We start from the raw sequence: 170,307 nt of genomic DNA on the forward strand, positions 1-170,307 counted from the left end.
CCACCCATATTGCCGGCGACTGGGGCACGACCCACCTACGGCTGCATTTATGCCGGGGCGCCACGGTACTCGACAAGGTCGACGGCGCCGGTATTGGCTCGTTGACCGTCAGCGCCGAAGCCACGCTGTTCGGGGCGCTCGACCCGTGGGCTCGCAAGTATGGGGCTTTGCCCATTTGGCTCGCCGGCATGGTCGGCTCACGTAACGGTTGGCGGGAAGTCCCGTACGCCGCATGTCCGGCTGGCGCCGCGGAGCTGCGCTCTGCACTGCTTCGCTTCGATGCGCGCGGTCATTCGATCGCCATTGCCGCCGGTGTCTCCTGCACCAACCCACTTGGCGCACCGGATGTCATGCGCGGCGAGGAAACACAGATTCTCGGCGCGATTGCCACTCATCCTGCACTGGGACGCGGGCGAAACATCCTCGCGCTGCCGGGCACCCATACCAAATGGGCGCTGGTGGAAGACGGCAAGCTCAAATCGTTCCAAACCAGCCTATCCGGCGAGCTGTACGCCCTGCTGCGAGATCGCAGCACCCTGCTCAAAGCCTCGGCGGTCGAATCGAACGAAGAGGCGGAGCGGCGCGGCTTCGCGGCCGGCCTGCAACGCAGCCTGGAAATGCGCAACGTGCCGCTCAGTCACTTGTTGTTCGAAGTGCGCGCCCGCCAGTTGATTGAGGGCATGACGCACGCCGAAGCCTCCACTTACCTGTCCGGCCTCATCATCGGTCAGGACGTGCTGGGAGCCTTGCCTTGGTTCGATGGAACGTTGCGAGCGAGCACCGCCGTGCCGATCATCGGCGCGCCCAAGCTCGCCGAGCTCTACGCAGCCGCCCTCGCCGCCCATGGCATTGAAACCGTGCCGCTGGACGCCACCGAGTTGACCATCGCCGGCCTCAACGCCCTCGCCCACGCCGATATCGCGGAGTAATTTTTCGTGTCCACGCCCGTCGCTCTCCCGCCTTTGATCGCCATCCTGCGCGGCATCCGTCCCGATGAAATATTGGACGTGGCCAAAGCCCTGGTCGACGCCGGCATCCGCGGCATCGAAGTGCCGCTGAATTCACCCGAGCCGCTGGTGAGCATCCGCCGCTTGACGGAGCGATACGGCAACGAATGTCTCTGCGGCGCCGGCACGGTGCTCAAGGCCGCGCAGGTCGACGCCGTCGCCGAAGCCGGCGGCAAGTTGATCGTGACGCCCAATATCGATCGGGCCGTCATCGCACGCAGTGTGGAGCTGGGGCTGCAGGCTGTCCCCGGCTTTGCGACTGCAACCGAGGCATTTGCAGCGATCGATGCCGGCGCGACGGCGCTGAAGTTGTTCCCCGCCTCGACCTATGGCGTACAGCACGTGAAAGCGCTCCGGGCCGTGTTGCCGGGGACTAAAGTGTTCGCGGTCGGCGGCGTCGGCGCTCACAATCTGGCGGAATGGGCCCAAGCCGGCATCGACGGCATCGGTTTCGGCACGGACATCTATGCGCCGGGCCGCACCGCCGCCGAAGTTGGAGCGCGAGCGACCGCCATCGTCAGCGCCTGGAACCAGGCACGGGGATCCGCCAACGCGTGATCGTGATATGTTGCTCCCATAACTCAGGGGCAGAGATAAGCCAGGTAGCATGCGCAAACCCAGCGGACAAAACCTGACCTACGGCATCGTCGAAGAATTGGGTCACGCCGTCGTCACCCAGACCTACGGCGACGGGGTGCCGTTTCCCATCGAGGCCGAGCTGTGCAAACAGTTCGGCGCGAGCCGCACCGTGCTCCGGGAAGCGGTCAAGATGCTCACCGCCAAGGGCCTGCTCAGCGCCCGCCCGCGGCAAGGCACCTGGGTCGAGCCGGAAAGCAATTGGAATCTGCTCGATCCCGATGTGCTGCGCTGGCTGCTGGAGCGAAAGTTCTCGCTCGAGCTGCTCGCCGAGTTCACCGAGATTCGTTACGCGATCGAACCCATGGCGGCAGCGCTCGCCGCTCGCAGCGCCACGCCCGAAGGCATCGCCCGCATCCGTCGCGCTGTCGAGCGCATGAAAACGGCGGCCCTCGGTGAGGACGATCCGCTCGAATCCGACATCGCCTTTCACGTCGCCGTGCTGCATGCGACGGGCAACCGCTTCTACGCGCAGCTCGAAGACGTGATCAACGCGGCGCTGCGCATCTCGATCCGGCTCACCAACTCGGTCAAAGGCGTGCCGCAGGCCGACGTTGGTATTCACCAAAAAGTGCTCGACGCCATCGAGGCCGGCGACGCCAACAAAGCCCGCACCATCATGGAAGGCATCATCAGCGAAGTGCTGGACCTGATCAGCACGGCTCGAAAGAAGAACAACAAGGTCTCAGCCGCTGCAGCCTCATCGCGTGCAAGCGCGACACGCCCGACCGCCGCAGCTGCGCCACGCTCGACATCGGCGCGCGCCGCGGCCGCAGGCCGCAATGGCGCGGCAGCACGTCGGCGAAGCACGTAACTCAGCGATCGCCGAGCAGCGCGTACAGATCCATCTGGCGGCTGTCGCCGATGACCTGCTCGAAGTCCAATCCCAAAGTCGCGAGCACCGGCTCGGCGACCGGCTTGATCTGTTTGATCACATAGTGCTCGCGATCCAGCGGATGCTGAATGTTGTCGATCGGCTCGGGGCCCGCGGTCGTAATCACATAACTGATTAGCCGACCCAGCGGTTGAGTCGACTTGCGGGCAGCCACGACGTGCGGCGGCGTCGTGGCGGTGTACTCCTCGGTGTCTTTCCGAAGATTCTTTTTGTAGACCAACTGGTCGTCCAACTTGCCATCGCGCACCCGGCCGACGATGTCGGCGAGATAGACATCGACCGGCTGATCCGTGAACAAGCGGTGATACAGCTCGCGCTGGACTTGTTTGGCAAGCGCCGTCCAGTCACGCCGCACGACCTCCATGCCGACGAACTGCACGCCGTCGATATCGGCCGCATTGAGCAAGCCCGCGTACCGTTTGCTGGCGCCGCGCGTGCTGCCTCTGGCTCGCGGCAGGAACAATCGCAGGTAGAGCTTCTCGAACTTCAGCTCCATCTTGCTGGTCACGCGCCATTCCTGGCCGATGTATTGAGCGATGTCTCGATTCAGCTTGGCCGCAAGCTCCTTGCCCAGGGCGCGCGCCTCGTCGGCGTCGGGCATGCCGGAACGAACGAACAAGCTGTCCGTGTCGCCGTAGAGCACGGTGTAACCCGCGCTTTCGAACCACTGCTTGGACCAGAGCAGAATCTCCCGGCCCGTGCCAGTGATGGAGTTGGCGAGCGCCGGGTTGTAGAAGCGGCAGGCTGGCGTACCCAGCACGCCGTAGCACGAGTTCATCAAGATCTTGATGGCGTGCGAGGCCACTTCGTCGCCATGCTTCTTGGCGACATCGCGCCGGGGGAACAGCTCATCGAGCACTCTCGGCAGGATGGCCGGCTCCCTGCGAAACGCACCGCCCGGCGTTTCGATCAAATCGTCGGTGGGCTGCGGCCGCGCCACATACGACAAGGGATCGATATTGAACGTGCGGATGATGCTGGGATACAGACTCTTGAAGTCGAACACCCAGACATTGCGATGCAAACCGGTGAGCGGCTCGAGCACGTGGCCGCCCTGTTGAGCCTCATACACACGCGAATCGCTGGAACGGACGGTCGGCGCGACGATGCCGAGCTTTTCCAGCTCCGACAGATATAGGAAATCGAACGAGGCGATGCTGGCCGCGACGCGATCCGGCGTCATGCCCGTGAGTTGACTGCGCGCCACGGCGAGGTGGATCACATTCAACTTCGCGACGATTTCGAATACCAGCCGCGCATCGGTGCGAGCGTACAACGCGAACGCCGGCAGATCGTGACGATAGTTGTGAATGATCTCGGCCAGACGATCGCGCACATCGCCCGCCACCGCTTTGCCTTCACCGAGCACTTCTCGGGCAACGGCATCGAGCGAGTAATCGTCCATGCGGACGAATGCGCCGCGCAGCAGATCGATGCCGTCCATGACCAATCGGCCGGGAATGCTCGCCTGGCCGCTGCCGAAATAACCTTCCGCCTTGCGAATGCGGATCGCGCCCGCGTCGCGGCCGAGGCTGAAGGGATGCCGCAATCGCTGCGCCATCTTCTGCAACGCCGTCAAATCGAAGTCGACGATGTTCCAGCCGGTGATCACGTCGGGATCGAGCCGCTGCACCCGTTCGCAGAATGCGTTGAGTGCGGAATATTCGTCGACGCAGCGCGTGGCCTTCTCGGGCATCGGACGATCGCTGCCGTCGACGATCAGCACTTCGTCGATCTCGTTCGAGTACATCGAGATGGCGAGCAGACGCTCCCCTTTGCCGTCGGTCTCGATATCGAACGACAGGACGCGCGGCTCGATTCTCACATCCGCCGGCCGAAGCACGGGGTTATCGAACACCCAAGTGATGCCCTCGCCCGGCGTCGCCTCGCCCTCGATCTCACAACCGCCTTTGATGCCGCGCTCGATCAGATAGCGAATCGCAAACCGCACGTCCGCTTCGTAGGTGTCGACACCGACGTCATGCAACCGGTCGCGCAGACCGGGCACATCGGTCGGCGTCTCCATATCGAAGCGCGATACCGGCTCGCCGTTGAAGGTGCGCTTCTCCAATGCAACAGATTGCTGGGAGGTCAGCGCACTCGCCCGCTCGACATCCGCCGTTCGAATGTAGAAGTGCGGCCGCTGGCGATTGTCGCGGACCAGAAAGGTGCCGCCGTCCTCGAGTCGACCGTAAATATGGATGACAGGAACGCGCGTTCCGGCAGAGCCGGAGACGACGCGATAACTGGCCTGGAGAATGAAGCCGCGGAGCTTGAGCACCCGCGAATTGTGCTCTAAACGCGCCGCCGTCGCGAGCCGGAAAACCTGCCAGCGGCCGGCCAGGACCGATACTTGACAGCGTCAAGTAATTGCGCGAATGTCTGCGCGCAGGGAGGAAACCGTATGAATGCAGCGTCAGAGACCATCATCGCCGACATCCGGCAGTTCAACCGCTTCTACACCCGGACCATCGGCGTGCTCGGCAACAACCTGTTGGGCGGCGATTATTCGTTGACCGAAGTGCGCGTGCTGTACGAGATCGCCAACAACGAAAGCGTCATGGCGGCCGACCTGGTGCGCGCTCTCGGCATGGACTTCGGCTACGTCAGCCGGATCCTCGCGCAGTTCGAAAAGCGCGGTTGGCTCAAGCGCGAGCGCTCCGAGGACGACGGCCGCAAATCTCACCTGTTACTCACGGCGAAGGGCCGCAAGGCGTTCGCCAGCGTGAATCAGCAAGCGCGCGATGAAGTCGCGAAGCTGCTGGAACCCCTGCCCTGGCATCAACAATTGCAACTGCAAGCGCATCTACGACAAGTGCAATCGCTCCTCAGCCCGCAGCCCGCCACGCCGGCCGTCCGGCTGCGAACCCATCGAGCCGGCGACATGGGCTGGATCATCCAGCGGCACGGCGCGCTGTATGAAAAGGAATATGGCTTCAACAGTGAATTCGAAGCACTGGTCGCGGAGATCTGCGCCAAGTTTCTGCGGGAATACGATCCCGCGGCCGAGCGCTGTTGGATCGCGGAACTCGGTGACGCGCCAGTCGGCACGATCATGCTGGTGCGTGGTGCCGACGGCATCGCGAAGCTGCGTCTGCTGCTAGTCGAGGACAGCGCTCGAGGCCACGGCGTCGGCCGCATGCTCGTGCAAGAGTGCGTCAGCTTTGCACGGCAGGCAGGTTACAAGGGCATGACACTCTGGACGCAGAGCACCCTGCTCGCGGCGCGCAAGCTCTATGTAGCGGCCGGCTTCAAGCTGGAAAAAAGCGAGCCCCACCACAGCTTCGGCCAATCGCTGGTCGGCGAGACCTGGGGACTGCAATTCGATGCATGAGCCTCGACGCTTCGCCTCCGCAGCGAAATCTGCACCGCCACGAAGCGCTCGTCACGGCGGCAACCCATAGCCGCGCGCCATGGGATATTGCAGAAAAGCCATTCGTTCCCGCAGCGGCGCACGGCTAGCATGCCTCGAGGGATGAATACCTGAGGACGTGCGGTCGGTATGAGAGTCATCGTCATCGGAGCCGGTGTGGTCGGCGCCGCTACGGCTTATTTTCTTGCTCGGGGCGAGCACGAAGTCACGGTGCTCGACCGGCACGGGCGGCCTGGCCAGGGGGCGTCCTTCGGCAACGCCGGGCAGCTCTCGTACTCCTATACGGACACGCTGGCCGATGTCGGAATGTTACGCCGCCTGCCTGGCATGCTGCTGGGCCGGGACCGCAGCATGCGCATTCAGCTGGATCTGCCGTTGCTGCCGTGGGGCGTGCAGTTTCTGTGGCGCTGTACGCGACGGCGAGCCGATGCGGCCACGGTCCAGCTCCTGCACCTGGCTGCCAGATCCGCGAACGCGCTCGAGTCGCTGCTGAAGGATGCGCCGCTCGACTTTGGCTATCGCGCCGCTGGCAAGCTCATGATCACCGGGTCGGGGCAGACGCTCGCCGGGCTGCAGCGTCGCGCCGACTTGAAACGTCAGCACGGCGTGCGCGTGGATATCATCGGTGCGAAAGACTGCCTCGCGATCGAACCGGCGCTCGAGGCATGGCGCAGCCCGATTCTCGGTGCAGCCTACGCCCAAAACGATAGCGCCGGCGATGCCGAGTCGTTCACGCGCAGTCTGTGCAATTACCTGATCACCCACGGCCTGGCGCGTGTCATCACTGGCGCTGAGGTGCAAAGTCTCGTGCGCCATCGAGGCCGGATCATCGGCGTGCAGACCCCATCGGGGCTGCTCGAAAGCGATGCTGTCGTCATCTGCGCCGGCATCGGCGCGCGCCAGCTGGTTCGCGGCCTGCCGTTGTGTCTGCCCATCTATCCACTCAAAGGCTACAGCCTGACTGCGGCTCCAGGCGCCCACGCACCTAAGGTCAGCTTGACCGATCTGGATCGGCGCATCGTCTTCGCCAGTCTCGCGGGTCGCATGCGTCTGGCCGGCCTCGCCGATTGCGTCGGCGACGATGACAGCATCGACGCTCGACGCGTGACCGAACTGATGCGACTCGGCAGCGAAGTGCTGCCCGAAGCCGCCCATTTCGACGCCGCCCAGCCCTGGGCAGGCTTGCGACCAGCGACACCGAGCGGCCTGCCGCTGGTCGGCGGCACACGCGTGCCCGGTTTGTTTTTGAACGTCGGGCACGGCGCGCTGGGCTGGACGTTGGCGTGCGGTACGGCTCAACAGCTTGCCGAGCAACTACCCAAACGTATCTGAGTCGCGCAACCCATAGCCTCAGGCTGTGCTCCGCGCACCGATTGGAATGCCTGCAGACCGCGGGCGCTCCCTATACTCGAATCGGCTCGTTCCCTGGGGAAACATCAATGAAAAAACGTGCGCTGCTGATTTCTTCTTCGCTGGTCACCTTGTGCTGGACACCGTTGACTACGACACAGGCCGCCGATGCCGGCACGCCCGCGCCGCAGCTCGAGGAGATCGTGGTGATCGGCTCGAACATCCGCAACGCCGACGTGGAACAGACCTTGCCGGTCACACTGCTCGACGCTGAGGCGTTGCGGAGTATCGCGCCATCGACTGCCGAGGATCTGATTCAGGCGCTGCCGTTCTCCGGCGCGATGGAGTTCAACTCCAGCACTCCTAGTCCGAACAAGGCACGAGGCGATGTCGCTGCTGTCAATCTGCGCGGCCTCGGCTCTGGCAATACGCTGGTGCTGTTGAACGGTCGCCGGCTGGCGCGCAGCCCGGCGGGGCAACTGATCGACGACGTGCCGGTGCAATCGGTCAACGTCAACGTGATTCCGGTCGGCGGCCTCGAGCGCGTCGAAGTCCTGCGCGACGGCGCCGCCGCCCTGTATGGCTCCGACGCGGTAGCGGGCGTAATGAACTTCGTCACCGATCGCGACTACGAGGGCCTGTCGCTGAGCGGACAGTTCCTCGACAGCGAGCACACCAGCCAGCAGGAAACCAGCGTCGATGCGCTGTGGGGCACGAGCTTCAACGACGGACGCACGCGACTGACGGTCGGTGCGAACTGGTTCAGCCGCAAGGCCATGAAGAATTCCGAAACCGCAATCACCGCGAGCGCCGATCGTCGTGCACTTGCGCCAGCCGGCTTCGAGAACGACGCGCAGTTGAACAACAACTCCGCCGGCACGCCCTACGGCGAGTTTCAGGCCGGACGGTTTATGGGCACCAACTTCGCACCTGCCTCGGTCCGTCGCAACGGCGCGCTGCTGACCACCAGCACCGGCATCTTCCACGTGCAACCGGCGTCCGAAGCCGGCGCGCTGGCGCCCACCGCACAGAATGGCATCTCCATCGACGATGGCAGCCAGAGCTTGCGCTACGACTTCACCGCGAACGCGCAGATCGTGCCGGACTCGGATCGATTCAACCTGAGCGCGGGCTTCACGCACGACTTCGATGCCGGCGTCACGTTGTTCGCCGACGCGCTGTTCTACCGCTCGCAATCCGAAAATTACGACGCCGAACAATCCTTCGACAATGGCAACGCCTTCGTGGTGGTGCCGGCCAGCAACTATTGGAATCCCTTCGGCGCGGCGACCCTGCCCGATGGCTCGCCAAACCCGAACCGGATCGCCGGCTTGAATGCACCGGCCGGCGGCCTCGATGTGCTGGTCCGCCAGTTCCGCGTGCTCGAACTCGGCTCACGCACGATCGAAGTCGATTCGAATCAGCATCACCTCGTGTTCGGATTGCGGGGCGACAGTGGCGACTGGAGCTGGGAGACCGCCGGCGTCGTCAGCGAAGCCGAGCACGAAGATCGTCAATACAACCGGGCCTCGAAGACGGCCCTGGTCGCAGCGCTCGCCAATTCCACGCCGTCCGCACTCAACGTGTTCGGCGGACCGAACGTCAACAATGCCGCGACGCTCGACGCCATTCGGGTCACTGAGCTCAATCGCTTCGAGACAGCGCTGTATAGCGTCGATGCGCGCGCATCGAATGCATCGCTGTTCAGCATTTGGGGCGGCGACGCCGGTCTCGCCGCGGGCGTCGAGTGGAGACGCGAAGAGCTGGTCGAAGATCGCGACCCGCACCGCGACGGCACGATCACCTTCATCGATCCGACCTTCGGAATCACCGACGGCAGCGATGTCGCCGGGTTGCCGGCGGTCGCCGACGCGAAAGGATCGCGCAACGTCACCTCTGCCTACTCCGAGCTCGCGCTGCCGCTGGTTGGCGCGCCGAATCGCGTCGCTGGCGTATATGCGTTGGAAATGCAACTCGCGGCTCGCTTCGAGGACTACAGCGACTTCGGCAGCCTGGTGAAACCCAAGCTCAGCCTCGCCTGGCGCCCGATCGAATCGCTGCTGGTGCGCGCCTCCGCGTCGGAAGGTTTCCAGGCACCCAACCTGCTGCTCACCAGCCGCGGCGAGACGATCACTTCGCGTTCCGGTCTGAACGATGTCTATCGCTCGCAAGTCACCGGCGATCCCGAGGATGCCGGCAACGGCTTCTTCCGACAGGGCGTGAATCAGGGCAATGACCTGCTCGAGCCGGAAGAATCCGAAAGCTATGCCGTCGGTCTGGAATGGCGGCCGTTCGACTCCGTCGAGCTGTCGGTCGATCGCTGGTGGGTCGAGACCGACGATGCCATCGCAACGCTGGGTTATCAGACACAGCTCGACCTCGATGCTTCGCTGCGCGCCGCGGGTAGCTCGAATCCGAACGTGATCCGCGACGATTTCATTTCGCCCGAAGACCTGGCTTTGTTTGCGGATCCGATGCGCAATCCGACGGGCCGTGCGCCCGTGGGCCGGCTGATTCAGGTCATCGATCCGTACATCAATGCCGATCGTCGTAACGCGGAAGGTTGGGACCTGGCGGCGAGTTGGCGCATCGACACCGACAATCTCGGCCGCTTCACCTTGCGCGCCGATGCCATGCATCTCACCAAGATCGAGCTGATCAAGGGCGACCTGGTGCTCGACCGTCTGCGCTTCAACGGCAATCCCGAGTGGAAAGTCAGCAGCAGCGTGAGCTGGAATGGCGGCAACTTCGGCGCCACGGTGTTTGCCCGGTGGGTGAGCAGCTTCAACGAAGACACCGTCAATCAAGACACCACCAACGCCTTGCTGACTGTCGAAGACTGGCTCACCGTCGATGCGTCGGTCGACTACCAGATTCTCGATTCCCTGCAGCTGCGCCTCGGAGCCAAGAACATCCTCGACGAAGACCCGCCGATCGCGGACGACACCAACACCGGCTATTTCGCGGAATATCACAATCCGCTCGGACGCCTTTACTATCTGCGGCTGCAGTATCAGTTCCAATGAGGACGTGCGTATGAGCCGACGGATTCGTATCGCGGTGTGGGCCGCCTGCATGCTGGCAACGCATGCGAGCATCGCTGCACCGTCGGCCGCCCCGCCGCCCCACGGGCCGGTCCTCGACTTCTACGACAGCGGCATTGTCGAGTACAGCGCGGTGTTCCATCCGGTCATCGCGCGCGAAGCGATGGTCGCAAGTCAGAACGACCTGGCTTCTCGCATCGGCCTCGAAGTACTGGAACGCGGCGGGAATGCGGTGGATGCAGCGGTCGCTGTGGGCTTCGCGCTTGCAGTCGTACTGCCGCGCGCCGGCAATCTCGGGGGCGGCGGCTTCATGCTCTTGCATATGCCTGAGGACAAGCTCACGACGTCCTTCGACTATCGCGAGAGCGCGCCCACAAACGTGGCGCCGAAAGATTTCCTCGGCCCGGACGGGAAGATCACGGAAGCCGCCAAAGTGTCGTGGCAATCGGCAGCGGTGCCGGGCACCGTTGCCGGCCTGCATCTGGCATGGTCCCGCTACGGCTCACGTCCGTGGGCGGAGCTGGTGCAACCGGCGATTCGGCTCGCCGAGCGCGGCTATGCGATCAGTTATGACTTCGCGGGGCTGCTGGAGCTGAAAAAATCCTGGTTGCAGGAGGACGACGCGGTCAAGCGTGCTTACTATCGTGCCGATGGCACGAGCTATCGTGCTGGCGAGATCCTCCGCCAACCTGATCTCGCGCGCACACTGCGCCGTATCGCCCGCTCGGGGCCGCAGGATTTCTATAAAGGTGAAACTGCACGCCGCATCGTCGCAGACATGCAGCACTTCGGCGGCGGCATCACGGCCGAGGACTTGGCGTCATACCGCGCGATCGAGCGCCAGCCGATTTCCGGTGAGTATCGAGGTTATCGCATCGTCGGCATGGCGCCGCCAAGCTCCGGTGGCATCGGCGTCATTCAAACATTGAACGTGCTCGGACAATTTCCTGTCGCGGATTGGGGCGCGAGCTCAGCGCGAGCGCTGCACGTCTTCGCCGAAGCCTCGCGTCATGTGAGCGCGGACCGCGGCCGGTTTCTCGCCGATCCTGACTTCGTGTCCGTGCCGACCGAGCGCCTCATCTCGCAACAACACGCGCAGGAAATCGCGGCGCGCATTTCTCCAACCAAGGCGGGCTCGGCCGCGGAGATCCGCTCGTTCGTCGGCTCGGGCCTGGACTCGCCGTCGACGACGCACTACTCCATCGTCGATAAACATCGCAATGTGGTGTCGAACACGTACACCCTGGGATTTTCGTTCGGCAACGGACACATGATTCGCGGCACCGGCGTGCTGCTCAACAATTCGACCACGACGTTCTCGATGAACGCCACCGGCCGTCCGCCTCGCCCCAACGATCTGCAAGCGGGCAAACGCGCGTTGAGCACGCAGGCGCCGACCCTGGTCTTCAAAGATGAGAAGCCCTATCTCGTGACTGGCAGCCCCGGTGGCGCGCGCATCATCAGCGCCGTCGCGCAAGTCGTCGACAACGTGCTCACACACCAGATGAACATCGCAGAAGCCAGCGCCGAGCGGCGCGTGCACGCCGATCTGGATCGTGACGTGCTGATGCTCGAACCCGGCTTCAATCGCGACACCGCCGCGGCGTTGCAGGCCCTGGGTCATCGCATCGAATGGGCCTACGCGTTCGGCAGCACGCAGTCGATCATGATTCAGGGCGACTATTTGTATGGCGCCTCCGATCCACGCCGGCCGGATGCTCTGAGCGTGGGCGAGTGATCGCCGCTCTCACTTCAGGAAGTTGAGGAATGCGGTGATCACCAGCGCGTTGGTGAAATCAAGAAAGAACGCGCCCACCAGCGGTGCGACCAGGAACGCACGAGGCGCCGCACCGAAGCGTTCGACCAGCGTGCGCATCACGGCCATGGCATTGGCCGTCGTTCCAAGCATGAAGCCGAGGAATCCACCGGACGTCACGGCAGCGTCGTAGTCGCGGCCCATCAATGGAAACACCGGCCACAGCGAGAACATCGCGACCAGGACGACTTGCACCAGCAGCATCACGATGAGCGGCCCCGCCATCGAGGCGAGCTTGGTGAGGTCGAGCGTCATGAGCGCCATCACCAGGAAGAACGACAACGCCACGGCGCCCAGCAGGTCCAGCGCCGTATGCGACAGTTTCAGCCAGCGAGTGCGATCGTCGATGTTGCGCAGAATGGCGGCTGCCAACATCGCGCCGATGTACTCCGGCAGCGTCACTCCGAGCGAAGTAATGCCTGCACTGATGGCTGTGCCCACCCACATGGCGACGAGCACGGCCGCGACCGTCTTGAGCGCGGTGTGAACTTGCAACGAGTCCTCGCCCAGCGGCTCAGCTTCGGATGCAGGAAGATCGGTAGAGAGTTGTGTCGGCGACTTGGCCGCGGCATTCGGCTCAGCGCCGCGCAGTCGATGACGCGCGATCAACAGCGATCCGATCGGACCACCCACCAATCCGCCCAGCACGATGCCGCCCATGGCCGTTGCCACCGCAACCGTCGCCGCGCTCTCGATGCCCGCAGCTTCGAACAACGGCGCGAATGCCAGTCCTGTTGCGGGCCCTCCGGTGAGCGTGACCGATCCTGTCAGCACGCCCAGCGCCGGCGGCAATCCGAAGCCCAGCGCGAGCGCGATGCCCACCAGGTTCTGCACGATGGCGAAGCCCGTCACGAGAGCCAATAGCACGACCACCTGCGTGCCACCCGCGCGCAGCAGCGCGAGACTGGCCGAGAATCCCAGGGTGGTGAAGAACGCCACCAGCAAAGGACGCTGTAATGTGGTGTCGAACGTTGCGACCGGCCAGTCGTTGGCGCGTGCCACGACGATGGCCAGCGCCGCCAGCAGACCGCCAAGCACCGGCGCTGGAATATTGAGCCGCGCGAGCCCCGGAATCGTGCGCTGTAGGAAATATCCAAAGAACAACAGGCAGGCGCATGATGCCAGTGTCTCCACCAATCCGAACGTCATGGTTGGGTCGCCACGCTGTTGACTGTACCTTCGCGTCTCGAATCGGCCGCACCGAGCATCGTTCCATCTGCCTGCCGCCACAGGCCGTGCAGGCCCGATTCCTCGCCTCTCGGCGGGCGGAGTTGCAGACCGAGGCGTGCCAGTTCCTCGACGACGCCTGGCGCAAATCTTTCTGTCTCAGCCACGAACTCGCCGCCCCGAGCGATCAGATTCGGCAGTTCGATCGCCGACCGAAGATCCATGCCCCAGGCCAACGTCGCGAGCAGCGTCTTGCCGTTGTATGCGGGAATGGCATTGCCGCCGGGCGAACCGAGCGCCGCGACGAACCGTCCCTGCAGATCGAGCACGACGATGGGCGCCATGGAAGAACGCGGCCGTTTGCCGCCGGCCACTGCGTTGGCGGCCGGACGCTCGCCGTCGCGTGGATTCAGCGAGAAATCGGTCATCTGATTGTTGAGCACGAAGCCGCCGACGGTGCGACCCGAGCCGAAATACGTCTCGACGGTGGTCGTCATCGAGACCACCATGCCGCTGGCATCGCCGATGACGAAATGACTCGTGCCTGCCGCCTCCGCGGTCGCATCCTCACCGACTCGCCTGGCCGGAAACTCACCGGCCGCCGGCGCTACGCTCACATCGCGATCGATCAGTCGGGCACGTGCCTCGATGTAGTCGGGAGCCAGCAGCTCGCTCACCGGCACCTCGACGAAACGAGGATCGGCCACATAGCGGTCGCGATCCGCATACATCAAACGACTCGCCTGCGCGAACAGCAGCCACGCCCTTGGATCGTCCGGGCGGCGCTGCTCGATGTCGGTCCGCTCCAGCAGCGCCAGCAGCTGCAAGACGCCAACGCCGCTCGACGGCGGTGGCGGCACACAGACTTGATGTGCCCAGACGATTCGACACAACGGCGCCACCTCGTCCACCGAATAGCTCGCCAGATCGGCCTCGGTCATGGCGCCGCCCAAGGGCGCGGCTTGGGTGCGAGCGACGATCTGTTGCGCCAAGGTCCCTCGATACAATGCATCGGCGCCGGTCGTTGCGAGCGATTGCAGCGTGCTTGCGTAGGCTGGATTGCGAAACCGATCGCCCGCTTGCAACGGCGTACCGTCCGGCCTCGCGAACAGTGTACGCACGTCAGCCGTTTGCACCTGCGGATACGAGCCGTTCAAGTAACGCGCCATGCGTGGTGAGACTTCGAATCCTGCTCGCGCAAGACGAATTGCAGGCTCGAATGTTTCGACCCAGGGTCGCCGACCGAACTTGCCGTGCCCCCGCTCCAGCAAACGCATCACTCCCGGCACGCCCGTGGCTCGTCCGGAGACCACCGCTGCCGCGCGCGTCAGCGGCGTATCGGCCGTCGCCATGAACATATCGGACTGTGCCGCCGCCGGCGCCGCTTCCCGGCCGTTGAACGCGCTGACCTGACGCGTGCTCGGGTCATACACCAGGAGAAAAGCGCCGCCACCGATGCCAGAGCTTTGCGGCTCGGTGAGCCCCAGCACCAGCTGGACTGCAATGGCTGCATCCACCGCGCTACCGCCGTTACGCAGGACTTCGATTCCAGCCGCGACAGCATGGGGATTCGCAGCCGTAACCCATCCGGTTCCGGTCGCAGACGGCACTGGCTTCGCGCTCGGCGATGCACAGGCAGCAAGCAAGCCCACCAGGCATGCCGTCGACCAGGCGCGGAGCACGGAGCTCATGGCTTTGAATGGAAGTCGCATTTCTCGCATCATCACCAAGCCGGGCGCAGGCGTCCAACTCCGATCCGCTCATACGTCATAGCGTGAAGCTATGCTCGCAGAGTTTCCGCCAGCACGGCCTGCAACGTCGCCATGAAGCGCCCGGCCATCACCGACAGCGGCCGATCCTCCAGATGCACGGCGTGGATGTTGAAGCGCAACGCCGGCTCCAGCGCGCGAAAGTCCAGCGCGTCCGGCCCGGCTTGCGAGGCACTGGCTCGCGCCGTCAGCTCATCGACAACGGCAATGGCAGCGCCGAAGCGCACCAGCGCAGCGGCCAGGTAAAACGTTTGCACCGACACGACTTCCTGCACATTCAGATTCCGCTGTGCCAACGCCGCGCTGAACAGGTCTCCGACCGGACCGCTCGCCGACAGCCCCACGATGTCCCGATTGCGCAGCCACGACAGCTCCAATCTGGGCGGCAGCGCCGGAAACTGCTCGCGCCGATACAGGATCATCACTTCGCCCTGGCCGATCGTGGTCGACTTCAATTGCGGATGAGGCGGTAGATCGTAGGCGAACGCGGCCTCGCAGCTGCGCTCGAGCAAGGCCCGCTCCACGTCATTGTGGTGCAGGGTCATGATCTCGAATGTCACTTCCGGATGTTGCTCGCGGAACCGCGAGATCGCCGCCGGCGCGATCCCCAACCCCATTGCCGGCAGCACAGCCAATCGCAGATGACCGCTCTTGCCGCCGCGTAGATTGCGCGCCGTGCGTCGCATGGACCCCAGGCGTTGCTGGATGTCGGCGGCCTCGCGAAACAACACATGCGCATCGTCGGTCGGCACCAGCCGACCTTTCACCCGTTTGAACAAGACGAACCCGAGCTGGTCCTCGGCGTGCTTCAGCAATTTGCTGAGCGAAGGTTGCGAGATGCTGAGCGCACGCGCGGCGGTGCTGATCGACCCGTTGACGTAGATGGCATGGAAAGCTTCGATGTGGCGTGCGCGCATGGATCGAAAGCATAGCTCAACGGGCCGATCAGCCGAGATAACTCCGTCCCGTGTTATGGATCCGGTGTCTGCACCATGGCGCTGCCGCCGCCACGACGCCAGGCCTCCGACACCGCACGCACCTTGTTGTTCGGCAGGAACTCCACCGCATTCACCGCGCCGGTGCCATAGGTGAGGCCGCTGATGTCGAACAGCTGGCCGCGCTCGAGCAGGTCGTCGTACTCGGGAATCAGCGCGAACTCCGGCTCCACCAGCGTGTGGCCGAACGCGCTGGTATTACGCTGCGTGGCGCGAGGCGCCTCCACTGCGACCGGCAGGCTCATGCCGAAGTCGAGGCGGTTGAGCAGGACCTGCAGCACTGTCGTGATGATGGTCTCGCCGCCGGGCGAACCGATCGCCAGTACCGGATTGCCGTTCTGGAACACCATGGTCGGCGACATGCTGCTCAAGGGCCGCATGCCGGGGCGAGGTCCGTTCGGATGCCCCACCGGAGACTTGGAAGGCACACGCGTGTTGAGCTCGTTGTTGAGAATGAAACCGTAGCCCGGCACCACCGCGCCATTGCCGCCGATGGAGTTCAGCGTGTGCGTGTAGGCGACGATGTTGCCATCGCCATCGGCCGTGGTGAGATGAATCGTCGATGAGCCATCGTCGCCGCCGCCGCCGCCGCTTTCCATGACATCGAGGTCGTACACCGCGAGATCGTCGATATCGAACGAGCCGCCCGTCACGCCGGTGCCGCCGGTGGACTCCAATGCGCCAATCAGCAGCTTGCCCGGCGCAGTCACATCGGCATTGGACAGCTCGCCGAGCCAGCTCAGCGGCTCAGGAGAACCATCGGCCCAGATCCGCACCTTCATGGTCGCGCCTTCCACACGGAATCGCAGCCATTGCCAGGCGGTCGTGCGTGTATGCGTCAATGTGCGAAGCGCGAACGCGCCATTACTCTGCCGCACACGAAACATCCGGACCTCATCCAGGTCGGACTGGATCTCGATACCGTAGCCATTGTGCGGCGACCCGAGCGAATTCCAGCTGTCGGCGCGCAGCCAGAAGCGCAGGCTGCGATCGTCGGTGAGATCGTTCATACGGAAGCGCACCAGCAGCTCGCTGTTGGTCAGCGATGCCATGTTGGCCGTGGCCCGTGCGTATGCGAACTGTGTCTTGTCGAGATAGAGGTGTCCGGCATTGGCCTGCACGTCGATCGAGGCGCCCACCCCCGGATTGCTGTTGCCCGTGCCGAACTGCGTTGTGAACTGTCCGGTCGAATCCCAAGTCGCACCGTTCGCCGCGGTGAAATTCGAGGCGAATGCGACCGGCTTCAGATCCGTTACGAACATGTCGTCGATGCGAAATCCGCCGCCGCTCGTCGCTGTGGTCCCGAGCTCGATCAGGGCCGTGAGGAATCCGCCTCCGGCCGTCACCGTTGTATCCTGCATCGTGTGCGTCCACGTGTGGCGCGGCTCATTGTCACCGTCATCCCACAAACGAACGCTGAGCTGATCGCCTTCGACACGGAATCGCAGCCACTGCCAATCCAGTGAGCGCGCGTGCGTAAACGAAGCGAGCGCGAACACTGCGTTGCCGTTGCGTGTGCGGATGATGCGCACCGTGTCGCTCGATGAGCTGATCTCGACGGCATAACCGTTGAAAGGCGACGTCGTTGCATTCCAACCGTCGGCTCGCAGCCAGAAGCGCAGGCGGCGATCTCCAGTCAGACTGTCCGGCTTGAACCGCACCAACAACTCGGTGTCGGGCGCCGCATCCATCTGCGCGGCGGCGCGAACATAGGAGAACTGCGCCGAGGTGATTTGCATGTCACCACTCTCATCCAGCACCTCGATCGACTCGCTCGAGGTGCGAGTTTCCGACACGAACTGACCACCAGCATCCCACGCAGCACCATTGCTCAATCCGGTGAAATCGAAAGTGACCGCGCCGGCGCCATCGGCCGGCAAGGGCTTCGCTTTGAGCAACGGATTAGCATCGAAAGGCCAGGGATCGGATGCAGCGACGAAGCGTTGCGTGCCACGATCCTGGATGTGCTGGCGAACGTGCTCCGCATAGTTCTCCGAGAGCAGGCCGTCAACCGGCATGGGATTGGCGTACGTCAGCGGATCGCCCAGGTAAGCCGAGCGATCGGCGAACGCGCGCCGTGATGTTTCGAGGTAGTAATGCAAGGCCTGCTCGCGCGGCAGGCTGGCCATTGGATAGCCTTCGAGCACGTTGAGCATTTCACCGATCGTGGTGCCGCCGGAAGAGGACGGCGGCGGGCCGTAGATGTCGTAGCCGCGATAGTTGACGTGCAGCGCTGCGTACTCAGGAACGGTGTAGCTGCTCAGATCGGAGGTGAGCATGTTGCCGGGCTGCACGTAGAACGGAATGGGCGTGCCCGTCGTGCGCACCGGCGGTGAATTCACCGTAGCAACAATCGCACTCGCGACCGCGCCGCTGTAGAACGCGCTGCTGCCGCTGGTCGCGATCAGCTGATACATGTCGGCCAGATCCTGATTGGTCACCAGCGAGCCGATTGCCGGCACGCTGCAATCGGAATTCAGGTAGATGGCGATGGTCGAGGTGAAGGCGCAGAGGCGCTCCTGATTCTCGGTGACCTCGCGGATGTAGTTGGCATCCGCATAGAAGCCGTCCTCGGCCACATCGATGGCAGGCTGCAAGATTTGCGCGAGCGTCACTGCCCCCGAGCCGTACAGCGTGACTGCCTTCTCCCAGGCTTTGACGACGCCGGGAACGCCGACCGCAGCACCGCTGTTGTTGCGCACGGCCTCATCGTATTCCTCGCCGCTGACCGGATCGATGAATGTTTCCTCGTCGAACGAAGCCGGCGCGCTGCTGCGATGATCCAGCACCAGCACGCGGTCGTCGTCGGCAAGATAGATCTGCATGTAGCCGCCGCCACCGATGCCGCCGGAGAATGGCCGGACCACGCCTTGAACCGCGGAGGCTGCCACGGCCGCATCCACCGCGTTTCCGCCAGCGTTGAGAATCGTGATTGCCGCTTGCGTCGCCAGCGGATGCTCGGTCGCAGCCGCTCCGCCAGAACCGGTCGCCGTCGGCGACTGCGAATACCAAGGGAGTCGATCCGCACTGGCAGTACCAGCAAAGCTCGCCAGCGTCATCGCCAGCGAGATCGTTGGTATCGAACGAGATAGGCGCCTGCTCCTCATTTCGCGTGCTCCCTGACTGATGATGCGGGAGCCTCGCGTACGGACGGGGATTCCGTCCAATTCGAAGATGCGGCAAAGGTATGGGGTCAGGCTATGGGGGAGCCCCTGTCATGGAATCGCGGCGATGACGGCAATCTCGACGAGGCACTCGGGCCGTGCAAGCCGCGCCTCGACCGTCGCCCTCGCCGGCGCACAGCCGCTCGCGACCCAGGCATCCCACACCTCATTCATTTCCGCGAATGCCTCGATGTCCGAGAGCCAGATGGATGCCGACAGCAAGTGCTCTTTGTTCGTCCCCGCCTCGGCCAGGAGCCGATCGATCTGCTCGAGAATGAATCGGGTTTGTTCACCGACCGTCCGTTCGGTCGCGCCCGCCGGCACGACCTGACCGGCGAGATACGCGATTCCGCCATGCATGACGACCTGACTCATGCGCGGACCGCTTCGGATACGTTTGATCGTCATCGATGTCTCCTTCCGGAAGTCACAGATAGTTTGCGCGGCTGCGTCAACCGGTCCAATTCGAATACTCCGATCGGATATAGGGACAGGCTATGGCTGCGAGCCACCTCTGCGACGGCTTCGATCGAAGGCAGTGGCAACGTGCACGTTCGGGAACGTTGGCGCCGCTGGGATCATTCCGTCAGCGTCGCCAACCGTCCCGGAGGCAGCATGGCCACCGCCCGCAGGAAACGCTGGTCGCAACGAGTCACCCAGACCAGCGATGCGCTTACCCTGGAGGAAGGCGTATTCACCCGAGCCAGCTCTCGCGGCATCGCCCTCTCCTTGAAGCGCTCGGCCGATCGCAGTCACAAGCGCAAGTCCTCGCCGTATCGCTCCGCGATGTCCATGCTGACCTTCTACGGCAATCGCGCCGGCAAAACATTGCCCGCCTCCAGCAAACGCAAGCTCGAAGGCGCCAAGGAGGAGCTGCGCAAGTTGTACGGCAAGTCCCCTAAGAAGAAGGCAGTTGAAAAGAAGGCGGCCAAGAAGAAGACGGCCCGGAAGAAGACCAGCAAGTCCGCGAAGCGACGGAAAGCCCGCGGCTAGGGAACGTTCCCAAGCGCTGAGCGTTGCTCCTGCGGTCGTTGTCCCTCCTCGATCGGGTGCCAACCTTGAGCCGTAGTTTCGCGTCACAGTTGCGTGAGGGCCTGCCCCACCCCAGAGGAGCGTTCTGGGATGGCCAAGGCACGAACTTCTCGCTGTTCTCCGCCAATGCCACCAAGGTCGAACTGTGCCTGTTCGACGCCGACGGTCAGACGGAGCTCGAGCGCATCGAGCTGCCGGAGTACACCGACGAGATCTGGCACGGCTACCTGGTCGATGTCGGTCCCGGCACGGTTTATGGCTATCGAGTGCATGGCCCGTACGAACCCGAAGCCGGCCACCGCTTCAATCCCAACAAACTGGTGATCGATCCGTACGCGCGCGAGTTCGTCGGCGAGTTGCGTTGGGATGACGCATTGTTCGGCTACACCATCGGCGCCGAGGGCGACGACCTGACTTTCGATGAGCGCGACAGCGCCCCGTTCATCCCCAAGTGCGTGGTCGCGGATTCGGCCTTCGATTGGAAACAATCCGTAAGCCCGCTCGTGCCCTGGGATCGTACCGTCATTTATGAAACGCACGTGCGCGGCTACACGAAGCTGCATCCGCAGGTGCCGGAAGAACTGCGCGGCACTTTCGCCGGTCTCGCCGTGCCCGAAGTCATCAAGTACATCAAGTCGCTCGGCATCACCACAGTGGAGCTGCTGCCGATCCACGCCTTCGTCTATGACAGCCTGCTGCTCGAGAAGGGCTTGACCAACTATTGGGGCTACAATTCGATTGGCTTCTTCGCGCCGGATCCGCGCTATCTCATCGATCGTCGACGCGGCGTGCAAGAATTCAAAGAGATGGTCGCGCGCTTTCACGATGCCGGGCTCGAGGTGATCCTCGACGTCGTCTACAACCACACGGCCGAGGGCAACGAGCGCGGCCCAACGCTCTGTTTCAAGGGCGTGGACAACGCGTCGTACTACCGCCTGATTCCCGACCAGAAGCGCTACTACATCAACGATACCGGCACGGGCAATACGTTGAACCTGAGTCATCCGCGGGTGATTCAAATGGTCACCGACAGCCTGCGCTTCTGGGTGAACGAGATGCACGTCGACGGCTTCCGCTTCGACCTCGGCACCATCCTCGCGCGCGAGCCCAATGGGTTCGACAATCAGAGCGGCTTCTTGAAAGCCTGCTCGCAGGATCCGGTGCTGAGTCGGGTCAAGTTGATCGCCGAGCCTTGGGATTGCGGCCCCGGCGGCTATCAAGTCGGCGAGTTTCCGCCGGGCTGGGCCGAATGGAACGATCAGTATCGCGATGTCGTGCGCGATTTCTGGCGAGGCGAAGCATCGGCCGGCAAAGTGGCGCCGCGCCTGTACGGCTCGGCGGACATCTTCAACAAATTCGGCCGTCGACCGTACGCGAGCATCAACTTCATCACAGCGCACGACGGCTTCACGCTCAACGACCTCGTGAGCTACAACGAGCGGCACAACGAAGCGAATCTCGAAGACAACCGCGACGGTCACGAGCACAACCGTTCCTGGAACTGCGGCGCCGAAGGTCCGACCGAGGACGAAGGCATCAACACATTGCGAGGACGGCAGATTCGCAACTTCCTCGCGACGCTGCTGCTGTCGCAGGGCACGCCGATGCTGCTCGCCGGCGACGAATTCGGCCGCACGCAGCAAGGCAACAACAACGCCTACTGCCAGGACAACGACATCAGCTGGGTGGATTGGTCGCTCGCCGAGAAGAACGAGACGCTGGTGCGCTTCGTCCAGCAGATGACTGCGTTACGGGCAAAATTCCCAATCTTACGTCGCAACCGCTTCCTCTCCGCGCTGGAGAATCCGCGCATCGGTCTGAAGGAAATCACCTGGATCAATGCCAGCGGCAAGGAAATGGAGGACGAGCAATGGACCGACGACGGCATGCTGTGCTTCGGCATGCTGCTCGACGGTCGCGCCCAGGAAACGGGCCTGCGTCAGCGCAGCCACGACGCCACGCTGTTGATCGTGCTCAATGCATTTCACGATCTGGTGGAGTTCACCCTGCCCGGCGATTCGCCCGACGCGCGCTGGACCTTGCTGATCGACACCAATCTTCCCGACCTGCCGACCGGACGCAAAGCCATATTCACGACCGGCGAAACGTATGGGGTGACCGGGCGATCGCTGCTGGTCTTCAGCCTCGAAGCGCACAGTGAGAATGCCATCGATCGCGCAGTGAAGCCCGGCAAGCAATCAGCACAGAAGACGTGACGTCACTGCTGAGCGATTCTGCCGGCGCGCTGCCGAATTCTGCGTTCCTGCCTCGCTTCGGTCAGGCGCATCCGGAACATGAAACGCGTCTCGTCCGGGGATGAAGTCGCTGTGAGGGAGCCGCCATGGGCTCTCGCGATCTCGCTCGCGATGTACAAGCCCAGACCCAACCCGTGAGGCTCTGAAGACATCCGCACGAACGGATAAAACAACTTGTCGAGCACCGCGGCCGGAATGGGCTCGCCGCTATTGCTCACATCGATGGCCAATTGATTGTCCTCGATGCGAGCGGCCACTCTGACCGGGGCACGGGGCGCACCGTGGAGCAATGCGTTGGACAGCAGATTCGACACCAGCTGACCGACCCGCGCGCGATCGCAATTCACCCTGCCGAGCGCGCCCAGCGACAGATCGATCATTCGATCCGGCCACGCGGTCTGCAGCTCATCGATCACATGTAACAACGTCGGCTCGAGCGGCTCTTTGGCATTCCTGTCGAGCGACAGTCCGCCGCCCAAGCGGCCGCGAGCGAAATCGAGCACGTTGTCGATCAAGCCTGTCATGCGCCGGATGCAGCCTTGCATCAGCGTGAGCACATCCTGGGATTGATCGTCGAGCTGCTGCTTCATCAACACACGGCTGCCCGCCGAGATCGCCGCCAGCGGATTGCGCAGATCGTGACCGAGCACGGCGATGAACTGCTCGCGCAGATCCGAATTGTGGCGCTCATCCACCAGCAGCGCGGCGTTGGCGTCGATCTTCTTCTGGGCGTCGTAATGAAAGCCCACCAGCTCGGCGAACAGCTTGAACATGCCGACGGTTGCTTCGTTGCTCAGCTTGGCTGGCAACGGATCGAGCGCACACAAGGTGCCGAAGAACTCGCCATCGGGCAGCACGATGGGCAGCGAGATATAACTCTGAAAGCCGTATTTGGCCGGGATGGGATGACGGCAGAAGTGCTGATCCTGGGCGACGTGATCGATCACGACCGCCTGGCCGTGCTGGCGGATCTCGTTGCAGATCGTGGTTTCGATCTCCAGCTCGCCACCCGGCTCGAGCCCGATGCCAAGCTCGTCGCGGACCTGGCACGCGATCCAGCGATCCTCGGTGACACGCGCCACTGCCGCAAAACGCATCTTCGTCACCCGGCAGATGACATTGAGCATCGCGGTAATGGCGTCGATCCGGCCCGCCCTGGCCACGTCTGCCTGTAATTCCTGCTCCGTTGGAACGCGCATGGGCGGCGTCATAGCACGACGCCCGCCCTAAGTCATGGGAAATATTTCGGCGGGCGGATTGCCCGAGCCGGCCCGGATGGTGAAACTACGCGGCCCTTGGTTAACCCCTGAGTAAGAGCAATGAGCGAGATCAAGCGTTACGACGTCGGCGCGCGGATGAGCGGCATCGTCGTCCACAACGGCACCGTGTACCTGTCCGGTTACGTGGCCGAAAATGCGGCCGGCCAGCCGGTGGCTGCGCAGACTGCGGACATTCTGCAGCAGATCGACAAGGCGCTCGCGTCGGTGGGCAGCGATAAGAGCCGCCTGCTCCAGGCCACGATCTGGCTGGCCGACATGAGCACGTTCGCCGAAATGAACTCGGTGTGGGACAAGTGGGTCAGCCCCGGCAACACGCCGGTGCGCGCTTGCGTGGAAGCCAAGCTCGCCCAGCCGAAGTGGACCGTGGAGATCCGCGTGATCGCGGCTCAGTAAGTATCGTCTCGAAGGCAGCGCTCACTCTCGAGCGCTGCTGCCCCCGGTAGTTCACTACTGCGGGCCGCGGATCGAGCCCGTACGATCGTTGCATGATCGACGACGCGGGCGAATACCAATTCAAGCCGCATGAACGGCCGATGATGCCGGGCTCGCCCGCATCGCCCGACCATCCCGCCCCACGCCGTGTGGGTTACTTCCTGATCGGCGTGTTGATCGGCATCACCGGCGCGATGGGCAACGCCCTGGTCTCGGCCAATCTCCAGAACATCCAGGGCGCCCTCGGCCTGTACAGCGACCAGGCAGCGTGGATGACGACGGTCTACACCATGACCAACGTCTCCATGAGCCTGCTGCTGGTGAAGTTTCGCCAGCAGTTCGGTCTCGTGCCCTTCGTGCGTATCTTCCTCACCGCCTACATCGTGCTGACGGCCGCGCACGTGTTCGTCCACGAGTATTCCACGTCGCTCATCGTCCGAGCGGCGAGCGGCATCGCCGCCAGCGCACTATCCACGCTCGGCTTGTTGTACATGGTGCAATCGATGCCGGCCGCGCATCGGCTCAAAGGAATCGTGCTCGGCATCGGCATTCCGCAACTCGCCACTCCGCTCGCGCGTCTGTTCTCATCGGACCTGCTCGAGCTCGGGCAATGGCGAGCGTTGTATATATTCGAACTGGGGCTTTCGATTCTGTGCCTGGCCGCGGTGGTGCTGTTGCGCCTGCCACCGAGCGAGCGCATGAAGGCGTTCGAGAAGCTCGATTTCGTCACCTTCGCCCTGTATGCGCCGGGCGTCGCGCTGCTTTGTGCATTTCTTGGATTGGGCCGCGTGCTCTGGTGGACCGAAGCGCCGTGGCTCGGCTACGCACTGTGTGGCGCGATTGTATTGATCGCTACCGCATTGCTAATCGAGCACAACCGCGCCAATCCATTGTTGAACACTCGATGGATGGGCAGCACGCTGATCCTTCGCTTTGCGTTCGTCGCGACCACGGTGCGCGTGTTGCTGTCGGAGCAGACCTTCGGCGCGATCGGATTGCTGACGGCGCTCGGGATCAACAACGATCAGCTGTTCAACCTGTTCGTCGTGATCTCCCTCGTGACCGCCATCGGCATCGCCGCCAGTGCGCTCACCGTGAACCCCGCCAATCTCGGCCGGCCGATTTTCGTGTCGGTAGCGCTGATCGCCATCGGTGCGTTTATCGATGCACACGCCACGAACCTTACGCGCCCCGCCAACATGTACATCAGCCAGTCGTTGATCGCGTTTGCGGCCGTGTACTTCATGGGGCCGACGCTGTTGATCGGCATCCTGCAAGCCATGGCCCGCGGCCCGAACCATATCGTCAGCTTCTCTGCCGTCTTCAGCATCTCACAATCGCTGGGCGGCCTGGCGGGCTCGGCATTCCTCGGCAGCTTTCAGATCGTGCGCGAGAAGTTTCATTCCCACGCCATCGTGCAATCGCTGACGCTGACGGACCCGCAAGTTGCAGCCCGTCTGCAAACATTGCGTGGCGCTTATGGCGGCGTGGTCACCGACCCGACGCTGCGTTCGGCGGAAGGCGCGGCATTGCTGTCTCAGCAAGTCACCCGCGAGGCCAACGTACTCGCCTTCAATGACGTGTTTCTCACCGTCTGCGTGCTCGCCTGCCTGACGCTGTTGTGGATTGGTGCGCGTCAGGTTCGCATGTACATCACGGGCGAAAATCCGATGGCGGGCGCCTTGGCCGCCATCGCGAAGAAACGAGCCCAACAACAATGAGCCCGCAGTGGTGAACGACGCTCCTCCCGAAGAACCCCGCGTCACCGAACCCATCGAAACGCCGGTGCAGAAGACTGCGCCCACCGGCTGGGCGCCGCCGAAGCACACACTGCTCACGACCGTCATCGTCATCGTTGGCGCGCTCCTGGGCGTGTTGATCGTGCTGTATGCGTGGGAGTTGCCTCCTTTCACGCGAGCCATCCAAACCACGGACAACGCCTACGTGCGCGGGCAAACGACGCTGATCAGTCCCCAAGTGAGCGGCTATGTCGTCGCGGTTCCTGTGCAGGACTACGAGACCATCAAAGCTCACGACGTGCTCGCGCAGATCGACGACCGCATTTATCGGCAGCGAGTCGATCAAGCGCGCGCCAACCTGTCTGCGGCCAACGCCAATCGCAACAACTCGGCACAGACGCTGCGCTCCAAGCAGGCGAGCGCGAATGCGCAGGCGGCATCGTTGGAGAATGCCAAAGCACAGCTGGCCAGGGCGCAGGCGGATGCGAAACGCGTGGAGGAATTGATCGCCGATGGATCGGTCTCGTTCCGTGAGCGCGATCAGATCCTCGCAGCGCTGAGGGCTGCCGAAGCTGCGGTCGATCAATCCCGTGCTGCGGGTGAGATCGCAAGACAAGACATCGTGGCCGTCGAAGTCGGCCGCGGTGGGCTCGATGCCGCTGTCGAGTCCGCCCAGGCGGCGCTGAAGCTTGCCGAGATCGATCTCTCCAACACAACGATTCGCTCACCCGTCGACGGACAGCTCGGCGACGTTGGCGTGCGCGTCGGCCAGTACGTTACCGCTGGCACTCAACTGATGTATGTGGTGCCCGCCAAACTCTGGGTCAGGGCCAACTTCAAAGAAGCACAGACCGCACATATGGCGCCCGGTCAACCCGCCGTGTTCTATGTCGACGCGCTTGCTGGGGCCCGCCTCACCGGACGCGTCGAAAGCATGGCGCCCGCCACGGGCTCCGAATTCGCCGTGCTCAAGTCGGACAACACGACCGGCAATTTCGTGAAGGTGGCGCAGCGAATGTCAGTTCGCATCGCCGTGGATCCCGGTCAGCCGCTCGCCCAGCGATTGCGGCCCGGCATGTCGGTCGAGGTGGAAGTGGATACGCGCGGACACGCTCAAGCGCACGGGAAGCAATGATGGGCATCCGCGGCTTGCAGTCATCGATGGCCCTGCTCCTCTGCCTGCTCGGCGGCTGCATGCTCTCGAATCGTCCACCGCCGCCCGCTGCTTCGATCAGTCCTCCCCCGCGGTGGCGCGTTTCGGTCGGTCCGACGGTTGAAATCGAGCGCGAGTGGTGGCGTGGCTACGGCGATCCCGTGCTCGACAAACTGATCGAGCGCGCCTTGGCCAACAATGCCGATGTCGCCATCGCCGCAGCGCGCGTCCGAGAAGCACAGGCGCAGGAGCGCCAAGCCCGGTCGCGTTTGTTTCCCTCGCTGGATCTGGCCGTGGGCGGAGCTCGAGCGCGCTCGCTGAGTGCATTCGGCACGCCCTCGACTGCTTCATCCATCGAACCGCAATTGCAGGCGGCATGGGAAGTGGATTTGTTTGGCCGCGTTCGCAACCTCGCGGGCGCCGCGCGTCAGCAATACTTTGCGAGCGAAGCTGCACACGACGCCGTCGTTCTTGCCGTTGCCTCGACGACTGCCAGCTCCTACATCACCTTGTGCGCGCTCGATGCACGGCTCAAGGTCACTCGCGAAACACTCGTCGCCCGCACCGAAGCGCTGCATATCGCGGAGTCCAGAGCACGCGTGGGCTATTCCTCTCGCCTCGACCTGGCGCAGGCCCGCGCCGAGTTTGAATCGACCGCGCAGACTGTCCCTCAACTCGAGCTCGCCATCGCCCAGCAGGAGAACGCGCTGAGCTCGTTGATCGGTGAACCGCCCGGGTCGATCGAACGTGGCGCGCAACTGGCAGCGCTGCATATCCCACCGATTCCCGCGGGCCTGCCCGCCGATGTACTGCGTCGTCGTCCCGATATCGCACAAGCCGAGTATCAACTCGCCGCGACCGACCTCAACCTCGCCGCTTCACGCAAAGCGTTCTTGCCGAACGTGCAGATTACCGGAGCGGCCGGCGCGGTGTTTGCGAGCGGACTCGACGATGATCCGGTCAGCTTGTTCTCGCTCGGCGCCAGTGTGCTCGCGCCAATCCTCGATGGCGGGCTGGCTGCAGCCCAACGCGATGAGGCCGCGGCGCTTCGCGATCAAGCCGCCTTCAACTATCGCGCAACCGTGCTCGCCGCACTCTCGGAAGTCGAAGACAGCCTGGTCGCCCTGCAACGCCTGGCCGAGCAAGCCAAACATGTCGAAGCCCAACGCAACGCGCTCGCCGAGGCGTTCTTTCACGCAACCAATCGCTACCGCGCTGGATATTCCCCTCACCTCGACCAGCTCGACGCACAACGTGGCTTGCTCTCGGCAGAGTTGTCACTGGTGCAAATTCAAGCCGATGGCCTGACCGCCAGCGTGAATCTATATCGCGCCATGGGCGGTGGCTGGCAGGCGCCGAATCGATAGCACTCGACCGGGAACTTGTCCGGAGGCGCATCGATTGAACGGTTCTCCACCGGACGGTGCTGCCATGATCAATCACGTCTCGCTCGGGACCAACGATGTAGAGCGCGCACGGCGGTTCTACGATCCCCTCTTTGCCCTGCTCGGCTTTCGCTTGCTCAAGTGCGATGACACTGGCGCGCATTACGGCACCGGCGAAATTCTCTTCAGCCTGGTCGTTCCTACTAATAAACAACCTGCGACGGCCGGCAACGGAACTCACATCGCGTTCCAGGCGCGCAGCCGGAAGATGGTCGATGAGTTCCACGCCGTCGCATTGAAGAACGGCGGACGCAGCGATGGCGCGCCCGGCATCCGCCCCGAATATGACGGTCACTATTACGGCGCGTTCGTGTACGACCCTGACGGTAACAAGATCGAAGCACTGAGCTACTCAGCCAGGTAGTCCCACCCTCGTTCCGAAAAAGTCGGTTGCCACGGCCGACCTTAGGTGTTACAACTCGTCACATGTTACGAGCGATAACACCATGAAGGGCGCCCGTGCGCCGTTGGGCGATCTCGAGCACGAGTTGCTCGCGATCCTGTGGCAACACGGCGAGATGACGGCTTTTGCCGTCCGTCAGCAAGTGGCCCGCGATTTGAAGGACGCCACGATCCGCACGGTGCTACGGCGCCTGGAGGAAAAGGATTACGTCGATCACACGGTCGTGAACGGAACGTTTGTTTATCGCGCCAAGGAAACGCCGGAATCGGCCGCGGCCAACGCGGTTCACGACATCGTTCAGCGCTACTGCGGCGGCTCGCTCGAGCGCATGTTGCTCGGACTGGTCGACTCGGGCTTGGTGAGCGCGGATCAGCTGAAAACGCTGGCCGGCAAGCTCCGGCGCAAGCCTCGTTGATGTAACGAGCACCGATGGCGATCCCCGCGCCTCAACCCTCGATTGCCGGTCCAGCGATGGATCGGCGGATCGAACATTCCGCGTGGTCGCTGCGACGCTGGCCGCTCGGCGCCAGGATCGGAATCGCTGCTGTGATCATCGGCACCGCGTGCCTGCTGTTGATAAAACTGATCGCAGGCACAGGCGAGCGAACCCTCAGGCTGCCGCTCGAGCAAATATCGACCGCGACCGTATCGCAAGGTTTGTTTCGTGATCTGATTCCCCTGAACGCGCGAGTCGTGCCGCGAGAAACCGTTTATGTCGATGCCATCGACGGTGGCCGCGTCGACCGCATTTACGTCGAAGCGGGCGACGTGGTCGCAGCCGGCCAGCCCATCATCGCACTCAGCAACACCAACCTCGCGCTGCAGGTCATTCAACAGGAATCGCAGCTCAATCAGGCGATCTCACAGCTGCAGCAGAACGAGATCGCGCTCGAACAGAACCATCTCGTGAACGAGCGCGGGCTCGCGGAGATCGACTATAAAATTCTGAATCTGCAGCGCGCCATGGAGCGCCGTGAGACGCTGGCCGGCAAGGGGCTGGTGTCTCGCGAGCAGCGCGACGAAATCGCCGACGAGCTTGCCTATTATCGAAGGCTCAAGCCGATTCAATCCGACAGCAGCCGGCGCCAGTCCGAGCTGCGTGCCCGTTTGCTGCCGGCCATTCACGATCAGCTGCAGAACCTGCGTGGCAACCTCACGGTGGTGCACGACAAACTCGACAGCCTCGTCGTGCGCGCTCCGGTGTCTGGCCGTGTCACTGCGCTCGATTTGAAGGTCGGTGAGAATCGCGCGCCCGGCGATCGTTTGGCGGAAGTGACGCCAGACTCGGGAATGAAACTCGTCGCCGATATCGATGAGTTCTATTTGTCACGAGTACGCACCGGCCAAACGGCCACCGTCGAGCTCAACGGCACCCCGACCGATCTCACCGTGCGACGGGTCTCACCGCAGGTCCGCAACGGACAGTTCCAGATCGATCTGGATTTTGGCGCCGAGCGCCCCGATGCCCTGGTGGCCGGCGCCGCCGCACAGGGCCGGCTCAGGCTCGGCGGCGACACGGACGCTTTGTTACTTCCCAACGGTCAGTTCATCGAGCGCACCGGCGGCGACTGGCTGTTCGTGATTGCAGCCGACGGCCAATCGGCGCAGCGCCGGCAAGTCCGGCTCGGCCGGCGTTCCATCGAGCAGCTCGAAGTACTCGACGGCCTTGCCCCGGGCGATCGCGTCATCACCTCGGACTACACCGGGCTCGACGCCGTGGATCGCATCGTCCTCACTCGTTAGGAACAGCCATGCTCAAGCTCGACCGCATTTGCAGAACCTATCGCACGAGTGACGTCGAAACGGCCGCACTGGATGAGGTTTCTCTCGAGGTGCGTGCCGGCGAGTTCCTTTCCATCATGGGTCCGTCCGGTTGCGGCAAGTCCACGCTGCTCAACGTGCTCGGACTCATCGACAGCCCGACCTCTGGAGCGTACTGGTTCATGGGCGAAGATGTGGCGCGCTGTTCGGAAGAACAGCTCACGCTGCGCCGCCGGTCGCGGGTCGGATTCGTTTTCCAGAATTTCAATCTCATCGAGGACCTCGACGTCGCGGAGAACGTCGAGGTGGCGTTGCTCTACGTCGGCATGTCTCGCGCCGAGCGCCGCAGCCGGGTCGCCGAAGCATTGGAACGCGTCGGGCTGATGCATCGAGAACATCACATGCCGAAGCAATTGTCGGGCGGACAGCAACAACGCGTGGCAGTGGCCCGAGCGCTCGTCACACGGCCCAAGCTGCTCCTTGCGGATGAGCCCACCGGCAATCTCGATAGCGCAAACGGCGATGCCGTGCTCGATCTGCTCGGCGCGATCAATCGGGCCGGCACCACGATCGTCATGGTGACGCATTCCGCCGAGCACGCGAACCGGGCCCGTCGCATCGTGCATATGCTCGACGGTCGGATCGTCGAAGATCAGGAGATTGCGGTGGCATGCTAGCCAACTATTTCGCCGCGGCGATTCGCAATCTGCTGCGCAATCGCGCGTACACGCTGATCAATCTATTCGGGCTGTCGCTCGGGTTCGCAGCTGCCACCCTGATCGCACTGTACGCCCGTGACGAGTTCAGCTACGACCGCTTCGTTCCAAACCACGATCGGATCTATCGGGTCGGCGAAATCATCGAGCCACCCGGCCGCAGCCCAATGCGATTGAGCGTCACATCGACGACCGATGCCGAAGCGCTGAAGCTCGCATTTCCGGAAGTCGAGGCCGCGACCCGACTCATACCGAGCAATTTGCGACTGTCCGCGAAGCAGGACAATGAAGGCGCGACGCTCGCTTCCTTCTGGGCAGATCCGAGCTTCTTCGACGTATTTCCGCTCAGCGGGGTTGCAGGCAACCTCGCGAATGCGTTGAGCCAGCCCGACTCGCTCGTGTTGACGCGCCGAGCTGCGAGACAACTGTTCTCGCGCGAAGATGTGGTAGGCGAGACGATCCGCGTCGGACCGGACACCGTCATGCGTGTCGCAGCAGTCGTTGAGAATTTTCCCTCGAACAGTCATCTCAACGGCGAAGTCTTCCTTCCGGGCGCCGCAAGCTTCTCGCCGCTGGTCACGTTGACCGCCGAACAGCGTCAGCCCGGGGCGCTACGGAGCGAGAATGCATACACGTACGTTCGCCTTCGTGCTGCCGCGAACATTCACGATGTTCGCTCGAGACTCGGCGCCTTCACCGACTCCCATGTTTCGGGCAGCGTGAACGGCACGCCGATCGCGAAGTCGTACACATTTACACTCACACCGCTCGCCGATATCCATCTCCAACCCCGCAGCATTGGCGACATCAAACCTCCGACGGATGTGAGGGTGCTGCACGCACTGATTGCGGTCGCTGTCCTCATCCTCGTCGTCGCGTGCGGCAACTTCATCAGCATGATGACGGCGCGGGCCTCGCGTCGTGCCGTCGAAGTGGGCGTGCGCAAGGCGGCTGGCGCCACTCAGCGTCAAATCATGATTCAGTTCATGGGCGAGTGCCTGTTCTATGCCCTGCTCGCTCTGCTCCCGGCCGTCGTTGCGGTGGAGCTCGTCCTTCCTGCATTCAACGGCTTCCTGCGGCGAGAGATCGCTTTCGACTATCTGACCGATCCGCGCCTCGGCTTGGGATTGATCGGGCTGACGATGCTGACGGGACTCGCGGCCGGCGCTTATCCAGCGCTCTATCTGTCGCGCTTCAAGCCTAACGCAGTGCTCCGGGGAACCGCGCTCACTCCTCAGTCGAGCCGCGCGCGGCAATCGCTGGTCGTCGCTCAATTTGCGATCCTGATCGCGCTGCTGGTCGCGACTTTCACCGTCAATCGCCAGATCCATTTTGCCATCGAGGATCGGCTGCGCCTGCCCACCGATCAGATCTATCTGGCGAGCGAGGCGCTCGGTTGCCCAAGCTCATTCACCGACGCGATACCGACGCTCGGCCGGGTCAAGGCCGTGACCTGTGTCTCCGGTTCCACCCTCGGCTTCGACCACATCTCCGTCAACTTCGTCTCGCCGCACGGCGGCGGCAACGTCAACGGCAGAGCGGCGCAAATCGATTATTCGTTCTTCGATGTGTTCGGCATTCAGCCCATCGCCGGGCGCCTGCTCTCGCCGCAATTCGGTCAGGACGACCTGCTGCGCAAGGACCCCGCCACGGCCGACAATCCGACCGTCGTGGTCAATGAGGCGGCCGCACGCGCTCTCGGCTACTCCTCGCCCGCCGACGCCGTCGGCACGTTCGCCCGATGGCAGCGGCTCAGCTTCATGGACGGCCGGTTGCAGTTCCAAGGGCAGTCGAGCTCCAAGATCGCAGCGGTCGTTCCGGACTTCTCCATCGGTTCGGTGCGCGACGTCATCGGGCCGACCGCGTATTACATCGACCCCACCGTGTCTGCTCGTATGGTCTTCAGATTCGACGGCGGCTCCGTGCAACAATCTTTGGAATCGGTGCGCGAGCTTTGGGAGAAACATTCCTCCACTGCGTTCCAGGGAATGTTTCTGGATCAGTTCGTCAATGCGCTGTACGAGGACGTGCTGACGCAGTCGGCGATATTCACCTGGTTCTCCGCGGTGGCCGTCGTGCTCGCCGCGCTGGGCCTGCTGGGGCTGGCGATTTTCACCGCCGAACGGCGTACCAAAGAAATCGGCTTGCGCAAAGTCATGGGCGCACGCCGCACCGACATCCTGCTGTTTCTCGGCTGGCAGTTCGCTCGCCCAGTGCTCTGGGCCAATCTCATCGCGTGGCCGTGCGCTTATCTGGTGATGCAACGCTGGCTGCAAGGCTTCGCGTACCACACCGATATCGGCATCCTGACCTTTGTCATCGCTGGCGCACTTGCCCTGGTCATCGCACTCGCCACCGTGGCGGGTCACGCCATGCTCGTGGCCCGAGCCAAGCCCGTCGAGGCGCTTCGGTACGAGTAATCGAGCCCTGAAAATCGGGTCTGCGGGAACGGAAGAAAGAGTGTAATATCGCGCGCCGCGGGACGAATCGCCGGACGCTCAAGCTAGCGGCACCGCCATTTGCCCCGCCCAAATACCGGCGCATAACAACAACTTAGACCCCAAAGTTGTCGTAGAAGGTGCGGCCGTGTAGCATCGAAACAGTGTCGGGACGTGGCGCAGCCTGGTAGCGCACTTGCATGGGGTGCAAGGGGTCGCGAGTTCGAATCTCGCCGTCCCGACCAATCTAAAACCCCGTAAAAACAAGCCTCTAAGCGCATCTCTTGCGCTTCCTCTTCAAGCTCGAAAATCGACGATTTTCTATTCCGGCTACAGTTCCGGCTACAGCCAGCTTTCAGCAAGAGCGGGCCGCCGCCAGTGGTGAGACACCGACGACGGCCCTGACCACAACTTGATCCTGGAGATCAAAGTCATGGCTGTGCTGATTATCCCGCGACCGGTTCGCGGATGCCTGTTTTGGTTTGTTGCTGAAGTGGGCTCCGAAGCCCTGGACGCCCCAATCCCCGCCTGGATCGGGGCGGAACCGCACTGTCCCGCCCTGTTGGGCGTCGGGGGTGCCGAATGAGCGCCCTCGATCAATGGGACTTCGCCGTCCTCCACCTCGCTCTCGACTTCCTTGGCCATCACGCCGACACGGAATTGCTCAAGGCTCGCGAGCGGGGCAACCGACGGAAGCAGCTCTCAATGCTGGTCCTGCTCGAACAGATCGGGACGGTGCGCACGAAGCTGCGCTCGATGGTGTCGCCATGAAGGCGGCGACCGTCGATCCTGGCCGCCTGAAAGCAGCGGTCGGAGCTGAGCTTGGCCACCTCCACAAAACCCATGCGCTGTTGATCGCCGTCCAGTTCGCTGCGAACCACGACGCCGACTTCGACGTGAGCGACGCGCTGGCCGTGATTCGGGATCGCGTGGAGCAATCGATCGCTCGCCTTGATGCGGCGGAGGTGCGGCCATGATCAAGCAGGAAAGTCGCGCCTACTTCAAAGCACTAGGCGCTCACGTCTCGACGCTTCGCAAATCGCGAGGCATGACACAAGCGGAGCTGGCACGCGCTATCGGCGTGTCACAGCAGGCTGTGTTCGCGTACGAACTTGGCGACCGCCGCATTTCCGTGCTCGTGCTTGCCAAGCTCGCGAAGGTATTTTCGACCCCAGTCGGGGACCTCGTCGGCCTGTCCAAGCCAGTCCACGAGCGGAAGGGGCGGCTGTCTCCGCGCTGTATGAGACACGCGGAGCGGTTGCAGGCACTGTCGAAGACTCAACAGCGCTTTGTCATCCGAATCATCGACGTTCTGGAAACCAGTAATACAACAAAGCACTGATGGCGATCCTTAAGGCAATGCTGCGAAGTGAGCCCGGCCCCGCGCCGGGCTCTTTATTTGGCGCAACCTCAACGATGTCTAGCGGCAGCGCCAAACCTCCCTGCTCTTTAATGCGGCCGAGGTTTGCGCCGCCGTGAACCCGCCCAGCTACGCCGGAGCACGCATCAACGCATGCACCTCCTGTAAACCCTCTTGCGGCCCCGGCGCGACCGGCAAAGGTGTTGACAGTGTCAACACCAAGACAACGACAGAGAGCAAATTCCGCTAACTTCCAAGGTAGACCTTGGTGATCTCTATCCGCTCGTGCCCAAGCTCCCGGCTGATTATCAGGCGAGCTTCGAAATCCGCAAGGCGCTGAGAGACAGTCAAAGACTGCGTCGATGGCCCGCCAGCGGCTGGGGGTTTCCAGCCCGTCAGAGCTTCGTAGCGCAGTTGAGCATACGCGTGCCGCAATCCATGCATGCGCTTCAATTCCGCCAGCTTGCATTGCCGGTCGTAAACGTGGCGTTGTTCGATATACGTCTTCTCAGCGGGAATCAATGAGCGCTCGCCGACGAGCTTGTGTGCGAAGTCGAGCGCCGCCCGTTGTTCCGGCGTGATGATCGGAATAACGCGCTCACGACCACCTTTTGTCCATGAGCCTTTGATTCTCAGGTGGTCGCCTTGATCGGCATAGCGCGGCTGAAACTTGATGCTCTCTTCGCGACGCAATCCGAACACCCTTTGCAATTCCAAGCTGGCGCGAACATACGGATCGCTGACCCTGCCTAGTTTGTCTTGCACCTCCGCCGCCTTGCTTACATTCGTCACAAACACTCGTTTGGGAATCTCAAGCTGGACGTTGCTGGACGCTATTAGTCCTTTCCTGCCGACCTTCTCGGCCCACCAGCGCAGATGCGCCATCCTGTTCTTGATCGTTCCCGCCGAGAGCCCATCATTCCGCCAACGTCCAAGCAGCGCATCTACATGCTTGCCGTTCAACGATGTGGCTTTCAATTGCCGGAAGCCGGCCTCCTTCAGTTGTCGAGCCATCAATTGCAAACAACCCTGTCGATCGCCTTGCGTGGCATGACTGCCATCTCGATTCCGGTCGCAAAGCTGACGCAGCGAATAAGCCAGACTATTCATCGTGTTACTCCAAATGACATTGATCCAAATTCCACTAAACAACCTATTGCTGAGGTGACCGTGCGGTCAGTGTTAATGCCAACTCGCGCCAAGCGAGATCCCCCGAAGGGGCAAGGGCCAGGCACTCAGCGGAGCCTGTTGCCTCGTCTGAGGCTTCCGCCGTGCCTTCTGTTGAAAGCTCGGGCGGAGGTTTTGCATGGGTGAACACGATGCGGATTCGCTTCGATAAGTTGTTTCCTATGTGGAAGTGGTTGAAGAACGGAGCACCGATCACAGCCAGACGGCTGCGATCGGCGCAGAGAGTGACGACGCACGGCGACGTGCTTGGTGGTGCTTGACGAAAGTGGCTCAACCTCCCAGGGGGAGGACGACGCGCGAGTGAGCCTGACGCGTCTGGGTGGGGCGACCGATTGGGTACGGCATCAGCGGGCTTCGTGCTCGCATGACGTGGCGCTATGCCCCGGCGCCGGTTGCCGGTGATTGTCTCCGCCGGCAGATCAGTCGGGAGCGAGTCTGCCCGGTGGCCATCATGTGAGCAACATTAAATACGATACGGCGCTCGACCATATTTTTGCTGCAGTTTCGCGGGCCGTCACTGCGGCGTGCAGTGACGGCCCTGACTTCCGGAAGAATCTGCAGCAGCAAGACTTGGATTGCTTCAGCACAAATCGTCGCGCCTTTCCGCGTCCACCTCGAATCGACCGCATGATTGCGCCTTGAGGCCGACGATCTGCCTTGAGCGAAGTATTCGACCAATCTCAGGGAGAGCCGGCGTTGTCCCGGCCCAAGTCGACCAAGCCTCTCTGGATGTACAAGGCTGCGTTGCTGGATCGGCTGCCGCATCACGTTCCTCATCGTGCAGATCGCGGGCGAGAGTTATCGCCTGAAGGACAAGCGGAAGGCGGGATAGATCAAGCCGTCAGCAAATATTTAATAACAAACACCCAGTGGTCAAACTATACTTCGAGGTCTTCGGACTGAGGTGAGTCAAAATTCAGTCAGCGCTGGAATTGGCCCGGATGGCGCAGAGGGCTCTCCCTGAGAGGCCGCGATTACCTCTTCCCGGTAACCGTTGAGCTGAACGTATGTCCGGAATATCCGCGTGACCAGCTCGCTCCTGCTCCCAACGAGCAGTTTCCTGTAGAGCCTCTCTGTATGCGAATGCACGGTGTGGACCGAAATCGATAGTTGCTCCGCAACCTTGGCCTCGGAAAGGTCGGCGAGCATGAGCAGGCAGATCTCCGATTCTCGCGCTGAAAGTCGGAGATACGAGCGAATCGCTTGCCATTGCGTCTTGGAAATGAAGCTGACCGGTAACCGACTTCTATCTGAGCACTCGAGCCACTCGCCACCCATTTCGCAACCCTCCTTGTTCTTTCGGCCCGCTCCAGTGCACAGAGAGTCCCGCAACGCCTTCCCTGAGGTTCGTTCACATTTGCCTGCGTAGCTGTCTTTGGCTACTGGCTGATCAGATCCGTACGCCCAATGAACTCGAGGGCCGCTCGGCTCAGATCGATCTTGGCCCTGGCGCGCGCGAGCCTATGATCGAGCGTCGCCTGATAGGCACTCAACTGCTGCGCAGACAGAGCGCTCGCAGCAGCCCGGGCCAGGCGCTCATTCGATGCCTGGATCGATTTGTAGTCACGTTCCAGCACCGCCACATGTGCGCGCAAATTGTCCTCGGCGCTCTCAGGCGAAGCAACAGCTCGCCCGAAACCGCGAGGCGGAGTGCCCGTGTCCCGTTGTCTCGTCCGCTCATCGGCGATCGCCTTTACGAGCGCTTTGCGCTGATCCGGCCGAAGTTGTTCCCCGGCGCTCTCGAACGTCCGCTCCAGCGTGGCGACTTCGCGGCGGGCTTCCTTGGTCCGCTCTAATTCGATCCACTCGCGGTACTTGTCCGCACCAAGAAGCGCCTCGATCTCGGCATGCTGACGCTGCTCCCGCGACTGCTGGTTGAGAGTAGCGACGGTCGGTGCATCGCCCGACCCTTCAGCTCGATCTTTGTCAGTCACGCGTCCGGCCGACTCCTCGACCCACTGCAGCGAGTGATCCGCGAGAAGTTGCGCCAGCCGGCCAGCCATCTGAGGGGACAGCTGCAAAGCGTTAATACGCTCTGCATACATCTCCAGAGCAATCTGTTTCTGCAGCTCCCGGCTCGCGGCGCGATACTTTGGATCCTGCAGCAACTGCGATTGTTTGACGCCGAACAGGACCTCGATAGCCAGATTTCTATCCGCTGTCATCGGTTCGGCGATCGCACGTTCCAATCGAGCCGCCACCGTATCGGCGCCTGCATGCGTCGATGCGTTGGGCGCTAATGCATTGGGCCGTGGCACCGGCTCGTCGGCCGGCGATGTCTTCTGCGGTACTTCCTCGAGTTCGGCCGCTCGGGGTTCATCGCGGGGGCATTCCTCGTTCGTCGCTGTCCTCAGCGCCGGTTCGGCGCGGGCCATGAGATATATAGTGGATGAAGCCAGCGCGAGCGTTGATAGGCTCAAGAGGATGACGGCTTTACTCATATCAAATGTCCATTTTGAACAGCAGTCACTCATGACTATACGCTCAGCCTCCAAATCATCAACCGCCGGTCCGACGGCGCTGGCTGATGCCCGTCGGTTACGAATGGTTCGGCAATATCCATGTAGGCTGCACAGGCGACAGCTACATAGCTGACTTGTCGGAATGCGCGAGACGCCGTAAGTACAACGACGACGTAACATCATCTGTACTGGTTGTGCAACGCGCGTCAGAACACTATCAACTACGCAGCTCCACGCCATGACAAACGTTCCATTGCACGAAAGATCGATATTGCACAGCGGCGAGGCAGCTGCCGTGCGCAATCAGTTCAAGATCGCAACCTATATGCTCATCTGCGCAAGCGTCGCGGCTATCGGCGCGCTGGTTGCTGTCGATCTCACGTCGGCCGCGCTCGTGGCAGCCACCCTCTTCGGCTGGTCCGAAGTGGACGGCCTATGCGGAACCTCGCATGTCGGCACCCTGTCTCCGCTGCGCGTTCTGTCGAAGCGAATGTGGGTGAAGTCGGTAAGCGCATACACCGCCGGCGGATTGGCGACGGCCGCTTGCGTCGGCATGAGTGTTGGCGCCGTCGGCCAGCTGGCGCAGTTCGGCCATCCATATATTTCCGTGCTCATGTACGCACTGGTATCGGTGGTATCGCTCGGCCTCGCAGCGAGGGAGCTGAACCTGATCCAATTCCCGCTGCCGCAGATCCACCGACAGACGCACAAGGCCTGGGCCTCTGAATTCGGCGTCGCAAAAGCTGCCGGGATGTGGGGCTGCCACATCGGCCTCGCTTTCGCGACGGTCGTGCAGCATGGAGGCTTCTACGTTGTCGTACTTTTGGCTGCCGTGTTGGGGCCGTCGAAAGGCGGACTCCTCTTCGCGACGTACTGGTTCGGGCGAACGCTCCCAATGTGGTTTGCGGGCACGTTGCCTATCGATCGCTGCACCGCCCCGGAGCTGAATCGCCTTCTGCTTGAGAATCGCGCCGTGTACCGGCACGCCGCGGCAGCCGGCTTGTTGTGCATTCCAATCATCGCGCTGCTGCTTGGCGTGGAGGTCGCGGTCACAACCGACTGAGCCGCCCAAGGATCCTCCGCACAAGGCGACGCCTATCATCACGGATCGAGGAATACTCGGCATGTTCGAAACAACCTATGTCCTGCTTTGGGTCATCGCGATCATCCAAGGACTTGCGATCTGCTCCTTGATCCTAGATTTATCCGCGCTGCGCGACGAAGCACCGAAAGGATTGAAGCCGGCGACCGAGGGGCTGCCGACCGGCAGTCCTGCACCTCGCTTTACCACGGTCGACGTGCGTTCGGGTGGGGTGATCGAGTGGTCCACATTGCGCGGCCGACGCACGGTGTTTCTGTTCCTGTCCGTCGACTGCGACACGTGCAAAATCCTGGTCTCGGAGTTGGCGTCGCTGGCTCCCGAGAGCTTGAGCGAAATACTCATCTGCTGCTCGGGCGCCGCCACGCGGTGTCGAGAAATCCTGGGTAGTCTGCCGAAGTCCGTGCCGATTCTCGATGACAACCGCGCCTTGATCAGCAACCGATGCCGTTTGCGAACGCTGCCGGCATTAGTCGTCATCGATAGCGAATGGCAGATCGAAGCTTATCGCTATCCGGAGCACTCCGCCGAGCTTCGGGATTTCCTTCCGGGCGCTCTCGCTGCGACAGCGCGCTCCGGGGCGGTTGCGAACTCGTTGCCAGCTGAAACCACTCCCAGTCAGCACGCTGTTGGCCAACACTGACGGGTGGTGCACACAATGACTATCGCCATGGACATCAGCGTCGTCACACTCAGCGCCCTCATCACGCTTGAGGCGCTGACGTTGAGAACCATCCTGCGTGAAACGCGAGCACTGCAGGAGCTGTATGGAGTCGAGCCAGAACATGCCCCACGCAAGGGCTCACTTGGCATGCGAATGCCGAGCTTTTCGCTCCAAGAAATTGACTCAGGGCACTTAGTCACGGATCGGGACATGCGGGGTCAGCATGTGATGTTGCTGTTCGTCGCGCGCTCGAACGTTCTCGCGCTGGGTGTAGACACCTTCGCGGCTGTGGTGCAGGGATTGTTCACTCAAGCGGGAGAGCGGCTGTATCTCATCTGCGAGGGCGATACTGACGACGCTCGTTGGATCCGAGATCGCAGCGACTTCTCCGCAAGGTATGGTGGGCGCTTGACTCTCTTAATCGCGCCGGACGCACACCTTCGGAAGCAGCTTCGTGCCACGTCCATGCCGAACTGCGTGGTGTTCGATGAGAAAGGCATCGTCAGGAAGATCGGCCACCCTGTAACCGAGCAACGAGCACCGGCGCCGAACCCGCCAGAGAAATCGCCGGAGTAGCCAGCGTGGAGCAAACCGCAAGCACCGGATATCGGAAGATGGACAGCGAGGTGATGTGTGTAATCACCCGTTTCGAGGTTCGCTCGATCACGGCCCTGGTGCGACTGTACCGGTCGTTCCGGCGCATCAAAGCTCACTCGAAGAACATCGAGGGATTGATCGCCACGCGCTTTCTAATCGAGGGGCCACGCACTTGCATCACGCTGTCGCTGTGGAAGAACGGCGGCGCCATTCTGCAGTTCAACACGCGAGTCGTTGCTCACGTCCAGGCGGCAAATGCGTGTTTCCGCGATCTGGATCGAGGCAACGGACGCGCACACCTGTGGTCCGCTCAATTCAAACTTTTTGCCGTCAGCCCCCACAACCTCAACTGGGACGGCGTCGAAGTCACGAGCCCGCAACCGACACTCGCCCCAGAGCATCCTCACCTATGAGCACTCCGATGATTCCCCAGATCGCCCTCGCCGTGCAGCTTGCGGTCGGCTTGATCTTCCTGTGGTCGAGTCTGAGCAAGCTCGCGCACCCTGTCTCGTTCGTGGAAGGGCTGTCGGAGTACGCGATCTCGCGCACAATGCTCGCAACCCCAATTGCCGTGGGCGTAATCCTAGCGGAAGGGTTCATCGCGCTGTCGCATCTCACCGGAGGGATGCTCGCGTCTGGCGTTTTCGGCGGCATAGTGCTGCTGCTGAGCTTCGCAAGCGTCCTCGTAGTCGTGCTCAAACGAGGCAAGCCCGTCCGATGCCTGTGCTTTGGAGTGACGCAGCAGGAACCTGTCTCATTTCAGACGTTTGCACGCGTGGGGCTGCTATTGGCTGCGGAGTTGTTGCTACAGTTCCTGCAGCGAGCCGGACTTCATTGGAACACACCGCTTGAGCTTACCCCAAGCGACCTTCTCGCAGCCCTGCTGTGCGCGGCGCTAGCTGTGCTTGCCGCGTCCTGGGTCATCGTTGCGCCGGAAATTCTCATTCGATTGTCGAACGCAGTCCCGCGATAACGAGGACAACGAATCGTCCTTGATCCGACGCCGATAGGGAGGTTTCATGTCACGAGCAATCATCAAGGTGGTGGAAGGCGCTCTGAGCCGACGAAGATTTCTGTATTCGATTGCAACTGCGAGCGGTGCGCTACTCGCAGGAATCATGGGGACAGCTCGTGCCGGCGGCTCCTGCACGGTCATAGGCTGCTGCTGTCTGTGTGAAACCGGCCCCTACAATCCTGCGAACTGCGTGTGCGAATGGTCCTGGTGGTGCTGCTATGCCAGCAACCTCTACGCGTGCTACGAGTGCTTCGGGCCAAGCCATACGTGTTGCACAAAGGATTGTACCGGCGTGATTGCCTCCAAGATCGTCCACATCTCACCGGTGAACCCGCAAGTCTGCCCCGAATTCGAGTCGTGCCTCGGATGCGACATGTGCGGCTGAAGCTCTACTGTAGGGGGCTACGAGGATTTGAGAGGGAGTCGAGATATCGACGGATTGTGGATCTGCGCCATCGATGCGCAGATCCCAGCCGGCCGGGCACGTCTGGCGGCGGAAATCGGCCGCGCGCAATCAGCTCCGATATCCATCGGCGGGTGTAACCGGTTGCCCGCTCCACGTCGCGCGTCTTTATAAATCCATCCAGTTCTTCGGCGATCTGCTCGGGGGTCGGGCTGGTGGAATGCGTCGGCATGTTTTCTGCACCACTATTGAAGGTGGGCAGACTGTGCCGGTACGCATCAGCTATGTGCGAGTAACAATGTGGACCGACGCCAAACCGTATTGTTTTGGGACAGCTCGCTCGGTCATTGCCCTGATCCGCTTGCTCGCGCTATCGGCACGATCTTGCTCGGCTTGCCGTCGATGATCGAACGCAATTCCGCTTCCCATGTGGCGAGAGCACGTTGCTTCTCGTCCCAGTATCCGTAGCGATCGTAGACAGCGGTGACGTCGCCACCCTCGCTGTGATTCAAAACCTTGCCGACGTGCAAACGCTGGATGCCGAGCGTGGTCATGTGCGTGGCGGCCGTGCGGCGCAAGTCGTGTGGCGTAAATGGCTCGCAGCCGAACAGCTTCTCGTCCACCTGATTGTTTCTCAGCGCTCGCGACAGAGCGCGCTCACTGATTGGCTCGGCAGGTTTGAGCGTCGAATGCACTGACGGCAGCAGATATGGGCGGCCATTCGCGAGTCTGCGCAACTCCTCGATGATCTCGATCGCAAGGTCGGTGAGCGGGACAACGTGCGGGCGTTCGCTCTTGTTGTCGCCGATACGCCAGAGTCGTTGGGCAACGTCAATATCGTTGAACTTCGCCTGCGCGATCTCACCGGGGCGCTGCGCGGTAACGAGGATAAGTTTCAGTGCAAGCCGGATCGGCAGTGAGATCTTCGTCTTCGCATCGTCCAGGCCGAGCCAGAACCGTCCGATCTCGTCTCGGTTAAGGCTGCGTTCCTTTGCGTGCTCCTGACCGCCGGGCTTCTTCAGAAGGCCGGCGGCCGGCGAGCTCGGGATCAAGTCACGCATTGCTGCGAAGTTGAATACTTGGGCCGTCAGGTCGCGGACCCGATTTGCCATTACAGTGCTACCACGCGCGAGGATCTTGTCGATGATTAGCACGAGGTCGCGCTTCGTGATGTCGCTCGCCGGTTTATCCTTCACCGGTGCCTGCAGAAGATGGACCCGCAGCAGCCGTATCGCTTCGCGCGGCCGTTTGCGGTGACGACGGGCGTGGTGCCACGCCCATTCGGCGATGACATTGCGGACCGTGACGGCCTCCGTTAGCTGTCGCGCTTCCTCCTGGCGCTGGTGCTCGATGCGCAGCCGTTCCCGCTCGACCTTCGGATCAAGGCCCTGCGCTAACTGCTTGCGGACTTCGGCATGCGCCTCGTGCGCTTGATCGAGCGTCATCGCGGGATATTCGCCGAGCGTCAGCCACACGGGCTTGCCGTTGCGCTGATAGCGGACCAACCACACGAGAGCGCCACCTGTGCGGTGACGGAGGATGAACCCGACACGGCCGGCCTCACTGTATGTTGTGTCCTCGGCGGGGCGGCTATCGAGCAAAGACTTCAGCCAAGTCGGGGTAAAGCGCTTTTTCGCCGGCATGGTGTCGGTCTGGCCGGCAGTGCCTACGACATGCGAGGCGTTCGGTCCGGCTACAGTCCGGCTACAGTTTATTTCATTCTAGACCCTTCCGCAGCAGTGCTCGGAAGAGTAGGATTGAAGCCGCTGAAAGACTGGTTTTACCGGTATTTTCGTGGCTCGGAAGAGTGATGAACTAGGCGGGTGCGAGAGAGGCTTTCAAGCGCATGGGGTGCAAGGGGTCGCGAGTTCGAATCTCGCCGTCCCGACCAATCAATTCAACGACTTAGAACGACGGTCTTTTGGTGGTATCTCTCCAGGGTACAGCTAAGGGTACAAAGTCGTCCGCTCCTGCCTTCATCCACTCGTAGCAGGAGAAAGTTCATGCAACCCGATGATTTTCCGTGCCTCACCGCCGGCCACTCTCGACCGCTCGACGTCATCGTGCCCGCCTGATCGCGAAGTACTGAGTTCGAGAAGCGAGCCGCCGCGGTGTTAGAGCACCACGACGGCCCTGACCACAACTTCACCTGAGTTAGAGGTGGTGTCATGGCTGTGTTCATTATCCCGCGCATCGAGCGCGGTCGTCTCCATTTCCAAGTCGCTGACCTTCTCGTCCCAGATCTGGCGCTAATCGTCGGAGGTGCCGCATGGACGGCATGACCGACATCGCCGAAGCGCACGCCACTGCGCTTGTTTTGCGTGCCACCGCAAAGGCCGTTCGCGGCGAACGCGGCCCGCTGATGTTCCGACTCAATCGTGCCGCCGACATTCTCGATGGCATGGCTGCGCTCGCTGTGCGGTGCCTTGAACGCATCAAGCAGTTAGAAGAGGAACTGCGTCAGTTCCGGGCCGGTGGGAAGTGAGCGGCGCCGGCAAGGCCGGGAGGCGCCCCGAGCGCGCCTCGGGCCAGACAACGGCGCTCGGTCTGGACCCGCTCAATGTGGCAATCAGAAACATGCAATTGGCCCACGCCGTCGCGACAGTGGCGGAACGGGCAGCAACGCACGACATGGTCGAGGTTCACTGCCTGGCTGACGTGCTCGTCGCCATCATTCCTCTCATTGAGCACGGACTCGATGCGCTCGATGCACTGGAGGCGCGGCAATGATCAAGCAGGAAAGCCGCACATACTTCAAAGCCCTCGGCGCATACGTCACTACACTACGGAAATCGCGAGGAATGACTCAAGCGGAGCTTGCGCGCGCTATCGGTGTGTCACAGCAGGCTGTGTTCGCGTACGAACTTGGCGACCGCCGCATCTCCGTGCTCGTGCTTGCCAAGCTCGCGAACGTATTTTCGACCCCGGTCGGAGACCTCGTCGGCCTGTCCAAGCCGGTACGCGAACGGAAGGGGCGATTGTCTCCGCGCTGTATGAGACACGCGGAGCGGTTGCAGGCACTGTCGAAGACGCAACAGCGCTTTGTCATCCGAATCATCGACGTTCTGGAAACCAGTAATACAACAAAGCACTGATAGCGATCCATAAGGCAGTGCTGCGAAGTGAGCCCGGCCCCGCGCCGGGCTCTTTAATTGGCGCAACCTTAACGATGCCAAGCGGCAGCGCCAAACCTCCCTGCTCTTTGATGCGGCCGAGGTTTGCGCCGCCGTGAACCCGCCCAGCTACGCCGGAGCACGCATCAACGCATCCACCTCCTGCAAACCCCTCGCGGCTCCGGCGCGACCGGCAAAGGTGTTGACAGTGTCAACACCAAGACAACGACAGCCAGCAAAGTCCGCTAACTTCCAAGGTAGACCTTGGTGATCTCTATCCGCTCGTGCCCAAGCTCCCGGCTGATTATCAGGCGAGCTTCGAAATCTGCAAGGCGCTGAGAGACAGTCAAAGACTGCGTCGATGGCCCGCCGGCTGCCGGGGGTTTCCAGCCCGTCAGAGCTTCGTAACGCAGTTGGGCGTACGCGTGCCGCAATCCATGCATGCGCTTCAATTCCGCCATCTTGCATTGGCGGTCGTAAACGTGACGTTGCTCGATGTACGTTTTGTCGGCAGGAATCAAAGAGCGCTCGCCCACGAGTTTGTGTGCGAAATCGAGGGCCGCCCGCTGTTCCGATGAGATGATTGGAATAACGCGCTCACGACCACCTTTCGTCCACGATCCTTTTATTTTCAGGTGGTCGCCTTGATCGGCATAGTGCGGCTGGAACTTGATGCTCTCTTCACGGCGCAATCCGAACACTCTTTGCAATTCTAAGCTGGCGCGAACATACGGATCGCTGACCCTGCCCAACTTGCCTTGAACCTCGGCCGCCTTGCTTACATTTGTCACAAACACTCGTTTTGGAATATCAAGCTGGATGTTGCTGGACGCTATCAGCCCCTTCCTGCCGATCTTCTCAGCCCACCAGCGCAGATGCGCCATCCTGTTCTTGATCGTTCCCGCCGACAGTCCATCATTCCGCCAACGTCCAAGCAGCGCGTCTACATGCTTGCCGTTCAACGATGTGGCTTTCAATTGCCGGAAGCCGGCCTCCTTCAGTTGTCGAGCCATCAGTTTCAAACAATCCCGTCGATCGCCTTGCGTAGCATGGCTGCCATCTCGATTCCGGTCGCAAAGCTGACGCAACGTATGAGCCAAATTATTCATCGTCTTCCTCCAAATGCCGTTAATCCAAATTCCACTAAACAACCTATTGCTGAGGTGACCGCTCGGTCAGTGTTAATGCCAACTCGCGTCAAGCGAGATCCCCCGAAGGGGCAAGGGCCAGGCGCTCAGCGGAGCCTGTTGCCTCGGCTGAGGCTTCCGCCGTGCCTTCTGTTGAAAGCTCGGGCGGAGGTTTTGCAAAGGTGGAAGACGATGCGGATCTACGTGGATAAGTTGCCTCCTATGTGGAAGTGGTTGAAGAACGGAGCACCGATCGCAGCCATGCGGCTGCGATCGGCGCAGAGAGTGACGACGCACGATGACGTGCTCGGCGGTGCGTGACCAAAGCGGCTCAACCTCCTTGGGGGAGGACGACGCGCGAGTGAGCTTGTCGCGTCTAGGTGGGGCGACCGATTGGGTACGGCATCAGCAGGCTTGGTGCTCGCATGATGTGGCGCTTATGCCCCGGCGCCGGTTGCCGGTGATTGTCTCCGCCGGCAGATCAGTCGCGAGCGAGTCTGCCCGGTGGCTATCATGTGAGCGACATTAAATACGATACGGCGCGCGACCATATTTTTGCTGCAGTTTCGAGGGCCGTCACTGCGGCGTGCAGTGACGGCCCGCGAAGCATCGGAAGAAGGTGCAGCAACAGTCAATCGACTGTTGCAGGCATCACCGGAGACGGAATCGGATTGGCGGAGCCCCGACAAAAGCTCGTTAGCCCGTCAAGTCGGCGACCGCGGGCATTGCGAGATTGAGTCAAGATATCGACGGATTGTGGATCTGCGCCATCGATGTGCAGAACCCAGACAACCTGGCACGTCCGGCGGCGGAAAGCGTCCCCGCGCGATCAGCTCCGATATCCATCGGCGGCTGTAACCGGTCGCGCGCTCTACGTCGCGCGTCTCCACCAGTCCATCCAACTCGTCGGCGATCTGCTCCGGGGTCGGTCGTCGGGAATACGTCGGCATGTCTGTTGCACCGCTATGAGGTGCGCAGACAGTGCCGGTAGGCCGGCCGAGCGCGAACAACAATGCAGAAAAGTCCTACCCGCATTGTTGGCTACTAATTTCTCGCTACACAGGACCGGCGGTACGCGCGGCGCCTGATCGGGTTGCATCGTGACGCAGTCTCGCCCGAGCGGGGATGCGAAAACCTGATAGGCGCTGCCTATGCGCTCGGCTCAAGCTCCGAGCATCGGCCGCTTAAGCGAACTGCTCAAGGCAATCTTCTGATTGCGGAGGTGCTCCATGCGCGCGCGTCATCGACTTCTTGCCGTCTCATTCGGCCTGACGATTGCCACGACGTGCGCAATTGCTCAGACCCCGATCGTGTATCCCGCGAAGAAACAAACCGCTGAACAACAACAGAAAGACACTGGCGAATGTGCCGCGTGGGCGAAGCAGACGACGGGCGTGGACCCGGCTGTCCTGGCCGCGGCTCCAGCAGCTTCCGCTCCACCGACGCCTGCCGCGCAGCCGGACGCTGATTCAAAGGGACCACAAGGGGAGCGCGTGCGTGGCGCTGCGCGGGGCGCCGTAGCGGGAGCGGCAGTCGGTGAGATTGCCGACAACGATGCGGATAAGGGTGCCGCAGTGGGTGCGACGGTTGGTGCGGTCGCCGCAGGCGGACGCGCACGTCGCGAAAGCAAAGAGAAGCAGGAAAAGGCGGCTGAGCAGCAGGAACAGGCCGCTGCGGAACAAAAGGCGGCAGACCAGGCGACGGAAGCCAAAAGGCAAGAGCAGCTTGCAACCTACAACCGTGCGAATGCCGCCTGTCTGGAGGGGCGCGGCTACGTGTTGAAGTAATGTCGTGGGAGACAGGACGGCGATCAGGCGTGCACTCAATGCGATCGTGAATGGGCCGCGACGACGGAACCAATGGTTGAGCGTCGGCCCGGCAACACGTCTTCGCCGTTCGAGCCCCCTCACCCGTTACTTCCCGCTGGTGCTTGCCGCCGTGAGCTTGTCCAGCACCTGATCGAGCGAAAAGCTGCCGACCTTCTGACTCGGTGGAAACTCCTTGAACGTCGCGAGGAACTCCCCGACATACTCTTGCGCCGGCACGAGCAGGAACAAGCGGTCGACTCTCCATTTGCTGTAGCCGATGCCAACTTCTTCAGCGCGCTCGAACGGGTCGGAGCGCAAGTTGATGATCTTGGGCAAACGCAGCGGCACGAAGGGCTCCTGCCAAACATCGAGACCATGGGCGCGCTGCTCCTGAAAGACGATCTTCCAGTCGCCGTACCGCAACCCGACCAGCGAGCCATCGTCGTTCCAGTAGAAGAATTCCTTGCGCGGATTTGATCCCTTCCCGGCAACCGCGTCGGTGATGTTGTAGCCGTCCAGATGGACTTTGAAGGTCTCCTTGCCGACCTTCATGCCCTTGAGCAACTGCTCCTTCACATCTGGCACGCCGGCGGCCGCCAAGAGCGTCGGCAGCATGTCCTCGTGAGAGAAGAGTTCGTTGTTGATGCTGCCCGGCTGGATGACTCCAGGCCAACGGATCATGCAGGGCACACGGTATCCACCTTCCCAATTCTCGTTCTTCTCTCCACGGAACGGTGTGGTTCCGCCATCGGGCCACGTACAAGACTCTGCACCGTTGTCGGTGGAGTACATGACGATGGTGTTGTCCTCGAGACCGAGTTCCTTGAGCTTATCGAGGATCTGCCCAACGTGGGCGTCGTGCTCGATCATTCCGTCCGGATATACGCCAAGCCCCGTTTTGCCTTCGCTCTCAGGCTTCAGGTGCGTGTTGACGTGCATGCGCGTGGAGTTCCACCAGACGAAGAACGGCTGGTCGGCTTTCTTTGCCTTCTCCAGATAGTCGAGCGTGGCATTGGTGACTTCGTCGTCGATGGTCTGCATGCGCTTCCTGCCAAGCGGGCCGGTGCCTTCAATTTTCTGTGTACCGTCCGGATTCGCCCAGCAGTGGAGCACGCCGCGTGTCTGATATTTCCTGATCAGCGCAGGATCCTTGAAGTAGTCGGGGTTCTCGAACTCTTCCTCTGCGTTGAGATGATAGAGCGAGCCGAAGAACTCATCGAAGCCGTGAGCCGTGGGTAGTGTCTCATCCGCGTCACCCAGGTGATTCTTGCCGAACTGCGCGGTTGTGTAGCCCTGTGCCTTGAGTAGCTCGGCAATGGTGACATCGCGCGCCTGCAGCCCTTCCTTCGCACCAGGCAGACCGACTTTGAGCAGGCCGGTGCGGAAACCGGATTGGCCAGTAATGAAGCAAGCCCGGCCGGCGGTGCAACTCTGTTGCCCATACCAGTCAGTAAATAGGGCTCCTTCCTTTGCGATTCGATCGATGTTGGGCGTCTTGTATCGCATCATGCCCAGGTTGTAGGCGCTGATGTTCCAGTAGCCGATGTCATCGCCCCAGAGAATTAGGATGTTCGGTTGCTTGGCCATGACCTAATTCCTCTCGTTCATCTGGACGATGTCGAAACAGGCATTCGGGAATGCGTGGTCTCGTCTGTTGTCAGCTTCCCTCCGGCGCGCGACATTGCCTATCTGAATAACGCAGTAGGATGTGCCAGAGGATGCCGAGCAGCGCAATCAATTCTCCCGCGACCACCGGGAGATCCATGCTGAGCATCATGAGCGAGAACTCGCATAGTCCGATCAGGGTTCGGGGTACTGCGGTGTACCCCTTCTCGAACGAAATGTAAGGTAAGCGCGGGGATCGAAGGAAATTTGGCGTAGAGCCGGGCAGGAGCTACTGGCGCAACGCCCGCTTCACGCGGGGAAGGTGCGGTTCCTCGCGTGTGCCGCGGCGATCCTCGCGGCCTCCCTTCAACGTTCCGCCTGGCTGCGTGGAGCGGAGCTCATCGAGGCTAGTCCAAAGCTTGCGAATCTGGTCGATGTCTGAGCCTGCCCACGCAGGTCGGAGCCAATGGTTTTGTGTTCTACAGTTCGTTCTTGCTCGATCTTTAAGGGGCGGCAAGGGAGCCCGCTGGGTCTCTTCAACGCGCGGGTTGCGAGAGGGAATCGAGATATCGACGGATTGTGGATCTACGCCATCGATGCGCAGATCCCCGGCGGCCTCGCACATCCGGAGGCGGAAAGCACCCGCGCGCGATCAGCACTGAAATCCATCGGCGGGTGTAACAGGTCGCGCGCTCTACGTCGCGGGTCTCGACCAGTCCATCAAGTTCTTCGGCGATCTGTTCCGGTGTCGGGCGTCGGGATTGCGTCGGCATGTTTGCTCCAGCACTGTTGAGGGTGTGCCGACTGTGACCGTACTCATCAGGTAAGCGCGAGCAACAATACGGAATAGGCCGCACCCGCATTGTTGATTGCAGCTGTCCTTGGAGTTTGCTTCAAGCAGCCGTCTGCTTCGCGGCTTGCCTTTCCCCCAGCGCCACGACGTTCGACTCTCCAGCGACAATTCGCTGTAGTTCCGAGGCCCACTGATCCAGCGCCGCGCGCTTCTCGTCCTCGTAGGGGTGTTTGTTGTAGACCTTAAGCATTCCTTGCAACTTGTGATTGAGCACCTTTTCCACCCAGATGAAGTTGATGCCGAGGCGGTTCATATGGGTGGCAGCGGTCCGGCGCAGATCATGCGGCGTCCAGTGCTCAAGTCCGCATTGGTTGCGGGCAGCCGCCCTCGTCAGCGACTTTTCTTCCATCGAAGCATCGCCGAGTCTCTTGCTGTGTGCGGTAGGAAAGACATAGGCCGAATCGCGGTTCTGTTTGGCCTGCTCGTCCTTGAGTTCCTGTAGTAGTTTGATCGCCAGCTCGGACAGCGGCACTCTGTGTGCTTTCTCTCGCCGATTCTCATCCTCGGCACTGTCCGCTTTCTTGCGGCGCTTCTTCGCGGTTTTCAGATGCGCTTCGGGGATGGTCCACAGCTTTTTGTCCAGATCGATGTCGCTCCACCGCGCTTTGAGCAATTCCCCGCGACGCTGTGCCGTGACCAGCAGCAGTTTCAATCCGATCGCGACGGCGCGGGACAGGCGCGGTTCCTCGCGTGTTCCACGGCGATCCTCGCGGCCTTTCTTCAGTGTTCCGCCTGGCTGTGTAGAGCGGAGCTCATCGAGGCTCGTCCAGAGCTTGCGAATCTCGTCTACATCGAGGGCGCGCTCTCGCGGCTCCTCGGGATTCTGCTTCTCAAGGTCCGCCATCTTTTTCGCATCGATATCGTGTCCTTGGCTTGCGCCGAAACGCCAGAGCTTCTTGATCAACGAGACCGTGTCGTTGGCCACCGCCGGCGCCCGCTCATCGATCGCGCGTGTGAGCAGTACCGCATCGCGCAAGGTTAATTCACTGACTTTGCGGTAGCGCCATTTCGGCTTGGCCTCGGTACCCAGGATCTCCGCGTTCAACAACCTTTCGCATTGCCCGGGATCTTTGTGCCGTTTGCGGACGTACTCGGCGACGAACTCGGCAGCGAGTTGCTCGACGGTCAGCGCGGCGGCGGCCGCTGCCTTTGCTCTGTCCGTCGCGATCTTCTGCTGCTTCTGGTGTTCCTTGGGATCAATGCCGCGCCCTCGGAGCTTGTGGTTCTCTTTCAGGCGCTCGTGAAACGTCGAGAGAGTAATCGCCGGGAACGGACCAATCGTGATCGGATCACCGTTGTTGCGGTCACGGAAGACCTTGCGGCCGTTCGGGTAGATGCGCAGTTGGCCGCCGGGGACTGGATTGCCCTCTGCGTCCTCGCATGGAATGGAAACATCGTATCGCCTGGCTTTTGGTTTCAGCGCCTTGATCTGGGTCGTTGTGAGTGCCACGTCTGTACCCCGCGTACCCCGTTGTGAATGCAAACGACCGGGGCGGACATGCTTCTCGCGATGGTGTCGCGACCCATCTGCGCGTATTGCGCCGGGGTACAGCGAGGGGTACAGTCTGATTCGTTCTTGGCCCTTCCGCAATGCTCCCAGCAATGGAGTAGCGGAAAGCCTAGAAAACACGGCAGAAGCGGACACTTACGTCGTTTTGAGTTAGGAACATTTGGGCACTCTCACGAAGCGAGAAAGTTCATGGGGTGCAAGGGGTCGCGAGTTCGAATCTCGCCGTCCCGACCAATCACAAAACCCCTCGAATTTCAGCTCTTAGCGCTCCTTCGCGCCACTCCTTCGAGCTTCGAAAACCGGTCGATTTCTCGATCCAGCTACACCTCCGGCTACACCTAGCGTTCGGCACAAGAGCGGGCCGCCCGCCAGTGCCGGTTCGTCGGTGACGATCTTGCGGACGTCGGGGTGCCGAATGCGCGCCCTCGATCACTGTCCCAGCTGGTACGCGAACGGAAGGGCCGGATCGTCGGAGGAAGCTGCAGCAACCCTCATTCGACTGACGCAGATATCGCCGGAGCGAGGCTCGGCTTGGCGGAGCCCCGCCGACCCGGCGGCGCTCCGCGCTTCAACGTCCACTCGAATAGCAGCCATGCGAGACCTGTCGCAAGCGTCGCGCCGATCAGAAGAGGTCAGCAGGTCGCGATAGGGACCCGAGAAAACTACAGGGTCAGTTGCCAGTAAGTAACATCGACCCACCGGTTGAACTTGAAACCAACTTCCTTGAAATGGGCGACCTTCTCGAAGCCAAACTTCTGGTGCAGCCGCAGACTCGCCTCGTTCGGCAGCGCGACTCCGCCAATAACAGCATGTGCCCCAACTGCCTTCAGCGCGGCAAACAACTGCGCGTACAACCGCGACCCAGTTCCGGAATTGTCGAGCCCGGAGCGCACGTAGACCGTCACTTCCGTGGAGTGCCTATAAGCAGCGCGCACCTTCCACTTGTGCGCGTAAGCAAAGCCAGTGACTCGATGGTCGCGCGTGGCTACGAACCAAGGCAGCGAAGTAGCTTGAATGTCGGCAATTCGCTGCGCCATTTCAGGAGCCGATACCGGTTCCTCTTCGAAGGTGATCGTGCTCGTCAGCACGTAGTGGTTGTAGATCTCTGCGATCTGTCCGGCGTCATCGAGAGTTGCGGGGCGGATTAACTCGTCCAATACATCCATGCAAGTTCCTCCAAGAGACCTTGGGCCCGCAGTCGAATGGCGGAGCCGATATGTTCCGCCAGCCCTGCATTCAAAATCAATCGACTGTTGCGGGCATCGCCGGAGCGCAACTCGGCTTGACGGAGCCCCGCCGGCTCGGCCGCGCTCGGCGCTTCGTCCGTTCGAATAGCAACCATGAGAGACCTGTCGCAATCGTTGCGCCGATCAGCTGGGCCGCAATGAATGCTGGCGCATCGGCCGGACGTATGCCGGCGAAGGTGTCGGTAAGTGCTCTAGCGACAGTGATCGCTGGATTCGCGAACGATGTGGATGCAGTAAACCAGTACGCTGCGCCAATCCACAAGGCAACGAGCCAGGGAGCGTCACGCTCGCGTCGATGGCCGAGCACGACGAGCAGCAAGCCGCACGTTGCGACAATCTCGGATGCGAATTGCGCTGGACCACTGCGGATGTGTGTAGATATCTGCAGCAGCGGTAGATCGAACATCGCATGCGCGAGCATCGCGCCGACGCAGCAACCCGCAACCTGAACAGGAACGTAAGCGAGCGCGGCGGCCCACGTCATTCTTCGAAGTAGCGCCATGACCAGCGTCACCGCTGGATTGAAGTGAGCGCCGCTCACCCGAGCGAATAGCGAGATCAGCACGACAAGAATTGCAACCGTCGCGCCCGTGTTCGCCAAGAGCGCAACGCCGGAATTTCCCGCCGCCAATTGCGCGCCCATGATTCCAGAGCCGACGACCGTAGCCGCCAGGAGAATGCCGCCGCATGCCTCGGCCGCAAGTCGGTGAGGCAGCGCTGCATTCATAGATGCCCGATTTCGTTGAGTCGATGCTTGAGCGTTTGTTGATCCAGCGAAGCAATTGGAAGAGCGACGAATGCCTTGATTCTCTTTTCCAGCGCATCGAAGGCTTCACGGAAGGCGCTGCGCTTGTCAGCGTCGCTTCCCTCGACGGCAGCGGGGTCAGTGATGCCCCAATGCGCGGTCATCGGATGTCCGAGCCATACCGGGCAGACCTCGCCAGCCGCGTTGTCGCAAACCGTGAATATGAAATCGAGCGTCGGAGCGCCCGGCCCGGCGAATTCATCCCGGCTTTTGCTACGCAAGTCAGCGGTCGGAAACTCCAGGCGCTCCAGCAGCTCGAGCACCAGCGGATGCACGGCCCCCTTGGGATAACTTCCGGCACTGAAGCCGCGGAACTGGCCCGCGCCCCAACGATTGACCAGTGCTTCCGCCAGAATGCTGCGCGCCGAGTTACCCGTGCACAGGATAAGCACGCTGTACGAATGCTTGCTCATGGCTCACGTCAGTCGCTTCGACATACATACGGCAGACGCAGGACACAGCGAGCGAAACTCGGCGGTTGCCTGAATCAGCCTCGGTACGCTTGCACGTTCGACGCGGGTGTAACCGTGACGAGTAAAGAATTGCTCGGCGGTCTGCGTGAGCAGTACCAACTCGCGAATGCCAAGCGCTGACGCATGACGTTCAAGCGCGTCGAGCAACGAGCTACCGAGACCGCCATTCTGGCGACCCTTGGCAATCGCCACGGAACGGACGAGCGCCGCATCTCCAAAAACCTGCACACCACCTGTCCCGATGAGCTCGTCGCCATCTTCGATGACGACGAACTCAGGACGGCACTCGGCGAGGTCCGACGTCGGCAAGCTATTCGCCTGCAACAGCGCGATGATTCGCGTCGAATCGTTTAGCGTCGCTGTTCGGACCTGTGTCGTCGTCATGCGCAGCACTTCTGCGCAGACTTCGATTGCACAACGGACCTTGGCTCACAGCAGGCGCCAGGCGCTGCCGCGTGCGTTTGCTCACCGCCACCGTACTCTGTGCTTTCGCCCGTTGTGAGAAACGTTTCCCACTGAATGCCTTGCGGGTCGGCGATCCAGCTCTTTTCACTCTGAGCGTAACAACACGTCGTCGCGCCGTCCTCGCGGATCGGACCTTCAGCTTGCTGCAGGCGTTCGTAGACCTCGGCCAGTTCCGGCTTGTTCTCGACCTGGATGCCAAGGTGCCGAATGCCCGGCTCGGAGCGCCGCTTGCTGATCGCGAAGTTCACGCGCGGATCCTCGAGCATCCATTTGGCGTAATCGTTCTTTACAACCGCAGGTTCAGCAGCGAACAGGGCTCGATAGAAGCGGATGGAATCTTCGATATCGTTGACGCTGACATGGACGTGAAGGCGTTTCATGCTGTTCTCCGAGTCTTGCGTGTAGTGGCTTGGCGTCCGACCGGCGCTGGCGCGCATTTCGAGCCGCAATCGGCCGATGCGCTGCCAACGCAGCAGTTTTCGGTGAGATAGCCGACAAGATCATTCATCGTGCCGAAGTCGGCCGCGTAGATGAGCTGACGGCTCATGCGCTGCTGCGAGATCAATCCGGCTCGTTGCAGCGATTGAAGATGAAAGGTCAGCGATGACGGCGCCAGCTTCAGCCGTGCCGCTATCTCTCCCGCTGCCAAACCCTCGGGTCCGGCTTCCACCAACATTCGATAGACCGCCAAGCGATGCTCGTGCGCCAGGGCGGCAAGTGCGGCGACGGCTTCAGGTGATCTCATGACTATCCGACCATTCGAGGATTGTCGAAATGATGATCCACTTTGAGTGATCCTGTCAATCGACTTTGGAGGACCCGCAGGACATTCGCGGAGGTTGCTGATTCAGCTCGCGGGCTGAATGTGGACGTCGGCACCCAATTGAGATTTGATCGAGCAGCGGCGGCCTTGCTGTTCCGGGGCCGGGCGGGATTGTGTCGGCGCGAGTTCCCTGACTCCGCTGTCCAGATCGGGATTGACCACGCGTAATGTTCGGTCTCATCCTATGCTCGACGCCCTGCAACAGATTCCGCAGAATACCGGCAAGGTGGGCGGCCGCTGCAAGGGTTAGCACACAAGTAATATAAGTACAGCGGTGACGTATGCGCGCAGCTCGGCGCCATGCGTAAAGGACAATTTCATGCGTGCATTACGCCTGCTTGGCGTGTTCATTGCGTTCGGCTGCATTTCTGCGTGCAGCGGCGGCGGCGGTGGTGGTGGCGGCGGGTCTAATGGCAATTTCAGCATCGCCTCGACGAGCGTGACGTTCACGGCTCCTCTGAATGGCGTGACGCCTGCACCGCAGACCATCACCGGCTCGATCACCGGCGTTCAGAGTAACGTCTATCTGTACGTCCTTCATACCGACACGGCCATCGCGACCGCCTCGGTAAGCGTCACGGGAAGCACCAGCGGCGAGCTGACGATCTTTCCGAAGCGGCCGCAAGCCATCGGTCTCGGAACGTTCACCGATACGGTCACGGTGCGCGCCTGCCTGGACTCTAACTGCGCTCGCGAAATTTCCGGCAGTCCCCGCACGATCTCGGTGACCTACAACGTCGTGGGAATCGCCGTCGAACAGGCCAGCGTCGCTTTGTCCGCCGTTGAAGGGACGCCATCGCAACCGGCCACGGTGAATGTGCGCAATGCATCCGGCAACGGCGCCCTGACTGCGAGCGTGACCTACAACACCGGTAGTGATTGGCTGACCGTGACCCTAGCCAATGCAGCGTCAACGACGCCGACAGCGACGTTAGTCGGTGCATCGAACCTTGCTCCAGGCAACTACAGCGCGGTCGTGCGATTCACGGCGGGCAGTCTCTCCGCAACTATGCTCGTTACATATAACGTCGCGAGCAATCTCGGCTTGGCTGCGAGCAACGTCAGCTTCAGCGCGGCCACGGGACAAAACCTGCCGCCGCCCGCGCAAGATCTGAATGTCACCGCTGCGCTCGCATCCACCACCTATTCCATTGCCGTTACGTATGGAGCTAATGGCTCGGGCTGGCTAAACGCGAGCGGCGGCAACGCGCCAGGGGTTCTGACACTGCAACCGAACGCGACCAACCTCGGACCAGGAACGTTCGCAGCCTCCGTCGTGCTGACGCCGGCAACCGGATCGAGCATTACCCTGCCGGTGACCTACACGCTCACCGCGTCTTCGTTGATCCTGCAGCCGACGACTTCGGCTTTCACGATCAACGCGGCTTCCACCTCGGCAAACTCGTTTCTGCAAAGGACCGTTACCACCGATGCTACGGGCGCCGCCCTGAACTGGACCGCCACTTCCTCGGTGCCGTGGCTTACGGTGACCGGCAGCGGCACTTCCGGCGGCCAGGCGATTCTGGCTTTAGTGCCTTCCGAGCTGGAAGATCTGCGGAACGGCCAGCTCGCGGCGGTCGTGACTTTCAACTTCACCGGCACCGGCGTGCCCAACGCAAGCAGCACCTATGCGGTCACGCTGAACCTCGATCTGCCGACGGTCGACTTCGTTGCACCGTATGTCGCATACACCAATGAACAGAAGGAAGTCGTCATTCGCGGTTCCGGATTCAGGCAAGCCAATCTGCCGCAAGTGATGTTTGGTAACGCGCCTGCCGCTTCCGTCAACGTGCGCAGCAATACCGAGATCCGCGCGGTTCCGCCCGCCGGTCTCGCCGATGGCGAGCGGCCGGCAATAATTATCGACAACAATCTCGGCCTGGACCGCTCGCAGGCAGAACTGGTCGTGCGCGATCATCCCAACTATCCGTACTTTGCGCTGGCCAGGGATGGCGGCGGCATTCCCAGCCAACACGTCATCTACGACGCAGAGCGCGACGCCGTCATCACCTCGATCACCCGGCCCGTGAACATTGTAACGAGATATCAATACCTCTCCGGCAGCGGCACCTGGAGCGCGACCACGCTCCCCTATCCAGAACTCGTCGATATCGCCATGAGTCCGGATGGGCGCGAGCTGTTGGTGCTATCGTCGGGCCGCTTGCATCGCGCAGATCCCGTGACACTGGTGTCGACCAGCAGCGTCGCCGTGCCGAACTTCAATTCTGTTACAACGAGCCAGCTCGCCGTCGCCAACGACGGCAAAGTCATCATTCGGGATTCGGCACGCGTGTACTCGTTGCTGGACGACACCTTCACCACCTTGCCGGGCATGACGGGCTATAACGGCATCAACATGAGTCCCGACGGCAGCCGCGCGACGATGGGCGCGGCCACCAATTCATTCGACATCCCCCTGTCGTACTACGATTCGGCGACCGGCACTCTGAACACAACCAACGCATTCCAGTACTACTCGCCCGGCAGCATGGATCGACACGCGACCAAATCGCTGTCCGGTCCGTACGTGCGTAACGATGACTTCTCGGTGTTCGGCGAGTTGCGATTAGGCGGCGGTAGTCTGCTCGGCGATGTTCTGTCGCCGGACGGCGAGCGCGTCTACGTCTTCCGATACGGTACGGGCAGCAATCCCACAGGCACCATCCGTATATTCGATGCACGTGTGTCGCAACCGGTGCTGCCGGAGCTGACGCCGCCAATCACCATTCCCGCCTCGGACTATCCGGGCGGCACACAGCTGCGGATCAGCCTCGACAGCCGAACGCTGTTCCTGCTCGGCGAGGATCATTTTGTGGTGCAGCCGGTGCCCTAGCCACGACAGCTCACCGCAACAGGTCTCATGGAGACCGAGCAAAAGAACGAGCTGCGCGCGATAGCTGACGGGTTGTGCGCAGCCCGTCAGGGCGTCTGATTCGTAGTTGCTGCAAGCTTCAACTATGACTTCGGCAGGGAGAAGAAGTGATGCATGGAAAGCGTTCGTTGCGCCTCTGCTCGTTGGTCGTCAGCGGGTGCCTGTTGGGCGCATGCAAGGACGGCGAGGATGAAAAGTCTTACGATTGTTCCGTCTTCCCTGCGGCAGAGTCCTCTCCTTACATACTGCCTTGGCACGTCGGCCATAAATACGTGGCAAGGCCCCACGCCGCACGCGAGACGACCCTGATGCGGTATGCGATCGATGTGCCGATGCCTATCGGAACAGACATTCTGGCCATTCGCGCCGGTGTCGTGATCGGCGTGATCGAGAACTACGTGGATGGCGACAACACGCCCGGGCACGAGAACTGGGTGTTCGTGCGTCATGAAGATAATACGGTCGCCGCCTATGCACACTTGACGAACATGGGAGCCGTGGTCGAGGTGGGTGAGTCCGTCGCCCAGGGAGCATTGATCGGATGGAGCGGACACACGGGCAACAGCACCGAGCCTCATCTCCACTTCGATGTGAGGCCCGCTTGTCTCGGAGGCCTGCCTTGCACATCACTCCCGTCGGAAACGGTTCCTCTGAATTTCAGAAACGCGCAGCCCAGTCGCGGCGACCTGTCATGCGGACTGCGAGCAGGCGTGTCCTATACAGCCTTGGCGGAGTGATATTCCCGTCGCAATGCAGCCTCGATGCGCGCAACCAGTTCGGCGGCATCGGCTGCATCGTTCTTCAGCGCAAGCCTCGCCCACCCGGCCGCCATTTCCAGATCAGCTTCGGTGCCCTGCCCCGTGAATAGACACTGCGCGACCGCCGCCTGCGCCTCGACATGTCCCCCTTCCGCCGCCTGCAACCAATGCTCGAACGTCCGCTCGAGCGATCGCTCCACGCCTGCACCGTCGCGATAGCACAACGCAAGCGAAAAGTGACTCGCCGCATCACCGGCATTGGCACCCTCTTGATACAGACGAGCCGCTTCGACGGCGTTCTTCTCGACACCGTAACCCACACTGTGGAAGGCGGCCAGAAGCCGCCGCGCCTCAGCCGATCCATGCGCGACCGCGCGGCGGGCCCAATACACGGCCCTCCCCGCATCGCCGCCGCGGCCACGCCTGTCGTGATGGCTCAGCGCCCTCTCAAACTCAAACCTGGCGACGCCCGCGGCAGCCAGCAGCCACATGCCGCCATGTCGAATCAAACCAATGATCGTCATGTCCCCTCACGGCAGCGGAATCACCAGCGCTCGCTCGTTGCCCGCGATGAATACTGCCTGCTCGTCGTGGCTCACCAATATCTGCAGCTTGGTCGCATCGGCCCCAGGCCTTTGACCCACCGTGATGGCAGGCAGCACTTCGGTAAACGCTCCACCGGAGACCGCGGTCAAGTTGAAGGTGCGGACCGTGCCGTTCTGGTCATACGCATACGCCCGCTGGCCGCTGGGCGAGAGCGCCGCGGCTCGGGTCGTCTGGGGTAGCGAGCCCAATAGCTGGAAGTCCCGCGAATACACGTGCCTGTGGTCGAACAATGCGCGCTCGCCGGTACGATCCAGGTCAACGGCGGCAGCCGAAGCAGGAGAAGTAAGACGAGTCAGCTGATCGGTGCTGGCGTCATATTTCAAAGGACCAGAGTTCGCGCTTCCCACCAGTACGACCGAACCGTCGCGGCTAGCGGCCACGTTGCCGGCGTGAACTGGATAGGAAGGCGTGAACGTACGAAAGCCGGGCCGGAGTTGAGGATACGACTGCACGGAGTCGAGGCTCGTGGAGAAGATGAGCTGGCCATTGTTCGCGGCCGCCATTGCAATGGCTTCCATTGCCGATCCACGTGTCGGCATGTTCAGCTCGCTATTCAGCGTCGTGGGATCCAGCTCGGAAAAAGCAAACATTCCGTTCGTGTTTCCGACCAGTGCTTCGTGGGTGGCGACAACGATGCGCCGACCGTCGGTCGTCAATGCGCATGCACCTATGTTGGGAACCGAGACGGCTGTCGGAACAGAGCCGCCTCCGGACAATGAGTAACGTAACACCTGCGACGAGTCAGCGTCGCGGACTCCAACGAACAGGAAGTCGCGCTCGGGATCGTGAGCCAGGCAAACCGCCGCGTCGACGGTGGAGCTGGGATAGTCGAGCACGGCGGACGAATAGTTGTCTGGAGCGACGACCCGCAGCGCCGCCCGGGTGCGTGCCGGCTGGCCATTGACGAGGCTGACCTCGTAGTTGCCCTCGGTCAAAATGGGATGACGCGCCCGAATCTCCGTATCGTTGACGACGGTATAGGAAACCGCGTCTATTCCACCGAAACGGACCCCGGTGATGGGATATCGCCTCAGGTTTGTGCCGCGGATGATTACATCGTTCTGAGTTCCGGCGAGCGCCACGTACGGCGCGACGTAATCCACGCGTATGCGGCTGATGTCGACGGTCACGCCAAGGTAGGTAGCAACGCCGCGGGTAGGCACCAAGCTGAAGTTCAGGAAATGAGCGCCACTCTCATACGAGTCGTAAACCTCAGGCAGCAGCGTTGCAGTGACTCGGGTCGTGGCGCCCGTATTACCCCTTGGCGGATCGAAAGCGATCCAGGGCGAGGTCGGCAGGACCCAATCCTGCGCAGGATAGCCCGTGACGTCGAAAGTGCGGACCAGATCGCCTGACGCAATCGTATCGCCGACCTGGTAGTTGAGCCTGCCCGGCGACGCGGTCACACCGTCGATGGTGTATGTGACGTTGATGGTCTGGGGCGTGCCGATGATGCCTGAAGTGCATGCGATGCTCGTGGTGCAGGCGGTCACGGTGATGACGCTGCTGTAACTTCCGGGGCCGCCAAGAGTCATGGGAGCAACGGGATAGACCTGGGCCGTGCCGGAGGTCGGCCCGGAGATGGCGATATTGCCGACCGAGCTGACGGCAGGGCCCGAAACGCGCGCATTGATGTACAGCGTTTGTGGCGAGACGCCGCTGACCGTGCCGGTAATCGTCATCGGCGGCAAGGCGCCGCTTTCGATGGAGGTGGCCGAAAATGTCAGCGAAGCCGGCGAGATCGTAAACTGACCTTGATTCCCCGAAGAGCCGCCTCCGCCGCCCCCACCACCACTGTCACCGCCGCCTCCGCCACCGCAAGCGGACAACATGAATCCCATGCACAAGACGACCATCGTCCCATGACGACCTGCATTCGCTGCCATGCGTGTCCCGCTGAACTTTGAATTGTGATTGTTAGCGCTAGTCTAAAGGATCGCTCGGCGGCCGAACAAATATTCGGACGCCCTGCTCCCTCAGCGCGCGCCAACCGGCATCAACGGAAGCTCAACCCGGGACGGGATGTCTTTTCGGCTGGAAAGTTCTGGATCAGCTCGTCGCCGCCTGCCACTGCGGATTTCGCTGGCGCCATGCCAGCAGCATGTTCTGAATCTGCACATTGAGCTTGTTGGGATTGTCGATGTCCCTGCCGACGAAGTTGCGCTGGAACAGCTCGCCCAGATCGCCGGGGTTGGCGTTTTGAACGATCGTGTTTCTTTGAGCGGTGTCTGTTGCATCCAGCAGACGAAGCATCAACGTTTGTTGCACGGGCGACAGACCGCGCAAGATATGACCGATAAATGCATCCACGCTCGCTACAGGTACATCGCTCATCGCTTACTCCGTGCTCAAGATTCGCAGCGATTCTAGATCGGGAATCCTCGAAACGCCATGCGCTCATGGGAGCGCATATGGCTTTGTAAACTATCCAGAACGATCCATAGGCATGTAAGAAAATCAGCCCTGCCTGCTACTAATAGTGCAAAGGAGACAGATGCTGAAAGCCGAACGCGATCGGATATTCGAGGAGTGGATGGAGGCGCACCAGGCCATCCTGTTCAAGGTGGCGCGCGCCTACGGCGCGACGCACGCCGATCGCGAGGATCTTTTTCAGCAGATGGCTCTGCAGGTGTGGCATTCCATCGAAGCGTTTCGCGGCGAGGCTGCTGTCAGCACTTGGATCTACCAAGTGGCATTGAATACGGCGCTCGCGTGGAATCGCAAGGAGCGCAAACATGGACAGGGCCGGCAGGATCTGGAGGCTGCGACGGGCTTGCTCGTCTCACCTGCCAGTCACGACCCGCGGCTCGAGTGGATCTACCAGCGGATCGCGGAGCTCGATGAAGTCAACCGCTCGCTCGCACTGCTGATGCTCGACGGCTTCAGCTATCGCGACATGTCGCAAATCCTCGGCATCAGTGAAAGCAACGTCGGCGTGAAGATCAATCGCATCAAGGCGACGCTGGTCGCGCAGCTGGCGAAGGAATCGAACGATGAACTTTGATCAGATGCTCGAGACCTGGCGCACTCAGGACAAGGCGCCGCTCTACGGTGTGAGGCGCGAGCTGCTTCGGCTGGGCGTTCCAGGAGAGCAGGCCGATCTGGACCGTGCGCTGGGCCGGGATTTGTGGGGCGTCTACTGGGGCACTCTGGGAACGAGCGTCGCGTGGCTAGCGGTCGTGTTCGGGCTGCTCTTCGCGGCGATTTCCTGGGGCGATGTCATTCCGAGCGCGTGGGACTACGTGGCGCTGGGCATCGGCATAGGGACGATTCTGTTGTCGGCCGGCGCGTATCGAGCGAGCCGCAAGCGTCAGGCTCTGTACGCGCGCGGCTTTGGCAATTCGATTCAAGAAGAAATCCGGCGCAACCTGGCGCGAGTGGATTACCAGCTTTCGCGGTACGGACGATTGACGTCGTTGCTGATGTACGCGCCCATGGCCGTGGCCGGGATCCTCACCTTCTGGGTCATCGTCCGACTAAGCGGCAAACCGTTCGACTGGCTGCACGCGGCTGCGAGCCTGCTCTTCATCGTCCCAGGGTGGGTGGTATGGAGCCTCTGGTTCAAAAAGCATTTGCTGGCGTACAGGCGACGCTTCAGTGAGTTGCTCGGACTGCTCAATCCAGGCAATTGAAACGCATTGAAGCGACGCCTACACCTTTGACCGCGACGCGCACTGCGCAAGCATGGTCAGCATGGCAAGTCCGATGAGCAGCAACCAGTCCATAGACCCGCCGCCGCCGCTACGAGGCGTGTTCCCAGGAGGCGTGTTCCCGGAAGGCGTCGATCCCGACTGCCCCGTCACTGTCACTGTTACCGTCGCCGGCGCCGATTCGCCGCCGGCGTTATCTGCAGCCACATACGTGAAGCTGTCCGAACCGCTGAACGCCGCATTGGCTTTGTAATGGGCGACTCCGCTCGAGTCGATGGTCACGGTGCCGTTCGCAGGCGACGTGACGATGCGAGCGCCCCATTGCATCACTTGACCATCGACGTCGGAGTCGTCACCTGACCCGCTGCTGCGCCCACAGACAGCAACTGATCTGAGACCAGATCGGTGACCTGTTCGAAGCTGGCAATCGTGCCATTGGTGCGTGCCAGTTGCCGTGGCCCGCCAGCGTACTGAGCTGCGGGGCGTCGGCGCCTCCAGTCCACTTGTAAATGCCTGCATGCGTGCTGCTGCGACCGACGGCTATATACAGCGCATCTTCCAGCTCGGAAATCCACGCGATTGTCGCACTCCCGAGCGCAGGATCGGTAAAGTCCATCACCAGTCGAGGAGCGCCGCCCCCTATCGTCCAGCCATCCGTAACCCACAATTCGGCGCCCTCGTCGGCGGTTCGCGCGGCAAAGTAGATACGATCGGCGACACTCGCTCCATCCCGAGCGTCGCATCCTGTTCAAAGGATGCGAGCCGCCATGTTCCCGCGACCGTGCCGTCGGTGCGCCAGAGCTCGGAGTGAGCAACCCTGAACACCACAACGTTGGCTGGCAATTCCCCGACCAGCGACATCGGCCCGAGCGCGGACTCGATCAGCTTGAACGTCCCTGCCGCCGTACCGTCGGATACCCATAGAGCGTAACTTGCAATCCCAGCTCCATCGATCGGGTTCTTTGCGCCCCACAGTGCGAGGGAGCCAATCGAGGCCAGCGGCGCCGGCTCGAACAAGGCCGTGGACGCACTCGGTGCGACGATGCGCTGCGTGCCGTTGCTCGTGCCATCGGTGCGCCAGATGCCCAGACCTGTCGTGGCGAATTGATGACCCGAGCTGAGTAACGGTCGAGCTGCCGATGCCCGGCCGCTCATTGATGTCCTTTACGAACTCCGCGCTTCGAGCGACGGTTGACATCGTCCGGTCGTGTATAGATCGACCCGGCAACCCGATGGGCTAGACATACATTTGCTACCGGCGAATTTGCGGACTCGATGAAGTCAGCCGCTCGCTCGCGCCGCTACAGCGCCTTTCTCCGGCACGCCTTGAAGCGTTCCAGCAGCTGAACATACGTTCCCTCTTCCATGGGTCCGACACCCAGCCATTCGAGCGTCAACGCATCGAGCCCTTCTTCGGCTTTGATGCCTTGACCCATGCTTTGCATCAGGCGCTTCACCTGATACTCGCGACGTAGCGTCTGATCGGCGTCGGGCGTTGGCGTGTCGGTCAGGATCTCGGCACGGACGCAGAGTGTTCTCAGCGCCAGCTCGTTCGCGGCGAGATCGTTGCTGCCGGGCTGCGCGAGAGCGTGCTTCAACGTTTCCAAGCCGCGCTTCGGCCACTTCACGGCGCTCGCCAGCTGGGACTCCGCAGTTTGCTTCAACGTATCGCGCTCAGCCTCGTCGGCGTTGCGAGCGACGGCCAGTCGATAGGCACGCACGGCGTTCGAGCCGTCGAGTAGCGCCGTCCAACCCTGCTCCGCGTCTCTCGCATGCTGTTGAGCGACGGCTTTGCGACCACGCTCGAACGCCCGCTCGAAACGGTTCTGCAGCTGACGCGCGTCGGCTTTCGGCAATTCCTCGATGGCATCGAAGGCATCCCGCAGCTCGGGGAGTTTCTTTGCACCGTCGAGCAGTTCCTGGCCTGACAGCTGCGCGATCTTCTCGATCTCCTCGCACAGAGCGAGGGCCTGAGACTTGTTGGCATCCAACGCTGCGTTCTGGGTCGCAAACTCCTGCTGACGCTTCTGGAACAGCGCATCGCATTGCTTGCGGAATTCCTCCCACAGCTTGCGATCGTCGTCGCGCGACACGGGGCCGACGGCTTTCCATTTCTCCTGCAGCCGCTTGACCTCATCGATGGCCTTGCGCGTCTCGGGCGATCCGACGAGCGCGCGAGCACGCTCGATCAGCGACTTCTTTTCTTTGACGTTGCGCGCGTATTCGGCGTCGATCCGATTCTGCAGAGACGCCGTCAATTCATTGAAGCGCCCCTGCAGCTGTTCGGCCGCACTGGGATCTACGGGCGAGTGTTGCCGCCAGAGCTGCCTGGCTTCGCGCACTGCTGTAATCACGTTGCGCCAATCGGGCTGCTCCCAATTGTGCTGCGACTCGAAGTTGGCCAGGCGCTCGAACAGCTGACCGCGCTGACGCAGATTCTCTTCCTTGACTTGATCCTGAGCTTCGAAAAATTCACGGCATGGCTGAAACGCCTTCTGCGCGGCTTCGTGGAAACGTTGCCACTCCGCCTCGCCATTCTCGCCGGCGCCTTTGCTCAAGGTGCGCCATTGTTCCTGCAGATCCTTGATGTGCCCGGCGAGCGCCGTGGGATGCAGCGTCGCACCGATCAGCGACTCCATCCGTTCGATCAGCTCGATGCGCTTGGGCGCGACCGAAAAGCTCTTCCAGTCCTTCAGCTCCTGCAGCTTTTCATCGAGCTGGCGCAGTTGGTTGGCCAGATGCGCCGGCAAATGCGGTGCGTGGGCCAGCTTGTCTTCGATGCCTCTGCGCAGGCCGGCCGCCGTCTTGCTGCTGCCGGCCGCGAGGGCGCCATGCGCCTTGCGAATCAAGCCGCCGATCTGGCGCAAGGCTTTCGCTTCGGCCTCATGTTTCTCGACTTCGGCCTGGTGCTCGACTTCCTGGACGTGGGCACGTTCAGCCGCAGCGGCCGCGGCGGTCTTTTCTTCCTGCTCCCGTTGCAATTGGGCCTGAGCGGCCGCGTTGGCCGCGGCCAGCTGGCGGGCCGCTTCGACGGCAATTTGTCGCAAATGTTGAGCGATGACTTCCCGGGCGCGGTCGATGGCCTGCCGGGTTTTCTCGGCGACCTCCGGGTCTGCGTGGGTCGCCACGGCCGACCAGCGCCCCTCGAGCTGTTCCAGCGTGGGCGTGAACAGGGGATCGAACGGGCGATGGCTGTGCTTTTCGATGGCGGCGGCGGTGGCCGCCACTTCGGCGTGCAGGTGTTCGACTTCGCGCTCCTGCGCCAGGACCGAATCCCGCTTGCGAGTCAGGATCTTGTAGACGCTTTTGTCCTTACCGCCCCGCGCGTTGCGGATCAGCTCGCGAATCTGCCCCGGATCGTCGATGGCCTCGGCCGCCTGCTGGCGGATCCGGGTCGACGAGCCCTCGATGACCAGCCTGGCGATGGTCTGCACATCACCGCCCGCAATGGCCGCCTGCAAGCCCTGCTCCTCCTGCCCGGCGAGCAAGGCGGCTTCCGGAGCACGCGGCTCCGGCGGCGCCTTGGGCGCTACGGGCTCCGGATGCTTCACGGCGGCTGAAGGTGGCGGCGCTTTACGAAAGCGTGAGAACAGCGACATCGAACGACCTGACTTGAGTCTCCCCGGACGCCTACTTTAGCGGATCCGCGTTACCGAAGCTGCAAGCTCCCCGGTTACAATCGCCGCCCGCCGACGGCATGACGCGATAACGTTGCATGGGACATCTGATCGAGCTCAATGACACGCTGAAGCTCAAGCGCGGCGCCGGCTTTCCCGCCGAGCTTCGCGTCGGCGGCGTTTATGATTTTTCGATTGCCGGCCGCCGGCTCTACAACCTCAGGCCCACGCGCGTGTTCCTGGTCGAAGAGATCGACGGCCGATGGAATGTCGTGGGCCACGCGATGATCCTGCGACAAACGATCGATGCGGTGACCGACCGCACGTCCGGTCAGTTCGAAGTCTCGCAGCTCTATCCGCCGGAGTACTCGCAGCTGGTGAATCGGTTCGATGCGCCGGCCGGTAAGGGATACTCGTCCGATGTGTAGATGAATCGCTGCAGTGCCTGACGAAAATTTTTGACCGCACAACGTGCAGGAACTTTGCAGCCAAAACGGCGTTGCAAACTTCATGAGGAGCTGCGCACGACAAAAGACCACGAGCGCGTCGGACATGACGCCGTGGTGTCTGCAGTTCTTACGCAAGACGATCTGGCGCCGACGCAAGGGACATCATGCGCTTCGCGTGCCAGCGCGCTACTCCGCCATCGGCAAACAACATCGCTCGCAAGATCGCCCGATGCTGAGTAACACCAGCTGCTCCGCGCTCTTGTCGCCGGCTGCCTCCGCCGCAGCCTGCCTCTCCTCTCCACCGTAGCACCCGACCTCTCTTAGCTCTCGAAAATCTCTCGAGTCGAAGAGGGTCTTGCCATGCGCCCTGACGTCCAGTCAGCGGAGCACGCCAAGCACTTCCAATATCGCCCGGCAGTCGATGGCCTGCGCGGCGTGGCGGTGCTTGCCGTGCTTGGATTTCATGCGTTTCCAGAAACCGTCACCGGCGGCTACGTCGGCGTCGATGTGTTTTTCGTCATTTCCGGCTTTCTGATCACGGGCATCATCGCGCGCCAGTTGCTGCACGCGGATTTTTCCTTCGCGGATTTCTATTGGCGACGTGTCCGGCGCTTGTTTCCTGCGCTGGTGCTGGTGCTGGCGACGACGCTGGCGCTCGGTTGGTTTCTGCTCTTGCCCAACGAGTTCAAGCAACTCGGCAAGCATGCGAGCGCCGCCGCGGCGTTCGTGGCGAACTTCGCGCTCTGGCGCGAAAGCGGCTACTTCGACACCGCCGCGGAGTTCAAGCCGCTCCTGCACCTGTGGTCTTTGGGAATCGAAGAACAGTTCTATCTGTTATGGCCTGCGGTACTCGTGGCGCTCTGGAAACGCAAGAACGCGCTGTTCGCTATCCTGTCGCTGCTGGTGCTCGCGTCGTTCGCATTGAGCGTGCACATGGCGCAGTCGGCGCCGGTCGCCAATTTCTTCTGGCCTGTGTCGCGATTCTGGGAATTGGGCGCCGGCTGTCTGTTGGCGCTGGCGATCGAGCGTCCGGCGCATGCAGCGCTGAGCGCCGAAACCGGCGACCGACGCTTTCTGGACATCGGTTATAACTTCCTGCCCCTCGCCGGCCTGGCGTTGATCCTCGCTTCGGTCGTGGGTTTCGATACGACCACGCCGTTCCCAGGGTGGCCCGCATTGTTGCCCGTCGTCGGGACGTTGTTCATCCTGGCAACGCCCGGCGACGCTTGGATTCAGCGCAATGTGCTCGGCTCACGCCTGTTGGTGTGGTTCGGTCTGATCAGCTACGCGCTGTATTTGTGGCACTGGCCGCTGCTCTCGTTTCTGAACATTCTCGAAGCGGGCTTGCCGCCGCTGGCGGTCCGTTGGGTCGCGCTGCTATCGAGCATCGTGCTGGCCTGGCTCACCTATCGCTATATCGAACTGCCGGTGCGAAGACACAAAGAACGCCGATTCAACTTTCGTCTGGCCGCTGCCGCTGCGGTCGCCGGTGTCGCGGGATTGGTCGTGTATGTCACAGGCGGCGTCGCGCAACGCTTCGATGCGGACATACGAGCCCTGCATCACGGCCCGAGACTCGATAAACAGTGTCACGCCCGGTTCGGCGCGACGGCGCCGATCAACTATTGCCGTACCACCAGCGCCCAACCTCCGTCGATCCTGTTCGTCGGCGACTCGCGCGCGCATGCGATCTACGAAGTCGCCGCGCCGTTGTTGGCGCCAAAGCAACCGGTCATGTTACTCGGGCGCGGCGGTTGTCCACCCGTGCTGAACGTCCGCGTCAGCGGCTACGACCCCAACGAAAAAGAGTGCCAACAGGTCTGGCGAACCTTCGTCGACTATGCGCACCGGACCAAGCCGAAAGTCATCGTGGTCGTCGGCAATGGCTCCTTCCTGATCTCCGATCCCGACATTCGCTTGAGCCGTGAGGGCGCCGGGGCCGCGGAAACGAAGGAAGCGATCTTCGAGTATGGAGTGCGCACCTTGTTGAGCGAGCTCACCCGCTTCTCCCGCGTGATCTATCTCGGTGAGATCCCCGCCTACTCCACCTCTCCCGCCTGCTTCCTTCGCGCCGTCAAACTGCCATCGACTGAGTGCTATCCGGAGCTCGCTCGCGAGCAAGTGGAGTTGGCGATGGCGCCGTATAACCGGGTCCTGGATCGGGTCCAGGAATCGTTTCCAGGGGTGCAACTGGTCGATGCCATCGCCGTTCTCTGCGCTGCCAATGTTTGCTCGCAGCGTCCGCCCGGCAAGCCCATCTTGTATAGCGATGCGGTGCACCTGAGCCCCGCGGGTGCGCGCTTGCTGGTGGAAAATACCCAGCTCACCAGCTTGATCTCGCGCGATCTGGTGAGCGCGGACTCCGGCTAGCAGCAGGCATGTAGTATTCAACGGAACCAAAGTAGTTCCTGCCGACGTTTATTCCTCCGAGCAGCGGGCGCCGGTGAGCTCGGGGTGAGGCGCGCTCGCATCACCAGGACGAGACAACGATGCAGCGAACTATCGGGGCGCCTGTATGGCTGGCGCTCGGCGCGATTGCGCTTCAGTGGTCCTCGATCGGCAGCGCCCAGCAGGCCTATCCAAGCTTTCGCGACCTGGATTTTTTTTACTCACAACAGCAGATATTCCAGGCGCTGTGGCAAACGGCGCAATCCCGCACGATCCGCATCGCCGTGCTGGGCGATTCGCAGGAGACCAGCCCCGGCTCGCACGGCTACCGGTACATCCCGCTGTTGAACTATGAGATGTGGAAGCGCTTCGGTAACGCGCCGGAGACACCGGTGGTGGGATGTTTCTATCACGGCAACTCCGGGCCCGCCACCTGGCTGCTCGCCGGCCAGTGCGCAACGCCCGGGCCGACGGCGACGCGACTCGACGCCGGCCAGATTCTGCCGAATGCTTATCCGATGGCGTTCTCCACCTTGAACGGGACGACCAATATCACCGGCGGAACCCGAGGCCAACTGACGATGCTCCGTCACGACGCCAGCGGCGTGGACGAGTACGGACATTCCGACCGACGTTTCCTATTTCAACACCTCGGGCAGGGTCAAAGCTCGTATCTATGCCGCGACTCATCCTGAATCGGGCGAGATCGCCTATCGAGCGCGTCCCAATGCGTCGTCCTCGGTGTCATACGCCGCCGCCGTCACGACGACCGGAACACTCGCGCTGGGGCTTCGCTCTTCGAGCTTCGCCATCAAATCGGGCGAGACCTCGCCCTTGGAATTCAACGGCACGAACTACCTGCAGCTCGAAGTCTCCGGATCGAACGATGCCGCACTCACCGATCTGATCGGGCTGCGCTTCGTCAACGAGACCCATCCCGAAGGCGTCGTGATCGATAACTTTTCGCTCGGCGGATATACCGCATCGAGATTCTCGAGCAGTCATGCCGACGCAGGCCCCATGTTCGCCGCGTTCGGCTTCCATGCGGCCGTGATCCACTATGGAGCGAATGAAGGCGGCAGTATCGCCGCTGCGCGCTTCAAGTCCGACATCTCTGCTGTGATCTCGCGGGTGCGCGCCTGGGTGGGCGACGCGAACTTTCCCATCATTCTCGTCGCTGACGTTTATCAAAGCACTTTGACGCCCGCGCAGATGGCGGAATACGACCAGTACGTCGGCGCACAATTCGCCATCGCGCAGAGCGACGCCAACGTCATGGTCATCAATGCGCGACGTTTGACGGAAGACATCGGTTGGAACGCAACCAGCGGGCAGAGCGACCAGTTTCTTGCAGATGGCATTCACTACACCGGGCTTGGAGCCCAATCGCTTTCGGCAGCGGTAATTGCAGCCATGATGGGCGAAATCCATGTGAGCGGCTGCCCCAGCGATCCAGGCGCGGTGACGCTGCAATCGAGCATGACGCTGGTGATCGACGTTGGCGGCGCCACCGCCTGCACGAACCATGGCCGGTTGATCGTCGCGCAGGCGCTGACGTTGCACGAGCCTGCTCTGAAAGTTCAATTGAAGAATGGCTTTATTCCCGCGATCGGCGATCGCTTCAAGTTGCTCGCGTTCGATTCGATCGCAGGTGAGTTCGCGACGCTGACGCTGCCCACGCTGCCGTCGGGTAGATCCTGGGATACGGATGAGCTCTATACGAACGGCACAATCAGCGTGGTAGATGCATCCACTCCGACCACGCCAGATCCACCGGATCCGCCCGCCCCACCCGCCACTCCGCCGCCGACGATCAGTGTGAGCTCGGGGGGCAGTCAGACCATCACACTGCCGAACTCGCCCGCTCCCATCGCGTTCACACTCAATGGCTTCGGCGCGCTGACTGTGACCGCGAGCAGCAGCAACGCGACCATGCTGCCCGATGCCGCCATTTCAATCAGTTCAGGCTGCGGCTCAACAACACTGGACTGCACGATGACTCTCGCTCCGGGGAGCGCACAAACCGGATCAACCACGGTGTCGCTGACGGTGCGCGACACGCACGGCCAATCAGCCACGGCCTCTGTGACATTGGAGATCAAAGCAGCCACCTCCACCGAGCCTGGCACTGGCAATGCGAGTGACCCCAGTTCCGCAAGCAGCGGCAATCAACGCAGTGGCGGTGGTGGAGGCCTGGATCTGCTTACCTTGCTGGTCCTCGCGCTGCTCGCGATGACAGGCGCACCCTCCCATGCTCGCCGACGTACCATGTCACACTCATGAATCGGCCGGGCCGGGGCCCAGCCGCTGGGACACGACATGCAGCGAATTGCCATTCCCGCCGGGCTGCGCCGGATGCGGAGAGTCGCGACTGGATTGCTCATCGCAGTCAGTATTCTTTACGTAGTCGCTTACACGCTCGAGCGGGCGCACCCGTGGGTTGCATACGTTCGTGCGTTCGCCGAAGCAGCAATGGTGGGCGCGCTCGCCGACTGGTTCGCCGTCACCGCGCTGTTCCGTCATCCGCTTGGCATTCCCATTCCGCACACGGCGGTGATCCCGAGGAACAAGGATCGTATCGGCGAAGGGCTCGGGCGCTTCGTCGAGGAGAATTTCCTGGCGCCTCAGATCGTCGCCGACAAGATCCAGGCCGCCGATCTCGCGGGCCGCCTCGCCCGCTGGCTCACTGACCCGCAGAACAGTGCATTGGCGGCGAATGGCCTGATGCGCGGACTGGCGACGACCGCCAACTCGCTCAGCGACGACGATCTGCACAATCTGATTCGCCGCTATCTGTTCGCTCCCGTGGAGCGCACTGAGCTGTCGCCGCTGCTCGGGAAGATCCTGGCGGAGGTCATGGCACAGCAAGGCCATCGACGGCCGGTCGATGCGATGCTGCGCAAGGCCGCCGAGCTGGTGCACGAATACGAGCCGCAGCTGCGCCACGCCGTGAGAACACGGACCTCGTGGCTGTGGCGGCGTTTTTCGGTGGATCAAAGGATCGCCGATCGGCTCATCACGGTCCTCGAGGAGATGCTGCGCACGGCGGCGGACGATCCGAATCATGCGATACGAACTCGGATCGACAATGCTCTCGACAACCTTTGTCAGCAGCTGTCGATGTCGCCGCAATTCCTCGCCGAAGGTGAGCGGCTGAAGAAACAACTGCTCGAGCATTCAGCGTTCGCAGACTATCTACGTCGCATCGGCAGAGATTTCGTCGATCAGATCGCCTCGCGTGCAGCCGAGCAAGCCCCCGAGATCGATACGCCACTTGCGCAATGGCTGCGTGGCGTCGCCGAGCGGGTGCACGGCGACGAGGCGCTGCGCCTGGAGATCAATCTCATGCTGCGGGGCGCGGTCCTTCGCATTATCGAGCTGCAGCGGCACGAGGTTGCGCGCTTGATCTCGGACACAGTGAAGCGATGGGACGCGACCACGCTCAGCGGTCGCATGGAAGCCGCCATCGGGGCCGACCTCCAATACATACGAGTGAACGGCACCCTGATCGGTGGCCTCGCCGGCCTGCTGATCTATGTCGTGACCACGACATTGCTGGCGCCCTGACGCGGCGCTGCTAAAGTACGCCGCATGTCTCACGGACGGCCGCCATGATTCTGGACTTTCATCCGCAGATCCGCATCGAGAAGCAAGTCTTCGGCAACGAGCGCGCGACGCTGCTGGTGATCGACAACTTCGTTGCCGAGCCGGACCGCCTGGTCAAGAAAGCGACCACGGCGCAGTTCGCTTCGGGTGGGCGCTTTTATCCTGGCATCCGGGCGAAGGCGCCGCCCTCGTACGAGCACTTTCTCGCGACCCGCCTGCAGCCGCTGCTCGCCGAGCACTTTGGTTTCACCGGCGGCACGCTTCGCTTGAGCATGTGCCACTACTCACTGGTGACGACGCCCGCGGCCGAGTTGGCCCCCATGCAGCGCATCCCTCATGTGGACTCGCTGGCGCGCGAGGGCTTCGCAACCATCCACTACCTGTTCAAGGGAAGCCTCGGCGGCACGGCGTTCTATCGGCATCGTGCAACCGGCTACGAGAGCCTCGACGAAGTGCGTGGGCCGGAATATTTCAAGGCGCTGCAAGCCGAGAGCGCCGGCCCGGACGGCCCTGGACTGCATTACATCAATGGCGATACGCCGCTGTTCGAGCGAATCGCGCAAGCCGAGGGTGTGTTCAACCGCATGCTCGTCTACCGCCGCAACTCGCTGCACTCCGGCTCCATCGACGGCAGCTTCGTGCCCGACGCCGATCCGCGTACCGGCCGGTTGTCGATCAACAGCTTTATCGATCCGGGCTAGTCTCGCCGAACAATCGGGTGACGAACGCACTCGCCTTGAGACCGGAGCCCGACAGCAACGCGACGGTCGTTTCGCCCGCTCGGATTTTGCCGCTCGTGTACAACTGATCCAGCGACGCGCCGACGATGGCCGAGGTCGGCTCGACGAACAAGCCCATGCTGGCAAGTCGATGCAGCGCCTTGAGGATGTCGTCCTCGCCGACGCTGACGATGCTGCCGCCCGAGCGACGCACGGCGGACAGCACCTCCTTCAGTCGCACCGGTTTGCGAATTGACGCACCTTCCGCGATCGTCGTGCTGAATTCCGTGGGCACCAGCTCATCCACGCCGGCATCGAAGCTCGCCTTGATCGGCGCGCAGGCAGCGGGCTGCACCCCGAAGATGCGCGGCAGTTTCTTGATCTGACCCGCAGCCAGCAGCTCGCTGAAGCCCAAGTCACATCCCAGCACGTTGCTGCCGGCGCCCACGGGCACGATCACATTATCGGGGGCGCGAAAGCCCAGCTGCTCCCAGATTTCATACGCCGTCAGCTTCGTTCCCTGGATGAAGAACGGATGCCAGTTGTGACTGGCGTAGAAAACTTCCGAGGCCTGTTGCAGGGCTGCGTTCTCGGTGTCCTGGCGGGTGCCCGGAATCAGCCGCACGTCGGCGCCAAAGATCTTCATCTGCGCAACCTTGGCCGGCTGCGTCGATTCGGGGCAGAGAATGCGCACGTGCATGCCAGCGGCCGCGCCATAAGCTGCAATCGCCGCGCCGCCATTGCCGGAGCTGTCTTCCAGAATCGCGTCGATGCCCAGATGTTTCAAGAACGACACCATCACCGTTGCGCCCTTGTCCTTGAAGCTGCCGGTGGGCGAGATCCAATCGAGCTTGAACAACAGCGGATGCTCGCCCCAGGGCTTCTCGACCAGCGGCGTACATCCCTCGCCCAGCGAAATGGGCTGCGGCAAGTCGAGTGGCAATGAAGCGCGATAGCGCCACAGAGACTGCGTCCGGGTGTCGATGTCGTCCCTGCCGATGCCGGGCAGCGCCTCGACCAGCAACGGCCCGCGATCGTCCGAGCGCCAGCGTGGCTCGAGCAAAGGGTAGCGTTTGCCGGTGCGAGGATCGAAAAGCTGGATGGAATTGGTCATGATGAGTCGCGGACTCTGAGCCTTGCGACTGCTCGGAGCAATACCTTAGCCCTTGGTCCCGGCGCGCGCGCCCCCATTTGGTGAGAGACTGATGGGCATGAATTCTCAACCCAACGGGATCGCAACCTTCGGCCCGTTTCGACTGTCGCCGGTGGCCCGCGTGATCGAGCGGGATGGTGTGCCGCTCGCCTTGGGCGATCGGGCGTTGGACATCCTGATTGCACTCGTCGCACACCCCGGCGAAATCGTCAGTCATCGCGACCTGACCGCCCGCGTGTGGCGCGATCTGGTGGTCAGCCCGGGCACGCTCCGCGTCCACATGAGCGCGCTACGCAAGGCGCTCGGCGATGGCAAAGGCGGCGCTCGCTACATCGAGAACGTGACCGGCCAGGGGTACTGCTTCGTTGCCCAGGTCACCCACGAATCCCAGGGCGCGACGCCGACGGCGGTGCTTGCCGAATTCCCCGATGTTGCCCATAGGCGACTGCTGCCGCCGCCCAAGCCTGCCGGGATGGTCGGCCGCGAACAAATCGTTCACACCATCGGCGAGGATGTGATCGCCGAGCGCTTCATCACCATCATCGGTCCCGGCGGCATGGGCAAGACCACGGTCGCCATCGCCGTCGCTCACGAGCTCCTCGACGAGTTCGCCGGCGTGGTGTGCTTCGTCGACATCGGCGCGGTCGCCGATGCGAAGCTCGTTGCCGCCACCATCGCCGCCTCGCTTGGGCTGTCGGTTCAAACCGCCGACGCGACGCCGGCGCTGATCGAGTACCTGCGGACGCTGCGCATGTTACTGGTCGTGGACAATTGCGAGCACGTGATCGATGCGGTCGCGACGCTGCTCGAAACGATCTTCAGGGAAGCCCCGGGCGTGCACATCCTCGCCACGAGCCGGGAAGCGCTGCGCGTCGAAGGCGAGCATGTTTATTGGCTGCCGGCGTTGGCATGCCCCACGCCCGAGTCCAGTCTGAAGGCCGTCGACGTTCTGCAGTTTCCAGCGGTGCAGTTGTTCATGGAACGGGCGGCGGCGAGTGGACATCGTTTCGCGCTGGACGATGACAATGCGCCGATCGTGGCCGGCATCTGCGGCCGGCTCGAGGGCATCGCACTCGCCATCGAGCTCGCGGCCGGCCGCGCCGGCAGTCACGGCATCGCCGCCACGGCCGATCTGCTGAACAAGAACCTCGGGCTCGATTGGCATGGACGACGGACCGCTCTGCCCCGCCATCAGACATTGCGTGCCCTGCTCGACTGGAGCTATGGCCTGCTCCCGGAAGCCGAGCAACTCGCGTTGCGCAGGCTGTCGGTTCTGGTCGGTGCGTTTACGCTCGAAGCGGCCAGCGCGATCGTGCACGGCGGGCGCACCGATGCAGCCGCAATGCTCAACACGCTCGATGCCCTGGTGGCAAAGTCCCTCATGTCTGCGCAGGTCGGCGATGACGGCTCGGAACGCTACCGGCTGCTCGAAACCACTCGCATTTACGCTCGCGAAAAGCTCCAGGAGAGCGGCGATGCCAATCTCGCCGCACGTCGCCACGCGGAGCATTTCGCGATGCTGCTCGACTCCCTCCATGGGGGGCAGATCGATCTCGAATACACCGGCCGTGCTCACAAATTGCGAGAGCATCTTGGCAACGTGCGTGCCGCGCTCGAGTGGTGCTTTTCCACCGACGACAAAGCCACGATGGCGCCGCTTGCGGTGGACCTCGCCGCGGCCGCTGCGCCGGTCTTCTTTGAGCTGTCGCTATTGAGCGAAGCATACAAATGGAGCGCAGCCGGCCTCGAAGCGCTCGATGCGAACACGCGCGGCGGCAGACGCGAGATGCTGCTACAAAGCACCTGGGCGATTTCATCGATGTGGATGCGAGGGAACACCGAAGATGTGCTGACGGCGATCGCGCGGGGAATGCAGCTCGCGCATCCTGAGAACGAGCCCTCGCACCGCTTGCGCATGCTCGCAACCCGGCATCTGTTTTTCACGCGCATTGCCAACTTTCGTGGCGCGCTCGCGGCGGCGAAAGAATGGGAGGTCACGGCCAGGCAAGTGGGCGATGTGAGTTGCCTCGCGATCTCCGATCTGATGCAGGGCGTGGCTCGGCATTTCCGAGGCAATCAAGTCGCAGCCAGACGACACTTCGATGCAGGCTTCGGCCAGGCCGGCGAGAGAAATCTCCAGCTCTGCGGCAACGATCACCGCGTGCGCGGACTCATCGTGCAATCCCGTGCCCTGTGGCTGGCAGGCCTGCCGGAGCGCGCGATGGATACTGCGCGGCGAGCGGTCACAACCGCGCTGAAATCGGGCAAGCCGCTCGACACCTGCTTCGCACTGCTGTTCACAATCCCCGTCTATCTTTGGTGCGGCGAGTGGGATGCCACCCAGGACGTGCTGGAACAGTTGGTCAATCACACCCATTGGCCCGTGCTGAAGCCCTTCCACTCCAGCGCGGCAGCGATGCAAGGCGCGCTGCGCATCGGACGCAAAGATATCGAGCAAGGCACGGCGATGATTCAGGAAGCTCAGCAGAGAGTGCAAAGCGAGCGGCAGAACGTCATCGGAACCTCTATCGCGTGCTGGATGGCAGAGGGTTTGGCAGCAGCGGGACGCGCCGAGGAAGCACTGGTCGTCATTCAAAACGCGCGACGCGATGCTGTGCGCAGAGCGGAGGCTGTGCAGTTGCCCGAGCTGTTGCGACTGCAGGCGCACGTTTTATTTTCCATGTCCGAGACCAACGCCCCCCAAGTCATGCGCCTGTTGGATCGCTCCCGCCGGATCGCGCGTCGCCAGTCGGCCCTGTCGTGGGAGCTGCGTTCATCGCTGGATCTGGCGCGCCTGCACGCGCGTCAGAACGACCCAGTCGCAGCCGGCCAACTGTTGGAGACAACTTACGGCCGATTCACCGAAGGGTTTGCAACCCACGATCTGCAAGCAGCGGCGCAGCTGTTACGCGAGCTCGATCCGCTCGCGTCGCGCGCCGCCGGTTGAGATCGGGCATCGGCTGACATCGCCTGCCTCGTTTGCCTTAGGAACCGTTTGCGCTCCTCAGGCGCTAGAAACGAGCCATACCGTTCCCTTTGCGAGGCCTGCAGTGAAACGTCCGCTTTTTATGGCTGCGATCGTCGCAGCGACATGCTCTATCGCGTCCGCCGAAGGCTTGCCTGCCGGCGGCAGCGAAGTCGCCCCCGATAAGAACGCACCGAAGGTCGAGGGCCATCCGCTCACGTCCGTGGTCGTGACTCAATGCAATCTGGTCGTCGCCGTCTACATGACGATGCCTGATGGCCGCCTGCTACGTTTCGACAGCAAGGCCGATGTCGGCGCCGACGCGCTCGTGAACATGGCCTATACGGCCGAACGCAGCGAACGAGTCGAAGTCTCCTGCAATGGCCTGGGCCCCTCGGGCTTCGAAACGCACGAGCCGGTCTGAGCTCTGCCTCGATAGATCACAGCTCGATCCGCACGCCGAGGTTGTACACGCGCCCCGCCAAAGGCGCCCAGGCCTCGACGATCCGTTCACCGGTGGCCGCTGGCAGCGGCCGCAGGAGCGGTTCAAAGCGCGTTTGCCGGCGGTCCGTCAGATTGAGCGCGTTCAGGAAGACGGCGACCTCGCCCAATTTGAGCTCCGCCAGCACGTTGATCTCGACGTACGGCGAGCCCTCGGTTCGATAGGGATTGTCGTAGAGCTGCTGGCTGCCGGTGTAAGAGAACTCGAGTCCGATGCGGCCGCGATCTTCGTCTTCCAGCAACGCGCACAACTCACCGGAGAGTCGCGGCACGAGCTCGGATTCCCTCCTGCCGCCGCCAGGCGCCTGCTCGGTGACTTTCATGTAAGTGGAGCTGCCAATCACGTGCAGCTTCCCCGATGTGTAGTGCACGAGCAGCTCCGCACCGACGACATCGCGCGGGCCGTCGTCGTTGGCGATCTGCAATCTGCCCGGAACCACATCGGACTGCACGACCAGAGGATCTCGAATCCGCGAGCCGAAGACGCTGCCGTTGATCTCCCAGATCCCTTCGGCCCATTTCATATCGATCGAGGCGCTGGTCGCACGCTCGGCATCCAGGTCGCGCAGCGGCTCGACCAGCGTGACGCTGGTCGCTTCGATTTCATCGAACACCAGCGTCGGCACGGCGAAGCCGCCGCCAATGGAAGCTCGTAGCGACCAATCCTCCTGCAGCCGGAACAGCGCCGAGAGCCTGGGACTCACGAACGTGCCGTATTCGTTGTGCGCATCGACGCGTGCGCTGCCGGCAAGTTTGACGCCGTCATTGACTGTATATTCGTCCTGCGCGAACACCGCGGGCACCGTATAACGATAGTTCACACCCGTGGCTTGCGCCGATTCGAAGCGGTCATAGTCGAAGGCCACGCCGGCCAGCCAGGCGTGTCGATCGTGAGCGCCCGACACGGTGGCTTCGCCCGAACCGGTCGTTCGCACGTCCTCGCTGAATGCGCCGTTGAAATCGCGATCGCGCTCCACTCGCACGAACGACCATCGGGAGCCGAACGACTTCGCGTCGGATAATGGAATGTGAGCAACGAGACCGCCGTCGGCGCGACGAGAATCCAACGTATCGCGGAACGTCGTGCCATCGGGGAGCACGCGTCCTCGCATGCTGCCGCCTTGTCGCGACTCGTCCATCAATCCCACCGTTGCAAACATCGTTGAGCCCGCGCCGTTGTCCCAGAACAGCCTCGGCCGCACGGTGTAACGACGATACTCGGCCAGGTCCGCCCAACCATCGTCATCGATGTCCTCGCGCCTTTGGTCATAGGCGCCGGCGATCACGCTGTAGCCCCACTGCGGCGACAGCTCATCGGAAAAGAAACCGACGCCGTCCGTCCCGCCACGCGATGTTCTGTTGAGAAGAATCTCAGGCTCGCTTCCCGGCCGGCGCGACATCAAGTTCAGCACGCCGCCCAGACCGCCGCTACCATAGAGCGCGGACGCTACCCCCTTGATGACTTCGACGCGGCCAAGATCGAGCGGCGGCGTTTGTAACAAACCGAATCCGTCCGGCTGCGCGCCCAACAATGGCAAGCCATCCTGCAGCACCAGCGTGTGCCGCCCCGGCAAGCCTCGCATTTGCAGCGTCGCGCCGCTCAAGCCGGCCGCCGTCGACTGAATGCGCACGCCACCGAGCTCGTTGAGCAGCGTAGTAAGGTTGCCCGGCTGCATCGTGAGATTCTCTTCGATCTCCTCCTCCGGCAGAACCTCGACGCGAATGGGCTGATCGCGAACCAACGCCTCGCTGCGCGTCGCGAACACGACCACGGATTCCGTTTCTTCCTCTTCGTTCTCGGCTTCGTTCGCGTGGGCGCCGACGGGCCACCAGCTCAATGGCGCCATCAGGAAGGCGGCGTACAGTTCGGCGCGTTGTGCATGCATCGGTGTTTACTCTGTAACAGCCGCCAATGTTAGGAGCATCGCGCTGACAAAGAACTGACGGACTGCGCCAGGCATGGATTGGCGCAGTCACCGCGACGGATCGTACAACGAAGCAGCGTGCCTGAACTGCGTAGGAATGCTCTGGCCGTACTTGGGCGGTGCGAGCGCAGCACACGAGCCGCTTCCGTTCGTCGATCCTTCCTCCTTATCATGCACACGACTGCACGGATCAGCGGCTCTGGAGGACTTCCCCTTCCCCTATCTGTGAGCGTCATCATGAGCGACTCTTCCAGCGACGTTGCGCACCTGATGGAAGTCGGCTTCGGCTTCTGGCCCGCCAAGGTTCTGCTGACCGCGGTCGAGCTCGAAGTGTTTACTAAATTGAGCGACCGGTCGATGACAGGTGAAGAGCTCGGTCGCGCTTTGGCGCTGCATCCGCGCGGCATCTGGGATTTTCTCGACGCGCTGGTTGCGCTCGGGTTCCTTCAACGCGACGGCGACGGCGTAACGGCGCGTTATAGCAACACCGCGGCCACCGCGCAGTTTCTGGACAAGAATCTTCCGAGTTACATCGGAGGCATTCTCGAGATGTGCAGTCACCGGCTGTTTCGATTCTGGGCCGATCTGGGCGAAGCGCTGCAAACCGGCCGGCCGCAGAACGAGGTGAAGCACACCGGCAAATCCATCTTCGAAGCGCTGTACGCCAACGAGGCGGGGCTCGAGCAGTTCATGAGCGCAATGCGCGGCATCTCCGCGCCGAACTTTCAAGCACTGGCTGAGAAGTTCGATTTCTCGAAGTATCGAACTCTCTGCGATGTCGGCGGCGCGACGGCACTGCTATCGACACTCGTTGCGGCCCGCCACCCGCACCTGCAGTGTGTGAGCTTCGATCTGCCCCCCGTCGAGCCGATCGCGCGCCGCTTGGATCGCCAAGGCATCGCTGTCAGATCGCGTGCAGGCGGTATCTGGCAACTTCTTCGAGCAGCCGCTGCCCCAAGCCGATGTCATCACCATGGGCTTGATTCTTCACGACTGGAACCTGGAGAAGAAGCGGCACCTGATCCGCCTCGCATACGAGGCGCTGCCACCCGACGGCGCCTTCATCGCCATCGAGAACCTGATCGACGACGCCCGCCGCGAGAACGCGTTCGGTTTGATGATGTCGCTGAATATGCTCATCGAGTTCGGCGACGCCTTCGATTTCACCGGCGCGGACTTCTGGAGCTGGTGCCAGCCCGCGGGCTTCCGTCGCTATGAGGTCCTGCCCCTGGCAGGCGCATGCAGCGCCGCCATCGCATACAAATAAATCAGCTGGCCAGTCGGCGTCCCAGCGCTCGTAATAGCTGCGCGCCATCGCCCTGCCATGCGCTCCCATGCATGCACGCGAGCGTCGTCGGCTGCTGCTCCGCGAGTCGATCCAATGTCGCTACGGTTTGTGGAGCGTGAGCGAAATAATCCATGGGTCGGCGGAACGCTTCGCTGGGCTCGAGAATGTCATCAGTGGTGAGAGCACGCTCGCCCTTGCCGCCTTGAGTGAACAAATCACCGCAGAAGAACGTGTGCGTCGTCGTTTCCATCAGCAATCCACACTCCCAGGAGTGCGGGACGTGCGGTGTGAAGAACCAGCGAAACCGACGGCTGCCAGTGACGAATTCCTCGCCGTCCTTCAGCGACCGCGGCGCACGGCTGGCGAAATCGGAAACGCTGGTCATCGCGGCGATGTGGCTGCAGAAAGGCGTCGCATGCGGAGCTGCGGCGAGAAATGCATTGAGCGCACCGCATTCGTCCGCCTCGAAATGCGACAAACCCACATGCTTGAGGCGCGCAACAGGCATGACGCTCGCAATCGCCGCCTGCACCAGCGGGAACAGTTTCTGCTGGCCCGTATGAAACAACACCGGCTCATCGTCGACGATGAGATATTGATTGAAGCTGAAAGCCGCGCCCGAGCCGATCGCGATCGGCGTGTTGATGCGGTAGATGGCGGGGCCGATTTCCTGGATGTTCGTGCCCGTGGTCGTGTCGGTGATCATGTTTCCTCCGTCGACGACGCTATTGAAACATGCAGGGGCCGATCCACCGCTCCCGGAAAGCCGGGCTGCGCACAAACGGTGGAGTCCTCACTGGGTGAGGACTCGCCTTGCAGATGGAATGGTGGGTCGGGAGGGACTCGAACCCTCGACCAATGGATTAAAAGTCCAGTGCTCTACCAACTGAGCTACCGACCCAATCCAACTGAAGGCGGGTCAGGCCAGGCGGCCTGACGGGGCGCGCATCATACCTAAAGAGGCGCGGAAATTCATCGAAAATACCGCGTCGGGTCCGGCACGCCGGCGGACTGGAAACCGGCGCGGCGCAGACGGCAGGAATCGCAGCTGCCACAGGCCCGGCCGTCGGCATCGGCCTGGTAACAGGACACTGTCAGAGAATAGTCCACACCCAGGGAAACGCCGCGCTGGATGATCTGGGCCTTGGTCAGGTCGATCAGCGGTGTGACGATCTTGAAGGCCACCGTGCCCTCCACGCCCGCTTTGGTCGCCAGGTTCGCAACGCGCTCGAAGGCCGCGACGAACGCCGGCCGGCAGTCCGGATAGCCTGAATAGTCGACCGCATTCACGCCGATGAAGATGCGCGGCGCCTCGAGAACCTCAGCCCAGCCCAGGGCAAAGGACAGCATCACTGTGTTGCGAGCGGGAACGTAGGTGACCGGAATGCCGACCTGCGGCGACTCGGGCACGGCGATGCTCGTATCGGTCAGCGCCGATCCGCCGATGCCGCCGAGATCGATGCGCAAGGTGCGATGCTCTACGGCGCCCAGGGACTTGGCGACGCGGTCAGCCGCGTCCAGCTCGGCCCGATGCCGCTGACCATAATCCACGCTCAGCGCGTAGCACTGAAATCCCTGCTCGCGGGCGATCGCAAGCACGGTGGCGGAATCCAAGCCACCGGACAACAGCACGACTGCGCGAGAACCGGACATGACGCGTGATCTTCTCTATTTACCGGGCGTATCGCCCCACAACACTTTATGCAGCTGAATCTGCAGCCGCACCGGCAGCCGCTCATCCAGCACCCACTGCGCCAGATCGCGCCCGTCCACCTGACCGTAGCTCGGGCTGAACAGCACCATGCAGCGCTCGTACAGCCGGCGCTCGCGGATGAAATCCCGAGCCCACTCGAAATCGGCGCGACTGCAGAGCACGAACTTCACCTGCTCTTCCGGCCGCAGCACCTCGAGATTCTCGTAACGATTGCGCTCGACTTCGCCGCTTCCCGGCGTCTTCACATCGACGACCCGCACGACGCGCGGATCGACATTGCTCACATCGATCGCGCCGCTGGTCTCGAGCGACACGCGATAGCCCGCATCGCACAGCTTCTGCAGCAGCGGGAAACAACCTTTCTGCGCGAGCGGCTCACCGCCCGTGACGCACACATGCTTCGTCTCGAACGCCGCGACCTTCGCCAACACATCGTCGAGCGAAGACCATTCGCCGCCGTAGAACGCGTAGGCCGTGTCGCAATACTGACAGCGCAACGGACAGCCGGTGAGACGCACGAATACCGTGGGCCAACCGACGCTGTCGGCTTCACCTTGAATCGATAGGAAGATCTCGGTGAGCTTGACGCGCGTGGCGCCAGGGCCGGTGACGGCGGAATCGACAGTGGTTGCGTCAGCGAGATTCATGAGCCTGATCCAACCACTTGAGCGAGCGTGTCATGCGTGGCGCCCCGGGAAGGGGCGCCACCGATGAGTTATCGCCCCTCGCTGTCCAGCTTCGCGAGCCGCTGGCTCGCGAGACGGGCGGCGGTGGTATCGCCAAAACGCTGCACGACCTGGCTGAGCGCGGAGCGCGCCTCAGTCCAGTTCTTCAGCTCGTAATTGCAGTAACCGATCTTCAGCAGCGCATCCGGGATCTTGCGCGACTCCGGATACTTCTCGATCACCGTGCGGAAATCGCGCAGCGCATCCGGATACTGCTTGGTCACGTAGTGCGCTTCACCGAGCCAGTACTGCGCGTTGTCGGCCAGCGGGCCGTTCGGGAACGTCGTCAGGTACTGCTTGAACGCGTTGATCGCTTCCGGATATTTCGCATCCTTGAGCAGATCGAACGCGGCCTGATAGTTGGCGCGATCGTCACCCTGCGGGATCGGCAAGCCGCCCGCCGGCGGTACGACAGTGGACGCCGACGCACCGGGATTGCCTTCGAGCGCCGACAGCCGACGATCGACATCGCCGTACATTTCACGCTGCTGCGTCTGGCTCTGCGTGACCTGATGCTGAAGCTCGTCCAGCTGACCGCGCAGCACCCGCGTTTCCGCCTGCGCCGCTTCGATCCGTTGTGACAGATCGAGCAGACTTTGATTGGCGAGCACGCGCTCGAGCCGCAACAGGCGGCTGTCGAGCTCGGACAACTTCTGCACCGTCGGATCGGCTTCCGGCGGCGTCGTGACGCAACCCGACAGCACCGCCGCCGCGGCGGCGATCAGTCCGACGCGAACGGCAGCCAAGTTTGGCGCAACTCTCATGACCGCTCGGCTCATCGACCGTAGACCAGCTCGACGCGGCGGTTCTTGCCATACGCCGTTTCGTCGCTGCCCTGCACGGCCGGACGCTCTTCGCCGTAGCTCACGGTGGTGATCTGATTTTCAGTCACGCCCTGGAGCATCAACGCGCGACGCACCGCCTGCGCACGACGCTCGCCCAAGCCGATGTTGTATTCACGCGAGCCGCGCTCGTCGGAATGACCTTCCAGACGAACCTTCCGCTGCGGGCTGCCGTTCAGGAACTTCGCATGCGCGGCCACCACCGGCACGAACTCCGGCTTGATCTCGGCGCGGTCGTAATCGAAGTAAACGATCACACCGGCGGCCTTGGCCGCTTCCATCGCCTGCTGCTCGGCCGACAGCGCGCTGCTGCCGACGCCGCTGCTGTCCGCACCTTGGGTGCTGGTCGACGGGCCTACCGCCTCGGACGTGTTCTGCGCCTCGGGCAGGGGCTTGTTGCCACAGGCCGCCAGCATCAGGCCACTCACCGCGATCAGCATCAGCTGCGTTACACGCATCTACACTCTCCTGGATTTGATTGTTACGACCGGCGAACCCGCTGAAAAATCCGCCTGTCGCCATTCACAGACCAAAACTGCGGCGAATTTTGCCACAACTTCGGCCCGCACACGGCGCTTCGGCGGACTTTTTCCAGTCCGATACCTGCTAATTCGTGCTCGTCGGAGCAAATGGCGCCCAAACCGGCTCGCGCACTTCGCCCACCGTATTGGTGAACCGCTCCGCCGTGCGGCCGTCGGTCGAGACCGTCGCCAGCACGCCACGACCCCGATCCTGCGTCGCGTAGATCAGCACCGCGCCATTGGGCGCGAAGCTCGGACTCTCGTCCTGGCGTCCTTCCGACAGCACCTGCATGCCCTTCGAGGCCAGATCGATGACAGCAATTCGGTAATTGCCGCGATCCAGGGTCACGACCGCGAGCTGTTTGCCATCCGGCGAGACTCGCGGCCGGGCGTTGTAGCCGCCCTCGAAGCTCACGCGCGTGGCGCGCTTCGGGTTGTCGACCTCGATCTCATAAATCTGCGGCCCGCCGGCGCGATCGGAATTGATGTACAGCTTCTTGCCGTCGGACGACCAGCTCGGCTCGGTATCGATGCCCGGATCGAACGTCATGCGCGTCAGCACCTGACTGTTCAGCTCCAATGTATAGACGTCGACATCGCCGTCTTTACGCGACAACGTGAGCGCCAGGGTCTTGCCGTCGGGCGACCACGCTGGCGCACCGTTGATGCCGGCGCGAGCGGACACTCGTTTGCGCTCGCCCGTGCGCACGGTCTGCACATAGATCGCTGAGGCTTTACCCTCGAAGGAGACGTAAGCGAGGCTCTGACCATCGGGCGACCACGCCGGCGACATGATCGGCTCGTCCGAGCTGAGCAGCGTGCGCTGATTCTCGCCGTCGTAATCGGAAACGACCAGCTTGTAACGCTGCTTGGGCGGCGTGCCTTCCGCGTTGACGAATGCCACGCGCGTCGAGAAGGCGCCGCGCACACCGGTGAGCTGCTCGAAAATGATGTCCGCAACACGATGCGACAGCGCGCGCATGTTATTCGCGTTCGCCGTGACACGCCGCGGATCGCTCGGCTGTCCCAACTTCTGACCCGTCAGCACGTTGTAGATCTCGAATTGCGCGGCATAGCCCTGCCCTTCGGGCATCAGCTTGCCGACCACGATGAAGTCGGACTTGAGATAACGCCAATCCTGGAAGCGGATCTGATCGCCCTGGGTGGGTCGATCGATCATTTCCTTGGGATCAAGCGGCGCGAAACGGCCGCTGCGTCGCAGATCGGCAGCGACGACTTCCGCGACATCGAACGGCGCGGCGCCGCTGGAGGTCCAGCCGAATGGCACGATGGCGATCGGCACCGCATCCTCGGCGGACTTGGTGATCTCGATGACCAGTTGCGCGTTGGCCGCGACTGCGAACCACGACAGCGCGAAGCAAACGAAGACGGCAAAAGTTTTTTTCATCAGTCAAAGCTCCTTCGAGCGAAATCGGATGGCCACGCGCGTCAACCGCCGCCCGGCCTGAAGTTGAATGTGATTTCCGGCTGGAACAGGCGCGGATTGGGCGGCGCAGGCAAGGGCGATGCGCTGATTACCGCGTTTTGTACAGACTGCTTGACGGCGGCATCGCCATTGCAGCTGCCCACCCTCGCCGACAAGACGACGCCCGCGGGCGTTTGCCTCACCGTCACCTGACACAGCAAATCGTCGCGCGCCGAGAGCGGACGGTTCCAGCGACGCTGCACCGCCTGCTGGATCATAGCGATGTACTGCGCCGCCTCGGGTGAGCTGGCAGCAGCGGCATCGGCGGCCGCGTTGGCTTCTTCTTCCTGCAATTGACGCTGCAAATCCGACTCCACAGCCTCCTGCCTACGTTTGTCGTCGGCGGCCTTGCGTCGCTCGGCCTCTTCACGCTGCTTGCGCTGGATCTCGGCAACGCGCTTCGCTTCTTCCTCGGCGCGCTTCTTGCGCTCCGCTTCGGCGGCGGCACGTTTCTTCTCCGCCTCCTGGCGCTCGCGCAGCTGCTGCTCTTCCGCCTGGCGGCGCTGTTCAGCGTCCTGGCGTTGTTTCAATTCGACCTGACGCTCCGCTTCCGCCCGTTGTTCCGCTTCCTTGCGCTGAACCTCTTGCTGCTCGCGGCGCTGCTGCTCGGCGGCCTGCTCCTGGTCGCGCTGCTTCTGTTGCTCGGCTTCGCGCTCGCGTTCGCGCTGGGCCTGCTGTTCGCGCTGCTGTTGCTGAGCGCGATCACGCTCGCGCTGCTGACGTTGCTGACGGGCAGCGTCATTCAGCATTTTCGGATCGACGACGACCGCCTGGATCGCGAGCTGCACGGGCGGCGGCGTGCGCTGCATATTCAGCATGGTCAAGCCGAAGATGCCCGCAAACACCGCGTGCAGCAGCAGCGCGCCGAGAATGTACGTCCAGTGTTGTTTGACGAAATCGACCATGAGGCCTTAGCGCTTCTTGTTATTCCGCGCTTCCGCCGGATCGGTGATGAAGCCCACCTTCTCGGCGCCCGCTTCTTGCAACAGCACCATGCCGTTGACGACGCGGCCATAGGGCACATTGGTGTCGGCCTTCACCAGCACCGGTGTCTGCGGCTCACGCTTCAACACCGTCGCGACGCGCTCGACGACGGCGTCTTCCTCGAGCGCCGTTTCCTCGTCCTTGCCGATGTTCAAGTAATACTCACCGGACGAGTCGACGCTCAGGATCAACGGCTGATGCTGGCGCATCAGGTCTTCCGGCAGCGGCTCGGCGGCGGCCTTGGGCAGATCCACCTTGATGCCCTGGGTGAGCATGGGCGCGGTGATCATGAAAATGATCAGCAGCACGAGCATCACGTCGATGTACGGCACGACGTTCATCTCGGCGACGAGCCGCTTGCCGCGGCGGGCGTTCATCGGGCTCATGCGTGCGCCTCGGCGCCACGCGACTCACGAGAAGCCGAAGCGTGACGCTGCAGAATCGTCGACAGTTCTTCGGTGAACGTGTCGTAGCGCACTTCGATGCGGCTCACCTGGTCGGCATAGCGGTTGTAGGCGACCACCGCGGGGATGGCGGCAAACAAACCCATGGCCGTGGCAATCAACGCCTCGGTGATGCCGGGAGCCACCATCGAGAGCGTCGCCTGCTGCACGTTACCCAGACCGTGGAACGCATTCATGATGCCCCAGACGGTGCCGAACAGACCGACGTACGGGCTGGTCGAGCCGATGGTCGCCAGCATCGCGAGGCCCAGCTCCAGCCGATCGCTTTCCCTGAGCAACGCGACGCGCATGCCGCGGCGTGCGCCTTCGATCAGCTGAGCGGAAGCGATGCCGCCTTGCTGGCGCAGACGTGAGAACTCACGGAAGCCCTGCTCGAAAATCGCCTCCATGCCCCGGGTGACACGGCGGCTCTGGTCGATGGTGCGAAACATCGCGGTGAGATCGCCGCCCGACCAGAACGTTTCCTCGAAGCGGTCGGCATCGGTGCGCGCCTTCTTCAGCTCGGCGCGTTTACGCAGCATGATGGACCAGGACACGAGCGACGCCAGCAATAGCAGCGCCATCACGATCTGCACCACGATGCTGGCGTTGAGCACCAGCTCCAAAGGATCCAGGTTCTCTGACATCATTCCCGATCTCTCCCGATTATTTGTCGGACCTCACCCCGCGCTGCGCGCGGCGGTGGTCGAATTCAACAATAGATCCTTGGGCATCGCCGTCGGCCTCAAGCTCACGGCATCCAGGCTCGCCACGCGCACCTTGCCTTCGACCAGCAGCTCGCCCTCGAGGCTGCCGCGAAACACCTGTTGCTGGAACGTGAAGCTGGCGCGCGTGCGCTCGGCGATCTCACAAGTCACCAGCAGCTCATCGCCGTAACGCGCCGGCCGGCGATAGTGCGCTTCGATATCGACGACCACGAACATCAAGCCGTGCTGCTCCTTCAACGGCAGCTGTTCGACGCCTGCGGCGCGCAGCCATTCGGTGCGGGCGCGCTCCATGAACTTCATATAGTTCGCGTAGTACACGATGCCGCCGGCATCCGTGTCTTCCCAATAGATGCGAACCGGCCAGGCAAAGGGCTTAGCCATCAAACAGCTCGCCAGTCCCGGGCCGTTCCGGCAACTTCAAACCGAAGTGCTGATAGGCCGTGCGCGTCGCCATGCGGCCGCGGGCGGTGCGCATGATGAAACCTTGCTGGATCAGATACGGCTCGATCACATCCTCGATCGTGCCGCGCTCCTCGCCCAGCGCCGCCGACAGGCTTTCCACGCCCACCGGCCCGCCGTCGAATTTTTCGATGATGGTCAGCAGCAGCTTGCGGTCCATGAGATCGAAGCCCAGCGGGTCCACGTCCAGCAAATCGAGCGCCGCCTGCGCCACTTCGTCCGTAATCCGGCCATTGGCGCGCACTTCGGCATAGTCACGCACGCGCCGGAGCAATCGATTGGCGATACGCGGAGTTCCCCGGGAGCGCTGTGCAATCCGGCCCGCGCCGGCCGTATCCGCCGGCACGCCCAGCAGGCTGGCCGAGCGAGTCACAATACGTTGCAGCTCGGCCTGATCGTAAAACTCCAGACGCTGCACGATGCCGAACCGGTCTCGCAACGGCGAGGTCAGCAGGCCGGCGCGAGTGGTGGCGCCGATCAGCGTGAACGGCGGCAGGTCCAGTTTGATGGAGCGGGCGCCCGGGCCTTCGCCGATCATGATGTCGAGCTGAAAATCTTCCATCGCCGGATACAGGATCTCCTCGACCTGCGGACTGAGCCGATGAATCTCGTCGACGAACAACACGTCATTGGCCTGCAGATTGGTCAGCAGCGCCGCGAGATCCCCGGCCCGCTCGATCACCGGGCCCGAGGTCTGCCGAAGATTCACACCCAGCTCGTTTGCGACGATGTTCGCCAGCGTGGTCTTGCCCAGGCCCGGCGGACCGAAGATCAACACGTGATCCAGCGCTTCGCGCCGGTTGCGCGCCGCCTGGATGAATATTTCCATCTGCGTCTTGACCGCCGTCTGGCCGACGTAATCGGCCAGTTTCTTCGGCCGCACGGCGCGGTCGAAGGCGGCTTCATCGCCCTGCGAGGCGGCGGAAACGATGCGGTCCTGCTCGATCATGCCTTGATTGATAGCTGTGAATTAGCGGCTGACAGCGGCCTGCAGCGCGCGGCGAATGATTTCCTCGGTGGTCTGCACCGACGCGTCCACCGCCTTCAGCAGCCGCGTCACCTCGGCAGGCTTATAACCCAGCGCCACCAGCGCGCTGAAAGCCTCCGCTTGTGGACCAATCGTAGCCTCGCCGGTTCCGCCCGAAGGCAGCACAGCCTGCCCGGTGTCGCCAAATCCCTTCACCCGGTCGCGCATCTCGACCACCAGGCGCTCGGCAGTCTTGCGCCCCACGCCCGGCGTGCGGACCAAGGTGTCGATGTCCTGCGCCTCGATGCACATCAGGAAGGCATCGACGGTGAGGCCGGAGAGCAGCGCCAGCGCCAGCTTCGGCCCCACATTGGAAACTTTCAGCAGCTCGCGAAACAGCCGCCGCTCCCGCTCGGTGCCGAAGCCGAACAGGATGTGCGCATCTTCGCGGACCACCAGGTGCGTGAACAAATGAACGTCCGCCCCGGCCTGGGGCAGCCCATAGAACGTCGACATCGGCGCTTCCAGCTCATAGCCGACGCCGCCCACGTCGATCACCAGCTGCGGGGGTTGCTTGGCGGTCAGCCGACCGCGCAGAAAACCGATCATTGGGCCAAGCCCGCGGCGAGCTGCTGCAGCTGGCGGTCGAGATTGCGCGAATGCGCATGGCAAAGCGCGATGGCCAGCGCGTCGGCCGCATCGGCGCCGAGCGGCCCGGACAGATTCAACAAACGTCGCACCATCAACTGCACTTGTTCCTTCTGAGCGGCGCCGGTTCCCACGACGGCCAGTTTCACCTCACGAGGCGCGTACTCAAAAACACGAGGACGCACGGCAAAAGTCGCACTCAACGCCGCCCCTCGCGCCTGTCCGAGCTTCAACGCGCTGTCGGCATTGCGGTGCATGAACACGCGCTCGATGGCGACCTCGTCGGGCTGGTACTGGTTGGCGAGCTTATCCACCCCGGCAAAAATTTCCTGCAGCCGATCGGCCAGCGAAGCGCCGCGGGCCCGGATCGATCCGCTCACGACGTACGTAACCTTTGGCCCGGTCTCCACCACCGCGTAACCGGTGCATAACGAGCCCGGATCCAGACCCAGGATTCGCACCCTCGCTGCCGGCGCCGCTGTCGTCGTCGCGGCCACGGAGCGCTGCCGAAGGCTCAGAACAGCGGCCGATACCTTCGTGTCACCCCGGGCGAGGTTGAGCTCGGCGAGACTTTTCGGGCGCCTGTGTCTGCGCAAGGACTCTCTCTGCCTGGACCCGCGCGGGTCTCGAGTTGCGAAGCCGGTATGATACCGGCAACGGCTACAAACCGACACGATCCGCGCTTTCCATGCCTTCCGTCGACGACGCTGCATCCGACACCGAGCAGACCGCGAACGCCCGCCGCCGGGCCCGAGAGCTGCTCTCGAAACTGGCGGCCGCGGTCGGCGAGGACAAATCCAAGGCGCCAGCTGCACTGGCGCGCGCCCAGGCCATCGTCGACATCCTGGTCGGCTTGACCGATGACGACGACATTCTCGGCGGCGCCCTGCTCTTGCCGTTGCTCGAAGCCGAAGTGCTCACGCCGGAACAGGCGATCGCGACGCTCAGCGCACCGGCCAACCGGATCGCCACCGAGCTGCAGCGACTGGGCTCGCTCAATATCAGCATCCCGACCAGCGCCGGTGGCGCTCGCGGCGCTCCGTCGCTCTCGAGCAATCAGGCCGAGGGCCTGCGCAAGATGCTGCTCGCCATCGTCACCGACCCACGGCTCGTGCTGGTCAAGCTCGCGGCTCAACTACAGCAGTTGCGCGATAGCAAGGACGCGCCGGCCGCCGAACGCGAGCGTCTCGCTTATGAAACGCGCGAGGTCTACGCCCCGCTCGCGAATCGTCTCGGCGTGTGGCAATTGAAGTGGGAGTTGGAGGATCTGAGCTTCCGTTACCTCGATCCGGAGAGCTACAAGACTATCGCCGGCTGGCTCGCCTCCAAGCGCATCGATCGGGAGCGGTACATCGGCGAAGTCATCGAGGTGCTGCGCCGGGAGCTGGACAACGCGCACATCCCCAACGCCGAAATCGCCGGCCGGCCCAAGCACATCTACAGCATCTGGCGGAAGATGCATCGCAAGGGGCTGCAATTCGATCAGCTCTACGACGTGCGCGCCGTGCGAGTGCTGGTGGATTCGATCGCCGATTGCTATGCCGCGCTCGGCATCGTCCATGGAATGTGGCCCTACATTCCAGGCGAGTTCGACGACTACATCGCCACACCCAAGGACAATCTCTATCGCTCCTTGCACACAGCCGTCATCGGGCCGGGCAAGCTGCCGCTGGAAGTTCAGATCCGCACGCGCGAAATGCACGCGCACGCCGAGCTCGGCGTCGCGGCTCACTGGCGTTACAAGGAAGGCGGCAAGGCGAATCCGGCTTACGAACAGAAGATCGTCTGGCTCCGGCAGGTGCTCGAGCCCAGCGAGCGCGGCGAGGAAACCGAAGGCGAGTTTCTGGATCGGGTGCGCTCGGAGCTGTTCGAGGATCGCGTTTACGCCATTTCACCGCGAGGCGAAGTCGTCGATCTGCCACGCGGCGCGACGCCGCTCGATTTCGCCTATCACGTGCATACCGATCTGGGGCATCGCTGCCGGGGCGCGAAGGTCAACGGCCGCATGGTGCCGCTCAACCAGGTCCTGCAGAACGGCGACCAGGTCGAGATCATCACGGCCAAGCAGCTCAATCCGAGCCGCGACTGGCTCGTGCCCTCGCTCGGTTATCTGGCCTCGCCGCGCAATCGAAACAAGGTTCGCTCGTTCTTCCGCAAGCTGGACGAGCAACAGAACACGCAGCAAGGCCGACAGATTCTCGAGCGCGAATTGCAGCGGCTCGCCGTTCACTCGGTGACGCTGCCGGAGCTGATCGGCGAGTTCAATCTCGACAATGCGGATCAGCTGTATCGCGCGATCGGTGAAGGCGAAATCACCGTCGCACAGATCAGCGGCGCCGTGCAGCGTCGAGCCAAGCCGCAGGAATTGCCGACGCCGGTCGTGCGCCGTCCGATCGCCGAGCCGAAGAAGGCGTCGGGCATCACCATCGATGGTGTCGACGATTTGTTATCGAATTTCGCCGGCTGCTGCAGCCCGGTGCCGCCCGAGCCCATCGCGGGTTACATCACGCTCGGTCGTGGCGTCAGCATTCATCGCGACAACTGCACCAATTTCAAACGGCTCGCGACGGCAAATCCCGAGCGTGTCATTCCAGTCGAATGGGGCTCGGGCGGCGAACGCTCGTTCCCGGTCGACATCAACGTCCGAGCTTACGATCGCCGCGGCCTGCTGCGCGATGTGAGCGCCGTGCTCGCCGATTCGAAGATCAACATTCACGCCATGAACACGCTGACGCACGAGGCCGACGGCATCGCCGACATGAACCTGAAGGTCACGGTTCACGATCTGGAGGAGCTGTCGCGCGTGCTGGCTCGCATCCAGGGCTTGCCCAACGTGCTCAGCGCCCGACGCAAGGTCCAACTATGAAGCTGATTTCCAACACACTACTCGATGAAATGACCGCCAAGGCGGCGGCCAGCCCACGCCGCCGCGCCCACCACAATCTGCACAGCTCGGCTGACGATCCGGTGCAGCGCTTCGTGGTCGTCGCTCATAGCGATACATACATTCGCCCACATCGGCATCTGACCAAGTCGGAGCTGTGCACGGTCGTGCGCGGACGATTCGAAGTCGTGGTGTTCGACGCCGACGGTACGATCGTCGAGCGCACGCTCATCGGCGAAGGCACACCGAATGTGGCTTATGAGCTGCCGCGGGAGACCTGGCACACATTGCTGGTCCACACCGACGGCGCCGCCTTCGTCGAAATCAAAGAAGGCCCATACGATCCCTCGACCGCCGCCGAGTTCGCGCGTTGGGCGCCGGAGGAAGGCAGTCCCGCTATCGCGCGGTTTCAACACTGGGTAAAAACTGCACCGATCGGTGCTCGATTGTTGCCTTAGCAACGCGCGTCGTCCGCAAGCAGCGACGTCAGATGCCTGCCCTCACGTCGCTGCGCAGTTTCTCTGAATGGCAATCGCCGAATTGAGACGAAGTCCGTAACGTTCCGTGCTTGTTATCCTGCGCGCGCCGTCGCCAACGCCGGCGGCGCGCACGTCCGGGAAAAAGAGTTCCCGAAAATAATCCCAACCAACGACTCTCTGCACGGAGCTCGCATTGAAATTACGCAGCAGCCTGCTTGTCTTATTTGTGCTCTTGTTCGCGTTCAGCGCTCATGCCCAGGATCAGTTCCGGGGATCCGGGTTCTTCATCGGCGATCCCACGCCCAGCAAGGCGGAGCCTCGACACGACGCGTTCGTGCGCGTCGTCAAGCAGCGACCGAACTCCACCAACATATTCATCGACTACCACGAGCCGATCTGGAGCTCGGGCGCCTACGACGCACAGTGGCGCAAGAACGCCACCTGGCACGCCGAGCAGCTGGCGCTGCTGTGCTCGGCGGAATATTTGAATCGATTGGACGCCGAAGGCCGCCCGAACCTCACGCCGATGGTCAGTATCGGCTTGACCGACGACTACCACGCCTATCAGCTCAACCTGTCTGCGAGCGATCCGAACTACGGCAAGTACAGCGAAGCCGCAGCGGTGCGCATGATGAACAGCATCGCCAACGGCAAGTACGACGTGAACGATCCGGCGACGGGTCGCAAGCGCGTGTGGCCTGCCATTTTCGATGCATTTCGTAACAAGGGCTTTCGCAAGCTTTACCTGCGCATCGGCTGGGAACAGAACGGCAACTGGTACGGTTGGCAGGTGCGCAGCGAGTCGTCTAGAGCCGCCTATGTCGCGGCGTGGCGCCACGTGGCCACGCTAGCTCACAACTATGCCATCGCTTACGGCATGACCATTGAAACAGTGTGGAGCCCTACGGCGTCGTACACGAACTATGGCATCCCCGAGGAGAGCAGCTATCCCGGCGACAGCTATGTAGACATCATCGCGCCCACCGCTTACAGCCCGATATGGAACGCGACTCGCTCGGCGGACAAAACGGCGTATTACGACTGGGGCAGCGAACAGAAAGTCTCGCTGTCCGAATGGCTGTCGAGACCGGTGAATCGCCGCCATCTCTGGGATTACCCGGCCGCGGACTACTGGAACCCGCAGCGAGGTTGGGGCATTCCCGCCGCGATCTCCTTCGCCATCTCACAGGGCAAACCTTTCGGCTTCTCGGAAACCGGCACCGGCAATGCGGGCGTGACCGCGCGTGGTGGCGGCCCCGTCGACGAAGGTGACTATCCCCTCTATCTCGCCCGACGACTCGCCTCGGGAGTGCATCGAGGCATGCAGCTGCGGATGGTTGAGGTCTGGGCGCAGCCCACAGGCAGCGACGGTTCGACCTTTCTGAGCGGTTCGCGTCCCCAGGAAGCCACCGGCTGGAAGGAATTCGGCACGATCATGGCGGCCGTCCAGCAACAGAAGAATGTCGCCAAGGGCAAGCTTGCTTATGCGCGCTCGACCCAGAGCGGCTTCCCTGCCCGCTATGTGACGGATGGCAATACGGCTACGCGCTGGAGCAGCGTGCCCGGCGATGACAAGCAATGGATCTATGTCGATCTGGGGCAAAGGTATCCGACTGCGCGCGTGCGTCTTGCTTGGGATGCCGCCCACGCATCCGAATACTCCATCCAGACTTCGAGCAACGGCGCGACGTGGACCACCCTCTACAAAACGAGCGCTGGCGACGGGGGCGTGGACGATATCCGCAGCCTCTCGGGCTTCGGTCGCTATGTCCGCGTCTTCGCCCATAAGCGCGGCACGCAGCTGAAGAACTATTCGTTGCGTGAGATCGAAGTTTATCCGTAGGCCGCCGCCAGCGCGGTTTCCATCGCGCTGTCGCCTTGGACGCGGTACGCCGCAATCTCACTTTCATTCCACTCGCGGACGATGCGGCCCTCGATGAGCAGGGCCGCCTTGTCGGCGTAATGCTCCACGATGTCGAGTGAATGCGTTGCGAGCAACACCGCGCAGCGCCCGCCGGACAAGCGCTGTTGCAAGTGATGTTTCACCAGCAGCGCGCTGGCCGGATCGAGCCCGTTGAACGCCTCGTCGAGCACGATTAGCGCCGGCTCGCCCAGCAGCGCCAGCAGGATGCACAGTTTCTGGCGCGTGCCCAGCGAGTACGTGTCGACAAAGCCGTCGAGATGACCGTCGAGCCGCAGCTCGACCGCCAGCGTCAGCACCGCGTCGTCCAATGCCTGCAGCCCCTTCGCCTGCGCATAGACCTCCAGACATTGACGGCCCGTCAGCAGCCCGGGCAATTGCTCGGGCGCGCACGCATAGCCGAGGTGTCGCTTGGCGGCGAGCGGCTCGGCGATGATCGAATGGCCGGCGATCAGCAGATCGCCCGAGGTGGGCGCGAGCGCGCCGCCGATACAACGCAACAGCGTGCTCTTGCCGACGCCGTTCGGTCCGAGCAAACAAAACCACTCCCCTGCCGGCGCCTGCAAACTCACACCGCTCAGCACTTCGCGCTTGCCGTACTTCGCGTGCACCTGGCGAACGTCGAGCACGATCGCAGTCATGTTTCTGCTCCGGCCCGCAACTGCAGCCTTCTCTCATCGCGAGCGTCGAGTTCACATGGGGTCATGTCTTTGCTCCGACGCGCAATTGCATGATCGTCGCCAGCGCTGCGAACGCCGCGACGGACAACGCGATCTTCACCGCTGGCGATCGGCCGCGATAGTTGTCGACCAGAGCGGACCCGGCGATCGAAACGAACAGTCCCAGCCAAAGCGCGGCGACCTGCAGCGCCATGCCGATGGGCGCGCCCAGCATCACCGTGCAGCAGGCCGCCAGTGCCGCGCCGATGAACTGATGCGTGACGGCGCGGCGCGATACTGACCAGATGAATCCCATGAGCGTGATCGGGGTCGCACGCAGCCAAGCGGCGGCCGACCGTGCGACGGTCGTCATTGCCGACAGCAACGCGGCCAGATAACTCGCGACGAAGTACATCGCGACAACGGACAACCCGGCGATGGCGGACGAGCCGCCCTGCACAGCCAGCAAGGCCGCGACCAGCACGTAACGTGAATTTTCAGGGCGGCTCCACGCGAGCACCTGAGCGATCGGCCACGCAGCCAATCCAGCCGCATCTGGGCGCATCGAGCGAACTGCTCGAGGTTGTGGCACGTAACGCGACGGAACGACATCGGACACCTTGGTCCGGCCACCGGTCCACCATCCGAAAACGCCGCCAATAGCCAATCCGCCAGCCGCCGCGGCCGCAACTTTTTCAGCTGCGGCGGCGATGCCCTCGTTCGTCAGCGCGACCAACGCAGGAAACATCACCACGATCACTGTGATGACGACCAGGGGCAACAGCACGCGGATCGCGTGCGAGATAAACAGGCTTCGAAGTGGAATGGGCGTGGCAATGAGCCACGACTGCGACTTGGATTCTTCGAGCTGTCGGCGACGGCCACTCACGGAAGTCGCGGCATAGATCGCCGCCACGACGGCCAACAAGACCCAATACTCCGCCAGCGTCTCGATCGCGCCAACGACATGCCCCGACAAAGCAAACAACAGCGCAGTCACAACCGCGAGACCGCTGAGAACGAGCAGTACCGCCGTACCACCCTCCCCACGCCATCGCGACAACGAATTAACGAGTCGCAGCCACTCGACCAGCAGCGCAGGATGCCGGCGCAGAAAAGCCGGCGTCGAGGCCGGCAGGGACGCTACGCGGTTTGCGCCTTCAGTCGCCATGTTCGCAGCCCGTACAGCACGAACACCACGGCCAGCACGGCGAGCAACGCAGTGAACTGCTCGCGCGTCACCGTCTCATAGAACAGCCACGACAACGACAGGCACGCAGCGACGGGCACCAGCGGCCCGCCCGGAGTCAGGTACGGCTCGCCGTCGCTGCGAATATCCTTCTTGCGCAAAACGTAGGCTGCGATGGCGCAGAGGAAATAAAGCATCAGCGCCGACAGGTTCGCGAAGATGGTCAATGTTTCATACGTGCCCGACAGCGCGATCGAGGCCACGATCACCCCGTAGATCACGATCGCCTTGTGCGGGCTGTGAAAGTTCGGATGCACCGAAGACAGCATCCGAGGCAGGAACCCGTCGCGACTCATCGCGAACAGCCCGCGCGGCTCGGAAAGAACATTCGCACTGAGATAGCCGAACATCGAGATGACGGCGCCCACGACCAGAATCGTGCGGCCGGTCGGCCCGACGATGGCGCCGGCCGCGCTGGCCAGCGGTGTCGTGCGATCGTTCGCCAGATCCGTGCCCATGATGCCGAGCGCGACGAACTGAATCGCCAGATACAACAGCGTCGCCGCCCCCAGCGCCATGAACGCCGCCCGCGGCACGGTCTTCGAGGGATTCTTCACCTCGCCGCTTGGCATCAGCGAGCCTTCGATGCCCGAGAACGCGAAGATCACGATGCCCGCCGTGCTCAACACCGAGCTCGCTTCGGGAACGTGGGTCCAGACCAGATTCGACGGCTCGATGAAGAACACGCCGATGGCGACGAACGCGAGCAGCGGTAACAATTTGGCCACCGTGACGCCCTCGATGACGCGCGCACCGGTCTTCACTCCGCGATAGTTGATCGCGACCAGGGTGCCGACCAGCAACACGACGACGCTCTGGTAGACCCAGGCCGGACTGCCCGGCGCCAGCGTCAGAATGGACCGAGCCAGCACGTTGCAAACACCCGCCGCGGCCGAGGTGCCCGTGGCCAGCACCAAACATCCGGCCACGAAGCCCCACATCGGTCCGATCGCTGTTTCCACATAGGCATAAGGCCCGCCGGTCGCGGAGACCCGGCTGCCTGCCTCGGCGAAGCACATGACCACCAGGCCGATGATGATCGCGCAGGCCACATAAGCCATCGGCGCGGCCGTACCGAGCTGCAGGACGGCGAAAGCCGGCAGCACGAAAATGCCGCTGCCTACCGTGTAATTGAAGATGGTCGCTGCCAGTTGGCGGGTGCCCAGCTCGCGGGCCAGCAGCGCGTCCGGATTGCCGGCCTGAACGGCCGAGGTGTTATTAGTGTCGTGCATCGGCCGGAGAATAGCCGATGCGAAGGCGCAAGAGTCCAGCGCCTACGTGTTCAAAAACATCATTTTATGGATCGCACCCACCGTCCGGCCCGCAGGCGCGGACGGCAGGCCCGAACTCGATCAACGGTTCGGGAAGTCGATCGCGATCTTGTCCGCGTTCAGCGCCGCCTCGTGCACGGCCTCGGACAGGGTCGGGTGCGCGTGGATGGTCCGCTGCAGGTCCTCGGTGCTCGCCGAGTACTCCATCGCCAGCACGGCTTCGGCGATCAGCTCGCCGGCCATCGGGCCGATGATGTGCACGCCCAGGATCTCGTCGTCATCCGTCGCGGCCACGATCTTCGCAAAGCCGGCGGTGGCTTCCATCGCACGGGCGCGACCGCTGGCGAGGAACGGGAACGAGCCGACCTTGTAGCCGCGGCCGCTCTTCTTCACTTCCTCTTCGGTCAGGCCGACCCAGGCGATTTCGGGCGCGGTGTAGATCACGGAAGGAATGGTCTTGTAATTCACTTCGGCGATCTTGCCGGCGATCAGGTCGGCGACCATCACGCCCTCTTCCTTGCCCTTGTGCGCGAGCATCGGGCCACGCACGACGTCACCGACGGCCCACACATTGGCCGCGTCGGTCTTGCAGTCGTGATCGACCTTGATGAAGCCGCGCTCGTCGATCTGCACGCCGGTGCCGTCGCCGAGCAGATCCTTGGTGAATGGACGACGGCCGATCGCGACCACGACCTTGTCGACTTCCAGGGTCTGCTCGCCCTTGGCGTCGGTGTACTTCAGCTTCACGCCGCTGGCCGACTTGTCGGCGCCGCTGACCTTCGCGCCCAGGCGGATGTCGAGGCCGAGCTTCTTGAAGTGCTTGAGCGCTTCCTTGGAAACAGCGCCGTCCGCGGCCGGCAGGAACGTCTCGAGCGCTTCGAGCACCACGACTTCCGAGCCCAGGCGACGCCACACGCTGCCGAGCTCCAGACCGATGACGCCGGCGCCGACGACGCACAGGCGCTTCGGCACGGTGTCGAATTCCAACGCGCCCCACGAGTCGACGATCTGCTTGCCGTCGAACGGCATGCTCTTCAATTCCGTCGGCGAGGAGCCGGAAGCGAGAATGACGTGCTTGGCCGTCAGCTCTTCTTTCTTGCCGTCCTTACCGGTGAACTCGACTTTGTTGCCCTTGAGCAGCTTGCCGTGGCCCTGCAGACCTGTAACGCCAGCCGCCTTGAACAGCGAGCTGATGCCCTGAGTCGAGGCCTTCACGATGCCGGCGCGACGCTTCTGCATCGTCGCCACATCGACCGACACGTCGCCGACCTTGATGCCGTGAACCGCGAACTCGTGCTGAGCCCGGTGCACCAGCTCCGAGGATTCGAGCAGCGCTTTGGAAGGAATACAGCCCGCGTTCAAGCAGGTGCCGCCGAAGGCATACGAACCGTCCTTGTTCACCCACTCATCGATGCAGGCCACTTTGAGCTTGTTCTGGCCGGCGCGGATGGCGGCGGGATAACCGGCGGGACCACCGCCGATGACGATGACGTCGTACTGGGACATGCGAGCTCCGCAACTATTCTTTATCTAGGAAACAAATGGGGACGAGAATGGGCGCTGCAAGCAGCGCCCATTCCCAGCAGGAGGGTTACAGCTGCAGCAGCAGGCGCGCCGGGTCTTCCAGCGCTTCCTTGATCGCCACCAGGAACTGCACCGACTCGCGGCCATCGACGATGCGATGGTCGTAAGTGAGCGCCAGGTACATCATCGGGCGGATCTTGATCTCGCCGTCGACCACCATCGGGCGCTCCTGGATCTTGTGCATGCCGAGGATCGCGACCTGCGGCGGATTCAGGATCGGCGTCGACATCAGCGAGCCGAACACGCCGCCGTTGGTGATCGTGAACGTGCCGCCGGTCAGCTCTTCCAGGGAGATCGAGCCGTCGCGCGCCTTCTTGGCGTAATCGCCGACCGCCTGCTCGAGCTCCGCGAAGCTCAGCGCTTCGGCGTTGCGAATGACCGGCACCATCAAGCCACGCTCGGTCGAAACCGCGACGCCGAAGTCGTAGTACTCGTGATAGACGACATCGTTGCCGTCGATGGACGCGTTCACCGCCGGGAACTTACGCAGCGCTTCGATCGCCGCCTTGATGAAGAACGAGCTGAAGCCCAGCTTCACGCCGTGCGCCTTCTCGAACTTGTCCTTGTAGCGGGCGCGGATCTCGTTCACCGCCGTCAGATCGACTTCGTTGAACGTGGTCAGCATCGCAGCCGTCGACTGCGCCTGAATCAGACGCTCGGCGATACGAGCGCGCAGACGAGTCATCGGCACGCGCTGCTCGTTGCGCGAGCCCACGGCGGCCGGCAGCTTCACAGCAGGCGCCTTGGCAGGAGCCTTCGCTTCGGCCGGAGCCGACTTGCCCGACATGTGTTGAATCACATCGCCCTTGCTCACGCGGCCATCGCGGCCGCTGCCAGCGATCTGCGTGGCATCGAGCTTGTGCTCTTCGACCATGCGCTTGGCGGCCGGAGCGAGCTTGCCACCGGCAGCGGCAGCAGCCTTCGTTTCCGCAGCGGCCGGAGCTTCGGCCTTCTTCGCAGCAGGAGCAGCGGCAACCGCGCCCTCGCCCGCTTCGAGAATCGCCAGCACCTGACCGCTCGTGACGGTCGCGCCGTTCTCGACTTTCAACTCTTTGATCACGCCCGCCGACGGCGCGGGGACTTCGAGCACCACCTTGTCGGTTTCCAGGTCGACCAGATTTTCATCGCGGCTGACGGCCTCGCCCGGCTTCTTGTGCCAGGACACCAGGGTAGCGTCGGTAACGGACTCGGGTAATTGCGGAACCTTGATTTCGATTGTCATCACTTGATCCTGTTATGCGGCGTTACTTGTTCGCGGCCTTGAGGCGCGTGGTATGCCGCAGCGACTCTTCGGTGCTGGTGGAACGGAGCGCGGCGTCGACCAGCGCCTGCTGTTGTTCCTGGTGCATCTGGGCGATGCCGGTGGCGGGAGCGGCCGCCGGAGCACGGCCTGCGTACAGCAGCTGATGATCCTTCGACAGCGACTCCTGCAAACGATGGCGGATCTGGTACCAGGCGCCCTGATTCTGCGGCTCCTCCTGACACCAGACGATTTCCTTGGCGTTCGAGTACTTCTTGACGATCGCCGCGTACTCTTCGGCCGGGAACGGATACAGCTGTTCGACGCGCACGATCGCGACGTTGTGCAGGCCATCGCCGCGACGCGAGTCGAGCAGGTCGAAATAAACCTTGCCCGAGCAGAACACGACGCGCGTGACCTTGCTCGCCTGGATATCGTCGACCTCATCGATGACGGTGCGGAACGAGCCATGCGTCAGATCGTCGAGCTGCGACACCGACAGCTTGTGACGCAGCAGGCTCTTCGGCGACATGATGACCAGCGGCTTGCGGAAGCTCTGCTTCATCTGACGGCGCAGCATGTGGAACATCTGCGCCGGCGTCGACGGCACGCACACCTGCATGTTCTGCTCGGCGCACAACTGCAGGAAGCGCTCCAGACGCGCGGACGAATGTTCCGGACCCTGGCCTTCATAGCCATGCGGCAGCATCAGCGTGAGCCCGCACAGACGGCCCCACTTCGCTTCGCCGGAGCTGATGAACTGGTCGATGATGACCTGCGCGCCGTTCACGAAGTCGCCGAACTGACCTTCCCAAATGGTGAGGCTGTTCGGCTCGGTGGTGGAGAAGCCGTACTCGAAGCCGAGCACCGCCTCTTCCGACAGGAACGAGTCGTACACATCGAAGCGCGGCTGGCTCGGCGAGAGGTGCTGCAGCGGAACGTAGTTGTCTTCGCTGTTCTGGTCGTGCCACACGGCGTGACGATGGAAGAACGTGCCACGCCCGCTGTCCTGACCGATCAGGCGCACTTCGTAACCTTCGGTGAGCAGCGACGCGTACGCGAGGTTCTCGGCAAAGCCCCAGTCGAGCGGCAGCTGGCCGGCGGTCATCTTCTCGCGATCCTGGACGATCTTCGCGACTTGACGATGCAACGACAGGTTCGACGGCAGCGTCGTGAGCTTGGTGGCCAGCTCGCGCAGCTGTTCGATGCGCACGCCCGTGTTCACCGTTTCGGTGAGATCCACGTCGTGATACTTGGTCCAGTCGACGGTGTGCTTGTTGCCGATCAGGCCGAGCGACTGCTTGGCCTGCGACTTGCCCTCGTCCATCTCGCGACGGTACTGATCGACCATCGCGTCGGCGTCCGCCATGGCGATCACCTTCTCGGCGACCAGGCGATCGGCGTAGATCTGACGCGGCGTTTTCTGCGCGCGGATCTTCGAGTACATCACCGGCTGCGTGGCGGCCGGCTCGTCCGACTCGTTGTGGCCCAGACGACGGTAGCAGACCAGATCGATCACGACGTCCTTGTGGAACGTCATGCGGTAATCGAGCGCGAGCCGGGCGACGAACGCCACGGCTTCCGGATCGTCGCCGTTCACGTGGAAGATCGGCGCTTCGATCATCTTCGCCACGTCGCTGCAGTACATGGTCGAGCGGGCATCTTCCGGCTTGGAGATGGTGAAGCCGACCTGGTTGTTGATGATCACGTGCACCGTGCCGCCGGTGTAGAAGCCGCGCACCTGCGACATCTGCAATGTTTCCATCACGACGCCCTGGCCCGCGAAGGCGGCATCGCCGTGAATCAGCAGCGGCATCACCTTGTCGCCCTTCGTGTCGCTGCGGCGCTGCTGACGAGCGCGCACCGAGCCTTCGACCACCGGGTTCACGACCTCGAGATGCGAAGGATTGAACGCCATCGCCACGTGCACGTTGCCGGCCGGCGTCTTGATGTCGGTCGAGAAGCCCTTGTGGTACTTCACGTCGCCCGAGCCCTGCATGTGGTTCACGTCGTAGTGACCTTCGAACTCGGAGAACAGCTTCTGCGGCGACTTGCCGACCACGTTCACCAGCAGGTTCAAGCGGCCGCGGTGGGCCATGCCGATGACCATTTCCTCGATGCCGCGCAGGCCGCCTTGCTGGATCAGATCGTCGACCAGCGGCACCAATGCATCGCCGCCTTCCAGCGAGAAGCGCTTCTGCGCCGGATACTTGGTGGCGAGATATCGTTCGAGGCCTTCAGCCGCGGTCAGGTGACGCAGGAACGTCTTCTTCTCCTCGGCGGAGAAGCGATTGGTCACCCGGCCTTCCTGGAAGCGATTCTGCAGCCACAGGCGCTCGGTCGAATTGGACACGTGTGCGAATTCGGCGCCGATGGTGCCGCAGTAGATCTGCTTGAGCTGAGCGACGATGTCCTTCAGCTTCATGCGCTTCGGGATGGCGTCCACGCGCGAGCCGGTGAGGAATTCGGTCTCCAGGTCCGCATTGCTCAGGCCGAAGTGCGACAGCTCGAGCACCTCCGGCACGGGGCGCTTCATCAGGCCCAGGGGGTCAATGTCTGCAACCAGGTGGCCGCGATTGGAATAAACCTGCACCAGCCGGGAGACCGCGCCCTGCTTGGCGGCGGCGTCGCTCGAGACTGAGGCGGTTGCCGGCGCTGCTGCTGCCGGAGCGCCGATCGAGTAGGCGCGCTTGGCGAGGGCATCGCGAATCGGGCCGTGCGCCACGTCGCTGGCGCCCCCCTTACCGAGTCCAGCGAAGTAGTCGCGCCATTTCGGCTCGACCGACGCTGGATCAGCGAGGAACTGTTCGTAGAGAGATTCGATGTAGGGGGCGTTGCCAGCCCCGAGAGGCGTAGAGTCGAGCAAAGCTCGCAAAGAGTCGCTCATTGCGCTCGCAAGTTCCTGTTGGGACTATGGAAGATGGGGCCCGCGTCGGCCGTATAGGGACATTTAGAGGGCCGGCATTGTAGCCGAACCACCCTGCGGTTGAGAAACGCAGTGTGATAAGTCGCGTGCTTAGCGAGATCGATTTCACACCCTGACCCCGCCGACCGCTCGGGCAACGCCGTGTCCATCATGGTGCAATGATGGGGTCGGGGTTGCGCATTTCAGCGCTCAGGCCGCGGAATTTCGCCGGGGCGGCAGCGGGAATTTGGCGACTTTCGCAGCCTCGACATCGCCCGTCGGCGAATTGCGACCCGTGGCGACGATGCGATCGGCGCCCACCACCGTGGCCCCGGCTGGAATGTCGCGGGTCACGACGGCATTGGCGCCGATCGTGACGCCTTTGCCAATGCGAACGTCGCCCAGAATGCGTGCCCCCGCGCCGATGGTTACGTCATCGCCGATCACGGGCGCAATGTTCGGATCGCCGCCGCGGCCGCCGATCATGACCTGCTGCATGATGGTCACGCGATGACCGATGACAGCCTGTCGGTGGAGCACGATGCCGTACGGATGCGGCATGTGGACGTCATCGGGCAGCCGGCAATGAATGTCGCTGTTGAAGAGCACGCGAACCAGCTTGCTCAACACCGGCACGTGCCGGCGGCAGAAGAACAGCAGCACATCCGTCGAAGTCGGATTGTCTTTGCTGGTATCGGGTAAACCGAGGCGTCGAGCCGTGCGACGCACGAGTTGAGCGACGATGGCCCGCTCGGCTTCGGCGCTCAACTCATCGAGCGTCTGGCTGGCATCGAGCACAACCACGTCTTCACGACGCCGCAGCACCTTGCGGTATTCGCTGCGCAATCGCGCGGCCTCCTCCTCCGCCACTTCACGCGTGCGGGTCTGCAAGACCTCGGAGGGCACATCGAACACGAGCCACAGCTGCGGACGCGGAACCCAGGGCAACAGCCAGCGCGCCAGGCTTCTGAACCGATCGATCCGGTAGTAGCCGGGATCGACCAGGATGTCGTCGAAGTAGCGGTTCGAGACCACCATGGTCGAAGCCACGAGCTTCGGACGAATCCGCCACCAGTAGCCCAGCCAGTAGTCGGCCACGAACATCATGAGCTTGGCGATGGTTCCCAGGCGGCCGCGCGGCACTCGCGAATCTGGATTCACCGGCACAGGCCGCATCATGCGCGGCCGGATGTTGATGACATGAGCGGCTGAGAACGGCGCCAGCGGCAGCGCGCCCAACTGCTCTACGACGTCGCTTCGTCCACTGCCGGGCGGTCCGAGGCACGCGATCAAGAGTCCCGACGGCTCACGCCAGCGTCGCAACTGCTCGCGCTTCCGTTGCCACCAACTGCCCTGCTTCGCCGCGTGCCGCTGCACACGCAACGACATGAAGTCCGGCCGCTGCCGCTCGTTGAGCCAACTGAACATGAAGAGCTCATCGCCGCCGTGGCACCAGTGATGGACCAGCTGCATGTCGTGACGACGACAAAATTCATTCAAGAGCGGCGGCAATAAAGGCAAAGTTTCCGCCGCCACCACCACCGTCGCGGTCAGCCGCACGCCCGAGCAATCGTCGTCGACGGGCTCATCCAGGACGACGTGCTCGACCTGCTCCGTTTGCAGATAACGAAGTAATGCGCCGAGGCGAGGCGCATCGGCCTCAATGCCTTTGGGCTCTGGCATGGTCGATCAGAACGGCAGATGAATCGAGCCGGTTTGCACTGCCTGCGCAGCCATCGCGACCACGCAGAACATCATGGCGATCCAGACGTGGAGTTGTGTTTTACGCATGGCTCTACCCTTCAATATGCATTACGGTCGCGCCACACCAGCGAGGCGGTCCGCAACAGAATGGTGAGGTCCAGTCCCAATGACCAATTCCGCAGATAGTCGAGGTCGTACTCGACCCGACGCTGCATCTTGTCGACCGTGTCGGTCTCCCCGCGCAGTCCGTTCACTTGCGCCCAACCCGTGATGCCGGGCCGGACTTTATGACGCAGCATGTAACCCTCGATGACCCGGCGATACTCCTCGTTGTGAGCGACCGCATGCGGCCGCGGCCCCACCAGGCTCATCGAACCGAGGAATACATTGAAGAGCTGCGGCAGCTCATCCAATGAGGTGCGCCGGAGGAACGCGCCGAAGCGCGTCACACGCGGATCGTTGCGTTGAGCTTGCGTGACCGTGTCGCCGTCTTCGCACACCGTCATGCTTCGGAACTTATAAACATTGATGGCCTCGCCATACATGCCGTAGCGGCGCTGGCGGAACAGAATAGGGCCTGGCGAGCTCATGCGCACACCGACTGCAATTGCCAACAGCAGCGGCCACAACATCATCAACAGCAGCGACGAGAACACGATGTCGCTGGCGCGCTTGATCACGCCGTCGAGCCCTGCGAACGGGGTCTCGCAGACCGCGAGCATCGGAATGCCGTCGATGTCGCAAACGCGCGCCTGGATCAGATCGAACATGAAGATGTCGGGCACGAAGTACACGGACGCGGTCGTGTCCTTCAACTCCTCGAGCAGCTTGTTGACGCGCTCATCGGCGCGCATCGGCAGACAGATATAAATGTTGCTGACGGCGTTGATGCGCACGTAATTGACGATGTCGGACATGCCGCCCAGCAATTGTTCCTGCGGCATGTCGGGCAGGCGGGCGGTATCGCGATCGTCGAAGAAGCCTTTGAACAGACCCAGATGCGGATGCGCCATCAAACGCCGGGCCAGACGCGAGCCAGCCTCATTCGCGCCGATGATGACGTGACTCTGCTGAATCTTGCCGCGCAGGGCGGAAAATGCGGCGTAGCGACGCAAGCATGCTTCGGCCACGACGACTGCAAACGGAGTAATCGCGAACCAGGTAAGAATTACCCGTCGCGAAAATGTCTCAGTGACCTTGAACGCAAACGCCATCAATAACAGCGCGGCGGAGACCAGCAGCCACTCGGCGAAAATACGGTGCTGGAGCAGATTGGTGAGGCCATTGCGAACCGAACAATCCATCACCGGCTCGCTCACCACTTGCGAGGCGATCAGGAACGCGAGCGCCGCCAGCGCGAAATAGGAAGGCGTCAGTTCCTGTGCGAACAGAAATGCACAGAACATCAGGGTCAGCACGATGACCGATGGGTTCAGTACGTGTCTGAGCAGAGCGACAGTGGGCGGCTCCGACGTGCCGCGATGAACGCGCTGACTGCGACGACGGCTCGCTGCGACATTATCGAAAGCATGCGCAGCGGAGCCGCGCGAATCAGCGCGGGTGTTCTCTGCTTGCGGTGCTTCGCGCATGATTCGCTGATTGATACAAAATTACCACGGCTGCCAGTTAACTGGCCTTGCACCATAAAAGTTCCAGCTTGCATTGGGCGTCGGCTTGCAACTACGTCTGAAGTCAATGACACCTTGGTGACATAGCCAACAGCAAAAAAAAAGGCGCGCACCTTGCGATGCACGCCGTTCTTTTCGAGCGGATTGCGGAGTTATTTCAGGCGCGCGTCAGGAACGGGCCTGTCCCAACCCCTCTTCGATCCGGCGCACCAGCTCCACCAGCCGCGGCCGCACGTCGTTGAGCAAATATTCCTGCGACACCTTGAAGGCCGGGGCGCCGCAGTTGATGCTCATCGGCGGCAAGCCATTGCCCGGCCGGAAGCCCACCGCGATGCCGTTCACATCCGGCTGCCAGTCGCCGAACGAGGCGCACACCCCCAGATCCGAATACATGGCGAGCGCCTTGTCGATGCCCAGCTTCAAGCCCGGCCACGCCAGGTGATCCAACTCTTTCAATTGATCGAGCAGATCGGCGCGCTCGGTGTCGCTGCAAACGGCGAGATAGGCGCGACCGATGGCGGCCGTCGCCAGCGGCAGACGCATGCCCACTTCCATATTCAATGAGAGCACCGCGTTGCCCTTGCAGACTTCGACGCACACCATGCTGAGCCGCTGCCGCGCGCCCAGCGCCACCGAGGTGCCGGTCGCATCCGCCAGTTCCTGCATCAGCGGACGGGCCAGATCGCGCACTTCGAAGCGGCCGAGCACCGCGCTGCCGAGCGCCAGCGTCGCCGTGCCCAGGCGATATTTGCCCGACTCCTTCACGTAGTGCAGATAGCCGAGCTTGGTGAGCGTGTAGGTCAGACGGGACACGGTCGACTTGGGCAGCCGGCAGCGCTCGGAAATATCCTGATTGCCCAGCAACCGGCTGCCGCTGCGGAAGCACGACAGCACGTCCAGGCCGCGCGACAACGCGGTGACGAAATGCCGGTCCTGCTTGCCCACGTGGGGTTTCGGTGCAGCCGCCGCGTGCGCCGCTCCGCTGGTCTCGATCATGCGAGTCGTTTCTGATGCTCTGGTCGCCATAATGTTTCCCGCCTTGTATTGGTCAAGCCTGCGCCGCGCGCGCCATCTCAGCTTCCTGCAATTGACGCCACTGTACTTTGCCGGTCGCCGACTTCGGCAACGCCTCGACAAATTCGACGATCCTCGGATGTTTGTAAGTCGCCATGTTCTGGCGCGTCCACTCGATGATCTCCGCTTCGCTCACTTTGCCTTTGTGAGTCGCCCGCAGCACCACGACGGCTTTCACCGTCTCGCCCCGATGCGCATCTTTGGCGCCGATCACGCAGGCCTCCTGGATGGCCGGATGTTTGTACATCTGCGCCTCGATCTCCGCCGGCCACACTTTGAAGCCGGAACAGTTGATCATCCGCTTGAGCCGGTCGACCAGGAAGAAATAACCGTCCTCATCGACGTAGCCCAGATCGCCGGTCCGGAAGAACTTCTTGCCGTCGAGGGCGACGAACGCCGCCTCGGTGGCTGCGGGATTGCGCCAGTAACCCTGGAAGATCTGCGGCCCGTTCGTGACGATCTCGCCCACCGTTCCCTGCGGCACTTCCTGCAGCGTGTCCGGATCGATGACGCGCGAGTCGGTATTGAAGATGGGAACGCCCAAGCACTGACGCTTCGGCCGGTCCGGCGGATTCACGTGGGTCGGCGCGATGGTCTCGGTCAGCCCGTAGCCTTCGATGTACGGCGAGCCGACCAGCTGTTGCAAACGTTCGCCCACGGCCGCCGGCATGGCCGCGCCGCCGCCGGACACGCGGACCAGCGACGACAGGTCATATTGATCGAGCTTCGGGTTGGCGAGGAAATCGATCACCATGGTGGCGATCGCGGTCCACGACATCAGCTTGTAGCGCTGGATCAACTCGGCCGCGACCTCGCGATCCCAACGACACATCAGCACGATGGTGCCGCCATAGAACATCGGCGCGTTCATGCCACCCTGCATGCTGGTGACATGGAAGAACGGCAGCACGACCAGCTGGCTGGTGTCGGAGTTGCCGCCGAACCAGAACGCATTCGTGAGCAGCGTGTGCATCACATTGCGATGAGTGAGCATGCAGCCCTTCGGCCGGCCGGTCGTGCCCGAGCTGTACGGAATCACGCAAAGATCGTCGGGCCCGACGGTGAGCGGCCCCGGCGTGCGCTTCGCCGCCAGCGCATCGACCCACAACGTCACGCCTTCATCCTCGATCGGCTGTCTCGGCGCGCTCACAACCTCTGGCATGCGCAGGTCCGTCGTCGGTTTGATGTAATCGCTGTACGCCGCGACGATCGCGCGATCGAGCTTGCCGAGCAGCGGCTGCAGCTGCGGATAAACCTCTTGCGCCACGAGGGCGACTTTCGCGCCGCTGTCGTGGAGATAGTGCTCGAGCTCGGCGGTGACGCTCATCGGGTTCACCGGCACGACGATGGCGTTAGCTCGCAGGACGCCGTAGTAAGCAAGGATGAACTGCGGACTGTTCTGCATCACCAGCAGCACGCGATCGCCCGCTTTGACGCCGCAATCCTGCTGGAGAAATCCCGCCAGACGCTCCGCCTGATCCTTGAACTGCCCGTAGGAGAGCGGCGCTTCGAAAAAGATCAGGTACGGCTTGTCGGGATACCGGGCCGCGGAAACCTCCACGTTGTAAAACAGGTTGGTCGCCGGCGATGTGATATTGCGTGGCAGGCCGACAGGCCAAAAATCGAAATGCTTTTGGGACATGCTCCCCGTTCCCCCACTGGTCCTTGCAACGCCAGCCGCGGCCCCTGCGTCGCGAAGCTTTGGCCAAGCTTCGTGCCGCAAGGCGATCCGGCACCCCTCGTCAATTGGTCTCGGCGCCCGTCGTTATTCCACAATGCGGGCGACCGTTCTGCCCAAAAATTATCACATCTCGCAGTGCGCAACCAAGCCACCCGTCCGTGAAGGTATGTGAGCATATATGGCTCCGCAAGGGTTCCCCGGCGGAATGTCTGGACTGACAGCGTGAGACCGGGAAAGCTGCGACCGAGTCGGGCGCGGTTGCGAATAGAAAGGTCGAGCCCCTATCATCTCGGTCTGCATCGAGAATTATTGTTCTGCACAGCAGCCACAGCAGGTCTCCAATGGATTTGAATTTCACGCCCGCCGAGCTGGCATTTCGCGACGAAGTCCGCCAGTTCCTGCGCGATCGGCTCCCACAGGACATAGCGCAGCGGGTCAAGAACGGCCTGGCGCTGCGTGCCGAGGACTACACCCGCTGGCAGAAAATCCTGTTCCAACGCGGCTGGGGCGCGCCGGGCTGGCCGAAACAATTCGGCGGTCCGGGCTGGGGCCCGGTCGAAATGCACATCTACGACGAGGAAGCTGCCGCGGCCGGCGCGCCTCGAACCATTCCTTTTGGGTTGAAGATGGTGGCGCCCGTGATCATGGCGTTCGGCTCTCCTGCTCAGCAGCAGCGCTTTCTGCCCGGGATCCTCAATGGCGAGGTGTGGTGGTGCCAGGGCTACTCCGAGCCGGGCGCAGGATCCGATCTCGCCTCGCTGAAGACGCGCGCCGAACGGCAAGGCGATCACTACATCGTGAACGGCCAGAAGACCTGGAACACGCTCGGCCAATACGCCGACTGGATCTTCTGCCTGGTGCGCACCGATCCGAACGCGCCCAAGCAACAGCAAGGCATTTCTTTCCTGCTGATCGACATGAAGACGCCGGGCATCACCGTGCGCCCCATCATCACGATGGACGGTGCGCACGAGGTGAACGAGGTTTGGTTCGAGAACGTCAAAGTGCCGGTGGAAAATCGCATCGGCGAAGAAAACAAAGGCTGGACCTACGCCAAGTTCCTGCTCGGCCACGAGCGCACCAACATCGCCGGCGTCGGCGCCTCGAAGCGTGAGCTCGGCCGCTTGAAGGCGATCGCGCGAAAAGAAACGAAGAACGGGCGTCCGCTGCTCGAGGATCTGCTGTTCGCCGCGCGCGTCGCGCAGGTCGAGATGGAGCTGATGGCGCTCGAGATCACCAATCTGCGTGCGCTGTCGGCCGAATCGGAGAAGCGCGCGCCCGGGCCGGAAGCCTCCATCCTCAAGATCAAGGGCACCGAAATTCAGCAGGCTCTGACCGAGCTGATGATGTACGCGGTCGGCCCGTATGCCCTGCCGTTCGAGCGCGGCTCCATCGAGGAAGGCGACCTCACCAGCGTCGCCGGCCCCGACTATGCCGCGCCGCTGGCCGCGACCTACTGCAACGTCCGCAAGGTCACGATCTACGGCGGCTCCAACGAAATTCAGCGCAACATCATTTCCCAAATGATTCTTGGCCTCTAAGAACGAGCTATCTCATGGATTTCAATTTCAGCGATGAACAGCAGCTGCTGGCCGACACCGTCCAGCGTTTCGTGCGCGACAACTATTCGTTCGAGGCCCGGCGCGCCATCCTGCAAGGCAAGGGGGGCTGGAGCCGCGACATGTGGCAGGAGATCGCCGGCCTCGGTCTGACCGCGATCAACGTTCCCGAAGAGCATGGCGGCCTGGGCAACGGCCCCGTGGAAACGATGCTGGTGATGAATGCGCTCGGCGAGGGCCTGGTGGTCGAGCCATTCCTCGCCGCCGCCGTGATCGCGCCCGTGTTTCTGACTCGGATTGGCGATAAAGCCGCGGCCGAACAATTGCTCCCGAACATCGCCTCGGGTGAGCGCATAGTGATCCTCGCGCATCAAGAGCCGCAGACTCGCGGTGAGATCGATCACGTAGCGACGCGTGCGGAGAAGTCTTCCGGCGGCTACGTCCTCGATGGCCTCAAGAACGTGATCATCGGCGGCGGCGCTGCCGACGAATTACTCATCAGCGCACGCACCAGCGGCCGCACGGGCGACACCGATGGCATCAGCGTTTTTCGCGTCGATCCGAAGGCTGCCGGCGTCACCCTCAAGGACTACGGCACCATCGACGGCCTGCGCGCCGCCGACATCGAGCTGAAGAAAGTGACCGTGCCCGCCTCCGCGCTCGTGGGTGCTGAAGGCAAGGCATTCGCCGCGATCGAAGCGGCTTACGATCACGCCTTGAGCGCGCTGTGCGCCGAAGCCGTCGGCATCATGAAGGCGGTGAATGCCACGACGCTCGACTACACCAAGAATCGCAAGCAGTTCGGCCAGCCGATCGCGAAATTCCAGGTGCTGCAGCATCGAATGGCCGACATGTTCCTGCACAGCGAGCAGGCCAAATCGATGAGCTATCTCGCGGCGATCAAATGCGTCGATCCGGAGGCCGGCGAGCGTCGCCGCGCCTTGTCGGCGGCCAAAGTGATCGTCGGCCAGGCCGGCCGCTTCGTCGGCCAGCAGGCCGTGCAACTCCATGGCGGCATGGGCATGACCGAGGAACTGATGGTCAGTCATTACTTCAAGCGTTTGACGGCCATCGAGCTGACGCTGGGCGATGCTGACTTCCACACTCAGCAATTCATCGCGACCGGCGCCAATTGAGCAGCGCTTCGGAGCGGGTGGCGCTGCTGTCGCCCGCTCCTACTTCAACTTATAAATGAGCTTCTGGCCGCGTTCGGTCTTCGATTCGAGCGCCAGCCACTCCTGCTGCTCCGAATACCACAGATCGATCGAGAGCTTCTCGCTGCGTAGCTCGTAGCGGCGCGCCGGCGTCTTCACGCCGCGCACGACGATGGAGTCCGCACCCGCGTCGGTGATCTTCACCTTCACGTGCTCGCCGTCCTGTGAGTTGAGCAACTGCGTCTGCTGCAGCATCGCCGGATTCCAGTACGCAAACGTGAGCACGCACTCGCCCAAACGCTGCGTGCCTTCGAGGGTCTGCACGATCGTCGCACCCTCACGCCGCTGCACGTCGACGCGATGTTTCTCGCCGTTGTCATCCGTGGTGGAAGACAGCTTGCTCAAGCAGTCGCCCTGCCAGTGCTCGACGTCGCGATGATCGTAGGTGTACGCGGTCACGAACAGCAGTTTGACCTTCATGCGCGCGTCGCTGATCAGCTCGCGCTCGCCGTTGCGATCAATCAGATCGAAGCGATGCGTGCCGATCTCTTTTTCATCGAGGAACACGCGAAAGTCCCAGGTGTGATTGGCCAGCGCCGGCCAGGGCGCTATTAAAAGTGCCGCGAGCAGGCCGCGGCCGAGAATCTTGCCCATCCAGTGCATGTCACTCGCAGTCAGGTCCAGCCTGAACTGATCTTCGGCGCGCGCGCCGCTTTGGATGCCGCTCGGCTGCCCCAATCCGGCGCAAGCACGCCTCGCGGCTGTGTGCAAATCCGCATGCATCCACAAATATCGCCGGCCTGGCCCGTGCTACGATGGCCGCCGTTCCAAGCGGGGGGAGGCTGGTCCAAATCAGCACCGTTGGGACGTCATCGGGATGGGAGGCAAATCGTGCGTGAATGGTTGGCCGCATGGCTGGTGGCGCTGGGCGCCTGCCTGCTGGCCGTGCCGTCCTTGGGCAGCGCTGCGGACGCGGTCGTCGCCAACGGCACGAGCCTGGAAATCCAGATGCTCGATCCGGCCGCCGGCGATGCCGGCATCGAAAACCTGACCAGCGGCGCACTCGACCCCCGCTTTCAACCGTTCGATTTCACTGCCGCTCGCAAACGAGACAGCGCCTTCTGGCTGCGACTGCGCGCCGAAGAAAATTCCACGCCCGGCTCGGTCCCGACGCTGAACATCAGCAAGGGCCGGCATCTGCAAATTCAGGCTTACACAGTACAAGGTGGCCACACCGTGCCGCTGCGAGCGGCCACTTACCTGCCCGGCTTCCGCGGCATGCATCAGATCGTGCTCGCGCTGCCTGATCGGCTCGTCGAAGGTCAGCTGCTGTACGTCCGTGTCGATCCGCAGGGCCAGGGTTGGGAAGGATTACAGTTCGGCGTCTCGACGCTCGAGCAAACGCTCGCGACCGGCGCCGAGCGCGCACGCATGATCGCCATTGCGTTCGGCGCGCTGATGGCGATGGCGTTCTCTTCGCTGCTGATCTGGCTGGTGCTCTCCGACCGCCTGCTGCTGTTTTACGCGACCCTGTTCTCGCTGCAGGCGTTATATGTCGCATACCTCTCCGGCCAGGGATTCGAATGGCCACTGCTCGAACTGGCGGCGCCGGTCATGAGCTACACCTGGAACGTCACGGCAGCGCTGAGCGGCGCGGCCGCCTGTCTGTTCGTCCGGGAGATCGCGGAGCTGCGGCTCTACTCGCCCAAGGTCTACGCGATCTTCGGCTGGATGGCGATTACATTCGTCGTGCTCGCGTTCGCCAACGTCGCTCAGCACGTCGGATTGGGTGGCGTGGTCGCCGCGATCGGCAACCTGGTGTTCCTCGGATCGGCGGTGTTCACGCTAGTCGTGGCCTTCCTGGCCTGGCAGCGAAACAACCGGGCCGCCGGCTGGTTCTTGATCGCGTGGGGATTGCTGGAAGGCTTCACGATCGCGACGGCCATCCGGCTGCTGGTCACCGATCCCGAGGGCGCCGAGGGGCTGCTGTATTACGGCCTGCCGCTGTCGATGGTCGCCGCGGCGGTGCTGATCGCATTGGGTGTCGCCGATCGGCTGCGCGATCAGCGGCTCGCGCTGTCGGATGCGGAGAAGCGCGCGCAGACGGATCCTCTCACCGGCGTGCTGAATCGACGCTCACTGGTCGAACGACTCGAAGCCGCGTGTCTGCGCGCTCGTGCGCGAGGGCTGCCCATCGCCCTGTTGTTCATCGACCTCGACCATTTCAAGGAGATCAACGACACGCGCGGTCATCAGGCCGGCGACGCCTGCCTGCGCGCCGTCATCGGTCCCATCCACGCCGAGCTGCGTCAGTCAGATGTCATCGGTCGCTATGGCGGCGAAGAGTTCGTGGTCATTTTGAGCAGCGCCGACATCGCGGCCGCCGGCCCGATCGCCGAGCGCATCCGCAATCGGGTCGCCGATGTGCGCGTGGAGGGCTTCGGCGAGCCGATCCGGGTGACCTGTAGCATCGGAGTGGCAACGAGCGACACCCTCGGCGTTTGGGGCGAACACCTGATCGCCCGCGCGGATGCGGCCGTCTATGATGCAAAAAGGTCAGGTCGGAACCGGGTTCAGATCGCCGGGGCACTGCCCGCCTGACAGGGGTCCAAGGTATTATTCGGACGCACGCGTGGCTCCAGCGGCCCCACCCCGGCGCCGGCACGCAACCCACGGCGAGGAACAATTTTTCACCCTAAGCCTTGGATTTTTCAGGGCCAGCCCCACCTCTGGCGGGCGTCCCGCGGCGACCCGGTTAAATCCATGCCGGCCCCTAAAGGCGAAGTGGCAGCGAATTGAGTGCGAATCTGACCCCCGATTGAGTCGAATTTCCCGGTGAAACCCGTGTTAGAGGCGGCCCCAGCGGCCGCGTTTTGGCATACAATCCGCGCCCCGAAAAACTCCCGCTAGCTGATCTGTCCAATTATTGGCCTTAATGGCGAGCTACGTTTTGTCTACTCCCCGTAACCAACCCCAGGAAGTGAATGTGGAACAAGCGCAACTTGAGCTGCAGTTGAAAGTTTGGAAAGAGCTTGCGATCAGCAAGCAGATTTTGATGCGGTCGGCGACCGACGCCTTGAAGCTGGATCCCAACTGCTCTCAGGAAGAACTCAAAGTAGCGCTTGACGCCGTCATCAAGAAGATTGCCGAGGCCGACTCGAGCGTCGCCACCGCGCGCCAGGAAGCCAAGCAGGCGATCACCGAGATGGAGAAGAAGCTGCAGATCGCCGAGAAGGCTCGCGCGATCGCTGTCGCCTCCGCCGAGGAGACCCGCGTCGCGCAGGACAGCGCCACGCGCCAGATCGAAATCGAGCGCGCGAATTTCACCAAAGAAATGGCGCAGATGAAGAGCGTCGTGGCCGAGAAGGACAAGACGGTCAAGGCGATCAATGCCGCGCTCGCCGACACACCCGAGAACGTGGTGAAGAAGCTCAAGGCGCTGCGCAAGGAGAAGCAGGACGAGGCCGATGGCCGCCGTACCGCCGAGGCCAACATGGCCACCCTGCGCAAGGAAAAGCAGCAGACCGACGAGCAGCTCACCAAGGCGAACGAAAAGAACGCCAAGCTGATCACCGCGTACACCGACACGCATGCGCTCGCGGGCAAGCTGCATGAGCAGCTCAAGCCGCTGGTCAAGGACGAGAAGGATCTGCCGACGCTGCCCGAGCTCGACAAGAGCCTGACCGAAGAAGCCAAGGACGAGCCCAAGGGCAAGAACGGCAAGAAGTAAAGCTTGCGAAGACGCGTCATTCGAGTGAATGGCGCGTGCAAGCAACAGCTGCGACGCGCGCGGCCGAAGTTGAGACGAAGCCGCGCATCGTTCGCTAAGCCCGCGAAATCCCACGCCTCGTACGGCATAACATACGTTATGCCACGCTGCATCCAGGCGCGCTCCGACAGGTCCCGTCGTCGCGCCGACAACAATTGTCGCCGTTCTCCTACGGAATACGGATTGTAAAACAGACCGCAGCGAGCATATGGTTTGACCTCCGACAACAGCGAACAAGCGGACGGAGGTTTCTCATGTACGCCACTGTCATTCCCGCGGGAACGCTGACCATCCGAGCCGCCAGCGACGACAGCATGCACTGCGAGCTGTGGCTCAACGACGACTTCGTCGGTTCGTTCCCTTCCGCCGACGCCGCGGCGCAAAGCGTGAGTCATCACATCAGCGGCTGCGATCTGATCGATGAGAGCGGCGCGGAGCTGCCTCAGAGCATCGATGCGTGGCAGTGGATCAGCGTGAGCTCGAAAGCCGCCAATCAGCCCGTATTCCTGATGAAAGGAGCGGCGCCGACACTTTGACGAGCCTGGTCGCACTCCTCACAGCCCGCGTCGACGGGATGAAGAAATAACAGCGGGTCCATGGATAGATATTCGAGCGCAACGCGGACAATGTCGCGCGCTCGGGACAGGCGGGAATGCGCCTGCCCTACCCGGCCTTCGGTTTGCAGCCCTCGAACTCGCAACCAATCGTCGGCCAGGGCGAAGCGCGCACAGCAGTGATTGTTCTCGCCGTAGTCGACCCGAGTCGCCCGGCCATTCTCCAGCACCGTGCAATAGCTCGGCGTCCGATAGGGAACGCCGGCCATCAGCTCCGCCAGATGCAGCGTCGTGTTTGCATCGTGACCCACGCCGAGTAGCAGCACCTGTCCATCCAGATCGTGCACTCGCCCCACCGGACTCGCCGGGATATGCGGCGGCAGGGGTAACGGATCGGCAGTGACGACTGCCGCCTGCGGCCCCTCGGCGGCGAACGCATGGAAGTGATCGCTACGACGCACGCCTGGCCCTCGCCAGAACGTTTGCGCGACGACGCCGAGATCGCGGGCGGTCGGCGTCGTGAGCGCATCGAAGGGCTCATCATCCAGCTCGGTCCACGACGGCATCACCAAAGTACCCTCGGGGCCCACCGCCTCGCGCAGGGCGTCGATCAAGCCCGACGGTCCGCGTTCGATGGGGCGAACCGCGCGGAAGGACGTGTGTACGAGTAACACGCCTCCGCGCTTCACACCGAGGCGACGCAGTTGTGCCGTCACCTCTGCTCGACTCAAAGCGTCGGTCATGGCCTTGTTATAACCTCGCGGCCAACGCCGCCAGCTGATCGGCACACTGGCCCCAACCTTCGTGGAAGCCCATTTTTTCGTGGGTCTCGCGATCGGCTGCCGACCAGTGCTGCGCGCGAGCGGTGTATTTGGTGCCGCCGTCGTGATCCTCGAAAGTGACGGTTGCGACCATGAAAGCCTTCTCGGACGGCTGCCAGGCCTTGGCGAAGGCATCGGTGAACACCAGCTTCTGGTTCTTCACCACCTCGAGGAACAGGCCGGGATTCGCGAATTCGTGGCCCTCCGGGCTGCGCATCACCACCAGGCTGGCACCGCCGGGGCGCAGATCGTATTCGACTTTGGAAATGGTCCACGGCGCCGGCGCAAACCACTGCTTCACCAGCTCCGGCTCGGTCCAGGCGCGATAGACCTTGGCTGGCGGCGCCTTGAAGATGCGGGTCAGGATCAGCTCACGCTGTTCGATCGGGGTCGGGGGTGGGGCGGCAAACTCGGACATGTCGTGCTCCGTTGAGGCAAAAACAAGATCGTTCGGCCCAAGAACGAGGCCGGCGCGCAGTATCCGACACTCGCTCACGAAATTTGTGTGCGCTGCGAGCCGCGATTGCCGATCGACCGGAGGCTCGGACAGATCCGTATTTGCACCGGGTGGCGTTTTCAGAAGTATGAACTTTCTGCAGGAAAGGCAGCGCAAACGCCTATGGTGCGTATTGTGTCTTACTGCCGAAATCATCTAGCCTTTGTCTTGGCGATTTGTACCTCAAGCAAAGGCCAAGCCAATGATGCAGGCATTCGAAGAAAAGATGAGGTCGTTGGGTCGCAGAGTACGCCACTGGTTGGAGCCAGTCCGAGAGCCGCCGCCGAAGATCGACTCCAGCCCCACGGTCAATCCCAATCGCACCCTCCCTGCTGACTCCAGCACGAGCGCCCGACTCGCCCACGATCTGGGCCTGCCCCACGACGAGGTCAGCCGTATTCTGGATCGAACTGCGGCCGATCTGCGCCAGCTCTCGGAAGCCGATTCGGACGATGCCGACGCCCGCCCCATCATCGACCGCGCCGTGAGCGAGCTTGCCCAGCTCGGCTTCGAGTCGCGCCCGATCGAGGAAGCGGCGATGGAGCAGTATCTGCAGGAGCTGCCGGAGCGCGATTATCAGATCCTCAGGCTGTTCAAGCTCGGCACCAAACACAGCGATATCGCAGCACAGCTGGACACCAGCGTCGAAGCGGTGCGCAGCTCGCTGGTAAAAACCTACGCCGAACTTCGGATGAGAATGATTGGCTCGAACGACGACGGTGGCGGCGGCGAGCCCCGTGAAATGCCGCCCTCGCAAACCTATACCAAGGCGTTCAAGCAAACGTCCCTGCATCATAATTAAAACGCGCACCGCGCATCGGCCGGCACATTGGCCCGTGCCCGGCGTCTCATATTTCGCCCTTCCCTCGCTTACGCAACGCGGCTGTCATCTTCGACGACTAAGTTACGCGCCCATCCAAGGCGTGGGCTTGAGTGATCGATGCCGATCTCTGCGTCACCGTTCGAACTCACTGGACCGCTAAAGCGCGTTCCCGCGGTCGGTCCTCTCATTCTGAATGTCGCCGAGCGCGCGCACGCGTTTCAGCGACTGGCCAACATCCACCGACAGCTGGCCGGACGCGACTTGTCGCCGGCGCAATTTGCGCGGGAAGCGCTCGAAATATTGCAGGTCCGTTTCGAGCTGGACCTGGCTCGCCTGGAGCAGATTCCAAAGAGCGGCCCTGTCGCAGTGGTCGCAAATCATCCATATGGCGGCTTGGAAGGCTTGTATCTGATTCAGCTGCTGCTCGAGCTGCGCCCGGACAGCAAACTCATCGGCAATCAGCTGCTGCAACGAATTCCCGAGCTGCGTGACGCGATCATTCCCGTCGATGCCTTCGGCGGCTCGCGCGCCGCAAAGGCCAATGCTCGCGGCATGCGTGCCGCACTTCGACACGTTCAGGATGGCGGACTGATCATCCTGTTTCCCGCGGGCGCCGTCTCTCATTTGCATCTGTCCAATGGCCGGGTCTGCGATCCACTCTGGAATCCGACGGCCGCACGCCTTCTGCGGATGTGCGCATGCCCGGTCGTGCCGCTTCACTTCGGCGGCGGCAACAGCTCGATTTTTCAGACGCTCGGCCTGCTCCATCCGCGCATGCGTACCGTGATGCTGTCGCACGAACTGCTGAACAAACGCAATCACGTCATCCCGGTCACGGTGGGTCGCCCGATCAAGGCCAGCACGCTAGCCGATGAAGCCGACGATGTGGCCCTCGCCCGCTCGTTACGCTTGAGCACCTACGCACTGGAAGCTCATCGAACCGTACAGCGTCGGATCGCTCGCACGCCGGAGCCGACCGCCGAGCCCGTCGTCGCCGCCTTGCTGGAAGCGGAAATCGCCAATCTGCCGGCGCAAAACATCCTCGCCGCCACGCAAGGCACGCAAGTGATGTTTGCCCGTGCCGAGCAGATTCCCTGGACGCTTCGCGAGATCGGCCGGCTCCGCGAGATCGCTTTTCGCGCCGTCGACGAAGGCACCGGCCGTAGCCGCGATCTCGACAAATACGACGAGCACTACGTCCACCTGTTCTCGTGGGACACGCAGAAGCGCACGATCGTCGGTGCGTACCGGATCGGCCACGTCGACGAGATTCTCGCGAAGCACGGGCGCCTCGGTCTCTACACGCATTCGTTATTTTCTTACGGCGCGCCGTTCCTTCGCGCCGTGGGCAACGCACTGGAGCTCGGACGTTCCTTCATCGTGCCGGAGCATCAGCGCAATTTCGGCGCCCTGCTGCTGCTGTGGAAAGGCATTGCTCAGTACGTCGTGCGCCATCCGCGCTATCGGGTGCTGATCGGTCCGGTGAGCATGAGCGCCGAATACCGTCCGCACTCGCAGGCGCTGCTGGTGGACTTCATCAAGCGTCGCTGCTTCGATCATCAGCTCGCGCAATTGATCAAGCCGCGCCGGCCGTTCCGACGCACGCATTCTCTGGCCGCGCTGAGCGGCGACCTCGCCGGACTCGGCGACCTCGACGGGCTGTCGCAATTGATGGAAAAGATCGAGCCCGATGGCAAGGGCGTGCCGGTGCTACTGCGCCAGTATCTGAAGCTCGGCGCGCGTGTCGTCGGCTTCAATGTCGATGCGAACTTCAGCGATGTGGTCGACGGCATGATCGTCGTCGATCTCACGCGCGTGGAGCAGCGCGAGCTTTACAAATACATGGGCCGCGAAGCCGCCGAGACGTTCCTGACCGCCACGCGGGTCGCCGGCGGACATTAAGTCATCGGCCGCATTCAGGGATACTCGCAATTTTCATAATCCCCGCGCGCGAAGTCGCGGGGATGTGAGCGGTTCCTCGCCGGCTCGTTGCGCACCGCGCTAAAAAGGCGCTCCTTTTGGCCCAGGACACCTGTCGCGACGACAGGTAGCGGTGTCGATGACGAACCTCAAGAACAAGCGGCGCGCGGCTGCACCGAAGCGCCCGCTCAATTGCGTACTCACCTCTTTCGTGGTCGCGGGCTTTTCCAGCGCCGCGCTGGCCAATCCTCAGGGCGGCACGATCGTCGCGGGGGGCGCGACAATAACCGAGACCAGCCCCACCCAGCTCGACGTCGTCTCGACCACGGATCGAGCCATCATCCAGTGGAATAGCTTTTCGATTGGCAGCAGCGAGCTGGTGCGCTTTCAGATGAACAGCGCCGATAGCGCGGTGCTGAACCGGGTTACGAGCGCCACGGCGTCACAGATCGATGGAATGCTCACCTCGAACGGCCGCGTCTATCTGATCAATCCGAACGGCGTGGTCATCGGCGCCGGCGGCGTGGTGCAGACGCAGAGCTTCATCGCCAGCACGCGCGATATCACTGACGAGGACTTCCTCGACGGCGAGGGGCTGACCTTTCTCGGCACCGGCTCGAGCGGGGTTCGCAACCTCGGTGTGATCGAGGCGTCGGGTGGCGACGTCGCGCTCATCGGCAATCAAGTGGAGAACACTGGCTTCATCAGCGCTCCGCAAGGCGTCATCGCGCTCGCCGCTGGCGATGACATCATGTTGGCTGCGCCCGGCTCGTCGCGCCTTCTGGTACGCGTCGCGGGCGTCACCGACTCCGGCGCTGCGCAGATTCAACACACGGGCACTCTGAATGCCGCTCAAGCAGAGCTGCAGGCCGTCGGCGGCAACATGTACGCGCTCGCCGTGAACGCAGCCGGTGTGATCAACGCGACCGGCGTCCAGAACCGTGGGGGTCGCATCTTTCTGACGGGCGATGGCGCGCGGATCGACATTACAGGAAGGCTGACCGCCCGCAAGAGCGACGGCGCCGGCGGCAGCATTCACATCGATTCCGGCGTCGATTATGGAAGTGAAGTTCGCGTCAGCGGCACGCTCGACGCCTCGTCCACAGCGACGGGCGGCGGCATCAACATCGCCTCGTCTTTCGTCGAGCTCGACGATGGCGCTCGCCTGCTCGTCTCGGGCGGCACTGGCAACGCCGGCGGCGTATTCGTCGGCTCCGAGGAGAACACAAATCAAGTCATCGTTGCCGAGGGCGCCCGCATCGAAGCGAACTCGCTTTCCGGCGACGCAGGCAATATCGATTTGAGCGGTGCGGGCGTCTATTTCCACGGCGACGTGCAAGCGCGCGGCGGAGCGTTGCAGGCTCAGTTCAACATTCACTCGGGCGAAGGCGTGGAGTACACCGGCCTCGCCGACCTGCGCGCCTATGGCGATGAGACGCGCTTCGGTTCGGTGACCATCGACAGTGCTTACTCGAATCTCCGCATCGCGCCCACAGACGGCAATCTTACTGTTCTCGACTCCGACGCTCTGGCTGCGCAGCTGAATCACGGCAATGTGACGATCGCTGCCAATGGCGAGGGCCGTTACATCGATGTGTTCGCACCCCTGAGCTGGCAGGCCGCGACGCGACTCACCCTGCAAGCCAACGATACTGTCGACATCAACCAGTCGATCGACGCCAGCAACGGCGCCTTGCATTTGATTTCGCGCAATGCCGGCGTGACCGATCTCGAGCCCGCGACCATCACGGTCCGCGACCTGTGGCTCTCAGCAGCCCAAGAGGTGAATCTCGCGAATCGAGTCGTCGCGCAGAACGTTACGCTGTACGACATCGGCGGCCGCACCTGGCTGACCAACGAGCAGAACGAGCTCGGCTCCATCACATTCATGCGTGACCTGCGCGCACAGAGCGGCGAAGTGGACATCGTCGATAGTGCCGGTGGCCTCAGCTTGACCACGAGCAATGTCGGCGGCATCGCCTACTCCACCGACGGCAACTTCCGTGTGCGCACTTCGGGCGATCTGACCTTGGCGCCGGCGTTCCAGACGCAGGTGGGCGGCGATGTGACCTTGGTCGCCGCCAGTGGCGCGTTACGCAATCGATCCACCGCGGGCGCCAACGTATTCGGAACATCGTCCACGGGACTCGGCCGCACGCGCGTATACGCGTCTGCCGCCGGCGAGAATGGCGGCCTCGAAGGCGCGGCTCAGTACGATGTTTCTTATTCATCGGAGCACGAAGCCGAGGCCAGCACCGGCTTCTATTACAGCGGCAGCGCGCCGCAGGGTCCGGGCCCGTCAGATCCGGGGCCATCGGATCCTGGTCCGGTCGATCCCGTAGACCCGGTCGATCCCGTCGATCCGGAGGTTCCCGAAGTCCCGCATCTGCCGCCGTCGCAGATCGTCGAGAGCGCGCTCGATGGCAATTCATTCGAGCAACTCAATCGGCCGGCGGCCGACAACAGCGCCCGCTACCCGACGCCTCAACCGAGGGAGACGCCTGCGTCCGATCCGAATAGCGCGAGCTTGACGAGCGCCCTGCTCGAACGAATGGAAGAACTGGCACGGCTCAACGGCATCGATGGCACCACGACCAAGCAGCCGAAAGAGCCCACCGCGAAAAATCCGAACGCAGGTCAGCCGCAGGAACAAACGCCGCCGCAGCAGATTCTCGACCAGCTCGATCGCTTCGTCTCGCAGTTGATGGCCTTTCTGCAGGAGATGGCATCTTCGCAGGCCGGCGGCACGGGCATCACGCCCGAACAGCTCGCGCAGAAGATGGGCTCCATGTCGCTGGACCAGCAGAAATTCCTGCTCGAGTCGCCGCAATTGTTCCAGCAACAACTGTCCATCATCCTGGCCCAGATCGCGATGGACCGGCGCAATGAGGCCCTGGACGCCCGCAACCGGGAGATGGGCAAGCAGGTGGATGCTCTCAAGCAGACTGCGGAGCAGATGCGAGACGCAGCGACTCAACAACTCATGGGCGCCATCATCGCGGGCATCTCACAAATCGCAGGCGGCGCTATTTCCACCCTGGGCAATGCGGGGCCCAACGGCGGTTTGAAGCAGCCGGCGCTGCCGGCGGCACCGACGCCGTTGCCCATTGCGCCGCCAGTGCCAGCGCTGCCGGGGGCGAAGAACCCGAGTCCCGCCCCAGGTATGTTCTCGGGCCCGGCCGCGCAAATGCCCCCGCCACCGCCGCAAATCATTCTCCCGACTCCGCCCCCGCTGCCATCGGCAGTGCAAGCCCAGTTGGACGCCGCACGCAACAAGCTCCAAGGTCGCTGACCGCGCGCCGGATCATAAGATATGAAACATCTCGCTCTTCTTACGGCGCTCGGCTGCTGGTCTGCAACTTCCGTCGCGCAGGATCTGAATCGTATTCAGCCTGCGCCGGTCCCGGCCGTGCAACCACCAGCCACTCCAAACGTCAGCGATGCCTCCGATCCGGCGGCGTCCTCGACGGTGTTGCTGCCCAAGCTGAATCGGGTGATCTTCATCGCCACGCCGGAGCAGCTCACCGAAGCGGACGGCCGCAGCGAAGCGCTCGACATCTCTCGCGTCCCGCTGCTGGACAATGAAACATTCCGTAAGCGCATTGAGCTGTATCTAGGCCAGCCATTGAGTCAGCGCGGACTGAATCGTCTGCTGACCACGATCAACCTCTTCTACGCCGCCAACGACAAGCCTTTCGTGAGCGCGAGCGCGCCTGCGCAGGAAGTCACCGACGGCGTGTTGCGCATCCTCGTCGTCGAGGGCCGGGTCGAGCAGGTCAAAGTCGAAGGCAATCGCTACTTCTCCGATGAGCAATACCTCGCAGCCCTAGGCCTGCACCCCGGCGATGCTTTGCAGAAGTCACAGCTCGACGCCAACATCGCATGGATCAACCGCAATCCGTTCCGCGCGGCCAGCATCGTCGCAGCGCCGGGCGAATCCTTCGGCGGCACGAATCTGATCGTCCGCGCCAACGAGCGTTATCCCGTGCGCATCTATGCCAATGCGGATAACACCGGCTCGCCCAACACCGGCGAAGAACGCCTCGGCCTCGGCGTCAATTGGGGCAATGCCTTTGGCCTCGGGCATCAACTGAATTATCAGCTGACCAGCAGCGCCGACTTCGATCGTTCCATCGGACACTCGGCCAGCTATGTCGTGCCGTTGCCGTGGCAGCACCTGCTGACCTTCAGCGGCGCCTGGTCGCGTATCAATGCCGACATGCCGGTGGATTTCGATTCGCAGGGCACGTCGTGGCAGACGGCGTTTCGCTACGAAGCGCCGCTGCAACCCAACGAGCGCGGCTGGAATCAATCCCTGCTCGCGGGCGCCGACTTCAAGCGCTCCGACAACAACCTGGAATTCGGCGGCGTGCCGGTCACCGATAACACCACCGACATCGTGGAGGCAGTGCTCGGTTATCGGATGAGTGCCGAGGATAAGTACGGGCGCACCGGCATCTCGGCCACCGTTGTTTATTCGCCTGGCTCGATCGGCAGCCATAACGAGACCCAGTATTTCGACATCAGCCGCTGGGGCGCGGAATCCGATTACTCGTACGCCCGCATCGATCTGGATCGCCTGACGCAACTGCCCGCTAACTTCGCCTGGCGCTTGACCGCATCCATGCAAGTCGCGAGCGGCAACCTGCTCGGCTCCGAACAGCTCGCGCTCACGGGCACGTACGGCGTCCGAGGGTACGGCGAGAACGACAGCTTCGCCGATGGCGGCTACATGATCCGTAATGAGTTGTTGCTGCCTGTCGTGAATGCCAGCTCGTTATACGTCCGCCTGCAGCCGATGGTGTTCTATGACTATGCCCAGGGCTCGAACAAGCGACTGTTGCCTGGCGAACGCGACCGGACCACGCTGAGCAGCGCCGGCCTCGGCAGCCGCATGTCCTTCGGCCAGTCCTGCGAGTTGCGCTTCGCTTACGGCTGGCAGCTGCATTCGTTCTCCGGCCAGGACCGCGGCGACCAGGCACACGCCGGCATCGTCTTCAGCTATTGACCCTCGCTGTCAGGCCAGTCTTGACGCCCCGCCGAGCCGCAGCGCATCCTCGCGCTGCGGTCAATTCAGGCGGAGACAGCGCTGGCTACGCAGGACAAACGGCGACCTCGCCGTCAGATACAAGAAGTCACCATCGATGATGTGGCGGAGGAAGCCGGCGTCTCACGCATGACCGTTTCTCGGGTCCTGCGCGGTGGGCATCTGGTGCGCGCACCCCTTCAAGAACGCGTGCTCGCGGCGGTCAAGAAACTCAACTACCGGTTGAATGTTTCCGCTCGCGCGTTGGCCGGGTCCGGGCCGTCGCGAGTCGGCCTGGTGTACTCGAACCCCAGTCAGGCATTTCTCAGCGAGCTGCTCACCGGCGCGCTAAGGGAGTCCAGCAAGCTCGGCATGCAGCTCACATTGACCGCCGACGCCGACAGCCATGACCGCACCGCCGAGATCGAAGCGCTCCTGCGCAGTGGCGTGACCTCGTTTCTACTGCCCTCGCCTGCCTGCGATGCACCCGACGTGCTCAAGCTGCTGCGGGCGGCGAAAGCGCGCTGGGTGGCGATCTCCCCGGTGAATCTGGAAATTCATCCCTTCAGCGTCTCGGCCGATCATTTCGACATCGCCGGGCGGATGACAGCGCGATTGATCGAGCTGGGCCATCGTCACATCGGCTTCATTGCCGGCGATCCCGCTTCCAAGGGCGGCGCCGAGCGCCTGCGCGGACACTTGCGAGCCATGGCGGCCGCGGACATCAAAGAGTGTCCCGTCGAGCAAGGTTATTTCACTTTTCAGTCGGGACTGGACGCCACCGAGCGCCTGCTGAAATCATTCAAAGAATGCACCGCCATCATCGCGTGCAACGACGATATGGCCGCAGCCGCAATCTCCGTCGCGCATCGACATCATCTCAACGTGCCCGACGATCTCACCATCGTGGGCTTCGATGACACGCCCATCGCTTCGATCGTTTCACCGGCCATCACGACGGCACGCCAGCCGATCGCCGAGATGGCACAAAGCGCGATTCGCATGTTGCATGCCGCGGCCATGGCCGGCGACGCAGACGACAACAACAAACGAACGCAGAAGGTGCTGCCCGGCACGCTCATCGAGCGCGAGTCGAGCGCCCCGCCGCGACAGGGCGCGTTACCGAAGCCCGCGGCCCACTTCGGCCGTTCCTAAGCAACGACGCAAGCGGCAGCGATTATTCGATTCCGCTTGCCGCGCGCCACTCTTGAACGAGCTGGCTCACCAGCACAGCGGCGGGCAACTCCAGAGCCAGCGGCGCAGCTTGCCCGGCCCAATACGCTGCGTATTCATGATTACCCTGGGCGCTGGCGGCCGCGTGCAATGCCTTCGCAGCGTCATACGCAATCGGATAGTCCGGCAAAGCTGGCGCGCCCGCTTCGATGAGCTCATACATTTGATTTGGAAGACCGCGCGCACCGCGACCGGAAATAGCGGCGGTGATGCGAGTGTGGTGTGCACGTTCGCTTTTCATTTGTTCCCTGTACGCGGCGTTTGCGGATGATTCGGGACAGAGCACGAATGCCGTGCCCATTTGCACGCCGGCTGCTCCCAATGTCATTGCAGCGGCCATCCCTCGGCCATCCATGATGCCGCCGGCGGCAATGATGGGGACACTGCACTGCTTCACCAGCATGCGAACCAGAGCGAATGTACCGATGCCGTCGTCCCCCTGCTCGGGATCGAACACACCGCGATGACCGCCCGCCTCCACGCCCTGCGCAACAATGGCGTCCACACCGGCGCGCTCACAAAGCGTTGCTTCTTCTGAATTCGTCGCGCACGCCAGCATCACGATGCCGGCTGCGCGAAACTGCCTGATCCACTCGGGCGATGGCAATCCGAAATGAAAGCTGACGATCGCCGGACGCTCTTCCAACAACATGGCCAGCATCGGTTGGTTGCCCACGAACGTGTGATAGATCTCCCGCAATTCCTGCGGTGGCTTCGCACCGAACCTCGCGAAATGCGGCTCGAGATACGCCAACCACGCCGCCTCACGCGCGGCGTCAGCCGTCGCCCGACGATGACAGAACAAATTGACGTTGAAGGGACGCGACGTGAGCGCCCGCGTCCCGCGGATCATCGCGCGAGATTGCTCGACGTTACTCGCGCCGAGCCCAAGCGAGCCCAGTCCGCCGCTGTTCGAAACCGCCGCCGCCAGCGCGGGCGTCGACACACCCGCCATGGGCGCCTGGATGATGGGATGCTCGATGCCGAGCACGGCCAGCAGGGATTGAACGCTACTCATGCGGCGATGGTAGCGCAGGTGTCGCCACTATCGGCGACTGCGCGACGCCGGCGCCGATGAGACGCCAGCGTCGCCCCGCCTGCGTTTAAGGAGCCGCCCCCGATGGCATCTCCGTCGCCGGCGTGCCCGGATAAGCGATCCCGAGCTGCTCGAGATAGCTGCTGTACTTCTTCGGGTTGTAGTAGTACTTGGTCATCTGTGGGCGGATCCGCTCCATCAGCTCCTTATTAAGATGAATGGCCGGCTGATCCGCGGGCGCCAGCACCGGATCGTACTTCATGTCCTTGAGCTGCTCGTTGTTGAAGTAGTCCTTCGCGCTCGCGAGCAGCGTCGGCGTTGTCATCATGTCCATCACGGTGAGCGCCACTGCCTTCGCGCCCGTTACCGCGCCCTTGTGAGCGATCGGCGTCGCCATCGCCATGGCCGCGGTGACGTTGTGACCGATGGTGTTGGGAATGTTCGATGGGAAGCGGATCGTGATCGTCGGCACCGTCCACATGATGTCGCCGATATCGTCAGAGCCGCCGCGCATCGCATTTTCCTTGGACTCGGGCGTCTGCAGCGGCGCCACTTCGGTCGCGAGCTTCTCCACCTTGAAGCCATTCGCCTCTTGCACCGACTTCGCGAACGTCTGATCGGCCTCGCTCCATTGCGGCATGCCGATGGCCTTCATGTTCTCGTACGCCGCCTCGGCGATCGGTTTATTGCCGAAGTTCGGCGCGGCATAGCCGAGCAGACGCCGGCTCACCTTCGTGCCGGTGGCCTGCGCGGCCGCCTCCGAAATGGTGTTGCCAATCTCGTAAAGATCGCGAATCGCCGCGAACGTCTGATCCCGGAAGTAATACCAGACCGTGCCGACGCCAGGCACGACGTTCGGCTGGCCGCCGCCATTGGTGATCACATAGTGAGAACGTTGCGTGAGCGGCAGATGTTCACGTCGCATGTTCCAGGCGATGTTCATCAGCTCGACGCCGTCGAGCGCGCTGCGGCCGGACCACGGCGAGCCCGCCGAATGCGCCGTCTTGCCGACGAACTGGTACTCCACGGACACCATGCCGTTGTTGCCGGCCGGTCCCCACGACGTGCTGAGGTCCTTGCTCACGTGCGTAAAGATGGACGCATCGACGTCTTTGAACATCCCGGAGCGTACATAGAACGCCTTGGTGCCTAGCAGTTCTTCGGCGACACCCGGCCAGATCATCAGGCGTCCCTCGATCTTGTTCTTCTCCATCACTTCCTTGACCGCCAGCGCTGCGGCCACGACGGCCGGCATGCCGGAGTTGTGACCTTCGCCGTGCCCGGGAGCACCGGCCAGTTGCGGCGTGATGGTTGCCGAGCCCGGCACCTGCGACAGACCGAGCAACGCGTCGATATCACTGCCGAGTGCGATCAACGGCCCGGATTTTCCCCACTTCGCCGTCCAGGCCGTGGGAATGCCAGCGGCGCCACGCTCGATGGTGAAGCCGTTCTTTTCGAGAATGCCGGTGATGTATTCGGAAGTGCGGAACTCCTGGAAGCCAGGCTCCGCAAAACTGTAGATGGAGTCGACCATTTCCTGAACCAGCTTGGCGCGCTTGTCCACGCCCGCCAGCGTCGCCTGTTTCAACTCCGGCGCCGCCTGCGCCAGCACGGCCGGGGCGAACAAAGCCGTCAGAATTCCAATGCTCGTCTTCGTCACGTTGATCTCCGTTGATTATCGGTTGGCCTGTTGATTGGAAGGGTCAGAACGACATCCGTACCCCGAGCCGGAACACCCGGCCCATGGTGTCGTACAGCACGCGATTGGTCTGTGGGTACGCCGGCGTGTTGTTGGCATCCGGCCCGTTGCCGACCAGCTCCGGATCGGTGTTCAACAGGTTGCGGATGGAGACAAAGGCTTCGGCTTCGGCCGGCCCGACCGCGAACGAGTACGTGGCCGACGCGTCCAGATAGAACGCACCGTCGATGTCGTTCTCGTCGATCGTGCGATGCTCGACCGTCGACACCGGGCAGTTGCTGGCGCACTCGATGAACGAGTTGTTATAAACGCCGCTGCTCACGCCGCGCCCGATCAGCGTGAACGACAGCATGTCCACCGCATAAGTCGCGCTGAGGCGATAACTCCAGCTCGGCGTCGCATTCGCCCCCTGGTTCATGCCGGCATAATCGATCGGAAAATCGATGCCGTTATCCGTGATGTTCTCTAGGTAGTGCGTCGCCAGTCCGCGCAACGACAGGTCGCCATGACCCAGCGCGAGCCGGTAGCTCGCCTCGATGTCCAGCCCCTTCGTCCTCTGACTGGCGAAGTTGAACGGCACCAGCAGAATCTCCGAGATCTGCTGCACGTCGCCGACAGTAATGTAGCTGATGTTGTCGCAGAAAGATTGCACATTCTGCTCGAAACATAGATCAACTGTGTTCTGCGCCGTGACCGTGCCGATCGCGTCCTGGATTTCGATATCGAAATAGTCCACCGAGAATGCGAGGCCCGGCACGAACGACGGCGTGACGACCACGCCGATGCCGAGCGACTCGGCCTCTTCCGGCACCAGCGCCAGGCTGCCCGTCTGCTTTTGTACGAACTGCAGCGCCTGATTGCTCGGCGGCACATTGACGGTGTTGGTCCGTGCCGTGCCCGCCGCGAACAGCTCGTTGAGATTGGGCGCGCGAATATCCTTGGAGCCCGTCACCCGGAACTTCACGTCCGCGATGGGCTGATACGTCAGGCCCGCTTTCCAGGTCTCGACATTGCCCGAGATGCTGTAGTCGGTAAAGCGCAAGGCGCCATTGAAATCCAGTCCTTCCCACAGCGGCACGACCGTTTCGACGTAGCCTTCAGCGACGTGATAGTCGCCTTTGGTGACCAGGTAGTTGCCATACAGCCAGCCGCTCTGATACTGCGTCTCGACGAAGCCGTCGATCTTCTCCTCGCGCCATTCGCCGCCGAACGCGAGCGACACCGGGCCGGCCCAGGTGCTGAAGATGTTATTGGTCGCGAAGTTGAATGCCGCGACGTCCTGCGTCAGCTCCTGCTCGCGATACGGATCGCTGGGAATGATGTAGTCGAGCGCGGCTTGCGTTACGCCGCCGATTCCAATGCGGTTGATGGGCACGCAGCCGTTGCCCGGATCGGTGATCGACGAACGGCACACGATCTCTCCAGTCGTCGGGTGAACAACAGCGTCCTGCGCGAGCGCCATGCGCGCGTTGTTCCAAGTGTTGATGAGCTGCTCCTCGAGTTTGGCGACACCACGCTGTAGATAGGTGTCCCAATGCCACTCTCGGCCGATCAATGTGAAATCGCCGTCGGCGCCGATGAGATATCGATTCACCTCGCGCTCGTTGTCGCTGCCCGCCGCCGGAATGCCAGCGTTGGTCGTGCCCATGACGAAGGATGCGATGTCGGGATCGTTCGCCGCGTTGTACTGGGCAATCTGCTGCACGACCGATGCTGGCAGATAGGCGTTGTCGGCGCGGATCGTGACGTTGCCGACGTTGGGCGTCTGCTGATAGTAGCTGAGCCCCTGGTACTCGTTGTGCGACACCTGCGCGAACACTGTCACCGCCGATGTCAACTCGAAACTCGCGCGACCGAAGATCGTGCGCCGTTCCTCGTCGGGCGCGAGCGAATTGCTGCCTTCGTGGCCCTGACTCGTGTACTGCCAGTCGCCACCCATCATCCATGGATTGCTCGCGTTCGTCGTGCCATATGCCAGCCGTCCCACGGTTGCGCGCCCCGTCGTCCGATCGATCGTGCCGAAGTACGTGCCTCGCAACGGTCCACTCACGATCAAGCCGCCGGGCGTGTGCTGACTGGGGCCGATGCCCGCCTGCACCAGGCGAAACGGCTGACCGTTGGTCGCGGTGTAGTTCGGATTATTGATCTGGAAGAAGCCGGTGTCGTTCCAGTCACGGTCGATGGTGTGAACGCCGTCCTGCGTAAAGTATTCACTGCTGAACAGCAGGTGGCCGCGGCCGCCGGCGAACGGCATGCCCCCGGCGAGCGTGAACGTGTGATTGGGATTGTCGTCGTAGGTCGTGACGCCATACTCGTAGTCGGTCTTCACGCCCGTGAAGTCCCGATCGAGGATGAAGTTCACGACGCCGCCGACGGCATCCGACCCGTAGGCTGCCGAAGCACCGCCCGTGACGATTTCGACACGTTCGATCAGCGCTTGCGGAAACGTATTGATGTCGACGCTTCCGGTTGACGCGGAAGCCACCGAACGCTGGCCATCGAGCAGCACCAGCGTGCGATTCGTGCCAAGCGAGCGAAGGTTGATTGCGGCGATCCCCGCTTGTCCGTTGCTCAGCGCACCGGACGAGTTGGACGCCGTTGCGCTGCCGACGACCGAGGGCAGCGTATTCACAAAGTCGGCGACGTTGGCGGTACCCGCGGTCTGGATCTCCTCCGCACCCAGCACACTTACCGGCGTTGGCGCATCGTAGCCGTCACGCGCAATGCGAGTGCCGGTGACGGTGACTGAATCGATCGGACCTTCCGCCGTCGACGTTTCCTGCGCTTCGGCATTGAGCGCGGCGAGCGATGCAGATGTCAGCACCACCCCGAGACATCTGCAAACAGCAGCACGCAGCGAGAGACAAGACGTGAGCTTGGACATGACTCAACTCCCTCAGCACGGACAATGCGGCGCGACCCTTTATTCATAGGGTTGTTTGCGCCGCTCCCGCTGTCCTGGTACCTGAGAGTTTCCGCACGGCTTGTTAAGGCCGCGCTTGCCCCGTCGGTGGAGACGCGTGCCTGCTCGCGCCTCGCTCTTCAGACGGCATCGAGGATTCGCAGTACTTGAGCCTGAGAGTTCATGGGAGATTGCTCCTTCGGCGGAGCGCCGACGTCGCCGTCGGCGCTCGCTCTCCTGCGAATCCAAGCTCATACAAGCATCTTGTATGCCAGGATATTTCCTGGCGCGCGCACCACTGTGAAGCGCACGACGCTCACGGCGGCGTCCGCGCATTTTGTTTCGAGAAATTCAACTTGTTATAACGCGAGCGAGACTGGCTCGCTCAGGAACGCTGCTCGAAAAGGGGGCGTTCGCGATGCTGCACGCAAGGGCGCCGCGTGCAGGCAGCTGCTTCGCGACTGTGCAGCGTCAGGGAATGGCCTTGAAAACTTCGATGGGCTCGATGGGCATCATCATCACTAGCGGAATCTCACGGGTCGTCGACGCCTGGTAATTCCTGTACGGCGGAAACACACTCACCATGAAATCCCACACTCGCGAGCGCTCCTCGCCGCGCGGCTCACGCCAAACCGCCCGAAAGGCCTGGGTTGCGATCTGAAACGCCAGCTCCCTGCTTTCTTTGATATTGAGATACCAGGCCGGATGATGATCCGCCCCGCCCTTGGATGCGACCACCACCACTTCGCCGCCGATATCGCCATAGTTGAGCGGCGTGATGATGGTCCGACCGCTCTTGCGGCCGACATAGCGCAATAACAGCGTGGTGTTGAACTTGTGGCCGCCGATATCGCTCACGTCGACGATGTGACCCTCGGCGCCACCGGAGCGCAGATATCTGTCCAGATGCTCGGTCTTCCAATTGCGCCGCGCCTTGGCGATTTCCAGATAACTTTCGTCGCTCACGATGGCTTGACCTCGCCGCCGCCCACCGGCGAATCGAACTCCTCGACGGTGCACACCGGATTGCTGTTGGTCGCGAACAGCCTTCTTTCATCCTCGAGCCGGGCTTGCAGAAACTGCGGATTGCTCAGGCCCTGCATGGCCGCTTCGAAATCCGCCCGCGTGTGCCACCAGATCTCCATGATGCAGTCGTAGCCCGGATGGATGACTTCGCCCGTGAGCGGATTCTTCTCGGGCTTCACGTACCGGCGCACGTAACGTTGCGCGTTCGGTAGAGAGGGTTTCGCGCCCATGCGCCTGGCGAACTGAGAATGCTGGTTCTCGTAATAGCTCATGAACTCTTCCATGCTCATGTCGGCGCGCTTTTTCAGGAACACGACCTGCTTGATCATAGTCTCGACTTTGCTCGCCGGCCCGCGCCGCCGCCTTGACAGTTGGCGACACGGGCCGTTCAGCGCTCACTTGCACTTGTACTTGGGGAACCCCGAGCACGTTCCCGATAGGCACTTGTGATCGTTGCCCACGGATCCCGCCTTCCCACAGGACTCGCCCGCCGCCAGTTTCGGCCGGCATTCGTTGACCTTGGCGTCCAGGCCCTTGTCGCAGTACTTGGATGACGAGCAGTCGTTGTCGCTCTTGCAAACGCAGGCTCCCTTGGCTCCGTCGACATCGCTGCACTTGCCTTCGGCACACGCATCGTCGTTGTAGCAGGTGCCACCCATGGCGACGGACTGCGGTGTGTAACATCTGCCGAAGCGGCACTTGCCGCTCATGCATTGATCCGCGCCTCCCGCCACCTCGCACGTTTCATTGTCCGCGCGCTTCGCGACACAGCGATTCTTCTTGGTATCGATGCCTTTGTTGCAATACTGCGAGCTGGAACAGTCCGAATTGTTCTTGCACTCCGGCTCGGGATTCACGGTATAGGCCTTGCCGTCCTCGAGCTTGAGCTCCGCACCGTCGTTGAAGAACCGGGGAACGAGTCGCACACCCGCGAGATCGCCGCTCGTCGGAGACACATCGGTGTTTGCGTCCGGCCGGACCACTTCGAAGTGCAAGTGCTCCGGCCAGGCGCAGCCCACTTTGCCCTCGTCGCCGAGATATTGGCCCTCGCTGACCTCATCGCCCACCCGCAGCCCGGCCTGGCCGCTCGAGCTCCATTGCCGCATGTGGGAATACTTGGTCCATTCGCCATCGGCATGCTCGATCCACAGATAATTGTTGTTGCAGGCATTGGTGTTGCGCCAGAAACGCTGCGGATTCTGTTGCTTGTCGCGACTGTCTTGCAGGTATCGAACGTGACCCGCTGCGGCGGCAACGATCTTGTAAGGTCCGTTGCCCCGCCCGACGATGTCGAACTTGCCTGGCGGATCGTGGTCCTCGAAATCGCGATTGACGTGGATCTTGGTGCCGTCCGCGTACGGCAGCCGATACAGATTGGCGCTGTCTTCAGCGCCGGCGAGCTGGGATGTGACGGAAAGAACTGAAACAAACAACCAGGCTGCTAGCCTCGCAGCGATCGAACGGTCCATGTGGTACTGCTCCCCGAGTGGGTGTGAGTGACCTCCCGCTGTCCGTTCTGGAAATTAGAGACAAGCGCCGCGATGGTGAATGGATCTGAAGTGCATCGCCCGGACGGGCAGCGCTCCCCGGAAGCCGCGCGCTTCCGGGGAGCCTTTGCTTTACTGCGCGTTCTGGTCGATGAACGTCTTGATGTGTTCGCTGAACTTGCCCATCGAGCCGGGGTGCACGTACATCATGTGGCCCGCCTCGTAGAACTCGAGTTGCACATTACGCCGCAGCTCCGGCGTGACGTTGAGATGGTCGATGGCGTGTTTCACGGTGCCGTACGGGCACGCGAGATCGAAATAACCCGTCTGCACCAGCACCTTCATCTTCGGGTTCATGGTCATCGCATAGGAGATATCGGGCAGCACGTTCGCATACGGAACCTTCTGGCCGTTGGTATCGGGCTGCACGTGGCTCTGATCCCAATCCTTGTACAGACCGGCCGAGAGCTCGTACTTCAGTTCCGAACGCACGTTCAATTCGTCGCGAACGTAGGCGTTGTAAGTGGCGACGATGGCCGGCGCCACGGCGCTTGCATACGGGTCGAACGCGGTCGTTTCGGCAATCCGGCTCGGCATGCCGCCGGCAAAGCGTGAATCGATGCGACCGATCGTCTTGCCCTGCGCACGCATCAGCTCCTGCAGGAAATGGTTCTCGTCCATACGCAGGTTGGCCGCGTCCCAGTACGCAGCACTCACACCTGTATAACGTGCAAGACCCTCGAGCGCGGCTTGACGCTCTTCAGGCGTCGCTCGCGCGCCCTTGTAGAGGATCGGGTGATAGACGGTCTCGATCCACTGCTCCACTTCGCGCAGGAACGGCAACAGCTCGGGCGGCTGTGGGTTGAGCGCCTTGTGATACCAGGCAGTCGCGGCATACGTGGACATGAAATTGGAGTCGCCCGCATCGGTGTTCAGGCCGGCCGTGCCACTGACGAAGTCCAGGTAAGGCGACACCAGGATGATGCCGTTCAACGCCACGTTGTGCCGGGTCAGCAGGTCGTAGGTCACGCCGCCGGTGCGGATGCCGCCGTAGCTTTCGCCGAGCACGAATTTCGGACTGGCCCAGCGCCGGTACTCGCCGAGATAGCGCACGATGAAGTTGGACACCGACTTGATGTCGTTGTCCACGCCCCAGAACTGCTTGCCCTCGGCCTTGCCGACCGGGCGCGAGAAGCCGGTGCCGACCGGATCGATCAACACCAGATCGGCGCGATCCAGAAAGCTGTACTCGTTGTCCACGAGCTTGAAGGGACCGCGCGTGTTGCTGGCGAGATCCTCGAGCACCGCGCGACGCGGGCCGAGAATGCCCATGTGCAGCCATGCCGAGGCCGATCCCGGACCGCCATTGTATGCAAACACGATCGGGCGCGTGCGCGCATCCTGGCCCTGACGGACATAAGCGGTGAAGCCGAACAGCGCGATCGGCTCGTCCTTCTCGTCCTTCATCAGCAGCGTGCCGGTGGTCGCCTCGTAGTCGACCGCCTTGCCGCCGATGCGAATCTGATGGCGCGAGGTCCACACCTTCGCCTCGGGCTTCGGCTTCTCCTGCGTCTCCGCGCCCTCTTTCTTTTCCTGCTCGGCGGGCGGTGTCGGCTCGGCCGCGGCATTGGATACAATAGGCGCTGCGAGCCAGATAAAGGCAGCCAGCGCGGCGGCGACGCCATGCTTTTTCATCTTGCGATCTACCTGCAGTGATTCAGGGGGCGGCAAGTATATTTGTGTCGCCACTGTATGACGAGCGCAAGGGCTTGGGCATGCAGGTCGATGACAAAGGTTTCATTTGGAGTTCGGGGAACGTCGATGGCCAAGGGACTTTTCAGTCAATCGGTGTGTCTGCTGACGAACGGTCAGGCCACGCTGCTCGGCATGAAATCGGCGTTGCAGAGACACGGCTTCGAAATCGTCAAGGAAATACGCCCCCTCAAGGATTGGCAGTTTGGCGGTCCTGCGGTGGTCGTCGCCTACCGCCCCGAAGTGAACGGCTATGCAATCCTGGATCTCGTCGACAGGCCTTGGCCCGACACGATGGGCCACCCCGAGTCCGAGGTCACGACGTTCGGCGCGTGGTCCATGGGTCACTTCGGTCCCTGGGCTTTCCCTAACGGCTTGCAGCGTTCCATTCAGCATGCATGGTCCTGGGCCGCCGGCCGGAGCATCGCGAACGCTCATGCCGGATTCATCCGCATCCGGCTGAGATATTCAGTCGGCGCCGGCGACGATGCGCCGCTATTGCCCGCGAACTACGATCCCGTCGATGAGCTGAACTTTCTCAGTCGCCTGGTGCTGGCGGCCGGTGAAGCGGCCGGCGTGCTGTGCTATTTCAATCCCAATGGCGAAGTGCTGCGAGATCGCGAGGGCTTCTCCAGAGTATGGCGCGATTGCGTGTCGCACGAGCTGATTCCTTTACCGCTCTGGACCAACGTTCGCCTGTTCAAGCTCACCGATCGGCTCGCCCTGATGGATACCGTCGGCAACAGCCAACTGGACCGCATGGACATCGAAGCGATCTTCGCCAACGACGAGTACGAACCTTCGAATGTAGATAACTACTTGCGCAACGTGTCGCTGTATCTGCTCCACTCCAATCCCGAGTTCGAGACCGGGCAAACCATGGACGGTCCCGGTGGCACCGGCTCGTCGTGGACGATCGAAGTGCTGGACGCCGGCTTGGTCAACCCGCCACGCAAGGTCCTGCGCCTGTATCCGAAGCGACATGCGGCCGCGGTGGCCGAGGCAGTGGCAGGCGAGCGTGTATGACGAGTGAATCTATGACGGCGCTGACTGACGCGGACATTACTTCTTTCATTCGCGACGGCTTCGTTCGCCTCGATCGAGCTTTCTCGAAGGACACCGCCGCGGAGGCGCGCGCCATTCTATGGCGAGCGACGGGATGCGATCCCGACGATCCGTCGACGTGGACGCGACCTGTCGTCCGTCTCGGTCAATTCGCCCAAGCTCCGTTTCGCGAAGCTGCAAATTCGCCCGTCCTGCATCGAGCGCTCGATCAGCTCGTCGGGCGTGGACGATGGCTGCCTCCCGGCGCACTGGGCACCTTTCCGGTCCGCTTTCCCTCCGCCGAATCTCCAGGAGACGACGGGTGGCACATCGACGTGAGCTTCGGCGTCGAGACACCGGACTTCATGGAGTGGCGCGCGAATGTGAGCAGCCGTGGGCGCGCGTTGTTGATGTTGTTTCTATTCTCGGATATCGAGCAGAACGACGCACCGACGCGCATTCGGGTCGGATCGCATCTCGACATCGCCCGGCAACTCGCGCCCGCAGGAGACGCTGGGCTCACCTTACGAGAATTAGCAGCCGATGGCTTCGCCGCGTCTTCGCATCGGCCGGAGACATCAGCCGTCGGCGAAGCAGGCACTGTCTACCTCTGCCATCCTTTCATCGTGCACGCCGCCCAGCCTCATCGCGGCAAGAATCCACGGTTTTTGGCGCAACCCCCGCTGCTTCCGCGTGAGCCGTTTTGTCTCGATCGCAGCGACGGAGAGTACTCGCCGGTCGAGCAGGCAATCATGCAAGCACTCAAAGGCAGATAGACCCCCATCTACGTATTCCAACGAGAGCCGCGCTGCTGAGAGGCTGACCTATCAAACGGGGGGAAGCACAATGATCCCTCGGATCCGTTCGCTGCTCATCATCTCACTGTGGCTTGCGAGCACTGCGCACGTAGGCGACAGCTTCGCCCAAGGCACCTCCGCTTCGCCCGAGCGTGGGCAGCTTCTCGAGAACCCCCCGACGCAGCTCGGGGTGTACTCGCCTTCCGATCTGATCTCCAAAATCACGGACGGGACGATCTCCCGCTGGCTGCTTCGGCGCACCTTTTCACCGCGGTGTTCAGTAACCGTGTACCAGTTGCATTACACGACGGTCGGCGCACAGAACGAGCCGACGAACGCGTCGGCCGCATTGATGATTCCGACGGGCTCGGATCCCACATGCCAGAGCCCGCGGCCGATCGTGTTGTATGCGCATGGAAAGAGAAATCTCACCTTCTTCAACATCGCGGACCTCTCGGGGCAGACCAACTATGAAGGCCTGATCATCGCGCTGGCGCTGGCAGGCGATGGCTATATCGTGGTTGCCCCGAACTACGCCGGATACGATTCATCCACGCTCGGCTATCACCCGTTCATGAATGCAGACCAGCAGTCCAGCGACATGATGGACGCCCTGAGCGCGGCGCGGGCTGCGTTACCGGCGACGAATATGGCCGACAATCAGAAACTGTTTCTAACCGGCTACTCGGAAGGCGGCTATGTCGCGATGGCCACGCATCGCGCCTTGCAGGCCGCCGGCATTCCCGTCACTGCTTCCGCCCCGATGTCGGGGCCCTACGCGCTCTCCGCGTTCGCGGATGCCATGTTCCTGGGCCAGGTCGGCAGGGGCGCGGTCGAGGAAATCCTCATGCTGACATCGAGCTACCAGCATGCGTACGGAAACATTTATTTGAACCCGACCGATGTGTTCGAGGCGAAGTACGCGACGGCCGACACACTGCTACCTGGCGCGACCGGCACGGGTACGCTCGTCGCACAAGGACTGATTCCTCAAAGTGCCGTCTTCAGTAGTACAGCGCCGCTGCCCGAACTCACCGCGCTGACTCCGGCAACGGCACCCGCCAAACTTGCCCCGGTGTTCGCGCAAGGCTTCGGCACGGACAATCTGATTACGAACGACTATCGTCTCAGCTATCTGCAGGATGCGTCTGCCGCTCCGGACGGCGGCTATCCGAACACGACGACCGGTCTGCCGCCCGACAGCCCGGCGAACACGTTGCGACAGGCTCTGAAGAAGAACGATCTGCGCAATTGGGCGCCGACATCGCCAATGCTCCTGTGCGCAGGCGACGAGGATCCCGTGGTCTTTTTTCTCAATACACAGCTCATGCAAGGATATTGGGCGGTGACGGCGCCGGAGAGCCCGGTCACCGTTCTGAACGTGGATGCCCCGCCTTCGCACGACGGTCCGTACAAGAGTCTGCGGAAGGGCTTCGCCCGGACCAAGTCCCTGCTGAAATTGATCGAAGACCGATCCACGGTGGTCGAGGAGTATCACGACGTGCTGGTGCCGGCATTCTGTCTGCAGGCGTCCAAATCGTTCTTCGATGGGTTCTGAGACAGCAATCAAGCTCGCCTGACTCCTTTCCCCACCCTCGCCCGTCTTGGACATATACAGTCGAGGCGGAGCGATTGCATGGACATCAGAAACAAGAGCGTTGTAGTTACCGGCGGCAGCCGGGGCTTGGGGCTGGGGCTGGTCGAGGCGCTGGTGGAGCATGGCGCGAGCGTCACTGTCGTCGCGCGCGAGTCCGACGCGCTTGCAGTCGTGCGGTCGAAGCTGGGCGTCAACACGGTCGCTGCGGATATCAGAGATGAGGCGGCGGCGCGCACTATCATCGCCACCCTTCGACCGGACATTCTGGTGTTGAACGCGGGCGCGAAGCCCGTCATGGCGCACCTGGATCAGATCAGTTGGGCGGAATTCACGGCGCCGTGGGAACATGACGTCAAGGCGGGATTGCACTGGCTGCAAGCCGCACTGAATCTCCCGCTCGCCCCGGGAAGCCGCGTGTTGGTAGTGTCCAGCGGGGCTGCGGTGGGTGGTTCGCCGATGTCGGGCGGTTATGGCGGCGCCAAGCGCATGCTCTGGATGATGGCGAAGTATGCCAATCGCGTGTCGACGAGAAGGGAGCTCGGCATCTGTTTCCAAACCATCATCCCGCGTCAGATGATTCTCGGCACGGGCATCGGCGACACTGCCGCCGGCGCGTACGCAAAGGCGTTGGGCATCGAGCCAAAGGAGTTCGTAACCCGCTTCGGCGCGCCGATGCCGCCAAGGACGTTCGGTGAGAATGTGATCTCGGTGTTGAGCGACCCGAAACATGCAGAGGGCTTTGCGTTCGGCGTGAAGGGCGATGACGGCGTCACCATGATGGAGGGACTGGCGGATTGAGCACGGGATCGCAACCACTGGATGCCGAACGTCGCGCAGACTTTCTTGCGCGAGCGGAAGATCTACGGCCCGAGCTGCATCGGTATTGCGCGCGTCTCATGGGATCGGTGATCGAAGGCGAAGACGTGGTGCAAGACACGCTCGCCCGAGCGGTAGTGGCGCTGCAGGAGTCCGGCGAGCCTGCAGCACTGCGCGCCTGGCTGTTCCGTATTGCTCACAATCGCGCGATGGATCTGCTCCGCGGCCGGGCGTTCCGAGACTCGGAGCCCATCGAGGCCGCGTCGGCTATCGCCGATCCGAATCCGGAACCGATGGAGACCCTGATGCAGCGAGAAGCGATCAAGACGGCGGTGTCGCGCTTCACCGAGCTGCCGACCGTGCAGCGGAGCATCGTGATTCTCAAAGATGTCCTGGACGAACCGCTGGCCGACATCGCTCGCTTGCTCGATGTATCCGTGGATTCGGTCAAAGCCCATCTCGCTCGGGGTCGCGCGCGACTGCGCGAGATCAATGCACGGATCCCCTCGCCCACCGCTGATCGCACACATTCGAACGACGTGTCTCGATACGTGACGCTATTCAATCAGCACGATTGGGACGGCCTGCGGGCGCTGCTGGCCGACGATGTGAAGCTTCAACAATCGTCGCATGCCGTGCGCAGCGGATCGAAGGATGTCGGCGGGTTCTTCGGCAAGTACGCCAAGATCGACGGCATCCGGCTCGCGCCCGCGTGGCTCGAGGGGCGCGAGGTCATCGCGGTGTTCGAGCACAAAGACACTCCTTCGCCCGCCTACTTCATGTGGTTGAAATGGCGGGACGGCAGGATCGTTTTCATCCGCGACTATCGTTACGACCGCTACGTGATGCGGGACGCGGAGCTGAAGATCTAATCTTCTCCGAACACTGGCGGAGGCGCCGCACAGTCGGATTCATCTCCTCGGAACTTTGGCGTAAGCACGTACGCACGCGGATTCGTTCCAACGGTGTCGGACGTATTGATCGCGATCCATCCGAGATCGTTCAACGCGCGTGCCGTGATCGTGTCCGCTTGCGCTAACGGCAGGCTGGTCGGCGCCAGCAGCATGGTCAAATCCCGCGTGCCCGATCGCTTGGTCCAAATGAAAGGCCGAATCGGGAATCCAAACGCCATGTCGACGTAACCGACGACCGTCCCGCGCGAGTTGACATCGGTGGCCTGCGAGGCGCCGTCCTCGTTGAGCGAGGGCAGAAACCGCATGCCCTGGCCTCGTGTCCAGAGCATGGCGTGCGGGAGTTGATCGTCTTGAACGGCGCTGCCCACGATGTGCAGGCGATTGTTGATGGCGCTGGGCAGGATGAGACGATTCTCCGGGAAGCCCCGCAGTTCGCGCTCACCCTTGCGAGCATCCCAGAGGAACACGTCAGCGGTCGGCGGCGGCTGCTGTGACTGGGTGGAAAAGCCGACCTGGCCGGCATCGGTCAGCCCGAACGGTATCCGAGCGGCCCCCAAGTCCTCCACGTCCCCATTCACGTCCCGGAAGTACAGATGTTCGCCGTCCTCGGCCGCCGTAAAGCTCAAGCCAATGATCTGACCCACATCATTGATATGAGTGGCCGTAGCGGACTCTCCTCCCAGCGTCGCGAACGGACGCATGCCGTCGCGCTCGGTCCAGATGAACGGACGGGCGCCGCTCGTGCCCACCACTTGTCCGAGATCGTTGATGTCATTGCCGAGCGAAATCGCAGCGCCCGGCAATACGCCCAACAGCCGAGCGCCTCGGTTGCTGTCCCAGAGGAAAGCTTGAGCGAGATCGCCTACTGCCGCCGTACCGACGATCTGATTCCGGTTGTTGATGGCTTCCGCGACGAGTCCTCTGCCGAGCTCGTAAGCACAGTAATTAACGGGTTCTCGCGAAGCTGCCTGCCCCGCTGCCATGCCGCAAAAACTAAAGACCAGGGTAATTGCACAGCGGCGGGCCGCCTGGGCGGCCGCTCTGAGTTGATATTGCATGTCCCCACTCCCCGTTGTGTGAGCGGATCCGCTCACCACTCCAACAGTTCAAGAGGACGCAGTGTTCCGCCGCGCGCTTGCGAACAAACGGATGAGCCCATGCAGCGCGTCCATGTTCGGCGTCTCGATGCCCACCCTGCGGCCGATCTCACGAGGCGCGGCCACCAACGCGTCGATTTCGAGCGAACGGCCCGCTTCCGCATCTTGCAGCATGGATGTTTTAAACGCGCCGAGCTTGCGAGTCACGGCCATACGATCCTCGCCGCTCTCCGCAATCGGACAGCCGATGCGCGCACCGATCGCCGCCGCTTCGGCCATGACTCGCAAGATGAAACCGCTGACGAGCGGATCGTCGAGAATGAGATCGCTCGTGGCGGCCGTAAGCGCGGAGATCGGGTTCATGGTCATGTTGCCCCAGAGCTTGTACCAGATGTCTTTTTGAATCTGGGGACTGACAGTGACATCGAAGCCTGCAGCACGAAGCGCATTCACCGCTGCGTCGAGCCTTGCGGAAGTGCCGCCGCGCGGCTCACCGACGATGAGGCCATTGCCCTTCGTGTGGACCGAGTATCCTGGCGCCTGCACAGAACATGATGCATGCACGACACAGCCGAGCACGCGCTCAGGAGGCATCGACTGAGTCACCCGGCCGTCGGGATCGACCGAGCGCAGCGAGGTATCGTCGAGTGACACGGGCAAGCCGTGAAAGAACCACCACGGAATGCCATTCATCGCCGGCAGAATCATCGTCTCTTCGTCAAGCAAAGCTCCGACAGAGTCGGCGACGCTCGACAACGCTTGCCCCTTGACGGCGAGCACCACCAGATCCTGCTTGCCGAGATCCGACGCACGATCGCTGACAGTGACAGCGGCGGCTTGCATGTTGCCGCCGATGGCGAGACGCAATCCATGCTCCCTCACCGCGGCCAACGTCTCTCCTCGAGCGAGCACGCTCACATCCTGACCGGCGTTCGCCAGTCGCGCGCCCAACCAGATGCCAATTGCGCCCGCCCCGACAATCGCTATCCGCATGACTTCCCCATCGAAGTGTAGAGGCGAAGCGTAGCACCGATTCAAGCAATCGCCCGCTTTTACAAGAAACGCTCGCCAACGTTGTCGAAACTACCCGGGCAACAAAGAGAACCGCGACAACGCGGGGCGGACTTCGTGGGAGCGCATCGTGAGCACTAGCGTGATATTGGCGTCCGCGTTCGTACTGTCGTTCGTGGCGCTGCTGGTGTTCATCTGGTCGCAACGTCACGGCCTGTTCAGCCGCGACTCCACCGGCGCGAACGTCATCTTCGGCGCAGAGGAGATCGGCCGGGCCGAAGAGCCGGCCGTTACGTCCACAGCAGCACATGCCTTGCAACAGCAGGTGAATCGGGCCTCGGGCAAGATCGCCGCACCGGCGAGCGCCAGCGATCTGCGAACGCGCGCCGCCGCCGATGAATCGAGCACGCCGGTCGTGTTCTTCATGTTCTGTGCCGCGTTCGCGTGGCTGCTCGTCGCGACCGCCGCCGGCCTGCTGGCCTCTTACAAACTTCACGAGCCTGATTTTCTGACGCAGCACGCCTGGTTGACCTTCGGTCGCGTGCGCACCCTTCATCTGAATGCCGTGGCGTATGGCTGGGCGCCGATGGCGGGACTCGGCATCGCAATGTTCGTGCTGCCTCGCTTGCTCGGCCGGCCACTGCTGGGCGGCGGCTTCGCAATGCTCGGCGCGGCGCTGTGGAACGCAGCGCTGATCTCCGGTCTCGCGAGCATCGCAGTGGGCATCAACGATGGCCTGGAGTGGCTGGAAATCCCCTGGCAGATCGATGTGCTGTTCGTGGCCGGCGGCCTGCTGGTGGCAGTGCCCCTGGTGCTGACTTTGGCGAAGCGCAAGGTCGAGCACCTATATGTCTCGGTCTGGTACATGGCCTGCGCGCTGTTCTGGTTCCCGGTGATGTTCGTCGTCGCAAACATTCCCGGCCTGCATCGTGGCGTCGAGCAGGCCACGATGAACTGGTGGTTCGGCCACAATGTGCTGGGCCTGTTCTATACGCCGCTCGCGCTCGCGGCCGTTTATTACTTTCTGCCCAAGGTCATCGGCCGCCCGGTCCAATCCTACAATCTGTCGCTGCTCGGCTTCTGGGGCCTGGCGTTCTTCTACGGCCAGGTCGGCGGCCATCATCTCATCGGCGGGCCGGTGCCGGCCTGGCTGATCACCCTGTCGATCGTCCAGAGCATGATGATGGTGCTGCCGGTGATTGCGTTCACCGTCAACCAGTATCAGACGCTGGAAGGCTACCTGTCGGCGCTACGTTACTCGCCGACACTGCGTTTCATCGGCCTCGGCGGTCTGATGTACACCGCGAGCTCGCTGCAAGGCTCGTTCGAGGCACTACGCAGCGTCAATGCCGTCACGCACTTCACTCACTACACGGTGGGCCACTCTCATCTCGGCTTGTATGCGTTCGTGACATTGGTCTTCTTCGGCGCGATGTACTTCATCGTGCCGCGAGTCACGCGCCGTGAGTGGCCTTACCCGCGCCTCATCGCCGCTCATTTCTGGTTGTCTTCGATTGGCGTTGCCATTTACGTCATCGCCTTGTGCGTCGGCGGCTGGTTGCAGGGTGAAGCGATGCTGGATGCGGGCAAACCCTTCATGGACTCAGTGTCGGTGACCTTGCCGTATCTCAAGGCCCGCACCGTCGGCGGCGCACTCATGGGGCTCGGTCACCTGGTCTTTGCAACCCACTTCGCTTGCATGATCTTCAACCTTGGGCCACGACGCATAGGCGCAACGCTCCTCGGCGAAGCCCCGGCAGGAGCACCATGAAAAGCGAGTCACGCCTGCTCATCGGCGCAATGGTGATGCTCGGTTTCGCAGCCAGTGCATTGGTGGTGATTCCCTATGTGCAGGTCGCGAACGTCGCGCCCACGTCGGGCATGAAGCCCTATACCTCGACTGAGCTGCGCGGACGGGAGCAGTACATCAGCAACGGTTGCTTGTACTGCCACTCACAGCAGCCACGCGCCGCGAGCCTGGCGCCCGATGCAAAACGCGGCTGGGGCCGTGCGTCCGTGGCCGGCGACTATGCCTTCGATACGCCGCATCTGTTAGGAACGATGCGAACCGGCCCCGATCTTCTCAACATCGGCGCACGCCAGCCGAGCGTGCAATGGCATCTGGGTCATCTATATCAACCGCGCGCGTATGTTCCCGGCAGCATCATGCCGAGCTATCCGTATTTGTTTGTCATCAAGGATCAGGCAGAGCCCGGCGACGTCGTCGTGCACCTTCCTGAGGGCAATGCGCCGGCCGGAAAGGTCGTGATCGCGACACCCGAAGCTCAGGAGCTGGTGAGCTATTTGTTGAGTTTGGATCGAACCCATCCCGTACGCGCGCAAGAGAGCTAGAAGCATTCATGAGAAAGATCTCTCCTCAGCAGCGACGCGAGCATAGCGACCCACACGAAAACACCAGGCCGGTGCCGAGGTTCGTGCTTGGGTTGGCGGGCCTGCTTGGAATCTACGGCGTTGGCTACATTCTGATCGAGAACCCCAACACCTCCCCCGCCTGGGGCGATGGCCGCACGCTGGCCGAGCTGAGCGCCGGCAGCGTCAGCGCTCCTGGCAATGCCGCCAACGCACTCGATGGCTCCGCTCTGTTCACTGCTCGATGCGCAGCGTGCCACCAGGCGAGCGGCACGGGTCTGGCAGGCGTATTTCCGCCGCTCGCCAATTCGGAATGGGTCAAGGGCGCCGAGCGCACGCTCGTAGCCATCGTCCTCCATGGCGTCGAGGGCGAGCTGACGGTGAGCTCCACCAAGTACAACGGCGTCATGCCGCCCTTCAAGGAAATGCTGAGCGACGAGGAGATCGCCGCGATCGCGAGTTACATTCGGAACGCCTGGGGCAACGGCGCCGGCCCGATCGCAGCACAGGTCGTGGCAGACATGCGGAAAGAGACGGGTGAGCGCGGTCCGTTACGAGGCGATGAAGAGCTCGCCAGGTTCGGCCAATAGCCTCGTCAGGCGGTCGCCTCGCTGCTTCGTGTGTACCAATAAGCTCTGTATGCGAGGAGCGCGGCCAGGAACACGGCGACAGTGACTAAAGCTCGGCCCGTCATCTGCTGATCGCCAAACAGATAGTTCACACACAGCCGCGATTCGCTGGCCTGATATAACAGTCCTACCGAGCCGAACATCCAGCACAAGTTGCCGAGCATGAACATGCGCAGCACTTCGCTCATACGTTGCCAGCTCACGGCCAGCATCCAACCGCCGAACCACCAACTCGTGTACTTCACGAAGGCAACGCCCGGCCGGAGCAGTGAGTTGTCCAGCGACGCGGGTATCATCCAATAGGCAGACACGCAGAGAACCAGCGTGATGGCGGTCAGCCCACGATAGTCCATCTTCTCCACGACCCGAGCCGCCCTGTCCCAGTGTGCCAGCATCAACGCGCCCGCGGCCGCTCCCGAAAGAAACAACACCGGAAACTCGAGCAGCATATGAAGCAGCATGCGGCTCTCGATGACGTGACGCACGACATCCAGAAGCAGCACGGATGGCAGGATCGTGAAGCAAACTGCAAGTAATCCTGCGCGCTTCATTCACGCGCGCCTTCAGATTTAGGTTCACCCGCCAGCCGCTCCGCGCCATCGAGCGCCGCCTGCCAGTTACCATAGTCGTAAATCCCACGCACCTGGCCATATTGATTCAAGACGTGCAGCGCGCTGTTGTGAACAAATCCTCCCGTGCCGTCCGCGATGGCGACGATACCTAGCGCTCGCAGGAGTCGGTCGGCCTCCTTCTGATCGGCCGGCCGTATCACACGCCATACACTCGCGTCTGCTCCGTGCCGTTGTGAGTAGGCGGCGAGCTGTTCTGGCGTGTCGCCAGCCAGATCGAAGGAGATCGAGAGCAACGAGACCGGTACGGCTTCGTGCTGGTGCTGTAACTCTCGCTGCATCAGTCGAAACTGCGCCCCGAGTCCCTCGCACAATCCCGGACAGCGCGTATAGATGAAGTCGACGATATAGACGCGGCCAGAATCGGCGTCCGTCGACCAAGGAACCCATCCCACGTCGGGCTTCTCACCCAACGCAATTGGCGGCGCCCACAGCCGACCGTCACCAGCCAGTTGCCGGCGCTGTGTCTCGAACGTCCAGTTCTCCAGGCCGTGCGTCTGCTCGAATACGGCGAATGCAAATCCACCCGCGAGAACGGCGCATACGCACGCCGTGTTTACCAGCCCATCGGTCATCCCCGAGCCTGGCTTTTCCCCGGTCGAACCTGCTAGTACAACCCTGCGCTCTTTTGGCGGAAAAGGCGGATCGGCTGTCGCCTGCTATCAAGACTCCCGCAGCCCGGGCTCTTACGGTAGGACTCTCGATGCCACGCCCGGATAGGACATGAAGACCGAAGACATCAGCCCCGCCATTGGAACCGCCGTTCACGTGGAGAAGGCCGCGCTCCGGGACGACGAGGTCGCGCGCCGCTGTCTGGAGCTGCTCGAAGCGCGTGGCGTGCTGGTGTTTCCTCGCATCGGCCTGAACGACGAGGAACAACTCGCGTTCACCGACAAGCTCGGTGCGCGTGTGAATTTCACATCGCGCGTGCCGGGAGGAAACAAAAGCGCGCAGGATGTCTACACCATCACGCTCGATCCGAAGATCAACACGGAGCCCGAGTATGTGCTCGGCACCTACTTCTGGCACATGGATGGACTGACCTCGCCGATCATTCCTCCGAAAGCCAGCGTGCTCAGCGCACGCACGGTCGCGCCGAAAGGCGGCCAGACCGAATTTGCCAGCAGCTACGCTGCGTACGAAGCCCTGCCGGAAGAAGATAAGAAAGATCTCGAGGGGCTGCGAGTCATTCATAGTGTGACAGCGGCAGTGCGTGCCGTTACGACTCCGGACGCACTCGATGCCACGCGAAGAAACATGTCGCACGAACATCCGCTCGTGTGGCGACGACAGTCCGGCCGCAAAACCATGTTGATCGGCTACACCGCCGACTCGGTCGTCGGCATGTCACAGGCCGAAGGACGGGCGCTGCTGGCGCGGCTGCTCGAATGGACCGCTCAACCTGCTTTCACCTATCGCCATTACTGGCAGGTGGGCGATCTGGTGATCTGGGACAACACCGGCGCGTTGCATCGCGTCGTTCCCTATGCCGCGGATTCGGGACGTCGGATGCATCGGACCTCGGTCGCGGGTGCGGAGGCCGTGGTCTAAGACACTGACTTTTCGGGACTCTCGGCTCAACTGGCCAGGCATGAGCCAGGACACTTTCGTTGCTGTGCAAAACGATTCATCCCGGCAAGCCATCATTTAGCTTCAAAATATTTCACTTTCAATCAGGAACTGTCATGATGGCACCTAACTCGGACAAATGCGGGCGCCGGAGGTAACCGGTTACCCCATGCCGGGCGAACAGCTCATATAACGAATGATTGGGGGACCTATGTCGATGTCGAATCGTCGATCCGTCGTTTCTGCCGCTGTGACCGCGGCCTTGTTGAGTACCGCCTATGTCATCCCCCTTGCAGCCTCGGCTGCGGAGACTGGCCAGCAAGACACCCAGCTCGAAGAGATCGTAGTCACTGGCTTCCGCGGCTCGCTGAACACAGCGCTGGCAGAAAAGCGTGCGGAGACAGCGGCGATCGATGTCATCGCTGCCGAAGACATCGGCAAATTCCCGGACAGCAACCTCGCCGAATCCATGCAGCGCATCCCCGGCGTGACGCTGTCCCGTGGCGATGGCGGCGAAGGCCGCAATATCTCGGTCCGTGGTCTCGGCCCCTTGTTCACTCGAGTGCGGATCAATGGCATGGAGGCCGCTGCGCAGACCGGCTCCAGCGATATTTATGGCGCCGGCAACAATGGCCGCAGCTTCGACTTCAACGTCTTCCCCACCGAAATCTTCTCCCAGCTCGCGGTGCGTAAGACCCCTTCGGCGAATGTCGAAGAAGGCTCGCTCGGCGCGACCGTCGATCTGAAAGCGCCCCACCCGTTCGATTTCGAGCAGGACCGGGTGTTCACGCTGACGGGACGCGGTGTGTTCAACACGATCAGCGAGGATCTCGATCCCCGCGCCTCGATGCTGTTCTCGCAAAAATTCTTCGACAATACGTTCGGTGTGCTGGCCTCGGCGGCCTTCCAGAAACGTAACATTCGCGAAGTCGGTTATTCGGCCGTGGACATTCTTTCGGCCAATACCAATGCCAACAACCTCGGCACGAACGCGAACCCGATCCTGCTGCCCTACTGCACGCCGATCGGCTGGACCGCGACTGCGCCGAGCCCGGTGCTTGGTGAACGGGGATCGACGGCGACGAACTGCAGCGCCCGCACTGCTCGCGCCAGCGAGCTTGATGCCTTCAACACCGTCTACAACCTGCGTCGCGCGAGTGCACCGAACACGCCGGGCAGCGGCGCCTTCCTGCCGCGTCTGCCGCGCTACGTGAACTCGGAACAGGACACCGAGCGCACCGGCGGCACGCTGTCGCTGCAGTGGAAGCCGAATGAAAATACAGACATCGCCCTCGATGGCCTGTTGTCGCGCTATCAGGTCGAGCGTCGCGACAACTACATCCTCGGGCTGTCGTTCGGCCGCAATCTCACCAACAGCGGCCAGCCGATGGTGGCGGTCCGCGATATTTCTTTCGATCAGCACGGCTCGGTGGAATATGCCGTGTTCGACGGCGTCGACGTGCGCTCCGAAGGTCTGGTGGACCAGTTCGTTTCCACCTTCGAGCAGGCCAACCTGACGTTCGAGCACCGCTTCAACGATAAATTCAAGATCACCGGTCTGGCCGGCCGGTCCAACTCGATCTGGGACGGTCCGATGCGTCTGCAAACGTTCCTGGACGCCATCGATGTCCCGAACTTCACGCTCGACTTCCGCGGCGGCCGCGAAACGCCCCTGATCGGCTTCGGCATGGACGTGAACAATCCGGAGCTGTTCCAATACGCCCCGACCCCGGACGGCAACCGGACCGTGCTGGGCGGCTTTTCCACCCAAGGCAAGCCGTCGCGCAACGTGACCCAGATCGCGAACTTCGATCTCGCCGGCGAGTGGCAGGCCACCGACCAGATCGCACTGACCCTGGGCGGCCAGTATCGCGAGAACGATTTCCACGCCCGCAACTCGAACCTCGTGCCTTCGCAGGTTCCGGTGACCGCCCTGCCAAACGGCGTGAGCGTCGCCGACATTTCAACCCAAATCACCGACCTGGACGATCTGTTCGGCTCGGGAGCCCCGGCGAGCTGGGTGGCCGTCGATTCGAAGAAGTGGCGCGACGTATTCAACTTCGCCGACATGGATTTCTGCGGTGTCGAGTGCGGCGCCAATGAGTCGGGAATCCTCGAGAAAGTCACCAGCGGCTTCTTCCAGTTCTCGTTCGACAGCGGCAGCGACTGGCGCTTCCCGGTGCGTGGCGACATCGGTGTGCGCTACGTGAAGACGGATCAAACGGCCGTCGGTCACATTCCCGTCAATGCACCTGCCGGCGCGCCATTCCCCACCGTCGGTCAGCGCAATCAGGTGGATCGCGAGTACAGCGACACGCTGCCCTCTCTGAACGTGGTGGTCGATCTGACGCCCGATCTGCTGGCTCGCTTCTCGGCGGCGAAAGTCATGTCGCGACCCGAGCTCGGCAATCTGACGCCGACCGCGACGATTACCGCCACGACGCGCACCGGCACGGTGAACAATCCGTTCCTCGATCCGATTCGCGCCAAGACCGCGGATCTGGGCCTCGAGTGGTACTTCCGCCCGGGCTCGCTGCTGTCGGTCGCGTACTTCTACAAGGACATCGAGACTTACATCCAGCGCATCACCAGCCCTGTCGTCTACACCGAGCTCGGCCTGCCTGACGCGCTGCTTGCGGGCACTCCGGCATCGCCCACCGACGTGTTCAACGTGAGCCGGCTGGAGAACACCGATGGCGGTCCGCTCAAGGGCTTCGAGCTCAACGCGCAACTGCAGCTCGACATGCTGCCAGGCATCTGGAGCCACTTCGGCGTGCTTGCCAACTACACGCGCGTCGAATCGGAGATCGAGTACATCCTGACCAGCAGCGGCGGTGTCGTGACTTCCTCGACCACGGCCGACCTGGTCGGCTTGTCCAAGAACTCCGCGAGCGGCACGCTGTTCTACGATGACGGCGTCTTCAGCATTCGCACCACCGGCACCTACCGCGACAAGTACATTCGCGGTATTCCGGCTTCCGCCGGCAGCGACCTGCAGGGCAACGGCGAGACGTTCTATCTCGACGCCGCAGCCTCGTGGAACTTCAACGACTATCTGACGCTGATCCTGGAGGCGCAGAACCTCACCGAAGAGCGCAACACGTTGTTCATCGACAGCGTCCGCGAGGATACGTTGTTCCAGACCGACATCGGCCGCACCTATACGCTGGGCGCGACGATCAAGTTCTAAGAGCGACGCTTCGGCTCGATAGTCAGCCACCCGCACACCGCGCTCGCGAAAGCGAGCGCGGCTGCGACCAGCGACACGAGCCGAAAGCTGTAGACGAACGACTCCTTGAAAGCTAGTTGAAGCTCATCTCGTTGCGCTTCCTCCATGGAGCGCGGCGGCTGAGCTTCAGCGAGCTTTGGGATCTCGGCACGTACCAGCGCGCGCGTTTCGTTCGACAGCGACATTCGATCCACACGCTCATCGACCGCCTTGCCGAATGCGGCCACGGCAACCATGCCCAATACAGCAACCGCGAGCATGCCCGCGATGCGCGCAGTTGCATTGTTGATGCCCGACGCCACGCCGGCGTGACGATCGTCGACGGCTCGCATGACACTCGTCGTGAGCGGCGCCACGCTCACCGCCATGCCGAAGCCGACCACGACCATCGGCGGAAAGAACGTCGTCCAATACGACCCGCCGATCCCTGGCACCGCGAGCAGCGCAAATCCGATCCCCACGATCGCGGGTCCCACCGTTAACAGCGTGCGCGCGCCATACCGATCGATCAGCCCGCCCGACCAGCGCGACAGCACGCCCATGATCAGACTGAACGGCAGGAACGCCGCACCCGCCAGTGCCGCCGAATAGCCCTGAATTCGAATCAGGTTGAACGGGATGAAAAACATCGCGCCGCCGAGCGCGAAATACAACAGCAGCGTGATTGCATTCGCACCGCTGAAATTTCTCGACCGGAACAGCTCGAGCGGCATCATTGGATGGCTTGCCCGCGCCTCCCGCCACAGGAACGAGCTCAGCATGACAATGGCCAGCGCGAGCGAGCCCAGCACGATCGCGCCCCTCCAGCCCTGCTCGGATGCCAGCGTCAAGCCATACGCAAGCGCTCCGAGCCCCACGACGGCCAGTGCCCCGCCCGCCCAATCGACAGACACGTCGCTCGCCTCATCCCGACTCTCGGGCATGCGCCAGATCGTGAGCGCAACGGCGACCACCGCAATCGGAACATTGATCAGAAAGATGATTCGCCACGACCAGGTGTCGACGAGCCAGCCGCCGAGCACCGGACCCAAGGCGGTCGTGAGCGCGGAAGCGCCAGCCCACGTGCCGATGGCGCGCCCTCGCTCCTGCTCTGGAAACATCGCACTGATGATCGCAAGACTGCCCGGAACCAGCATTGCGCCGCCGACGCCTTGAACGGCTCTTGCTGCAATGAGCGCGCCGGCATTGGGCGCCCAGGCACATGCAACAGAAGCAGCCGCGAAGACCGTGACACCGATGATGAACACCCGCCTTCGACCGAATCGATCGCCCGCGGCGCCGCCGACCAGAAGCAACGCGCCAAGCATCAGCATGTATGCATTGACGATCCACTGAGCTTCACGCACCGCCGCGGCGAGATCCGCTTGAATGGCAGGCAATGCAACATTGACGACCGAGGTGTCGATGAACGCCATGCTGGAGCCGACGATCGTCGCGGCCAGCACCCACGGCTTCGCCTGCTCCGGACAAGGGGAATCGCCCGCGCGCGTGCCTCGAATTACACTCTCGTCGCAGGCAATGAAGGCCGAGCTGTTCATGATGCGAGCATAGTCGGTGTTTTACCGAAGCGGCCTGTACGAACCGATCGAGATTTGACCCACGCACGCCATTCGGGTGTCATGCGCCTGCCTTACCCTGAGGTTTCTCACTGGAGCAAACGATCATGGTCAAAGCCATCCCGGAAGGTTATCACTCGATCACTCCGTACCTCATCATCAAGGGAGCGAGCGACGCCATCGAGTTCTACAAACGAGCATTCGGCGCGACCGAAGTCATGCGTATGCCGAAGCCCGATGGGAAAATCGGCCACGCCGAGCTTGCCATCGGCGACTCGAAGCTCATGCTGGCCGACGAATACCCGGAAATGGGTTATCGCAGCCCGCTGTCCATCGGCGGTGCGGGCATCAGCATCATGTTATATATCGACAAGGTCGATGAGGTTTTCAAACGCGCCCTCGCCGCAGGCGCGAAAGAATTGCAGCCCGTCAAAGATCAGTTCTACGGCGATCGCTCCGGCACACTGCAGGATCCCTTCGGCCATATATGGACCGTGGGCATGCACGTCGAAGATGTGCCGCCCGAAGAGATGGGCCGACGCGCCGAGGAGTTCATGAAGCAGTCGGGCAAGTAACGACGCTGACAGACGCCTTCGAGTTATCGGCTAACGCGCGCCTGCTTGGCAGCGCGCGCGTTGTAGACGAAGCCAGCAATGGCGGCGAGCGCGACGAGCCCCTGTAACAACAGGGTCTGAACGGAAGGAAACACGCCCACCAGCTCGATCCGTGGCAAGGGCAATGTTTGTACCGACAAGATTCCCGCTTCCTGCAACGCTTCGGCTCCCTTGCCCGCGAGCACCACCGCGAGGACTGCGATGAGAATGGAGCTGACGGAGAAGAACTTGCCGATCGGCAGGCGGGCGCTGAACTTCAGCAATGCGGCTGAGATCAGCGCTAGCACAGCCGCGCCCGCTACGAGGCCGCCCAGGAGCGCCGCTCCATTGCCTTCGCTGCTCAGCGCCGCGTAGAACAGGATGGTCTCGAACACTTCTCGATACACCATCAGGAACGCAAGGCCTGCGAGCAGCCACGCCGACCGGCCTTGCAAGATTCCAGACAGATTGTTCTGCAAGTAGCGCTGCCAGTGCCCCGCGACGCTCTTCTGGTGCATCCACAAGCCCACGGTCAGAAGCACGAACGCAGCGAACAGCGATGCATATCCTTCGGTCAGCTCGCGACTGGCGCCGCTGATGTCGATGAGATATCTCGCGACCAGCCAGGTGACGCCACCCGCCGCGAGCGCCGAGATCCAGCCGCCATGAACATAGGCCATCAACTCCTGGCGTCCGGACTTGCGAAGGAACGCAACGATGGCCACGACCAGCAGTAGTGCTTCCAATCCTTCGCGCACCAGGATCGTGAAGCTCGCGATGAAGGTCGTCGCCGCGCCGGTGTTGCTTCGATCCAGAGTTTGAGTTGCCGAGCTCAGCACCTCCTCGACAACCGCGAGGTGCTCCTTTATCTCGGCCGGCGTCGCGCGCCGATCCAGACGCGCTCGATACTCCGACATCACCTCTTCCACGCGCGTCATGAGCTTGGCATCTCGTGCCGCCAGTCGCGGTTCGATGGGCTCGATGCCATCGAGGTACGCAGACAATGCCAGTCGCGACGCCTCCTGTGTGTTGCCCGATTGGTAAGCCGCGAAGCTCTGATGCAAACGAGACCGCGCGAGCGCCACACCAGTCTCGCCGCCAAGCGCCGCTGGAGTGGCGCGCAGATAAGAAAGCACGGCCTGTGCGCGATTCGGATCCCACTCGCCCGCAAGCCCGTTCTCCGTTTGGCGGACCAATGTTTCCAGATCGGGAATACGTTGACGCAGCGTTGGGTCTTGTCGCCAGAGTTTGGCGCCCTCTTCACGCGCGGTTGCCGGGTAAGCAAGCGTGCCGACATAGAAGCTCAGCGCCCAGCGATCTTCCGCTGACAGCGACGAGAAGCCCGGCATCGCCGTGCCCGCGACGCCTTGGCTGATCGCTTCATACAACGAATAAAGGCTGCGCGAGCGCGCTCGCTCCGCATCGGTAAATGCGATCGGTGGTGGATCGAGCTGAGCGGCAGCGGGCCCATCGCCATGGCCTGCAACGCCATGACATGCCACACACTGCTCTCGATACAACGCCGCTCCCCGAGCGATCTCGGGCACAGCTTTCGGCGCAATCGGCACCGGATAGATCGCCAGCAGTTGATCGCCGAGCCCATGTGCAATCTGCGCAACCTTGGTTGCGTCCGCCTGCTGAGATACGGCGGTCTCCAGCAATTGGCCCTGTTGAACCAACAGCTCCTGGCCAGCGCGCGACGGCAACGAATCCACGCGCTCCCGGATGGTCGCCGTGAACTCCACCATCTCCTTATATTCGCCCTCATTGGCGACCTGCCCGTCGCTCACGGCGCCGGCGTAATCCACCGCGACATAATCGATGAGCTGCCAGAGCTGGCGGACCTGCAGATCGACGTTGTCATCCTCAGCCGACATGGCCGCGTTCGTCCCGAACAGCACGAGCCAGGCCATCGAAGCCACGAACCGCGCCAGCCACTTGCCGCGGATCGATGAGAATGAGAACCGATTCATCAGGGGAAGCGTAACGAGGCCTGCCCAGCGAATCAAATTAAGACGGCGATAATCAGCGGGACAAAATGTCCAGGGGGCGGCGCGAGCGAAACGGCAGCCACGACCATCTCGGCTTCTGGTCGCGATAGGCAACCGCCGCCGGCACACGCAACGCGATCTCGGTGCCCGCGCCACCGCGACTCCAGATCTCCAGATGGCCTCGAATGCGCGTCGCGCGCTCTCGCATTCCCATCAACCCCCAGTGTCGATCGCGGCCGCCGGCACGCAACACTTCAGGATCGATGCCGCGACCGTCATCGCGAATGCCGATTCGCAACCCCGATCGCTCATAAGCCAGATTGACCTCGATGGCGCGAGGTTGGGCGTGCCGCTGCGCGTTGGCCAGCGCCTCCCGCGCGATCAATATTCCTTCTTCACGCACGATAGGATGCAACGCTCGTGGCTCACCATCGACAGTGACCGCAAACCGGATGCCACTGTCTTGCAGGAGCTCATTACCCACCCGCGCAATCTCCTGCGGAAGATCCACAGGAGTGCTGCCCGAATCGCGCAGGTCGTTCACCCGATCCCGCCCTTCAGCGATCACGTCGTCGGCCAGCTCGAGTGCACGCTCCATCATGTCGCGCGCCGGCTCTTGCGCTGGAATACGCGAGGCCACTCCTTGAAAACGCAGTACGAGCGCCTGAATACCCTGCAGCAACGTGTCGTGCAGTTCGCGTGCGATACGCTCGCGCTCTTTCATCCGATCTTCCAAACGAGCACGCAGTCGTTCACCGGCGCGGCGCACCTGCCATCGATAGACAAGCGCGAGCACCACCACCGCGAAGAGTGCACACAGCGCACGGAACCACGCAGCTTGATAAAACGCCGGCGGAATTACAAACGATAAGGTCGCCGGAGCGCTGTACTCACCGGTGCGCTTGTTTCCGGCCATGACCATGAATCGATACTTACGGGGCGGCAGGTTGGTGTACAGCACCTCGTTGCTGTCAGTGTCCTTCCAGCGCTGATCCTGCCCCTCCAGCTGATATCGGAAATTCAATGTGCTGGTCGATGTCAGGCTCACCGCGTTGAAGCGGAATCGAATATCGCCCGGATTGGCAGGCAGCACATTGACATCGCCTGGCATTCTCCTGAACAGTCGATCTCCGACGGTGTCGCCCCCAATCTGTTCGGTAACCAGCAGGATCCCGTCGATCGATGGCGGCAGCAACCGCGAACGATCCTCGCGAATGCGGCGAGGATCCACCCATGCGACTCCCTCACTCGCCGCCATCCACACTCGACCGTCGTCGGCTTCGACGAGTGATGACATCGGGCGCGTCTGTCGAGGAGACGGCGCGGGACCATCTGCCGTACCGTAAGTTATGCAATCGAGCATGTTCTGCGCGTCCTTCGACTCCAGCGCATCGCTCAATTGTGGGACGCGTGACAGCGCCCTATTGCGAAATATCCAGAGCTCGTTGGCTGCGGTTTCGACGATGCCGGCCAGCGCCACGAAAGTCTGGCAATTCATTGCCCACATGGTGCGGAAAGTAGTAGCGGGCGGTTCGTCAGCAGCACTTGCCGTGAGATCGAGCAATGCGAGCCCGAGCTCACCGCCGACCCACAGTCGCCCGCCTCGGCTATGCAGTGCGGTCACAGTGCCGACACTCAGCCCATTGCGCGCCGTAAACATCCGAGCAGTTGCACCGTAGATGCGCACCAGACGATTGTGCGTATAGCCGAACCAGACGCCGCCGCTGTCTTCGAGCGTGGAGACCAACGGAGCTTCATCGGGCAGCAACTGTGCGAAACCTGCATCGGCTGCGGCGGTCCATTGGCCGCCGGACCATCGAAACAGGCCTTTGTCTTCGATCGAGATCCACAGCGTGCCGGCTGTATCTCGCACCATGGTCTGCACCACGCCGCCTCGCAGCCGCTCCGGCAGCGGTATCAGCTCAAGCGTTTGCTCATCCACCGTCGCGGCGGGTCGCAAACGTGCAACGACGTCGGGCCCACCGAACCAGATGTCACCGCCACGATCGGGAGCCGCCGCGGTGAAAAGCGGCGCCGTTTCGCGCCGTTCGAGCTTCGGCCCCTCGAAGGTGTGCAACGAGCCATCCGCATACGCCGCCCAGACCCGGTTGAACCGGCCCGCGACGATGACATTGGGCGAGCGCACCGGCGGCACGACGGCTCTGACGACATTGGCATGCCTGAATCGCTCGATGCCACTGTCGGCCCCGACCCAGATATTGCCCGAGCGGTCCTCGAAAACGGTTCTGGCGCTGCCTGCGCTCAATGTTCCTTCGGGAGACAACTCCTCGATCGGCTGGCCGCGCCCCGAGACAAGGCGACGAAGCCGATCGCCTCCGATCCATAGACTGCCATCGCGATCGAACAACAGAGCGCCTGCCCCCTTTCCGGCAAGTTGCCATTGCGGCGGCTCAGCGGACTTGCCCGGCGCGATTCGTAACAAACCCCGAGCGGGATCGCCGAGCCAGATCGCACCGTCGGGGGCTTGCGCGAAATGCCGCGTCATCTCTTGCGAAAAGCGCTCCGACATCACTCGGGTCAAACGCAGTCTGTCCGGCGATAGAGAAAATATGCCGTCGGGCGCGGCGAGCCACAGAGTTCCGTCGCGAGCAACGAATGCGCCCATCACCGGCCTGTCGCCGAGACCCACCTCCGAGCCCAGCCGTTGCCACCGTGAACCGTCGAAATAAAACAGCCCGGCGCGCGAGGCGAGCCAGATCACCCCGCTCGGATCCTGCACGATGGCGTGAACCGGGCCGGCGGCCAGGCCATCGCGCTCATCGAAAACCCTTAGCTCGGCTGACATGATGCGTGCCGCCGCCCCGCTCTTCAGGCCGACCCAGAGGCTGCCGTCGGACGCATTTAGAAGCGTCGTGAAGTTGTACGAAGGAAAGTCCGAGTGCTCGTTGACGTAGTGGAAGAACCTGAAGCCATCGAACCAATACAGGCCGGCGGTACTCGCAATCCACAACAGCCCATCGGCCGTCTGAGTCATGGCCGTGACCTCGGTCGGTGCGAGATCGACCAAGGTCCAGCTACGATGAACCAGCTGTCCCAGCTCGATATCGGGATCGAGCGCCCAGGCACGCGGAGCGGCGATCCACAGGATCGCTATGAGCAGCAGCAATCTCACATTTCGATCATGCCGCGCTTGAGCGCGATCATTACCGCATGCGTGCGATCGTTCGCGCCGAGCTTGCTCATGATGTTCTTCATGTGCGTCTTGACGGTGTCTTCGGAGATCGACAGTTGCGAGGCGACGCGCCGATTCGAATTGCCTCTCGCGATCCTTTGCAGCACATCGAGCTCACGCGGCGACAACGCGTCGTCGGTGAAGTGTGAAGCCAGCGCTTCGGCAACCTCGGCCGGGATGCGCCGCCGCCCGGCGTGAACGGCGCGTATCGCATCCGGCAGGTCCTTGCGAATCATGCTTTTCAGCAAGTAGCCGCTCGCCCCCGCTTTGAGCGCCCGCACGGCGTGTCCGTCGCCCCCATAGGTCGTCAGCATGAGGACGCGGGCATCGGGCCATTCCGCCCGGATCGCCTCGGTGGCGGACACGCCATCCATGCCCTCCATTTGCAGGTCCATCAGCGTCACATCGGGATGGTGCGTGCGGAAGGCGTCGATCGCTTCCTGGCCGCTGCCCGCTTCGGCGATCAGCTGCAGGTCCGGCGCGCCGTCCAGAACAGCGGCGATGCCGCCACGCAGGAGCGGATGATCGTCGACGACGAGCACCCGAATGAGTTGTTCCGATTTATCGAGGTCCATCGTTCCAGCCCCGCAACACCGGCCGATGTTACATCGACGCGGCGCGGTCTGATCACACGAAAGTGGTAGCGCACGATACCCGAGGATTGGCTACGCGGCGATACCCAACTAGGGCACCCTTCCGAACCGTGCAGCGACTCTTTTCAATGTTCCCCCGTGGATGGCCAGGGCTGGCGCTGATCCTGCTCAGGGCGTCGGTCGCGACTGCCTTGCTGATGGATGCTTGCGGCCAGCGGCAATCGCTCTCTACCTGGATCCAGGGCATGGCGATCGTGGTCGCGCTGACGTTGCTCGCCGGATGGGCGACGCCTTTGAGCGCGCTGCTGGCGCTGGCGATCCACGGGCTGATCTGGTTCGTCGCCGGTCTCGACCGGCCTGCGTTCGTCGCCGTCGTTACCATCGATGCACTGGCGCTGGCGCTGCTGGGCCCGGGCGCGTACTCCATCGACTCGTATCGGTACGGCCATCGCATCGTGGTGCTACCGCCGCCATCGTGACGCGCAAGCGCCGCTCGCCCCATCGGGTGAGCGCAGTTCCCCGGTAAGTGGCGTGCCATCGACGCTCAGCCGTAGCAGGCTCATCTCCGATGAATGTTAACAGTCAATGGGAGTGGGCACATGTACGACAGACACTTGGTTCCTTTGCAGCGGGCCGCGGCAATGCTGCCTGAAATCGCCATATTCGGCCCATTCCGCTTGACCCCTGCGGCGCGCTTCATAGAACGCGACGGCGCGCCGGTTGCACTTGGCGACAGAGCGCTCGACCTGCTGATCGTCCTGGTCGAGCGCGCCGGCGAAGTCGTCAGTCATGCCGAGCTGATGCGGCGAGTCTGGCGCGGCCTGGTGGTCACGCCTGGCAACCTGCGCGTTCACATGACCCTGCTGCGCAAGGCGCTCGGCGATGGCGTGGATGGCGCACGCTACATCGAGAACGTCGTCGCTCAGGGCTATTGTTTCGTGGCGTCGGTGACACACCACCAAACGCTTGCACCGCATGCCGGCCGCGAACGACACTATCGATCCGAGCATCAATAGCAGAAAGCGCAAGTAGTGGGGAGAGAGTGGATGCGCGTCGACGCAGCTTCGTTGTGGCTCGTTACGTTCTGCTGGTGTTCGACACTGTACGCTGCCGACGACACTCTCGATGAGGTGATCGTCGAAGCGCCGCGTTACATTTCGAAAGCCAGCGCCGCCTCGAAGGTTCCCCTCGAACGCCGTCAGATTCCGGGCTCTCTCTCGATCGTCACCGAGCAGCGTATCGCGGATCAGAACCTGACCACCGTGGCCGAGGCTCTGGCTCAGGTGACCGGCGTCACGGTGATTCCGAACGATGGCTCGCAGAGCCAGTACAAGTCGCGCGGCCACCAGCTCGCCTTCATGAGCGACGGCGTGCCGAGCTATCGGGCGCTCGGCGGCAATCAGCAACTCGATCTCTCGGTCTACGAACGAATCGAAGTGCTGCGCGGGCCCACGGGTCTGTTACAAGGCTCCGGCGAGCCCGCCGGCTCGGTCAATCTCGTCAGCAAACGCGGTCTCGATCGCTTCGGGCTCACGACGACAGTCGGCGTCGGCCGCTGGGACAAGGAGCGCGCCACCGTCGATGTGACCGGCCCCCTGAATACGGCAGGCTCCCTTCGCGCGCGAGCCGTTGGCGTGTACGAGGACCGCGGCGATTACATCGCCCCGGCGCATTACAAACGTACGTTGGGTTACGGTCGAATGGACTGGGACGTCACGAGCTCGACGACAGTCTCCACCAACCTCGTCGGCCAATACGATCGCAGCACCGCGGTCAATACCGGCCTGCCTGCGTTTTTAGGCGGCGCCCAGTTGAACGTGCCGCGCTCCACGAGCATCGCGCAACCCTGGAATCGCCTGAACCACGACACCGAAGACCTCAGCGCAGCGGTCGAGCAACGCATCGGCAGGCGCTGGAAGCTGGTGGCGCGCTGGTGGCAGCGGGATCAAACCACCTACTTCAAGGATTCACTTGCGCTCGATGGCGTGAGCGAAACGGACAACACCGTGCCCATGGGCCGCCGCGAGTACGATTACAACGATGAACGCACGGCCGTCGACCTGTTCGTTTCCGGAGAAGTCTCCTTGTTCGGGCGAGCCCATTCGGTGCTCATCGGTTACAACGAGGACCGGTTCGAGGAACGATACGCAGGCGTGGCGCGCACGTGGTCCGATGGCGGCATCATCGTGCCCTTCGATGCGGTAGGCCTGCTGCCGCCATTGAATCTGCCCTATGAGGAGGGCGGAGCCTCGGAACAGCGGCAAAGCGGGTTTTATCTGCAGACGCGCCTGAGCTTGAGCGACACGCTGACGTTGGTGGCCGGCGGCAGAATCAGCGATTTCGATTCCCGTTCTCGAGACCTCGCGCCCGCGACGCCCACTGCCTGGCGCCAGGGTGTCGAAGACGATGACCGCGTCACGCCGACGGCCGGCATCCTCTACGACGCGACTCGCTGGCTTACGCTCTACGCCAGCTATGCAGACACATTTCTGCCCCAGTCGACTTTACTGCGCGCGAACGGCGACCCCCTGGATCCACGCATCGGCAAGCAATACGAAGTCGGCGCCAAGACCGCAGGGTTCGACGGCGCCCTGCAGGCTTCGATCGGCATTTACGATCTGCGCGATACCGGCCGCTCGCTGGCGGATCCCGCCAATCCGGGTTTCTTCCTCAACGCGGGCGAGGTCGAATCCAAAGGCTGGGAGATGGAAATCGTCGGCAGCCCGGCGCCAGGCTACGACATCCAACTGAGCTACTCGCGGCTCGATTCGCAGTTCGTCGTCGCGCGCGCGGATCAGGTGGGAGTCAGATTCTCGGCGCTCGAGCCCAAACACGCCTGGAAACTCTGGGCGGTTCGCCACTTCAATCCCGAAGCCGCCTCCGGCTTCGCATTGGGAGCGGGCCTGAGCTATCAAAGCGGCATCGAATTCGAGCCCCCTCGGACCCAGGGCGGCTATACGCTCGCCAGCGCGATGGCCGAGTACCGCTTCGATCGTCACATCGCCGCGACTTTCAACGCCGACAATCTCCTGGACAAGACGTACTACGCTCGTCTGGGCGGCACGAATTCATACAACACTTTCGGCACGCCCCGAAACTTCTCGCTGCGGTTGAATGTGACGTTCTGACCGATCGGCGTGGTAGCGGGTCCATGCTCATGAAGCACGCATGGACCCCGCCTGGCGTATCGAAGCTGGGTTACTTCGGCGAGACACCCATGTACGCCTCGCCCGCGCGGACGTAATGCCAAATGTCTTCCGAGTTACGCGTGAACGCTTTCGCCAGCAGTTCCTCGCCTTTCTCGCGTTGACCGATGCGGATGTACCACGCCCCCACTTCGGCCTGGCCGCTGTCATCCTTGGGCTCTGCGGCCAACGCCTTCAGGAACAGCGGTTCGGCCTTGGCGTTTTCGCCCGCCTCGACATAAACACGCGCGATTCGGAACCAGTCGCCCGACTCGGCGCCGTTGTTCATCACCTTGTCGAACAGCGCCTGGCCAGTGGCCTTGTCGCCGGACAGATAGTACGCACGCCCGATCTGGATCAACTCCCAGCTGCCGCCTTCGGCCAGACGTTCGGCTTCTTTCAGCGCGGCGACGCCGGCTTCCTTCGCAGCCTTGCCGCTCAGGAGGGTCATGCCAGGACCTTTGGTTTTTGCGGCATAGCCAATGCCGACGCCGGCAGTCAGACACGCCGCGGCCATCACCACCACTGCGACCTTCTTCATTGTTTCTTCCTCGGGCACCTTTCGAATGGAGCGCGAAGAGTACTGCAACGGGCGGGTTCGCGACCAGCCGGACTCGACGAGTCGATGCGACACTTGCGGCGCACATCACATCCGTCAGAACGTACCGCTCAGCGTAAACGGCTGTCCGCCGGCCGTTCCCGTAACGGCATAAGTATCTCCACTGGTCGGATGCACCGTCCCATTGCCGCTCATTTGCACGGCGAACGTGCGATTGGTTCCAGGCGACAGCGTCTGGCCGGAATTCAGCGAGAACACATAGGTAATCGCGCTGGCCGTGCTGCTGTTACTTTGGGAGATGATGCCGCCGATCGTGTTGTACTGACCCGACGCGCTCACGCCCGTCGTTCGCTGCACCGTGATCGTGATCGACAGCGCGGTGATGGTCGCCGTGTTCGACAGCCTCAGCTGCTCTTCGCTGAACCACCCGCTGCTGCTCGTCACTACGCCCGTGGCGGTCACCGATCCTGTGGGCGAACTCTGCCCCGCTTGCGTTACCGCGATGGGCCGCGAGATCCCGCCACCGCTGACCGTGACCGTTCCGGTGCGAGCGGCCGTTCCAGTGTTCGCGGCCGCAATCACGGTAAAGCTTCCGTTGTTGGTGCCTGAAGCGACCGCGACGCTGAGCCAGGGCTGGTTGTCCGTAACAGTCCAGCTGACGTTGGACGTAACAGCCACCGGCGACGAGGACACGCCGGCAGCAAACGAAAGCGACGCGGGTGAGACGTTGAGAGTGTTGCCCGCCCCCTGGAAGACGCTCGCTATCACCGAAGTAGCCCGGATGCCGTTGGCGCCATTCACGATCCGCTCGCCCCACGGCGAGAACGTCGTACTGAAGTTCTGCACCATGTCGAGCACGACGCCACCGCTGCCGTTGCCCGACCAGGACCAGCCGATATAACCGTTGCCCCGTTGCTGAGCCTGCGAGAAGACCGTCTCCACATCAACCGGCTGACCGTTGTTCTGCGGACCGAACTCGCCGATCACCAGCGGCAGCGCCATATCGTCGAACGCCTGCATGTAAGCGATGATCGGCGCCGACGTTTGATACACCTCGTACATGTGCACACTGAACAGCAGGTTGCGCCTTGAGTCGGCATTCCACAACTGCATGGCGTTGGTGCGCATCGTGTTGGACCAGTCCTGGCCCCAGTTCGCAGCGTCGATCATGATGGTGTGCGTGAGACCCGCGGCGCGCAGTGCCTGGATGGCTGCGGTCGTGTCGGGAACGTAGTTCGCATTGGTCGTGTTGCCGAACGGCTCGTTCGCGATGTTGATGATCACGAAGTTTTCCTGGCCGTCGATCGCAGCCCGGATATCCGAGCTGGTCCAATACGCAACCGCGTTGGAGATCGGCACCGCCGTGGTCTGTTCGCTCCAGCCGGTGGAATCGTGGACCTCGAGCACCGCGATCATGCGATTGTCCTTGGCCCATTGGATGACCTGGCTCACTTGAGCGCCGGGCACGCGCGCCCACTGCCCACCGGTCGACAGCACGATACGCACCGTGTTCGCGCCCGTGGCCGCCATCGCCGCGAAGTCCTGTTGAGTCGGCCGCGATTGGTACCACGTGTACGGGTAGTTGATCCCGCGCATGATGAACGGCACGCCGTTGTTGTCCACGAGCTGACCGCTTTGAATGGAAAAGCCGGCGAAACTGAGGCCGGGCGCGAGCAGCAGCGAAAGGAACAGCAGTCGCGCGAAATGCTGAAGTACAGCTTGCATAACCCCTCCTTGGGTCTGTTGATCATGACTCGGAGCGCTATTGGACGGTCACCTGGTCGATGTTGCCGAGGTCCTGCCCGGTCGACTCGAAGCGCAGCACGTTGCTACCGTTGTTGAGCGAGACGGAAACATTCAGTGTCGACCACGCTGTCCATGCGCCAGTCGGATTGAACGTGATGTTCTGAGCCACGCCGTTCACCAACAGCCGGCCAGTGCGGCTCGACGTAACGCCCAGCGCGTAGCGGATGCTCAGCGCCTTGCTCCCGCCGCCCCGTCCATCCACGCCTTGAATCTCGAGATAGCCGCCGTTGGCTGAGGAATTCACATAGGCGCTGCCCATGTAACCTGCGTTGGTCGTTTCAGTGACTGTACCGCCGCCAATCAGGCCGTTCTCGGCCTGATACGTGTCCTGCGTACCCGGATTCTCACCGCCGCCGACGATCGTGATATTCGGCGTGGGCGGCGGCGACATGTTGGCGCCGACGAAGAAGCTCGGATGTGGCGGCTGGTTGTAAGCCACGTTCTGCCATGCCAGAGCCACTCGATACTGCGGATCGTGCAGGAAGGTATAGAAACGATTCGTTGCCACGTTGGTCGTGGTGTAGATGCGCAAGAAAGCGTTGTCGGTCGTGCGCCAAATCACTTCTTCGCGCCAATCCCCGAGCACATCGCCGCTCAGTGCCGGCGTGGACTTGGTCCCGTTGTTCGAGGTGACACCGGAGCCCGTGAGCAAGCGCGTGTCGCTCGACGTGCCGTACTTATCGATGTGATTGCTATCGAGCAGCTCACGGAGCGTGTCCGTGTCCCACCACACGAGGAAATTTGCCGAGCCTGGCGTGCGCCCGATCGATGCGCCGGACGCGTTGAAGAGATTCGTCATCCCCGGGCCAGAACCCCAGTACTCTGCGCCGGCATTTCCCGAGTAGATATCCGCCGCCACGCCTCGACCCGGCCCCTCACTGCCCGATGTGTTGTTGATCGCGAATATTCGAGCGCCGGTGCGCGCATCGCGCAGGTCCGCACCGGGCACCGAGCTGGACTCATGAATGTCCCAGATCTCCAGCCCGGAGCGCGAAGGAACGAAGTCGCCGACATGCAGTGCATCGCCGTGACCCAGGCCGCTGACGTACAGCCCCTGACCGTTGTCATCGATGGTCGCGGCCCCGAAGATGA

General features: G+C 62.5%; 143 protein-coding genes, 2 tRNA genes, 2 pseudogenes and 1 riboswitch. Of the genes and pseudogenes, 73 read left to right on the plus strand and 74 right to left on the minus strand.

The window, feature by feature from the left end:
* The 3 genes from GYH35_RS09065 to GYH35_RS09075 form a co-directional block, all read left to right on the plus strand.
* A partial coding sequence (locus tag GYH35_RS09065; RefSeq protein ID WP_161828217.1) for a 2-dehydro-3-deoxygalactonokinase occupies nucleotides 1-929 on the plus strand: 929 nt, incomplete at its 5' end.
* A 6-nt stretch (nucleotides 930-935) separates the two neighbouring features.
* Nucleotides 936-1,565: a 2-dehydro-3-deoxy-6-phosphogalactonate aldolase gene (locus GYH35_RS09070; RefSeq protein WP_161814891.1), complete on the plus strand. Its 630-nt coding sequence runs from the start codon at nucleotides 936-938 to the stop codon at nucleotides 1,563-1,565.
* A 49-nt stretch (nucleotides 1,566-1,614) separates the two neighbouring features.
* Nucleotides 1,615-2,457: a FadR/GntR family transcriptional regulator gene (locus GYH35_RS09075; RefSeq protein WP_161814890.1), complete on the plus strand. Its 843-nt coding sequence runs from the start codon at nucleotides 1,615-1,617 to the stop codon at nucleotides 2,455-2,457.
* A 1-nt stretch (nucleotide 2,458) separates the two neighbouring features.
* Here the strand turns inward: GYH35_RS09075 and GYH35_RS09080 are convergent, their stop codons facing one another.
* Nucleotides 2,459-4,819 carry a DNA polymerase II gene (locus GYH35_RS09080; RefSeq protein WP_161828218.1) on the minus strand — a complete coding sequence of 787 codons (2,361 nt, stop codon included), beginning with the start codon at nucleotides 4,817-4,819 and terminating at the stop codon, nucleotides 2,459-2,461.
* 123 nt (nucleotides 4,820-4,942) lie between these two features.
* Between GYH35_RS09080 and GYH35_RS09085 the strand changes: the two genes are divergently transcribed.
* The 4 genes from GYH35_RS09085 to ggt all read left to right on the plus strand — a co-directional run bounded on the left by GYH35_RS09085 (nucleotide 4,943) and on the right by ggt (nucleotide 12,043).
* Entirely contained in the window at nucleotides 4,943-5,872 is a 930-nt protein-coding gene (locus GYH35_RS09085) for a bifunctional helix-turn-helix transcriptional regulator/GNAT family N-acetyltransferase (RefSeq protein WP_161828219.1), read from the plus strand.
* Nucleotides 5,873-6,040: 168 nt separating this feature from the next.
* Nucleotides 6,041-7,243, plus strand: a complete 1,203-nt coding sequence (locus GYH35_RS09090; RefSeq protein WP_161828220.1) for an FAD-dependent oxidoreductase — start codon at nucleotides 6,041-6,043, stop codon at nucleotides 7,241-7,243.
* A 107-nt stretch (nucleotides 7,244-7,350) separates the two neighbouring features.
* Entirely contained in the window at nucleotides 7,351-10,287 is a 2,937-nt protein-coding gene (locus tag GYH35_RS09095) for a TonB-dependent receptor domain-containing protein (protein WP_161828221.1), read from the plus strand.
* A 10-nt stretch (nucleotides 10,288-10,297) separates the two neighbouring features.
* Nucleotides 10,298-12,043 (plus strand): gamma-glutamyltransferase, encoded by a 1,746-nt coding sequence (ggt, locus tag GYH35_RS09100; RefSeq protein ID WP_161828222.1) that lies wholly within the window; start codon nucleotides 10,298-10,300, stop codon nucleotides 12,041-12,043.
* A gap of 9 nt (nucleotides 12,044-12,052) precedes the next feature.
* Here the strand turns inward: ggt and gltS are convergent, their stop codons facing one another.
* The 5 genes from gltS to GYH35_RS09125 all read right to left on the minus strand — a co-directional run bounded on the left by gltS (nucleotide 12,053) and on the right by GYH35_RS09125 (nucleotide 19,624).
* Nucleotides 12,053-13,270, minus strand: coding sequence for a sodium/glutamate symporter (gene gltS / locus GYH35_RS09105; RefSeq protein WP_161828223.1), 1,218 nt, complete (start codon nucleotides 13,268-13,270; stop codon nucleotides 12,053-12,055).
* The gene (locus tag GYH35_RS09110; protein ID WP_202624186.1) at nucleotides 13,267-15,000 is read right to left on the minus strand and encodes a gamma-glutamyltransferase family protein; all 1,734 of its coding nucleotides are present in this window, start codon (nucleotides 14,998-15,000) and stop codon (nucleotides 13,267-13,269) included. The genes gltS and GYH35_RS09110 overlap by 4 nt, the downstream gene beginning before the upstream one ends.
* 68 nt (nucleotides 15,001-15,068) lie before the next feature.
* Nucleotides 15,069-15,974 (minus strand): LysR family transcriptional regulator, encoded by a 906-nt coding sequence (locus GYH35_RS09115; RefSeq protein ID WP_161814882.1) that lies wholly within the window; start codon nucleotides 15,972-15,974, stop codon nucleotides 15,069-15,071.
* A 53-nt stretch (nucleotides 15,975-16,027) separates the two neighbouring features.
* Nucleotides 16,028-19,159, minus strand: coding sequence for a gamma-glutamyltransferase (locus tag GYH35_RS09120; protein ID WP_161828225.1), 3,132 nt, complete (start codon nucleotides 19,157-19,159; stop codon nucleotides 16,028-16,030).
* Nucleotides 19,160-19,267: 108 nt separating this feature from the next.
* Nucleotides 19,268-19,624, minus strand: coding sequence for a RidA family protein (locus tag GYH35_RS09125; RefSeq protein ID WP_161828226.1), 357 nt, complete (start codon nucleotides 19,622-19,624; stop codon nucleotides 19,268-19,270).
* Between the two features lie 207 nt (nucleotides 19,625-19,831).
* Here GYH35_RS09125 and GYH35_RS09130 point away from each other — a divergent pair, with 207 nt between their 5' ends.
* A complete protein-coding gene (locus tag GYH35_RS09130; RefSeq protein WP_161828227.1) occupies nucleotides 19,832-20,209 on the plus strand; it encodes a DUF3175 domain-containing protein in 378 nt (125 codons plus the stop codon).
* A gap of 65 nt (nucleotides 20,210-20,274) precedes the next feature.
* Complete coding sequence (glgX, locus tag GYH35_RS09135; protein WP_161814878.1) at nucleotides 20,275-22,464, plus strand: glycogen debranching protein GlgX; 2,190 nt, start codon at nucleotides 20,275-20,277, stop codon at nucleotides 22,462-22,464.
* A gap of 2 nt (nucleotides 22,465-22,466) precedes the next feature.
* Here the strand turns inward: glgX and GYH35_RS09140 are convergent, their stop codons facing one another.
* On the minus strand, nucleotides 22,467-23,702 hold the full coding sequence (locus tag GYH35_RS09140) for a GAF domain-containing sensor histidine kinase (RefSeq protein ID WP_161828228.1): 1,236 nt from the start codon (nucleotides 23,700-23,702) through the stop codon (nucleotides 22,467-22,469).
* A gap of 120 nt (nucleotides 23,703-23,822) precedes the next feature.
* Here GYH35_RS09140 and GYH35_RS09145 point away from each other — a divergent pair, with 120 nt between their 5' ends.
* The 13 genes from GYH35_RS09145 (at nucleotide 23,823) to GYH35_RS09205 (ending at nucleotide 35,212) form a co-directional block, all read left to right on the plus strand.
* Nucleotides 23,823-24,176 carry a RidA family protein gene (locus GYH35_RS09145; RefSeq protein WP_161814876.1) on the plus strand — a complete coding sequence of 118 codons (354 nt, stop codon included), beginning with the start codon at nucleotides 23,823-23,825 and terminating at the stop codon, nucleotides 24,174-24,176.
* 92 nt (nucleotides 24,177-24,268) lie between these two features.
* Nucleotides 24,269-25,936 carry an MFS transporter gene (locus GYH35_RS09150; protein WP_161828229.1) on the plus strand — a complete coding sequence of 556 codons (1,668 nt, stop codon included), beginning with the start codon at nucleotides 24,269-24,271 and terminating at the stop codon, nucleotides 25,934-25,936.
* Nucleotides 25,937-25,946: 10 nt separating this feature from the next.
* Nucleotides 25,947-27,089, plus strand: coding sequence for an HlyD family secretion protein (locus GYH35_RS09155; protein WP_202624187.1), 1,143 nt, complete (start codon nucleotides 25,947-25,949; stop codon nucleotides 27,087-27,089).
* Nucleotides 27,086-28,474 (plus strand): efflux transporter outer membrane subunit, encoded by a 1,389-nt coding sequence (locus GYH35_RS09160; RefSeq protein ID WP_202624188.1) that lies wholly within the window; start codon nucleotides 27,086-27,088, stop codon nucleotides 28,472-28,474. The genes GYH35_RS09155 and GYH35_RS09160 overlap by 4 nt, the downstream gene beginning before the upstream one ends.
* A gap of 64 nt (nucleotides 28,475-28,538) precedes the next feature.
* Entirely contained in the window at nucleotides 28,539-28,916 is a 378-nt protein-coding gene (locus GYH35_RS09165; RefSeq protein ID WP_161828231.1) for a VOC family protein, read from the plus strand.
* An 82-nt stretch (nucleotides 28,917-28,998) separates the two neighbouring features.
* Nucleotides 28,999-29,370 carry a BlaI/MecI/CopY family transcriptional regulator gene (locus GYH35_RS09170; RefSeq protein WP_161814872.1) on the plus strand — a complete coding sequence of 124 codons (372 nt, stop codon included), beginning with the start codon at nucleotides 28,999-29,001 and terminating at the stop codon, nucleotides 29,368-29,370.
* A gap of 14 nt (nucleotides 29,371-29,384) precedes the next feature.
* Nucleotides 29,385-30,698, plus strand: coding sequence for an efflux RND transporter periplasmic adaptor subunit (locus GYH35_RS09175; protein ID WP_161828232.1), 1,314 nt, complete (start codon nucleotides 29,385-29,387; stop codon nucleotides 30,696-30,698).
* A gap of 8 nt (nucleotides 30,699-30,706) precedes the next feature.
* Nucleotides 30,707-31,393, plus strand: coding sequence for an ABC transporter ATP-binding protein (locus GYH35_RS09180; RefSeq protein ID WP_161828233.1), 687 nt, complete (start codon nucleotides 30,707-30,709; stop codon nucleotides 31,391-31,393).
* Nucleotides 31,387-33,852: an ABC transporter permease gene (locus tag GYH35_RS09185; RefSeq protein WP_161828234.1), complete on the plus strand. Its 2,466-nt coding sequence runs from the start codon at nucleotides 31,387-31,389 to the stop codon at nucleotides 33,850-33,852. Before GYH35_RS09180 ends, GYH35_RS09185 begins: the two co-directional genes overlap by 7 nt.
* A gap of 186 nt (nucleotides 33,853-34,038) precedes the next feature.
* A tRNA-Pro gene (locus tag GYH35_RS09190) sits at nucleotides 34,039-34,115 on the plus strand.
* Nucleotides 34,116-34,452: 337 nt separating this feature from the next.
* The gene (locus tag GYH35_RS09195; RefSeq protein ID WP_161814868.1) at nucleotides 34,453-34,641 is read left to right on the plus strand and encodes a hypothetical protein; all 189 of its coding nucleotides are present in this window, start codon (nucleotides 34,453-34,455) and stop codon (nucleotides 34,639-34,641) included.
* Nucleotides 34,638-34,847: a hypothetical protein gene (locus GYH35_RS09200; RefSeq protein WP_161814867.1), complete on the plus strand. Its 210-nt coding sequence runs from the start codon at nucleotides 34,638-34,640 to the stop codon at nucleotides 34,845-34,847. Before GYH35_RS09195 ends, GYH35_RS09200 begins: the two co-directional genes overlap by 4 nt.
* Nucleotides 34,844-35,212: a helix-turn-helix transcriptional regulator gene (locus GYH35_RS09205; RefSeq protein ID WP_161814866.1), complete on the plus strand. Its 369-nt coding sequence runs from the start codon at nucleotides 34,844-34,846 to the stop codon at nucleotides 35,210-35,212. Before GYH35_RS09200 ends, GYH35_RS09205 begins: the two co-directional genes overlap by 4 nt.
* Nucleotides 35,213-35,476: 264 nt before the next feature.
* Here GYH35_RS09205 and GYH35_RS09210 read toward each other — a convergent pair whose 3' ends face one another.
* Nucleotides 35,477-36,340: a phage integrase N-terminal domain-containing protein gene (locus tag GYH35_RS09210; RefSeq protein ID WP_161828410.1), complete on the minus strand. Its 864-nt coding sequence runs from the start codon at nucleotides 36,338-36,340 to the stop codon at nucleotides 35,477-35,479.
* Nucleotides 36,341-37,156: 816 nt separating this feature from the next.
* Between GYH35_RS09210 and GYH35_RS09215 the strand changes: the two are divergent.
* A pseudogene (locus GYH35_RS09215) lies at nucleotides 37,157-37,250 on the plus strand (ATP-binding protein); the annotation flags it as partial.
* Nucleotides 37,251-37,327: 77 nt separating this feature from the next.
* Here the strand turns inward: GYH35_RS09215 and GYH35_RS35385 are convergent.
* Complete coding sequence (locus GYH35_RS35385) at nucleotides 37,328-37,696, minus strand: response regulator transcription factor (protein WP_407700197.1); 369 nt, start codon at nucleotides 37,694-37,696, stop codon at nucleotides 37,328-37,330.
* 101 nt (nucleotides 37,697-37,797) lie between these two features.
* Nucleotides 37,798-38,913 carry a hypothetical protein gene (locus tag GYH35_RS09225; RefSeq protein WP_161816597.1) on the minus strand — a complete coding sequence of 372 codons (1,116 nt, stop codon included), beginning with the start codon at nucleotides 38,911-38,913 and terminating at the stop codon, nucleotides 37,798-37,800.
* A gap of 205 nt (nucleotides 38,914-39,118) precedes the next feature.
* Between GYH35_RS09225 and GYH35_RS09230 the strand changes: the two genes are divergently transcribed.
* From GYH35_RS09230 to GYH35_RS09250, 5 genes are all read left to right on the plus strand, one after another.
* Nucleotides 39,119-39,943 carry a hypothetical protein gene (locus tag GYH35_RS09230; protein WP_161828235.1) on the plus strand — a complete coding sequence of 275 codons (825 nt, stop codon included), beginning with the start codon at nucleotides 39,119-39,121 and terminating at the stop codon, nucleotides 39,941-39,943.
* Nucleotides 39,944-40,004: 61 nt separating this feature from the next.
* Complete coding sequence (locus GYH35_RS09235) at nucleotides 40,005-40,622, plus strand: TlpA family protein disulfide reductase (protein ID WP_161816595.1); 618 nt, start codon at nucleotides 40,005-40,007, stop codon at nucleotides 40,620-40,622.
* A 27-nt stretch (nucleotides 40,623-40,649) separates the two neighbouring features.
* Entirely contained in the window at nucleotides 40,650-41,219 is a 570-nt protein-coding gene (locus tag GYH35_RS09240) for a hypothetical protein (RefSeq protein WP_161816594.1), read from the plus strand.
* Nucleotides 41,220-41,224: 5 nt separating this feature from the next.
* Nucleotides 41,225-41,653: a hypothetical protein gene (locus GYH35_RS09245; protein ID WP_161816593.1), complete on the plus strand. Its 429-nt coding sequence runs from the start codon at nucleotides 41,225-41,227 to the stop codon at nucleotides 41,651-41,653.
* An 8-nt stretch (nucleotides 41,654-41,661) separates the two neighbouring features.
* Complete coding sequence (locus GYH35_RS09250; RefSeq protein WP_161816592.1) at nucleotides 41,662-42,213, plus strand: MauE/DoxX family redox-associated membrane protein; 552 nt, start codon at nucleotides 41,662-41,664, stop codon at nucleotides 42,211-42,213.
* Nucleotides 42,214-43,002: 789 nt separating this feature from the next.
* Here the strand turns inward: GYH35_RS09250 and GYH35_RS09255 are convergent.
* Nucleotides 43,003-44,301 (minus strand): tyrosine-type recombinase/integrase, encoded by a 1,299-nt coding sequence (locus GYH35_RS09255; protein ID WP_161816591.1) that lies wholly within the window; start codon nucleotides 44,299-44,301, stop codon nucleotides 43,003-43,005.
* Nucleotides 44,302-44,927: 626 nt separating this feature from the next.
* Here GYH35_RS09255 and GYH35_RS09260 point away from each other — a divergent pair.
* From GYH35_RS09260 to GYH35_RS09270, 3 genes are read left to right on the plus strand one after another with little or no spacing between them, the layout of a single operon-like run.
* Entirely contained in the window at nucleotides 44,928-45,143 is a 216-nt protein-coding gene (locus tag GYH35_RS09260) for a hypothetical protein (RefSeq protein WP_161816590.1), read from the plus strand.
* Nucleotides 45,140-45,388 (plus strand): hypothetical protein, encoded by a 249-nt coding sequence (locus tag GYH35_RS09265; protein ID WP_161816589.1) that lies wholly within the window; start codon nucleotides 45,140-45,142, stop codon nucleotides 45,386-45,388. The genes GYH35_RS09260 and GYH35_RS09265 overlap by 4 nt, the downstream gene beginning before the upstream one ends.
* The gene (locus GYH35_RS09270; RefSeq protein ID WP_161828236.1) at nucleotides 45,385-45,753 is read left to right on the plus strand and encodes a helix-turn-helix domain-containing protein; all 369 of its coding nucleotides are present in this window, start codon (nucleotides 45,385-45,387) and stop codon (nucleotides 45,751-45,753) included. Before GYH35_RS09265 ends, GYH35_RS09270 begins: the two co-directional genes overlap by 4 nt.
* A 263-nt stretch (nucleotides 45,754-46,016) precedes the next feature.
* On the opposite strand, the gene GYH35_RS09275 is transcribed toward GYH35_RS09270, so the two are convergent.
* Nucleotides 46,017-46,880, minus strand: coding sequence for a phage integrase N-terminal domain-containing protein (locus GYH35_RS09275; protein ID WP_161828237.1), 864 nt, complete (start codon nucleotides 46,878-46,880; stop codon nucleotides 46,017-46,019).
* A gap of 210 nt (nucleotides 46,881-47,090) precedes the next feature.
* Here GYH35_RS09275 and GYH35_RS35110 point away from each other — a divergent pair, with 210 nt between their 5' ends.
* On the plus strand, nucleotides 47,091-47,219 hold the full coding sequence (locus tag GYH35_RS35110; RefSeq protein ID WP_268894922.1) for a hypothetical protein: 129 nt from the start codon (nucleotides 47,091-47,093) through the stop codon (nucleotides 47,217-47,219).
* Between the two features lie 908 nt (nucleotides 47,220-48,127).
* A complete protein-coding gene (locus GYH35_RS09280) occupies nucleotides 48,128-48,685 on the plus strand; it encodes a glycine zipper domain-containing protein (protein WP_161828238.1) in 558 nt (185 codons plus the stop codon).
* A gap of 126 nt (nucleotides 48,686-48,811) precedes the next feature.
* On the opposite strand, the gene GYH35_RS09285 is transcribed toward GYH35_RS09280, so the two are convergent.
* The 8 genes from GYH35_RS09285 to GYH35_RS09320 form a co-directional block, all read right to left on the minus strand.
* Nucleotides 48,812-50,293 (minus strand): arylsulfatase, encoded by a 1,482-nt coding sequence (locus tag GYH35_RS09285; RefSeq protein ID WP_161828239.1) that lies wholly within the window; start codon nucleotides 50,291-50,293, stop codon nucleotides 48,812-48,814.
* Between the two features lie 911 nt (nucleotides 50,294-51,204).
* Entirely contained in the window at nucleotides 51,205-52,614 is a 1,410-nt protein-coding gene (locus GYH35_RS09290) for a tyrosine-type recombinase/integrase (protein ID WP_161828240.1), read from the minus strand.
* A 722-nt stretch (nucleotides 52,615-53,336) separates the two neighbouring features.
* Nucleotides 53,337-53,840: an arsinothricin resistance N-acetyltransferase ArsN1 family B gene (locus GYH35_RS09295; RefSeq protein ID WP_161815702.1), complete on the minus strand. Its 504-nt coding sequence runs from the start codon at nucleotides 53,838-53,840 to the stop codon at nucleotides 53,337-53,339.
* A 76-nt stretch (nucleotides 53,841-53,916) separates the two neighbouring features.
* Nucleotides 53,917-54,648 (minus strand): aquaporin, encoded by a 732-nt coding sequence (locus GYH35_RS09300; protein WP_161828241.1) that lies wholly within the window; start codon nucleotides 54,646-54,648, stop codon nucleotides 53,917-53,919.
* Nucleotides 54,645-55,139 carry an arsenate reductase ArsC gene (locus GYH35_RS09305; protein ID WP_161815703.1) on the minus strand — a complete coding sequence of 165 codons (495 nt, stop codon included), beginning with the start codon at nucleotides 55,137-55,139 and terminating at the stop codon, nucleotides 54,645-54,647. The genes GYH35_RS09300 and GYH35_RS09305 overlap by 4 nt, the downstream gene beginning before the upstream one ends.
* Nucleotides 55,140-55,142: 3 nt before the next feature.
* Nucleotides 55,143-55,583, minus strand: coding sequence for an arsenic resistance N-acetyltransferase ArsN2 (gene arsN2, locus GYH35_RS09310; RefSeq protein WP_161815704.1), 441 nt, complete (start codon nucleotides 55,581-55,583; stop codon nucleotides 55,143-55,145).
* Nucleotides 55,580-56,044 carry an ArsI/CadI family heavy metal resistance metalloenzyme gene (locus tag GYH35_RS09315; RefSeq protein ID WP_161815705.1) on the minus strand — a complete coding sequence of 155 codons (465 nt, stop codon included), beginning with the start codon at nucleotides 56,042-56,044 and terminating at the stop codon, nucleotides 55,580-55,582. The genes arsN2 and GYH35_RS09315 overlap by 4 nt, the downstream gene beginning before the upstream one ends.
* Nucleotides 56,041-56,409 carry an ArsR/SmtB family transcription factor gene (locus GYH35_RS09320; protein WP_161815706.1) on the minus strand — a complete coding sequence of 123 codons (369 nt, stop codon included), beginning with the start codon at nucleotides 56,407-56,409 and terminating at the stop codon, nucleotides 56,041-56,043. Before GYH35_RS09320 ends, GYH35_RS09315 begins: the two co-directional genes overlap by 4 nt.
* A gap of 397 nt (nucleotides 56,410-56,806) precedes the next feature.
* Here GYH35_RS09320 and GYH35_RS09325 point away from each other — a divergent pair, with 397 nt between their 5' ends.
* Both GYH35_RS09325 and GYH35_RS09330 read left to right on the plus strand, forming a co-directional pair.
* Complete coding sequence (locus GYH35_RS09325) at nucleotides 56,807-59,320, plus strand: IPT/TIG domain-containing protein (RefSeq protein ID WP_161815707.1); 2,514 nt, start codon at nucleotides 56,807-56,809, stop codon at nucleotides 59,318-59,320.
* A gap of 347 nt (nucleotides 59,321-59,667) precedes the next feature.
* Nucleotides 59,668-60,096 carry a M23 family metallopeptidase gene (locus GYH35_RS09330; protein WP_268894928.1) on the plus strand — a complete coding sequence of 143 codons (429 nt, stop codon included), beginning with the start codon at nucleotides 59,668-59,670 and terminating at the stop codon, nucleotides 60,094-60,096.
* Here GYH35_RS09330 and GYH35_RS09335 read toward each other — a convergent pair.
* From GYH35_RS09335 to GYH35_RS09345, 3 genes are all read right to left on the minus strand, one after another.
* A complete protein-coding gene (locus GYH35_RS09335) occupies nucleotides 60,075-60,641 on the minus strand; it encodes a tetratricopeptide repeat protein (protein WP_161828243.1) in 567 nt (188 codons plus the stop codon). The genes GYH35_RS09330 and GYH35_RS09335 overlap by 22 nt on opposite strands.
* Nucleotides 60,642-60,647: 6 nt before the next feature.
* The gene (locus GYH35_RS09340) at nucleotides 60,648-62,609 is read right to left on the minus strand and encodes an IPT/TIG domain-containing protein (protein ID WP_161828244.1); all 1,962 of its coding nucleotides are present in this window, start codon (nucleotides 62,607-62,609) and stop codon (nucleotides 60,648-60,650) included.
* A 163-nt stretch (nucleotides 62,610-62,772) separates the two neighbouring features.
* Nucleotides 62,773-63,057: a hypothetical protein gene (locus GYH35_RS09345; RefSeq protein ID WP_161815711.1), complete on the minus strand. Its 285-nt coding sequence runs from the start codon at nucleotides 63,055-63,057 to the stop codon at nucleotides 62,773-62,775.
* Between the two features lie 160 nt (nucleotides 63,058-63,217).
* Here GYH35_RS09345 and GYH35_RS09350 point away from each other — a divergent pair, with 160 nt between their 5' ends.
* Both GYH35_RS09350 and GYH35_RS09355 read left to right on the plus strand, forming a co-directional pair.
* On the plus strand, nucleotides 63,218-63,727 hold the full coding sequence (locus GYH35_RS09350) for an RNA polymerase sigma factor (RefSeq protein WP_161815712.1): 510 nt from the start codon (nucleotides 63,218-63,220) through the stop codon (nucleotides 63,725-63,727).
* Complete coding sequence (locus GYH35_RS09355; protein ID WP_161828245.1) at nucleotides 63,717-64,355, plus strand: hypothetical protein; 639 nt, start codon at nucleotides 63,717-63,719, stop codon at nucleotides 64,353-64,355. Before GYH35_RS09350 ends, GYH35_RS09355 begins: the two co-directional genes overlap by 11 nt.
* 18 nt (nucleotides 64,356-64,373) lie before the next feature.
* Here GYH35_RS09355 and GYH35_RS35390 read toward each other — a convergent pair whose 3' ends face one another.
* The 4 genes from GYH35_RS35390 to GYH35_RS09370 form a co-directional block, all read right to left on the minus strand.
* A complete protein-coding gene (locus tag GYH35_RS35390; RefSeq protein ID WP_202624189.1) occupies nucleotides 64,374-64,700 on the minus strand; it encodes an Ig-like domain-containing protein in 327 nt (108 codons plus the stop codon).
* Nucleotides 64,700-64,876 carry a hypothetical protein gene (locus tag GYH35_RS34565; protein WP_202624190.1) on the minus strand — a complete coding sequence of 59 codons (177 nt, stop codon included), beginning with the start codon at nucleotides 64,874-64,876 and terminating at the stop codon, nucleotides 64,700-64,702. The genes GYH35_RS35390 and GYH35_RS34565 overlap by 1 nt, the downstream gene beginning before the upstream one ends.
* Nucleotides 64,877-65,012: 136 nt before the next feature.
* Nucleotides 65,013-65,528 (minus strand): hypothetical protein, encoded by a 516-nt coding sequence (locus GYH35_RS09365; protein WP_161828246.1) that lies wholly within the window; start codon nucleotides 65,526-65,528, stop codon nucleotides 65,013-65,015.
* A gap of 146 nt (nucleotides 65,529-65,674) precedes the next feature.
* On the minus strand, nucleotides 65,675-67,972 hold the full coding sequence (locus tag GYH35_RS09370) for a DUF349 domain-containing protein (protein WP_161828247.1): 2,298 nt from the start codon (nucleotides 67,970-67,972) through the stop codon (nucleotides 65,675-65,677).
* A 116-nt stretch (nucleotides 67,973-68,088) separates the two neighbouring features.
* Here GYH35_RS09370 and GYH35_RS09375 point away from each other — a divergent pair, with 116 nt between their 5' ends.
* From GYH35_RS09375 to GYH35_RS09400, 6 genes are all read left to right on the plus strand, one after another.
* Nucleotides 68,089-68,418 (plus strand): hypothetical protein, encoded by a 330-nt coding sequence (locus GYH35_RS09375; protein WP_161828248.1) that lies wholly within the window; start codon nucleotides 68,089-68,091, stop codon nucleotides 68,416-68,418.
* 381 nt (nucleotides 68,419-68,799) lie between these two features.
* The gene (locus tag GYH35_RS09380; protein ID WP_161815717.1) at nucleotides 68,800-70,809 is read left to right on the plus strand and encodes an acyltransferase family protein; all 2,010 of its coding nucleotides are present in this window, start codon (nucleotides 68,800-68,802) and stop codon (nucleotides 70,807-70,809) included.
* Nucleotides 70,810-70,928: 119 nt separating this feature from the next.
* Nucleotides 70,929-71,522, plus strand: coding sequence for a hypothetical protein (locus GYH35_RS09385; RefSeq protein WP_161828249.1), 594 nt, complete (start codon nucleotides 70,929-70,931; stop codon nucleotides 71,520-71,522).
* A gap of 46 nt (nucleotides 71,523-71,568) precedes the next feature.
* Nucleotides 71,569-73,110 (plus strand): SGNH/GDSL hydrolase family protein, encoded by a 1,542-nt coding sequence (locus GYH35_RS09390; protein WP_161828250.1) that lies wholly within the window; start codon nucleotides 71,569-71,571, stop codon nucleotides 73,108-73,110.
* A gap of 36 nt (nucleotides 73,111-73,146) precedes the next feature.
* Nucleotides 73,147-74,394: a DUF445 domain-containing protein gene (locus GYH35_RS09395; protein ID WP_161828251.1), complete on the plus strand. Its 1,248-nt coding sequence runs from the start codon at nucleotides 73,147-73,149 to the stop codon at nucleotides 74,392-74,394.
* 44 nt (nucleotides 74,395-74,438) lie between these two features.
* Nucleotides 74,439-75,134, plus strand: a complete 696-nt coding sequence (locus GYH35_RS09400) for a DUF6445 family protein (RefSeq protein WP_161815720.1) — start codon at nucleotides 74,439-74,441, stop codon at nucleotides 75,132-75,134.
* Here the strand turns inward: GYH35_RS09400 and GYH35_RS09405 are convergent.
* Complete coding sequence (locus GYH35_RS09405) at nucleotides 75,118-76,266, minus strand: threonine synthase (protein WP_161815721.1); 1,149 nt, start codon at nucleotides 76,264-76,266, stop codon at nucleotides 75,118-75,120. The two genes, GYH35_RS09400 and GYH35_RS09405, sit on opposite strands and share 17 nt — an antisense overlap.
* Nucleotides 76,267-76,363: 97 nt before the next feature.
* Between GYH35_RS09405 and GYH35_RS09410 the strand changes: the two genes are divergently transcribed.
* Both GYH35_RS09410 and GYH35_RS09415 read left to right on the plus strand, forming a co-directional pair.
* Entirely contained in the window at nucleotides 76,364-79,252 is a 2,889-nt protein-coding gene (locus GYH35_RS09410) for an ATP-binding protein (RefSeq protein WP_161815722.1), read from the plus strand.
* A 121-nt stretch (nucleotides 79,253-79,373) separates the two neighbouring features.
* Complete coding sequence (locus tag GYH35_RS09415; RefSeq protein ID WP_161828252.1) at nucleotides 79,374-79,694, plus strand: hypothetical protein; 321 nt, start codon at nucleotides 79,374-79,376, stop codon at nucleotides 79,692-79,694.
* 16 nt (nucleotides 79,695-79,710) lie between these two features.
* Here the strand turns inward: GYH35_RS09415 and GYH35_RS09420 are convergent, their stop codons facing one another.
* Nucleotides 79,711-81,657 (minus strand): TonB-dependent receptor plug domain-containing protein, encoded by a 1,947-nt coding sequence (locus GYH35_RS09420; RefSeq protein ID WP_161828253.1) that lies wholly within the window; start codon nucleotides 81,655-81,657, stop codon nucleotides 79,711-79,713.
* 276 nt (nucleotides 81,658-81,933) lie between these two features.
* Between GYH35_RS09420 and GYH35_RS35395 the strand changes: the two are divergent.
* Nucleotides 81,934-82,963: pseudogene (locus GYH35_RS35395) on the plus strand (methyltransferase).
* A gap of 1 nt (nucleotide 82,964) precedes the next feature.
* Here the strand turns inward: GYH35_RS35395 and GYH35_RS09430 are convergent.
* The 14 genes from GYH35_RS09430 to ruvC all read right to left on the minus strand — a co-directional run bounded on the left by GYH35_RS09430 (nucleotide 82,965) and on the right by ruvC (nucleotide 92,998).
* A complete protein-coding gene (locus GYH35_RS09430; protein ID WP_161815726.1) occupies nucleotides 82,965-83,690 on the minus strand; it encodes an oxygen-binding di-iron domain-containing protein in 726 nt (241 codons plus the stop codon).
* A gap of 119 nt (nucleotides 83,691-83,809) precedes the next feature.
* Nucleotides 83,810-83,885: transfer RNA gene (locus tag GYH35_RS09435), tRNA-Lys, on the minus strand.
* Between the two features lie 71 nt (nucleotides 83,886-83,956).
* The gene (gene queC / locus GYH35_RS09440; RefSeq protein ID WP_161828254.1) at nucleotides 83,957-84,637 is read right to left on the minus strand and encodes a 7-cyano-7-deazaguanine synthase QueC; all 681 of its coding nucleotides are present in this window, start codon (nucleotides 84,635-84,637) and stop codon (nucleotides 83,957-83,959) included.
* A gap of 15 nt (nucleotides 84,638-84,652) precedes the next feature.
* Nucleotides 84,653-85,345, minus strand: a complete 693-nt coding sequence (gene queE, locus GYH35_RS09445) for a 7-carboxy-7-deazaguanine synthase QueE (protein WP_161815728.1) — start codon at nucleotides 85,343-85,345, stop codon at nucleotides 84,653-84,655.
* Between the two features lie 68 nt (nucleotides 85,346-85,413).
* The gene (gene ybgF, locus GYH35_RS09450; RefSeq protein ID WP_161815729.1) at nucleotides 85,414-86,187 is read right to left on the minus strand and encodes a tol-pal system protein YbgF; all 774 of its coding nucleotides are present in this window, start codon (nucleotides 86,185-86,187) and stop codon (nucleotides 85,414-85,416) included.
* Nucleotides 86,188-86,198: 11 nt separating this feature from the next.
* Complete coding sequence (gene pal, locus GYH35_RS09455; protein ID WP_161815730.1) at nucleotides 86,199-86,723, minus strand: peptidoglycan-associated lipoprotein Pal; 525 nt, start codon at nucleotides 86,721-86,723, stop codon at nucleotides 86,199-86,201.
* Between the two features lie 148 nt (nucleotides 86,724-86,871).
* Complete coding sequence (tolB, locus tag GYH35_RS09460) at nucleotides 86,872-88,194, minus strand: Tol-Pal system beta propeller repeat protein TolB (protein WP_161828255.1); 1,323 nt, start codon at nucleotides 88,192-88,194, stop codon at nucleotides 86,872-86,874.
* 41 nt (nucleotides 88,195-88,235) lie between these two features.
* Nucleotides 88,236-89,177, minus strand: coding sequence for a cell envelope integrity protein TolA (tolA, locus tag GYH35_RS09465; protein WP_161828256.1), 942 nt, complete (start codon nucleotides 89,175-89,177; stop codon nucleotides 88,236-88,238).
* Nucleotides 89,178-89,183: 6 nt separating this feature from the next.
* Nucleotides 89,184-89,633, minus strand: coding sequence for a protein TolR (tolR, locus tag GYH35_RS09470; RefSeq protein WP_161815987.1), 450 nt, complete (start codon nucleotides 89,631-89,633; stop codon nucleotides 89,184-89,186).
* 5 nt (nucleotides 89,634-89,638) lie between these two features.
* The gene (gene tolQ / locus GYH35_RS09475) at nucleotides 89,639-90,349 is read right to left on the minus strand and encodes a protein TolQ (RefSeq protein ID WP_235936742.1); all 711 of its coding nucleotides are present in this window, start codon (nucleotides 90,347-90,349) and stop codon (nucleotides 89,639-89,641) included.
* Nucleotides 90,350-90,379: 30 nt separating this feature from the next.
* Nucleotides 90,380-90,808: a tol-pal system-associated acyl-CoA thioesterase gene (gene ybgC / locus GYH35_RS09480; RefSeq protein WP_161828257.1), complete on the minus strand. Its 429-nt coding sequence runs from the start codon at nucleotides 90,806-90,808 to the stop codon at nucleotides 90,380-90,382.
* Nucleotides 90,801-91,835 (minus strand): Holliday junction branch migration DNA helicase RuvB, encoded by a 1,035-nt coding sequence (gene ruvB, locus GYH35_RS09485; RefSeq protein WP_161815734.1) that lies wholly within the window; start codon nucleotides 91,833-91,835, stop codon nucleotides 90,801-90,803. Before ruvB ends, ybgC begins: the two co-directional genes overlap by 8 nt.
* Nucleotides 91,836-91,856: 21 nt before the next feature.
* Nucleotides 91,857-92,462, minus strand: coding sequence for a Holliday junction branch migration protein RuvA (gene ruvA / locus GYH35_RS09490; protein ID WP_161815735.1), 606 nt, complete (start codon nucleotides 92,460-92,462; stop codon nucleotides 91,857-91,859).
* Nucleotides 92,459-92,998 (minus strand): crossover junction endodeoxyribonuclease RuvC, encoded by a 540-nt coding sequence (ruvC, locus tag GYH35_RS09495; RefSeq protein ID WP_235936743.1) that lies wholly within the window; start codon nucleotides 92,996-92,998, stop codon nucleotides 92,459-92,461. The genes ruvA and ruvC overlap by 4 nt, the downstream gene beginning before the upstream one ends.
* Nucleotides 92,999-93,189: 191 nt before the next feature.
* Between ruvC and GYH35_RS09500 the strand changes: the two genes are divergently transcribed.
* The 3 genes from GYH35_RS09500 to GYH35_RS09510 all read left to right on the plus strand — a co-directional run bounded on the left by GYH35_RS09500 (nucleotide 93,190) and on the right by GYH35_RS09510 (nucleotide 97,707).
* Nucleotides 93,190-95,367 (plus strand): RelA/SpoT family protein, encoded by a 2,178-nt coding sequence (locus GYH35_RS09500; protein WP_161815736.1) that lies wholly within the window; start codon nucleotides 93,190-93,192, stop codon nucleotides 95,365-95,367.
* Entirely contained in the window at nucleotides 95,364-95,843 is a 480-nt protein-coding gene (locus GYH35_RS09505) for a WbuC family cupin fold metalloprotein (protein ID WP_161828258.1), read from the plus strand. The genes GYH35_RS09500 and GYH35_RS09505 overlap by 4 nt, the downstream gene beginning before the upstream one ends.
* A 214-nt stretch (nucleotides 95,844-96,057) precedes the next feature.
* On the plus strand, nucleotides 96,058-97,707 hold the full coding sequence (locus tag GYH35_RS09510) for a discoidin domain-containing protein (protein WP_161828259.1): 1,650 nt from the start codon (nucleotides 96,058-96,060) through the stop codon (nucleotides 97,705-97,707).
* On the opposite strand, the gene GYH35_RS09515 is transcribed toward GYH35_RS09510, so the two are convergent.
* From GYH35_RS09515 to GYH35_RS09560, 10 genes are all read right to left on the minus strand, one after another.
* Nucleotides 97,698-98,426 carry an ABC transporter ATP-binding protein gene (locus GYH35_RS09515; protein WP_161815739.1) on the minus strand — a complete coding sequence of 243 codons (729 nt, stop codon included), beginning with the start codon at nucleotides 98,424-98,426 and terminating at the stop codon, nucleotides 97,698-97,700. The two genes, GYH35_RS09510 and GYH35_RS09515, sit on opposite strands and share 10 nt — an antisense overlap.
* Before the next feature lie 61 nt (nucleotides 98,427-98,487).
* The gene (locus GYH35_RS09520; protein WP_161828260.1) at nucleotides 98,488-99,615 is read right to left on the minus strand and encodes a hypothetical protein; all 1,128 of its coding nucleotides are present in this window, start codon (nucleotides 99,613-99,615) and stop codon (nucleotides 98,488-98,490) included.
* Nucleotides 99,588-100,925, minus strand: a complete 1,338-nt coding sequence (locus GYH35_RS09525; RefSeq protein ID WP_161815741.1) for an APC family permease — start codon at nucleotides 100,923-100,925, stop codon at nucleotides 99,588-99,590. Before GYH35_RS09525 ends, GYH35_RS09520 begins: the two co-directional genes overlap by 28 nt.
* Before the next feature lie 120 nt (nucleotides 100,926-101,045).
* Nucleotides 101,046-102,470, minus strand: coding sequence for a dihydrolipoyl dehydrogenase (gene lpdA, locus GYH35_RS09530; RefSeq protein WP_161815742.1), 1,425 nt, complete (start codon nucleotides 102,468-102,470; stop codon nucleotides 101,046-101,048).
* Nucleotides 102,471-102,555: 85 nt separating this feature from the next.
* Complete coding sequence (gene odhB / locus GYH35_RS09535) at nucleotides 102,556-103,770, minus strand: 2-oxoglutarate dehydrogenase complex dihydrolipoyllysine-residue succinyltransferase (RefSeq protein ID WP_161815743.1); 1,215 nt, start codon at nucleotides 103,768-103,770, stop codon at nucleotides 102,556-102,558.
* A 22-nt stretch (nucleotides 103,771-103,792) separates the two neighbouring features.
* On the minus strand, nucleotides 103,793-106,675 hold the full coding sequence (locus GYH35_RS09540; RefSeq protein ID WP_161815744.1) for a 2-oxoglutarate dehydrogenase E1 component: 2,883 nt from the start codon (nucleotides 106,673-106,675) through the stop codon (nucleotides 103,793-103,795).
* Nucleotides 106,676-106,903: 228 nt separating this feature from the next.
* The gene (locus GYH35_RS34585) at nucleotides 106,904-108,376 is read right to left on the minus strand and encodes a hypothetical protein (RefSeq protein ID WP_202624193.1); all 1,473 of its coding nucleotides are present in this window, start codon (nucleotides 108,374-108,376) and stop codon (nucleotides 106,904-106,906) included.
* A gap of 119 nt (nucleotides 108,377-108,495) precedes the next feature.
* Nucleotides 108,496-109,986 carry an undecaprenyl-phosphate glucose phosphotransferase gene (locus GYH35_RS09550; protein ID WP_202624194.1) on the minus strand — a complete coding sequence of 497 codons (1,491 nt, stop codon included), beginning with the start codon at nucleotides 109,984-109,986 and terminating at the stop codon, nucleotides 108,496-108,498.
* A gap of 207 nt (nucleotides 109,987-110,193) precedes the next feature.
* Nucleotides 110,194-111,021, minus strand: a complete 828-nt coding sequence (locus GYH35_RS09555; protein ID WP_161815992.1) for an IclR family transcriptional regulator — start codon at nucleotides 111,019-111,021, stop codon at nucleotides 110,194-110,196.
* Nucleotides 111,022-111,073: 52 nt separating this feature from the next.
* The gene (locus tag GYH35_RS09560) at nucleotides 111,074-112,741 is read right to left on the minus strand and encodes a long-chain fatty acid--CoA ligase (RefSeq protein ID WP_161815745.1); all 1,668 of its coding nucleotides are present in this window, start codon (nucleotides 112,739-112,741) and stop codon (nucleotides 111,074-111,076) included.
* Between the two features lie 380 nt (nucleotides 112,742-113,121).
* On the opposite strand from GYH35_RS09560, the gene GYH35_RS09565 reads away from it, so the two are divergent.
* Entirely contained in the window at nucleotides 113,122-114,321 is a 1,200-nt protein-coding gene (locus tag GYH35_RS09565) for an acyl-CoA dehydrogenase family protein (RefSeq protein WP_161828261.1), read from the plus strand.
* A gap of 14 nt (nucleotides 114,322-114,335) precedes the next feature.
* The gene (locus GYH35_RS09570; protein WP_161828262.1) at nucleotides 114,336-115,475 is read left to right on the plus strand and encodes an acyl-CoA dehydrogenase family protein; all 1,140 of its coding nucleotides are present in this window, start codon (nucleotides 114,336-114,338) and stop codon (nucleotides 115,473-115,475) included.
* Between the two features lie 39 nt (nucleotides 115,476-115,514).
* Here the strand turns inward: GYH35_RS09570 and GYH35_RS09575 are convergent, their stop codons facing one another.
* Entirely contained in the window at nucleotides 115,515-116,276 is a 762-nt protein-coding gene (locus tag GYH35_RS09575; RefSeq protein ID WP_161828263.1) for a DUF6134 family protein, read from the minus strand.
* Nucleotides 116,277-116,384: 108 nt separating this feature from the next.
* On the opposite strand from GYH35_RS09575, the gene GYH35_RS09580 reads away from it, so the two are divergent.
* The 3 genes from GYH35_RS09580 (at nucleotide 116,385) to GYH35_RS09590 (ending at nucleotide 119,798) form a co-directional block, all read left to right on the plus strand.
* Entirely contained in the window at nucleotides 116,385-118,094 is a 1,710-nt protein-coding gene (locus GYH35_RS09580) for a sensor domain-containing diguanylate cyclase (RefSeq protein WP_161828264.1), read from the plus strand.
* Between the two features lie 385 nt (nucleotides 118,095-118,479).
* Nucleotides 118,480-119,223: a GumC domain-containing protein gene (locus GYH35_RS09585; protein WP_161828265.1), complete on the plus strand. Its 744-nt coding sequence runs from the start codon at nucleotides 118,480-118,482 to the stop codon at nucleotides 119,221-119,223.
* A 293-nt stretch (nucleotides 119,224-119,516) separates the two neighbouring features.
* A complete protein-coding gene (locus GYH35_RS09590) occupies nucleotides 119,517-119,798 on the plus strand; it encodes a YecA/YgfB family protein (RefSeq protein WP_161815751.1) in 282 nt (93 codons plus the stop codon).
* Here GYH35_RS09590 and aac(3)-IV read toward each other — a convergent pair.
* A complete protein-coding gene (gene aac(3)-IV, locus GYH35_RS09595) occupies nucleotides 119,756-120,559 on the minus strand; it encodes an AAC(3)-IV family aminoglycoside N-acetyltransferase (RefSeq protein ID WP_161828266.1) in 804 nt (267 codons plus the stop codon). The genes GYH35_RS09590 and aac(3)-IV overlap by 43 nt on opposite strands.
* Before the next feature lie 7 nt (nucleotides 120,560-120,566).
* A complete protein-coding gene (locus GYH35_RS09600) occupies nucleotides 120,567-121,055 on the minus strand; it encodes an SRPBCC family protein (RefSeq protein WP_161815753.1) in 489 nt (162 codons plus the stop codon).
* A 280-nt stretch (nucleotides 121,056-121,335) separates the two neighbouring features.
* On the opposite strand from GYH35_RS09600, the gene GYH35_RS09605 reads away from it, so the two are divergent.
* The 5 genes from GYH35_RS09605 (at nucleotide 121,336) to GYH35_RS09625 (ending at nucleotide 130,057) form a co-directional block, all read left to right on the plus strand.
* Entirely contained in the window at nucleotides 121,336-121,935 is a 600-nt protein-coding gene (locus tag GYH35_RS09605; protein WP_161815754.1) for a sigma-70 family RNA polymerase sigma factor, read from the plus strand.
* Between the two features lie 138 nt (nucleotides 121,936-122,073).
* On the plus strand, nucleotides 122,074-123,858 hold the full coding sequence (locus GYH35_RS09610; RefSeq protein ID WP_161828267.1) for a lysophospholipid acyltransferase family protein: 1,785 nt from the start codon (nucleotides 122,074-122,076) through the stop codon (nucleotides 123,856-123,858).
* 157 nt (nucleotides 123,859-124,015) lie between these two features.
* Complete coding sequence (gene sctB / locus GYH35_RS09615) at nucleotides 124,016-127,168, plus strand: type III secretion system translocon subunit SctB (RefSeq protein WP_161828268.1); 3,153 nt, start codon at nucleotides 124,016-124,018, stop codon at nucleotides 127,166-127,168.
* A gap of 21 nt (nucleotides 127,169-127,189) precedes the next feature.
* Nucleotides 127,190-128,884: a ShlB/FhaC/HecB family hemolysin secretion/activation protein gene (locus tag GYH35_RS09620; protein ID WP_161828269.1), complete on the plus strand. Its 1,695-nt coding sequence runs from the start codon at nucleotides 127,190-127,192 to the stop codon at nucleotides 128,882-128,884.
* A gap of 141 nt (nucleotides 128,885-129,025) precedes the next feature.
* A complete protein-coding gene (locus GYH35_RS09625; protein WP_161815758.1) occupies nucleotides 129,026-130,057 on the plus strand; it encodes a LacI family DNA-binding transcriptional regulator in 1,032 nt (343 codons plus the stop codon).
* A gap of 22 nt (nucleotides 130,058-130,079) precedes the next feature.
* On the opposite strand, the gene GYH35_RS09630 is transcribed toward GYH35_RS09625, so the two are convergent.
* From GYH35_RS09630 to GYH35_RS09660, 7 genes are all read right to left on the minus strand, one after another.
* The gene (locus tag GYH35_RS09630) at nucleotides 130,080-131,153 is read right to left on the minus strand and encodes an NAD(P)H-dependent flavin oxidoreductase (protein WP_161828270.1); all 1,074 of its coding nucleotides are present in this window, start codon (nucleotides 131,151-131,153) and stop codon (nucleotides 130,080-130,082) included.
* A gap of 85 nt (nucleotides 131,154-131,238) precedes the next feature.
* Complete coding sequence (locus tag GYH35_RS09635) at nucleotides 131,239-132,831, minus strand: amidohydrolase (RefSeq protein ID WP_202624196.1); 1,593 nt, start codon at nucleotides 132,829-132,831, stop codon at nucleotides 131,239-131,241.
* Between the two features lie 43 nt (nucleotides 132,832-132,874).
* On the minus strand, nucleotides 132,875-135,754 hold the full coding sequence (locus GYH35_RS09640; RefSeq protein ID WP_161828271.1) for a TonB-dependent receptor plug domain-containing protein: 2,880 nt from the start codon (nucleotides 135,752-135,754) through the stop codon (nucleotides 132,875-132,877).
* 169 nt (nucleotides 135,755-135,923) lie between these two features.
* A riboswitch (glycine riboswitch) is annotated at nucleotides 135,924-136,022 on the minus strand.
* Between the two features lie 221 nt (nucleotides 136,023-136,243).
* Nucleotides 136,244-136,738 (minus strand): nitroreductase/quinone reductase family protein, encoded by a 495-nt coding sequence (locus tag GYH35_RS09645; protein WP_161815761.1) that lies wholly within the window; start codon nucleotides 136,736-136,738, stop codon nucleotides 136,244-136,246.
* Nucleotides 136,735-137,127, minus strand: a complete 393-nt coding sequence (locus tag GYH35_RS09650) for an EthD domain-containing protein (RefSeq protein ID WP_161815762.1) — start codon at nucleotides 137,125-137,127, stop codon at nucleotides 136,735-136,737. The genes GYH35_RS09645 and GYH35_RS09650 overlap by 4 nt, the downstream gene beginning before the upstream one ends.
* A 66-nt stretch (nucleotides 137,128-137,193) precedes the next feature.
* Entirely contained in the window at nucleotides 137,194-138,267 is a 1,074-nt protein-coding gene (locus tag GYH35_RS09655; protein WP_161815763.1) for a M23 family metallopeptidase, read from the minus strand.
* 150 nt (nucleotides 138,268-138,417) lie between these two features.
* Nucleotides 138,418-139,980 carry a S10 family peptidase gene (locus GYH35_RS09660; protein WP_161815764.1) on the minus strand — a complete coding sequence of 521 codons (1,563 nt, stop codon included), beginning with the start codon at nucleotides 139,978-139,980 and terminating at the stop codon, nucleotides 138,418-138,420.
* Nucleotides 139,981-140,106: 126 nt separating this feature from the next.
* On the opposite strand from GYH35_RS09660, the gene GYH35_RS09665 reads away from it, so the two are divergent.
* From GYH35_RS09665 to GYH35_RS09685, 5 genes are all read left to right on the plus strand, one after another.
* Nucleotides 140,107-141,063: a DUF4261 domain-containing protein gene (locus GYH35_RS09665; RefSeq protein ID WP_161815765.1), complete on the plus strand. Its 957-nt coding sequence runs from the start codon at nucleotides 140,107-140,109 to the stop codon at nucleotides 141,061-141,063.
* A gap of 11 nt (nucleotides 141,064-141,074) precedes the next feature.
* Nucleotides 141,075-141,857 (plus strand): phytanoyl-CoA dioxygenase family protein, encoded by a 783-nt coding sequence (locus GYH35_RS09670; protein ID WP_202624197.1) that lies wholly within the window; start codon nucleotides 141,075-141,077, stop codon nucleotides 141,855-141,857.
* A 70-nt stretch (nucleotides 141,858-141,927) separates the two neighbouring features.
* Nucleotides 141,928-143,436, plus strand: a complete 1,509-nt coding sequence (locus tag GYH35_RS09675; RefSeq protein WP_202624198.1) for an alpha/beta hydrolase family protein — start codon at nucleotides 141,928-141,930, stop codon at nucleotides 143,434-143,436.
* Between the two features lie 78 nt (nucleotides 143,437-143,514).
* Nucleotides 143,515-144,273 carry an SDR family oxidoreductase gene (locus GYH35_RS09680; RefSeq protein ID WP_161828272.1) on the plus strand — a complete coding sequence of 253 codons (759 nt, stop codon included), beginning with the start codon at nucleotides 143,515-143,517 and terminating at the stop codon, nucleotides 144,271-144,273.
* Complete coding sequence (locus GYH35_RS09685) at nucleotides 144,270-145,163, plus strand: sigma-70 family RNA polymerase sigma factor (protein ID WP_202624199.1); 894 nt, start codon at nucleotides 144,270-144,272, stop codon at nucleotides 145,161-145,163. Before GYH35_RS09680 ends, GYH35_RS09685 begins: the two co-directional genes overlap by 4 nt.
* Here the strand turns inward: GYH35_RS09685 and GYH35_RS09690 are convergent.
* Nucleotides 145,160-146,263: a hypothetical protein gene (locus tag GYH35_RS09690; RefSeq protein ID WP_161828273.1), complete on the minus strand. Its 1,104-nt coding sequence runs from the start codon at nucleotides 146,261-146,263 to the stop codon at nucleotides 145,160-145,162. The genes GYH35_RS09685 and GYH35_RS09690 overlap by 4 nt on opposite strands.
* A 48-nt stretch (nucleotides 146,264-146,311) precedes the next feature.
* Nucleotides 146,312-147,295 carry a 2-dehydropantoate 2-reductase gene (locus GYH35_RS09695; protein ID WP_161828274.1) on the minus strand — a complete coding sequence of 328 codons (984 nt, stop codon included), beginning with the start codon at nucleotides 147,293-147,295 and terminating at the stop codon, nucleotides 146,312-146,314.
* Between the two features lie 148 nt (nucleotides 147,296-147,443).
* Here GYH35_RS09695 and GYH35_RS09700 point away from each other — a divergent pair, with 148 nt between their 5' ends.
* From GYH35_RS09700 to GYH35_RS09710, 3 genes are read left to right on the plus strand one after another with little or no spacing between them, the layout of a single operon-like run.
* Nucleotides 147,444-149,084 (plus strand): cbb3-type cytochrome c oxidase subunit I, encoded by a 1,641-nt coding sequence (locus tag GYH35_RS09700; protein WP_161815770.1) that lies wholly within the window; start codon nucleotides 147,444-147,446, stop codon nucleotides 149,082-149,084.
* A complete protein-coding gene (locus GYH35_RS09705; RefSeq protein WP_161828275.1) occupies nucleotides 149,081-149,665 on the plus strand; it encodes a cbb3-type cytochrome c oxidase subunit II in 585 nt (194 codons plus the stop codon). Before GYH35_RS09700 ends, GYH35_RS09705 begins: the two co-directional genes overlap by 4 nt.
* Before the next feature lie 8 nt (nucleotides 149,666-149,673).
* Nucleotides 149,674-150,273, plus strand: coding sequence for a c-type cytochrome (locus GYH35_RS09710; protein WP_161828276.1), 600 nt, complete (start codon nucleotides 149,674-149,676; stop codon nucleotides 150,271-150,273).
* Between the two features lie 5 nt (nucleotides 150,274-150,278).
* Here GYH35_RS09710 and GYH35_RS09715 read toward each other — a convergent pair whose 3' ends face one another.
* Both GYH35_RS09715 and GYH35_RS09720 read right to left on the minus strand, forming a co-directional pair.
* Nucleotides 150,279-150,863: a hypothetical protein gene (locus tag GYH35_RS09715; RefSeq protein WP_161815773.1), complete on the minus strand. Its 585-nt coding sequence runs from the start codon at nucleotides 150,861-150,863 to the stop codon at nucleotides 150,279-150,281.
* Nucleotides 150,860-151,516: an SCO family protein gene (locus GYH35_RS09720; protein ID WP_161815774.1), complete on the minus strand. Its 657-nt coding sequence runs from the start codon at nucleotides 151,514-151,516 to the stop codon at nucleotides 150,860-150,862. The genes GYH35_RS09715 and GYH35_RS09720 overlap by 4 nt, the downstream gene beginning before the upstream one ends.
* A gap of 148 nt (nucleotides 151,517-151,664) precedes the next feature.
* On the opposite strand from GYH35_RS09720, the gene GYH35_RS09725 reads away from it, so the two are divergent.
* Nucleotides 151,665-152,492 carry a TauD/TfdA dioxygenase family protein gene (locus GYH35_RS09725; RefSeq protein WP_161815775.1) on the plus strand — a complete coding sequence of 276 codons (828 nt, stop codon included), beginning with the start codon at nucleotides 151,665-151,667 and terminating at the stop codon, nucleotides 152,490-152,492.
* A gap of 235 nt (nucleotides 152,493-152,727) precedes the next feature.
* Complete coding sequence (locus GYH35_RS09730) at nucleotides 152,728-155,700, plus strand: TonB-dependent receptor (protein ID WP_161815776.1); 2,973 nt, start codon at nucleotides 152,728-152,730, stop codon at nucleotides 155,698-155,700.
* Here the strand turns inward: GYH35_RS09730 and GYH35_RS09735 are convergent.
* Nucleotides 155,697-157,277, minus strand: coding sequence for an MFS transporter (locus GYH35_RS09735; protein WP_161828277.1), 1,581 nt, complete (start codon nucleotides 157,275-157,277; stop codon nucleotides 155,697-155,699). The genes GYH35_RS09730 and GYH35_RS09735 overlap by 4 nt on opposite strands.
* 122 nt (nucleotides 157,278-157,399) lie before the next feature.
* Between GYH35_RS09735 and GYH35_RS09740 the strand changes: the two genes are divergently transcribed.
* Nucleotides 157,400-157,870, plus strand: a complete 471-nt coding sequence (locus GYH35_RS09740; RefSeq protein ID WP_161815996.1) for a VOC family protein — start codon at nucleotides 157,400-157,402, stop codon at nucleotides 157,868-157,870.
* A gap of 23 nt (nucleotides 157,871-157,893) precedes the next feature.
* Here the strand turns inward: GYH35_RS09740 and GYH35_RS09745 are convergent, their stop codons facing one another.
* Genes GYH35_RS09745 through GYH35_RS09755 form a run of 3 tightly spaced genes read right to left on the minus strand, consistent with a single transcriptional unit; the run spans nucleotide 157,894 to nucleotide 163,647 of the window.
* Nucleotides 157,894-159,861, minus strand: coding sequence for a cytochrome c/FTR1 family iron permease (locus GYH35_RS09745; protein ID WP_202624201.1), 1,968 nt, complete (start codon nucleotides 159,859-159,861; stop codon nucleotides 157,894-157,896).
* Between the two features lie 52 nt (nucleotides 159,862-159,913).
* Nucleotides 159,914-163,012, minus strand: a complete 3,099-nt coding sequence (locus GYH35_RS09750) for a sensor histidine kinase (RefSeq protein ID WP_161815779.1) — start codon at nucleotides 163,010-163,012, stop codon at nucleotides 159,914-159,916.
* Nucleotides 163,009-163,647 (minus strand): response regulator, encoded by a 639-nt coding sequence (locus GYH35_RS09755; protein WP_161815780.1) that lies wholly within the window; start codon nucleotides 163,645-163,647, stop codon nucleotides 163,009-163,011. The genes GYH35_RS09750 and GYH35_RS09755 overlap by 4 nt, the downstream gene beginning before the upstream one ends.
* 146 nt (nucleotides 163,648-163,793) lie before the next feature.
* On the opposite strand from GYH35_RS09755, the gene GYH35_RS09760 reads away from it, so the two are divergent.
* From GYH35_RS09760 to GYH35_RS09770, 3 genes are all read left to right on the plus strand, one after another.
* Nucleotides 163,794-164,144 (plus strand): hypothetical protein, encoded by a 351-nt coding sequence (locus GYH35_RS09760; protein WP_202624202.1) that lies wholly within the window; start codon nucleotides 163,794-163,796, stop codon nucleotides 164,142-164,144.
* A gap of 120 nt (nucleotides 164,145-164,264) precedes the next feature.
* Nucleotides 164,265-164,681, plus strand: coding sequence for a winged helix-turn-helix domain-containing protein (locus GYH35_RS09765; RefSeq protein ID WP_202624203.1), 417 nt, complete (start codon nucleotides 164,265-164,267; stop codon nucleotides 164,679-164,681).
* Nucleotides 164,682-164,711: 30 nt separating this feature from the next.
* On the plus strand, nucleotides 164,712-166,793 hold the full coding sequence (locus GYH35_RS09770) for a TonB-dependent siderophore receptor (protein ID WP_161815782.1): 2,082 nt from the start codon (nucleotides 164,712-164,714) through the stop codon (nucleotides 166,791-166,793).
* Between the two features lie 70 nt (nucleotides 166,794-166,863).
* Here GYH35_RS09770 and GYH35_RS09775 read toward each other — a convergent pair whose 3' ends face one another.
* From GYH35_RS09775 to GYH35_RS09785, 3 genes are all read right to left on the minus strand, one after another.
* Nucleotides 166,864-167,391 (minus strand): tetratricopeptide repeat protein, encoded by a 528-nt coding sequence (locus GYH35_RS09775; RefSeq protein WP_161815783.1) that lies wholly within the window; start codon nucleotides 167,389-167,391, stop codon nucleotides 166,864-166,866.
* 114 nt (nucleotides 167,392-167,505) lie between these two features.
* Nucleotides 167,506-169,134, minus strand: a complete 1,629-nt coding sequence (locus GYH35_RS09780) for a cellulase family glycosylhydrolase (protein WP_161815784.1) — start codon at nucleotides 169,132-169,134, stop codon at nucleotides 167,506-167,508.
* Between the two features lie 37 nt (nucleotides 169,135-169,171).
* Nucleotides 169,172-170,307 (minus strand): rhamnogalacturonan lyase family protein (locus GYH35_RS09785; RefSeq protein ID WP_161828278.1); only part of this gene is annotated, 1,136 nt, incomplete at its 5' end.

It is taken from the genome of Steroidobacter agaridevorans, assembly GCF_009932555.1.
Lineage (GTDB): Bacteria > Pseudomonadota > Gammaproteobacteria > Steroidobacterales > Steroidobacteraceae > Steroidobacter > Steroidobacter agaridevorans.

Bases quoted from the DNA above. Each gene is read 5' to 3' on its own strand.
- GYH35_RS09725 (WP_161815775.1), top strand. From the start codon at position 151,665: ATGAAGACCGAAGACATCAGCCCCGCCATTGGAACCGCCGTTCACGTG.
- GYH35_RS09385 (WP_161828249.1), top strand. From the start codon at position 70,929: ATGCAGCGAACTATCGGGGCGCCTGTATGGCTGGCGCTCGGCGCGATT.
- GYH35_RS09295 (WP_161815702.1), bottom strand. From the start codon at position 53,840: ATGGATGTATTGGACGAGTTAATCCGCCCCGCAACTCTCGATGACGCC.
- GYH35_RS09200 (WP_161814867.1), top strand. From the start codon at position 34,638: ATGAAGGCGGCGACCGTCGATCCTGGCCGCCTGAAAGCAGCGGTCGGA.
- GYH35_RS09565 (WP_161828261.1), top strand. From the start codon at position 113,122: ATGGATTTGAATTTCACGCCCGCCGAGCTGGCATTTCGCGACGAAGTC.
- GYH35_RS09430 (WP_161815726.1), bottom strand. From the start codon at position 83,690: ATGATCACCGACACGACCACGGGCACGAACATCCAGGAAATCGGCCCC.
- GYH35_RS09365 (WP_161828246.1), bottom strand. From the start codon at position 65,528: ATGAGCGGCCGGGCATCGGCAGCTCGACCGTTACTCAGCTCGGGTCAT.
- tolQ (WP_235936742.1), bottom strand. From the start codon at position 90,349: ATGATGTCAGAGAACCTGGATCCTTTGGAGCTGGTGCTCAACGCCAGC.
- ruvA (WP_161815735.1), bottom strand. From the start codon at position 92,462: ATGATCGGTTTTCTGCGCGGTCGGCTGACCGCCAAGCAACCCCCGCAG.
- GYH35_RS09660 (WP_161815764.1), bottom strand. From the start codon at position 139,980: ATGAAAAAGCATGGCGTCGCCGCCGCGCTGGCTGCCTTTATCTGGCTC.
- GYH35_RS09340 (WP_161828244.1), bottom strand. From the start codon at position 62,609: ATGGCAGCGAATGCAGGTCGTCATGGGACGATGGTCGTCTTGTGCATG.
- GYH35_RS09655 (WP_161815763.1), bottom strand. From the start codon at position 138,267: ATGGACCGTTCGATCGCTGCGAGGCTAGCAGCCTGGTTGTTTGTTTCA.
- GYH35_RS09405 (WP_161815721.1), bottom strand. From the start codon at position 76,266: ATGACCAATTCCATCCAGCTTTTCGATCCTCGCACCGGCAAACGCTAC.
- GYH35_RS09275 (WP_161828237.1), bottom strand. From the start codon at position 46,880: ATGAATAATTTGGCTCATACGTTGCGTCAGCTTTGCGACCGGAATCGA.
- GYH35_RS09755 (WP_161815780.1), bottom strand. From the start codon at position 163,647: ATGGACCTCGATAAATCGGAACAACTCATTCGGGTGCTCGTCGTCGAC.
- GYH35_RS09775 (WP_161815783.1), bottom strand. From the start codon at position 167,391: ATGAAGAAGGTCGCAGTGGTGGTGATGGCCGCGGCGTGTCTGACTGCC.
- tolR (WP_161815987.1), bottom strand. From the start codon at position 89,633: ATGAACGCCCGCCGCGGCAAGCGGCTCGTCGCCGAGATGAACGTCGTG.
- GYH35_RS09780 (WP_161815784.1), bottom strand. From the start codon at position 169,134: ATGCAAGCTGTACTTCAGCATTTCGCGCGACTGCTGTTCCTTTCGCTG.
- GYH35_RS35110 (WP_268894922.1), top strand. From the start codon at position 47,091: ATGCGGATCTACGTGGATAAGTTGCCTCCTATGTGGAAGTGGTTGAAG.
- GYH35_RS09075 (WP_161814890.1), top strand. From the start codon at position 1,615: ATGCGCAAACCCAGCGGACAAAACCTGACCTACGGCATCGTCGAAGAA.
- GYH35_RS09680 (WP_161828272.1), top strand. From the start codon at position 143,515: ATGGACATCAGAAACAAGAGCGTTGTAGTTACCGGCGGCAGCCGGGGC.
- GYH35_RS09110 (WP_202624186.1), bottom strand. From the start codon at position 15,000: ATGCGACTTCCATTCAAAGCCATGAGCTCCGTGCTCCGCGCCTGGTCG.
- GYH35_RS09335 (WP_161828243.1), bottom strand. From the start codon at position 60,641: ATGACGATCATTGGTTTGATTCGACATGGCGGCATGTGGCTGCTGGCT.
- GYH35_RS09140 (WP_161828228.1), bottom strand. From the start codon at position 23,702: ATGCGCGTTCCAACGGAGCAGGAATTACAGGCAGACGTGGCCAGGGCG.
- GYH35_RS09285 (WP_161828239.1), bottom strand. From the start codon at position 50,293: ATGGCCAAGCAACCGAACATCCTAATTCTCTGGGGCGATGACATCGGC.
- GYH35_RS09610 (WP_161828267.1), top strand. From the start codon at position 122,074: ATGCCGATCTCTGCGTCACCGTTCGAACTCACTGGACCGCTAAAGCGC.
- GYH35_RS09735 (WP_161828277.1), bottom strand. From the start codon at position 157,277: ATGAACAGCTCGGCCTTCATTGCCTGCGACGAGAGTGTAATTCGAGGC.
- GYH35_RS09355 (WP_161828245.1), top strand. From the start codon at position 63,717: ATGAACTTTGATCAGATGCTCGAGACCTGGCGCACTCAGGACAAGGCG.
- GYH35_RS09765 (WP_202624203.1), top strand. From the start codon at position 164,265: ATGTACGACAGACACTTGGTTCCTTTGCAGCGGGCCGCGGCAATGCTG.
- GYH35_RS09540 (WP_161815744.1), bottom strand. From the start codon at position 106,675: ATGAGCGACTCTTTGCGAGCTTTGCTCGACTCTACGCCTCTCGGGGCT.
- GYH35_RS09415 (WP_161828252.1), top strand. From the start codon at position 79,374: ATGGCTGCGATCGTCGCAGCGACATGCTCTATCGCGTCCGCCGAAGGC.
- GYH35_RS09410 (WP_161815722.1), top strand. From the start codon at position 76,364: ATGAATTCTCAACCCAACGGGATCGCAACCTTCGGCCCGTTTCGACTG.
- GYH35_RS09695 (WP_161828274.1), bottom strand. From the start codon at position 147,295: ATGCGGATAGCGATTGTCGGGGCGGGCGCAATTGGCATCTGGTTGGGC.
- GYH35_RS09395 (WP_161828251.1), top strand. From the start codon at position 73,147: ATGCAGCGAATTGCCATTCCCGCCGGGCTGCGCCGGATGCGGAGAGTC.
- GYH35_RS09370 (WP_161828247.1), bottom strand. From the start codon at position 67,972: ATGTCGCTGTTCTCACGCTTTCGTAAAGCGCCGCCACCTTCAGCCGCC.
- GYH35_RS09640 (WP_161828271.1), bottom strand. From the start codon at position 135,754: ATGTCCAAGCTCACGTCTTGTCTCTCGCTGCGTGCTGCTGTTTGCAGA.
- GYH35_RS09505 (WP_161828258.1), top strand. From the start codon at position 95,364: ATGAAGCTGATTTCCAACACACTACTCGATGAAATGACCGCCAAGGCG.
- GYH35_RS09525 (WP_161815741.1), bottom strand. From the start codon at position 100,925: ATGCACGACACTAATAACACCTCGGCCGTTCAGGCCGGCAATCCGGAC.
- GYH35_RS09085 (WP_161828219.1), top strand. From the start codon at position 4,943: ATGAATGCAGCGTCAGAGACCATCATCGCCGACATCCGGCAGTTCAAC.
- tolB (WP_161828255.1), bottom strand. From the start codon at position 88,194: ATGAAAAAAACTTTTGCCGTCTTCGTTTGCTTCGCGCTGTCGTGGTTC.
- GYH35_RS09665 (WP_161815765.1), top strand. From the start codon at position 140,107: ATGGCCAAGGGACTTTTCAGTCAATCGGTGTGTCTGCTGACGAACGGT.
- GYH35_RS09180 (WP_161828233.1), top strand. From the start codon at position 30,707: ATGCTCAAGCTCGACCGCATTTGCAGAACCTATCGCACGAGTGACGTC.
- GYH35_RS09705 (WP_161828275.1), top strand. From the start codon at position 149,081: ATGAAAAGCGAGTCACGCCTGCTCATCGGCGCAATGGTGATGCTCGGT.
- GYH35_RS09690 (WP_161828273.1), bottom strand. From the start codon at position 146,263: ATGCAATATCAACTCAGAGCGGCCGCCCAGGCGGCCCGCCGCTGTGCA.
- GYH35_RS09550 (WP_202624194.1), bottom strand. From the start codon at position 109,986: ATGCGCGAAGCACCGCAAGCAGAGAACACCCGCGCTGATTCGCGCGGC.
- GYH35_RS09175 (WP_161828232.1), top strand. From the start codon at position 29,385: ATGGCGATCCCCGCGCCTCAACCCTCGATTGCCGGTCCAGCGATGGAT.
- GYH35_RS09420 (WP_161828253.1), bottom strand. From the start codon at position 81,657: ATGCATGCACAACGCGCCGAACTGTACGCCGCCTTCCTGATGGCGCCA.
- GYH35_RS09345 (WP_161815711.1), bottom strand. From the start codon at position 63,057: ATGAGCGATGTACCTGTAGCGAGCGTGGATGCATTTATCGGTCATATC.
- queC (WP_161828254.1), bottom strand. From the start codon at position 84,637: ATGTCCGGTTCTCGCGCAGTCGTGCTGTTGTCCGGTGGCTTGGATTCC.
- gltS (WP_161828223.1), bottom strand. From the start codon at position 13,270: ATGACGTTCGGATTGGTGGAGACACTGGCATCATGCGCCTGCCTGTTG.
- GYH35_RS09350 (WP_161815712.1), top strand. From the start codon at position 63,218: ATGCTGAAAGCCGAACGCGATCGGATATTCGAGGAGTGGATGGAGGCG.
- GYH35_RS35385 (WP_407700197.1), bottom strand. From the start codon at position 37,696: ATGGGTGGCGAGTGGCTCGAGTGCTCAGATAGAAGTCGGTTACCGGTC.
- GYH35_RS09590 (WP_161815751.1), top strand. From the start codon at position 119,517: ATGTACGCCACTGTCATTCCCGCGGGAACGCTGACCATCCGAGCCGCC.
- GYH35_RS35390 (WP_202624189.1), bottom strand. From the start codon at position 64,700: ATGCAATGGGGCGCTCGCATCGTCACGTCGCCTGCGAACGGCACCGTG.
- queE (WP_161815728.1), bottom strand. From the start codon at position 85,345: ATGAATCTCGCTGACGCAACCACTGTCGATTCCGCCGTCACCGGCCCT.
- GYH35_RS09145 (WP_161814876.1), top strand. From the start codon at position 23,823: ATGAGCGAGATCAAGCGTTACGACGTCGGCGCGCGGATGAGCGGCATC.
- GYH35_RS09600 (WP_161815753.1), bottom strand. From the start codon at position 121,055: ATGTCCGAGTTTGCCGCCCCACCCCCGACCCCGATCGAACAGCGTGAG.
- GYH35_RS09280 (WP_161828238.1), top strand. From the start codon at position 48,128: ATGCGCGCGCGTCATCGACTTCTTGCCGTCTCATTCGGCCTGACGATT.
- GYH35_RS09575 (WP_161828263.1), bottom strand. From the start codon at position 116,276: ATGCATGCGGATTTGCACACAGCCGCGAGGCGTGCTTGCGCCGGATTG.
- GYH35_RS09090 (WP_161828220.1), top strand. From the start codon at position 6,041: ATGAGAGTCATCGTCATCGGAGCCGGTGTGGTCGGCGCCGCTACGGCT.
- tolA (WP_161828256.1), bottom strand. From the start codon at position 89,177: ATGGTCGATTTCGTCAAACAACACTGGACGTACATTCTCGGCGCGCTG.
- GYH35_RS09715 (WP_161815773.1), bottom strand. From the start codon at position 150,863: ATGAAGCGCGCAGGATTACTTGCAGTTTGCTTCACGATCCTGCCATCC.
- GYH35_RS09210 (WP_161828410.1), bottom strand. From the start codon at position 36,340: ATGAATAGTCTGGCTTATTCGCTGCGTCAGCTTTGCGACCGGAATCGA.
- GYH35_RS09500 (WP_161815736.1), top strand. From the start codon at position 93,190: ATGCCTTCCGTCGACGACGCTGCATCCGACACCGAGCAGACCGCGAAC.
- pal (WP_161815730.1), bottom strand. From the start codon at position 86,723: ATGCGTGTAACGCAGCTGATGCTGATCGCGGTGAGTGGCCTGATGCTG.
- GYH35_RS09170 (WP_161814872.1), top strand. From the start codon at position 28,999: ATGAAGGGCGCCCGTGCGCCGTTGGGCGATCTCGAGCACGAGTTGCTC.
- GYH35_RS09770 (WP_161815782.1), top strand. From the start codon at position 164,712: ATGCGCGTCGACGCAGCTTCGTTGTGGCTCGTTACGTTCTGCTGGTGT.
- ggt (WP_161828222.1), top strand. From the start codon at position 10,298: ATGAGCCGACGGATTCGTATCGCGGTGTGGGCCGCCTGCATGCTGGCA.
- GYH35_RS09325 (WP_161815707.1), top strand. From the start codon at position 56,807: ATGCGTGCATTACGCCTGCTTGGCGTGTTCATTGCGTTCGGCTGCATT.
- lpdA (WP_161815742.1), bottom strand. From the start codon at position 102,470: ATGTCCCAGTACGACGTCATCGTCATCGGCGGTGGTCCCGCCGGTTAT.
- GYH35_RS09120 (WP_161828225.1), bottom strand. From the start codon at position 19,159: ATGAGGAGCAGGCGCCTATCTCGTTCGATACCAACGATCTCGCTGGCG.
- GYH35_RS09560 (WP_161815745.1), bottom strand. From the start codon at position 112,741: ATGTCCCAAAAGCATTTCGATTTTTGGCCTGTCGGCCTGCCACGCAAT.
- GYH35_RS09520 (WP_161828260.1), bottom strand. From the start codon at position 99,615: ATGGCGACTGAAGGCGCAAACCGCGTAGCGTCCCTGCCGGCCTCGACG.
- GYH35_RS09185 (WP_161828234.1), top strand. From the start codon at position 31,387: ATGCTAGCCAACTATTTCGCCGCGGCGATTCGCAATCTGCTGCGCAAT.
- GYH35_RS09160 (WP_202624188.1), top strand. From the start codon at position 27,086: ATGATGGGCATCCGCGGCTTGCAGTCATCGATGGCCCTGCTCCTCTGC.
- GYH35_RS09315 (WP_161815705.1), bottom strand. From the start codon at position 56,044: ATGAAACGCCTTCACGTCCATGTCAGCGTCAACGATATCGAAGATTCC.
- GYH35_RS09675 (WP_202624198.1), top strand. From the start codon at position 141,928: ATGATCCCTCGGATCCGTTCGCTGCTCATCATCTCACTGTGGCTTGCG.
- GYH35_RS09305 (WP_161815703.1), bottom strand. From the start codon at position 55,139: ATGAGCAAGCATTCGTACAGCGTGCTTATCCTGTGCACGGGTAACTCG.
- GYH35_RS09380 (WP_161815717.1), top strand. From the start codon at position 68,800: ATGCGCCCTGACGTCCAGTCAGCGGAGCACGCCAAGCACTTCCAATAT.
- GYH35_RS09230 (WP_161828235.1), top strand. From the start codon at position 39,119: ATGACAAACGTTCCATTGCACGAAAGATCGATATTGCACAGCGGCGAG.
- ruvB (WP_161815734.1), bottom strand. From the start codon at position 91,835: ATGATCGAGCAGGACCGCATCGTTTCCGCCGCCTCGCAGGGCGATGAA.
- GYH35_RS09250 (WP_161816592.1), top strand. From the start codon at position 41,662: ATGATTCCCCAGATCGCCCTCGCCGTGCAGCTTGCGGTCGGCTTGATC.
- GYH35_RS09720 (WP_161815774.1), bottom strand. From the start codon at position 151,516: ATGACCGATGGGCTGGTAAACACGGCGTGCGTATGCGCCGTTCTCGCG.
- sctB (WP_161828268.1), top strand. From the start codon at position 124,016: ATGACGAACCTCAAGAACAAGCGGCGCGCGGCTGCACCGAAGCGCCCG.
- odhB (WP_161815743.1), bottom strand. From the start codon at position 103,770: ATGACAATCGAAATCAAGGTTCCGCAATTACCCGAGTCCGTTACCGAC.
- GYH35_RS09710 (WP_161828276.1), top strand. From the start codon at position 149,674: ATGAGAAAGATCTCTCCTCAGCAGCGACGCGAGCATAGCGACCCACAC.
- GYH35_RS09330 (WP_268894928.1), top strand. From the start codon at position 59,668: ATGCGGTATGCGATCGATGTGCCGATGCCTATCGGAACAGACATTCTG.
- GYH35_RS09670 (WP_202624197.1), top strand. From the start codon at position 141,075: ATGACGGCGCTGACTGACGCGGACATTACTTCTTTCATTCGCGACGGC.
- GYH35_RS09320 (WP_161815706.1), bottom strand. From the start codon at position 56,409: ATGAGATCACCTGAAGCCGTCGCCGCACTTGCCGCCCTGGCGCACGAG.
- GYH35_RS09620 (WP_161828269.1), top strand. From the start codon at position 127,190: ATGAAACATCTCGCTCTTCTTACGGCGCTCGGCTGCTGGTCTGCAACT.
- GYH35_RS09400 (WP_161815720.1), top strand. From the start codon at position 74,439: ATGATTCTGGACTTTCATCCGCAGATCCGCATCGAGAAGCAAGTCTTC.
- GYH35_RS09255 (WP_161816591.1), bottom strand. From the start codon at position 44,301: ATGCCGGCGAAAAAGCGCTTTACCCCGACTTGGCTGAAGTCTTTGCTC.
- GYH35_RS34585 (WP_202624193.1), bottom strand. From the start codon at position 108,376: ATGCCAGAGCCCAAAGGCATTGAGGCCGATGCGCCTCGCCTCGGCGCA.
- arsN2 (WP_161815704.1), bottom strand. From the start codon at position 55,583: ATGACGACGACACAGGTCCGAACAGCGACGCTAAACGATTCGACGCGA.
- GYH35_RS09300 (WP_161828241.1), bottom strand. From the start codon at position 54,648: ATGAATGCAGCGCTGCCTCACCGACTTGCGGCCGAGGCATGCGGCGGC.
- GYH35_RS09095 (WP_161828221.1), top strand. From the start codon at position 7,351: ATGAAAAAACGTGCGCTGCTGATTTCTTCTTCGCTGGTCACCTTGTGC.
- GYH35_RS09270 (WP_161828236.1), top strand. From the start codon at position 45,385: ATGATCAAGCAGGAAAGCCGCACATACTTCAAAGCCCTCGGCGCATAC.
- GYH35_RS09650 (WP_161815762.1), bottom strand. From the start codon at position 137,127: ATGATCAAGCAGGTCGTGTTCCTGAAAAAGCGCGCCGACATGAGCATG.
- GYH35_RS09730 (WP_161815776.1), top strand. From the start codon at position 152,728: ATGTCGAATCGTCGATCCGTCGTTTCTGCCGCTGTGACCGCGGCCTTG.
- GYH35_RS09130 (WP_161828227.1), top strand. From the start codon at position 19,832: ATGGCCACCGCCCGCAGGAAACGCTGGTCGCAACGAGTCACCCAGACC.
- GYH35_RS09605 (WP_161815754.1), top strand. From the start codon at position 121,336: ATGATGCAGGCATTCGAAGAAAAGATGAGGTCGTTGGGTCGCAGAGTA.
- GYH35_RS09630 (WP_161828270.1), bottom strand. From the start codon at position 131,153: ATGAGTAGCGTTCAATCCCTGCTGGCCGTGCTCGGCATCGAGCATCCC.
- ybgF (WP_161815729.1), bottom strand. From the start codon at position 86,187: ATGAGAGTTGCGCCAAACTTGGCTGCCGTTCGCGTCGGACTGATCGCC.
- GYH35_RS09195 (WP_161814868.1), top strand. From the start codon at position 34,453: ATGAGCGCCCTCGATCAATGGGACTTCGCCGTCCTCCACCTCGCTCTC.
- GYH35_RS09760 (WP_202624202.1), top strand. From the start codon at position 163,794: ATGTTCCCCCGTGGATGGCCAGGGCTGGCGCTGATCCTGCTCAGGGCG.
- GYH35_RS09165 (WP_161828231.1), top strand. From the start codon at position 28,539: ATGATCAATCACGTCTCGCTCGGGACCAACGATGTAGAGCGCGCACGG.
- GYH35_RS09555 (WP_161815992.1), bottom strand. From the start codon at position 111,021: ATGATCGAGACCAGCGGAGCGGCGCACGCGGCGGCTGCACCGAAACCC.
- GYH35_RS09150 (WP_161828229.1), top strand. From the start codon at position 24,269: ATGATCGACGACGCGGGCGAATACCAATTCAAGCCGCATGAACGGCCG.
- GYH35_RS09235 (WP_161816595.1), top strand. From the start codon at position 40,005: ATGTTCGAAACAACCTATGTCCTGCTTTGGGTCATCGCGATCATCCAA.
- GYH35_RS09515 (WP_161815739.1), bottom strand. From the start codon at position 98,426: ATGACTGCGATCGTGCTCGACGTTCGCCAGGTGCACGCGAAGTACGGC.
- GYH35_RS09745 (WP_202624201.1), bottom strand. From the start codon at position 159,861: ATGAATCGGTTCTCATTCTCATCGATCCGCGGCAAGTGGCTGGCGCGG.
- GYH35_RS09240 (WP_161816594.1), top strand. From the start codon at position 40,650: ATGGACATCAGCGTCGTCACACTCAGCGCCCTCATCACGCTTGAGGCG.
- GYH35_RS09205 (WP_161814866.1), top strand. From the start codon at position 34,844: ATGATCAAGCAGGAAAGTCGCGCCTACTTCAAAGCACTAGGCGCTCAC.
- GYH35_RS09570 (WP_161828262.1), top strand. From the start codon at position 114,336: ATGGATTTCAATTTCAGCGATGAACAGCAGCTGCTGGCCGACACCGTC.
- GYH35_RS09125 (WP_161828226.1), bottom strand. From the start codon at position 19,624: ATGACGATCAAACGTATCCGAAGCGGTCCGCGCATGAGTCAGGTCGTC.
- GYH35_RS09115 (WP_161814882.1), bottom strand. From the start codon at position 15,974: ATGCGCGCACGCCACATCGAAGCTTTCCATGCCATCTACGTCAACGGG.
- GYH35_RS09260 (WP_161816590.1), top strand. From the start codon at position 44,928: ATGGACGGCATGACCGACATCGCCGAAGCGCACGCCACTGCGCTTGTT.
- ybgC (WP_161828257.1), bottom strand. From the start codon at position 90,808: ATGGCTAAGCCCTTTGCCTGGCCGGTTCGCATCTATTGGGAAGACACG.
- GYH35_RS09375 (WP_161828248.1), top strand. From the start codon at position 68,089: ATGGGACATCTGATCGAGCTCAATGACACGCTGAAGCTCAAGCGCGGC.